Source organism: Flavobacterium gillisiae (assembly GCF_900107635.1).
Taxonomy (GTDB): Bacteria; Bacteroidota; Bacteroidia; order Flavobacteriales; family Flavobacteriaceae; genus Flavobacterium; species Flavobacterium gillisiae.
This window is the reverse complement of record NZ_FNRD01000001.1, coordinates 230,687-461,372: the sequence shown is the minus strand read 5'-3', so window position 1 is coordinate 461,372 and position 230,686 is coordinate 230,687. Positions and strand designations below refer to the sequence as shown.

Annotated in this window: 222 protein-coding genes and 7 tRNA genes (2 of these 229 cut by a window edge); 139 read left to right on the top strand and 90 right to left on the bottom strand. The window is 34.6% G+C overall.

Going from position 1 to position 230,686, the window contains the following annotated elements; translation table 11 throughout:
- The 5 genes from BLV35_RS02155 to BLV35_RS02135 form a co-directional block, all read left to right on the top strand.
- Positions 1–330, top strand: partial view of a urocanate hydratase gene (locus BLV35_RS02155; RefSeq protein ID WP_091084088.1) — the 3' portion only. The gene continues 1,653 nt to the left of window position 1, outside the view; 330 of the gene's 1,983 nt are visible here — the last part of the coding sequence; its start codon lies beyond the left edge, outside the window; it ends in the stop codon at positions 328–330.
- Positions 331–367: 37 nt separating this feature from the next.
- A complete protein-coding gene (locus BLV35_RS02150) occupies positions 368–895 on the top strand; it encodes a DUF4136 domain-containing protein (protein WP_091084835.1) in 528 nt (175 codons plus the stop codon).
- Positions 896–960: 65 nt separating this feature from the next.
- Positions 961–1,368 (top strand): group III truncated hemoglobin, encoded by a 408-nt coding sequence (locus BLV35_RS02145; protein ID WP_091084085.1) that lies wholly within the window; start codon positions 961–963, stop codon positions 1,366–1,368.
- Between the two features lie 6 nt (positions 1,369–1,374).
- Entirely contained in the window at positions 1,375–2,505 is a 1,131-nt protein-coding gene (locus BLV35_RS02140) for an esterase-like activity of phytase family protein (RefSeq protein WP_091084082.1), read from the top strand.
- A 473-nt stretch (positions 2,506–2,978) separates the two neighbouring features.
- Positions 2,979–4,736: an aromatic amino acid hydroxylase gene (locus tag BLV35_RS02135; protein ID WP_091084079.1), complete on the top strand. Its 1,758-nt coding sequence runs from the start codon at positions 2,979–2,981 to the stop codon at positions 4,734–4,736.
- Positions 4,737–4,844: 108 nt separating this feature from the next.
- On the opposite strand, the gene BLV35_RS02130 is transcribed toward BLV35_RS02135, so the two are convergent.
- The 4 genes from BLV35_RS02130 to alaS all read right to left on the bottom strand — a co-directional run bounded on the left by BLV35_RS02130 (position 4,845) and on the right by alaS (position 10,189).
- Complete coding sequence (locus BLV35_RS02130) at positions 4,845–5,465, bottom strand: DUF4230 domain-containing protein (protein ID WP_091084077.1); 621 nt, start codon at positions 5,463–5,465, stop codon at positions 4,845–4,847.
- 2 nt (positions 5,466–5,467) lie between these two features.
- Positions 5,468–6,418: a GSCFA domain-containing protein gene (locus tag BLV35_RS02125; protein ID WP_091084072.1), complete on the bottom strand. Its 951-nt coding sequence runs from the start codon at positions 6,416–6,418 to the stop codon at positions 5,468–5,470.
- 31 nt (positions 6,419–6,449) lie between these two features.
- Positions 6,450–7,217, bottom strand: coding sequence for a hypothetical protein (locus BLV35_RS02120; RefSeq protein WP_091084069.1), 768 nt, complete (start codon positions 7,215–7,217; stop codon positions 6,450–6,452).
- A gap of 335 nt (positions 7,218–7,552) precedes the next feature.
- Positions 7,553–10,189, bottom strand: a complete 2,637-nt coding sequence (alaS, locus tag BLV35_RS02115) for an alanine--tRNA ligase (protein WP_091084067.1) — start codon at positions 10,187–10,189, stop codon at positions 7,553–7,555.
- 320 nt (positions 10,190–10,509) lie between these two features.
- Here alaS and BLV35_RS02110 point away from each other — a divergent pair, with 320 nt between their 5' ends.
- The 6 genes from BLV35_RS02110 (at position 10,510) to BLV35_RS02085 (ending at position 14,205) form a co-directional block, all read left to right on the top strand.
- On the top strand, positions 10,510–11,487 hold the full coding sequence (locus BLV35_RS02110) for a M23 family metallopeptidase (protein WP_091084064.1): 978 nt from the start codon (positions 10,510–10,512) through the stop codon (positions 11,485–11,487).
- A complete protein-coding gene (locus BLV35_RS02105) occupies positions 11,487–11,819 on the top strand; it encodes a MerR family transcriptional regulator (RefSeq protein WP_091084060.1) in 333 nt (110 codons plus the stop codon). Before BLV35_RS02110 ends, BLV35_RS02105 begins: the two co-directional genes overlap by 1 nt.
- An 11-nt stretch (positions 11,820–11,830) precedes the next feature.
- Complete coding sequence (locus tag BLV35_RS02100) at positions 11,831–12,418, top strand: LemA family protein (RefSeq protein WP_091084057.1); 588 nt, start codon at positions 11,831–11,833, stop codon at positions 12,416–12,418.
- A 94-nt stretch (positions 12,419–12,512) separates the two neighbouring features.
- Positions 12,513–12,950 (top strand): TPM domain-containing protein, encoded by a 438-nt coding sequence (locus tag BLV35_RS02095; protein WP_091084054.1) that lies wholly within the window; start codon positions 12,513–12,515, stop codon positions 12,948–12,950.
- A 1-nt stretch (position 12,951) separates the two neighbouring features.
- A complete protein-coding gene (locus BLV35_RS02090; protein ID WP_091084833.1) occupies positions 12,952–13,755 on the top strand; it encodes a TPM domain-containing protein in 804 nt (267 codons plus the stop codon).
- A gap of 222 nt (positions 13,756–13,977) precedes the next feature.
- The gene (locus tag BLV35_RS02085) at positions 13,978–14,205 is read left to right on the top strand and encodes a hypothetical protein (protein WP_091084050.1); all 228 of its coding nucleotides are present in this window, start codon (positions 13,978–13,980) and stop codon (positions 14,203–14,205) included.
- Positions 14,206–14,348: 143 nt separating this feature from the next.
- Here the strand turns inward: BLV35_RS02085 and BLV35_RS02080 are convergent, their stop codons facing one another.
- Positions 14,349–15,140: an SDR family oxidoreductase gene (locus BLV35_RS02080; protein WP_091084048.1), complete on the bottom strand. Its 792-nt coding sequence runs from the start codon at positions 15,138–15,140 to the stop codon at positions 14,349–14,351.
- A gap of 79 nt (positions 15,141–15,219) precedes the next feature.
- Positions 15,220–16,530, bottom strand: coding sequence for a ribosome biogenesis GTPase Der (der, locus tag BLV35_RS02075; RefSeq protein WP_091084046.1), 1,311 nt, complete (start codon positions 16,528–16,530; stop codon positions 15,220–15,222).
- Positions 16,531–16,638: 108 nt separating this feature from the next.
- Here der and BLV35_RS02070 point away from each other — a divergent pair, with 108 nt between their 5' ends.
- Positions 16,639–17,136 (top strand): hypothetical protein, encoded by a 498-nt coding sequence (locus tag BLV35_RS02070; RefSeq protein ID WP_091084044.1) that lies wholly within the window; start codon positions 16,639–16,641, stop codon positions 17,134–17,136.
- Between the two features lie 160 nt (positions 17,137–17,296).
- Here BLV35_RS02070 and era read toward each other — a convergent pair whose 3' ends face one another.
- Positions 17,297–18,178, bottom strand: coding sequence for a GTPase Era (era, locus tag BLV35_RS02065; protein WP_074721452.1), 882 nt, complete (start codon positions 18,176–18,178; stop codon positions 17,297–17,299).
- 117 nt (positions 18,179–18,295) lie between these two features.
- Here era and BLV35_RS02060 point away from each other — a divergent pair.
- From BLV35_RS02060 to BLV35_RS02050, 3 genes are all read left to right on the top strand, one after another.
- Positions 18,296–18,368 (top strand) — tRNA-Met (locus BLV35_RS02060).
- A gap of 34 nt (positions 18,369–18,402) precedes the next feature.
- Positions 18,403–18,475: transfer RNA gene (locus tag BLV35_RS02055), tRNA-Met, on the top strand.
- A 197-nt stretch (positions 18,476–18,672) separates the two neighbouring features.
- Positions 18,673–19,371 carry a pseudouridine synthase gene (locus tag BLV35_RS02050; RefSeq protein WP_091084041.1) on the top strand — a complete coding sequence of 233 codons (699 nt, stop codon included), beginning with the start codon at positions 18,673–18,675 and terminating at the stop codon, positions 19,369–19,371.
- Positions 19,372–19,575: 204 nt separating this feature from the next.
- Here BLV35_RS02050 and BLV35_RS02045 read toward each other — a convergent pair whose 3' ends face one another.
- Entirely contained in the window at positions 19,576–20,430 is an 855-nt protein-coding gene (locus BLV35_RS02045; protein ID WP_176980547.1) for a leucine-rich repeat domain-containing protein, read from the bottom strand.
- Positions 20,431–20,608: 178 nt separating this feature from the next.
- Between BLV35_RS02045 and BLV35_RS02040 the strand changes: the two genes are divergently transcribed.
- Positions 20,609–21,091 carry a DUF1761 domain-containing protein gene (locus BLV35_RS02040; protein WP_091084039.1) on the top strand — a complete coding sequence of 161 codons (483 nt, stop codon included), beginning with the start codon at positions 20,609–20,611 and terminating at the stop codon, positions 21,089–21,091.
- A gap of 57 nt (positions 21,092–21,148) precedes the next feature.
- Here the strand turns inward: BLV35_RS02040 and BLV35_RS02035 are convergent, their stop codons facing one another.
- Positions 21,149–21,424, bottom strand: coding sequence for a 4a-hydroxytetrahydrobiopterin dehydratase (locus BLV35_RS02035; protein WP_091084034.1), 276 nt, complete (start codon positions 21,422–21,424; stop codon positions 21,149–21,151).
- 96 nt (positions 21,425–21,520) lie between these two features.
- Between BLV35_RS02035 and BLV35_RS02030 the strand changes: the two genes are divergently transcribed.
- The gene (locus tag BLV35_RS02030) at positions 21,521–22,669 is read left to right on the top strand and encodes a peptidogalycan biosysnthesis protein (protein ID WP_091084030.1); all 1,149 of its coding nucleotides are present in this window, start codon (positions 21,521–21,523) and stop codon (positions 22,667–22,669) included.
- Between the two features lie 8 nt (positions 22,670–22,677).
- Here the strand turns inward: BLV35_RS02030 and BLV35_RS02025 are convergent, their stop codons facing one another.
- On the bottom strand, positions 22,678–23,547 hold the full coding sequence (locus BLV35_RS02025) for a diacylglycerol/lipid kinase family protein (RefSeq protein WP_091084025.1): 870 nt from the start codon (positions 23,545–23,547) through the stop codon (positions 22,678–22,680).
- A 65-nt stretch (positions 23,548–23,612) separates the two neighbouring features.
- Between BLV35_RS02025 and BLV35_RS02020 the strand changes: the two genes are divergently transcribed.
- A complete protein-coding gene (locus BLV35_RS02020) occupies positions 23,613–24,581 on the top strand; it encodes an App1 family protein (RefSeq protein WP_091084022.1) in 969 nt (322 codons plus the stop codon).
- Between the two features lie 200 nt (positions 24,582–24,781).
- On the opposite strand, the gene BLV35_RS02015 is transcribed toward BLV35_RS02020, so the two are convergent.
- Entirely contained in the window at positions 24,782–26,689 is a 1,908-nt protein-coding gene (locus tag BLV35_RS02015; RefSeq protein WP_091084018.1) for an ABC-F family ATP-binding cassette domain-containing protein, read from the bottom strand.
- A gap of 74 nt (positions 26,690–26,763) precedes the next feature.
- On the opposite strand from BLV35_RS02015, the gene BLV35_RS02010 reads away from it, so the two are divergent.
- A complete protein-coding gene (locus BLV35_RS02010; RefSeq protein WP_091084014.1) occupies positions 26,764–27,144 on the top strand; it encodes a DUF983 domain-containing protein in 381 nt (126 codons plus the stop codon).
- 5 nt (positions 27,145–27,149) lie between these two features.
- On the opposite strand, the gene BLV35_RS02005 is transcribed toward BLV35_RS02010, so the two are convergent.
- The 8 genes from BLV35_RS02005 to BLV35_RS01970 all read right to left on the bottom strand — a co-directional run bounded on the left by BLV35_RS02005 (position 27,150) and on the right by BLV35_RS01970 (position 37,752).
- A complete protein-coding gene (locus BLV35_RS02005) occupies positions 27,150–28,202 on the bottom strand; it encodes an NAD(P)/FAD-dependent oxidoreductase (RefSeq protein WP_091084011.1) in 1,053 nt (350 codons plus the stop codon).
- Between the two features lie 128 nt (positions 28,203–28,330).
- Entirely contained in the window at positions 28,331–29,221 is an 891-nt protein-coding gene (porN, locus tag BLV35_RS02000; RefSeq protein WP_091084827.1) for a type IX secretion system ring subunit PorN/GldN, read from the bottom strand.
- 49 nt (positions 29,222–29,270) lie between these two features.
- Positions 29,271–30,818, bottom strand: a complete 1,548-nt coding sequence (porM, locus tag BLV35_RS01995) for a type IX secretion system motor protein PorM/GldM (RefSeq protein ID WP_091084006.1) — start codon at positions 30,816–30,818, stop codon at positions 29,271–29,273.
- Positions 30,819–30,864: 46 nt separating this feature from the next.
- Complete coding sequence (gene porL, locus BLV35_RS01990; protein ID WP_091084001.1) at positions 30,865–31,512, bottom strand: type IX secretion system motor protein PorL/GldL; 648 nt, start codon at positions 31,510–31,512, stop codon at positions 30,865–30,867.
- Between the two features lie 27 nt (positions 31,513–31,539).
- Positions 31,540–32,952 (bottom strand): T9SS ring complex lipoprotein PorK/GldK, encoded by a 1,413-nt coding sequence (gene porK, locus BLV35_RS01985; RefSeq protein ID WP_091083996.1) that lies wholly within the window; start codon positions 32,950–32,952, stop codon positions 31,540–31,542.
- A gap of 129 nt (positions 32,953–33,081) precedes the next feature.
- Positions 33,082–34,233, bottom strand: a complete 1,152-nt coding sequence (locus BLV35_RS01980) for a formimidoylglutamase (RefSeq protein ID WP_091083993.1) — start codon at positions 34,231–34,233, stop codon at positions 33,082–33,084.
- Between the two features lies 1 nt (position 34,234).
- Entirely contained in the window at positions 34,235–36,766 is a 2,532-nt protein-coding gene (gene topA, locus BLV35_RS01975; protein WP_091083990.1) for a type I DNA topoisomerase, read from the bottom strand.
- Between the two features lie 212 nt (positions 36,767–36,978).
- On the bottom strand, positions 36,979–37,752 hold the full coding sequence (locus tag BLV35_RS01970) for a DeoR/GlpR family DNA-binding transcription regulator (RefSeq protein ID WP_091083988.1): 774 nt from the start codon (positions 37,750–37,752) through the stop codon (positions 36,979–36,981).
- 154 nt (positions 37,753–37,906) lie between these two features.
- Here BLV35_RS01970 and BLV35_RS01965 point away from each other — a divergent pair, with 154 nt between their 5' ends.
- From BLV35_RS01965 to groL, 11 genes are all read left to right on the top strand, one after another.
- Complete coding sequence (locus BLV35_RS01965; protein WP_091083985.1) at positions 37,907–39,490, top strand: glycerol-3-phosphate dehydrogenase/oxidase; 1,584 nt, start codon at positions 37,907–37,909, stop codon at positions 39,488–39,490.
- Between the two features lie 39 nt (positions 39,491–39,529).
- The gene (glpK, locus tag BLV35_RS01960) at positions 39,530–41,026 is read left to right on the top strand and encodes a glycerol kinase GlpK (RefSeq protein ID WP_091083982.1); all 1,497 of its coding nucleotides are present in this window, start codon (positions 39,530–39,532) and stop codon (positions 41,024–41,026) included.
- Between the two features lie 28 nt (positions 41,027–41,054).
- Entirely contained in the window at positions 41,055–41,783 is a 729-nt protein-coding gene (locus BLV35_RS01955; RefSeq protein ID WP_091083980.1) for an MIP/aquaporin family protein, read from the top strand.
- A 26-nt stretch (positions 41,784–41,809) separates the two neighbouring features.
- Positions 41,810–42,601, top strand: coding sequence for a hypothetical protein (locus BLV35_RS01950; protein WP_091083977.1), 792 nt, complete (start codon positions 41,810–41,812; stop codon positions 42,599–42,601).
- 341 nt (positions 42,602–42,942) lie between these two features.
- Positions 42,943–44,388: a tRNA (N6-isopentenyl adenosine(37)-C2)-methylthiotransferase MiaB gene (gene miaB / locus BLV35_RS01945; RefSeq protein WP_091083975.1), complete on the top strand. Its 1,446-nt coding sequence runs from the start codon at positions 42,943–42,945 to the stop codon at positions 44,386–44,388.
- Positions 44,389–44,473: 85 nt separating this feature from the next.
- Positions 44,474–45,733 (top strand): sigma 54-interacting transcriptional regulator, encoded by a 1,260-nt coding sequence (locus BLV35_RS01940; protein ID WP_091083972.1) that lies wholly within the window; start codon positions 44,474–44,476, stop codon positions 45,731–45,733.
- Between the two features lie 77 nt (positions 45,734–45,810).
- A complete protein-coding gene (locus BLV35_RS01935; RefSeq protein ID WP_091083969.1) occupies positions 45,811–46,314 on the top strand; it encodes an LptE family protein in 504 nt (167 codons plus the stop codon).
- A gap of 41 nt (positions 46,315–46,355) precedes the next feature.
- Entirely contained in the window at positions 46,356–47,207 is an 852-nt protein-coding gene (locus BLV35_RS01930) for a tetratricopeptide repeat protein (protein WP_091083966.1), read from the top strand.
- A 3-nt stretch (positions 47,208–47,210) separates the two neighbouring features.
- Positions 47,211–47,537, top strand: coding sequence for a preprotein translocase subunit SecG (gene secG / locus BLV35_RS01925; protein WP_091083964.1), 327 nt, complete (start codon positions 47,211–47,213; stop codon positions 47,535–47,537).
- 131 nt (positions 47,538–47,668) lie between these two features.
- Positions 47,669–47,944, top strand: a complete 276-nt coding sequence (locus BLV35_RS01920) for a co-chaperone GroES (protein ID WP_074721502.1) — start codon at positions 47,669–47,671, stop codon at positions 47,942–47,944.
- 74 nt (positions 47,945–48,018) lie between these two features.
- Entirely contained in the window at positions 48,019–49,647 is a 1,629-nt protein-coding gene (gene groL, locus BLV35_RS01915) for a chaperonin GroEL (protein WP_091083961.1), read from the top strand.
- Positions 49,648–49,991: 344 nt separating this feature from the next.
- Here the strand turns inward: groL and BLV35_RS01910 are convergent, their stop codons facing one another.
- The 5 genes from BLV35_RS01910 to BLV35_RS01890 form a co-directional block, all read right to left on the bottom strand.
- Positions 49,992–50,675 carry a DedA family protein gene (locus BLV35_RS01910; protein ID WP_091083958.1) on the bottom strand — a complete coding sequence of 228 codons (684 nt, stop codon included), beginning with the start codon at positions 50,673–50,675 and terminating at the stop codon, positions 49,992–49,994.
- Positions 50,676–50,970: 295 nt separating this feature from the next.
- Positions 50,971–52,326 (bottom strand): MBL fold metallo-hydrolase RNA specificity domain-containing protein, encoded by a 1,356-nt coding sequence (locus tag BLV35_RS01905; protein WP_091083956.1) that lies wholly within the window; start codon positions 52,324–52,326, stop codon positions 50,971–50,973.
- 41 nt (positions 52,327–52,367) lie between these two features.
- Positions 52,368–53,198, bottom strand: coding sequence for an ATP cone domain-containing protein (locus BLV35_RS01900; protein WP_091083952.1), 831 nt, complete (start codon positions 53,196–53,198; stop codon positions 52,368–52,370).
- A 117-nt stretch (positions 53,199–53,315) separates the two neighbouring features.
- Positions 53,316–54,185 (bottom strand): transglutaminase family protein, encoded by an 870-nt coding sequence (locus BLV35_RS01895; protein WP_091083950.1) that lies wholly within the window; start codon positions 54,183–54,185, stop codon positions 53,316–53,318.
- Positions 54,175–56,757, bottom strand: a complete 2,583-nt coding sequence (locus BLV35_RS01890; protein ID WP_091083946.1) for a circularly permuted type 2 ATP-grasp protein — start codon at positions 56,755–56,757, stop codon at positions 54,175–54,177. Before BLV35_RS01890 ends, BLV35_RS01895 begins: the two co-directional genes overlap by 11 nt.
- 83 nt (positions 56,758–56,840) lie before the next feature.
- On the opposite strand from BLV35_RS01890, the gene BLV35_RS01885 reads away from it, so the two are divergent.
- Positions 56,841–57,683 (top strand): transglutaminase-like domain-containing protein, encoded by an 843-nt coding sequence (locus BLV35_RS01885; protein WP_091083943.1) that lies wholly within the window; start codon positions 56,841–56,843, stop codon positions 57,681–57,683.
- A 135-nt stretch (positions 57,684–57,818) separates the two neighbouring features.
- A complete protein-coding gene (locus BLV35_RS01880) occupies positions 57,819–61,241 on the top strand; it encodes a transglutaminase family protein (RefSeq protein ID WP_091083938.1) in 3,423 nt (1,140 codons plus the stop codon).
- A gap of 109 nt (positions 61,242–61,350) precedes the next feature.
- Here the strand turns inward: BLV35_RS01880 and BLV35_RS01875 are convergent, their stop codons facing one another.
- Positions 61,351–61,794: an exosortase F system-associated membrane protein gene (locus BLV35_RS01875; RefSeq protein WP_091083935.1), complete on the bottom strand. Its 444-nt coding sequence runs from the start codon at positions 61,792–61,794 to the stop codon at positions 61,351–61,353.
- Positions 61,769–62,320 (bottom strand): exosortase family protein XrtF, encoded by a 552-nt coding sequence (xrtF, locus tag BLV35_RS01870; protein ID WP_091083931.1) that lies wholly within the window; start codon positions 62,318–62,320, stop codon positions 61,769–61,771. The genes BLV35_RS01875 and xrtF overlap by 26 nt, the downstream gene beginning before the upstream one ends.
- Before the next feature lie 72 nt (positions 62,321–62,392).
- Between xrtF and BLV35_RS01865 the strand changes: the two genes are divergently transcribed.
- The 3 genes from BLV35_RS01865 to BLV35_RS01855 all read left to right on the top strand — a co-directional run bounded on the left by BLV35_RS01865 (position 62,393) and on the right by BLV35_RS01855 (position 65,574).
- Positions 62,393–62,848 (top strand): GAF domain-containing protein, encoded by a 456-nt coding sequence (locus tag BLV35_RS01865; RefSeq protein WP_091083927.1) that lies wholly within the window; start codon positions 62,393–62,395, stop codon positions 62,846–62,848.
- A 166-nt stretch (positions 62,849–63,014) separates the two neighbouring features.
- Complete coding sequence (rpsO, locus tag BLV35_RS01860; protein ID WP_091083924.1) at positions 63,015–63,281, top strand: 30S ribosomal protein S15; 267 nt, start codon at positions 63,015–63,017, stop codon at positions 63,279–63,281.
- Positions 63,282–63,432: 151 nt separating this feature from the next.
- Positions 63,433–65,574, top strand: coding sequence for a polyribonucleotide nucleotidyltransferase (locus BLV35_RS01855; RefSeq protein ID WP_091083921.1), 2,142 nt, complete (start codon positions 63,433–63,435; stop codon positions 65,572–65,574).
- 261 nt (positions 65,575–65,835) lie between these two features.
- On the opposite strand, the gene BLV35_RS01850 is transcribed toward BLV35_RS01855, so the two are convergent.
- The 5 genes from BLV35_RS01850 to BLV35_RS01830 form a co-directional block, all read right to left on the bottom strand.
- Positions 65,836–66,666, bottom strand: a complete 831-nt coding sequence (locus BLV35_RS01850) for a GIN domain-containing protein (protein WP_091083919.1) — start codon at positions 66,664–66,666, stop codon at positions 65,836–65,838.
- A gap of 46 nt (positions 66,667–66,712) precedes the next feature.
- Entirely contained in the window at positions 66,713–67,540 is an 828-nt protein-coding gene (locus tag BLV35_RS01845; RefSeq protein WP_091083917.1) for a mechanosensitive ion channel family protein, read from the bottom strand.
- A gap of 3 nt (positions 67,541–67,543) precedes the next feature.
- Positions 67,544–67,747 carry a hypothetical protein gene (locus BLV35_RS01840; protein WP_091083914.1) on the bottom strand — a complete coding sequence of 68 codons (204 nt, stop codon included), beginning with the start codon at positions 67,745–67,747 and terminating at the stop codon, positions 67,544–67,546.
- A complete protein-coding gene (locus BLV35_RS01835) occupies positions 67,747–68,310 on the bottom strand; it encodes an RNA polymerase sigma factor (RefSeq protein WP_245711996.1) in 564 nt (187 codons plus the stop codon). The genes BLV35_RS01840 and BLV35_RS01835 overlap by 1 nt, the downstream gene beginning before the upstream one ends.
- A gap of 81 nt (positions 68,311–68,391) precedes the next feature.
- On the bottom strand, positions 68,392–69,390 hold the full coding sequence (locus tag BLV35_RS01830; RefSeq protein ID WP_091083909.1) for an OmpA family protein: 999 nt from the start codon (positions 69,388–69,390) through the stop codon (positions 68,392–68,394).
- Between the two features lie 202 nt (positions 69,391–69,592).
- On the opposite strand from BLV35_RS01830, the gene BLV35_RS01825 reads away from it, so the two are divergent.
- From BLV35_RS01825 to rpe, 11 genes are all read left to right on the top strand, one after another.
- Positions 69,593–70,510 carry a hypothetical protein gene (locus tag BLV35_RS01825; protein ID WP_091083905.1) on the top strand — a complete coding sequence of 306 codons (918 nt, stop codon included), beginning with the start codon at positions 69,593–69,595 and terminating at the stop codon, positions 70,508–70,510.
- Positions 70,511–70,512: 2 nt separating this feature from the next.
- Positions 70,513–70,932 carry a hypothetical protein gene (locus tag BLV35_RS01820; protein WP_091083903.1) on the top strand — a complete coding sequence of 140 codons (420 nt, stop codon included), beginning with the start codon at positions 70,513–70,515 and terminating at the stop codon, positions 70,930–70,932.
- A 3-nt stretch (positions 70,933–70,935) separates the two neighbouring features.
- On the top strand, positions 70,936–71,262 hold the full coding sequence (locus tag BLV35_RS01815) for a hypothetical protein (protein ID WP_091083900.1): 327 nt from the start codon (positions 70,936–70,938) through the stop codon (positions 71,260–71,262).
- Between the two features lie 10 nt (positions 71,263–71,272).
- Complete coding sequence (locus BLV35_RS01810; protein WP_091083896.1) at positions 71,273–73,132, top strand: outer membrane beta-barrel protein; 1,860 nt, start codon at positions 71,273–71,275, stop codon at positions 73,130–73,132.
- A gap of 77 nt (positions 73,133–73,209) precedes the next feature.
- Positions 73,210–73,863, top strand: coding sequence for a hypothetical protein (locus BLV35_RS01805; RefSeq protein WP_091084825.1), 654 nt, complete (start codon positions 73,210–73,212; stop codon positions 73,861–73,863).
- Between the two features lie 596 nt (positions 73,864–74,459).
- On the top strand, positions 74,460–75,209 hold the full coding sequence (locus tag BLV35_RS01800) for a hypothetical protein (protein ID WP_091083892.1): 750 nt from the start codon (positions 74,460–74,462) through the stop codon (positions 75,207–75,209).
- A gap of 4 nt (positions 75,210–75,213) precedes the next feature.
- Entirely contained in the window at positions 75,214–77,991 is a 2,778-nt protein-coding gene (locus BLV35_RS01795) for a TonB-dependent receptor (protein WP_091084822.1), read from the top strand.
- Between the two features lie 29 nt (positions 77,992–78,020).
- A complete protein-coding gene (locus BLV35_RS01790) occupies positions 78,021–79,217 on the top strand; it encodes a DUF4249 domain-containing protein (RefSeq protein WP_091084819.1) in 1,197 nt (398 codons plus the stop codon).
- Positions 79,205–80,977: a hypothetical protein gene (locus BLV35_RS01785; protein ID WP_091083890.1), complete on the top strand. Its 1,773-nt coding sequence runs from the start codon at positions 79,205–79,207 to the stop codon at positions 80,975–80,977. Before BLV35_RS01790 ends, BLV35_RS01785 begins: the two co-directional genes overlap by 13 nt.
- A gap of 118 nt (positions 80,978–81,095) precedes the next feature.
- Positions 81,096–81,959, top strand: a complete 864-nt coding sequence (locus tag BLV35_RS01780) for a sigma-70 family RNA polymerase sigma factor (RefSeq protein WP_007137700.1) — start codon at positions 81,096–81,098, stop codon at positions 81,957–81,959.
- Positions 81,960–82,554: 595 nt separating this feature from the next.
- Positions 82,555–83,217, top strand: coding sequence for a ribulose-phosphate 3-epimerase (gene rpe / locus BLV35_RS01775; protein WP_091083887.1), 663 nt, complete (start codon positions 82,555–82,557; stop codon positions 83,215–83,217).
- Between the two features lie 61 nt (positions 83,218–83,278).
- On the opposite strand, the gene BLV35_RS01770 is transcribed toward rpe, so the two are convergent.
- From BLV35_RS01770 to BLV35_RS01690, 17 genes are all read right to left on the bottom strand, one after another.
- Positions 83,279–83,710 carry a CBS domain-containing protein gene (locus BLV35_RS01770; RefSeq protein ID WP_091083884.1) on the bottom strand — a complete coding sequence of 144 codons (432 nt, stop codon included), beginning with the start codon at positions 83,708–83,710 and terminating at the stop codon, positions 83,279–83,281.
- A 103-nt stretch (positions 83,711–83,813) separates the two neighbouring features.
- Complete coding sequence (locus BLV35_RS01765) at positions 83,814–84,623, bottom strand: zinc-dependent peptidase (RefSeq protein WP_091083882.1); 810 nt, start codon at positions 84,621–84,623, stop codon at positions 83,814–83,816.
- A gap of 105 nt (positions 84,624–84,728) precedes the next feature.
- Positions 84,729–84,802 (bottom strand) — tRNA-Arg (locus tag BLV35_RS01760).
- A 91-nt stretch (positions 84,803–84,893) separates the two neighbouring features.
- Positions 84,894–85,343 carry a GatB/YqeY domain-containing protein gene (locus tag BLV35_RS01755; RefSeq protein WP_091083879.1) on the bottom strand — a complete coding sequence of 150 codons (450 nt, stop codon included), beginning with the start codon at positions 85,341–85,343 and terminating at the stop codon, positions 84,894–84,896.
- A 311-nt stretch (positions 85,344–85,654) separates the two neighbouring features.
- Positions 85,655–87,589, bottom strand: coding sequence for a cell division protein FtsZ (gene ftsZ, locus BLV35_RS01750; protein WP_091083875.1), 1,935 nt, complete (start codon positions 87,587–87,589; stop codon positions 85,655–85,657).
- A gap of 59 nt (positions 87,590–87,648) precedes the next feature.
- Positions 87,649–89,028 (bottom strand): cell division protein FtsA, encoded by a 1,380-nt coding sequence (gene ftsA, locus BLV35_RS01745; RefSeq protein WP_091083873.1) that lies wholly within the window; start codon positions 89,026–89,028, stop codon positions 87,649–87,651.
- Between the two features lie 7 nt (positions 89,029–89,035).
- Positions 89,036–89,758, bottom strand: a complete 723-nt coding sequence (locus tag BLV35_RS01740; protein WP_091083870.1) for a cell division protein FtsQ/DivIB — start codon at positions 89,756–89,758, stop codon at positions 89,036–89,038.
- Positions 89,745–91,094 carry a UDP-N-acetylmuramate--L-alanine ligase gene (gene murC / locus BLV35_RS01735; protein WP_091083867.1) on the bottom strand — a complete coding sequence of 450 codons (1,350 nt, stop codon included), beginning with the start codon at positions 91,092–91,094 and terminating at the stop codon, positions 89,745–89,747. Before murC ends, BLV35_RS01740 begins: the two co-directional genes overlap by 14 nt.
- A gap of 18 nt (positions 91,095–91,112) precedes the next feature.
- Positions 91,113–92,207 (bottom strand): undecaprenyldiphospho-muramoylpentapeptide beta-N-acetylglucosaminyltransferase, encoded by a 1,095-nt coding sequence (gene murG, locus BLV35_RS01730; protein ID WP_091083865.1) that lies wholly within the window; start codon positions 92,205–92,207, stop codon positions 91,113–91,115.
- Positions 92,208–92,254: 47 nt separating this feature from the next.
- Positions 92,255–93,544, bottom strand: a complete 1,290-nt coding sequence (locus tag BLV35_RS01725) for an FtsW/RodA/SpoVE family cell cycle protein (protein ID WP_091083862.1) — start codon at positions 93,542–93,544, stop codon at positions 92,255–92,257.
- A gap of 37 nt (positions 93,545–93,581) precedes the next feature.
- A complete protein-coding gene (gene murD / locus BLV35_RS01720) occupies positions 93,582–94,913 on the bottom strand; it encodes a UDP-N-acetylmuramoyl-L-alanine--D-glutamate ligase (protein WP_091083859.1) in 1,332 nt (443 codons plus the stop codon).
- A 1-nt stretch (position 94,914) separates the two neighbouring features.
- Positions 94,915–96,144, bottom strand: a complete 1,230-nt coding sequence (gene mraY, locus BLV35_RS01715) for a phospho-N-acetylmuramoyl-pentapeptide-transferase (RefSeq protein ID WP_091083856.1) — start codon at positions 96,142–96,144, stop codon at positions 94,915–94,917.
- A 7-nt stretch (positions 96,145–96,151) separates the two neighbouring features.
- Complete coding sequence (locus tag BLV35_RS01710) at positions 96,152–97,615, bottom strand: UDP-N-acetylmuramoyl-L-alanyl-D-glutamate--2,6-diaminopimelate ligase (protein WP_176980546.1); 1,464 nt, start codon at positions 97,613–97,615, stop codon at positions 96,152–96,154.
- Complete coding sequence (locus BLV35_RS01705; protein WP_091083853.1) at positions 97,612–99,615, bottom strand: penicillin-binding protein; 2,004 nt, start codon at positions 99,613–99,615, stop codon at positions 97,612–97,614. The genes BLV35_RS01710 and BLV35_RS01705 overlap by 4 nt, the downstream gene beginning before the upstream one ends.
- The gene (locus BLV35_RS01700) at positions 99,606–99,953 is read right to left on the bottom strand and encodes an FtsL-like putative cell division protein (RefSeq protein WP_091083850.1); all 348 of its coding nucleotides are present in this window, start codon (positions 99,951–99,953) and stop codon (positions 99,606–99,608) included. The genes BLV35_RS01705 and BLV35_RS01700 overlap by 10 nt, the downstream gene beginning before the upstream one ends.
- A gap of 6 nt (positions 99,954–99,959) precedes the next feature.
- A complete protein-coding gene (gene rsmH, locus BLV35_RS01695) occupies positions 99,960–100,868 on the bottom strand; it encodes a 16S rRNA (cytosine(1402)-N(4))-methyltransferase RsmH (protein ID WP_176980545.1) in 909 nt (302 codons plus the stop codon).
- Positions 100,843–101,316, bottom strand: coding sequence for a division/cell wall cluster transcriptional repressor MraZ (locus BLV35_RS01690; protein WP_091084814.1), 474 nt, complete (start codon positions 101,314–101,316; stop codon positions 100,843–100,845). Before BLV35_RS01690 ends, rsmH begins: the two co-directional genes overlap by 26 nt.
- A gap of 395 nt (positions 101,317–101,711) precedes the next feature.
- Between BLV35_RS01690 and BLV35_RS01685 the strand changes: the two genes are divergently transcribed.
- Positions 101,712–102,476, top strand: coding sequence for an alpha/beta fold hydrolase (locus tag BLV35_RS01685; protein WP_091083845.1), 765 nt, complete (start codon positions 101,712–101,714; stop codon positions 102,474–102,476).
- A gap of 39 nt (positions 102,477–102,515) precedes the next feature.
- On the top strand, positions 102,516–103,136 hold the full coding sequence (gene yihA, locus BLV35_RS01680; RefSeq protein ID WP_091083843.1) for a ribosome biogenesis GTP-binding protein YihA/YsxC: 621 nt from the start codon (positions 102,516–102,518) through the stop codon (positions 103,134–103,136).
- A 90-nt stretch (positions 103,137–103,226) separates the two neighbouring features.
- Here the strand turns inward: yihA and gldC are convergent, their stop codons facing one another.
- Both gldC and gldB read right to left on the bottom strand, forming a co-directional pair.
- A complete protein-coding gene (gldC, locus tag BLV35_RS01675) occupies positions 103,227–103,562 on the bottom strand; it encodes a gliding motility protein GldC (RefSeq protein ID WP_091083839.1) in 336 nt (111 codons plus the stop codon).
- Positions 103,562–104,518, bottom strand: coding sequence for a gliding motility lipoprotein GldB (gene gldB / locus BLV35_RS01670; protein ID WP_091083836.1), 957 nt, complete (start codon positions 104,516–104,518; stop codon positions 103,562–103,564). The genes gldC and gldB overlap by 1 nt, the downstream gene beginning before the upstream one ends.
- Positions 104,519–104,618: 100 nt before the next feature.
- Between gldB and nadE the strand changes: the two genes are divergently transcribed.
- Both nadE and BLV35_RS01660 read left to right on the top strand, forming a co-directional pair.
- Positions 104,619–105,419, top strand: coding sequence for an NAD(+) synthase (nadE, locus tag BLV35_RS01665; protein WP_091083832.1), 801 nt, complete (start codon positions 104,619–104,621; stop codon positions 105,417–105,419).
- 90 nt (positions 105,420–105,509) lie between these two features.
- Positions 105,510–106,139 (top strand): response regulator transcription factor, encoded by a 630-nt coding sequence (locus BLV35_RS01660; RefSeq protein WP_091083829.1) that lies wholly within the window; start codon positions 105,510–105,512, stop codon positions 106,137–106,139.
- Here BLV35_RS01660 and dnaG read toward each other — a convergent pair whose 3' ends face one another.
- Positions 106,140–108,107, bottom strand: coding sequence for a DNA primase (gene dnaG / locus BLV35_RS01655; protein WP_091083826.1), 1,968 nt, complete (start codon positions 108,105–108,107; stop codon positions 106,140–106,142).
- A 430-nt stretch (positions 108,108–108,537) separates the two neighbouring features.
- Here dnaG and BLV35_RS01650 point away from each other — a divergent pair, with 430 nt between their 5' ends.
- Entirely contained in the window at positions 108,538–111,726 is a 3,189-nt protein-coding gene (locus tag BLV35_RS01650; RefSeq protein WP_091083824.1) for a sensor histidine kinase, read from the top strand.
- A gap of 842 nt (positions 111,727–112,568) precedes the next feature.
- On the opposite strand, the gene BLV35_RS01645 is transcribed toward BLV35_RS01650, so the two are convergent.
- Entirely contained in the window at positions 112,569–113,330 is a 762-nt protein-coding gene (locus BLV35_RS01645) for a response regulator transcription factor (RefSeq protein WP_091083821.1), read from the bottom strand.
- A 473-nt stretch (positions 113,331–113,803) separates the two neighbouring features.
- Between BLV35_RS01645 and BLV35_RS01640 the strand changes: the two genes are divergently transcribed.
- Entirely contained in the window at positions 113,804–114,880 is a 1,077-nt protein-coding gene (locus BLV35_RS01640; RefSeq protein WP_091083818.1) for an ATP-binding response regulator, read from the top strand.
- A 54-nt stretch (positions 114,881–114,934) separates the two neighbouring features.
- On the opposite strand, the gene BLV35_RS01635 is transcribed toward BLV35_RS01640, so the two are convergent.
- From BLV35_RS01635 to BLV35_RS01615, 5 genes are all read right to left on the bottom strand, one after another.
- A complete protein-coding gene (locus BLV35_RS01635) occupies positions 114,935–116,038 on the bottom strand; it encodes an HlyD family secretion protein (RefSeq protein WP_091083815.1) in 1,104 nt (367 codons plus the stop codon).
- Between the two features lie 30 nt (positions 116,039–116,068).
- Positions 116,069–116,764: a hypothetical protein gene (locus tag BLV35_RS01630; RefSeq protein ID WP_091083812.1), complete on the bottom strand. Its 696-nt coding sequence runs from the start codon at positions 116,762–116,764 to the stop codon at positions 116,069–116,071.
- Positions 116,751–117,311, bottom strand: coding sequence for an RNA polymerase sigma factor (locus BLV35_RS01625; protein WP_091083808.1), 561 nt, complete (start codon positions 117,309–117,311; stop codon positions 116,751–116,753). The genes BLV35_RS01630 and BLV35_RS01625 overlap by 14 nt, the downstream gene beginning before the upstream one ends.
- 182 nt (positions 117,312–117,493) lie before the next feature.
- Entirely contained in the window at positions 117,494–118,426 is a 933-nt protein-coding gene (locus tag BLV35_RS01620) for a CPBP family intramembrane glutamic endopeptidase (protein WP_091083805.1), read from the bottom strand.
- A 56-nt stretch (positions 118,427–118,482) separates the two neighbouring features.
- Positions 118,483–119,460 carry a polyprenyl synthetase family protein gene (locus tag BLV35_RS01615; RefSeq protein ID WP_091083802.1) on the bottom strand — a complete coding sequence of 326 codons (978 nt, stop codon included), beginning with the start codon at positions 119,458–119,460 and terminating at the stop codon, positions 118,483–118,485.
- Positions 119,461–119,679: 219 nt separating this feature from the next.
- On the opposite strand from BLV35_RS01615, the gene BLV35_RS01610 reads away from it, so the two are divergent.
- Genes BLV35_RS01610 through BLV35_RS01600 form a run of 3 tightly spaced genes read left to right on the top strand, consistent with a single transcriptional unit; the run spans position 119,680 to position 125,286 of the window.
- Complete coding sequence (locus BLV35_RS01610) at positions 119,680–122,769, top strand: SusC/RagA family TonB-linked outer membrane protein (RefSeq protein ID WP_091083799.1); 3,090 nt, start codon at positions 119,680–119,682, stop codon at positions 122,767–122,769.
- Between the two features lie 10 nt (positions 122,770–122,779).
- Positions 122,780–124,186: a SusD/RagB family nutrient-binding outer membrane lipoprotein gene (locus tag BLV35_RS01605; RefSeq protein ID WP_091083795.1), complete on the top strand. Its 1,407-nt coding sequence runs from the start codon at positions 122,780–122,782 to the stop codon at positions 124,184–124,186.
- Between the two features lie 17 nt (positions 124,187–124,203).
- A complete protein-coding gene (locus BLV35_RS01600) occupies positions 124,204–125,286 on the top strand; it encodes an alkaline phosphatase family protein (RefSeq protein WP_091083792.1) in 1,083 nt (360 codons plus the stop codon).
- Positions 125,287–125,367: 81 nt separating this feature from the next.
- Here BLV35_RS01600 and rlmN read toward each other — a convergent pair whose 3' ends face one another.
- On the bottom strand, positions 125,368–126,411 hold the full coding sequence (gene rlmN / locus BLV35_RS01595; RefSeq protein WP_091083789.1) for a dual-specificity RNA methyltransferase RlmN: 1,044 nt from the start codon (positions 126,409–126,411) through the stop codon (positions 125,368–125,370).
- A gap of 200 nt (positions 126,412–126,611) precedes the next feature.
- Here rlmN and BLV35_RS01590 point away from each other — a divergent pair, with 200 nt between their 5' ends.
- Together BLV35_RS01590 and BLV35_RS01580 are read left to right on the top strand one after the other, a co-directional pair.
- Positions 126,612–126,866 (top strand): hypothetical protein, encoded by a 255-nt coding sequence (locus tag BLV35_RS01590; RefSeq protein WP_091083785.1) that lies wholly within the window; start codon positions 126,612–126,614, stop codon positions 126,864–126,866.
- Positions 126,867–127,146: 280 nt separating this feature from the next.
- Complete coding sequence (locus BLV35_RS01580; protein ID WP_091083779.1) at positions 127,147–127,788, top strand: O-methyltransferase; 642 nt, start codon at positions 127,147–127,149, stop codon at positions 127,786–127,788.
- A 160-nt stretch (positions 127,789–127,948) separates the two neighbouring features.
- On the opposite strand, the gene BLV35_RS01575 is transcribed toward BLV35_RS01580, so the two are convergent.
- From BLV35_RS01575 to BLV35_RS01545, 7 genes are all read right to left on the bottom strand, one after another.
- Positions 127,949–128,512, bottom strand: coding sequence for a phosphatase PAP2 family protein (locus tag BLV35_RS01575; RefSeq protein WP_091083775.1), 564 nt, complete (start codon positions 128,510–128,512; stop codon positions 127,949–127,951).
- Positions 128,512–128,838, bottom strand: coding sequence for a Sec-independent protein translocase subunit TatA/TatB (locus BLV35_RS01570; protein WP_074721582.1), 327 nt, complete (start codon positions 128,836–128,838; stop codon positions 128,512–128,514). Before BLV35_RS01570 ends, BLV35_RS01575 begins: the two co-directional genes overlap by 1 nt.
- 109 nt (positions 128,839–128,947) lie before the next feature.
- Positions 128,948–131,188, bottom strand: a complete 2,241-nt coding sequence (locus BLV35_RS01565) for a M1 family metallopeptidase (RefSeq protein ID WP_091083772.1) — start codon at positions 131,186–131,188, stop codon at positions 128,948–128,950.
- A 64-nt stretch (positions 131,189–131,252) separates the two neighbouring features.
- Positions 131,253–131,756, bottom strand: coding sequence for a DUF6702 family protein (locus BLV35_RS01560; protein WP_091083768.1), 504 nt, complete (start codon positions 131,754–131,756; stop codon positions 131,253–131,255).
- A 136-nt stretch (positions 131,757–131,892) separates the two neighbouring features.
- Positions 131,893–132,636 (bottom strand): BamP family beta-barrel-assembly machinery protein, encoded by a 744-nt coding sequence (locus BLV35_RS01555; RefSeq protein WP_091083765.1) that lies wholly within the window; start codon positions 132,634–132,636, stop codon positions 131,893–131,895.
- Positions 132,626–133,354, bottom strand: a complete 729-nt coding sequence (locus BLV35_RS01550; RefSeq protein WP_091083761.1) for a peptidase associated/transthyretin-like domain-containing protein — start codon at positions 133,352–133,354, stop codon at positions 132,626–132,628. The genes BLV35_RS01555 and BLV35_RS01550 overlap by 11 nt, the downstream gene beginning before the upstream one ends.
- Positions 133,341–134,078, bottom strand: coding sequence for a peptidase associated/transthyretin-like domain-containing protein (locus tag BLV35_RS01545; RefSeq protein ID WP_245711995.1), 738 nt, complete (start codon positions 134,076–134,078; stop codon positions 133,341–133,343). Before BLV35_RS01545 ends, BLV35_RS01550 begins: the two co-directional genes overlap by 14 nt.
- A gap of 191 nt (positions 134,079–134,269) precedes the next feature.
- On the opposite strand from BLV35_RS01545, the gene pepE reads away from it, so the two are divergent.
- On the top strand, positions 134,270–134,977 hold the full coding sequence (gene pepE / locus BLV35_RS01540) for a dipeptidase PepE (RefSeq protein ID WP_091083754.1): 708 nt from the start codon (positions 134,270–134,272) through the stop codon (positions 134,975–134,977).
- 33 nt (positions 134,978–135,010) lie between these two features.
- Here the strand turns inward: pepE and BLV35_RS01535 are convergent.
- The 3 genes from BLV35_RS01535 to BLV35_RS01525 form a co-directional block, all read right to left on the bottom strand.
- Positions 135,011–135,083: transfer RNA gene (locus BLV35_RS01535), tRNA-Gly, on the bottom strand.
- Between the two features lie 186 nt (positions 135,084–135,269).
- Positions 135,270–135,342 (bottom strand) — tRNA-Gly (locus BLV35_RS01530).
- 523 nt (positions 135,343–135,865) lie between these two features.
- Positions 135,866–136,585: a murein L,D-transpeptidase catalytic domain family protein gene (locus BLV35_RS01525; protein WP_091083751.1), complete on the bottom strand. Its 720-nt coding sequence runs from the start codon at positions 136,583–136,585 to the stop codon at positions 135,866–135,868.
- A gap of 190 nt (positions 136,586–136,775) precedes the next feature.
- Here BLV35_RS01525 and BLV35_RS01520 point away from each other — a divergent pair, with 190 nt between their 5' ends.
- The 14 genes from BLV35_RS01520 to pruA all read left to right on the top strand — a co-directional run bounded on the left by BLV35_RS01520 (position 136,776) and on the right by pruA (position 155,017).
- Positions 136,776–139,172, top strand: a complete 2,397-nt coding sequence (locus BLV35_RS01520) for a DUF5916 domain-containing protein (protein WP_091083748.1) — start codon at positions 136,776–136,778, stop codon at positions 139,170–139,172.
- A gap of 140 nt (positions 139,173–139,312) precedes the next feature.
- A complete protein-coding gene (locus tag BLV35_RS01515; protein WP_091083745.1) occupies positions 139,313–141,730 on the top strand; it encodes a DUF5916 domain-containing protein in 2,418 nt (805 codons plus the stop codon).
- 140 nt (positions 141,731–141,870) lie between these two features.
- The gene (gpmI, locus tag BLV35_RS01510; protein WP_091083741.1) at positions 141,871–143,388 is read left to right on the top strand and encodes a 2,3-bisphosphoglycerate-independent phosphoglycerate mutase; all 1,518 of its coding nucleotides are present in this window, start codon (positions 141,871–141,873) and stop codon (positions 143,386–143,388) included.
- A 136-nt stretch (positions 143,389–143,524) separates the two neighbouring features.
- On the top strand, positions 143,525–144,133 hold the full coding sequence (locus BLV35_RS01505; RefSeq protein WP_091083739.1) for a leucine-rich repeat domain-containing protein: 609 nt from the start codon (positions 143,525–143,527) through the stop codon (positions 144,131–144,133).
- A 15-nt stretch (positions 144,134–144,148) separates the two neighbouring features.
- Complete coding sequence (locus tag BLV35_RS01500) at positions 144,149–144,826, top strand: TetR/AcrR family transcriptional regulator (protein WP_091083736.1); 678 nt, start codon at positions 144,149–144,151, stop codon at positions 144,824–144,826.
- Between the two features lie 79 nt (positions 144,827–144,905).
- Positions 144,906–146,564 (top strand): peptidase domain-containing ABC transporter, encoded by a 1,659-nt coding sequence (locus BLV35_RS01495; protein WP_091083732.1) that lies wholly within the window; start codon positions 144,906–144,908, stop codon positions 146,562–146,564.
- Positions 146,565–146,568: 4 nt separating this feature from the next.
- The gene (locus tag BLV35_RS01490) at positions 146,569–147,924 is read left to right on the top strand and encodes an HlyD family secretion protein (protein WP_091083730.1); all 1,356 of its coding nucleotides are present in this window, start codon (positions 146,569–146,571) and stop codon (positions 147,922–147,924) included.
- A complete protein-coding gene (locus BLV35_RS01485; RefSeq protein WP_091083726.1) occupies positions 147,924–149,333 on the top strand; it encodes a TolC family protein in 1,410 nt (469 codons plus the stop codon). The genes BLV35_RS01490 and BLV35_RS01485 overlap by 1 nt, the downstream gene beginning before the upstream one ends.
- A 42-nt stretch (positions 149,334–149,375) precedes the next feature.
- Positions 149,376–150,194, top strand: a complete 819-nt coding sequence (gene map, locus BLV35_RS01480) for a type I methionyl aminopeptidase (protein ID WP_091083723.1) — start codon at positions 149,376–149,378, stop codon at positions 150,192–150,194.
- A 64-nt stretch (positions 150,195–150,258) separates the two neighbouring features.
- Positions 150,259–150,633: a GxxExxY protein gene (locus BLV35_RS01475; RefSeq protein WP_091083720.1), complete on the top strand. Its 375-nt coding sequence runs from the start codon at positions 150,259–150,261 to the stop codon at positions 150,631–150,633.
- Between the two features lie 18 nt (positions 150,634–150,651).
- Complete coding sequence (locus BLV35_RS01470; RefSeq protein WP_091083717.1) at positions 150,652–151,422, top strand: class I SAM-dependent methyltransferase; 771 nt, start codon at positions 150,652–150,654, stop codon at positions 151,420–151,422.
- A gap of 71 nt (positions 151,423–151,493) precedes the next feature.
- Positions 151,494–152,750: a type IX secretion system plug protein gene (locus BLV35_RS01465; protein ID WP_091084809.1), complete on the top strand. Its 1,257-nt coding sequence runs from the start codon at positions 151,494–151,496 to the stop codon at positions 152,748–152,750.
- Positions 152,751–152,831: 81 nt separating this feature from the next.
- Entirely contained in the window at positions 152,832–153,218 is a 387-nt protein-coding gene (gene apaG, locus BLV35_RS01460) for a Co2+/Mg2+ efflux protein ApaG (protein ID WP_091083714.1), read from the top strand.
- 170 nt (positions 153,219–153,388) lie between these two features.
- A complete protein-coding gene (gene pruA / locus BLV35_RS01455; protein ID WP_091083711.1) occupies positions 153,389–155,017 on the top strand; it encodes an L-glutamate gamma-semialdehyde dehydrogenase in 1,629 nt (542 codons plus the stop codon).
- Between the two features lie 109 nt (positions 155,018–155,126).
- Here the strand turns inward: pruA and BLV35_RS01450 are convergent, their stop codons facing one another.
- The 4 genes from BLV35_RS01450 to rsmG all read right to left on the bottom strand — a co-directional run bounded on the left by BLV35_RS01450 (position 155,127) and on the right by rsmG (position 159,647).
- Positions 155,127–155,648 carry a hypothetical protein gene (locus tag BLV35_RS01450; RefSeq protein ID WP_143031826.1) on the bottom strand — a complete coding sequence of 174 codons (522 nt, stop codon included), beginning with the start codon at positions 155,646–155,648 and terminating at the stop codon, positions 155,127–155,129.
- Positions 155,649–155,764: 116 nt separating this feature from the next.
- Entirely contained in the window at positions 155,765–157,993 is a 2,229-nt protein-coding gene (locus tag BLV35_RS01445) for a hypothetical protein (RefSeq protein WP_091083705.1), read from the bottom strand.
- Between the two features lie 29 nt (positions 157,994–158,022).
- Positions 158,023–158,460 carry a T9SS type A sorting domain-containing protein gene (locus BLV35_RS01440; RefSeq protein WP_176980544.1) on the bottom strand — a complete coding sequence of 146 codons (438 nt, stop codon included), beginning with the start codon at positions 158,458–158,460 and terminating at the stop codon, positions 158,023–158,025.
- A gap of 557 nt (positions 158,461–159,017) precedes the next feature.
- The gene (gene rsmG / locus BLV35_RS01435) at positions 159,018–159,647 is read right to left on the bottom strand and encodes a 16S rRNA (guanine(527)-N(7))-methyltransferase RsmG (RefSeq protein ID WP_091083699.1); all 630 of its coding nucleotides are present in this window, start codon (positions 159,645–159,647) and stop codon (positions 159,018–159,020) included.
- A gap of 108 nt (positions 159,648–159,755) precedes the next feature.
- On the opposite strand from rsmG, the gene BLV35_RS01430 reads away from it, so the two are divergent.
- The 3 genes from BLV35_RS01430 to purT all read left to right on the top strand — a co-directional run bounded on the left by BLV35_RS01430 (position 159,756) and on the right by purT (position 163,532).
- Positions 159,756–160,847 carry a fatty acid desaturase family protein gene (locus BLV35_RS01430; RefSeq protein ID WP_091083695.1) on the top strand — a complete coding sequence of 364 codons (1,092 nt, stop codon included), beginning with the start codon at positions 159,756–159,758 and terminating at the stop codon, positions 160,845–160,847.
- A 91-nt stretch (positions 160,848–160,938) separates the two neighbouring features.
- Positions 160,939–162,126 carry a pyridoxal phosphate-dependent aminotransferase gene (locus tag BLV35_RS01425; RefSeq protein WP_091083692.1) on the top strand — a complete coding sequence of 396 codons (1,188 nt, stop codon included), beginning with the start codon at positions 160,939–160,941 and terminating at the stop codon, positions 162,124–162,126.
- 245 nt (positions 162,127–162,371) lie between these two features.
- Positions 162,372–163,532 (top strand): formate-dependent phosphoribosylglycinamide formyltransferase, encoded by a 1,161-nt coding sequence (purT, locus tag BLV35_RS01420; protein WP_091083689.1) that lies wholly within the window; start codon positions 162,372–162,374, stop codon positions 163,530–163,532.
- A 3-nt stretch (positions 163,533–163,535) separates the two neighbouring features.
- Here purT and BLV35_RS01415 read toward each other — a convergent pair whose 3' ends face one another.
- Positions 163,536–164,396: an AraC family transcriptional regulator gene (locus tag BLV35_RS01415; protein ID WP_091083686.1), complete on the bottom strand. Its 861-nt coding sequence runs from the start codon at positions 164,394–164,396 to the stop codon at positions 163,536–163,538.
- 91 nt (positions 164,397–164,487) lie between these two features.
- Here BLV35_RS01415 and BLV35_RS01410 point away from each other — a divergent pair, with 91 nt between their 5' ends.
- From BLV35_RS01410 to BLV35_RS01365, 10 genes are all read left to right on the top strand, one after another.
- Positions 164,488–164,850: a DUF983 domain-containing protein gene (locus BLV35_RS01410; protein ID WP_091083682.1), complete on the top strand. Its 363-nt coding sequence runs from the start codon at positions 164,488–164,490 to the stop codon at positions 164,848–164,850.
- Positions 164,851–164,907: 57 nt separating this feature from the next.
- Positions 164,908–165,243, top strand: coding sequence for a DUF6370 family protein (locus BLV35_RS01405; RefSeq protein ID WP_091083678.1), 336 nt, complete (start codon positions 164,908–164,910; stop codon positions 165,241–165,243).
- The gene (locus BLV35_RS01400) at positions 165,243–165,818 is read left to right on the top strand and encodes a Crp/Fnr family transcriptional regulator (RefSeq protein WP_091083675.1); all 576 of its coding nucleotides are present in this window, start codon (positions 165,243–165,245) and stop codon (positions 165,816–165,818) included. Before BLV35_RS01405 ends, BLV35_RS01400 begins: the two co-directional genes overlap by 1 nt.
- A 200-nt stretch (positions 165,819–166,018) precedes the next feature.
- Entirely contained in the window at positions 166,019–166,735 is a 717-nt protein-coding gene (locus BLV35_RS01395) for a pirin family protein (protein ID WP_091083673.1), read from the top strand.
- Positions 166,736–166,748: 13 nt separating this feature from the next.
- Complete coding sequence (locus BLV35_RS01390; RefSeq protein ID WP_091083670.1) at positions 166,749–167,033, top strand: GNAT family N-acetyltransferase; 285 nt, start codon at positions 166,749–166,751, stop codon at positions 167,031–167,033.
- A gap of 35 nt (positions 167,034–167,068) precedes the next feature.
- Positions 167,069–167,476 (top strand): OsmC family protein, encoded by a 408-nt coding sequence (locus tag BLV35_RS01385; protein WP_091083668.1) that lies wholly within the window; start codon positions 167,069–167,071, stop codon positions 167,474–167,476.
- A gap of 2 nt (positions 167,477–167,478) precedes the next feature.
- Positions 167,479–167,703, top strand: a complete 225-nt coding sequence (locus BLV35_RS01380; RefSeq protein ID WP_091083665.1) for a (4Fe-4S)-binding protein — start codon at positions 167,479–167,481, stop codon at positions 167,701–167,703.
- Positions 167,704–167,705: 2 nt separating this feature from the next.
- Positions 167,706–168,233: an NADPH-dependent FMN reductase gene (locus BLV35_RS01375; RefSeq protein ID WP_091083662.1), complete on the top strand. Its 528-nt coding sequence runs from the start codon at positions 167,706–167,708 to the stop codon at positions 168,231–168,233.
- Between the two features lie 291 nt (positions 168,234–168,524).
- Complete coding sequence (fabD, locus tag BLV35_RS01370) at positions 168,525–169,400, top strand: ACP S-malonyltransferase (RefSeq protein ID WP_091083658.1); 876 nt, start codon at positions 168,525–168,527, stop codon at positions 169,398–169,400.
- Positions 169,401–169,540: 140 nt separating this feature from the next.
- Positions 169,541–169,795, top strand: coding sequence for a hypothetical protein (locus BLV35_RS01365; protein WP_091083655.1), 255 nt, complete (start codon positions 169,541–169,543; stop codon positions 169,793–169,795).
- A gap of 43 nt (positions 169,796–169,838) precedes the next feature.
- Here the strand turns inward: BLV35_RS01365 and galE are convergent, their stop codons facing one another.
- Together galE and BLV35_RS01355 are read right to left on the bottom strand one after the other, a co-directional pair.
- On the bottom strand, positions 169,839–170,852 hold the full coding sequence (gene galE / locus BLV35_RS01360) for a UDP-glucose 4-epimerase GalE (protein WP_091083651.1): 1,014 nt from the start codon (positions 170,850–170,852) through the stop codon (positions 169,839–169,841).
- 140 nt (positions 170,853–170,992) lie between these two features.
- A complete protein-coding gene (locus BLV35_RS01355) occupies positions 170,993–172,123 on the bottom strand; it encodes a DegT/DnrJ/EryC1/StrS family aminotransferase (protein ID WP_091083647.1) in 1,131 nt (376 codons plus the stop codon).
- 221 nt (positions 172,124–172,344) lie between these two features.
- Between BLV35_RS01355 and BLV35_RS01350 the strand changes: the two genes are divergently transcribed.
- Positions 172,345–173,577: a 3-deoxy-D-manno-octulosonic acid transferase gene (locus BLV35_RS01350; protein WP_091083643.1), complete on the top strand. Its 1,233-nt coding sequence runs from the start codon at positions 172,345–172,347 to the stop codon at positions 173,575–173,577.
- Positions 173,578–174,039: 462 nt separating this feature from the next.
- Complete coding sequence (locus tag BLV35_RS01345; RefSeq protein ID WP_091083640.1) at positions 174,040–174,228, top strand: hypothetical protein; 189 nt, start codon at positions 174,040–174,042, stop codon at positions 174,226–174,228.
- A 142-nt stretch (positions 174,229–174,370) separates the two neighbouring features.
- Here BLV35_RS01345 and BLV35_RS01340 read toward each other — a convergent pair whose 3' ends face one another.
- The 3 genes from BLV35_RS01340 to BLV35_RS01330 form a co-directional block, all read right to left on the bottom strand.
- The gene (locus BLV35_RS01340) at positions 174,371–174,718 is read right to left on the bottom strand and encodes a YegP family protein (RefSeq protein ID WP_091083636.1); all 348 of its coding nucleotides are present in this window, start codon (positions 174,716–174,718) and stop codon (positions 174,371–174,373) included.
- A gap of 347 nt (positions 174,719–175,065) precedes the next feature.
- Positions 175,066–175,587: a hypothetical protein gene (locus BLV35_RS01335; RefSeq protein ID WP_091083632.1), complete on the bottom strand. Its 522-nt coding sequence runs from the start codon at positions 175,585–175,587 to the stop codon at positions 175,066–175,068.
- A 92-nt stretch (positions 175,588–175,679) separates the two neighbouring features.
- Complete coding sequence (locus tag BLV35_RS01330; protein WP_091083628.1) at positions 175,680–176,069, bottom strand: helix-turn-helix transcriptional regulator; 390 nt, start codon at positions 176,067–176,069, stop codon at positions 175,680–175,682.
- Positions 176,070–176,174: 105 nt separating this feature from the next.
- Here BLV35_RS01330 and BLV35_RS01325 point away from each other — a divergent pair, with 105 nt between their 5' ends.
- From BLV35_RS01325 to BLV35_RS01245, 17 genes are all read left to right on the top strand, one after another.
- Positions 176,175–176,369 carry a hypothetical protein gene (locus tag BLV35_RS01325; protein ID WP_091083624.1) on the top strand — a complete coding sequence of 65 codons (195 nt, stop codon included), beginning with the start codon at positions 176,175–176,177 and terminating at the stop codon, positions 176,367–176,369.
- Between the two features lie 22 nt (positions 176,370–176,391).
- Positions 176,392–176,577 (top strand): hypothetical protein, encoded by a 186-nt coding sequence (locus BLV35_RS01320; RefSeq protein WP_091083621.1) that lies wholly within the window; start codon positions 176,392–176,394, stop codon positions 176,575–176,577.
- 96 nt (positions 176,578–176,673) lie between these two features.
- The gene (locus BLV35_RS19115; RefSeq protein ID WP_143031825.1) at positions 176,674–176,892 is read left to right on the top strand and encodes a hypothetical protein; all 219 of its coding nucleotides are present in this window, start codon (positions 176,674–176,676) and stop codon (positions 176,890–176,892) included.
- Between the two features lie 166 nt (positions 176,893–177,058).
- A complete protein-coding gene (locus tag BLV35_RS01310; RefSeq protein WP_091083614.1) occupies positions 177,059–177,271 on the top strand; it encodes a hypothetical protein in 213 nt (70 codons plus the stop codon).
- 22 nt (positions 177,272–177,293) lie between these two features.
- Positions 177,294–177,569, top strand: a complete 276-nt coding sequence (locus BLV35_RS01305) for a hypothetical protein (RefSeq protein ID WP_091083611.1) — start codon at positions 177,294–177,296, stop codon at positions 177,567–177,569.
- A gap of 4 nt (positions 177,570–177,573) precedes the next feature.
- Positions 177,574–177,909, top strand: coding sequence for a hypothetical protein (locus tag BLV35_RS01300; RefSeq protein WP_091083608.1), 336 nt, complete (start codon positions 177,574–177,576; stop codon positions 177,907–177,909).
- Positions 177,910–177,938: 29 nt separating this feature from the next.
- Positions 177,939–178,634 carry a hypothetical protein gene (locus tag BLV35_RS01295; protein WP_091083605.1) on the top strand — a complete coding sequence of 232 codons (696 nt, stop codon included), beginning with the start codon at positions 177,939–177,941 and terminating at the stop codon, positions 178,632–178,634.
- A gap of 26 nt (positions 178,635–178,660) precedes the next feature.
- Positions 178,661–180,400, top strand: a complete 1,740-nt coding sequence (locus BLV35_RS01290; RefSeq protein ID WP_091083604.1) for a hypothetical protein — start codon at positions 178,661–178,663, stop codon at positions 180,398–180,400.
- Positions 180,401–180,402: 2 nt separating this feature from the next.
- Positions 180,403–180,573 (top strand): hypothetical protein, encoded by a 171-nt coding sequence (locus BLV35_RS19210; protein WP_176980543.1) that lies wholly within the window; start codon positions 180,403–180,405, stop codon positions 180,571–180,573.
- Between the two features lie 26 nt (positions 180,574–180,599).
- Positions 180,600–180,902 carry a hypothetical protein gene (locus tag BLV35_RS01285; RefSeq protein WP_091083601.1) on the top strand — a complete coding sequence of 101 codons (303 nt, stop codon included), beginning with the start codon at positions 180,600–180,602 and terminating at the stop codon, positions 180,900–180,902.
- A 2-nt stretch (positions 180,903–180,904) separates the two neighbouring features.
- On the top strand, positions 180,905–181,135 hold the full coding sequence (locus tag BLV35_RS01280) for a hypothetical protein (protein WP_091083597.1): 231 nt from the start codon (positions 180,905–180,907) through the stop codon (positions 181,133–181,135).
- Positions 181,136–181,137: 2 nt separating this feature from the next.
- Entirely contained in the window at positions 181,138–181,488 is a 351-nt protein-coding gene (locus tag BLV35_RS01275) for a hypothetical protein (RefSeq protein ID WP_091083594.1), read from the top strand.
- Complete coding sequence (locus BLV35_RS01270; protein ID WP_091083590.1) at positions 181,488–181,787, top strand: hypothetical protein; 300 nt, start codon at positions 181,488–181,490, stop codon at positions 181,785–181,787. Before BLV35_RS01275 ends, BLV35_RS01270 begins: the two co-directional genes overlap by 1 nt.
- Before the next feature lie 454 nt (positions 181,788–182,241).
- Positions 182,242–182,454 carry a hypothetical protein gene (locus BLV35_RS01260; RefSeq protein WP_091083582.1) on the top strand — a complete coding sequence of 71 codons (213 nt, stop codon included), beginning with the start codon at positions 182,242–182,244 and terminating at the stop codon, positions 182,452–182,454.
- A gap of 18 nt (positions 182,455–182,472) precedes the next feature.
- Positions 182,473–182,904 carry a hypothetical protein gene (locus tag BLV35_RS01255; RefSeq protein WP_091083579.1) on the top strand — a complete coding sequence of 144 codons (432 nt, stop codon included), beginning with the start codon at positions 182,473–182,475 and terminating at the stop codon, positions 182,902–182,904.
- Between the two features lie 2 nt (positions 182,905–182,906).
- Complete coding sequence (locus BLV35_RS01250) at positions 182,907–183,137, top strand: hypothetical protein (RefSeq protein WP_091083577.1); 231 nt, start codon at positions 182,907–182,909, stop codon at positions 183,135–183,137.
- Complete coding sequence (locus BLV35_RS01245) at positions 183,134–183,508, top strand: hypothetical protein (RefSeq protein ID WP_091083574.1); 375 nt, start codon at positions 183,134–183,136, stop codon at positions 183,506–183,508. The genes BLV35_RS01250 and BLV35_RS01245 overlap by 4 nt, the downstream gene beginning before the upstream one ends.
- A gap of 52 nt (positions 183,509–183,560) precedes the next feature.
- Here the strand turns inward: BLV35_RS01245 and BLV35_RS01240 are convergent, their stop codons facing one another.
- Complete coding sequence (locus BLV35_RS01240; RefSeq protein WP_091083571.1) at positions 183,561–183,773, bottom strand: hypothetical protein; 213 nt, start codon at positions 183,771–183,773, stop codon at positions 183,561–183,563.
- A gap of 319 nt (positions 183,774–184,092) precedes the next feature.
- Between BLV35_RS01240 and BLV35_RS01235 the strand changes: the two genes are divergently transcribed.
- The 24 genes from BLV35_RS01235 to BLV35_RS01120 all read left to right on the top strand — a co-directional run bounded on the left by BLV35_RS01235 (position 184,093) and on the right by BLV35_RS01120 (position 201,734).
- Positions 184,093–185,742 carry a hypothetical protein gene (locus BLV35_RS01235; RefSeq protein ID WP_091083567.1) on the top strand — a complete coding sequence of 550 codons (1,650 nt, stop codon included), beginning with the start codon at positions 184,093–184,095 and terminating at the stop codon, positions 185,740–185,742.
- A gap of 52 nt (positions 185,743–185,794) precedes the next feature.
- On the top strand, positions 185,795–186,247 hold the full coding sequence (locus BLV35_RS01230; RefSeq protein ID WP_091083563.1) for a hypothetical protein: 453 nt from the start codon (positions 185,795–185,797) through the stop codon (positions 186,245–186,247).
- Positions 186,248–186,313: 66 nt separating this feature from the next.
- Entirely contained in the window at positions 186,314–186,904 is a 591-nt protein-coding gene (locus tag BLV35_RS01225) for a hypothetical protein (protein ID WP_091083559.1), read from the top strand.
- Positions 186,905–186,984: 80 nt separating this feature from the next.
- Positions 186,985–187,350, top strand: coding sequence for a hypothetical protein (locus tag BLV35_RS01220; protein WP_091083556.1), 366 nt, complete (start codon positions 186,985–186,987; stop codon positions 187,348–187,350).
- Position 187,351: 1 nt separating this feature from the next.
- Positions 187,352–187,603 (top strand): hypothetical protein, encoded by a 252-nt coding sequence (locus tag BLV35_RS01215; RefSeq protein ID WP_091083553.1) that lies wholly within the window; start codon positions 187,352–187,354, stop codon positions 187,601–187,603.
- Positions 187,604–187,627: 24 nt separating this feature from the next.
- Entirely contained in the window at positions 187,628–188,506 is an 879-nt protein-coding gene (locus BLV35_RS01210; RefSeq protein ID WP_091083550.1) for a hypothetical protein, read from the top strand.
- A 177-nt stretch (positions 188,507–188,683) separates the two neighbouring features.
- Positions 188,684–189,139 carry a hypothetical protein gene (locus tag BLV35_RS01200; RefSeq protein ID WP_091083545.1) on the top strand — a complete coding sequence of 152 codons (456 nt, stop codon included), beginning with the start codon at positions 188,684–188,686 and terminating at the stop codon, positions 189,137–189,139.
- 13 nt (positions 189,140–189,152) lie between these two features.
- The gene (locus BLV35_RS01195) at positions 189,153–189,587 is read left to right on the top strand and encodes a hypothetical protein (protein WP_091083541.1); all 435 of its coding nucleotides are present in this window, start codon (positions 189,153–189,155) and stop codon (positions 189,585–189,587) included.
- A gap of 2 nt (positions 189,588–189,589) precedes the next feature.
- Positions 189,590–189,775, top strand: a complete 186-nt coding sequence (locus tag BLV35_RS01190; RefSeq protein WP_091083535.1) for a hypothetical protein — start codon at positions 189,590–189,592, stop codon at positions 189,773–189,775.
- A 25-nt stretch (positions 189,776–189,800) separates the two neighbouring features.
- Complete coding sequence (locus BLV35_RS01185) at positions 189,801–190,313, top strand: peptidase associated/transthyretin-like domain-containing protein (protein ID WP_091083531.1); 513 nt, start codon at positions 189,801–189,803, stop codon at positions 190,311–190,313.
- A 102-nt stretch (positions 190,314–190,415) separates the two neighbouring features.
- Complete coding sequence (locus tag BLV35_RS01180; protein WP_091083527.1) at positions 190,416–190,976, top strand: glycoside hydrolase family 108 protein; 561 nt, start codon at positions 190,416–190,418, stop codon at positions 190,974–190,976.
- A gap of 55 nt (positions 190,977–191,031) precedes the next feature.
- Positions 191,032–192,159, top strand: a complete 1,128-nt coding sequence (locus tag BLV35_RS01175; protein WP_091083522.1) for a thrombospondin type-1 domain-containing protein — start codon at positions 191,032–191,034, stop codon at positions 192,157–192,159.
- Positions 192,160–192,168: 9 nt separating this feature from the next.
- Entirely contained in the window at positions 192,169–193,983 is a 1,815-nt protein-coding gene (locus BLV35_RS01170) for a hypothetical protein (RefSeq protein WP_091083518.1), read from the top strand.
- Positions 193,984–194,001: 18 nt separating this feature from the next.
- Entirely contained in the window at positions 194,002–194,517 is a 516-nt protein-coding gene (locus tag BLV35_RS01165) for a hypothetical protein (protein WP_091083514.1), read from the top strand.
- Positions 194,517–195,083, top strand: coding sequence for a hypothetical protein (locus BLV35_RS01160; protein WP_143031824.1), 567 nt, complete (start codon positions 194,517–194,519; stop codon positions 195,081–195,083). Before BLV35_RS01165 ends, BLV35_RS01160 begins: the two co-directional genes overlap by 1 nt.
- A gap of 1 nt (position 195,084) precedes the next feature.
- A complete protein-coding gene (locus tag BLV35_RS01155) occupies positions 195,085–195,288 on the top strand; it encodes a hypothetical protein (RefSeq protein ID WP_091083506.1) in 204 nt (67 codons plus the stop codon).
- A 2-nt stretch (positions 195,289–195,290) separates the two neighbouring features.
- On the top strand, positions 195,291–195,839 hold the full coding sequence (locus BLV35_RS01150) for a hypothetical protein (RefSeq protein WP_091083502.1): 549 nt from the start codon (positions 195,291–195,293) through the stop codon (positions 195,837–195,839).
- A gap of 16 nt (positions 195,840–195,855) precedes the next feature.
- Complete coding sequence (locus BLV35_RS01145) at positions 195,856–196,461, top strand: peptidoglycan-binding domain-containing protein (protein ID WP_091083499.1); 606 nt, start codon at positions 195,856–195,858, stop codon at positions 196,459–196,461.
- A gap of 2 nt (positions 196,462–196,463) precedes the next feature.
- Positions 196,464–196,937 carry a hypothetical protein gene (locus BLV35_RS01140; protein ID WP_091083495.1) on the top strand — a complete coding sequence of 158 codons (474 nt, stop codon included), beginning with the start codon at positions 196,464–196,466 and terminating at the stop codon, positions 196,935–196,937.
- 28 nt (positions 196,938–196,965) lie between these two features.
- On the top strand, positions 196,966–197,196 hold the full coding sequence (locus tag BLV35_RS01135; protein ID WP_091083492.1) for a hypothetical protein: 231 nt from the start codon (positions 196,966–196,968) through the stop codon (positions 197,194–197,196).
- Between the two features lie 25 nt (positions 197,197–197,221).
- Entirely contained in the window at positions 197,222–200,671 is a 3,450-nt protein-coding gene (locus tag BLV35_RS01130; RefSeq protein ID WP_091083488.1) for a zincin-like metallopeptidase domain-containing protein, read from the top strand.
- Between the two features lie 275 nt (positions 200,672–200,946).
- Positions 200,947–201,126, top strand: a complete 180-nt coding sequence (locus BLV35_RS01125) for a hypothetical protein (RefSeq protein ID WP_091083485.1) — start codon at positions 200,947–200,949, stop codon at positions 201,124–201,126.
- A gap of 34 nt (positions 201,127–201,160) precedes the next feature.
- The gene (locus BLV35_RS19205) at positions 201,161–201,331 is read left to right on the top strand and encodes a hypothetical protein (protein ID WP_176980542.1); all 171 of its coding nucleotides are present in this window, start codon (positions 201,161–201,163) and stop codon (positions 201,329–201,331) included.
- Between the two features lie 103 nt (positions 201,332–201,434).
- The gene (locus BLV35_RS01120) at positions 201,435–201,734 is read left to right on the top strand and encodes a hypothetical protein (protein WP_091083482.1); all 300 of its coding nucleotides are present in this window, start codon (positions 201,435–201,437) and stop codon (positions 201,732–201,734) included.
- Positions 201,735–201,736: 2 nt separating this feature from the next.
- On the opposite strand, the gene BLV35_RS01115 is transcribed toward BLV35_RS01120, so the two are convergent.
- The 4 genes from BLV35_RS01115 to mutS form a co-directional block, all read right to left on the bottom strand.
- Entirely contained in the window at positions 201,737–203,020 is a 1,284-nt protein-coding gene (locus BLV35_RS01115) for a tyrosine-type recombinase/integrase (RefSeq protein WP_091083477.1), read from the bottom strand.
- 54 nt (positions 203,021–203,074) lie between these two features.
- Positions 203,075–203,160: transfer RNA gene (locus BLV35_RS01110), tRNA-Leu, on the bottom strand.
- A gap of 14 nt (positions 203,161–203,174) precedes the next feature.
- Positions 203,175–203,247, bottom strand: a tRNA-Gly gene (locus BLV35_RS01105).
- A 149-nt stretch (positions 203,248–203,396) separates the two neighbouring features.
- The gene (gene mutS / locus BLV35_RS01100) at positions 203,397–206,003 is read right to left on the bottom strand and encodes a DNA mismatch repair protein MutS (protein ID WP_176980541.1); all 2,607 of its coding nucleotides are present in this window, start codon (positions 206,001–206,003) and stop codon (positions 203,397–203,399) included.
- Between the two features lie 161 nt (positions 206,004–206,164).
- Here mutS and BLV35_RS01095 point away from each other — a divergent pair, with 161 nt between their 5' ends.
- The 3 genes from BLV35_RS01095 (at position 206,165) to BLV35_RS01085 (ending at position 209,685) form a co-directional block, all read left to right on the top strand.
- Positions 206,165–206,608, top strand: coding sequence for a DUF1573 domain-containing protein (locus BLV35_RS01095; RefSeq protein ID WP_091083475.1), 444 nt, complete (start codon positions 206,165–206,167; stop codon positions 206,606–206,608).
- A 73-nt stretch (positions 206,609–206,681) separates the two neighbouring features.
- Entirely contained in the window at positions 206,682–207,218 is a 537-nt protein-coding gene (locus BLV35_RS01090) for an RNA methyltransferase (protein ID WP_091083471.1), read from the top strand.
- Positions 207,219–207,249: 31 nt separating this feature from the next.
- Positions 207,250–209,685 (top strand): Ig-like domain-containing protein, encoded by a 2,436-nt coding sequence (locus BLV35_RS01085; protein WP_091083467.1) that lies wholly within the window; start codon positions 207,250–207,252, stop codon positions 209,683–209,685.
- A 1-nt stretch (position 209,686) separates the two neighbouring features.
- Here BLV35_RS01085 and folK read toward each other — a convergent pair whose 3' ends face one another.
- Positions 209,687–210,823 (bottom strand): 2-amino-4-hydroxy-6-hydroxymethyldihydropteridine diphosphokinase, encoded by a 1,137-nt coding sequence (folK, locus tag BLV35_RS01080; RefSeq protein WP_091083463.1) that lies wholly within the window; start codon positions 210,821–210,823, stop codon positions 209,687–209,689.
- A 137-nt stretch (positions 210,824–210,960) separates the two neighbouring features.
- Between folK and sppA the strand changes: the two genes are divergently transcribed.
- Positions 210,961–212,721 carry a signal peptide peptidase SppA gene (gene sppA / locus BLV35_RS01075; protein ID WP_091083459.1) on the top strand — a complete coding sequence of 587 codons (1,761 nt, stop codon included), beginning with the start codon at positions 210,961–210,963 and terminating at the stop codon, positions 212,719–212,721.
- Positions 212,722–212,953: 232 nt separating this feature from the next.
- Positions 212,954–215,572, top strand: coding sequence for an AsmA-like C-terminal region-containing protein (locus BLV35_RS01070; RefSeq protein ID WP_091083456.1), 2,619 nt, complete (start codon positions 212,954–212,956; stop codon positions 215,570–215,572).
- 48 nt (positions 215,573–215,620) lie between these two features.
- Here BLV35_RS01070 and BLV35_RS01065 read toward each other — a convergent pair whose 3' ends face one another.
- Positions 215,621–216,415 (bottom strand): DUF2797 domain-containing protein, encoded by a 795-nt coding sequence (locus tag BLV35_RS01065; protein ID WP_091083452.1) that lies wholly within the window; start codon positions 216,413–216,415, stop codon positions 215,621–215,623.
- A 200-nt stretch (positions 216,416–216,615) separates the two neighbouring features.
- On the opposite strand from BLV35_RS01065, the gene BLV35_RS01060 reads away from it, so the two are divergent.
- A complete protein-coding gene (locus BLV35_RS01060) occupies positions 216,616–218,142 on the top strand; it encodes a GH3 auxin-responsive promoter family protein (RefSeq protein WP_091083448.1) in 1,527 nt (508 codons plus the stop codon).
- 442 nt (positions 218,143–218,584) lie between these two features.
- Positions 218,585–219,874: a uracil permease gene (gene uraA, locus BLV35_RS01055; RefSeq protein ID WP_091083444.1), complete on the top strand. Its 1,290-nt coding sequence runs from the start codon at positions 218,585–218,587 to the stop codon at positions 219,872–219,874.
- A 177-nt stretch (positions 219,875–220,051) separates the two neighbouring features.
- Here uraA and serB read toward each other — a convergent pair whose 3' ends face one another.
- The 4 genes from serB to BLV35_RS01035 all read right to left on the bottom strand — a co-directional run bounded on the left by serB (position 220,052) and on the right by BLV35_RS01035 (position 225,067).
- On the bottom strand, positions 220,052–221,287 hold the full coding sequence (gene serB, locus BLV35_RS01050) for a phosphoserine phosphatase SerB (protein ID WP_091083440.1): 1,236 nt from the start codon (positions 221,285–221,287) through the stop codon (positions 220,052–220,054).
- A 164-nt stretch (positions 221,288–221,451) separates the two neighbouring features.
- Positions 221,452–222,684: an ATP-dependent Clp protease ATP-binding subunit ClpX gene (clpX, locus tag BLV35_RS01045; RefSeq protein WP_091083437.1), complete on the bottom strand. Its 1,233-nt coding sequence runs from the start codon at positions 222,682–222,684 to the stop codon at positions 221,452–221,454.
- Positions 222,685–222,756: 72 nt separating this feature from the next.
- On the bottom strand, positions 222,757–223,431 hold the full coding sequence (clpP, locus tag BLV35_RS01040; RefSeq protein WP_091083434.1) for an ATP-dependent Clp endopeptidase proteolytic subunit ClpP: 675 nt from the start codon (positions 223,429–223,431) through the stop codon (positions 222,757–222,759).
- Positions 223,432–223,741: 310 nt separating this feature from the next.
- A complete protein-coding gene (locus BLV35_RS01035; protein ID WP_091083432.1) occupies positions 223,742–225,067 on the bottom strand; it encodes a trigger factor in 1,326 nt (441 codons plus the stop codon).
- Positions 225,068–225,521: 454 nt separating this feature from the next.
- Here BLV35_RS01035 and BLV35_RS01030 point away from each other — a divergent pair, with 454 nt between their 5' ends.
- The 3 genes from BLV35_RS01030 to BLV35_RS01020 all read left to right on the top strand — a co-directional run bounded on the left by BLV35_RS01030 (position 225,522) and on the right by BLV35_RS01020 (position 227,939).
- Positions 225,522–227,045: a P-loop ATPase, Sll1717 family gene (locus BLV35_RS01030; RefSeq protein ID WP_091083429.1), complete on the top strand. Its 1,524-nt coding sequence runs from the start codon at positions 225,522–225,524 to the stop codon at positions 227,043–227,045.
- A gap of 263 nt (positions 227,046–227,308) precedes the next feature.
- Positions 227,309–227,674, top strand: a complete 366-nt coding sequence (locus BLV35_RS01025; protein WP_143031823.1) for a hypothetical protein — start codon at positions 227,309–227,311, stop codon at positions 227,672–227,674.
- Between the two features lie 82 nt (positions 227,675–227,756).
- Complete coding sequence (locus tag BLV35_RS01020; RefSeq protein WP_091083424.1) at positions 227,757–227,939, top strand: hypothetical protein; 183 nt, start codon at positions 227,757–227,759, stop codon at positions 227,937–227,939.
- Positions 227,940–228,130: 191 nt separating this feature from the next.
- Here the strand turns inward: BLV35_RS01020 and BLV35_RS01015 are convergent, their stop codons facing one another.
- Positions 228,131–229,663, bottom strand: a complete 1,533-nt coding sequence (locus BLV35_RS01015) for a CHRD domain-containing protein (protein ID WP_091083421.1) — start codon at positions 229,661–229,663, stop codon at positions 228,131–228,133.
- Positions 229,664–230,102: 439 nt separating this feature from the next.
- On the opposite strand from BLV35_RS01015, the gene BLV35_RS01010 reads away from it, so the two are divergent.
- A protein-coding gene (locus BLV35_RS01010; RefSeq protein WP_091083419.1) for a hypothetical protein crosses the window boundary here: on the top strand, positions 230,103–230,686 show its 5' portion. The gene runs 118 nt beyond the window's last position; the window shows 584 of its 702 coding nt (coding positions 1–584); the start codon lies at positions 230,103–230,105; its stop codon lies off the right edge, out of view.

The window sequence follows — 230,686 nt, the reverse complement described above, 5'->3', positions numbered from 1 at the left end:
GATGGATCCCGTTTTACGGCTGATATGGCTATCCAAAACGTGATAGGAGACAGTTTTCGTGGGGCTACTTGGGTATCTATCCATAATGGCGGAGGAGTTGGCTGGGGCGAGGTCATAAACGGCGGATTCGGCATGGTTCTTGATGGTTCTAAAGAAGCTTCAAGACGCTTACAATCAATGCTTTTCTGGGATGTCAATAACGGTATTTCAAGAAGGAGCTGGGCTCGTAACGAAGGAGCTTTATTCGCAATAAAAAGAGCAATGGAAGCAGAACCTTTACTAAAGGTCACCATCCCTAATATTGTTGCGGATAATTTATTGGATTTTTAAAAATTTGAATGTATCTTTAGTAATCAAACAATTAGCCATGAAAGCAATTAAACTCCTTCCTGTACTTTTCCTTTTCATATTAGGTGCTTGTAGCTCTATTAGAGTAAACGCAGATTATGACAAAAATGTAGATTTTACTCAATATAAAACCTATGCCTTTCATAAAAGCGGCATTGACAAAGTGCAAATATCTGAATTTGACAAAAAACGAATCCTTCACGCCATCGATAACGAACTAGGCAAAATGGGAATGACCAAAAGCAACACTCCCGATCTATTAGTTAATATTTTTACTAAAGAAAGAGAAAAACTGGAAGTAAACCAATTTAATGCCGGATGGGGTTACGGATGGGGATATGGCTGGAATCCTTACATGTGGGGAGGACGCAATTACGTAAGCTCTTCTACAGAGGGAACTTTATACATTGACCTGATCGATGCAAAGAAAAAAGAATTGGTGTGGGAAGGCGAAGGAGTTGGCTATTTAACCGAAAATCGTGATCAAAAAGAAAAACAAATTAATGAGTTTGTTGCTAAAATTTTAGCACAGTTTCCTCCAAAATAACAAATTCTTAAACCGTATATACTAGAAATGGCCTACCTTTGCGTAGGCTTTTTTTATACCTCATTATGACAATACTTACGGACATTACAACCCTCGAAGACATTAAATTATTAGTTAACACTTTTTATTCGAAAGTTCAAAAAGATGAATTTATAGGCCCTATATTTAATGAAAAGATAGGCGATCGCTGGCCGGAACATCTAGAAAAAATGTACCGCTTTTGGCAAACAATATTACTTGAAGTTCATAGTTATTCAGGTAGTCCTTTTCCCCCGCACAAACAATTACCAGTTGCCAAAGAACATTTTGACCGTTGGATGGAAATTTTTACCACCACAACAGACGAGTTATTTGTTGGCGCTATTGCCGAAGAAGCAAAACTACGTGCCAAAAATATGGCCGAAATGTTCAATTATAAAATTGACTACTTTAGAAACGCCGCTCAAAACGGAGATCTTTTAAATTTGAAATAAAACTCGATGCGCAAATTATTACTACTTGCTTTTTTACCCTTTAGTTTCCTTTCTTGCTCTACTGTAAAAACGAATGAAACCGCAAACAGCAATCCTAGCTTTACGCTGTTAAACAGCATTGAAATTCCGTTTAATCAAGAATTTAAAAACACAGTTGTAGGCGGATTATCTAGTATCGATTATGATGCAAAAAACGATCTTTACTATTTTATTTGTGACGATAGAGCTGTTTATAACGACGCTCGTTTTTATACTGCTAAAATACATTTGGCCGCCAATAAAATCGATAGCTTTGCTTTTCAAAATGTAGTTTCCCTAAAAAATGCTGCAGCTGAAAAATTCAGCAATTGGGAAAAACAACCTGATAAATCTATTGATCCAGAAGAACTACGTTACAACCCAAAAACCAATACAGTAGTTTGGAGCAGCGAAGGAGCTCGCGTTATAGCCAAAGACTTTTCGGTATTGCAGAATCCGGCAATACAAACAGCCGCTGTTAATGGAAACTTTGTAAATGAGTTTGATCTACCCGCAAACCTCAACATGCAAAAAGAAGAAAAAGGCCCACGCAGTAACGGCGTTCTCGAAGGCCTCACTTTTAACAAAAACTACACGACGCTATACACCAACATTGAGGAACCTTTATACGAAGACGACAGTAAAGCTTCTCTAACAAAAGGAGGCCTGATACGGCTGTATGCATTTGATGTTAAATCAAGAAAAAACATGGCCCAATATGTCTATGAGTTAGATCCTATTGCGCACGAACCCAATCCTAAAGATGGCTTTGCTGTCAATGGAGTTTCTGCGATTCTATATTATAGCAAAGATCAATTACTCGTAGTAGAACGCTCCTATTCTGTAGGAAAACAAGCCTGTACGATAAAAGTCTATTTATGTAATTTCTCAAAAGCAACTGATGTAAAAAATATTGCTTCTTTACAGAACCACGAATTTACCTTGGCTTCCAAAAAATTGATCCTGAACATGGATGACTTGGGGGTTTTTATCGATAATATCGAAGGGCTGACTTTTGGCCCAAAATTGGCTAATGGCAAGCAATCTTTACTTTTTGTATCTGATAATAATTTCTCTGATAAGCAGAAAACACAAGTACTGCTTTTTGAAGTGGATTAAAACTAATTATTTTTATTATAAGTATTGTAATCCGTAACCGTTTGTGTTGCGGATTTTTTTTCTTTTTATAGGCGAGATTGGCACTCTTGGTCATTGCGAAGAATGAAGCAATCTCATCCAGTATTTCCGCTCCAAGAGTATTTATTTTTATTGTAGATATCGTCTCGCGTGATTGCTTCGTTCCTCGCAATGACATTATTACAAAAATCTAATCTTACATTATACCACAATTCTCCTAGCCCCGATTGCAATGGAAAGCTTTTTATGAAAGTCGTTTTAGTTTTTCTTGTTTATAAAAAGCGACTCCTCTCCCCAGCCCTCTCCAAAAGAAAGGGAGAAAATAAGAATACGGCCTTTTATTTGCTCTTTCATCAACTTTAGAAAAACAAACGGCTAAATAAAAACTTGTAATGAAAAGCGGGAAATGGCTCCCAGAATTCGTACTTTTGTACTATAACTACAACGTTTTCGACATGAACACAACTATTGAAAGTAATCCCTTATTAGACCGATTGCCAAAGCACTTGAAGCAATTTATTAAGCCTCAGGATTATAGTGACTACACGCCTATCAATCAAGCGGTGTGGCGCTATGTTATGCGTAAAAACGTGGATTACTTGTCAAAAGTGGCTCATAGCTCGTACCTGATAGGATTGAAAAAAACGGGAATAGAAATCGACAATATCCCAAGTATGTATGGTATGAACCGTATCCTGACCGAAATTGGCTGGGCCGCTGTAGCCGTAGACGGATTTATTCCGCCGAATGCTTTTATGGAATTTCAGGCGTATAATGTGCTGGTTATTGCATCAGATATTCGTCAACTCGAACATATAGAATACACGCCAGCGCCAGATATTATTCATGAAGGCGCGGGTCACGCTCCTATTATTGCCAATCCAGAATATGCTGAATATTTGCGTCGTTTTGGAGAAATAGGCTGCAAAGCCATATCTTCTGATAAGGATTACCAAATGTATGAAGCCATCCGATTGCTTTCGATTGTAAAAGAAGCAGAAGACACGCCACAAGCTACTATTGATACAGCCGAAAAAGCGGTAGAAGACTTGCAAAACAACATGGGCGAACTATCTGAAATGGCACAAATAAGAAACCTACACTGGTGGACTGTGGAATACGGCTTAATTGGAACTATTGAAAATCCTAAAATTTACGGAGCTGGATTGTTATCTTCTATTGGAGAAAGCGCCCATTGCATGACAAATCAAGTAGAGAAGTTTCCCTATGACATTACCGCTGCCCACAAAAGTTTTGATATTACAAAGTTGCAACCTCAGCTTTATGTAACTCCAACTTTTGCTTATCTGAATTTGGTTCTGGAGGAGTTTGCTAATAAAATGGCATTGAGAACAGGTGGTTTATCCGGAATAACAAAGCTAGTTAATTCAAATGCATTAGGAACAATCGAATTAAGCACTGGCTTACAAATTTCGGGAGTTTTTACCAATGTAATTGAGCATGAAGGAAAACCGATATACATACAAACAACAGGAAAAACAGCACTAGCTTCTCGCGAAAAAGAATTAGTAGGTCATGGAACGGCAACTCATGCCGAAGGTTTTGGTAGCCCGATTGGAAAATTAGAGGGAATCAATCTTGCTATAGAAGATATGAGTCCGAAAGATTTGAATGCTTATGATATCTTAGAGTCAAAAACTGTAAAACTAGAATTTGAGGGAAATATTACTGTCGAAGGAGAAATTATTACTGGTTCCAGAAATTTACAAGGAGAAATTATCCTTATCCGTTTTAAAAACTGTACCGTAACGCATGGCGAAAAGATTCTTTTCCAACCGGAATGGGGTGTTTATGATATGGCAGTGGGGAAAAAAGTAGTATCAGCATTTTCTGGTCCTGCTGATGTAAATAGTTTTGACTTGATCACACATATGCCATCAAGCACTACCATCAAGGCAAAACATACTGCTGAACGTGACGACCTAGAAGTCTTATACCAAACAGTCCGAATCATAAGAGAATCCAAAGACATACACGCTTCCTTTGCTCCTATTTTTCATAAGCTAAAAAAGGACCATCCAAAAGACTGGCTGCTTGCTGTTGAAATTGCAGAACTTCTAAAAGACAGAAACGAAACTCAGCAACTGGATGAAATTTTGAATTATCTTGAAGAGTTAAAACTAAAGAGACCCGAAGTAGCACATTTAATTAGCGGAGGTCTGGATTTGATTTTTGATAAAGAAAACGTATAAATTAATAGCCTCGGATTCGAATATTAACCTCGCATAAAAAAACTAAACCGCCAATTCGCAACTATTTAATTTGCGAATTGGCGGTTTTTTAATATAAAAACAGTGCTATTACAACTTTATTTTCTGTCCAAAATCTTTTTCGTTTTCAATTACGACTCCTTCGTATTTCAAGGTCCAGCCTAAACTATTGGTAAGAATTAAAAACTTGGATAACTCACTAACCAACCTATTTTGCGCATTGGTCTTAAGTGTTGACTTTTCTATCTTTTTGGCAAGATTTGCTTTTACTGATTTATTGATTTTATTGTAATCATCCCCAGTAAAAGGATTTAACTTGCTTTGTTCTACATCATAAAACTGAATGTCGGTACTAATTTTAATTTCTTCTTTTGGAATACTTAAAATTGAAATCGTTTTGTTTTTTTCATCAATGTCATATTTCATTTTATGCAAATCATAAGCGACAGTAACATCAGCATTAACAACAATCAATGCTTTTTTATCGAATGAAACTATACCCATCAGGTATTCTGCCTTATTCTTATACGTAACCACTTCAGAGAAATGCCCTTCTGTTACAACAAGCTTCCCTACGTTAACAATTTGTTGCTGTATCAGGTTCGTATTGTAATCAATTGCAGAGTCGTCCTCTTTCTTGAATTCACAATACTTAAACAATAGCACGACCGTGACTATCAATCCCATAAAAATAAGTAATCTTCTAAGCATAATTAAAATTTCATAAATGAATATTGAGAAACCAATTTAGCGATTTTATCCTTCAGTTTAGCTTCAAATTTTTGATGACTCTCCGAATTAGGATTGAACGCTTTATGTGCCAAACTTTTTTGAATCGTTTCTACTTCCTCCATTATTGACAACGCAGTTTCTGAAATGTTTGTTTCCTTGAAACGCATCCAAATATAGTCGATAGCAACTTGGTTAGGATGCAACATGTCTTCGGCATAAAAACGATAATCCCTAAGTTCATCCATCATGATTTCGTAACTGGGGAAATAGCTAAAAGTCGAAACTTGCAAGTCAAAAGCTCCATGAATAGCACTTATCAAATGAGACTTGCTTAATTGATTTTCGACAAAACCATCTTTGATGTGTCGCACTGGCGAAACCGTAAAAATAATTTTTGCTTCCGGATTTATCGATTGAATTAAATGGATTGTATTTCGAATGCTTTCTTGTATTACAGCTATCGATAACAATTGCTTTTCGAACTGTTTTTGAGGCACTTTATGACAATTAGCAACTATTACGCTACTTTCATTATTTCGATAAACCCAGGCCGTCCCATACGTTATAATGATATCTGTGGCTTCACTTAGTTGTTTCCATGTTGATTGGATGATAGTATTCAAATCATTTATCAGTGCAATTGGATCAGGATTACTTAAATCAGAATGGGCATCATAACAATGCCAGCGTTCATTGTAAAAAAAAATATCGACTTCCGTAAAGACTTTTTGTGTAACTGCAAAAGAAATGAATTTTTCAATTGCTAATGGATGGAACAAAATACCAAATGGATTGCAGGAATTTTGAAATTTAAAATAATCCAGTTTCTCGGACATATTTACTGCAAAACAAGAACCTAAAGATATAATTTTAGAGTGATAATCTATTAGATGGGTACTTTTAGGAATGGGTATCTGAGTTCTGAATTGCATAGTATTTTATTTATGCAAACTTAAGGATTTATTAGTAAAAGTATTGTGATTTCAAATATCCAGATTTTCCTGTTTCAGTAAGCTGTTCCGTGGGGTAATCCTCTGTGTCGTATTTAAACGTTCCTTTGTAAAATTTAGCTGAAGATATGATTTGATCTGCTGAATTTGCAATACTACTTTCAGCAACATTGCTAACCATATTATTCAATGAAATTACCTCATTGTGATCCAGTAATTTACTATATCCCAAAATAGAGTAAAAAGGATTATTTTTAGAGTCATATTGAAAACTCACTGTGTATTTTGAAACAACACCTGCAGCAGTATCATCTAAAATCCTTTCGTCTTTTACTAAATTTTCATTTTTAAAATACAATATTCCGTGATAAAGCTTTGAGTCTTGATTCCCTGAGTTCAAACTCTTTTTCTCGTAGGAAATAGTTTCGTCTGTATTGTGAATATAATTTATCACGTAATTCCCTGGAGAGAGCACTTGTATTAACTTATCAGTATCATATGAATATTCAACCGTACTACTAAGCTTAGTAGCTTTGTCTAGTGTACTAATTTTTGAAATCATACCATTTGTATAAGTAAAGTCTGTATGTAATTCAACACCGTCTATATTGACGATTTCATTGCCATTGTACTTGAATAAAGTTGTGGCTGACGTCCCATCCTCTGAAACCTCAACTAGCTTTGTAAGGAATTTACTTTTACCGCTTTTATCATCCGAACAAGAAGTCAAAAAAATGGCAACAATAGATAAGAAAAAAAATATTTTATTTAAGTCTTTCATGATAGTAGGTTATAAGGGCTGGATATGTTAAGGGCGAATAAAAGTAGAAATTAAATCCAATTATGCAAACTAAACAAGTCCAACGACCTAAAAACTCGTTTAAATGATTATTTATTGAAATGGAAAATTAAAAATCTCCTGTTATCTTTTCCAAATACTTGAACGATGTAATGTTCAACTAAGCTATTTTTTTTACCCCCAAAGTCTCGATTTATATCTCTTGTCCAATACAAAATTGTTTAAATAAAACGCTGAAAGTTCCTTGCACATCATCAAAAAACCCTTTCGATTTGTCATACAAAGGGAAAGGGTTGTTATTTTAATATAAGTGTGAACTACTTCACGAAATCAACTGCCTTATTTAAAGCTTCTTGAATACCGTCTGCGTTTTTTCCTCCTGCAGTTGCAAAGAAAGGCTGACCGCCTCCTCCACCTTGTATGTACTTCCCTAATTCACGAACTACTTGTCCTGCATTTAATTTTTTATCAGCGACCAGTTCTTTAGAAATATAACAACTTAGCATTGGTTTTCCTTCTTCGGCTGTCGCCAAAACTAAAAACATATTAGTTCCTAAGCTTCCTAAATCATACGCTAAATCCTTAGCTCCTTCCGGGTTAAGATCCACTTGCACAGCCAGAAACTGTATTCCGTTTATTTCTTGGATTTGTTGTGCCAATTCTGTTTTTAATCCTTTTGCTTTATCTTTAATTAATTGCTCAACCTGCTTTTTTAATTTGGCATTCTCCTCTTGGACTGAAACTACCGCTTTAATAACATCTTGCGGGTTTTTCAGAGCAAGCTTAATCTCATTCAATGCACTTTCCTGCGAAGCAAAGAAAACCTTAACAGGATCACCTGTAATTGCTTCAATACGTCGAATTCCTGCGGCAACAGCTCCTTCTGAAACAATCTTGAAATACCAGATTTCTCCCGTATTCTTCACGTGAATTCCTCCACAAAGTTCCATGCTTTCGCCAAATTTAATTGCACGAACATGATCTCCATATTTCTCACCAAACAAAGCCATAGCACCTTCTTCTACCGCTTGCGCGAAAGGAATGTCTCTGCGCTCTATTAATGGCAATTGTTCTTGAATTCTAGCATTAACAAAGTCTTCTACTTGCTGCAATTCTTCGTCAGTTACTTTTGCAAAATGAGAAAAGTCAAAACGCAAATGGTTTGGACTTACTAATGATCCCTTTTGCTCCACATGTGTTCCTAATATGCTTCTCAATGCCTGATGCATCAAGTGCGTCGCAGAGTGATTTTTTGTAGTATCTGATCTTAATTTACTATCTACTTTGGCCACAAAACCACCGTTTACATTCTCTGGTAATTTTTTAGTAAAATGCAGAATTAAATTATTCTCTTTTTTAGTATCTATAATTTGGATGGTCTCATTTGCCGAAACCAAAACCCCTTTGTCTCCCACTTGTCCACCACCTTCAGGATAAAACGGCGTGGTATCCAAAACGATTTGGTACATAACACCATCTTTTTTAGAGTCCACTTTACGAATTCTTGTTATTTTTGCATCGCTTTCTGTTTGGTCATATCCTACGAAAGTTTCTGTATTTCCCTCTACTAAGATTTTCCAGTCATCTGTTGAAACTTCAGACGCAGCACGAGAACGTGATTTTTGTTCTTGCATGGCTTTATCAAAACCAGCTTCATCTAGACTGAAACCTCTTTCTCTAAGAATCAATGCCGTCAAATCGATTGGAAATCCAAACGTATCGTATAATTCAAATGCTTTTGCTCCAGGAACTTCTTTTCCTTGATTTGTAGCAATTACGTTATCTAACAACTGTAGCCCTTGATCTAGTGTACGCAAAAAAGACGTTTCTTCTTCCCTAATCACATTTGTCACTAAGCCTTGTTGTTTTTTAATTTCAGGGAAAAATTCACCCATTTGATCTGCTAAAACAGCAACCAACTTAAATATAAAAGGTTCTTTGGTATTCAAAAAAGTAAATCCGTAACGTATTGCACGACGCAAAATACGACGAATTACATATCCCGCTCCAGTATTAGAAGGCAATTGCCCGTCGGCAATAGCGAAAGCTACCGCACGCACGTGATCCACGATTACACGAATCGCAATATTGGTTTTATTTTGCTCTTCACTGATGTCCTTTACTTCGTTTGAGGTGTATTTTAACCCTGTAATTTCCTCCACTTTTTCAATAAGCGGTGTAAACACATCGGTATCATAATTTGAAGTAGTGTTTTGCATTGCCATACACAAACGCTCAAATCCCATTCCGGTATCTACGTGCTGTGCTGGTAACTTTTCAAGAGAACCATCGGCTTTACGGTTGAATTCCATAAATACGTTGTTCCATATTTCAACTACCTGCGGATGATCGGCATTGACTAAGCTTCTACCTGAAACTGCAGCTCTTTCTTCATCAGTACGTAAATCGATATGAATTTCAGAACAAGGTCCGCATGGTCCTTGATCTCCCATCTCCCAGAAATTGTCTTTTTTGTTTCCAAGGATAATTCGATCTTCAGGAACGAACTGTTTCCAAATATCAAAAGCTTCCTGATCAAAAGGCACATTCTCTGCTTCGTTTCCTTCAAAAACAGAAACATACAAACGGTCTTTATCTAATTTCAACACTTCGGTTAAAAATTCCCAAGCCCAAGGCAAGGCTTCTTCTTTGAAATAATCGCCAAAAGACCAGTTCCCTAGCATTTCGAACATAGTATGATGGTAGGTATCAAAACCTACATCTTCTAAGTCATTATGTTTTCCTGAAACACGAAGACATTTTTGAGTATCGGCAATTCTATTGCTTTTTGGCGTGGCATTACCCAAAAAATATTCTTTAAACTGTGCCATTCCTGAGTTATTAAACATCAGCGTGGGATCATCTTTAAGAACTATGGGGGCCGAAGGAACAATTAAATGTCCTTTGCTTTCAAAAAAATCTAAAAATTGTTTACGTACGTCTTGTGATTTCATTATTTTATTTTTTTTGCCACTAAGGCGCTAAGGCACAAAGTTTTTTTATTTATGTATTGCTCTAAAGCATTTCATGCCCCAGATAGTAGTGGAAAGCTTCGAGATTGAGTAATCATTTTTTTCTTGAAACGGCAGAGCGACCAGCGGAAGCTCCTGCTGTATCATTAGAAAAAACGATTACTAAACGAGAACTTGCAACGAATAGCTGGAATAGGCACATTATTTTATTTATTATTGAAAAAACGCGGGAACAAATGAAACATTTATTAAATTTGTTCATCTTACATTTTACAATGTGCAAAAATAGGGTATTTTAAAATATGGCGAAAGTAAAATATTATTACGATTCGGAAAATCTGGCGTATCGAAAAATAAAAACAAAAAAAAGAAAGAAATTTGGTTTTGTTGTCTTGTTTTTAGTAGCCTCGGCATTATTTGGCTCGCTTATATTTGTGCTTTTATTAAACACTCCTTACTTTGATACGCCTAAAGACCGGCTGCTAATTCGTGAAAATGAAAATTTAAAATTGAACTATGCCGTTTTAGACAAAAGAATGGATCAGCTTGACAATGTAATTGGCGCTATTGAAGACAGGGATAACAATTTATACCGAACGTATTTTAATACATCGCCAATACCGAAGGAAGAACGAAAATCAGGATTCAGTGGAAAAGATCGATACGCAGCTTTAAAGGGATATGACAACACACAATTGGTCCTTAATACCACCAAAAGAGTAGATGTGCTTACAAAAGAATTAGCGATACAATCGAAGTCCCTGGATTACATTCTAAAACTGGCAAAAGAGAAAAACAAACTATTATCTGCCATTCCTGCCATTCAGCCTGTCAGGAACGAGAATTTAAAACACATGGCTTCTGGTTTTGGATACCGAACAGATCCATTTACTAAAGCCCGTAAAATGCATGAAGGCATGGACTTTACAGCCAAAGTAGGTACCCCGATTTTTGCAACTGGCGACGGAGTTGTAGCACAAGCAAACAGCAACGCTTCTGGTTATGGGAATCATATTGTCCTTAGGCATGGTTATGGATACGAAACCTTGTATGGACATTTGAGTAAATACAATTGTAAAGCAGGACAAAGAGTAAAACGTGGAGATATAATAGGATATGTGGGAAGTACAGGTAGATCTGAAGCTCCACATTTACATTATGAGGTACACAAAGACGGTAAAGTAGTTAATCCGCTTAATTTTTATTACGGAAACATTTCAGCAGTGGAATATGTTGCCATATCAAAATTAGCTAACCAAGAAAATCAATCATTAGACTAATGCACATAGAGCTACAACCAGATAAAAGATATTACAGCATTGGTGAAATTGCCAAAGCTTTTGATGTAAATGCTTCCTTGATTCGTTTTTGGGATAGTGAGTTTGACATTCTCAAGCCAAAGAAAAACGCGAAGGGGAATAGGATGTTTACTCCGGAAGACATTAAAAACTTGCAACTTATTTACCATTTGGTAAAAGAAAGAGGATTCACATTAGAAGGGGCAAAAACCCATTTGAAAGAAGGACAAAAGAAAACATTGGATAAATTTGAAATTATCCGAAAATTAGAGACCATTCGAACACAATTAACAAATATTAAAAATCAACTTTAAATTAAACAAACATGAAAAGATTTTTGCCTTGGATTATCGGAGCCGTAGTTATCATCGGTATATACAGTTATGTAAAAGGAATCAACAATACTGCTGTGGTATATGAGCAGGGAATTAATGAAGCTTGGGGTAATGTTCAAACTTCTTACCAAAGAAGAAATGACTTAATCGGAAACTTAGTGAATACTGTAAAAGGAGCTGCTGAATTCGAAAAAAGCACTTTGACTGCAGTTATTGAAGCACGTGCCAAAGCGACTTCGGTAACAGTTGACCCTACAAATATCACTCCGGAACAGTTAGCACAATTCAATCAAGCACAAAGTGGCGTGAGTAGTTCCCTATCAAGATTATTGGTTAGCGTGGAACGTTACCCTGAATTAAAAGCAAACCAAAATTTCTTGAAATTACAAGATGAATTGGCAAGTACAGAAAATCAAATCCTTACGGCTAGAACGCGTTTTAACGAAGCGGTGAAACCATACAACAATCATATCAAAATTTTCCCAAACTCGATCTTTGCAGGTATGTTTGGATTTAAGGAAAAACCATATTTCGAAGCAGTTGTAGGTGCTGAAAAACCGGTTGAAGTACAATTCTAAAAAACGATTTCAAATTTTTGATTAACGATTTTTGATTGCAGAGTACATACTTCTAAAATCAAAAATCGTTAATCTTCATTCAAAAACTTTTCCCATGTCAAAAGTAGAAGATTTTTTAACCCAAGAAGAAGAACAAGAAATTGTTGAAGCTATTCGCGTGGCCGAAAAAAACACTTCTGGAGAGATTAGAGTTCATTTAGAAAAAACGACTGAATTAGACGCATATGATCGTGCGTTAGAAGTTTTTAACGAACTAAAAATGGACGAAACCCAACTAAAAAACGGGGTTCTAATTTACCTAGCCGTAGAAGACAAAACATTTGTAATTTGCGGAGATCAAGGGATTAATGATGTTGTTGCAAATGATTTTTGGGACAGCACCAAAGAGGCTATGGTTGCTCATTTTAAAAACAGTAATTACAAACAAGGCCTAGTTGACGGAATTCTTATCGCTGGAGAACAATTAAAAAAGCATTTCCCTTGGTCTGAAGATGACACGAATGAATTATCAAACGAAATCTCAAAAGGCTAATATGATTATACCTAAATTAAATACCTCTCTTTATTTTAAACTACTTATTTGTTTTTTTATTACACAAATAGGCTTCGCACAATTTACAATACCTGAGAAACCCAGTTTAGCAACTTCAGTTTATGACTATGCTAACGTTCTTAGCTCAACGGAAAAACTTCAATTAGAAGAAAAATTAATCCATTATTCTGATTCCACTACTACACAAATAGTAGTCATTACCATTGAAAGCCTGAAAGGGGAAGATGTGAGCCAATTAGCCACTAACTGGGCTCAAACATGGGGAATCGGCCAAGCAAAAGAAGACAATGGTGTTATAATCTTGGTGGCTAAAGCCGAAAGAAAAATAGCAATCAATCCTGGTTACGGTCTTGAGGACCGATTAACTGCAGGAATTGGTGGTGAAATAATTAGAAATATTATTACTCCTGAATTCAAATCCGGTAGTTACTACAACGGACTTGACAAAGGAACAGACGCGTTGATTGATGTCTTTAAAGGCAAGTATAAAGGCGAAAGAAAACAGACCAAAGGAAAAGATTTTCCTATTTTACCTTTCATTATTATTATCGTGATTATCCTTGTCCTTATTTCTAAAAATAAAGGTGGAGGTGGTAACTCTGGGAATCGCGGAGGTGGTGGCCCAAGTTTATTAGATGTCATTCTCCTAAGCAGCCTTGGTCGTGGTGGCGGAGGCGGTGGTTTTGGCGGTGGATCTTCTGGTGGAGGATTTGGCGGTGGCGGATTCGGTGGTGGATTTGGCGGTGGTGGATTTTCTGGAGGAGGTTCGAGCGGAAGCTGGTAAAAAGAAAATCACAAGATACAATCATAAAAAAAGCTGCAAATTGCAGCTTTTTTTATGATTACACCTTATTTCATTTGTTAAGTGCCCTACGGTAAAACACTTCTTTGCAGTAAAACTGATCGCTTTAGATTAAAACTTGCAGCGCTACTCTTTTAGTAATTGTTTATCAAATAGTTAACTAACTTTTAAAGTTACTAATTGTAACTTTAATAGAAAAAAGTCATGAAAAATTTTTCAATAAAACTCGTCTGGTTTACCACAGTATTTGTATTTATTTTTGCAGCTTTATCTCAAACTAATATAACAGTACTACTACTTCTAAGTTTACTAATATTTGGAGAACTACTGATTCTATTTATAGTTTATAGGGTACTCACTGACAAATACACCACTACAAAAATGTTTAAAGATTGGTACGAAGATCACCCTATGGATGCTTTGGATCATTAGAGAAAAACTAATAGGCGAGGTCTAATTAAAAAAAAAATCGAGATTTTTTTCTGGTTATTATTACAGTAAATTGCAATTATCTTTCTCCGTAAGTACTATTCACCTTATACTTTTATGTCGTCTACAAAAGAAACATAGAAATATTATCGTACTTCGCTTTTTAGCACAAGACGATGTAGCAGTTTAGGGAAAAATCGTTTTATATAAATGCCGAGCACTTCTTTTCCTCCTATATAAGATTCAAACGAATTAGATTCGACAGCTTTAACTAATTTTTTAGCGAAGACCGCTACCGGCATACCGTTCAGCGTAGCCTGGTCGTTGCTATTTTGTAGTGATCCATCTCCCGTAAGTGCGTTTACTGCGACATTCGTTTGTATGAAACCTGGGCAAATGATTGTGACATTGATATTGTCTTTTTGATGCTCCATTCGCAGCACATCAAAAAAGCCATGTAAAGCATGTTTTGCTCCACAATAACCGGAGCGATATGGAGAACCGAATTTTCCCATTAAACTAGTAATGGTTACAAAATGTCCTTTTTTATTCGAAATAAAATGCGGTAATAACGCCTTTGTGATAGCAACCGTTCCTAAATAATCTACTTCAATTAGTTTTCTGTCCACATCAAAATCAGTATCCACTAAAAGTGAACGTTGACTCACTCCGCCATTATTGATTAGAATGTCAATTTTTCCAAAAAAAGAAATGGCTTTTTCTACATGATTTTTGACATTACTGAAATCAGCCAAATCAAACGGAAGAACTTCGACCTCGGCATTCAAACATTGGGCTTTCACCCGTTCGAGATTTCCAACATTACGAGCAGAAAGGATGAGTTTGCAGTTTCTCTGGCTTAATTCATATGCCAAAGCCTCCCCAATGCCACTAGAAGCTCCAGTAATCCAAACCACCTTGTTATTTATAGATGCCATTTTTTATTATAAATGTAAAAAAGTTTACCGAGTTATGACTAACTCGATAAACTTTCTTCTATAAAAATGGAAATAAAAACTATTTTTCTCTAATATAAATATCTATTGGCACACCTGAAAAATCCCAGTTGTCTCTAATTTTATTTTCAAGGTAACGTTTGTAAGGTTCTTTTACATATTGTGGCATATTAGCAAAAAACACAAACTGTGGTGTTTTCGTTGGCAATTGCATACAATATTTGATTTTCACATATTTCCCTTTAGTTGCAGGTGGTGGGTATGCTTCAATCACTTTCAACATGTATTCATTGAATTTAGAAGTAGCAATACGTTGTTGTCTGCTTTCGAAAACTTTTACAGTTGCTTCTAACGCTTTCAATAAACGTTGTTTTGTTAATGCAGAAACAAAAAGAATAGGCACATCCGTAAATGGCATTAATTCTTCTCTTATTTTCTCTTCATAATCTCTTGTTGACATGGTTTCTTTTTCGACCAAATCCCATTTGTTAACAAGAATAACAACCCCTTTTCTATTCTTTTCAGCCAACCAAAAAATACTTTGATCTTGACCTTCAAATCCACGAGTGGCATCAATTATCAAAATACAAATATCAGAGTGCTCAATAGCACGAACTGAACGCATTACAGAATAAAACTCTAAATCTTCCTTTACTTTAGCCTTACGACGAATTCCAGCTGTATCAACTAAGTTAAATTCGAAACCAAAACGGTCAAATTTTGTATCAATAGAATCACGAGTAGTACCCGCAATATCAGTAACAATATATCTGTCTTTACCAATTAATGCATTGATAAAACTTGATTTTCCTGCATTTGGACGACCAACAACTGCAAAACGAGGTAATGCAATTTCCTCTTGTGTTGGTTCTGGCTTTATAGGAAATGCATCAATTAATGCATCCAATAAATCTCCAGTTCCACTTCCAGAAATACTTGCAAAAGTGTAATATTCTCCTAAACCTAAGTTATAGAATTCAATCGCATCTTTTTCACGCATCGCGTTATCTACTTTATTTACAGCAAGTAAAACTGGCTTAGTCACTTTACGTAATAATCTTGCAACAGCATCATCCATTGGCGTGATCCCTTCTTCGACATCAACAACAAATATAATAACATCGGCTTCGTCGATTGCTAATTCTACTTGCTTACGGATTTCGCCTTCAAAAACGTCATCAGATCCACGAACGTATCCTCCTGTATCAATAACAGAAAACTCTTTTCCGTTCCACTCGCTTTTACCATAGTTTCTATCTCGGGTAACTCCCGAAACTGAATCTACAATAGCTTCTCTTCTTTGTATCAGCCTATTAAAAAGGGTTGATTTCCCTACATTAGGTCTTCCTACTATCGCAACAATGTTATTCATAATCTAATTTTCAAATATTCTGCAAAGGTAGTGTTTAATCCCGTGACTATCAATTTTTTTGATATATTAGCGCAGGCTTACCTTTTTAACTGATATAAGTTTACCACTATGGACACTAATAATGAACTAAGATTACGTTTACGATTTTATAAAGATGTTCCAGAAAGCACTGCCACAGTGCTTCAAAAATTTGAAAACTACAAAAAATCAAACTGCGACGATTTTTCTGTAAAAACGGGCGGGACGCATATTTGGCTCAATATCAAAGACAACAAAAAGTCCTATTATTCCCCACATTTACATTTGGAATTAGAGCCTAAAAACGAGAACGAAACACATATAAGAGGCTTATTTGGCCCTGACCCTACATTATGGACCTTTTTTATGTTTCTACATTTTATAATTGCCGGACTATTTTTAACGTTTAGTGGCATAGCCTATTCTGACTATGTTTTAAAAAATAGCATGACGTTCGATTTCATAGTCATTGCCCTCATGGTATTTTCATGGTTTCTATTGTATTTTATTGCAAAACAAATTCGCGAAAATGGCCATGACCAAATGAATGAATTAGAAACCCTCTTCTTAAAGATTCTAGCATCCTAATTATTACAAACCTTATCCCGTCACGAGCGAATTGTGCAAATAAAAAAATCAATATCAGAATTTCAATTCTAATATTGATTTTTTTATTTGCAAGATCTGGCAAAACCAAATGCTAGATTCTTTATTCTTGATATAACATCAAAACGATAAAACGAAAAGCTTATTGGTTGTAACCAAAACGCTTTAACATGTTGACGTTGCTTCTCCAGTTTTTATTTACTTTCACATACAATTCGATGTGGATTTGCTTTCCGAAGAATTTCTCTAAATCGGCACGAGCATCCATCCCTACTTTCTTTAGTGCAGCTCCTTTATGCCCGATAATAATTCCTTTTTGCGTTTCACGCTCCACCATAATCAAAGAACGTATTCTAATGATGTTTTCATCTTCAAAAAACTCTTCCGTTACAATTTCTACCGCGTATGGAATTTCTTTACTGTAATTCAACAATATTTTCTCACGAATCGTTTCATTTACAAAGAAACGCTCTGGCTTGTCTGTTAATTGATCTTTTGGATAATAGGCCGGTGATTCTGGTAAAAGCGAAATTATTCTTTGGAAAACTTCTGGAACATTAAAGTTCTGCAAAGCTGATATAGGATATATTTCTGCATTAGGCACTTTCTCTGTCCAAAAAGCCACTTGTTTTTCTAATTGTTCCTGATTAGAGTTGTCAATTTTATTCAACAATAATAAAACAGGTATTTTTGAATGAATGATTTTATTGAAGAACGCTTCGTCTTTTAAATCTTGCTCTCCTATTTCGACCATGTAAATTAAAATGTCAGCATCTTCAAAAGCGGACTTTACAAAGTTCATCATCGACGCTTGCATTTCGTACGCAGGCTTAATAATTCCCGGAGTATCAGACAAAATCATTTGAAAATCTTCTCCGTTTACGATCCCAAGGATTCTATGACGAGTCGTTTGTGCCTTAGACGTAATGATAGACAACCTTTCCCCTACAAAGGCATTCATTAATGTGGACTTCCCAACGTTTGGATTCCCTATGATATTTACAAAACCTGCTTTATGTGACATTTAATATATTATTTATTTTACAAAGGTAGTTATATCAAGTGAATAGATAAAATAAAACATTTTTTAAAATTTTTGTTGCAAATGATAAAATTCGTTGTACCTTTGCACCCGAAACAACGCGGGATAGAGCAGTAGGCAGCTCGTCGGGCTCATAACCCGAAGGTCACTGGTTCGAGTCCAGTTCCCGCTACTAAGTTAATTTTATTGAGATTACAAACGCACATCGCGGGATAGAGCAGTAGGCAGCTCGTCGGGCTCATAACCCGAAGGTCACTGGTTCGAGTCCAGTTCCCGCTACTAAGAAAACCTTTCAGAAATGAAAGGTTTTTTTCGTTTAATTAGATTTACAAAACAATCTCTGATTCAGATTTCGGGTACGAAGTCAGAAGACATTTGCACAGCTAACATCAGAACTCTTCGAGGAACAGGAAAAATCTTAGAAATAAACTAGTCAGAAAACTGATTATAATCGAAATCTCTTTTATTTTTGCCAAATGTTAGAAATTCTTTATCAAGACGAATATATTATAGCAATTAATAAACCAAGTGGATTATTGGTTCATAAATCATTTTATGCACGCGACGCAAAAGTGTATGCAATTCAAGAATTGAGAAATCAAATCGGAGGACAACACGTTTACCCTATTCACCGATTAGACCGCAAAACATCTGGCGTCTTGTTATTTGCACTTAATAAAGAAATTTTAAAAATCATGAATGATCGTTTTGCCGCACGCGAAGTCGAAAAAAAATATTTAGCCATTTTACGTGGTTGGCCACCCGAAGAATTAACGATTGATTATGATTTAACCAATGATGATGACATTAAGCAAAATGCAATAACCTACTTTCATCGTTTGCAAAATGCAGAAGTTGCCTTAGAGTTTAACAATCAACCAACTTCACGTTATTCTTTGGTAGAAGCGATTCCTGAAACCGGACGTATGCATCAATTACGTAAACATTTCAAACATATTTTTCATCCCATTTTAGGAAGTCGTCCTCATGGCTGCAACAAACAAAATAAATTATGGCTCGAGAATTATGACCTAAAAGGAATGATGCTCCACGCACATCAACTAATTTTTAATCACCCTATAGATAATAGTCAACTAATCTTGAATGCTAAGATTAATGAAGAGTTTAGCAGAGTAGGAACTATTCTTAATCTAGATTTAAGTAAGTATAAATAGAAAATTATTTTTTAAATTATTGTTCTATTTAAAATTTAAGATGCGCATGATAAAACACTCTAATAATCCTCAAAAAAAACCTAAGCTATTTCAATATTTCCCGCTACTAAAAAAACCCATGAAGCTCTAGCCACGCAGGTTTAATAAAACTAACTAAACTTATTCAAAACAACAAACTATATATTTAATATGAAGTTATTATTATTAATCTTCAGACACTAAAGGTCTTTCAATATCCATCGCCACATCTAACAAAATAGCAACACCTTTATCGTTTACCATTGTCATATTTAAAGTATCTAACACTGCTAATTTTCTTGATATTAATCCACTAAATTGGTTGTAAGAGATATTCATTTCTTTTAAGTTATTTAATTTCTCTAAATCAAAAGGAACTTGACCTTCCATTTGGTTTTCAAATAAACTAAGGTTCTCTAACATTGTTAACTTCGCGATTTCGGCACTTAATTTACCTCTTAGCTTATTACTGCTTAAAAGCAATGTCTTTAACGTAGCAACATCATAAAGCGAACTTGGTATTTGACCTTCCAATTCATTATTAAAAGCGGCCAACGTTTCTAAGTGTTTTAATTTTCCAATTTGAGCAGGCAATTCACCAGAAAGTCTATTCATATAAAGTTCAAGAACGACCAACTTGTTCAACTCCCCTACTGAAGATGGAATAGTTCCTGTCAATTTATTAAATGATAAATCCAAAACCACTAATTGTTTCAAATTTTCTAAAGCGGATGGTATGATACCAGATATCCCGTTTTTATGTAAATTCAGTTCTCTTAAATCACTAAGGTTAACGATTTCACTAGGTATTTCACCAGTAAGATTATTATTTGCTAAATTTATTGATACTACTTTATCTCCTTCCAATACAACACCATACCAAGTTGATATAGGGGAAGATAAATCCCACTTTGTATTCCAATTTGCTCCGTTTGTAGCATTATACAATTTCAAAAGAACTGTTTTATCAGAAACTGAAACTTCTGCCATCATTGAAACTGATGCCAAAACTGTTAGTAGTAGAGTAAAAATATTTTTCATAATCTTGAATTTATACGTTTTCGAATGATTAAATGTACATAATAAACAGATTATCGACAAATAAAATCGACGAACTACATCTTATTATTGATTTAAAGAGTGTTTTTCTTACATAATCTTGTTTTACTATTACTAAAAAATATACTACATTTGATTTGTTAATTAAAAAACTAACTCTATGGAAATCAATTTTTTAGCACTTTTAGTTGCAGCGGTATCAACATTACTCGTAGGATTTGTTTGGTATCACCCAAAAGTTTTTGGAACTATATGGATGAAAGAAGCGGGTATGACCGAAGACATAATGAAAACTAGAAACATGTCATTAATTTTTGGAATGGCAGTATTTTATGCTTTTCTAATTGCGATGACTCTTCAATTTTTAGTCATTCATCAATGGGGTGCAGTCAGTATGGTTGGAGGTGATCCAGCATTGGCAAAACCATCCTATGCTAACTTCATGGCTGATTATGGAACTGTCTTCCGCACGTTTAAACACGGCCTGCTTCACGGCTTTATTGCTGGTTTGTTTCTTGCATTACCAATTATTGGAACCAATGCATTATTCGAAAAAAGAAGTTGGAAATACACTTTAATAAATGGTGGGTTCTGGATCGTTTGTTTTATGCTAATGGGCGGTATAATTTGCGCTTGGGCATAACCATTTCCTTTTATTATACAGTTTCGCCTCTTTTAGAATAAAGAGGCGAGATTTATTTTATAGTTGCTCAATGGCTTTTGCCAAATTAAAATCTTTATCCGTTAAACCGTCTGCATCATGAGTTGATAAGCGAATATCTACCTTATTATAGACATTAAAAAGTTCAGGGTGGTGATTGTGTTTCTCAGCTATAATACCTACCTGAACTATAAAAGCGAGTGCTTGACTAAAATTCTTGAATACAAATTTCTTTTCGATTCCGCTATCATTATACTTCCAGTCTTTTAACTCTTTTAAAATAGGTTGAGCTGTGATTTCATTGTATATATTCATGATTTCCGTTTTTATTAAAATTAGTTAAAATTTGTCTAATTGCTTTGCTATTTAACTTTATATATTAATTTAGACAAATACTAACTTTTCCATCCCTTGAGCTCTACCTTTTCCTTCCAAATTTATTCTTCGGTTACAAATATTCCTTCAAATTGGGACTCTTTGGCAACAAACAACATCTTTCTTTCTAGAGATTATTTAGAAATATTAGCGATTTCAGCTCCAAAAAATGTGCAGTGCCATTTTATCGGAATGTTTCTTAATGAAGAATTGGTTGGCATAGCAGTGACGCAGTATATCAACTTAAGTGAACTACATTCCTTTGGAGAAAGAGACCATTGTCTAAAAACAATCGTACGCGACTTTGTCTTCAAAAATTTCAGTTCTAATGTATTGGTACTTGGTAACAATATGCTGACTGGGCAAAATGGATGGTGTTTTGGATCAAAATTGCCAGCATCAGAAGGATTAGCATTATTAAAAAAAGCGACAGATGAGTTAAAGAAAAATTTCCGTACAAACGGCACAAAAATACATCTTACGATTTTTAAAGATTTTGCTGAAGAGCGAATTCCATTTTTTAAAATCCCAGAGTTTAAATCCTTTTTTCAGTTTACAACCCAACCTAATATGATTTTCAACATTAGGGATTCCTGGTCTAACTTTGATGATTACATTGCAGATTTATCTAAAAAATACCGAGACCAGTATAAAAGGGCGCGAAAAAAAGCAGAAGGAATTTCGAAAAGAAAATTATCTCTCGAAGAAATCACGAGCTATAATTCAAGAATATATGCATTGTATATGAATGTGGCTAAGAATGCTCCGTTTAACACCTTTTACTTATCTGAAAACCATTTTAAAACTTTAAAAACACTACTAAAAGATAAATTTCTTTTTTACGGTTACTTCGTAGGAGACGAATTAATTGGATTCAACACACTGATAAAAAACGGAAAAGACATTGATACCTATTTTTTAGGTTATGACGAAATCTATCAACGAGAAAAAATGTTATACCTAAACATGCTCTACGACATGATTGGTTTCTCAATTAACAAAGAATACAGCCGTATTATTTTTGCCAGAACAGCATTAGAAATTAAAAGTTCAGTGGGAGCACAACCGGTGGATATGTATGGAATGATGCAACACAGCAATCCTTTTGTAAACCTTTTTGTTTCAAGAACTTTTAGCTATTTTGAACCTAAAATGGAATGGAAAGAACGAAATCCATTTAAGTAAATAAATTATTACGGAATGGCTACTTTAAACTTTTTTGGAGAAATGGACACATTCAGTTCTGTTTCTCTACCACAATATTCCCCATCTATTTGAAAACTTACTGCTGAGTTTAATTTGATATTTGCCTTATCAGTTGAAATGATCTCGATATCGCCAGATTCTACTGGTATATTACCCGCAATAATTTTAGCAAAAATGGGCAAATCTAGATTTTTTAAAAGTACCAATTCAAATTTTCCGTCATTCATAATTCCCTGAGGATTAATAACAATTCCTGTTCCGTATTTTTTAGAATTAGCTATAACTATCATTTGCGCTACACATTCAAAGATCTGACCATTAGCAGTAATTGTTGCAGAGAAAGGTTCTTCTTTCTCAACCAAAGTATTAAAAACTTGCAACGCATACCCCCATTTACCATGTATAGCACTACTCTCATAGTTTTTTATGAGTTCTGCATTTAACCCCAGATCACTAAGATGTAAACTTTTGTTGCCATTTATAACTATCATATCCATTTCCATAAAAGTATGATGAAAAGCTATTGGCAGATTATCTTCCAGTCTTTTAGGAATATTTAGATCTGTAGCCAAGCCATTAGCGGAGCCAGCAGGAATTATCCCAAAAATAACATCTACACCTTCCAATGCTTCAGCTACTAATTTTATGGTTCCATCACCTCCTGCTACAATTACTCTTTCTGGCTTGAATGTATCATATAAACCTTTAATTTTAGAAGTATCATCACCGGCTGTAGTAGTATACAACACTAAATTCAGCCCTTCCTTATCTGCAAAAACTGAAGTTGCTTCAATAATTTCTGATTTGTCAATTCCCCCCGCAACAGGATTAACAATCAATATGATATTCTTTTTCAAAGTTTTATTTCTTTTATTGATTAAAAATAATTAATTTTCAACATACTTCAAAAGTAGTAAACAAAATGAGACCGATCCTAAAATTATATCGTGGTTATGCAAATGAGCAAGAACTAATTGTGATGGGCCATGTTTTCAAACCTACCACAAAAAAAGATTACGATTTCCTTTCAAAAAACTTAAGAAATGCAAGATCCGTAATCAGTATGTTTCGAATTAAAACACAAGCAAATGCAGACGTTTACCTAGTCCACAACGATATAAAAATACATACAAAAACCTTAGTTGATGGTTACTTCAAATTTTGCATTCCGCTAGCACAAACTGAGGATTATGGTTGGATCGATTATGAAGTAAGTATCATTTATAAGAACGAAACTATTGTAACCAAAGAAAGCTATTTCCGACCGAGGATAGGTAATTTAGGAATCATATCAGACATTGATGATACATTTCTAGTTTCCTATACCCTAAATCCGTTTAAAAAATTATACCATCTCTTATTTAGGAATGTCCATTCTAGAAAAGTTTTTGAAGATGTTGTTCCACATTTCCAAGCATTAAGCTCTTCAGGAAGAACGAACGTAGGAGAACTAAATGCTTTTTTTTATGTCTCCAGTAGTGAGTGGAATTTGTACCGATTTCTTGTACTGTTTACCGAAATCCACAAATTACCCAAAGCTGTTTTACTATTAAAAGACATCAAAACAAGTCTACTGAATTTCTTATGGTCTGGAAGAGGCGGACACAATCATAAGTTTGAAAAAATAAAACATATTTTAGAATTCTATCCCAGTTTGAAGTATGTACTGATTGGAGATGACTCCCAACATGACCCTTTTTTATATGAAGCTATAAGTAAAATTTTTCCATTGACTGTGAAAGCGGTGTATATAAGACAAACGGGGGAATATAAAAAAGAGAAGGTAACGAAAATATTAGAAAATCTAGAAACGCTGGATATTTCGGTTTGCTATTTTAAAAATAGTGCCCAAGCGATTTCACATTCTAAGAAGGCAGGTTTAATTTCTTAAAAAAAGAAGTTATTCACTGCAAGGATGCAATAGCCCAGATGGCAATGAAATCCTTTTACAGCCTCGTTATATTTTTTCTTAGACTAAAAGAGCGACCAACGGAAGCTCCTTTTAGTATGTAGAAAAAAATAAACGAGACCAGAAAGGATGTAATGAACAGCTGGAAAAAGCTCCTCAAAAATTCTGAAATTACCTATTAATTAGGCTTTATCAATCTCTTCTTGAACCACTTCCCAGTCCAAAAGTAATTTATCTAACTCGGCTTTCTTTTTATTGTATGCTTTAAAGAAAGAAGCGTCTTCAATGTTTTTATTGTAATTTGAAGCTAACATTTTATCGTCATGCTGAATGTCTTTTTCTAATTGCTTAATTTGACTTTCTATTTTACTCAAACGATTCTGTAATGCTTTCCCCTTTTTTTGTTCTTCATAGGAAGCTTTATTACTGTCTTTGGGAGCGGCTGCTTTAAGCGCATCCTTCTTCTCGACTTCGCGCATATTCTCTAAATTGCGTTGCTCTAAGAAGTAGTTAACATCCCCTAAGTATTCTTTTATCTTTTGATCTCTAAATTCATAAACTATGTTAGACATTCCCTGAAGAAAATCTCTATCGTGAGAAACCAGAAGTAAAGTACCTTCATATTTTTGCAATGCTGCTTTCAAAACGTTCTTAGATTTAATATCTAAGTGATTCGTAGGCTCATCCATTACCAACACATTTATAGGTTGCAACAGCAATTTACAAAGCGCTAGACGGTTTCTTTCTCCTCCTGAAAGGACTTTTACCTTTTTCTCTACATCATCGCCACGAAAGAGGAATGAACCCAACATATCGCGTACTTTAGAACGATTGGTATCTGAAGCGGCATCTTCCATAGTTTGAAGTAACGTAATCTCACCATCCAAGTACTCCGCTTGGTTTTGCGCAAAATAACCTACTTGTACATTATGACCTAACTTTATATCTCCTTCATATTCAAATTCGTTAACAATAGCCTTAATAAAAGTTGATTTACCTTGTCCGTTTTGACCGACAAAAGCAATCTTGCTTCCACGCTCTACCAACAGTGAAATGTCTTTTAAAATGGTTTTATCTCCATAGCTTTTTGTAACATGGTCTGCTTCGATTACAACACGACCGGGAACTTTAGAAAGCGGAAAAGAGATATTCATAACAGAATTATCATCTTCATCGACTTCGATACGTTCTATTTTATCTAGCTTTTTTATCATCGATTGTGCCATGGAAGCTTTAGAAGCTTTTGCACGGAATTTCTCGATTAATTTTTCTGTCTCTTCAATTTTTTTAGCTTGATTCTTTTGTGTAGCCAATTGCTTTTCACGAATTTCATGACGCAACTCTAAATATTGAGAGTAAGGCTTGTTGAAATCGTATGCTTTTCCAAGGGAAATTTCAATTGTTCTATTAGTTACATTATCTAAAAACATTTTATCATGCGAAACAATTACTACCACACCAATATAATTACGCAAGAAACTTTCCAACCAAATGATACTTTCGATATCAAGGTGATTCGTAGGCTCATCCAGCAACAGAACATCATTAGCTTGTAATAATAATTTAGCTAATTCAATACGCATCCTCCAACCTCCAGAGAAAGTCTCTGTTTGATTATTAAAAACTTCTCTTTTAAAACCTAAACCCAAAAGAATTTTTTCAGTGTCACCAACATAGTTATAACCACCCAATAATTCAAAACGATGTGTATAATCAGATAAATCTTCAATTATTTTCGAATATTCCTCACTTTCATAATCAGTACGAGTGACTAATTGATGATTGATTTCTTCTAATTTTTTTTCTACAACTTTTATATCGACAAAAGCTTCATAAGCCTCTTCTAAAACTGTACGACCTTGCTCAAAATCAATATCCTGACGCAAAAAACCCATCCTCACATCTTTTTCTTGAGAAATCACTCCTGTATCAGGAAGAAAGTCCCCAGCCAACATCTTGAGCATTGTAGATTTACCTGCACCATTTTTACCAACAAGACCCACACGGTCTCCGGCACCCAATCGAAAGGTCACTTCTTCAAATAAATAGGAACCTCCAAACGAGACAGATAAATTGTGTATATTAAGCATGTATTATGATTTTATTCCTTTTCGAATTAGTAAATTTGTAACTCCAAAAAAAGGAAAAATTAAATTTTTTGCAAATGTTAAAAAAAGGATCCAAATTATATAGCATTTTAACAGGAACTTGTCCAAAATGTCAGAAAGAAAGTATGTATTTAGACCCAAATCCACTTCATTTGGGCAATATCTTAAAAATGAACGAAAATTGCAGCCATTGTGGGTTGAAATACCAAATTGAACCTTCCTTCTTTTATGGAGCTATGTATGTCAGTTATGGACTAAATGTAGCTATTGGAATTGCTGCCTTTATTATTTCGTATGTACTATTAAATTCATCATTAAAAGTGGCTTTTATTTCTATAATAGCTTCCCTTCTTGTTCTATTTCCAATTGTATTACGATGGTCCAGAAATATATATATTAATATGTTTGTGTCTTATGACCCCACTTTTAAGCAATAACAAAATCACCTCTCTCCTTTAGGCAGAAATCTTCTTATATTAATTTCAGAATCCAAAGGAATATTATTTTCTATGGCTTCATACAAAGCCTTAGCCATAGAAGGTCCTAGCATGACACCACGCGTACCTAATCCATTTAATATGTGTATTGCAGAGTATATGGAATGTGTTCCCACCAAGGGCCGCCTGTCTTTTACTGTCGGACGCACACCCGCAAAATGTTCAATGATTGTAAAATCACAGCTAACAATTTCTTTTATTCGCTCAATTAATTCCTGCTTCCCTTCTTCAGTAATTAGATCTGTTTTATCTTTCCAGTTGTAAGTTGCTCCCACTTTAAAAAGATCTCCACCCAAAGGCAAAATAAAAACGCTTGTATTCATGATAACGTCCAAATCAAGATCAGGAGCCTTAATTATAAACAACTCCCCTTTTGTACCGTCTAACGGTAAATGCTTGAAAAAAGGATTCGCATGCATCCCAAAACCTTCTGCAAAAATAATATGTTGGGCTTCAATATCTTTATACCGAATACCTCCAGGTATAATCTCGAGTAATTCATAATCGAATGCTTCCTCTAGGAACAAATTATTACTCACGAGATACTCCTTATACTTTTTTAATAGAACTGCAGTATCTACGTAGCCTGTCTGCAATACTTCACCATAATTATACGGCGAATCAATTCCCGAATATTTTTTTGTTATTAATTCCGTAGATAAAAATGGTGCCAAAGCAGCTTTATCTGACGCTGAAAACCAATTGTTTTGTTCTTCAATCGAAAAAAACTTCCTAAGAATCGGTTTTTTAAAGTCAACTTTAGTATTCAGTTTACCTTCCAAAACTCTATAGAACTCATTCATAACAAGCAACTGTTCTTGCGCCTGCCAAACTTCACTAAAACGTTTAAGAATAACCGGGTTATACAATCCTCCCGCAATCTTCGAAGAATTTTGGGAATTATTATCCATTACCAAAATCGTCTTATTATTGTGCAGTGCTATTTCAGCAAATCCAATACCGGCAAGTCCTGAACCTATTATTAAATAATCAATCATACTATGAAACTAACAAATAAAACAAAACACAAAGAAAGAACATTAAAAGCATCTAACTTAAAAATTAGGCATAAAAAAACTCTTATCGATTACGATAAGAGTTTCCTTTTATTTAACTAAATATGAAATTAATAATTCCACATATCTGATTCAAAATCACGAATTTTTTCTTTTACTCTCTCAGCTTCTAACAATTGATTTTGTGCATTATCTTTCATGTACTCATCAATTGCTCTATCTCCGTAAACATTTTCTTCCTTGTATATAACACTATTAAAATGTCTGGAGTTCAATATTTGGTCAAATGAGATTGGCATTGCTGAATTAGCATCATTAAAAGCTTTTGCATCATGCAAAACCTCTCTAGCCGACGGGAAGAACACCCAAAACAACTCGATATAATCCTTCTCATCATTATTCAACGTATAAACATCAGGTGTCACAGGACATATCCCCAACAAACGGTATTTTAATTCACTTTGACGTTTGTCAAAATACCAATATCCTTTAATTTTATACTGAACCACGTCTTGTGCTGTTATATCAGAAGTCAAAATGTATTCAGGAGATACTTGCAAACCTGCGTTTACTTGCTCTCTACCAGCATCTGTCATCTCTGTAAAACTTAATGCTGATTGAATATCTTTGTATGATTTTTTTGTGTTAAAATAACTATCCGAATAAACTTCCGTAATTTCTCTATTTTTCACAGCTTTAATCAGTACATCATATAACGATCGTCTGTTAGAACCAATATTTGCTGTATCTATTGGAAAATACAAAGGGAAATTTATTTTTTCACTTAGATCTATAATTTCCCAAACAGTTTTACCCATCAAAATATCTCTGTCATGCACATATCCGTAAGCCAATGGCTTATCATTGTCTGATATGAGTTGTGCTGCAGTTTTAAGACCTATCTCATCTGGTGTTTTTGCATTTAGCAAATTAGATTGTGCAAAAGAAGCAAAACCTCCAGTAATGGAAATAATAACTATTAAAAAATTTCTAACATTCATCATAATATGATTATAAGATATTGAAGTAGCCCTTAAGACCACTTGCTTATTATTGTATTTCAAAAATAACTGGAGCAGTTCTTGGCAATAAATAACTACCAGCACCAACAAGCTTAGTTTTAATTTCTGAAATCGTAACTTGATCTCCTCTTCCTGCTTTAGAAAGAACAGCTTTACATTGTGCGTTCAATTTATCTCCCTGAACAACAACTGTTCCTTGGCCTGTAACTTTTAAATTGAAACCAACAACATCTAAACCAACTTCAAAATCAAAATCTTCTAGCCTAGCACCAATTGTAGCAATCTCTAAATTTGATTTAGGTCCTTTTACTACACCTGTTTCTCCTCTAATAGTACCAGTTGGACCCGGAATACCTTTAATTCTAAATGTTTTTCTATCCGAAACTTTATCACCATTAGGAAGCGTTCCAGTAACATTAATTATTGTTTCTGTTCCTCCTCCAGGGCTCATATTGTATCTTCCACCACCTACTTTAGACAAACCAGTAGCGCTTGCTGACACATCACTATCTGCAATTCCAGCAAATGATATTGTCATAGGATTTACAACACCTCTATATACAACATTCATTTTATCAGCTGATATTGTAGCTGATTTAGGTCTGGCAACAACAACATATTTATCCTTTATAGGTAAACTTACTACTTTACCACCTTCATCAAAGTTGAAAGAACCTCCTATCGGGTGCTCTCCAATATTACCTGATCCGAAAGAAAACTTAGCTTGACCAGCCTCTGCTTGAACACTAGATCCATTAATAATAACGGATTTAGCTTTTAATGATGGATCAAATTTTCCTAATATAATCTTACCTGTAACTGCTTCACCTTGAAAAAACACTGATTTATCTAGCACTACTATAGGTTGATAAGCAGTTAAAGAAGCTGCAGCAACTAAATCAGTTTGAAACATTCCGCTCATTACATCACTTTCTGTCGCTTTTATATCTGCTTGTAATTGAGATAATTTAGTTATTGTAGCAATAAGTGGAAATCCTTTGTAATTATAATCTATCCAGGCTAATTTAGCACCTGCTTTTTCTGAGTATACCGGAGTTGTAGCAAATCTTGCTTCAATTTTTTTCATTTCAGATTCAGCAATTGCACTTCCTCCAATTTGTTTTATTTGAGCCGAATAATTATTCACTTTATCAACAAACTCTTGACCTTGTTTAGAAACTTTATCTCCAGTAAAAAACATCCTGTCAATTAAATCTCCTTTATCCATTTGTTCGTAAGGTAAATTTCCTTCTTTATCTCTTACAAAATCCTTGGTCACTGTTGTTTTTATGTTTTCTAAATAATCATTAAACTCTTTAGAAACGACTCTAATTTTTTCAACTTTTACTTTTTTATCTCCAAACTGCCCTGGTTGATCCACTGCTTTTTGAGCTAATTGTAAAAATGAACTTTCATTTCTAGTATCAGTAATTGAATTTGATTCAACAATTTTTTTATTTAATATCCCAAAAGCTGATAAAACTTCTTTCGACATATTCAAAGCTAACATTGCGATAAAAATTAAGTACATCAGATTTATCATCTTCTGTCTTGGGGTTAGTTTTCCTCCTGCCATATTTTCTAATAATTAGTTAGTTGTTTTTTGTATAGTTCGAAACTAATTACCCTTTGTTACCCATTGCAGAAAGCATTCCACCATAAACATTGTTCAATGATGATAAGTTAGTTGTCAATGACTGCATTTGTTCTTTTAATTTTAAGTTGTTCTCAAGAACTTCTTCATTGATTTGTGCATTTCTTGAAGCACTTTGCAACTGTACTTTATATAAACTGTTTAGAGACTCCATTTGCGCAGCCGCAATACTTAACTCTTCACTATATTTTTGTGTTGAAGCCATAGATTCAGCAGTTGGAGCAATACTTTTTGCCGCAGATTCAAAATTTTTGATGCTGTTTCCTAAACTCGACATTAATTCTCCGTCAATTTTAGCATCTTTCAACATAGCATCTAACTTTTGAGATAACATTCCTTGTGAATCTGAAGGCGCTTCTACTCTTTTTTTAGCCGGTCCTTTTACACCGTTAGCTAATTCTGGATAAACCAATGTCCAATCTAACTCATCGTCAACGGGCTCAAATGCGGAAAGAGCAAAAATTAAGGCTTCAACAACCAATCCGATTGTCAACATTAAATTTCCCGTAATAATTCCAAACTCAATATGCGTGATTTTAAATAACGCACCTATAATTACTACTGCAGCCCCCATTCCATATGAGAAATTCATTGCTTTTTTACTTAATAATGCCATAATTTTTTTTGATTTAAAGGAGTTTTTTTATCTATTTTTAACTTTTTTACCGTTGCCGGTCGTTTGCAATCCCATGTAATCCTGAACAGTTCTAAATCCGATAAAACTTCGTGCAGAATCAGCATATTCGAAATCCCTTGTACTTACCTGTAGGAAATAAGCAACATCTTTCCATGAACCTCCACGAACTACCTTACGTTTGTTAGAAGCATCTAATACATTTGGATTCATTGAGGAAACATATTCATATGCATTAGGGTCATAAGAAGAATCTGTCCATTCAGAAACATTTCCTGCCATATTATATAAATTATAACCATTTGGCTCATATGATTTCGCCTCAACTGTATACAATGCTTGATCCGCTGCATAATCTCCCCTGTTTGGTTTGAAATTTGCAAGAAAGCAACCTCTGTCATTCTTAGTATAAGGTCCACCCCATGGATATGTAGCTGACTCTAAACCTCCTCTTGCAGAATATTCCCATTCCGCTTCAGTTGGTAATCTAAATGAGTTAATTAAATCACGTCCTTTTTTCTTTGATTTAATATAGCTGTTTTTATTTAATGTTCTCCAAGCACAAAAAGCTTTTGCTTGTGTCCATTTCACTCCAACTACAGGATAATCTCCATACGCTTTATGCCAGAAATAGTCATTATGCATTGGCTCATTATACGAGTATGCAAAATCTTTAATCCAAACTGTGGTATCTGGATATACTTTTACTTCTTCTGTTTTTATAAAATCTTTCCTTTTCCCAACTTTAGCTTTTGCTGCAGCTTGAATATCCATCCAAGAATATCGAAATTTCAATTTATCAACATCGATAGTTCGTAATCCGTTATAAGAAGCTTCCAATGGCAAATACATTGAATCCATAACTTCTACATAATATTCATCTGGATATAATTTAGGATCTTTGATTAACTTTACTTTTTTATTAAGTCTTCTTCCAGCATAAGGATCATCATCTGTACCAATACTATAATAGTTATCGTACATGTACTTATCGTAAGCTGTCATTTTTTCAGGATCTGAATCATTGAATGCAAAATCCCCTATACTACCAGAATTCTTACCTTTTCCTTTTCCATCTGCGGCGGTTATACCACTCATGTCTGCAAGAATAGCTAAACGCACTCTCATTGTAGAATCTTTTACCCATTCCACAAATTGACGATACTCACTATTTGTTATCTCAGTTTCATCCATATAGAATGACCTAACAGTTACTGTCTTTGTTGGCGCATCTTGTATTGAAGCTACATCATCATCAGATTTACCCATAGTAAAAGCACCACCCGGTACTAAAGTCATACCATATGGTTTTTCAGGATGCCATTTACTTCCTTTAGCTCCAACCAACTCACCTTTGTCGCCTGACTTACCACAGCCGACTAACAGTGCCAATATTGCCATAAATGCAATGAACTTCTTCATATAAATGCGGGTTATGTATTCATTATTATAAAACTTTGTAAACCTATTTATTATTTTTTAAAAAAACAATAATTTTAAACTAAACATTCTTTTTTATAAAATTAATTTAGTTGTATAAAAACCTTCCTTCTAAATGCTGTTTTTACGTTGTGCCTTCCACCATCTTTCCGGCAATTCCTGATTACATGCGCCTAAATATTCATCGTACGAACAAGGTAATAACGTATTTCTCTTTAATTTATTATTCCCATTGGAAATAAATGGTATTTCTATCCACCATCTGTCCGTTTTGTCGCTTTTATGAAAAATAAGAACTTCTTCTTCAAGAGGAACGATATATTTTATATAATTTTCTCGGCTTCCAAAAGGGTATTCATTAGATCTGTAATGATATCCTTCTATAAAATACCAAATTATCTGCGCGATTAGAACAGATTCTTGAGCTGAATTATTATGATTGAATATCCCAAATATAGACACTTTATCACTAATTCCCGCATATCTAGACAAAGAACATATCTCTTTTCCGTTAAAACCATTAGGCGCAAACGTATTAAAATTACCAGAATCAGATGATTTTACAGAATTCAAATCAAGACTAACTACATCTGCATCTCTAAATACTGGCTCCGCTAACGCAATGTTATTAGAAATCTCTCCTAACCTATAGCCGTCAAAAAACAGCTTCTCAACTAGGTCAATCTCTTCTTGTGAGTTATAATAGGTCTGATACCCTATGTTGCAATAATTAAACAGATTGTTCGGCTCATCAATAATTATTTTAGTCAAATAAGATGAAGCGAAAACCTCATCATTTTCTTTTCCAAAATCGAATTTACTGTCTATTGAAACTAAATTTACCATCTGTTCCAACTCGTCAAAAGCCCTATATAGTGCAAATGTCAAATCTTGGGAACCTCCGATAACTAAAGGTATAATTTTTTTCTTAATTAAGTTTGAAACTACTTTTCGCAAAGCAAAATAAGTGTCATCAATAGAATTCCCTGGTAGAATATCACCTAAATCAGCAATTGACGCATCCCAGTTACCCGGAAACATAGTATACAATTCTCTACGAATTGCTGATAAATCAACATTTTCTATCGTTTTACCACTACCACGGCTCTCTAAAACCCCAATTACCGCGATATTAATCTTATTTAAATCCGGAAACTGGTCTTTTGTATGAAAAACTACTTTACTCCCCAACTGCTGAGATGTCAACCCTTGAATTAATTCAAGAATTTCAGTATCAACAGCTTCTAAAAAATCAAATTCCATTCTATTTCTTTTTTGCTACAGGTTTCTTAACTGCTGGTTTTTTAGCCGCTGCTTTCTTAGCTGGTGCTTTTTTAGCAGCCACCTTTTTTGCAGGCGTCTTTTTAGCTATCATTTCTTGAACTTCTTCCAAGGTCAGTTTTGTAGCATCCACTTCTTTTGGAAGTTCAATTTTCATCTTTCCTTTGGTTATAACAGAGCGTCCCCAACGTGCTTTTTCAACTAAAATCCCTTCTTCTTCCCAGTTATGCAAAACTTTATCAATATTTTTCTGTAATTTATCTTCAATCAAGGCTTCAATATCTGATTGCGACAAATTATCAAAATTATATTTCTTACTTACATTGATAAACAAACCATTCCATTTGATAAAAGGACCAAAACGGCCAACACCTTTCTGAACACCCTCGCCTTTATAGACCGCAATAGGCGCATCAGCGATTGCTTTCTCATCAATCAATTCTTTTGCTCTATCAAAATCTACATCTAAAGGGTTTTCTCCTTTTGGCAAGGACACAAAAGCAGCACCATGACGAATGTAAGGACCATAACGACCATTACTCACCTCAACTTCTTCATCTTTATATTGCCCTAGATTTTTAGGTAGTAAAAACAAGTTTAAAGCCTCTTCTAAAGTAATGTTTCCAATATTTTGCTCCGTTAATAAACTAGCAAATTTCTTCTCTTCGTCATCTGCTTCCCCAATTTGAGCCATTGGCCCAAATTTCCCTAATCGAACAGAGACTTGTTTTCCAGTCACTGGATCTTTTCCTAGAATTCTTTCACCGCTTTCTCTTTCAGCATTTGCCTCTACATCTTTAACTATTGGATGAAATTTATCGTAGAATTCCTGCATCATCTCTGTCCAGTTCACATTTCCTTCTGCAATTTCATCAAAATCCTGCTCTACTTTTGCAGTAAAATTATAATCTAAGATATTTCCGAAATTCTTCACTAAGAAATCAGTAACAATTGTCCCGATGTCTGTTGGAACTAATTTTCCCTTATCAGAACCTGTATTCTCTTTAAGCAACTTCTCTTCTAGTTTTCCTGATTGCAAAACCAATTGCGTATAATTACGTTCCTGACCGTCAAGATTTCCTTTCTCAACATAATTTCTGTTGATAATAGTAGAAATGGTAGGCGCATAAGTTGACGGACGACCAATTCCTAGTTCTTCCAGTTTTTTAACCAAAGAAGCTTCCGTATAACGCGCCGGAGCTCTTGAGTATCGTTCCGTTGCTGTAATGTAATTATTCTGTAGTTTTTCATTGACTTTCATCGCTGGCAACATTCCTTCTTGCTCCTCTTCATCGTCATCGTGACCTTCCAAGTATACTTTTAGGAAACCTTCAAAAAGCAAGACCTCACCAGAAGCTGTAAAAATTTCACCGTGATTGTTTGCTTCAATTTTTACGTTTGTTCTTTCCAACTTTGCATCACTCATTTGCGAAGCCAAAGTTCTTTTCCAGATTAAATCATACAGACGAGCTTGATCTCTATCGATATTCACTGTATGACGCGACATATCTGTAGGACGAATCGCCTCGTGTGCTTCCTGTGCTCCTTTACTTTTATTGACAAAAGTTCGAGGCTTAGAAAATTCTTTCCCGTACGATTTTATGATTTCTGCCTCAGCAGCTTCCATTGCGTCTTTAGAAAGATTTACACTATCCGTTCTCATATAAGTTATAAGTCCAGCTTCATATAAACGTTGCGCTAATTGCATTGTAATTCCAACAGGTAAATAAAGTTTTCTTGCCGCTTCTTGTTGTAAGGTCGAAGTTGTAAAAGGTCCTGTTGGTGATTTTTTGGTTGGTTTTGTTTCTAAATCTGCAACCTTATAAGTAGAACCGATATTTTTGTTTAAAAAATCTTCTGCTTCTTTTTTAGTATTGAAATTCTTCGGAAGTTTTGCCTTGAATGATTTCCCTGATTCATTGGTAAACTCGGCAACAATAGAATAACTTGCTACTGCATTAAAGTTTTGAATATCTCTTTCACGCTCTACGATTAAACGAACCGAAACAGATTGCACACGACCTGCTGAGAGTCCGCCTTTAATTTTTCTCCATAAAACAGGAGACAATTCATAACCTACTAATCGATCTAAAACACGACGAGCTTGTTGTGCATTTACTAAATTATAATCAATCTCACGTGGATTATCAATCGCTTTTAAAATAGCGGTCTTGGTAATTTCATGAAATACAATTCGTTTTGTTTTTGCTTTATCTAAATTTAATTCTTCGGCAAGATGCCAAGAAATAGCTTCACCCTCGCGATCCTCATCACTTGCTAACCAAACCATTTCGGCTTTTTTAGCTAATCCTTTCAACTTAGTGACCAAGGCTTTCTTATCAGCAGAAACTTCATATTTAGGTTTAAAACCATTCTCTACATCTACCCCAATTTCTTTCGAAGGCAAGTCGGCAATATGCCCGTAACTTGACTCCACCTGAAAATCACTTCCTAAAAATTTCTCGATTGTTTTCGCCTTTGCAGGGGACTCCACTATTACTAAATTCTTTGCCATTGCTCTATTTTTCTTGGACAAAAGTAGAAGTTTTTTTTAAATATAGTGCTTTTGACAATTTTAAAAGTGGCATTAAAAATTAATAAGCACTAAAATAAAGGTAAGACCCATACTGTTTTCCAACAAAATACGTCTTCAAATATAACTGAAACAATTAGTCCCTAAACATTTGAATTCAGATTACTGAAAAGGACTTAATTCAAAAAATAAAGTTACAACTTACCCGTTACAACTACATTTATGCCTATTTCTTCGAGTTTCGTTTTAGTTTCGGGATCGATACCATCATCAGTAATCAAGACGTCTATTTTGTTTAAATTACATATTTTACCAAAACCCCTAATATTCATTTTTGTTGAATCAGCCAGAACTATAACTTTTTCAGCAACTTCTATCATTGCCTGATTTAGATGTGCTTCAAGTGCATTTGACGTACTTAGACCGAACTCTAAATGAATCCCATCAGTTCCTAAAAACAATTTATTACAAGAAAATTGTCCTAAAATAGCCTCAGCAATAGGTCCAACTGCAGAAGTGGAACTGTTTCGAATATCTCCGCCTAACTGAATTGTATCAATACTTGGTTCTTTACAAAGTTCCAACGAAACCTTTAATGACGGCGTAAGCACTGTCAACTTATTAAACCCTGTAATAATTCGAGACAAATAATGAATATTAGAACCCGAACCTAATATGATATAATCGTTATTACTTATATACTTTAATGCCTCTAAGGCAATTTGCTTTTTCTGCTCTACCTGTAAAGCCTCCTTGTCACTTACATCTCTTTCAAAAGCATAAATAGGCTGCTTGCTAGCTCCTCCATGCGTACGATGCAAAAGCTTTTCGTTTTCCAAAAAATTCAAGTCCTTTCGTATGGTTACGGTTGAAACATTATGCGTTTCACACAAATCTACCACATTCACATATCCTTTTTGATCTAACTCCCTAAGTATATCCTCTTGTCTTCTATTGATTATAGTCATAATAACTCCTAATTATTTAATATTGGCCGCATTTAAAGATACAAAAATAAAATTTATTAATAAATTTCATTTAGTTTAATTTAGTTTCGTTTAATTTCATTATGTTTGCAATTCGAAAGCATACGGAACCAAAAAACAATAAACATTACACACAATGAAACTATCTGAACAATTAACAAAACTAAAACAAACTCCAGAATGGGATGTAATCATCATTGGTGGAGGCGCTAGCGGACTTGGTACTGCACTTGATGCTGCCAGCAGAGGATACAAAACCGTTTTGGTTGAAGCAGTAGATTTTGCTAAAGGAACTTCTAGTAGAAGTACTAAATTAGTTCACGGTGGCGTACGTTATCTTGAACAAGGTGACATATCTCTTGTTAGAGAAGCACTTAAAGAGAGAGGCTTAATGGCGCAAAACGCTGGGCATCTTGTTAAAAATCAATCTTTCGTTATTCCCAACTACAACTGGTGGGGTGGTTATTTCTACACCGTGGGTCTTACCATTTACGACATGCTTGCAGGTAAATTAAGCTTGGGGAAATCTAAATATATTTCGAAGAAAAAAACAATTGAACTACTTCCTACAGTTGAACAAAAAGGATTAATTAGTGGCGTTATCTATCAAGACGGTCAATTTGACGATTCGCGTTTAGCTATTAATATCGCGCAAACCGCAGTAGAACACGGCGCTTGCCTTTTAAACTATACTAAGGTTGTTAATTTACTAAAAGACGGCAACAATCAAGTAACTGGAGTTCAGGTTAAAAATCAAGAAACAGGAGAATTATTTGAATTAAAAGGGAAAGCGATAATAAATGCAACTGGTGTATTCACCAATGCAATAATGAAGCTAAACGATACTGTTTACAAAAAATACATTGTACCTAGCCAAGGAATCCACCTTGTTTTTGACAAATCATTCTTACCGAGTGATCACGCCTTGATGATTCCGAAAACAAGTGACGGAAGAGTTTTATTTGCAGTGCCTTGGCACGATAAAATTGTTGTAGGAACAACAGACACTTTAATAAAAAGTCATAGCTTAGAACCTATAGCACTAGAAAAAGAAATTGAATTTGTACTTGAAACTGCACAAAGATTCTTGGCAAAAAAACCTACTCGCGCAGATGTATTATCTGTTTTTGCTGGACTCAGACCTCTTGCAGCACCAGAAAAAGAAGGAAAAAGCACCAAAGAAGTTTCTAGAAGCCATAAAATAATTGTTTCAGAAACAGGATTAATCACAATTACTGGAGGCAAATGGACAACTTACAGAAAAATTGCCGAAGACATTATTGACAAAGCAATCACAGTTCGTCATTTACCTAAAAAAGAATGTAAAACAGAACATATTCCCATTCACGGAAACATCATAACCACTACTCTTGATCGCAAAAACCATTTATACATTTACGGAACTGATATCCCTAAAATAATAGAACTTCAAAATCAAGAACCCAAATTAAAAGAAAAGCTACACCCAAATTACGACTACACTCTTGCAGAAGTAGTATGGGCTATACGACACGAAATGGCCAGAACTATAGATGATGTTCTATCGAGAAGAGTACGTCTTTTATTCTTAGACGCTCGTGCAGCTCATGAAGCTTCAGACAAAGTTGCAAAACTACTTGCTAAAGAACTCGGGCATGACGACGCTTGGATAGAAGAACAAGTTGCTCAATTCAAAATACTCGCAAACGGTTTTCTTTTAACCGAATTTAAGTCCAATTAATTAACTCCTCTATACAATACTAACCAATATACAATAACCATGAAAAACAAATTAATCTTGACTTTAGACCAAGGAACCACCTCCTCTAGAGCTATCGTCTTCAACCATGACGGAGAAATTGTAAGTATTTCTCAAAAACCTTTCGAACAGATATTCCCTAAACCGGGATGGGTAGAACACGATCCTAATGAGATTTGGTCTTCTCAGATTAGCTGCGCTGCTGAAGTTATTGCCAAAACAGGAATTTCAGGAAAGGAAATAGCTGCAATTGGAATTACCAATCAACGCGAAACAACAATAGTTTGGGATCGAGAAACTAGCGAACCTTTATACAATGCCATTGTTTGGCAAGATCGCCGAACAGCAAAATATTGTGACGAATTAAAAGCAGCCGGCCATGCAGAGATGATTCAAAAAAAGACAGGACTAGTTTTAGACGCTTATTTTTCGGGAACAAAAGTAAAATGGATTTTAGATAATGTACCCGGAGCACGTGAAAAAGCGGAACAAGGAAAACTATGCTTCGGAACTGTAGACACTTGGTTAATCTGGAAACTAACACGAGGCAAAATGTTCATGACCGATGTATCTAATGCAAGCAGAACCTTATTATTAAATATTCATACATTAGAATGGGATGCTGAATTACTTGAATTATTTAATATACCAAGAGCTATGTTACCAGAAGTGAAACAAAGCAGTGAAATATACGGAGAAACCTGTACTACGCTTTTTTCGACAAAAATCCCAATTGCAGGTGTCGCAGGAGATCAACAGGCGGCACTTTTTGGACAATTATGCACTAAACCCGGAATGGTAAAAAACACCTACGGAACAGGTTGTTTTATGTTAATGAATACTGGTGACAAACCTGTTTATTCTAAAAACAATCTACTAACAACAGTCGCATGGAAAATCAATGGCAAAGTAACATACGCCCTAGAAGGAAGTGTTTTTGTAGGAGGAGCAGCAGTACAATGGTTGCGAGACGGTGCGAAAATGATTGATTCAGCCGAGGACATCGAAGCCCTAGCAGCGAGCGTTCCAGACAATGGAGGTGTTTATTTTGTACCTGCTTTAACAGGACTAGGCGCTCCATATTGGGACCAATATGCCCGAGGAGCAATTCTAGGTATTACTAGAGGAACTACAAACGCACACATAGCGCGTGCAACACTAGAAGGAATTGCTTTTCAAGTTTGCGATTTAGTAAAAGCGATGGAAGCAGATTTTGGTAAGAAAGGGACAGAACTAAGAGTCGATGGCGGTGCCGCTGTAAATAATTTACTAATGCAATTTCAATCAGATTTGTTTGGCTTTAAAGTAATAAGACCTAAAATGCTAGAAACAACAGCACTAGGCGCCGCCTACCTAGCTGGACTGGCCGTAGGTTACTGGAAAAGCGTAGACGAACTACAACAACAATGGTCCATTGATCGAGAATTTTCTCCAGAAATGCCTAAAGAAGAAGTAGATGAACTAGTGAAAAACTGGGATAAAGCAGTTGGACGTGTTGGAAACTGGATTGAAGATTAATTGTAAATCATAAAAAAAACACTGAAAAATGACACCATTTATAGCAGAAATAATAGGCACAATGCTACTTATCTTATTAGGTAACGGAGTAGTTGCAAACGTAGTCCTTAAAGACACCAAAGGAAATAATTCAGGATGGATCGTCATTACCACGGCATGGGCATTTGCCGTTTTTGTTGGGGTAGCAGTGGCAGGCCCTATAAGCGGCGCCCATTTAAACCCTATAGTAACACTCGGACTAGCACTTGTGGGCAAATTTGCTTGGAGTCAAGTAGTCCCTTACATTATCGCTCAAATGATTGGAGCTATGTTAGGCGCTTTCTTAGTTTGGCTTTCGCACAAAGATCATTTTGCCGCAACCGAAGATGAAGCTGGAAAATTAGCTTGTTTTAGTACAGGCCCGGCGATCAGAAATTACACTTCTAATTTAATTAGCGAAATCATAGGTACCTTCGTTCTTATTTTTGTGATTTTTTACCTCGCAGGACCAGATGTACACATTGCAGCTGCGGCTGACGCCAAAATAGGATTAGGATCAATAGGCGCTTTGCCTGTTGCAATTTTAGTATGGGCTATTGGATTAAGTTTAGGTGGCACAACTGGATATGCTATCAATCCTGCTAGAGACTTAGGTCCTAGAATTGTTCATTCTTTACTCTTTAAAGGAAGTAGTGACTGGAGCTACTCCTGGGTACCAATTGTAGGTCCAATTATAGGATCTAGCCTTGCAGCATTATGTTATTTAATGCTTAGTTAAAACCGCTCCTAATAAATTAAAATAAAATGAAGAAATTTATAATTGCCGCTATAATCTCACTTACAGGGTTAGCTGGATACGCTCAAAAATCAACAGTTTCAGACACAATACTTACCTCTAAAGAAGAAATAAAAAAATCTCGATTAGACTTTAATGTTAATCTTAGAACTAGCCATTTATGGAGAGGGCTTGTCATCAATGACGGGATGACCGCTACTGGATACATTCATTACGCCTTAGACAAAGAACAAAACTTTACAGTTGGACTATGGGGAGGAGCAGGATTTGATGGGAAATACACTGAAATAAATTACTTCGTTCAGTACCAAAAAAATGATTTTTCAATCGGTTTGTGGGATCTATTTAACACAACAGGCATTACCACCCCAAGAGTGTTTAACTACGACAAACTTACCACCACACACATCATTGATTTAAGAACTTCCTATCGTTTCCCAAAAACCTTTCCTTTACGCATTGAAGCTGATGTATTATTATATAGTGGCTTAAACGATCGTGAACTTAATAGCAGCAATGACTATCGTAGTAGAAACTCTACCTATGTAGAATTAAGTTATCCGTTGATTAGAGATCAAAAAGTAAATCTAAATGTATTTATGGGGGCTGCTTTTCCTATTAATGGAAGTAAGCACTTATATACCAACAAAGCACAAAGTGATTTTGACATCGTAAATACAGGTATGACAGTCACTAAAAACATTGAAATATTTCATTATCAACTACCTGTTTCGGCAACTGCAATGTGGAATCCCGCTAATAAAATTGCAAGAATTCAACTAGATGTGAACCTATTTTAAACTTTACCGTAGTATTTAATTTTGTAGGCAAAACTCTCTTTTAGAAATAAAAGGGAGTTTTTTTATTCCTAAAAGAGTAAGTTACACTTAGTCACCCTACAGCAAAAACACTCAATAAAAAAATAGCTTTCATGCAGTATAGAAGCAACTATAAAGAAGCTCTTTCTGGAACTTTGGAAACATTATTTTTTACGAGGACTTACAACGGAAAGGCGGAAGCAGCTCTATACTATAATATTAAGCTGCATTACAAATAAAAACCAAAAACATTGTTAAATCTTTATCTGACATCTTGTCACATCTATTGCAATTGCCTTATCTTTGTGCCTTGAAAAAATATGATGGAAAAGATAATTGAAGAAAGCAAACAAGGCGAAAGTCTTGTACTGGAAAACAAACCCGAGAATACTAAAAAACTATTTATAGAAAGCTATGGTTGTGCGATGAATTTTTCGGACAGCGAAATTGTAGCTTCAATACTATCAGTTAACGGATACAATACTACTCAAGTTCTAGAAGAAGCCGATTTGGTTTTAGTAAACACTTGTTCAATTCGTGATAAAGCGGAGCAAACAGTTAGAAAAAGATTAGAGAAATACAATGCCGTGAAACGCATAAACCCAAAAATGAAAGTTGGGGTTTTGGGTTGTATGGCCGAACGTTTGAAAGACAAATTCCTAGAAGAAGAAAAAATTGTAGATCTTGTTGTAGGGCCTGATGCCTACAAAGACTTACCGAATTTATTAGCAGAAGTCGAAGAAGGACGTGACGCCATCAATGTTATTTTGTCGAAAGACGAAACCTATGGGGATATTTCACCAGTTCGATTGATGAGTAATGGCATAACTGCTTTAGTTTCCATCACTCGTGGTTGTGATAACATGTGTACTTTTTGTGTGGTGCCTTTTACTCGCGGACGCGAACGCAGTCGTGAGCCCCAAAGTATAATGAAGGAAATTCAGGACTTATGGGACAAAGGCTTCAAGGAAATCACTCTTCTTGGACAAAATGTAGACAGTTATCTTTGGTATGGTGGCGGATTGAAAAAAGATTTCGCAACCGCTTCTGAAATGCAAAAAGCAACTGCCGTTGATTTTGATCAATTATTAGAAATGGTGGCTGTTGGATTTCCAAAAATGAGAATTCGTTTTTCGACCTCCAACCCACAAGACATGCACGAAAGCGTTTTGCACGTAATTGCAAAACATCCTAATATTTGCAAACACATTCATTTACCAGTTCAGTCAGGAAGCAATAGAATCTTGAAAGAAATGAACCGTTTGCATACTCGTGAGGAATACATGACTTTGATTGACAAAATAAGAACTATAATTCCGAACGGATCTATTTCTCAAGATATGATTGCCGGATTTCCAACGGAAACAGAAGAAGACCATCAAGATACTTTGAGCTTAATGGAGTATGTGAAATATAACTTTGGTTATATGTATTCCTACTCTGAAAGACCTGGAACATTGGCAGGAAGAAAAATGGAAGACGATGTAACCGATGAAATCAAAGCTAGAAGATTACAAGAAATTGTAGACTTGCAACAAAAACATGCCTGGTCACGCTCTGAGGAGTTTATTGGCCAAACCGTAGAGGTTTTGGTCGAAAAAGTTTCAAAAAAATCTACTGAAGAATTTTCTGGAAGAAACTCACAAAGTATCACAGTAGTTTTCCCAAAAGAAGAGTACGCTATTGGTGACTTTGTAAATGTAAAAATAACATCTTGTACTAGCGGAACTTTGAAAGGGGAAGCAGTAGGATTTAGTGAAATGAATTAAAAAAAGTGTAAAGTTTAAGATTTAAAGTTTCCCTCTATTGGCCGACTTTAAACTTTAAACAAAACAACTTTAAACAATATAGAACATGGATACAGTTCAAGCTATAAAACAACGATTTGAGATTATCGGTAATGACTCAAAGCTTAATCGTGCAATAGAAAAGGCCATTCAGGTTGCTCCTACTGACATTTCAGTATTGGTTGTAGGTGAAAGTGGTGTTGGAAAAGAAAGCATTCCAAAAATTATACATTCCCTTTCGCACAGAAAACACGGGAAATACATTGCTGTAAACTGTGGTGCTATACCGGAAGGCACAATTGACAGTGAACTTTTTGGTCATGAGAAAGGCGCTTTTACAGGTGCAACAAGTACTCGTGAAGGTTATTTTGAAGTTGCTGATGGTGGAACTATTTTTCTTGATGAAGTAGGTGAGCTCCCATTAACAACTCAAGTTCGATTACTTCGTATTCTAGAAAATGGCGAATTTATGAAAGTTGGTTCTTCACAGGTTCAAAAAACAGATGTGAGAATTGTAGCCGCTACTAATGTCAATTTATTTGACGCTATCGAAAAAGGGAAATTCAGAGAAGACTTATATTACCGTTTAAGTACCGTTGACATTCTGCTGCCTCCATTGCGAGACAGAAAAGATGATATTCATTTATTATTCAGAAAATTTGCTGCTGATTTTGCCTTCAAATACAAAATGCCTCCATTAAAACTGGACGAAGGTGCTGTGCAAGTATTACAAAAATTTCGCTGGAGCGGAAACATACGTCAGCTGCGAAATGTTGCTGAACAAGTTTCTGTTTTAGAAACCAATCGCGACATTACCGCGGCTGTTTTACAATCATATCTACCTTCTGAAGGAAGCAATTTACCTTCGGTGATAAAAGATAAAAAAAGCGAGAGCGATTTTAGCAACGAAAGAGAAATTTTGTACAAAGTTCTTTTTGACATGAAAAGTGATTTACATGATCTAAAAAAATTGACTTTAGAATTAATGGAAAATGGCAGTTCTAAAGTTCAGGAAACCAATAAAAACCTGATTACAAAAATATATGGATCTAAAGAAAATGACAATGAAATTGATTTTGAAGAAGAACCAAGAACAGCATTGATCTCCAGCCAAAGCAACGAAGGGAACTATCAGGAGAATGACGATAATTATCTTTTTGCAGAAACTGTAGAAGAGGAAGAAGAAGTATTGAGATTAGAACAAAAGGAAATCGAAATGATTAAAAAATCATTAGAAAAAAACAAAGGAAAAAGAAAAGCAGCAGCTGATGAGTTAGGTATTTCGGAAAGGACCTTGTATAGAAAAATCAAACAATTCGATTTGTAACACAAATAAAACGTCAAAAATCAATTCTACAATCCAAATTAGTATATTTGGCAAAATTAGAATTTTCAATAATAAATATGAAAAAAATATATTCTTTACTAGCCCTATTTTCGTTATTTATTTTAACTAGCTGCTCCGTATACAACTTCACGGGAACCGGCAAGATCGATGCAAAAACATTTCAAGTTAACTTTTTTCAAAACAATGCAGAGTTGATTGAACCTGGAATTGACAGAACATTTACACTTGCCTTACAAGATCTTATCCAAAATCAAACTAATCTAAATTTAGTAAAAAACGGCGGAGATTTAACTTATGAAGGCGAAATCGTCGATTATAGAATAAGCCCAATGACTGCGACCGCAGATCAACAAGCTTCTCAAAACCGCTTAAAAATTAGAGTAAACGTAAGATTTACTAACAGAAAGAAGGAAGTCGATAATTTCGAAAAAACGTTTGAATTCTTTTATGATTATCCAGCTGCCCAACAACTTTCTGGCTCTACTTTAAACAGTGCTATTGAAGTGATTTATGAAAGAATCACGCAAGACATATTTAATGAATCTCTCGCAAAATGGTAATCACACTTTGCTATTCGATTTAAAAAATCTGAAACCTAAAAATGAACGTAACTGCTTATACATCCTTAATCAATAAACCAAACACTATTTCTGAGGCGCAAACTTTAGCTTTAGAAAAAGTATTGGATGAATTTCCTTTTTTTCAAAGCGCAAGAGCTTTGCGATTAAAAGGACTATACAACCAAAATAGTTTTAAGTATAATTTTGCCTTAAAAGTTACTGCTGCACATACAACTGACAGAACGGTATTGTTTGATTTCATAACTTCAGATAGTTTTATCGCTATTCAAAAAGAATTGTATGATAAAAAAGAGCTTGAACTTTTGGACATCGATGTCATTGACGGCGAAATAATTACCTTTCAAGAGAAAATAGAGCCTAAAAAGAACACATTAGAACAATCGATTCTAACCTCTATAAAAGAATCCTCTGCTGTTGAATTAAGAACTGACTTAAATCCTACTGAAGAGAAACTAGCCATCGGTACGCCATTAGATTTTTCTAAGAACGAGCAACATTCTTTCCAAGAATGGCTTCAACTATCGAGAACACAGCCTATCGATAGAAGTAACGAAAAAATAAACGTTCCAAAACCAACACCACAAAACGAAGGTCAAAAGAAAAAAGCCGCATTAATCGATAAGTTTATTGAAACCAGCCCAAAGATCTCCCCCGTTAAACATGGAGTAGCATCTACGGTTCGAATTGATATAAATAAGGACGATCATTCTTCACTAATGACTGAAACTTTAGCCAGGGTATATTTAGAACAAAAAAAATATCAAAAAGCGATTCAAGCTTATGAAATATTAATTTTGAAATATCCAGAAAAAAGTAGTTTCTTTGCAGACCGTATAGCGGATATTAAGATTTTACAACAAAATAATAATTAAACAATGAGCACATTTTCAATTTTTTTAGTTTTAATAACAATAGTTTGTTTTCTATTGATTGTAGTAATAATGGTTCAAAACCCTAAAGGCGGTGGATTATCATCTACAATAGGTGGTTCTCAAATGTTAGGTGGAGTACAAAAAACAACTGACTTTTTAGACAAAAGCACTTGGACATTGGCTACAATACTAATCGCATTAATATTATTATCAAGTTTAAGCTTCACAGGAACATTAAGCGATACGGATTCTAAAATTATTGACAACACAGAAACTGCAGCTCCAGTTGCACCTGTTACACCAATACAAGACGTACCAGCTACAAAATAATTCATCACATATATTATAAAAAATGCCAGCCTGACAAAGCTGGCATTTTTTATAAGAAATTATGTCAGTTTAATAAGGGTGGCATAATTTCTGACTTTCAATACACACTAATATAATTAAAAAATAAAATCATGGCTTTAAACATTAAACCACTTTCTGACCGCGTTCTTATAGAACCAGTAGCTGCTGAAACTAAAACTGCGTCAGGGATTTTTATTCCAGATACTGCTAAAGAGAAACCACAAAAAGGAACTGTTGTTGCAGTTGGGAATGGTACAAAAGAACATACAATGACTGTAAAAGTTGGAGACAGCGTTCTTTACGGAAAATATGCTGGAACTGAATTGAAATTAGAAGGTAAAGATTATTTGATAATGAGAGAAGATGATATTCTTGCAATAATATAATTGCATAAATAAATCTAAAATAATACAGGCAAGTCGTAACTTGTCTCTTCAAAAAATTAAACAAAATAAAAGAAATGGCAAAAGATATAAAATTTGATATAGAAGCTCGTGACGGATTAAAACGTGGCGTTGATGCATTAGCAAATGCAGTTAAAGTTACACTAGGACCAAAAGGTCGTAATGTAATTATTGGAAAATCATTTGGTGGACCAACAGTAACAAAGGATGGAGTTACTGTAGCTAAAGAAATTGAATTGAAAGACCCGTTAGAAAACATGGGAGCTCAAATGGTAAAAGAAGTAGCGTCAAAAACCAATGATTTGGCAGGAGATGGAACTACAACTGCAACTGTTTTAGCGCAAGCAATTGTAAAAGAAGGATTAAAAAACGTTGCAGCAGGAGCAAATCCAATGGATTTGAAACGCGGTATCGATAAAGCAGTAGAAGCTATTGTTGCTGACTTAGCGAAACAATCTCAAGTGGTAGGCACTGATTCTGATAAAATAAAACAAATTGCCTCTATCTCTGCTAATAATGACGAAGTAATCGGTGAGTTAATCGCTGCTGCTTTTGCAAAAGTAGGAAAAGAGGGTGTTATCACCGTTGAAGAAGCAAAAGGAACAGATACTTATGTAGATGTTGTAGAAGGAATGCAATTTGACAGAGGATATCTTTCTCCGTATTTTGTTACCAATTCTGAAAAAATGGAAGTAGAATTAGAGAATCCTTATATCTTGTTATACGACAAAAAGGTTTCTTCTCTAAAAGAATTATTACCAGTTCTTGAGCCAGTTGCTCAATCTGGAAAACCATTATTAATTATTGCTGAAGATGTAGATGGTGAAGCACTATCAACATTGGTTGTAAATAAATTACGTGGAGCTTTAAAAATCGCTGCTGTAAAAGCACCTGGTTTTGGAGACAGAAGAAAAGCAATGCTTGAAGATATCGCTATTTTAACTGGCGGAACTGTAATCTCTGAGGAAAGAGGATATACTCTTGAAAACACTACTTTAGAAATGTTAGGTACTGCTAAAAAAGTAACTATCGACAAAGACAACTCTACGATTGTAAGTGGAGCTGGTGAAGCTGACATGATCAAAAATCGTGTAAACCAAATTAAAGGTCAAATGGAAGCTACAACTTCTGATTATGACAAAGAAAAATTACAGGAACGTTTGGCTAAATTAGCTGGTGGAGTTGCTGTTCTTTATGTTGGTGCTGCTTCTGAAGTAGAAATGAAAGAGAAAAAAGACAGAGTTGACGATGCATTACACGCAACGCGTGCTGCTGTAGAAGAAGGAATTGTTGCTGGTGGTGGTGTTGCATTATTAAGAGCTAAAAATGTATTAAGCGCTATAAAAGCAGACAATGCAGATGAGGCAACAGGAATACAAATTGTATCTCGCGCTGTTGAAGCTCCATTAAGAACTATTGTTGAAAATGCAGGTCTTGAAGGTTCTGTTGTTGTTGCAAAAGTAGCTGAAGGAACAGGTGACTTTGGATACAATGCAAAAACTGATGAGTATGTTGACATGCTGAAAGCTGGTATTATCGATCCTAAAAAAGTAACTCGTGTAGCATTAGAAAACGCAGCCTCAGTTGCTGGAATGATTTTGACTACTGAATGTGCTTTGATTGACATTAAAGAAGATAATGGTGGCGGAAACCCAATGGGTGGAGGTATGCCGGGAATGATGTAATATCAAACTATTTTACATATAAAAATCCGTTCTGTTTAATTACAGAACGGATTTTTTATTTATACTGATATGCTGAAAGCCGGAATATTAATCCTAAAAAAGCAATATGTATAGCATCATAAAATCCTACGTCAGTTATTACAATGACATTAACCAATGAATGTGCTTTGACTGATATCAAAGAAGAAAACTGCAACGGACTACAAATAGGTGTCGATTAACCAGAACCGCATAATATCAAAACGTTTACATGAAAAATCCGTCCTGTTTAATAACGGAACGGATTTCTTATTTATATCACTATATGAAGAACACTACTGATTCTTCGTTTTCTATATATCTTTTTATTCTTCAGCTACTGTACTTTTTTTAGCTAATTTAAGCAGTACGGGAGAAAGTGTTAAAACCACTAAACCAATAATTATTAATTCAATATGGTTCTTTAAATCTATTTGATAATTGTCTAGTAAAAACCCATATAAATAATGACCTGCAAAAATTAATGTAAAAGACCAAAGGAAAGAACTTACGACATTGTAAAACATAAACTTCTTTTTATCCATAGTTACAATACCTGCTACAATAGGAGCAAAAGTTCTGAATATAGGTAAGAATCTCGCGAAAATAATAGCCCTACCTCCATGTCTTTCGAAGAAATCTTTGGATTGCACAAGATATTTTTTCTTAAACCAAAAAGTATCCTTTTTATTATACAGATAATATCCGCTTTTAGACCCAAACCAATATCCAACTATATTACCTAAAATACCAGCGATTGCAATAGCAGTTGATAAAATAACTACGTTAATAAAATCACTACTTATAAAAAGTACATTTTCTATCAACTCTCTATTATAAATTCCCGCCAAAAAAAGCAAACTATCACCAGGTAAAAAGAACCCAGCAAACAGACCTGTTTCCGCAAATATGATAAATAACACAATATAAATCCCTAGTTTTACTCCATTTACATCAAAGTGAATGTAAAAAAGCGGGTCTATTAAATTCTTCCAATCAAAACTATTCATTCTTTGGGGTTTAACGCTTAAATTATTAATGCGTGAAAGTAGGTATAAATTATATTAACCACAATTTATTGCATAATTTTAAAGTTTAATTAACGCTTAAATGACCATTTAAAATGACTTGGTCCTGTAAATAGTTATCGCTTTTAATAATTAAATATTTTTGACCACAGAAGTTTGGAATTAACACGTTCGTATTCTCTTTTTTTTTAGGTAAAAAACACCCGGAATTATCTCCAAAACAAAAGCCCAAAGATTTCTCTTTGGGCTTTTGTACTAAATTACATCTATTCAAAATTTAGAGCTCAAATTCCTGTCCCATTAAAGGCACAGAACAATCAAATCCATAAACCTCTTTTATTTTTATTCGAAGTTCATCTGCAGGCTGGTTTTCACCATGAACTAAGAATACTTTTGCAGGTTTGTTTTCCAATACTGAAAGCCAGTTGAGTAGTCCTTTTTGATCTGCATGAGCAGACAGCCCTTCTATTTCTAGAATACTTGCTTCAACAGGATAATATTTTCCATAAATTTTGACTTCTTTAGCTCCTTCTAATAACTTTCTTCCCCTTGTTCCTTCTGCTTGATAACCCACAATAATTACGGTGGTTTCGGGCACACTGATGTAGCGTTCTAAATAACTCAAAATCCTTCCGCCAGTCACCATTCCGCTTGCGGCAATAACTACTTTTGGCCGTTTATTATAGATTGTATCAATCGTTTCCTTATAATCAGTAATCATGGTAAACATTTTATTTATCGCTATACAGTCTTCTAAAGATACCTTATGCCACTTTCTGTTTTCAAAAAAAATGTCGAAAGCACTCACTCCCATAGGCGAATCTACTATGTAAGGCATGTCAGGGATTTTACCTTCTTCTTTGAGTTGCCACAGTAAATACATGATCATTTGTGCGCGCTCCACTGCAAAGCTTGGTATAAAGACCGTGCCTCCCTTGTTGAACGTGTTGTTAATATACGTTTCTAATTCTAACTTAGGATCAGTATCAGGATGAATTCGATCTCCATAGGTACTTTCCAGAAAGACATAATCTGCTTTTTTGGGTTTTGTTGGCGGATACATTAAAACGTCGTTATCTCGACCAATATCACCTGAAAAAACTAATGTTTTATTTTCGATCGTTAACTCAATACTACATGCTCCAATGATATGTCCAGCATTGATAAAAACAGCCGAAATTTCAGCATCTAAAGGCACAGGCTTATTTTCATTAACGACTCTGAAATGTGGAAAAACTTTTCTTGCTTGTTCCACGTTATATAGCGGCTCTGCCACTTCGTGCTTAGAATATTTTTCCTTGTTCGCTCTTTCAGCTTCTTCTTCCTGAATTTTACCACTGTCCAAAAGAATAAGCTCAGCAATTTCTTTTGTAGGTCCTGAACAATATATTTTACCTTTAAATCCTTGATCCACTAACCTTGGCAACCAACCACAATGATCTAAATGCCCATGCGTAAGAAGAACAAAATCAATAGACGAAGCTAAAACCGGCAAAGGCTGCCAATTCAGTTCCCGTAAAGGCTTTATTCCCTGAAATAGTCCGCAATCTATCAGAATGCGCACTCCATTGCTTTCAATTAATGTTTTTGAACCTGTCACGGTTCCTGCCGCTCCAATAAATTTTACTTTCATGACCCAGTTTTTAAGGTTAAAAAATCAAACCAATATTTATTTTAAATACATCTGACTAACTCTCTTACTTCTTTTAAAACATTTTTAATCCTATTAGCGCTCAAACCAATTTTATCCAAATGTTCTGAATTATTTATTAGTTCTTTTGCTAAGATTACATCCAATATTAACAATTTATCTTTTTCTGCCAAAGACAATGTAGTAAGACAGGTCACAGGGTAAAGACAATCAATATCATTTTTAGTTTTCAAATTATTACCTTTCGGATAATCCCAACTCAATAAATTCATACCCGAACATTTTGCAAAATCTACCGCATCAGACGTAAATCGATTATTAGTTACTATCCAGCACTTTGAAATCGTTTCGTTTTTTGAGAAGACGATCTGTTTTCTTTCTTTCAAATCATTAAATCTAGAAAAAACATACAAGGGAACTTTGACGTCAGACTTCATTTCTCTAGCAGAATGAAATTTACATTCAACCATTTCCAGCGCATCGCCTTTCTTAATCAAAATATCAATTTCATGAGAAACACATTTGCCAGGCAAAGTTAAATTGGTGGTTGTATGATAGCCTTCAGCATCAAAAAGTCGAGCGATATATTTTTCGAAGAAAAAACCGGCAGGCCCCAACAACTGCAACCCCGACCTTAAATTATATCGGGCTGCATGTGAGTTCGCCTCCTTTTTTAGTAAAACGAAAGCGCGTTTGTATATTTTTTTTGTAGAAATTCCGTCATAGATTTCCTTGCTAATTTTATGCAAGATATCCTCAACTACCAAATCGTCTGCACCAGATTTCATTAGTGACTTTCTGAGTTTCTCAGGGTCAAAATCAACAATATCACCGGAATGTTTAATTATCTTCATATATACAAAATACTGATTGTTAAACAACTAAGCCTACTTAAAGGTACACAAAACAAATCGAATATTGAGCTTTATATTACAAAATCATGAATAGATAATTAAAAACAACTAATTGAATTATAAAATTGGAATCACATCAACTTCCACCTTTACTTTATGTTCTCCTGAACTAAAAATAATTCCTTTTAATGGAGAAATATCGGAGTAATCTCGACCATAGGCAGTAACAATATGGCGTTCACCTGATATTATATTATTTGTAGGATCAAATTCACACCAACCCATTTCAGGCACGTAAACGGAAACCCATGCATGAGATGCATCAGAACCTTGTAGCTTAACTTTACCTTTTGGAGGAAGAGTCTCTAGATAACCACTTACGTAGCGAGCCGCAAAACCCAAGCTTCTAACACAAGCAATCATTAAATGGGTAAAATCTTGGCAAACTCCTTTTCGGAGTTTTAAAACTTCATTTAATGGTGTATTTATTGTAGTTGCTCCTGAGTTAAATTCAAACTCTGTAAATATTTTTTCAGACAATTTAGCAATTGATTCATATAACGATTCATCTGGAATCAAGCAAGTTTGGGCAAAAAGTTTTATTTCTTCATCCCAAAAAATGAAGGGACTTGGAAGTTGAAATTGTAGCAATTCATTTTTTAGCTCCAACTTAGTATTAAACAAATTTAGCGCCTCAGCACACGTAATTGCATTAGCTACTACTAATTTTGGCGTAAAAACCTCAACAATACTAGTCGCAATAACTTGTAAAACTTTATGTGGTTTTAAAATAGAAAAATAATATTGGGTGTTGCCAAAATAATCTTTTCGAGCATATAAATTTTGAGGATTGGGTTCTATTGTCAATTTAAAATCTTCACAATTTTGCCTTTCTGAACTTATTGGATGTAAACAAACAATACATTGATAATTATGAATTGAATCTATGTAGTTATAAGTCGTTTTATGTACTAATTTATATTTCATCCGAATTATCTTTGTCTGTGGCTAAAAATGAAAGTTGCATCACTGAATGATTAAAATACAAACTAGACAAGCTACTAGTTACCGATGAAACTAATTCAGAAACGGTGTTGATAGTACTATCTAATGTCTTTCTAAAATTGTTTTCGTCAGCTTGTTCTAATTCCTCAGGATCAATTAATTTAATTATTGTACTTGCTTCTAACACCTTCTTTTCAGCAATACTCAATTGGTTGAATTCTGATTTTTTTGGTAAATTAGAAATGTTATAGGAAAGCGTATCTAAAATATAAGCAAGCGTATAAGGCGAATTTTTCTCTAAAAACAACATGTTTAGAACTGTAACTAAATTTAACTGTGATTTATAATTACTTCGATACTGAGCTAATAAGTTATGGTTTTCTAAAACAGATTCTAATAAAAGCTGTTCTACCTCTTCACTTCTTTTAAAACAAAATAAAGTTTGAATGACTGAAACAAGCGATAAAAATCGTTCAATATTCTTTCCAGCTTCAAACAAATAAAAACCATTTTCTCTTGGTAGCGTTTCGTAAGTATTACCATAAAAAGCCATTAGCCTAATATATAATTTATCAAGGCCATGAGTAGTTTGACTAATGTTTTGTTCGTTAGACGCTTTTAAACTAACTAAACTTTCTTCTATTAAATAGATGATTCCTTTAGTATCGTTATTCCATTTTTCGCTGATGTGATTGATAGTATATAAAAGCGATTGCACATTATAAGTTAGCGAACCTTCTTTTTTGGAATCATTAATCAACGGAATCAATTCCGCTAAGGGTTTTTCAAAAACAGTCTCATCTTCCTCTCCATCTTCACCCACGAAGCCAGGATAAGTTTGCGTAAGATGCGTAACCGCTTTAAGCAAAACAACTAAAAATTCAGGTTGTTTTTTTCCATGACTACTTACATTTTCGTTTAATCGATTGAAAATTATTTTCAAGAAACTAGTTAACACCAATGTTCTTTCAGACAACCTTCCTACCCAAAATAAATTTTCAGCATTTCTACTCGTCAAAGCCGTACTAATAGAAATGGGATTGGTTTTTTTAATTTCTATAATATCTTCTTGCCGCTCTTGTGGCTCTTCCAATTCTTCTAGATTATCAGAAATAACCCAAGTATCCTTTGAAATTCCTCCAAATTGATTTGAAATTTGAAATTTATCTTCTACAACTGAACTACGAGTAAGTCCCCCTTTCATCACTTTATAATTACTCCCATCAGAAATTAAAAAAGCCCGAATCACAGCTAATCTAGGTAGAATTTTTCCGTCAATTAAAGAAGGCGTAGTTGATAAACTCACTTCCTCTTGAGCCACATACTCCTTTGGATTGCTCAAAATAGTAGCTTTGAGATCCTTTAATTGTTCTTTATTTAATTTTCTTCCGTACACAGATTTAAAACCTAAATCTCTATTGGTTTTCTTAATAATTAATTTTGGTAAATTATTCAAAACATAGGTTAATTCTTTAGTTTGACCACACCACCAAGTAGCCGTGGAATTCATGATTAGCGGCTCTTTCAATAAAAATTTACAAGCATTTTGAATAAATGCCATTAGTCCATGATTTTCTAAAACTGAAATTCCCGGAGGATTAATCACCGCAACATTTCCCAAACGCATTACTTGTAACAGTCCTGGAATTCCTAGTAGTGAATTTTTATTAAGTTCTAAAGGATCACACCACTGGTCATCAATACGCTTTATAATTACATCCACACGTTCTAATTGGTCAATCGTTTTTAACCAAACAAATCCTTCTCGAACTAGTAAATCGCTTCCTTCTACTAATTTAAATCCTAAATACGAAGAAAGATAAACATGTTCAAAATAGGTTTCGTTTCCTGCTCCAGGTGATAAAAAAACCACATTTGGATTTTCAACATTAGTACCAAGTTTCCCAACTGTTTTTTGCAATTCACTAAAATACGGACCTAATTTACCACGGTGAATATTTTTATTAAGTTGTGGAAAAACATTTGCCATAACAATTCTATTCTCCAGAGCATATCCTGATCCTGAAGGGGATTGAACACGATTATCCAACAACCACATTTTACCGTCTGGACCTCTCGCAATATCACATGCTAAAAGTGAAAGTTGGTGAAATTCCTTTTGTTGTATATCAAAACAAGGTCTTAAAAATCCTGAATTATTAAAAACTAACTCCGCTGGAATAATGTTGTTTTTAATTAATAACTGCTCCCCATAAATATCCTTGTAAATCAAATCGAGTAAATTGGCTCTTTGAATAAGTCCCTTTTCAATTGCCGCCCATTCAGACTGATGAATTACAAAAGGAATAGGATCTAACTTCCATGGTCGAACTAATTCATTTTCAGAATCATACACATTATAAGTAACTCCATTTTCCTTGAGTTTATTAATGATTTCTTTATTTCTAACTCCTAATTCCTCCATGCCTACAGCTTCTAAAGCAGCAAAAATAGTCGCCCAATAGGGCTTTACTTCTCCACTTTTATTAATAACCTCATCATAGGAATTAATTGTTTTTTTATAGGAGTCTAAAAAAGATATAGGTGTATTCATGCACGGTTTTTATAAGGCGCGAATTTACAGTTTTTTTTAACAAATTCATCATGTTATATTCTAATATACAGTACTTTTGTCCAATGAGATTTAGAATCAAAACAGACCTTTTCTACGATGTATACACTTCAAGCACATGTATTTTTAACATTCAAGCTTTAGGAAATTCTTACAACCAAAAGATCATTTCAGAATCTCTTGAAATATCACCTAATCTACCTTTTAAAGAATTCTCTTTACCGGATTCAAAAATTAGATTCATTACAGTTCAAGCCAATGAATTTGTACCATTTCAAGTTTGTTATCAAGGGGAAATAGACGTTAAATACAAAACAATAAGCAAAAAAACATTGTTTACAAACACTTCTATTTTTGATTTAGACAATAAAATCGTGCCTTATTTATCTCCAAGTAGACTTTGCCCTTCTGACAAATTAATGAAATTAGCTTTTAAACTTTTTGGCTATTTACAATCTGATATTGAAAAAGCAGTTGCGGTAAATGATTGGATATTTAATAACGTCGACTATGTACCAGGGACAACTGACGCAAGCACATCCGCTTATGACACGTTGAACCAGCGAGAAGGTGTTTGTAAAGATTTTGCTCATCTTGGAATTGCTCTATGTAGAGCGTTAAACATTCCTGCAAGATACTTTACATGTTACGCAACAAATATTAATCCGCCAGATATTCATGCCTGTTTTGAGGTTTATATAGGTGAACAATGGATTATTTTTGACCCAACTCGCTTATCAAATTTAAGTAGTTTAGTTAAAATCGCTCATGGGAAAGACGGTTCAGAAGTTGCAGTTGCAAGTCTTTTTGGAAATGCTTCTTGTACGTATATGAATATTGAATGTGAAAATATAAATGGAGATTTAATTCCGATGTATGCCTCTGATGATTTTTTTATTTCTTATTAAAAAGGACTTAATTTATAGTATCCATAATTTTATAGTGTCTAAATTTTCATTTTCCTATATATTTTTATATCTTATCCGAACCTATATAAATGACATATTTTTTAATTAAATTGTCAAAAACAAAATACTTATACTATGGCTGTTAAAATTGCCCTATCCCACAAAACAACTTATACGTTTGACAGAAGTGTTAAGTTGTTTCCACATGTTTTCAGACTTCGTCCAGCATCACATTCAAGAACCGCAATAGAAGGTTACACTTTTAAAATATCTCCAGAAAATCATTTTATAAATTGGCAACAAGATCCTTTTGGAAACTACCAAGCTCGTATTGTATTTCCTGAAAAAATTAAAGAGCTAACGGTAGAAGTAGAAGTAATTGCAAAACTACAAGTCATTAACCCATTTGATTATTTTGTCGAAGAATATGCGGAGGAATTTCCTTTTTCATATGATGAAATGCTTCAACAAGAATTAACTGCTTATCTAAAATTAAGCGAAGAAAGTCCCATTTTCCTAAAATTTATGGATGGCCTAAAGCTAAACAAATCAGTACCAACTAATGATTTTTTAGTCTCAATCAATCAAGCCGTTTACAAAGAACTTAGTTATAATTTACGAATGGAGGTTGGGGTACAAACACCCGAAGAAACTTTACGTATCAAGAGTGGATCTTGCAGAGATTTTGCTTGGTTATTGATTCATGTTTTACGCCACTTTGGATTAGCTGCGCGATTTGTTTCTGGATATATTGTACAATTAGCTCCAGATGTTAAATCTCTTGACGGACCTTCTGGACCTGAAAAAGATTTTACAGATTTACATGCCTGGGTTGAAGTTTACCTACCAGGTGCTGGATGGATTGGACTTGATCCAACTTCTGGACTTTTTGCAAGCGAAGGACATATCCCATTGTGTTGCACACCACATTATGAAAGCGCAGCGCCTGTAACTGGTGCCACAGAAAAATGTGAAGTTAGTTTTGATTTTGAAAATACAGTAACCCGTATTCATGAAGATCCACGCGTAACAAAACCCTATTCTGACAAGCAATGGGAAGACATTATGCAGGTAGGTAATGCTGTTGAGAAAGATTTAATTGAAGGTGATGTACGCCTAACAATGGGTGGGGAACCAACTTTTGTTTCTATTGATGACTTTGAAGGTGCTGAATGGAATACTGCTGCTGATGGTCCTTTGAAACGAAAATTAGCATACGACTTAGCACTTCGTTTAAAACAGCGTTTTGCTCACGGAGGCTTTATCCATTTTGGACAAGGAAAATGGTATCCTGGCGAATTATTCCCTCGCTGGCAATATGCATTATACTGGAGAAAAGACGGTTTGCCATTATGGAAAAATGATGCTTTGGTAGCCAAAGAAGGAGAAACAAAATTCAACTTCCACGATGCTGAAAAATTTGCAACTGAACTTACCAAACATTTAGGAATTGACTCTAAAAACGTAACACCAACCTATGAAGACCCTATCTATTGGGCTTTAGAAGAAGGAAAGCTTCCCGTAAATTTAGATCCTCTAAAAGTAAATCTAAAAGATTCTGTTGAAAGACATAAGTTAGCGATGCTTTTAGAAAAAGGCTTGAATAATCCAGCTGGATTTGTTCTGCCAATAAGAAAAGATCATGTTGCCGATAACTGGGAAAGTTGTGCATGGGAGTTTAGAAGAGGAAATTGCTTTTTAGTTCCTGGTAATTCACCAATCGGATTGCGTTTACCATTGGATTCACTTCCAAAAACTTCTAAAAACAAGAGAGAAAATGTTGTAGACAGAAGCTTATTCGAAGATTTGCCTGATTTAGGTGATTATGATGAAAAAGTAAAAAAACGTTACGGAACTATTTCGAAACTATTTGAAGCAGCAAAAAGGGTTTTATCCAAAAAAGAAGAGAAGCAGAAAAAGAACGAAGAAAAAGACGAAACCTTATTTGAAGTAGATACTTTTATTACAGCAATGTGTATAGAAGAACGTGACGGAATGCTATATATCTTTTTACCTCCTACAGACTATCTAGAAGACTATATCGACTTAATTACCTCAATAGAAATTACGGCAGAAAAACTACAAATGCCAGTGCGAATTGAAGGTTACCAACCTAAAACTGACTATAGAGTTGAGAAAATGATGGTTACTCCAGACCCTGGTGTGATTGAAGTTAATGTGCATCCCGCAAAAACGTGGCAAGAAATAGTTGATAACACTTCTGCTTTATATGAAGAAGCCTTTTTATGTCGTTTAGGGACAGATAAATTCATGGTTGATGGTCGTCATACTGGAACTGGTGGAGGAAATCACGTAACGTTAGGAGCTGAAAAACCAGAAGACAGTCCGTTATTAAGAAGGCCTGATTTATTGCGAAGCTTAATTACGTATTGGCAACATCATCCCGTTTTAAGCTATTTATTTGCAGGCCCTTTTATTGGACCTACGAGTCAAGCTCCGAGAATAGATGAAGGAAGAGATGAGAAATTATACGAAATGGAAATTGCATTTGAGCAAATTCCAAAAGATAAAGAAGTTCCATTTTGGATGGTAGATAGAATTTTCAGAAACCTATTGACAGACATTACCGGAAATACGCATAGAACTGAATTTTGTATTGATAAATTATATTCACCAGATTCCTCAACAGGAAGATTGGGTATTTTAGAGCTACGTGCTTTTGATATGCCGCCTCACAAGCATATGAATTTGGTTCAAAATTTATTAGTTCGTGCATTAGTAGCTAAATTCTGGAAAGAACCGTACGAGAAAAAACTAATTCGTTGGGGAACTGAGTTGCATGATAAGTTTTTGCTACCTCACTTTGCCTATTTAGATATGATTGACGTGGTAAACGACCTGAAAGATTCTGGTTATAACTTTGATATTTCTTGGTTTGACCCATTCTTTGAGTTTAGATTTCCACATCATGGTAATGTTACTATTGATAACGTTCAATTAGAAATCCGATTAGGTATAGAGCCTTGGCACGTACTTGGAGAAGAGCTTTCTAGTACGGGAACTTCTCGATTTGTAGATTCCTCATTAGAACGTTTGCAAGTAAAAGTTTCTGGAATTGTTCCAGACCGTCATATATTATTATGCAAAGGATGTAGAATTCCATTAAGGAGCACAGGAACAAAAGGAGAATACGTAGCTGGAATTCGTTACAAAGCCTGGAATCCACCATCCGCATTGCATCCAAACATTGGTATTGATGTACCTTTAGTTTTTGATTTAGTAGATACTTGGAACAATAAAGTTATTGGTGGTTGTACTTACTTTGTAAATCATCCCGGAGGAAGAAGTTTTGACACCTACCCTGTAAATAGCTTTGAAGCAGAATCAAGAAAAATGAGCCGTTTTTGGGATTTTGGTCACACTCCTTCTACAACTATTGCAGCAATAGAAACAGAAGCAATATCAAACCAAGCGGCAACCTCTCGATTTTTAGTAGAATCTAAATCAGAACTTAAACCTGACACTCCTATAGAACTTATCAATCCTGAATATCCTTATACATTAGATTTAAGGCATTACTGGAAAGCTAAGAACTAGGCAATCAAAGCACACTAATTGTATAACAATCTGCAAATATTTTAAAAAATCCAACTTACGATTCTTTAAAATATTTGCAGATTTTTAATTTATAGCACGATCAAAAAAACTAATTATTTAGCTTTTGATAATAAAATGCAGGGATAAACAAAATCACAAAAATAGGTTGAATCAGAAATCGGCGTACGTAAAAAAGTACCATGTCATTGTTAGCCCCATAGAAATAAATTATAGTATAGAATAAGGATACAAAAAACACAAAGAAAAAAGCATAAAGAAATGAAGCGAACTTAATCATTGTACTATCTCTAAAAAGCACATAAATCAACCCTAATGACAGTATAGTATTCAACCCATAACGAAACAGCAACCCCATTAATAAATGAAAAGGGTTATAAGAAGGCAATGGCAAGGCATTAAAATCGCTTTTGAAATAATTCAAAAAAGGATCATAAAATAATTGATCTTCATAAGCACGTATCGTAGCAAATAGTACCACCAACACTAATCCCAGAAAAACTCTTAACTTATTTGACAGCAGTGTTTTTAGCATATAATGAAAATTTACGTACCCAAATTACCCACAGAATGAAAACTACTCCATAAATGAATAGAGGAAATAACACTCCATGCAGCAAAGGCTCTTGCTTTGGAAAATGATACATCAGGACAGTTAACAGCGCGATTCGCATCACATTCAATATATAAATCACGACACTCCCTCCAAAAATAAAAAGCAAGGCAGGCTTTAACTTTCCTGAAAATGACACAACAAATGAAATAAATAAGATGATAATACTAATAGCGTTACATCCCTCAATCATCCTGGCAACATACTTCTGATTATAAAGCAACTTAATAAAAGTTTCCGCTTTATTTTCTTCTAATGATACATCCGCATGAAATAAACCTAGTAACTGTTCTGTATTTCTGGCAACTAATTTGGTAAGAGAATCAATCTTATTATCTTCGAAACTACCCAAAAAACCTTGATATAGTACCGTAAAAATAATAAAAGTCAAAAAAAACTTTGTCAAAAACAGTAAAAAAGGTTTGTAACGAATAAAATATTTTTTCAAAATCTATTTTTTAACAAATTTATATAATTTTTGAAAGAGACTTTAAATACTTTTGTATAAAAATCAGAAAACATGACATTTCAGGAATTACAACCAAAGGTAACTGCAATTACATTAAATAATAGTCTTTCTAGAGACGAAAAACTTCTATCCGTTTGCCAACTATTAAAAGACAATGTAGATTACTACAATTGGGTTGGATTTTATTTTGCAAATCAAGATACAAAAACCTTGCATCTAGGACCTTATGTAGGAGCTGAGACGGACCATACTGTTATTCCTTTCGGAAAAGGTATTTGTGGACAGGTAGCGGTTTCAAATGAAAACTTTGTTGTCCCTGATGTAGCAGCACAAGACAATTACATTGCCTGCAGCTTCACTGTAAAGTCTGAAGTAGTGGTTCCTCTTTTTGTAAACGGAGAAAATATTGGACAAATTGACATCGACAGTCATGTTTTAGATCCTTTTACAGAGGCTGATGAGAAATTCCTAGAATTTGTAAATCAGGAGATTGCAAAGCTATACTAAGACTCTCTTTGAAATTAAGTCATAAAAGAACCAACTCAAAAACGGGAATTGATTTAAACTTAAAATATTTATAAATTTAAATATTATTTCAAAAATAAATAGTACTTTTGCACCCGTCCTACAATAGCTGTATGGCATACATAAAAATCATTAAACAAATATTGGAATGTATTTAACTAAAGAGATTAAAGAAGACATCTTCGCACAACACGGAGAAAAAACAAACACAGGTAAAGCAGAAGCTCAAATTGCTTTGTTCACTTTCAGAATTAGCCACCTAACAGAACATTTGAAAAAAAATCGTCACGATTATAACACAGAGCGTTCATTAGTATTGCTAGTAGGAAAAAGAAGATCTTTGTTAGATTACTTGAAAAAGAAAGAAATCAACAGATATCGTGAGATTATCAAAGTATTGGGTATCAGAAAATAATCAATATACTAAAGAGGCGCGAGAGTGCCTCTTTTTGTTTTTTACATAAGAATAAAAAAAGTTTGGTTTTTCATTGGGTTTTAGGCATTAACTACGCAAAACAACAACTACAACACAACTAGAACCCATGTTTAACTAAAAAATTAAATTTATGATTCCACAATTATTTGTAGAAACTATCGATTTAGGTGATGGAAGAAACATCACAATCGAGACAGGTCGTTTAGCCAAACAAGCAGACGGATCTGTAGTAATCAGAATAGGAAAAACTGTTATATTAGGAACAGTGGTATCTTCAAGAAAAGCAAGTCCAGGTATCGACTTTTTACCACTTACGGTAGATTATCGTGAAAAATTTGCAGCAGCTGGACGTTTTCCAGGTGGTTTTTTCAAAAGAGAAGCTAGACCAAGTGATAGTGAAGTATTAACAATGCGTCTTGTTGACCGTGTTTTACGTCCACTTTTCCCTAGTGACTACCATGCTGAAGTTCAGGTAATGATTCAATTAATGTCTTTTGACGAAGATGTAATGCCAGATGCATTAGCAGGTTTAGCAGCATCAGCAGCTTTAGCTCTATCTGACATTCCATTCGAAACATTAATCTCTGAAGCTAGAGTTGGTCGTATCGACGGAAAATTCATCATCAACCCAAGTCGTGCACAATTAGAATTATCAGATATTGATATGATGATTGGAGCTTCTATGGATTCTATCGCAATGGTAGAAGGTGAAATGAAAGAGATTTCAGAAGCAGAAATGCTTGAAGCAATTAAATTTGCTCACGAACATATCAAAAATCAAATTGCTGCACAAGAAAGATTAGTAGCTGCTTTTGGAAAAAAAGAAACTCGTACTTACGAAGGAGAAAGAACTGATGACGCTATTTACGCTAAAGTAAAAGCAGCATCCTACGATAAAAATTATGCTATTGCTAGCAAAGGTTCTTCTAAACAAGAACGTACTGCTGCATTTGACGAATTAAAAGAAGAAGTTCGTGCCTTATTTACTGAAGAAGAATTAGCAGTAGATGGAGAGTTAGTTTCTAAATATTTCAAGAAAACTAACAAAGAAGCTGTTCGTAATGTAACCCTAGATTTAGGAACACGTTTAGACGGAAGAAAAACTACAGAAATTAGAGATATCTGGTGTGAAGTAGATTACTTACCATCTGTACACGGATCTGCATTGTTTACACGTGGAGAAACTCAAGCATTGGCAACAGCAACTTTAGGAACATCTAGAGAAGCTAACCAAATTGACTCTCCATCTCAACAAGGTGAAGAAAAATTCTACTTGCATTATAACTTCCCTCCTTTCTCAACTGGTGAAGCTCGTCCTTTAAGAGGAACTTCAAGAAGAGAAGTAGGTCATGGAAACTTAGCGCAAAGAGCGTTAAAAAACATGATCCCTACTGATTGTCCTTACACAATTCGTGTGGTTTCTGAAGTATTAGAATCTAACGGTTCTTCTTCTATGGCAACAGTTTGTGCTGGAACATTATCATTAATGGATGCTGGTATCCAAATGATTCGTCCAGTTTCTGGAATTGCAATGGGATTAATTACTGACGGAGATCGTTATGCTGTATTGTCTGATATTCTTGGTGATGAAGATCACTTAGGAGATATGGACTTTAAAGTAACTGGAACTTCTGTAGGAATTACAGCTTGTCAAATGGACATCAAAATTGACGGTTTGAAATACGAGATTATGGAAGCAGCATTGGCGCAAGCTCGTGACGGACGTATACATATCCTTGGAAAACTAATCGAAACTTTGGCAGCTCCTAAAGAAGATGTTAAAGCTTACGCTCCAAAAATTATTACAAGAAGAATTCCTAATGCTTTTATTGGAGCATTGATCGGACCTGGTGGAAAAGTGATTCAAGAATTACAAAAAACAACTGGAACAACAATTGTTATCAATGAAGATCCAACTACTGAAGAAGGAGTTATTGAAATCTTAGGAACAGATCCTGCTGGAATTGAAGCAGTATTGGCTAAAATTAAGTCAATCACTTTCAAACCACAAATGAACGAAGCATATGATGTTAAAGTAATCAAAATGCTTGACTTTGGCGCTGTAGTAGAATACCTAGAAGCTCCAGGAAATGAAGTATTACTTCACGTATCTGAGCTAGCATGGGAACGCACAGAAAATGTTTCTGATGTTGTGAACATGGGCGATGTTTTCCAAGTGAAATACTTAGGTATGGATCCGAAAACAAGAAAAGAAAAAGTGTCAAGAAAAGCACTTATGCCAAGACCTCCACGTGAGGAAAGAAAAGAGTAATCAGATCTTAGTTTACTAAAGGTTTATTTATAAAAAACCCCATTTCATTCATTTGAAATGGGGTTTTTGTTTGGGTTTGGCTCCAATACGAGATATGCCGTTGCTTGGCTCTTATTGTGAAGAGTAACAAATAAGGGAGTGCTCATATTAAGCAGCAAAGACGACAAAAAAATTAATTAGTTAAGAATACTACTATTTAATTATTTTGCAAAAAAAATCCAGTTTCAGTCTAGTACGAAGCGGGATCTTGAATATATTTGATTATCTTTTTAACAGCTCAGATGTACCATGAATTCCATTCATTTTTACATTTGGAGTATTGTGCAAATACAGTTTTGATTTTCCTTCAAGAAAAACTGCAATTTCTTTAGAACAATTTAAGGTAGCTTGAGAGCCATCATGTTGCCTAACATCAGCATAGCGGGTCATTAATTTTGAAGCTCTTAAAATCGGCCTCCCCACAAGACTTAATCTTAAAGTCTCTGCATCACCTTTAGCACTTAGCTCCGAATCTTTATACATTTGTAAATCAAGAAGATCTGCTTTAATAACTGCTTTTGCATCAATTTTATCACTCAAAATCATTTTAATCGACTGCGCTTGTAAATCTACATCTGCATCCGCATTATTGTTTAGGCTGAAGTTAATATTTTTGGCGCTGATGTTCAGCTTCATCTTCGAATCGTCGTTACCCATAATATCAAAATCATCGTTTACTACTACTGAACCTAATTGTTTTATTTGAGAATCATTATAGAGTTTAATGGCATGAATAGTGGTCACATTCAATACGATTTCTAATCGCTTACTGGAGGTGATTTTTTCAGAAGATGATATTCTAAGTACGCTATCTCTAACTTCAAACTTTACTACATCATGCAAATTTGCGTCGGCTTTAAGGAAATAATTATTACTTAAGTTTCCAGTCGTAAAAGTTACTTCAAGGTCATCATACATCTCAATAGTATCAAATCCATTTAGAGAATATGTTTTTTCGATTACATTTTTGTCTCCTTTTACCTTCGCTTTTTTTTGTGCTTGTAACGAGGTTAAAAATAGTAGTACAAAAAGAGTTAGTATTATTTTCTTCATTTTTTTTATTTTTTAATAGTTATTGTCAAGCCTACTTATTCTAGACTTATTCCTTTACTTCAACAGTGTTTTCAATAACTTGGAGTATAGGAATTATTACTTTTCCTGTTGCAGTTTTGAGTGTTAAACTTATATTGTCTATTGCGATAATTTCACCTTCGTTTCCGTTTACTTTTATTTTTTCGCCTACAGCATAATTCTTCCTAGCATAAAAAGTAAATAATAAATTAGTAATTACATCTTTAGAGCCTAATCCAAATGCTAAAGCAAAAGTCAATAAAAAGGCTCCTAGAATTATCGTAATATTATTAGTAATTATTGTAGTATCTACTCCTGCCTGATTGAGCGCCGTGATGGTTACTAGAATTGCAATGCCATAAAACACCATGCTACTAATTATTTTTGCACCACTCATATTCAAAGAGGTAAACAAACCATGGATTGCTTTTCTAACAAAATTAGCAATGTAAACCCCAATCATGAACAGTGCTATTGCGCTGAACAAACGTGGTAAATAACGCAACAAATTACTTATTTCGACAGAGATTATTGTCCACTGCATAACATCGGCAGCAATTATCATAAATACCAAAATCAATATCCAGCGCACAAATCCTATGATAACTTCTGATATATTAATTTTAAAATCTGTTTTTCCGAACAAATCTGATTCGTTTACTTTATCGCCTATTTTATCAATATTAGAAACGGTAAGGGCTTTACGTAGAATAAAAATAACCCCTTTTGAAATTGCCCAACCTATTACTAAAACAAGTAGAGCATAAATAAAGCTAATTAACCCCTCACCTATTTTAAAGAAAAGCGTGTTTACGGTATTTAAAGTATCTGATCTTAACTGGTCTAAAACTTCCATTTTCTATTTATTTGTATCGTTATTATTGTTTTTATTTTTAGTCTTAAACATACTTTCTACCGTTGAAGCATAGTTTGACGAAAACAAGCTAGTTACTTCCATAATGAACTTTACTGCATTGACATCATCCATTACCTTTTGCTTTAATTCCTTAGGTACTTCTTGTGGTGGAAGGCCTATCTTTTTAAAAGGATTCTCATTCTCCATTATATCTCTAGTTTATTATACACTTCGGCTATTTTTACTTTTGCTCTTGATAACCGCATTTTTACGGCGCTTTCTGATAATTCTAATACTTCTTGTAGCTCCTTTATAGGAACATCATCCTGGTATTTCATCTGCAGAATCATTCGATCCTCGGGAGGGATTAATGTTAAAGCTTTTTCTAGCTTATTGACTTGCATTTGATATAAACTAAAGTCATTAACTTCAATCGCTAAATCATACTGCGCTTCTACTTGACTAGAATGTGACGAAATCTTCCGTTCTTTATCACGACTTAAGTAATTGACACAGAAATTATAGGTAACAGAATACAACCAAGTTGAAAACTTAGATTTGCCATTAAAAGTAGAGATTTTTATAAAAACATGCAAAAAAACATCCTGTGTCAAATCCTTAGCTTCATCAATAGATCGAACAAACCCATAACACTTATTATAAACCAAATGCTCGTACCTATCATATAAAACGCCAAACAAAACTGTATCATTAGTTTTGCCAATTATTGATGCTAATTCTTCATCAGTCACACTACTATATTTCTCCAATTTATATATACTTTATATAGTTTAGACACCCAAAATCTCAAAAGGTCACTACTAAATTGAGAATAAATGAAATAATTTTGATTAGTCTTTTACATCGATGCTGACATCAACTCTACGAGCTGCAGCTTCATTTAAACTTTTTGAATCAACACCATGATGTTGAGAGAAGATTCTTTTTACTGAAACCCCGCGTTCTATTAGAAACTGCTTCACCGAATCATTACGTAACAAAGATAATTTGTTATTGTAATCAGAATTCCCTTTTTTACTTGTATAACCTTCCAAAAAAACTGATAAACTTTCATTCTCATTCAACACCTCAACAAGTTGTTGTAAACGTACTGTATCACCGCTATTTATTTGTGCCGAATTATTATCAAAAAATACTTGTGTATGTACTTCCGATAATATTGTTTTCACTACATCCGGAACCACCACAGACTTAACCTCTGGTTTTATTTTAAGCTCAGTTGAATTACTAGGTAAAGAATCTTTTACAACAACTAAACTGGATACTGGATCAAACGTTGTTACAGCAGTAATGCTTTCAGCTGGTTTTGTTTCCTCATTTAAAGCAACAACAGGATTAACGACTACGATATTCTGTTTTTGACGCGCTAATAGCACTTCTTGATTTCGCAATAATGTTTCGTATTTCCTATTCAACGTATTCAATTGATTTTCATAATTTTTATCATCCTCTCTAACGGCAGTTGATTTTTGATACCCATTTGAATCTACAACAGTTCTATATAGAGTATCTCTAATTACAATTGTTTTTGAAGAGGAGACGACAACAGTATCTTTTCCTCCAGCGTCAATCTTAGCCTTTAAAACTGCTATCTGATTTTCTAAGACTCGTACTCTTTGTGTCAAACTATCGCTCTTTACTGTTTTATTTGTAAACATTAGTTCCTTAGTCACTTCCTCTTTATTAAGCTTAATATCATCCTGCTGTTTAAATTTTTGCAAAAGCGAAATTAAATGTGCTTTGGAAATAACTATTTCGCCTTCATTCTGATTTTGTCCTACAACCACAGCTGTGAAAAGTAAAACTATAAATGTTATTTTTGTTTTCATAATATATTGTTTACTGAATTTAATAAAAATAAAATCTAGGCCTTATATTTTACCTAACTTTATTTTCTTTTGCTATCCTTATTTAGGAGTAACTTATAGTTAAGACACCTAATAAATACAAAAGTCACTTTATTCAAAAAAAAAAATGTGACCTATCGATTATTCTTGTGTCTAAATATTAAACCACTTAAATAATCACAAGATGAAAAAAATAACTTTACTCGCCATTTCCTTAATTACATTTGCTTCATGTGTAAAAAAGCAAGATAATGAAAATCCAATTATCCAAAAAGAAATTGTTCAAACCAATTCCGAACTAAACAAAACACTTGTAGAGCAAGAAGAAATCAAACAACAAATTGTAGCGCTTTCAAGAAAAAAAGATTCTTTACTAAACGTGCTAAAAAGCACAAAAGAATCTATGACCAGAATGAACGATTCGAAAATTGACAAAGGCATTCAAGGAGTAAATTTAAAACTAAATGAACTTAAAGGTCAAAAAGAAAACATTGAGGAGCAAGTTGCTTTACAAAAAAAAGAAATGGACTTAGCGACTAAAAAAATTGACTTACTGAATCAAGAAAAAATAGTTTATGATGCACAACACAAAGCATTATATGACAAAGGTGCACCTCCAAAAGATTTTGCAAAAATAGATACGCTTCTAGGCACAATCAACAGTAAAATAAATGAGCAAAAAAGAAAAGTAAAGTCATTGAACAGAAACATTTCAGATGTAGAAGAACAAGTGATTTCTATTAATGATCAACGAGATTTTTTGAGTAAAAAAATCAGAGAAGATTACAACGCTCAAGATATTTTTGGCGAATTTGCAAAAGAAGAAGAATCAAAAATAGCAGAACAAATCAGCACAATTGATTCAAAAATATCAAGTCTAACTGGTAATGTTAACAACATAAACACATCTGTCGCTTCATTAAATGACAGCATTGCAGTAAAAACCGAGCAACATGATATTAATTCACAAAACCAAGAAGATGCAAACAAAACTCAAAACAGATTGTATTATGCGCTTTTTGCAGTAGGAGCCGTAATCGTACTGTTTGCAGTATTCTATATCATAGGCAAAAGAAAAAAACAACAAAACAAAACTAAATAATCATGGCAAATAAAAAAACTTCAGATAAAAAATCAACTTCAGCTTTCGATTCAATAAAAAATTTCATTGAAAATGTAACCGAAAATGTGATAGAAGGAACCACTGTCGTTACTGACAAAATAAAAGATAGTAGTGCAAAAGCATACGTAGCAAGCGCAGAGCTAGCAGAAGAAGCGAGCCAGCGCATCCATTTATACACCGACAAAGTGTCGCTTCAAAAAGAAGAAAAAAGCATCATAGAAAGACAAAAAGAAATTACAGTCGATTTTGGTGGAAAATCGTTGGCGCACTACATTAAAACAGACACCTTACACAAGCCTTTCTTGAATACTGCCGAAATTGCTACTTTGGTTGAAGAATATAAAGGGAATCAAAAAAATCTTATTTCTATAGAAAAAAAAATAAAGAAACTTAATAATTAAACCATGAGAAATATTCTATTAATGGGGTACATAATTATCTCAGTATTTTTATACACCCTTAATTTTGAACTTTTTCAAACCGGTAGAGATATTGACTTAGGATTTGGGATATTCACAACATTCCCTGTTATTATAGTCATGGCTATTGGACTGATATTTTGTCTGTTCTTTTTCCTCATAGACAAAAACAAACAAATGAAAAATGATGCACTGATTGATAATTTAAAAAATGAAATAACAATTCATAAAAAAGATCTCGAAATTGCAACACTTAAAATGAACTCTATGGTAATCGAATCACCAATTGTGGTTGCCCAAGAAATCAACTAAAAACAAAATTATGAAAAAAACGATAAACTTACTGCTATTAACCCTTTCAACTATAGGGTTTGCACAAGTCAAAGACATTAGCTTTACCGCTTCGCCTTTTGTTGACTATACTTTTTATGATAAACAATCTGGACTAGAAAACGCAACCTCTGTAGGAGGTAAAATTGGTTTTGGTTTTGGCGAATATGTAGAAATCCGCGCGGTTTATTTACAATCGCTGGGATTAAAAACTAGTTTTTCTGATTTTGGAATTGCTGGTTATAACGACGCTATGTTTCAGTCACAAGACATTAAATTGACGCGTTGGGGAGGTGAATTTAAGACCAATCTTGGTAGAGGACGTTTCATTCCTTATCTAACATTAGGTTCTGGAGTTCAAAATATAGCCATAAAAGACAGTAATGATTTTGACCAAATATACGCTAGCGCAGGTCTTGGATTTAAAACGAAGTTGACCGATCGAATTGTATTTACTATCGAAGGGAAATACAACCGTTACAACTTTAATGCAGGCGAAAATTTGCTTACCGAAGAGAACAAAACTGATTTTGGTGTTACCAACAGTGATTTTGAAACCAAAGCATTAACTAATTGGTCTGCCCAAGCTTCTTTACAGTTTTACTTAGGCGGAAGAAAACCAGGTACTTTAAGCGAATTAGACAAAGCATATTATAGCAAGTTCAGCAATGGATTCAAAGGGATTCAATGGATTTTAGAACCAAGTGCTAATTACATCAAATTTGATGATAAATCTCTTTTCAAAGACACCTATTTATTAGGACTTTACGCAGGATTTGACTTCAATCAATATATTGGAATCCGTGCATTCTATTTACAAGCTACAGAAAACGAACAAATTTCGACTTCTTTTGACAACTTATCTATGTATGGTTTAGAATTGAGAGCTAGATTAAATGACGGTAACGGAGTAACGCCTTACTTGATCTTAGGTGGTGGTTATTTAAATAGCCAAAATAGTTATCTAGGCAGGACAAATACGGCTGTAGACAGCGAAGAATTTGCATCTGCAGGTTTAGGATTGAATATTCCATTAAGCAAAAATATTTTAATTACTGGTGGAGCAAGAGGAATGATCACATCTGCAGCTGATGTTGCCGATCTATCGAGTCCGGACAATTTACAGACTCATATCATGTATAATGCTGGAATTAAAATAAGCTTTGGTGGCAAGAAAACGAATCCTGATGAAGTTTACAACGCAAAGTTAAACGAGCAATTAGACATCAAAGACAAGGAAACTCAAGTATATCTTGATGAAAAAATTGCGCAAAACAACGCCGATAACAGCGAGAAAATTTTAGTCCTTAAACAAGAATACCAAAACAAACTTGAAGGACTAGAAACAGACTTAGAAAAAGCTAAGGCCGACAATGATATTGACAAAGCTGTGGTTATTCTTGAACAAAAGAAAACGGCTCAAAATTCATTAGAGGAAGTAAACTCAATTGAAAAAAAGGCTATTGAGAAGAAAGAGACTCAACAACTAAAAGCGATCGCTACTAACAAGGAGACTAAAACGGTAGCAAAAGAAAGCATTGCTCCTGTTCCTGCAATCAAAACAGCAAAAGACAGCGTTGCTCCCGTTCCAGTAATCAAAACATTGAAAGTCAGTACGACTACAACTGTGGTTACTCCTATAGTTCCTGTTGTTAAAGTAAAAACTACCGAAAACGTTCCTGTTGAATACATTAAATTGTCCCCAGCAGAGTTAGAAAGCTTGATAGATAAAGTTATGGAAACGAATAAAACCAACTATAATAACGCTCTTGAAAACGAGAAACTCAAAAAAAGAGTTGAAGTGCTTGAAAATGCCTTGCTGAACAAAAACAAGCCAACTATTAAAAAATAATACTTCCTGTACGCAATAGGATAAAATGGAGTATAATGCAGATTATACTCCATTTTTTTAATGAAAAAATGAAAAAAATGAAATATCAAGTTACGATAAAGAACATTCAAACAATAGAAGAGTTAAGCACATACTGGTCAACTGAGGACTACGTAAACCTTCTTGCCTTATATGGATTTCCAGATGCAAAAAGCAGAAATAATAAAGAGTTGCGTGCGCTACTTTCTATGGCTCTCAGTGATTATGAGCCTAATGAAGCAGCAGCTATCTTATTAACTTACAAGTTGTCTGAAGAATTAACAGAGGGACAAATAGAACAAATTTCTAACGATATGCTTCTGGACAAGATTTGCGAAGAATATCCTGTAATCAAGTTACATGCTCCTTTGTTTCATTGCAACCAATTATTGCATCATGCATACAACGGAAAGTTCCCTAATGCTAAAGCAGTGATATTAAAATGTAAAATCACTGCTGAAGAAAATAATATCTTGACTAAAGAGCAGTTCTTAAAAACACTAAACAACGGACTTACGGAAGGTAACCTTATCAAGCGCCTTTTTGAAGAACCGATGACTACTGCAGCGGAATTTCCTGATGCTGATGGAATTGTTTGGGAACTGAATACTTCTGATAACGAAAACTACGAAATGATCACCTCTGAATATTGGTTAGACCGAAGCGATCTAATCGCATCTGAGTATGAAGGAGAAGTTATGGAAGAAGCTTAATATTTAAAACCGCTTAGTAAACTTGAGTAATTTAATTTTTAGTCCTGAATTACACGACTCATTAAATGTTCAGTATAAAACGACTCGTGCCGCTCAACGGATCTTGCATTAGGGATGGGAGCCATTGTTTGAGCTCTTAATGTGGAGTGAAACGGAACAATAAAGCGAGTGCGGACAGCCCGACCGAAGGGAATGCCATAAAAACCAAGGTAATTATTTGGTATTAACCCCCTTTTTATAAATAAAAAACCCATTTCAAGAACTTTGAGATGGGTTTTTTGTTTTGGTATTCACTACCAATTACCAGAAAAGATAGCCTATAAATTGAATATTATTTCACGTATTCTCAATTTTTAAAACCACACCGATAAGATCTTTAACCCTCTTTTTTCAATAGCTAACGATGAATGTCTGCTAAATTTATTTGGTAACACTTCCATTAATTCCTAAATAAACTTCAAAACTAAACGTAATTTTATTGCATATTTCTGAAAATTTGTGATATATTTGATTGATGTAGGATTTTTACAGCAGATAACGTTTGCTCAAAATAGTACCTTTTAATCCTTTTATTATAGAAAACAAATAGTGTAAAAATGAGATTCAGAAAACTACATTCCAACTTAATTTTTTCATTAATCGTTATTATACTTTCCTCCAACAAAGTCTCTTGTCAAACCCATTCCGATATTAAATTGCATAATTGGTTCGACAATATCATCGGTAAAGAAAATTTAGCAATAAATAATGGACCACTATATTCCAATCCTTACAGAACAATTGGCAAAAACGACATGTATTACATCTCTGATAGCTATCGAAAAGGAACCGTTTCCTATGATGGCCAGATGTATTATGATGTAGATTTAAAATATAATGTCTTTGAAGATAAATTACTATTAAATCCTTATGGAGCCTTTAAAAACATAGTAATCGTACTCGCTCAGGATAAAATAGCCTCCTTTACCTTAAACGATGCAAAATTTACTAAAAAAGAAACTCCACAACCTATATTAACTGAATTCACAAACGGATATTACGAAACCGATTCAATTAAAGTAAATTTTATACTTTTTACAAAACACCATAAAAATATTCGAAAAAAAATAGATAACAATGGTCTCTACTATAGTTTTATGGAAGACAACTTGTTTTTCATAGAATATAAAAATATACCGTACAAAATAAACGGTAAAAAAGACCTTATTAAAGTATTTCCAAACCATAGTAAACAAATCAAGGAATATTACTTAATAAACAGACAAATTCTTAAATCGAATAAAAATCAATTTATGAAAAACGTAATGAAACAAATCTCTACTTACATTTCAAATGACGAAAAATAAGAGAATGAAAAAACTTATAGTAACACTATGCTTTATAATTGTAAATCAATTAGTATTTGCTCAACAAACGAATAACACTATATCTATTGAATTTAAAGATATAAGTAGAATGGAAGCGATACAATTAATTGAATCTAAAACTCCATATAAATTTTACTTTGATCTTGACTGGATTCAAGCTGACAAGAGTTTAATTTCCGGCGCTTATCGCAACGTAACAATTGAGTCACTGTTAAATAGTGTATTCAGTAAAACAACATTAAACTTTATTGTTTTACAAAACAAGATAATACTTACTAATAATAGTCTAATTTACGATAAATTAGCAGCTAATTATTTTGCTACACCCACAAATACTTCAGTTAAAAACCCAAATATAACTACGGAAAACCCTGTGTTTTATCGCCAATATGATTCAGTTAATAACTACAAAAAGAATTCTACAATTACGTTTATTGGTAAAGAAACAAAAAAGGATACTACGCATTTTTATTTACTGTCGGGATATATCAAAAATGCAATCACTCAAAAACCAGAACCCGATATCGCCGTAAGGGTAAAAAGCAAAAACATAAGTACCGTCACAGACAAGGAAGGTTACTACATATTAAAAGTCCCCGGCGGAATTAATACTATAGAAACAACATCCATCATCCATCAGAAAATCATAAAAACCGTTATGGTTTACAAAGATGGAAAACTCGATATTGAAGTCGCTGATAAAGCAAATCAATTAGATGAAATAATAGTCCATAACAAAGAAAAAAGAGCTGTCGAAACGGTAATTTCGGGATTGGTTTCGATAGACATTAAAAACATTAAAAACATTCCTCTAATTCTTGGTGAATTAGACATCTTGAAGGTGGCAACCACATTTCCTGGAATAAAAACAACTGGAGAGGGATCTGCAGGATTTAATGTCAGAGGAGGAAAGGAAGACCAAAACTTAATTCTTCTTGACAATGCTGTCCTTTATAATCCACAACATTTTTTCGGTTTTTTCTCTGCAATTAACCCATATACCGCAAGTAAAGCCAATATTTACAAAGGAAGTATTCCAACAGAATTTGGAGGACGATTATCTTCTGTTTTTGAGGTAATCACAAAGAATGGGGATTCTGAAAAGGTATCAGGAGAAGGTGGAATTGGAATAATCACAAGCAATATCAGTGTCAGTTTTCCAGTCATAAAAAACAAGGCCAGTCTACTAGTTGGTGCGCGATCTACTTACTCAGATTGGGTCCTAAAATCATTGAATGATGAATCTTTGAAAAAAAGTGAAGCTGGTTTTTACGATGGCATCATCAAATACAACCATACTATAGACAAAAAAAATGCTGTTGAATTAACATTGAATTATAGTCACGATCGTTTTAGATTAACATCTGACTCTTTATATAAATACAGTAACAGACTAGCAGCCCTGAAATGGGATCATACGTTTAATAAAAAGAATAAAGCCGCTTTAATTTTTACAAATAGCGAATACAAATTCAACATAGACTACGACACCGAAGGTACAAACGCCTTTGATTTTGGATATAAAATAGATGAGAAACAAGTATTACTAAAATTTAATACTTTATTAAATGACAAGCACAAACTAAACTATGGTCTTTCAAGTAAGTTGTACAATATAGACCCAGGTTTTCTAAGCCCGAAAAAAACAGAATCGTTATTACTACCGATAAATATTCAAAGTGAAAAAGGCCTAGAATCCGCCTTATATGTTTCAGACGAATTTAAGGTAAGTAATAAACTATTGATTAATTATGGATTACGTTATTCTTTTTACGCCTCTTTAGGAGAATCAACACAAAGGGTCTATGCTCCGAACGTCCCCCTTAATGACGCAACCGTAATTGGAGAAAATCATTTCGCTAAAAATGAAGTCATTAAAACCTTTAATGGTATAGAACCTCGCTTTGCAGCTCGTTATTCCTTCACTGATAGCTTTTCGATCAAAGCTAGCTATGATAAAACATATCAATTTATCCATTTACTTTCAAATAATGTAACGCAGTCCCCAACAGACTCTTGGAAACTTTCGGATTCAAATGTAGATCCACAAAGTGCGCAACAATATTCCTTAGGTCTTTATAAGAACTTAAACGATGATATATTAGAACTCAGTTTAGAAGGATATTATAAAAGATCCAAAAACATTCTTGACTATAAAGTAGGTGCTCAATTAGTTTTAAATAAGAACATTGAAACAGAGCTTTTACAAGGTCAAGGAAAAGCATACGGTATTGAGTTACTATTAAAAAAACAAATGGGGAGATTAAACGGGTGGCTAGGATACTCTTATTCACGCACCTATATAAAAATGGATAGTGAATTCAATGAGGAAAAAGTAAATAACGGAAACTATTTTCCAGCTAATTTTGACAAACCCCATGATGTAACCGCTGTTCTAAATTATAAACTAACAAAAAGATATAGCATCTCTTCAAATTTCGTTTATCAAACAGGAAGACCTATCACCTACCCAATCGGTGCTTATGTATACAATAATGCTGAATACACTTTATATAGTGACCGAAATAAATATAGGATTGAGGATTATTACCGTCTAGATATAGGAGTCAACATTGAAGGCAATCATAAAATAAAAAAATTGGCACATAGTTTCTGGAACATATCCATATATAATGTTCTAGGAAGAAGCAACCCTTACTCTGTCTATTTTGTAACAGAAAATGATGGTCAAATAAAAGCTTACAAAACCTCTATTTTTTCTATCCCAATACCAAGTATAACCTATAATTTTAAATTTTAATGATAGCAACACAAATAAAATTTAAGAAAATGAAAAAACATCTTTCTCGTAAAATAGTAATACTACTTCTACTACTATGCAGTTTTATTACAAATGGCTGTACAGAAACCTATATTTTACAAACTAACACCTTTGAAGAGGTACTGGTAGTAGAAGCCACTATAACAAATGAGCTTAAAAAACAAGAGATAAAAATCACAAAGACCGCTCGATTTGAAGATACGGAAACAAAAACCGAAGCACAAGCAGAAGTATATATAACAGATGATTCTGGCAATAAGTACGACTTTGAAGAACAATCTGAAAAATATGTTTCTAAATTAGAGTTTGAGGCAATTCCCGGAAGAAAATACACCTTGACTATTAACACCAACGATGGTAGATCATACAAATCCTCAGCTGAGGCTTTAACCACCGTAAACGAATTAGAAGAAATAAATGCAACTGTTGATATAAAAAATGGAGAGAGAGGAGTTGCTATTCATGTAAACAGTTACGACCCAACTAATAATTCCAAATACTATAGATACGAATACGAAGAGACTTATAAAATTGTAGCGCCACAATGGACAAGGGAAAAGCTTGTTGTATTAGATCCCCGAACAGTAGATAGAGTACCTAATTCACCTGAAACTGAAATATGCTACAGCACAAAAAACAACACAGCACTTCTTCTAGCGAGTACAGCTGAACAAAAATCAGACCGCGTGAATTATCTCGTACGATTCATAAGCGACCAAAATTACATTATATCTCACAGATACAGTATACTAGTAAAACAATATGTAGAGAGCTTAGCTGCTTATACCTTTTATAGCACTTTGAAAAAAACATCTGGAAACGGTAGTCTTTTATCTCAAAACCAACCTGGTTTTTTCTACGGAAATTTAAAATCCGTTGATAACACAAATGAAAAAATAATTGGTTTTTTTGATGTCGCCTCAGTTTCCTCAAAAAGATTTTTCTTCAACTATAGCGATTTATTTCCAAAAGAGCCTCTTCCTCCTTACTATACTGAATGCGACATTGAATCTTATCTGTTTTGTTTTGGTTTTGGTGAAAAATGCAAGGGAGAGGAACTAATTGAAAAAATTGAAAATCATACTTTAACGTATGCGTATAGAATTGGACCCGATTCACCATTTACTTATTATCTGTATCCAACACCATGCGGCGACTGCACTTCATTTTCATCTAACATAAAACCTTCATTTTGGATAGATTAAGACATCTTTTGCTATTAGGTCTGTTACTACTTAACGGACTACCCTTATTAGCGCAGCAAAACCCACCATTAGACAATGATAATAACATCATAGACGAAACTGTATTCATCCATACAAATGCAACAACATTTGTTTCTGGAGAAACATTATACTACAAAATATATTGCCTAAAAGCATCCGACAAAACGCTTTCTACTACAAGTAAAGTAGCCTATGTTGAACTCATAGACAATAATAACAATAGCCTACTTCGAACTAAACTTTTCTTGGACAACTCTACAGGTCAAGGCGATTATTTTGTACCTACTACCTTCAAAACTGGTAATTATAAGCTCATAGGATATACAAGCTGGATGTTAAATCAATCCGTTTCCCAACTATTTCAAATGGATATCACAATAATAAATCCATTTGAAGTAAACAGTGCGGAACAGAAAAATCCCATTATATCTGACACACTTCATTTAAAAAGTGAACTAAAAATAGCCTTCAAAGATTCAAAAAATGTAGCTTCTACAAAACTTCAAGATTTAAAACTAGAAATCAATAAAAACATATTCTCAAATCGTGAAAAGGTCTCTATAAAAATTAACCCCTTAACCTCAGAAGCTGTAAAAGGAAGTTATTCTCTTTCCGTTAGAAAAACAGAAGACTTACCCACAACAGAACAACTAACAGCTAATCAATTTGTTAAAAACACACATAACGTATCAGCGACATTCAAAAATACAGAAGGACAACTAGTTCTACCAGAACTCCGTGGTGAAATGATTTCGGGAAAAATAACATCAAAGAACAATTCAAATCAAATTCAAAACATAGCCGTTGCTTTATCTATTCCAGGAAAGTCATTTGCTTTTCAAATTGTTAAAACAAATTCCGATGGTGCGTTTATTTTCAATCTGAACAAAGCCTATTATAGCCCAAATATTACGATTCAAATTGTTGCTGAAAATCGCCGCGACTATCTCCTAACGGTTGATAGTCCTTCTGAGATTGACTATTCGAAAATAATGACACAACCAAGTTTTACATTAACTTCAGACTTAAGAGAAAATATCCTTAACAGGTCTATTGCAAGTCAAATTGAAAATGCTTACTCTCTAAAAAAAGCAGACACCATCGTCCAAACAGTTACTGACAAAACATCATTATTATTAACAACCAAAGAATATATTCTCGATGATTTCACAAGATTTAAAACATTAAAGGAAACTGCCACCGAAATTGCTACGGACATAAACATCAAACAAGAAGGTCAAGATTACTTTTTACATGTCTTGAATCCAGATATCTATCCTCAATTACAAGATCCCGCTCTAGTCCTCATAGACGGCCTATTATTACAAAATGCAAATGAACTGATTAATTACAAAATGAAAACCATTTATAAAGTTAACACTAAGTCAGGTCAATATTACTATGGCCCTAAAATATATAATGGGGTAATTACTTTCACGACTTTTAACAACGATTTTATAAGTGCCCAGACTGGAGACGACATTATAAAACCCGCAATTATGAGGCCCTTACTTAAGAAAGAATATTATAAAATAGATCATGCTGACATATTAAAAAATAATAGAATTCCTGACTTTAGAAATCAACTATTTTGGAATCCCAGAATAACTTTAGAAAACACTGAAGACTCTATTGAATTTTACACCTCAGATGTATCTGGAACATTTGAAATAAGACTTGAAGGTTTTTCTGCAAAAGGCACTCCCGTTTCTATAAAAGAGATCATAGAGGTAAAGTGATTTTATTAATCCACATGCTTTAGATTATTTTATTAAAATAATTTCAACCCTTTTGTAACTTTTTTGCAACTTGATACGTATAACTACCAGTACACTTTAAAACTGAGGACACAAAAACATGAGACAACTTAAAATCACCAAGCAGGTAACTAATCGTGAAACTGCTTCATTAGACAAATATTTACAAGAAATTGGAAAAGTTGACCTTATTACCGCTGACGAAGAAGTAGAATTAGCACAAAAGATTAAAGCCGGGGATCAAAAAGCCCTTGAAAAATTAACAAAAGCAAATTTACGTTTCGTTGTTTCGGTAGCAAAACAATACCAAAATCAAGGATTAACACTTCCTGATTTAATTAACGAAGGAAACCTAGGTCTTATTAAAGCGGCTCAACGTTTTGATGAAACACGTGGTTTTAAATTCATCTCGTACGCTGTATGGTGGATTCGTCAATCGATACTACAAGCTTTGGCAGAACAATCTCGTATCGTTCGTTTGCCTTTAAATAAAATTGGTTCTATCAATAAAATCAACAAAATGTATGCCTTATTAGAGCAATCTAACGAGCGTCCACCATCTGCTGAGGAAATTGCAAAAGAATTAGATATGACAGTAAATGATGTAAAAGAGTCTATGAAAAACTCTGGTCGTCACTTGTCTATGGATGCACCTCTTGTTGAAGGAGAAGATTCTAACCTATACGATGTATTGCGTTCAGGTGAATCTCCAAACCCAGACAGAGAATTAATCCACGAATCTTTACGTACTGAAATCGAACGTTCATTAGAAACATTGACTCCAAGAGAGGCTGATGTAGTTCGTTTATACTTTGGACTTGGTGACCAACACCCAATGACTCTTGAAGAAATTGGAGAAACTTTCGACCTAACTCGTGAGCGTGTACGTCAAATCAAGGAAAAAGCAATCCGTAGATTGAAACATACTTCTAGAAGTAAAATACTTAAAACCTACCTAGGTTAAAAATATTCCCCAATTAAAATGGTTAAACTATTAACGATTTTAATTCAAAATGAACAACAGTTTGATTGACTGTTCGTTTTTTGATTGATGATTGAAACTCCGGCTGATTACCGGAGTTTTATTTTTTATCAAAAAAACTCTCGGTCTGTTCGAGCTAAGCTCTCGGGTTTCCGGAGTTTTATTTTTTATCAAAAAAACTCTCGGTCTGTTCGAGCTAAGCTCTCGGGTTTAGCTTCGCTCAGTTCGTCTTTCAGACTCGTGTCCGGAGTTTTTTATTATTAGCCCCTACCCCAAAAAGGGGAATTGAAAACTGCCGCTGTTATTTTTATTGTAATTGATTTTTGTAATTGCAATTGATTTGGGCGTAACCCTTCGTAAAAACTTCGGGTCGGGCTTTCCATTACAATCTTTTTTATTTCTTACGCTATCGCTCCACAAATAAAAAAGGATTTCCATTGTAATCCCTTACGCATTAAACCGGTTTCTTCCTGAAGTTGTCCCCGCAAAAAAACTTTCGCATTTGTTTTAAATAACCTAATTTTGCAGAAACTACAACTAAAGAATCTGAAACAAACTCAGGTTAAACAACAACACAATGAAAAACACACTTATTGCACCATCAGTATTGGCCGCCGATTTTGGAAATCTGCAACGCGACATCGAAATGATTAACAATAGTGAAGCAGACTGGTTTCATATTGATATCATGGACGGTGTTTTTGTTCCAAACATTTCATACGGAATGCCAGTATTGGAAGCGATTAACAAACATGCTAAAAAAACGATTGATGTACATTTGATGATCGTAGACCCAGACCGTTACATCAAAACTTTTGCTGAATTAGGCGCTAATATACTAAGCGTACACTATGAAGCTTGCACACATCTTCACAGAACATTACAAGCCATCAAAGCAGAAGGAATGAAAGCCGGAGTAGCAATCAACCCACATACTAATATTGACTTGTTAGAGGACGTTATCAATGATATCGACTTGGTTTGTATCATGAGTGTTAATCCAGGATTTGGAGGACAATCCTTTATTGAAAACACCTATGCAAAAGTTCAGAAACTAAAAGCTTTGATCACTAGAAAAGGAGCAACAACAATAATTGAAGTAGATGGTGGGGTTACTAACAAAAACGCAAAGCAACTTGTAGAAGCAGGAGCAGATGTTCTGGTAGCAGGTAGCTATGTATTTAAAGCTGCTGACCCAATCGCAACTATTGCCGATTTGAAAAAGTTGACAGCCATCTAAAAAATGTTTCTTTTATAAAAGAAGAGAAGTGACGTGCTACAACTTTAGCATGGGACTTTTTTTATATTACGTCTTTGTACTGATCCAATAAATATTTAATTAAATCAGTTGTGGTTACAATCCCTAATAAAATATCATTATCGCAAACGGGAAGAGCATGAAATTCATTACTAGCCAAAATTTCAGCAGCTTCCTTTATAGTGGTCTCGGAAGAAATCTCAATTATATCTTTTGCCATTACCTGACCAACGGTAAACATATTAAAAACTATCGACTCCACATCCTTAGCCTGATCATCGACTGCATCTGCATACGAAACCCTCAACAAATCAGTATAACTGAGCAACCCAATTATTTTGTGGTTATTCACAACTGGAATATGTCTGATTTTATGCTTTTTAAACAAGGCTTCCGCCTTTGTTAAATCATCCGAAAGATTTAGCTTTACTACATTCTTAGTCATAATTACGGACACTGGTACATTCTCTTTCATGACATCATCGTTTTTAATTGAACTTAAATTTACAACTAAAAAGGCAGATCATAGCAAACTGCCACAATTAATAACGGCCTGATTATCTTTCTAAAAACTAAATTCACGAAATTGAATCTTTTTCATCGAAATTGATCATGTCCCTAACATTATTATAAAGTTCCGGAAACTCCTTCTTGAAAATATGAGGTGTTTCGAAGAAATGTTCTAAAATCACGGCTAAAAATTCCACCTGATTTGTATAGGCATAAATTCTAAAATAATTAGATAAAACTAGTTGTTCTAGTGTATTAGGTTGGACTAAATATTCTTGTATTTTAACATAAGTACTCGAAAAAACGACAGCACTTTGGTCCCTGCTCTTCAATCCATGAAAGTACAAAGCATGGCTAAACTCATGTATGCCAAGATTCAAATTATCATTATCAAAAAGAAACCCTTCCTGAAAGTCTTTCCATGAGAAAACTACAGCTTTCAGTCCCCGATTGAATTCACCCTTATGATATTCATTACTTATTGTGGATAAATAATGCTGTGGATAAATGATTATCTTATTAAAAATCTCAATCAGATAATGTCGCATTCCAAAAGTCATCATCACATATGTAGCAGCAATTAACACCTTACACTGATCCGTAACGACAAAATTGCCTTTTCCAAAAAATCTATATTTAGCGATAAAAGTGGCCGTACGATGCTCAAAAAAAAGCTTTCTCTTAGCTGATAAGCTTTGATAAAAAGCGCATTCCTTTCTTAGAATATCCCGTTGTATATGACTAAGTTTTCTTCTAAATGGATACCAATGAATATAAAACGGTTTATTAAAAACAAACACATATATAGGTTCAACAATAATTACGGCTATACTAATGCCGAGTAATACAATTAGAAAAAATTGAATCGCAGTAATCATCTTTATCGTCTTTGCAGTATTGTTCCTTCAAAACTATCACATTTAAAAACAAAAAAAGCAACAAAACGGCAAAATTATTTTGTCATTTTGTTACTTCTATTTATGTGGCCGAGACAGGGTTCGAACCTGCAACCCTCAGAGTCGAAATCTGATATTCTATCCAGTTGAACTACTCAGCCTAAAGATTTCTGATTTTGGATTAACGATTGTTGATTTTAGATTTAAAACCTTTAAACTAAATATCCAAATTCAGCAATCTGAATTTTATTTTTAAACCAATAGTTTTTTTACAATTGCAGAGATTGTTTTTCCTTCGGCAGTTCCTCCTAATTGAGCTGATGCTAACCCCATTACTTTACCCATTGAAGCAATTCCTGAAGCACCTGTTTCTGCGATGATTTTTGCGATCACCACTTCTACTTCTGCTTCGCTTAATTGAGCGGGTAAGAATTTTTCAATTACAGCGATTTGTGCCAATTCTGGCTCCGCTAAATCCATACGGTTTTGCTCCGTAAATATTTTAGCGCTGTCCTTACGGGTTTTAACTAATCTTTGAAGTAATTTAATTTCGTCTGCTGCAGTAATTTCCTCTTTTGAACCTGAAGCGGTTTGAGCTAAAAGAATCTCCGATTTAATTGCTCTTAAAGCTTCTAAAGCTACTGTATCTTTAGCTCTCATGGCAGTTTTAATATCATCCATGATTTGTATTGATAAACTCATTTTTCTTTTTATTTAATTAAGCAATGTTGCCTAGTTTACTTATTAGTGATTTGTGCAAAAAGTTATATTTTTTGCCCCTGATGGTAGTAAAAAGCATTTTTTGAGAAATCGCATTTTTTCTTGAACTTAAAAAGCGACCAAAGGAAGCTCTTTTAAGGGCTTTGAAAAAAGCATTTTCAAGAAAAATCTTGAAACGACAGCAGGATTAAGGCCCTAAAAATAAAACCCTACATTATGTGTGCGAAGATAAAAAAAATAACCCGAAAATTAAATTCAATTTTCGGGTTAAATCATATTGGTTTATGTGAGTGTTAATCTACATTGTCATGTAAAAAAGAGTTGTTAGAACGCAACTGTAAATCATTGTTGCTATCAGTTCCAACAGATATTCTCGAATTTGTATTGTTTGACTGTGTATTTGAGATGTCTATTCCTAATCTTTTATAAGCAGGCTCTCTTTCGTACTCATCAATTTTAGATACATTGTTATGAAACTTGTAATTGAATTCTTTTAGTTTCTTTCTTCTCTCATCAGCTCTAAGCTTCAAAGTTTCTTCAATTGTCATTTCCATAGGAGAAATTTCCTCAAATCTTGAAGGTGCCTCTGCTGCCCTATCGACTTGCTTCATCGTAATATTTAACTCAGCAGGAATAACTTCTTCAACTACTTTTGCAACTGGTTTAGAAGTTGTAAAAGTATCTTCAGCCTCCATGTACTCTTCAAGAGAATATTTAATAATCCCTTTGTCTGACAATTCAGTCACGGGTACAAATTGAACCGGTTGGTTCACTTTGATCTCACGTGTCTCGTTAGTTAATTCAAACAATACTTTATCCTCTTCCACTTTTTGTACTGGTTCCGGTTTGTGTATTGGCAAATCAAAAGAGAAAGTAGTTTGTTCTTGTCTTTCTATCGCTTTAGGCTGTTGTACTTCTTTTACTTCTGCCACTTTTGGAGTAGTAAAAGTGAAATCAATATCCTTGATAGGAGAAACGATTTCGAAAGTAACATCTAAGTTCTTAATAAACTCTGACATTGCCATCAAATCTTCGTTTCCTACAACAGGAACTACTACTTCTGGAGTTTCATCATCTTCTACTAAATCAAAAACAACTCTTTCATCAGAACTTGAAACCGTTTTTTCAGCATTTAAATCGAATGCTGCTACTGTATTTTGTGATAGATTATGAACACTTCTTTGCTCATCCTCTAATGTATGAATTATTTTTTTTGGCTCTGTGTTTACAATTCCATTTTGTTGTTCAATATCAAAACCCGTTGCAATAATAGTAACTGCAATGGCATCACCCAATGTTTCGTCTTCACCAACACCCATAATAATATTGGCATTGTGACCCGCTTCATTTTGAATATGGTCGTTAATTTCTCCTATTTCATCTAAAGTGATTTCGTTAGAACCTGAAACGATGAGCAACAATACGTTTTTGGCACCTGTGATTTTATTATCATTTAGTAAAGGAGAATCTAAAGCAGACACAATCGCCTCTTTAGCTCTGTTTTCACCTTCGGAAACAGCCGATCCCATTATCGCAGTTCCGCTATTAGACAAAACTGTCTTAGCATCACGTAAATCGATATTTTGAGTATAGTGATGTGTAATAACTTCTGCAATTCCTCTAGACGCAGTAGCCAAAACTTCATCAGCTTTTGAAAACCCAGCTTTGAAACCAAGATTTCCATATACTTCTCTTAATTTATTGTTATTGATAACAATTAAAGAGTCTACCTGTTTGCGTAGTTTTTCGATTCCTATTTTAGCTTGCTCTTGACGAACTTTACCTTCAAATAAGAATGGAAGTGTTACAATACCTACAGTAAGAATTTCTCTTTCTTTAGCTAATTGTGCAATTACTGGCGCAGCACCGGTACCGGTACCACCACCCATTCCTGCAGTGATAAAGACCATCTTAGTATTGCGATCCAACATCTTTTCGATTTCAGCGATACTTTCTATAGCTGATTGTTGGCCTACGTCAGGATTTGCTCCTGCACCAAGTCCTTCAGTTAAGTTCACACCAAGTTGAATTTTATTAGGAACTGAACTGCTTTGCAATGCCTGAGAATCAGTATTACAAACAATAAAGTCTACTCCTTTAATTCCTTGTTTAAACATGTGGTTTATAGCGTTGCTTCCGCCTCCACCTACACCAATTACTTTGATTACATTTGATTGGTTTTTTGGTAAATCAAATGAAATACTTCCAAATTCTGAGTTGCTCATCATTTTATTTGGTTTTTGATATTAATTATTAATTGTTGTATTTTTAATTTGGGACGATGCCCTTATTCTGCGTTATCTAAAAAATCTTTAATCTTGTCAACATAACGATCAAAAAATGATCTTTTTATCTTGTCTCCAGTAGATTCTTCCTTATTCGCTTTAGTCCTTGTCTCAACCTCTTCCTCTTCTTCCTCTCTTCTATCATAACTTTCAACAACAGGAGCGCGATATACCGCTGCTTTTGGCGGAGCTATTTCATCCATTCTCACCGCACTTTGTGTTTTATTCTCAATGCTGTTCATTACTAATCCTACTGCTGTAGCATATAATGGACTAGAGAATTCTTCATCAGAGTCACCAGCTAAATGCTCGTTTGGATATCCTATTCTGGTATCCATTCCCGTGATGTACTCTACTAGCTGCTTAATATGTTTCAATTGTGCACCTCCACCTGTAAGAACGATTCCTGCAATTAATTTCTTGCGCGGGTCTTCATGTCCATACGCTTTGATTTCCGTAAAAACTTGCTCTACAATTTCCACAACACGTGCGTGAATTATTTTTGACAAGTTTTTCAAAGAAATTTCTTTTGGTTCTCTTCCTCTTAATCCAGGAATAGAAACAATTTCGTTATCTCTATTTTCACCTGGCCAAGCTGAACCAAATTTTACTTTCAGTAATTCCGCTTGTTTTTCAATGATTGAACATCCTTCTTTTATATCATCAGAAATCACATTTCCTCCAAAAGGAATTACGGCAGTGTGGCGTATAATTCCATCTTTAAAAATAGCTAAATCTGTTGTTCCTCCACCTATATCAATCAAGGCAACTCCAGCTTCTTTCTCTTCCTGACTCAATACAGCGTCAGATGATGCTAATGGTTCTAATGTCAATCCTGATAATTCAATTCCTGAACTTTGAATACAACGCCCCACATTTCTAATTGACGATGCTTGTCCTACTACAACGTGAAAACTAGACTCTAATCTTCCGCCATACATTCCTATAGGCTCTTTGATTTCAGATTGACCATCAATTTTAAATTCTTGAGGTAAAACATGAATTATTTCTTCCCCTGGCAACATGGCCAACTTGTTCACTTGATCAATCAGAAGTTGAATGTCATCACCTCCTATTACTTCTTCGGGATTATTTCTACTGATATAATCCGTATGTTGAATACTGCGTATGTGCTGACCCGCAATTCCTACAACAACATCCTTGATTTTATAACCTGAGTTATTCTCAGCTTCTTGAATTGCTTGTTGAATTGATTGAATGGTTTGTGTAATATTATTTACCACCCCTCTGGCAACACCTAAACTTTTAGATTTACCAACTCCTAGAATTTCCAACTTACCATATTCATTCTTCTTGCCTATCATGGCAACAATTTTTGTAGTCCCAATATCTAGACCCACTGCAACATTCTCTTTTTCCATTATCTATTTATTTAGTGCAAACTACTTGTTTTGTAAATCTGAGGTCTATTTTTTTATACTTATACAACGAACTATCTAAAACTGCTTTTTGAAAAAAGGCCTTATAATCTTTGAATTTTTGTTCCATATCTGTGACATTTCCAAAATCAATTTCATAATTATAATTCCTATTCAGCATTTTCAACCTTCCGTTGGGCATAATCTGAACAGCAATGATGTTTTTTTTCAAAAAATCATCGTCATAAATCACCCGAAATACTTGGGCATATTTTTCGCTATTTTTTCTATTAATCATCCCCGAAACAAGCGGAACTCTGGCCGTAAAATTAGTTGACAATGGCATTATACCTCCCTCGTAATCAATATAAAAAGAGCCATTCCCATCTAAAACCCGTGCCACCGGAGTCTTTTGTTTTACTACTGCTTTTAGAACACCATCTATACTCACAAATACATCTGATTTCTCAATCATCTCATTTGAATCCAGTCTTCTCTCTAGCTTATTCAAATCTAATTTATCTTTTCCAATGCTTGAAGCATTCTCTTTATTTTCTATTAACAATTTATTAACCGTTTCTCTTTTCACAAAAAGAGCATTATCTCCAACAAAAACGACCACCGATTTAGTGAGTTTTCTGTTTTCATTTCGATTCGAAGTAAATGAAAAAAGGAAAATCACAACCCCAATCATGAGCACTAATCTCGTATTTGTCCAATTAAATATTTTCATTTAGCGATTTTTTAATTGACCCTACTAATTCCCCAATATCTCCTGCTCCGATCGTCACTATTATTTGAGCATCACTTTCAAGAATACTTCCTATCACATTCTCTTTTGAGACTAATTTCTTATTTTGATTATCCACTTTATTCAACAACCATTCCGATGTCACTCCTTCCATTGGTAATTCACGAGCTGGATAAATATCCATCAACAATAGCTCGTCAAATTGAGATAAACTTTTAGCAAAATCATCAGCAAAGTCTTTTGTTCTACTGAACAAATGAGGTTGAAACACCGCAAGAACTTTTTTACTAGGATATAATTCCCTCACCGCCTGATAGACTGCATTAATCTCCGTAGGATGATGTGCATAGTCATCAATATACACTAAATCATCCGTTTTTATCTGATAAGAAAATCGTCTTCTTATTCCTTTGAATGAAGCTAAGGCTATTGCAATGGCATCGGTTGGGGTGCCGAAATTTATTGCCATTGCGATAGCCATCAAAGCATTCATCAAATTATGCTTTCCAGGTAATCCAAAATGAAAATCTTTTAAAATTCCATTTGGAGTTTTTACATCAAAAATGTAACTCCCGTTATCTATTCTAACATTTATCGCACTATATACAGCATCTTCATTCACCGCTACGGTCACACCTTCTAAAGGCAGCTCCTTAGTTATAAACAATCTGCTTTTATCTTCTACTTTATTCGCAAATTCCACAAATGACTCTTCAATCGCATCACTGGTCCCGTAAATATCTAAATGATCAGCATCCATCGATGTAATACAAGCAATATTAGGATGTAAATGCAAAAAAGAACGATCAAATTCATCAGCCTCTACTACGGTAACTGTTTTTCCGTTACCTACTAAATTCGAATTATAATTTTCTACTATTCCTCCTATAAAAGCCGTAACATCAGCCCCGCTTTCATACAAAATATGGCCTAAAATACTGGAAGTTGTCGTTTTTCCGTGCGTTCCAGCTACCGCAAAACAAAAGGTGTCTTTTGTTATTATTCCTAAAACTTCAGCCCTTTTCTTAATATGATATTCACGTTCCACAAAATAGTTCCATTCAGAATGCGTCTTAGGAACTGCAGGTGTAATAATAACTAAGGTGTTTTCGATGAAATAATCTTTAGGAATCAAATCAATACTATCTTCAAAATGAATTGCAATACCGCTCTCTATCAACTCTTTTGTCAAAGCCGTAGGAGTTTTATCATAACCAGAAACCTGTTTCCCTATATTTTTAAAATAGCGAGCCAAAGCACTCATTCCGATGCCACCGATACCGATGAAGTAGACGTTATGTATTTGGTTTAAGTTCATATTGATTTAAGTATGTTTTTATTTAGTTTTAATTAGTTTCACAATTTCGTCAGCAATTTGTTTTGTCGCCAAAGGCATTGCTAATTGTTTGATATTTTCACTTAATTGATTTTGCTTTCCTTTATCTTTTAATAACGCTTCAAAAACCAAGCTAAACTCTGATTCAAGTTCCGATTCTTTCAATAAAAGCGCACCTTTTTTATCAACAATCGCTTTTGCGTTTTTAGTTTGATGATCTTCAGCTACATTAGGAGAAGGAATAAAAATTACCGGCTTTCCCACAATACATAACTCTGACACTGATGACGCTCCCGCTCTAGAAATAATAATATCTGCCGCTGCATACACAAAGTCCATTCTTTCGATAAAAGAAACAACTTGAACAGCATTCGAATTGTATTTTTTATAATCCTCAAAATATAATTTCCCGCATTGCCAAATTACCTGCACATTTTGGTCTTGAATATTTCCTAATTCTTTTTCGATCAACTGATTTACTCTCCTTGCCCCAAGGCTTCCGCCAAGAACTAATAGTGTTTTTTTAGTAGCATCTAAATTAAAGTATTCAATTGCAGCTGCTCTTTTACTATCGATATCAATTAAATCCTGACGAACCGGATTCCCCGTTAAAACCATTTTATCTTTTGGAAAAAATCGTTCTAAATTTTCATATGCCACACAGATTGCATCTGCTTTTTTGCTCAATAACTTATTCGTAATTCCCGGAAATGAATTCTGTTCTTGAATTACCGTAGGGATTTCCATCATGCTGGCCATTTTCAATAATGGTCCACTAGCAAAACCTCCCGTTCCAATCACGACATCCGGTTTAAACTCTTTTATGATTTGTTTTGCTTTCCATAAACTATCGGCTAATTTTAATGGAAACATCAAATTCTGCAAAGTTATTTTCCTTTGTAAACCCGCAATCCACAGTCCTTTAATTTGGAAACCAGCTTGAGGTACTTTTTGCATTTCCATTTTATCTTTGGCACCTACAAAAAGAAATTCGGCATCAGGAAAGCGTAATTTTAATTCATTTGCAATAGCAATCGCAGGATAGATATGTCCACCTGTCCCTCCACCACTTAATATGAATTTGTATTGCCTCATTATATAGAAATTTTTTAGTTTAAAAATTAATTTAACCCTTAAAAATATTATTTATCAAAAACCGCGTTCATTGGGTTTGTCGCTTTGTCTGTAATCGAATAATCCTCATCAACCTCTTTTTCAGAATCTAGTTCAGCGTCGATTAGTTTTTGAAGTGCCTCCTCTCGTTTAGCAGCAGTCTTAAGCTCTTCTTCAATTTCTTCGTCCTTTTTAGTCACACTGATAATAATTCCAAGTGCAAAACAAGTCATCCAAATCGAACTACCTCCACTACTGATCAATGGTAATGTCTGACCCGTTACCGGTAATAATTCTACTGCTACAGCCATATTGACCATCGCTTGAAATATCATTGGAAAACCGAGCCCAACGACGACTAACTTTCCAAAGAGGGTATTGGCCTTATGTGAAGCTATCACGAATCGAAACAGCAACAATAAATATAGAATTAGAACCCCAAAACCACCTATAAGACCGTATTCTTCAACTATAATTGCATAAATAAAATCAGAAGAGGATTGTGGTAAAAAATTCTTCTGAACACTTTTTCCAGGTCCTAATCCATATATCTTTCCAGATGCAATAGCAATTTTAGCCTTCTCAATTTGGTAATCATCTTCATCCGGTTTGTCCGTACTGAAATTTTCGATTCTACTTTCCCAAGTTGTTACCCTACTAAAAAATCTGGAATCAGGAAAAGCTTTGGCAACAAGTACAAAAAAAGCAAGAAATAGAATTCCAGAACCTACAATAGCTCCGATGTATTTTAACGGGTATTTCCCAATAAACACTAACATCAGTATCATTGCGAAAATTAATGCTGTAGTAGAAAAATTGGCAGGTAAAATAAGAATCAGAGTAACAAATACAGGAAGCCAAAGCTCCCATAGTGAAGACTTAAAAGTAAGTGGTTCTTCTCTAGTTTTAGATAAATAACGCGCAACAAATATGAATAACACAACCGAAGCCAATGTCGACGTCTGAAACGATATCCCAATAAAAGGAACCTGAATCCATCTACTGGCATTTGCTCCTGCAATTACAGTTCCTTTAACTAATGTATATAGCAACAATATCCAAACTACCGGTAATGCCACTTTAGATATTGCTCTAAAATAGTGATACGGCACTCTATGCACACCGTAAATAATTAAAAACCCAATACAGATATGCGCCAAATGCTTAACCAAATAACCCAAAGTATTTCCAGTTCCATGACCCAAATAAGCCAAATTACTACTGGCACTAAAAACAGGCATAAACGAAAACAAAGCTAACAAAGCCACGAATGACCATATTACTTTATCTCCTTTTAATTTGCTTATTAGTTGCTTCATTTGTATTATTTAATTATTTAAAAATATTGACTTCCGCCTAAAGATTGTGAACCGCTTGTTTAAATTGATTCCCTCTATCCTCATAGTTTTCAAACAAATCAAAACTCGCACATGCAGGTGACAATAAAACGGCATCCCCTTTTTCTGTTAAACGTTGTGCCATTCTAACGGCATCATTCATATTGGTAACTTCTACCATCATATCTACTACGTTACCAAAAGCATCAATTATTTTTTTATTATCAACTCCAAGGCAAATAATAGCTTTCACTTTTTCACGTACCAATGACATCAATTCATTATAATCATTTCCTTTATCAACACCCCCAACAATCCATACTGTTGGCATATTCATACTATCCAATGCGAAAAAAGTAGCATTTACATTAGTCGCTTTGGAATCATTGATATATTGTACATTCTGAATCTTCAATACTTTCTCAAGACGGTGCTCCACTCCTTGAAAATTAGATAAACTTTCACGGATTGTTGCTTTTCTTATTTGCATCAATTTTGCCACAGAGGTTGCTGCCATTGCATTTTTCATATTATGTTTTCCTTCTAATGCAATAGATTCTGTTTCCATTAAAAATTCATCTTGATTGATTTTTACTTCCATTTTGTTGTTTTGTATAAAGGCTCCTTCGTTGAATGTTTTTGTCAAGGAAAAAGGGATTAATTTAGCTTTCGTTTTATTATTTTCTAACCATGCTGTAATGGCCTCGTCATCTGCATCATAAATGAGGTAATCATCCTCGGTTTGATTCATTGTAATTCTCATTTTAGAATTAATATAATTTTGATAATTATATTCGTATCGATCTAAATGATCCGGACTTATATTCGTTATGATAGCGATGTGCGGTTTATAATCTACAATTCCGTCCAACTGGAAACTACTTAATTCAAGTACGTAAGAATCGTATGTGTCATCTGCAACCTGCTCTGCAAAACTTTTCCCTATGTTTCCTCCCAGCCCTACATTCAATCCTGCTGATTTAAGCAAGTGATAGGTTAACATAGTTGTTGTTGTCTTTCCGTTGCTTCCCGTTATTCCTATTGTAACTGCTTTTGTGAAAGGTGCTGCAAACTCTATTTCAGAAATCACCGGTACTCCTTTTTCAATCAGTTTCTTTACAATGGGAACTTTTTCTGGAATCCCTGGACTTTTCATGACTACATCAGCATTTAAAATCAAACCCTGTGTATGCCTTTCCTCTTCCCAGTCAATACCGTTACTGATAAGAACCTCCTTGTAATTGTTTTTTATTTTTCCAAAATCAGATACAAAAACGTCATATCCTTTTTTCTTGCCCAAAATGGCAGTACCTACTCCACTTTCTCCTCCGCCTAAAACTACTAGTCTCATACTATCTTAATTTTAGAGTTATAATCGAAAGTATCGCTAACAATATCGCTACAATCCAGAATCGGGTTACAATCTTACTTTCATGATATCCCTTCTTTTGATAATGATGATGCAACGGCGCCATCAGGAAAATTCTTCGGCCTTCGCCAAAGCGTTTTTTGGTATATTTAAAATAACTAACCTGTAATACCACAGATAAATTTTCGACTAAAAATACACCACACAATAGCGGTATTAATAATTCTTTACGAACAGCAATCGCCAGAACCGCGATGATCCCACCTATAGTCAAACTTCCAGTATCACCCATAAAAACAGATGCAGGGTAAGAGTTGTACCAAAGAAACCCAATTAATGATCCCACAAATGCAGCTATAAACACCGTCATTTCCCCCGAATTAGGGATATACATGATATTTAAATAATTAGAGAAAATAATATTTCCAGAAACAAAAGTAAAAATCCCCAATGCTAATACTGATACAGCCGACGTACCTGCTGCGAGTCCATCGATTCCATCTGTTAAGTTCGCTCCGTTTGAAACAGCTGTGATGATAAAAATAACAACTGGAATAAAAATTACCCAAGCCCACTTTTCATATCCTTCACCCGTCCATGCCAATAGTTCAGCATAGTCAAATTCATTATTTTTAAAAAAAGGAATTGTAGTTGCTGTAGATTTTTCTTCCACTGGGCTTTGAGTGATAACGTTCTCTGTTGTAACACTAAAAACATCTCCTTTTCCAGTATCCGTTCTCACGGTTACTGCTGGACTAATATAAAGAACCGTCCCAACAATAAGACCTAATCCTACTTGTCCAAAAACTTTAAAAATCCCTTTTAATCCCTGCTTATCTTTTTTAAATATTTTGATATAATCATCCACAAACCCAATTGTCCCCATCCACAACGTCGTTACAATCAACAACAAAATGTAAATATTTTGCAATTTTGCAAACAACAAAACAGGCACCAAAGTTGCAAATATGATGATTAGCCCTCCCATAGTTGGCGTTCCCGCTTTTTCATTTTGACCTGCTAACCCAAGTTCACGAACCGTCTCCCCAACTTGCTGATTTTGCAAAAAACGAATAATTCTTTTCCCGTAAATTGTAGACAACAACAAAGAAAGAATAAAGGCTAATGCCGATCTAAATGTGATGTATTGAAACACTCCCGTTCCCGAAATGTTTAATGTCTTGTTTAAGTATTCGAATAAATAATACAGCATATATTTACTATTTATGAAGTTGTTCTAATATCTCTTTCACTATTTTCATGTCATCAAAATCATGACGAACACCGTTGATTTCCTGATAGGTTTCATGTCCTTTTCCTGCAATCAAAATAATATCGTTTGGCTGAGCCAATTGACAAGCTGTTTTTATAGCTTGCTTTCTATCTGTTATAGCCAATACTTTTTTATAATTCTCTGCTGCAACACCTACTTCCATCTCCTGGATAATAGTATCAGGGTCCTCATTTCTTGGATTATCAGAAGTTAGAACTACTTTATCGCTCAATTCAGAGGCGATACTCGCCATAATTGGTCGTTTCGTTTTATCTCTGTTTCCACCGCAGCCTACAACAGTAATCAACTGTTCGTTTTTAGTACGAATGTCATTGGTTGTTTTTAAAACATTTTCCAATGCGTCAGGAGTATGAGCATAATCAACAATAGCCGTGATATTTGTAGTAGAAACAATGTACTGGAATCTTCCCGAAACACTTTCCAGTTCAGATAACAAGCGAAGTGTTTCTAAGCTATCCATTCCTAATTCAACTGCAGTACCATATATTGCCAAAACATTATAGGCATTGAATGTTCCTATTAGCTTTACCCAAACTTCATTTCCTTCAATCTTTAACAATAATCCCGACAATTGATTCTCGAGAATTTGTGCTTTATAATCAGCATATGATTTTAAAGCATAGGTGCGTTTATTCGCTACTGTATTTTGTAACATTACAGCACCATTTTTATCATCAACATTAGTCAGTACAAAAGCATTTTTGGGAAGGTTGTCAAAAAAAGATTTCTTAACATCTCTATACTCTGCAAAAGTGGGATGGTAATCCAAATGATCATGAGACAAGTTGGTAAAAACCCCACCTACGAAATGTAATGCTTCTGTTCGTTTTTGATGAATACCATGAGAACTCACTTCCATAAAACAATATTCAACCCCTGAATCTCTCATTTCAGCTAAGTAGTGATTGATGGTAATTGAATCTGGTGTTGTATGTGTTGCTTTGTATTCGATATCGTCAACTAAAATTTTTACCGTAGAAATCAATCCTACTTTAAAACCTGCTTTTTTAAATAATTGATACAATAAAGAAGCGATGGTAGTCTTCCCGTTTGTTCCGGTGATACCAACCAACTTTAATTTTTCAGATGGATTTCCAAAATAATTAGCGGCCATGAAAGCCAATGCTTTATTCGTGTCTTTCACCTGAATGTAAGTGATTTCTTTTTCGAAATTTACAGGGAACGTATCGCAAACAATAGCTACAGCTCCTAATTCAATTGCTTTTTGAATATATTCATGCCCGTCTGAAACAGAACCACGAATAGCCACAAAAATATCGTTTTTTTCAATTTTTCTTGAATCAAATTCGATTTCACCTACAGCAACTTCCGTCGAACCATGTACGGCTTCGATTGCAACTTTATATAATATGTCTTTTAGTATAATCACAATAATTCTAATGTTATAGTTGTGTTTTTTATTATATCCTGACCCGCCTGAAGCGACTGTGTCTTAACTTTCCCCATTCCGACTGCTTTCACCTTTACTCCTAAGTTTTCCAATAAAGCAATAGCATCCATTCCCGGCATACCTTTAACATTTGGAATTGAGCGTTGCTGTTTTTGCAACTTAGCAAAGTAGTTGTTATAGTTTACCTCCTGTTTAGGGACTTTTCTGTTTATATTTTTTATCTCATTTGTCGAAGGAACATCTGTAAAAATCTTTTGTGCAATTCTTTTAAAAACAGGTCCCGCTACATCCGCACCATAATAATTATTATTCACCGTACTTGGTTTATGCACTACGACAATACAAGAATATTTAGGATGATCGGCCGGAAAATAACCCACAAATGACGAAGCATAATATTTACCTGCTCCACCGTCTTTAGCATAATTCACTGCAGCCGTACCAGTTTTTCCTGCCATTGAAAAATCTTTTGAGTAGAGTTTTGAAGCAGTACCTTTTTTTACTACATTTTTTAAAACTGCTTTCAACTTTAAAAGTGTCTCGGTAGAACATATCTTCGGATTGATAACTTCCTTTTCCATTTTTACAATGGTTTTATTCCACTCTTTAATTTCTGATACAAACTGTGGTTTTACCATCACGCCATTATTGGCAACGGCATTATAGAATGTCAAAGTCTGCATTGGTGTTACCGAAACTCCATATCCAAATGCCATCCAAGGCAGCGAAATATTAGACCAGCTTTTATCGCTTGGCTGTGGAACAAAAGGCCTTCCTTCCCCTTGGAAATCCATATTCAACTTCTTATTAAATCCATAAGAGTTTACATGGTTGACAAATTTTGAAGGATTGTCTTTATAATTCTCATAAACCGCACGAACCATAACTGTATTTGACGATAACTCAAACCCTCTTGCTAGCGATATTTTTCCATATCCTCCTTTATGAGAATCTCTTACCGCTTTTCCCGAATATCTAATCTCTCCTCCGTTAGTATCATAAACCGTACTTGTATCAGCCACTTTATCTTCTAGAATCGCCATTAAATCAACTAATTTAAAAGTCGATCCTGGCTCATGAGATTCTGCAACGGCATAATTAGTTGTTTCATAATAAGTTCCGTCATTGGCTCTGCCTAAATTAGAAATAGCCCGTACTTTTCCTGTTTCGGTTTCCATTACTACCACACAACCATGATCAGCCTCAAACTCTTCTAATTGTTTTAATAAAGCATGATGTGCAATATCTTGTATGTAGACATCGATAGTTGATATTACATCGTAACCATCTTGTGGGTCCACTTCATTAACATCACGAATAGGCTTCCACTGTCCTTTTGCAATTTTTTGCTTAAGAATTTTACCATCTTTGCCATTCAAATATTTTCTATACGCCCATTCGATACCTTTACCATCATAAGTACCAGAAGGTGTTTTTCGTTCATAACCAATAGTACGTTCGGCTATCTTACCGATTGGATGTTCTCTAACCGTTTTTTGTTCGATAATAATCCCTCCTTTATAAGCACCTAACTTAAACAAAGGAAATCCTTTGATTTTTATATAATCTGTGTAGCTTAAATCACGGGCTATTAGGTAATATCTGTTATTATTAGCTCTAGCCCTTCTAAGTTCATTTTGATAAAAACTACTTGGCTTACCCAAAACAAATGCCAACGAATCAGATAGTGATTGAACATTCTTCTCGAATATTTCCATTTTTGGTGCTAAAGCATCGAAGCGTATTTCATAATTAGGGATTGAAGTAGCCAGTAAACTCCCATCAGAAGAGTAGATATTTCCTTTATTGGAAGGAATAACAAAATTCTTAACTGTTCTTTCTTTGGCTAATTTTCTATAATAATCGCCTTCAACCCACTGAATATTAGTTAATTTAATAGCAATAGCGATCGCTACCAAAAAGATAGCAAATGCAACGAGATAGATCCTGTATGATATGTGTTTATCTTCTACTGCCATAATTTTTTAAGAAAAGTTTTCTCTTCTTCTTTTTTTACTTTTATTTTAATTGGAGGAACAGTCGATGGAAAAATTTGTTTTTCTACCATTTTATCTGAAACAGTAGACTCCATTTTCAATTTCATCAACTGAGAACGTCGGTCAACAAATTCTGAGCGCAATTCTTTTACCTCAGTCGTTAATTTGGCAATTTGAAAAACTTTCTGCTCAAAACGTTGTGTATTAGCAATCATAACAATAGCTAAAAGAATAAGAAAAACGATAAAACGCCAATTTTTCATCGCGTCATCGTCGATAAGAAATCTCGCTTTTAATATGTTATAAACACCGTTTTTCATTCTGAATTATATCTTTTCTGCTATTCTTAATTTAGCACTTCGAGCTCTATTATTTAATTTTATCTCTTCTTTGTCCGGCACTATTAATTTTCCGATAATCTTAAACGGAACGGAAAAATTACCAAAAAAGTCACGCTCAGGCTCCCCTTCAAACATACCGTTTTTCACAAATCGTTTTACCAATCTATCTTCTAATGAATGATATGAAATCACACTTAATCGCCCTCCCGATTTTAGCACTTCTAATGACTGCTCCAAGAATTCTTTTAGAACATCCATTTCTTGATTTACTTCAATTCGAATGGCTTGATAGATTTGAGCTAGTATTTTATTCCTTACTCTCTCTGGTAAATATTTTGCCAAAACCTCCTTCAATTCATCAGTAGTCTTAATAGGTTGTACTTCTCTAGCCTCTACAATGGTTCTTGCCAAAACAGCAGCGTTTTTCAATTCTCCGTAATCTAAAAAAACACGTTTTAAATCAGCCTCATCGTACTCATTTACTACTCTGTATGCATTTAAGTCATTTTTCTGACTCATTCTCATATCCAATCCAGCATCAAAACGAGTAGAAAAACCACGTTCAGCCACATCAAATTGATGAGAGGAAACTCCCAAATCAGCCAAAATTCCATCCACACTTTTCAAACCGTAAAAACGCAAGAAACGTTTGATGAATCTAAAATTCTCGTTAATAAGCGTAAATCGCTCATCTGGCAAAGCATTAGCCAAAGCATCCTCGTCCTGATCAAAAGCAAACAGTCTCCCGCTTGGCCCTAACCTGCTTAGTATTTCTTTCGAATGCCCACCTCCACCGAAGGTTACATCTACATAAACGCCATCAGGCTTAATATTTAAACCATCTACTGATGCTTGAAGCAAAACCGGATTATGATATTCCATTGTCGTCGTCATTTATATTTCCCATTACTTCTTCTGCTAAATCTGCAAAATCTACGTCTTCCCCATTTATCGATGTCTCGTATAAATCTTTATCCCAAATCTCCACTATGTTAACAGCGGAAGAAAAGACAACCTCCTTCGCAATACTCCCAAAAGACACTAAGTCTTTAGGAATCAACAACCTCCCTAGAGAATCTATTTCTACCACTTTTACACCGGCGGTGAATCTTCGGATAAAATCATTATTCTTCTTTACAAACCGATTCAACTTATTGATTTTTGCCATCATCACATTCCATTCTTCCATAGGATACAACTCCAAACAAGGCTGAAAAACCGAACGCTTCAAAACGAAACCGCTTTGAAGAGAAAGCGTCAATTGCTTCTTCAAAGGCGCTGGCAACAGCACTCTTCCTTTAGCATCGACCTTACATTCATATGTCCCAACAATTGTATTCAAAAGAATAGTTTTAAAATGATATAGAGCAAAAATATGAAAAATATCACCACTATTTACCACTATCTACCACTTTGTTAATAAGTTTAACCACAACGAAGCAAAACGACTCAGAGACAAGACTAACAGACTGTCAGACTATTAGCCGTTTTATCAGTTATTCAAAAGAAAGCTTAAACTATCGAAATTCCCAGCGATTTATTTTCAATATTTTAACTAAAATACCTTTTTACTTACAATAGAAAATTGCTTTAAAAGGACTGCTTTTATACATTATTTAGCTCCTGAAAAATAAATATGCGCAAAATGCATTAATATGCCCAAAAATCGTTTTCAAAAATTCTTTTTAATTTTTTAAATCCTATATTTGTGAAAATTGAAAATCCGTATTCAAGAACATGGAAAAAAACTATAAGAAGGAAGGTAAATACAGCTATTATGAGGCTGGAGAAGGAACGCCAATTGTAATCTTACATGGGCTGATGGGAGGTTTAAGTAATTTTGATGCCGTAGCCAGTCATTTTTCTGAGAAAGGATACAAAATTGTAATCCCGGATTTACCTATCTACACCCAAAATATTTTAAAAACAAACGTAAAAAGTTTTGCTAAATACGTTAAGGACTTTATCACTTTTAAAGGATTTGATAGAGTTATTCTTCTAGGGAATTCACTAGGAGGTCATATTGCTCTATACCACACAAAAATGTACCCTGAAAAAGTGGCAGGACTTGTAATAACAGGAAGTTCAGGATTGTACGAAAGTGCCATGGGTGATAGTTATCCAAAAAGAGGCGATTATGAGTATATCAAGAAAAAAGCCGAAGACGTATTTTACGACCCTGCAATTGCTACACCAGAATTGATTGACGAAGTTTACGCAACAGTTAACGACAGAATAAAACTGATCAAAACATTAACAATTGCCAAAAGTGCCATTCGTCATAATATGGCGAAAGACCTTCCGAAGATGCATGTGCGAACTTGTATTATTTGGGGTAAAAACGACAAAGTAACTCCTCCGGATGTTGCTGAAGAATTTAATAAATTATTACCCAACTCAACCTTATATTGGATTGATAAATGTGGTCACGCGGCAATGATGGAACATCCAGAAGAGTTCAATCGCTTGCTTGAAGAATGGCTAACTAAATCCAATTTATAAGCACCTCACTTCCTAAGGAGAGGTTTTACACAAAAAAATATGAAAATCAATACCGCCGAATTTGTAATTAGCAACTCCGATGTAAGCAAATGTCCAAAAGACCGTTTGCCAGAATATGCTTTTATAGGCAGGTCTAATGTTGGAAAGTCCTCATTAATCAATATGTTGACCAACCAAAAAAAATTAGCTAAAACATCTGGAAGACCTGGAAAAACGCAGCTAATTAATCATTTCCTAATAAATAACAATTGGTTCTTAGTTGATTTACCTGGATATGGTTATGCTAAAGTATCCAAGAAAACAAAATCAGTTTTCCAACAGTTTATAACCGATTATTTCGAGACGAGAGAACAACTAGTTTGTGCTTTTGTTTTAATCGATATTCGTCACGAAGCTCAAACTATAGACATTGAGTTCATGTCTTACATGGGAGAAAGCGAAATTCCTTTTTGTATTATTTTTACCAAAGCAGACAAGATCAGTAAAGTAAAAATTGATTCTCATATTGCAGCATACAAGAAAAGTATGTTTGCTAACAATTGGGCCGAAATGCCTCAATATTTCGTAACCTCTGCAACAGAATCTTTAGGAAAAGAGAATGTTCTAAGCTATATCGACGAAGTAAATCAAGAAATTTTTAAAGGCGGTGGTCAGTTTTAAAAATAGACTACATTCCTTTACTACATAAAAAAACATCCCAAAGCTTAAAATTAAGCTTTGGGATGTTTTGTATTAGGGAAGAAATTAATCTTACTTCTTCAATTCTAATTTCTCTGCAAAATATTCGCAAAAATCTTTCATGGTCTCTGCCATCTTCTCATCACCTGTGGCACGATGAAAAGTATCTGACATCGCTACTAATGTTTGATGAAAGAATATTTTCATTTCATCTACAGGCATCTCTTTTATCCATAAATCAATACGCATACTTTCTTTGGCTTTACTATCCCACACAGACAACATAATTGCCTTTGCTTCTTCTAATTCTACACCACCGTCTTTTGCGGTCCACAATAATTTTTCTGGAACGCGGTTTTCATCTAACTCTACAAGGAATTTAATTTCCGATCTGTTTTTATCTGACATTACTTCTTAGGTTTGTATTTTGATTTTTCAAATATTTGTTTAGCATCTGTTTCTAATAACTGCTGCAAAGATACTTCATTGTTTTTCATATACGAGCGAACAATTTGCCATCCTACCCAACCACCAACTTGACCAGGTGTTTCATTATCAATCTCCAAATAAAATTTAGAAAAAGGAGCAGGACTTATAAAACGCGAAATTAACTTCTGATCATCACTATAAAGCATTTCTTTTTCGATAAAATAACGCCACATATAACTCTCATTCTCATTACACCATTCAATCTGCTCATTTGTATACCCCATCTTATCAGCATCGCTATAATCAGGAAGCAAGAGATCTTTTAAATACAATTCCTTTCCTGAATTTATCATTTTAGACAATAAATTTTTCGCAGGATCTGGCGCTACTTTTCGCTTGTAAAAGCTCGAAACAACGTCAGGCATAATTTGGTTTTCCTCGAAATTCTGCTTGATATAATTAGGAAATTGATAAAACTTATGTTCCTTTCCCAAATACATTTCGAGAGAAATAATCACCAAACTATCCGCATAAATCACTTTATTATTGTAATCCATTTCGGAAATCACAGTGATCACTTTTGGCGACTTCGTTTCAGGAAAATAATACTTCAGATGTTTAAAAAGCTCCTCTAGCTTCACCTTAACAGCGTCAAAGTTTGCGTACTTTTTCTGTACCTCAGTATACAATTCCCTCCAGAGCGGATTCTGCATTTTATCTAACCAAACCGCATCGTCATTACCAGGAGGAAAGAAAAAAGGGAACTCTTTTTTTATTTTGCCAAGATCTTCTGGATCAGTCTCAAAAAAGATTTTGTCGAAACGCTCCACCTTTATTTCCACAGGAATTTCTTCTACAGCTTTTTCTACTTTGCTTTTCTTACCACATGATAGAAAAAAGAGACATATGAGAAGCGGAATGTGATATAATTTCATTATTTTTTAATTAAATTTGCCGATATAGAATCAGAAAAACAAGCATACTCTTGAATGATTTTGCAAATATACATTCCTGCTCGTTAAAACGTAGACTATTATGATTAAAAAAAATACGCTTCAAGTTGAGAAAGTGAATACTCAGATTGTTAATTGGTTAAAAACCTATGCCGAAAACGCAAAAGTAAATGGCTTCGTGGTTGGAATTTCCGGCGGAGTAGACTCAGCAGTAACTTCAACATTGTGCGCGCAAACAGGACTAAAGGTTTTATGTGTTGAAATGCCCATTCATCAGCATGAAAGCCATGTTAGCCGTGGACGTGAGCATATTAATCAATTAAAAAGCAGATACCCTAATGTTTCAGAAACCCTAGCAGATTTGACTTCTGTTTTTGAAACTTTCAAAACCGAGGTTCCTACTGACTTCGAAGAAAACAAACTCAATCTGACTCTTGCAAATACACGTGCTCGTTTACGAATGACCACTTTATATTATTTTGCTGGCGTGCAGGGACTATTAGTCGCAGGGACAGGAAACAAGGTGGAAGATTTTGGCGTTGGCTTTTTTACAAAATATGGAGATGGCGGTGTAGACCTTAGCCCAATTGCTGATTTAATGAAGTCAGAAGTATTTATGTTAGCTGCTTATTTAAAAGTTCCAGAATCTATTTTAAATGCGGCTCCATCTGACGGACTATTTGGTGATGAAAAAACAGATGAAGCACAATTAGGCGCCACCTATGACGAATTAGAGTGGGCCATGAATCAGGACCAGGCAGGAAAATCTAGTACTGATTTCTCCGGAAGAGAAAAAACGGTATTTGATATATACAAACGCTTAAATAAAATTAACCAACACAAAATGAAAGAAATACCTGTTTGTTTAGTTAATCGGGATTAATGGTCTTTTATCCGAATAATTAGAAAATAAACATAATTTTTCTTATATTTAATAATGAATAGTGACAAAAAACTCTAAAAACCAAAAATCATGATAAAAGTTTGTTTAGCTGATAACTTCCCTGTAGTGCATTTTGGAGTGAAATCTTATTTTAAAGATCATGCCGAAATATCACTAGTAGCCAATGTTGGTAATTTTTTAATGATTCGTGATATTCTTCTTACTAAAGAAATTGATGTTTTAATTTTAGACTTAGAATTAGAAGGTCTTTCTAGTATTTTTGAAGTCAAATCAATTCTAAAAAACTTTCCAAAGACAAAAATTATTATATTCAGTGGTCTTTCTGAACAGATTTATGCGCCAAATGCTATTAAAGCAGGTGTTTCAGGATTTGTTCACAAGAAAGAAAAACTGGAAACCTTGGGTTTATCAATCATAAAAGTGAGTCAAGGTAAGATAATTATGAACGAAACCGTGAAGAAAAACCTCGCCTTAATTGCAAAACAAAGCAAAAGCGAACGTTTGTATCGTAAGCTTTCCAATCGTGAGGTTGAAGTGTTGCGTTATTTAAGCGGAGGTAAAAAAAATCACGAAATTGCTGAAATTCTAGGCCTTAACGAGAAAACGATAAGCACCTACAAATTGCGTTTATTAACGAAACTGAATGTTACCAACCTAGTTGATTTAGTAAACAAAGCACAAAAATTAGAAATAGTTTAATTAAAAACGAGACATTACCCGTCCTAATTTTTTCGAAAAAGCAAAAGTTAGACCAAGGTAGTCTCTAATCATTGTCATAGGCTCCGTATTATCTGATTCAGATGTTATGGAGCTTTTTATTTCTTCAATAATTTTACCTACTAAATACCAGCGCAGCGTTAAAATAGTCTCTGAAACATTTTGACCAATAGTGTCCTTTTTATACTTTGGAAAAATATTTTGTCCTTCCCAATTGTGCATTACAAGTCGCTCATCTTCCATTAAAATATCAGTAACCTCTTGGGCAAATTCCGGCTGTAAATGCATCAAATATTGCTCTAAACTGAAACCATCATTTTGTAGAAAATAATTAATCAGATCATTAAATATATCACGAAACAGTGGATTTGCTAATTCAACCTCATCTTCTTGTAAGCTCAAATAGATTCTGTGAAATACTTTGTATTCCTTTTTTTCAACAACATGTTCAATCTCCCCTTCTCCGTTTGACTTTAAAAGTACATCTTCAAATTCTTCCGTTTGATCACCATAGAGAAGCAACATCTCTATTATTTTTCGTTCTAAACGATAGAGAATATCTACTTTTTCGGCATCGGCAGGATTTTCACTTTGCACAACTTCTAAAGGTTTATAATCTTGCTTTTGTTTTTTACCAACCTCTAAAGTGTCTTTCTGAACTAATTGCGCCAAAGTACTAACCAATACTTGCTCAGAAATATCCATAATTCTAGAACATTCCTGAATGTATATTTCGCGTTGGATTCTATCTGGTATTTTAGAAATACTTACCACCATATCCCGAATCAAATCGGCTTTTTTTATAGGGTCATTCTTTGCTTCATTCATCAAAAGCGATGCTTTAAACTGAATAAAATCTTTTGCATTGTTTTCGAGATAAGCGACTAAATCATCATGAGATGTTTTCTTAGCAAAACTGTCTGGATCTTCTCCATCAGGAAAAGTACAAACCTTTACATTCATTCCTTCCTCCAAAATCAAATCGATTCCTCGAACCGAAGCACGCAATCCGGCTGCATCACCATCAAAAAGAACAGTAATATTTTTTGTAAGTCTATTAATTAAACGGATTTGATCTGGCGTTAATGCTGTCCCAGAAGACGCAACCACATTCTCAATTCCGGATTGATTAAACTGAATAACATCCGTATATCCTTCGACTAAAAAACAATTATTGAGTTTCGCAATAGACTGTTTCGCTTGATATATTCCGTACAATACCTTGCTCTTATGGTAAATCTCGCTTTCTGGTGAGTTTAAATATTTCGCGGCCTTTTTATCATTAGTCAATATTCTACCTCCAAAACCAAGTACCCTTCCTGACATACTTTGTATCGGAAACATTACGCGGCTTTTGAACCGGTCAAAAGGTCTATCTTCTCTAGCGATTGTTAAACCAGTACTTTCAAGAAATTCTAATTTATAGCCTTTTCCAAGCGCTTCTTTTGTAAAAGCATCCCAAGCTTCTGGAGAATATCCAAGGCTAAATTTCTCTATGGTTTCATTAGTAAATCCCCTTTCTTTAAAATAAGAAAGACCTATAGCTTTACCTTCTTCTGATTTTAAAAGTGTTCTATGAAAATAATCTTTTGCAAATTCAGAAACCAAGTACATGCTCTCTCGAATATCTGTATTTGCTTTTTCTTCGTTTGTTTGCTCTGTTTCCTCTATTTCTATATTGTATTTCCTGGCTAAATAGCGGATGGCTTCGGGATAGGTAAAATGTTCGTGTTCCATTACAAAAGCAATCGAATTCCCACCTTTTCCAGAACTAAAATCTTTCCAAATCCCTTTAGCTGGTGAAACCATAAAGGATGGCGAACGCTCATCAGAGAATGGACTCAGTCCTTTAAAATTACTTCCAGCTCTCTTTAATTGGACGAAATCGCCAATAACCTCCTCTACACGAGCAGTTTCAAAAACAGTATCTATAGTCGCTTTTGTAATCATTGTTGTTTTGCAGTAAAAGGGCAAATATACAAAGTTTGATATTTGAAAATCAGTTTTAAAGAATCTAAATTTTAATCAAAAAGACCCTAATTCTCAGGAATACTAATAAATTACACGAAAAATTTAATAGCAATAAATCAACTTGCATATTAAAAACAACTCCATTTATTTAATTTGTCTTATGATGATTTATCTCTAAAGATCAGTTTTTTAGTACTACATTAAAAAAAACAAACTGTACAATTTGTAGCTAACCAGTTTAAAAAAAAAGTTAGAACCATAAAAAATTATTTTTCCTTCCAATAAAACAGCTATTAAACTAAATTTTAATACTTTAATCCATTCTTTTACGTCTACTAATAGTAAAATTTACGCTACTTTGCGCCATCAACCTAAGTCCGCACGCCTAAACCATAATTGAAAAACTTAAATGCATACATCAAAAGCTATACCTAGTTCAAACCTCCTGGAATTAAACATAACAGATCATGTACTTAAGAAAGAATTTGATACTATTTTAGATTTTGTAACAGATATTTGTAAAATTTCGGATGCCTTTATTTCAATAAAAGTAGAACAAAAAGACATTATAGTATCTAAAAAGGGATTAGAAAACTTCAGTACCCCAAATGAAATTGCACATTTTACCGAGCTTACAACTAGCCATAATAATATTGTAATTCTTCCTGGGACAAATCAAAATGATAACAACCAATTAAATGGTAACAAGGAAACTTTCGCTTTTTTTGCAGGTTTTCCAATAAACACATCAAATAACTCAATCTCAGCTAGCCTTTGCATTATAAATAAAAAGACTAATAGAATTAGTACAAACGAATTAAAAATTTTAAAACAATGCGTTTCCCAAATAGAATCGATATTGAATTTAAGCTTAAAAAATTATGATTTAAAAACACAGCTAAGCGAAACAAAGATGAAGTTTCAATCCTTTATCGAAAATTCAAACGAAATTATATATGAACTCACATTAGAAGGTACAATCTCTTCTGTTTCCAAAAACTTCGCCTTATCTGTTGGATATGAAGCTTATGAAGTTATTGGAAAAAGTAACGCAACACTTATTCATCCACAAGACATAGAAAAGTATTCTGATTTTCTACAAAACATCAAGCTAAACGAAAATAACAATAAAGAACTATCCTATAGAGTATTACATAAAAGCGGGCGATATATTTGGCATTCATCAAAGATCAATCTGATCGAAAAAAATAACAAACAGTTTTATATTGGGAACTGTAGGGACATCACAGAATTTGTAGAAAGTCAACAAGAACTAAAACTACAAAAAGAATTCTACGAAACTATATTAGACCGCTTACCCACAGATGTTGCCGTATTTAACTCTAATTACAAGTACATATATGTAAATCCTATTGCTATTAAAAACAAAGAACTCAGGGAATATATTATTGGGAAAGACGATTTTGAATATACTAAACATACCAATAGAGCAGATACTTTCGCAATTGAAAGACGGGCTAAATTTAATATAGCAGTTCAAACCAAAGAGACGCTATCATGGGAAGAAGAACTATACAATGCAGTAGGAGAGCAAAGTTTTCACAATAGAAAATTTACTCCAGTATTTAATAAAAACGGAACACTTGAAATTATGATTGGTTTCAGTGTAGACATAACTGAAACCAAAAAAAGACAAAATGAAATTCTCAACAGCCGGCAACTTGTAACTAGTGTTATTGAAAACGTTGCTGTTGGTATTTTAGTTCAAGACCCCCAATCAGAAATCATAGAAAACAATAAAGCTGCTTGCGAAATGTTGGGACTCACCCAAGATCAACTTTTAGGAAAAACCTCCTTTGACGAACATTGGGAGGTAATCCATGAAGATGGCTCCACCTTTACAGCTGAAGAACACCCTGTTCCTCAAGCTATAAAGAAATTAAAATCAATTAACAATATAGTAATGGGAGTGCGTCGTCCCACCAAAAATGATTTAGTTTGGCTATTAGTTGATGCAATTCCAGTTTTCGGAGACGCAAATCAATTTCTTTACGTAATATGTTCTTTCAACGACATCACAGCACAGAAAAAAACAGAAAAAGAACTGAAAATTAGCAATGAACGTTTTACATATGTCAACATGGCTACTTCTGATGTCATTTGGGATTGGGAAATAGGTTCTGAAAATTTTATAATGTCAGAAAATTATACAAAACTATTTGGTTATAAATTAAAGAACAAAAACAACTTTTTAAAAGTTAAAAGATTTGACAATCTTATTCATCCTGACGACATAGAAAGAGTTCATGAAAACCTCAAAACAACACTTGAAAGCAAATCAACTACTTTATATGACGAATTCCGTTATCTAAAATCTGACGGTACTTATGTTTATCTAAAAGATAAGGCCTACATTATTCGCGACGAATCAGGCAAAGCAATACGAATGATTGGAGCACAGACTGATGTCACCGAAATAAAAAAATTTGAAGAACAAAACAAACTTTTATTAGAAGAAAATAACAAGAACAAAAGCAACCTACTTAATAAAGCTGAAAGCTTATATCGCCTTTTAGCAGATAATACAATGCACTTAGTCTGTTTACATGATTTAAACATGACTTTTCAGTATGTCTCTCCTTCTATAAAAGCATTAGCTGGTTATACCCCGGAAAATCTGATTGGAAAAACCCCTATGGATTTCACTCATCCTGAAGATTTATTAGGGATGAAAACTGATATCTATAATCTCACGTCAAACCATGCCGCAACTCGATTTGAGTACCGTTATATAACTTCAACAGGAGTATACATCTGGCTAGAAACATACGCTAAAGTTGTTTTTGAAAATGCAATTCCTATAAGAATTCAAACCAGCACAAGGGATATTTCGGAAAGAAAAGAAGCCGAATTTATCATAGATAAAGCACTAAAACAAGAACGTGAATTAAACGAATTACGTAATAATTTAGTTTCTACTATTTCTCATGAGTTTAGAACTCCAATGACGACCATTAGAACCAGTGCAGAATTAATTGAAATGTATCTTGAAGGTCAGAATTTTGACAACGAACATAACCTAAGAAAACAAACGAACAGAATCACAGGTGAAATTGACCGCATAATTGAATTAATGAATGCTGTTTTGACTATATCTAAAGATGATTCTGGAAAAACTAAATTCCACCCGATTAAATTCGATTTAAAAGAACTCTGTTGCAATGTAATAGACACTAGTTTTAGTAACAATAAAGGAGGTCAAAAAGTAGATCTTTATTTTGAAGGAGATCAGTTTTTAATTTATGCAGACAAAAATTTGATAGAGTACGCTATATTTAACTTAATACACAACGCTTTTAAATATTCTGAAAATTGCGAAAGTGTACAACTAAGATTGATTTCTAATAAATCAGAAATTCAACTTGAAATTATAGATTTTGGCATTGGAATACCCGAAAATGATCAACCAAAACTATTTAACACTTTTTATCGAGCAAGTAATACTGATGGAATTGAAGGAACAGGTTTAGGACTTTATATTGTTAAAACATTTTTAGAAAAAAATTCAGGAAAGATAAAATTAGAAAGTCAACTTAGAAAAGGAACTAAAGTAACCATACAACTACCAAAAGCATAAAATATATTTTCTGCCTGAATATACAGATGATAAAGCAACACTGACAACAACTGTTTCTAAAATGTTAATCCTATTAAGTTTAGACGTAAACATGATGTTTTTTAAAAACTTGTACAGCTCTTAAAGAGCATCAAGAAATTGCTTTTTCTAATAGACCAGTTTTAACTATATATCTTAAAACTGAATTTTGAGATTTATAAAGACGGATTCTTTTTAACTTTGGACAGTTAAATATCGCGACCTCCTTATTTAAAAGAAATAATATCTTTTTTTGAATTAATACGGTTGTAGATCTAGTATGTGGCGGTTCTTAGAATAGATGCTTTTATATTTTTAGAAAGTATTAAAACCTACCATAACAGCTTACATTAACAAATTGTAATTGTTGTCATATCCCCCCGAATAAAACATTAGGTAAGCTGTATGATAAGAAATAAACCTACAAGCAAACTTAATAAGCACAAGTACAAGTTAGTTCGTTTATAGTGATAACTGGAAACAAATTACTGTTAATTTAAAAACGCAAATTATTAAAACCACAATAAACATAATTATCTAAAACTAAATTTAAACAAAAAGGATAATTGCGGCTATTAAAGTAAATACGCTAACGATAAGACAAAAATATAAAAGAACGGTAATTCTTTTAATCTTGTGTGAATTTATAGAAGTCTCTAAACTATTCCAAACTTCAACTGAAGGCCTAATTTTCATTAAAATAACGATTGTAATTAACTAACCAAATAACATTCAATCACTATATTACTAATTACACTGCCAATCAGTATTAATAACCTCTATAAGTTAAAATTAAATGCTGATGATTTAAAAAATAATTAGTTTTAATTTTGAGTAGACTTAATATAATCTCTTGGAGTCAGCCCTACATATTTCTTAAAACTAGTAGAAAAATAGGATAAAGAATTAAAACCGGTCTCGTCTACTAAAAATTGTATATTCCGTTCTCCTAAATAAATTAGTTTCAGGGCATAATCCAATTTAAATTCTCTCATATACTGACTTATATTTTTATTAGTCCGCTTCCTGATTTTTTTATCTAATGTTGATTTACTAACATATAGTTGACTTGACAACTCGTCAATATCTATGGTTTTTTTTATGTTTTTGGACAAAATAGTATTGATAGATACGAGAAAATCCTTTTCAGATAACTTTATAGTAACTTTTGAAAAAGGATCAGGGCTGTTTTTTTTACTTATTTGATCTTTTAAATTTAAAATGTTTTTAATTTTCAATATTAGCTCTCTAGTTTTGAATGGTTTCATAATGTAATCGTTAACACCATTCTCCAATTGCTTAAATTTAGTTTCATCATCAATATTAGCTGTGATGATTATGAAAGGAACACTATTGAATTTATTACTTTTTCTGATTTTCAAAAACAATTCATCCCCTCCCATGACAGGCATCACTAAGTCGCTAATAATAATGTCTGGTAAATTACAGTTTAAATACATCAATGCTTCATAACCGTTTTTAAGCCATTTCACATTAAAATCACTTAGAGTTAGTAGATCAAAAATAGACTCGCCTAAAGCAAGATTATCTTCAATTAATACTACATTTTTTTTTTCATTTTTCACCCGTCTAAAATAGTTATAAAATTATTAAGTCAACAGTAAATTTTATAAACTTATTGATACTAATCTTTGTTAAAATCTGTAATTAAAATATATTCGCAATCTATTAACAAAATTTCATAAAATGGTGTCAAATACTTTCTAAAAGGCAAATTTAGAATAGAGTAAACTTCGTCTGGTATTTACAAACTGATTAGTTATCCTTTCAAATATCCTAAAACCTTTCAAGAAGCAAATTTCCTATTAATCTACTTAGATCCTAAACTAAAACATAAGAAAACAGTTTTGCTATTGAAATTCCTAAAAAGTAAAAAGACTAGTACAAAATTCATGCTATTGAACACCTAACACAAATCATATAATTGACTATCAACGATGTAAGAATATCGTAAAACAACGTAACAGACAGATTAAAGCATCTACCAACTTAGAAAGCAAACAAAATATTAAAACCATATTTACCTTATACTTTCCATATGAATAAAAGTCGAATACTCATTATTGATGATGAGTTAAATATTAGAGAAGTAATAACTGAAGTGCTTAGCCTTAACAATTACCAAACAAAAACAGCTAAAAACGGACAAGTAGCTCTTGATATTTTAGATGACTGGACTCCTGACTTAATCATTTGCGATATTATGATGCCCGTTATGGATGGACTGGCTTTTCAAAAAATCGTATATAGTGACAAACTATTAAGCACTATTCCTTTTGTTTTTTTAACTGCTAAAGTTGAAAATAATTTAATGCGAAACTGTTTTCACGTCGGAGCAGATGACTTTTTAACGAAACCATTTGAAGTAAAAGAGTTGTTAAAAACCGTACAGTCGAAAATAGAAAGATTTAAAAAAATTAAAAATACTACTAATTTATATATCGGAGAATCCAAAAACTTCTCCCACGAAATCAATACACCGCTAAATGGTATTTTAGGTTCAATTGATTTGCTGATGGACGATACCGCCTATTTAAAACAAGAGGAAATTATTATTTTTCACGAGGAAATTAAAACATATGGAGAACGTCTGAATAGAACGATGCAAAATATAATTCATTTTGAGAACATCAAAAATAATCAATTTAAAATATCCGAAAATGATTGCGCAGAAATCAAGAATGTTTTCAAGAATATTTTAAATAAAATTTCGTTCCATTATAAAAAACAAAAAAACAGAGTTGTATCTGAACTTACAGGGGCCGAATTAGCGATTAGCAGCAACAATCTGAGTTTTATTTTATTTGAGCTACTAGACAATGCATTAAAGTTCTCTCCAGAAAACAAAAAAGTAGTTATTGAAGGAAGCATATTTAGCGATGATTACTATGAAATTAATATATTTGATTACGGAGTTGGATTTAAAGAGGAAGAGCTGAAATTAATTGACGCTACAGTGCAGTTTAACCATGATGAAAGAGAGCAACAAGGATTAGGATTAGGACTTTTTATCACTAAATCTATCATAAAAAAATCTAATGGAATTATAAGTATTGTATCAAAAGAAAATGAAGGTGCTAAAATTTCTATTTTACTTCCTATCCATAAGAAATAAACCCCTTTCATGATTCAATATCCGAAAGGGGTTATTAACTAATTCAAAATAAACCTAATTAAAATCAAAACGAACGCCTAAAGAAACATTGTTTTGTTTAATAGTATTCGACTTAAACATTGGGTTTAGATCATATTTCAGATACAAACTGGTCGCTCCATAACCTACATAACCGCTTAATCCATATATAAAACTATCCACATTAAAACCTCCTTTAGTTATTTCTCTCGACTTGTACTCATCTATATCATACTTGATATACTGTTTAGACTTTAGATTTGTCCCAACATACCCACCTAAACCAAGTCTAAAACTATCGTGTGTTTTAAAATAGGTCTTCCCATCTCTTACTGACGGCTTTGTGAAGTCAAATTCTAAGTGCAATGGAAAAACCAAATTTACATTCTTAAAACGGGAATCTTCCTGATGAACTGGATCTACCTCGAGATTCGTTTGGTTACCATCCACTACAAAATACCTATTATCTGTCGCCCTAAGATTATTGTACATCACAGACAAACCATATTTTGCATGCAATAAATTGTTGTTTTTAAAAATTCTTGTATTGTATGTCAAACCCCACTCATAGAAGTGAGAACCCCAATATCTAAAATCTGATTTAGCTGCAGTACCCTCTATAACAACATTGTTTAAACCCGTTGCAAGAACCACTTGAGTTGTCGTTCTTTTTGATTGACGATCTTCTTTTTCACTTTGCCCTTTATAGACTTTCATTGAAGTCACATTAATCTCCGTTTTATTTTTTCCAATGGAATCAGTACTACCTCCTATAATAATCATAGTCCCGCCAGACTGGTCTCCATCTGATGCCGTATTGCTAATTTTACCTTCCACTTGTGCTTGCACTAAGTCTTTTAACTCCTCCTGGGCAACAGCGACTTTGTTTTCAATTATTGTTGCTCTTGCTTGCGCCAATTGTTGTTTTTTTAAATCGGCCTGTTCTTGTGAAATACTTCCTTTTTCTAATTGGATGTTGACTTCTTCTACCTCAACTTTTAATGCTTCTTTTTGCTCCTTAGTAATATTTTCAATTTTCAAAGCAATTCTTTTCGCTTGCTTTTCAAAGGTTTCTTGCCCTAGCATTTTACTCGCCATAAGGCATAAAAGAATTGCTAAGTAAATAGTGAAATTTCTCATGATGATTTAATTTTAAATTTGATTGATGATTTATTCTAGATTGCGATTGGCAAAAGCCACTTTTATAGTTTGGAAATTTTTACTCACTTTATGAATTACCTTTTCCCTAAAAGAAAGTTCTAATTCACTATCTACTTGTGACAATAAATAAGAAGCATCTACAGTTACCTTATTGCATTTTACCACGGCTTCATTAGTTGCTATGGTTTGTTGAACTGTCTCTACAACTGTACTCGCTGATTTCTCTGCTATTAAAGAAGACTTGTTTTGATTGTTTTGCAAATGCGATGCAGTTGCTTGATTGATGATTGAACGCTCCGTTTTATTAATATTAGCTATTACTCCTTCTTTTTTTATTATTTTAGCAACTTGTTTTTCTGAAACAACCGCTATTTTTTCATCAGGGTTTGAAGCAGTATTCATCAATACTTCCTCTTCTATCACCTTGTCTTCAAGTCCAAATTTTGTATTCTCTTTATGCTGAATAACCACTTCATCTCCCTGCTCGATACTTTTTATCACTATTAGATGACTAAAAACTGTCCCGATTAGTAAAAACCCAACTATACTGGCGGCTATATAAATCCAAGAGAAGTTTCTATTTCTTTTTGTATTTTGGGCTTTATCTAACATCCCTTCTAATTTATCCCAAGCTTCGCTTGAAGGCTGAATAGTACTATTCTCTAACTTCTGTTTTATTTGGCTTTCAAAATTATTTGGTTCCATACTCGAATTTTTTTATTGTATTAATCTGCTGTTGCAAAATCTTTCTGGCATGTGATAACTGCGATTTTGACGTACCTTCATTAATCCCCAACATTGTGGCAATTTCCTTATGCTTAAAACCTTCGATAGCATATAAATTAAAAACCATTTTATAACCATCCGGCAGCCTATCAATTAATAGTTGAATATCAGCTATTGAAAATTGACTATCAGCAGCATCAAAACCTTCTTCAACATAAATTTCATCTTCGATAAACTTAACTTTTTTCTGAACTCTAATAAAAGAAATACATTCATTGACCATTATTCGTCTAATCCATCCTTCAAAGCTTCCGTTATGCTGAAACGTTTTCAAATTTGTAAAAACTTTCATAAACGCAGCAATCATAACATCTTCGGCTTGTTGTAAGTCTTTGATGTACCGCCTACAAACTCCTAACATTTTTGGAGAAAACCGAGAATAGATTTGTTGCTGTGCTTGCCGATTGTTATCGACAGCTAGCTGAATCATTTCTTTTTCCTCTTGATGTAAGTTGATTACTTTCAAAGTTGTTGTAAAGGGTTTCTATAACTATAGACGAATGTAAATGTAAAAAGGTTGCATGAATAATAAAAATTTCAATATAAAACCAAAACACCTTATGAAATAAGGTATTAGGAGAAGCTTTTTTTGGTTTCTTTTGAAACTATTGGAATAGAACTATTTATTTTTAGAAAGATTGAGAATTTCTATAAATCTTGGGTTTGAATTTTAATTTTATCATTAGTATTCAAAAACAAGATAATGGCTATTGCAGCACTAATTATAAAAGTACAAATAAAACCACCTTCAGGTCCAAATATTCCTCCAGTCATCCAATCAGGACCAATTTCTTTTAGGTTAAACAATGTTGGGCCTGCTTCTTGACCGCTGACCTCAAAACCAAAAAAGTTTCCTTGCAACCAATTCCAAATACTATGCAATGCGCACGCACCCCACAAACTACCTTGGCGTAATGCAAAAAGGGAGAAAAACACACCGACTAAAACAGTGTTGAAAACAGCAAGCATAGTAACATTTTGATTGAATCCGTGCAAAATGCCAAAAAGTGATGAGGACAAGAATATCCCAACCCAAAGATTGTATCTCGCCGACAAAATAGGCATCAACCAACCTCTACACAGGATTTCTTCTGTAGCGCCTTGAATTACAAACCCAATCAATAACAGAAATGTTGGAAAAAGCATCTCTTTGCCTTGCAATAGTGGGTTTCCGTTTTCCCAATTTACAAAATGAAGTACTGCCATAATTCCTACCACACTACCAAACATTAGAATACCGCCAAGAAATCCTTTAAAATATAGGCTAACGGATTTCTTTTTTTGAAAACCAAGATGAGAAAATGGTCTTTTTTCATAAAAATACATCCATAAAAAAACACAAACTACGATAGGAAGATTTCCTGAAATAAGCTGTTCAAATATTGGGATAGCACATTTCCATGCAGGATTTACGATAGAATTAATAGAGGTTTCAAATGGCATTCTAGCAAAATAACCCAATAGTTGACCAAGAATCAAAAAAGTTAAAGTGAGCAATAATGCTACCAACCAATGTGGTTTTTTACCATCGACACTTGCAAATATTAACAATGGATTTTTTGATGAAATTAAGAAACTCATAAACTATAGCGCTTTAAAAAAAATGAATTAATATTGGAATTTAAAAATTTTAAAAACTATTTCTTTCTTTCAATAACGTAATTCACCATCAAGATTAAGGCATCTTTAAAATCTGAAGTAGGATAATTTTCTAGTAATAAAAGTGCTTCTTGTTGAAATTCGAGCATTTTATTTTCGGCATAAAGTAAACCGTCATTATTTTTTACAAAAGCAATAACTTCTTTAACACGCTTTTTGTCTTTGTTGTGGTTTTTAATCGAATTGATCAACCATGACTTTTCCTTAGAAGTACAGGTATTTAGAACATGAATTAATGGTAAAGTCATTTTTTGCTCCTTGATATCAATACCAGTTGGTTTCCCAATAGCATCATCAGTATAATCAAACAAATCATCTTTAATTTGGAACGCCATTCCGATTAGTTCCCCAAATTTGCGCATATTCTCTACTTGAATCTCATCCTCAATAACTGATTTTGCACCAAGAGCACAACAGGCTGCAATAAGTGTTGCTGTTTTTTTTCGTATGATTTCGTAATAAATGTCTTCTGTGATATCAAGCCTTCTCGCTTTTTCTATTTGCAGTAATTCACCTTCGCTCATTTCTCGAACAGCGATTGAAATTATTTTCAATAAATCAAAATCACCGTTGTCGATAGAAAGCAACAATCCTTTTGAAAGTAAGTAATCCCCAACAAGTACTGCGATTTTATTTTTCCAAAGTGCATTGATAGAGAAAAAACCACGGCGACGATTACTATCATCCACTACGTCATCATGAACCAAAGTTGCGGTATGAATTAGCTCTATAACACAGGCTCCGCGATAGGTTCTTTCGTTCACAGTTCCCGCAGAAACCATCTTAGCGGTTAGAAAAACGAACATGGGACGCATTTGTTTCCCTTTTCGATTCACTATATAATACGTGATTCTGTTCAACAAAGCCACTTGAGAGGTCATCGATTCGTAGAACTTTTTTTCAAAAAGTTCCATTTCTTTAAAGATGGGCTGTTTTATTTGAGAAGTGACATTCATTTAGAATTCAAAGTTACACCTTTTAACAAATATACATAGCCTTACTATTAATTTTAATCCAACCTGTGTTAAATAATTCACACCTTATAAAGAGTCAAAATCAGAGAATTTACACAGCTAACCTATTCTTAATTGTACTGAATACTTTGTTAAACTTAACTTAATCTAACCCGACAATCGGAATTTTAAGTTTGCCCAACAAAACAAAACAACAAAAAAATGAAGATTTCAAGAAAAAATTTACTCTTTCTTTTACTTTTATTCTGTGTGCATTTAGTGAATGCACAAACAAAATCAATATCAGGAAAAGTAACAGATTCGTCAGGTTTCCCACTTACCGGTACAACTATTTTAGTCAAAGGCACGAAAACTGCAACCATTGCAGACAGAAATGGTAATTACAACATTAAAACTGAAAAAGGAAAAACATTAGTATTCTCATTTATGGGCTTTACTTCTAAAGAAGTTTTAATTAACAATGAAGAAAACCAAAATATAGTACTTGATGACAATTCAGTATCTCTAGGAGAAGTTGTTGTAACTGCTCTTGGAATTAAAAGAGATAAACGTGCGTTAGGATATGCGTCACAAGAGTTAAAATCAGATGATATTAATAAAGTGAACTCAGCTAATTTTGTTTCAAATCTAACAGGTAAAATATCAGGGGTGCAAATTTCTGGCTCTGGTAATGGAATCGCGAGTTCGTCAAGAATTACAATTCGCGGGGACAAATCATTAAACATTAATAACAATGGTCCCTTATTTATTGTAGATGGAATTCCTATTAACAATAACGTCTATGGCGTGGGAGGCTCTTCAACAAGTCAAACTGATTTACCTACAGATTATGGAAATGGTGCGTCAGAAATTAATCAAGAAAATATTGAAAGTGTAAATGTACTAAAAGGGGCAGCAGCATCTGCTTTATATGGTTCTCGCGCGGCTAACGGTGTTATTGTAATTACAACTAAATCAGGCAAGAGAAGCAAAGGTTTAGGGGTTTCAATTTCCTCTTCTTTTATGACAAGCGAAGCATTAAGATTACCTGAAATTCAAGGTGTGTATGGCGCTGGTTCTAAACAAATTTACGACGCAGGTGCAGATACAAATTTAGGCCCTCGTTTTGACTCTGGCATTTCATTATTACAAAACGGAAGTTCAGGATATTCTGTAGGACAAGGGCAAGTATTACCCTTTGAATTTAGATACAACCTAAATGATTTTTTTAGAAAAGGAAGTTCTATTTCAAATTCAGTTTCTGTTTCTGGTTCTGATGAAAAAACGAATTTCAGATTGAGTTACGGAAAAACAACCAGCGAAGACATTGTTCCTAACTCTAATTTAAAAAGAGAAAACATCAGTTTGAATCTTAATTATAACATTTCAGATAAGTGGAAACTGGCTACTGTAGCTACATATACTAAAAGTTCCAGTGACAATACTCCGGTTACTGGCTACGGAAGCCAAGGTGTCATGTATAATTTACTTTGGAACCATACCAATGTTGACTTAGACTGGCTGAAAGATTATTGGATTGTGAAAGATGTTAAACAAAATAGCATGTTTGGCTGGGGAGATAATCCATTCAAGATTGCTTATGAGAACATCAATGCCTTTAAAAAAGGGCGCATTTTTGGAAATATATCGTCCACTTATCAAATCAGCAATGACTTTTCATTCATGGCGAGAATAGGTATGGATAATTCAAATGATTTTAGATGGTCACGCAGACCTATTGGATCGTCACGATACACACAAGGAATGTACCGCGAACAAACCATTGCATTTACAGAATACAATGCTGACATGTTGCTTTCTTATGATCATACTTTTGGCGATTTCTCCTTTAAAATTTCTTACGGAGCAAATAGCATGAATCAATACACGTCTGAAAGTAAAATTGAAGGACAAGGAATTAGTATTCCCGGCATCTACAATTTACAAAATATCAATGTGATGCCTATACAATCTCGAAACATTTACAAAAAGCGCATCAATAGTATGTATAGTCTAGCCAATATAGGATACAAAGATTATTTATATTTAGATGTTACGGCTAGAAACGACTGGTCATCCACATTGCCTACAAACAACAATTCGTATTTCTATCCATCGGCTTCTTTGAGTTTTATTCCAACTTCGGTTTTTGAAATGAATAAAAACATAGATTTCTTAAAACTAAGAGTAAACGCGGCTTCAGTAGGAAACGACACCGATCCTTATCGATTAGTTAAAACATACTCCAACGGTGCTCTGGCAGGAACTTTGACCAATCCTAGTTCCATTTTAAACAGTAATCTAAAACCTGAAATTGCAACATCATACGAAGCAGGAATTGAGGTGCAGTTTTTCAAGAAAAGAATTACTCTAGATATGAGTTATTATATTACCAACTCTAAAAACCAGATTGTAGGTTTGGATATTTCTCAAGCTACAGGTTTTAATTCGAATGTAATCAATGCAGGTAAAATTCAAAACAAAGGAATCGAAATAGGTTTAGGATTGACTCCTATTAGATCTAAAGATTTTGAATGGTCGCTTAACGCAAATTTTACTCAGAATCGTGGTACTGTAAAAGAACTAACTCCAGGGATTAATAATTATATCATTGCTCAAGGTCCGAACGGGGGAACAATTGAAGCACGTGTAGGAGAAAGAATGGGTGACATGTACGGTCGCGGTTACTTAAGGAGTCCCGACAACCAAATTGTGTATGACAATACAGGATCACCAATATTAGATACTAAAATTAAGAAAATAGGAAACTACAATCCAGACTGGATGTTAGGACTTTCAACTAATCTACGCTATAAAAACCTTAATCTTAATGCCTTATTTGATGTTAGACATGGCGGAAAAATCTATTCTATGACAAATGCCATCGGAATGGAAAGCGGAATACTTGCGGTTTCATTACCAGGAAGAGAAACAGGAATAATAGGCGAAGGTGTTGTAAAAAACACTGACGGATCTTACAGCCCAAACACTACTTCTATAAGCGCTGAAAACTGGTATTACTCTAATGCGTTTCGAAGAGACAACATCGAAGCCAATTCATTTGATGCTTCTTATGTAAAACTAAGAGAGGTAAGTTTGAATTATAGATTATCTACTAAATGGACTAAAGCGGTAAAAATGCAAAATGTAAGCATTGGTCTAGTGGGGAATAATCTGGCACTTTGGACGAAAGTCCCAAACATTGATCCAGAGACTCAAGCCATAAGTGGAGGAACTCTTTTACCAGGGTTTGAAGTCTTGCAACTGCCTTCTTCTAGAAACTACGGAATCAAATTAAACGCTTCATTCTAAAAAAAACATCATGAAAAAACTAATAATTCTATTACTCTTATGTGGTCTGAGTATTTCCTGCACCGACGGATTTGAAGAAATCAATACCAATAAAAACCAACCAACAGCGTCGCAACCCAAGCAATTGCTACCCAATATTATTTTTAACTTAGCCAATAGTAATGTCAATAATTCGTTCAACTTTGGAGATATTGTAGCCCAATACGGCGGTAACTATGAGTACAACGAATTGGATGTTTACAATTGGGGAGCCGATGATCGTTTTTGGGGAATGTACAAATGGCTTAATGATATTTATGATATTAAAAAGCAAGCAATCGCATTAAACGACAAAAACTACGAAGCAATCAGTCTTGTTCTTGAAACGTACACGATGAGTGTTATCACTGATTCTTACGGTGCTGCACCTTACCTTGAAGCCTCCAAAGGAGAAGAAGGAATTTTGAAGCCAAAATACGATTCACAAGAAGCTATTTACACACAATTATTATTAAATTTAGATAATGCCAATGCAATCATTGACACTAAAACAAAGGTAGAAGGCGACTTATTATTTGGTGGAGATATGTTGAAATGGAAAAAATTTGCCAATTCACTTCATCTAAGACTTTTGATGCGTATTTCTAATAAAGTAAATGTGAGTACTAAACTAAACGAAATCATTTCGAAGCCTGCTCAATATCCTTTATTTGCATCTAATGCTGATAATGCTACTTATTTTTACTCTGGAAGTTATCCTAATATTTCTCCGATGAGTGATGGAATCAACCGATTATATGGTTACAATATTGTTATTCCTACTACGAATTTGGTAAACACATTGATCGCAAATAACGACCCAAGACTAGATGAATGGATTGATCCAATTGTAGGAACTACAAATCAATTGGGACTTCAGCCCGGACTTACTTTAGACCAAATAGGAGAGCCAAAAAAATATTCAAGAAGAGCAGAAGATTATTTCTATACCAAAACAAAAATAACGGCAATATTCATGACGTATAGCGAACTGAATTTCTTGTTAGCAGAAGCAAGCCAGCGCAATCTTATTACAACTGGATCTGCTCAAGCGTATTACAATACTGCGGTAGAAGCTTCTTTTAAACAATGGAATGTGCTTATTCCTACAGATTACTTGACTACTACTGCTCCATATAACGCTACTACTGAAGTTTTATATACTCAAAAATGGTTAGCTTTATATCACACCGGAGTAGAATCATGGTTTGACTGGAAGAGAACTGGAAAACCTAGTTTTATTAAAGCGGGTTCTGGAGCAAAAAATAATGGTAAAGTGCCAAGACGCATTATGTATCCAAGCGTAGAACAGTCTGTAAATGCAGAAAACAATAATGATGCTTTACAAAAAATGGGTGGCGATGATATTAACGCAAAAGTATGGTGGGATAATTTTTAATTTTAAAAACAACAAACATGAAAAAAATATTTTTAATTCTGATTCTTTTTAGTGCTATTGTTACAAAAGCACAACAAGCTGAAAACATAATTATCATTACAACCGATGGTTTTAGATGGCAAGAGGCCTTCAAGGGAATGGATGAAACATTGGCTAGAGATAAAAAGTTTAATCAAAATGACAGCAGCTATATCTACAAAAAATACTGGGCTGAAAACATTAATGAACGCAGGGAAAAACTAATGCCTTTTATGTGGTCTGTATTAGCAAAAAAAGGACAAATTTATGGTAATAGAACCCTTGGAAACAAGGTTAATAATGCCAATCCATACTGGTTTAGCTATCCCGGTTACAATGAGATCATGACTGGTTACGCAGATACATTGATCAATTCTAATCATTATCCCGCTAATCCTAATGTTACTATTTTAGAATATTTAAACAAGCAGCCTAAAATAAAGGGAAGAGTAGCCGCTTTTGGCGCTTGGGATGCTTTTGACAATATTTTAAACGAAAAAAGAGCTGGTTTTCCTGTAATCTCAGCATTTAACAAAGTAGGTGGTAAAAATCCCACAGAGAAACAAAAATTAATTAATGCTATGCTAGCCGATTCTTTCAAACCTTTTCATGAAGAAGAATGTCTCGACGTATTTACGCATTATGGAGCTCTTGAAGAATTAAAAACAAATAAGCCACGGGTTTTATATATTTCCTATGGGGAAACAGATGAATGGGCGCATGCTGGTTTTTACCGTTCTTATTTAGACGCCGCTCATCAAGTAGATGCGTGGATAAGAGAAATTTGGAATTTTGTTCAAAATGACCCACAATACAAAGACAAAACGGCTTTAGTTTTCACTACTGATCATGGTCGTGGTGATAAAGTAAAAGCAGAATGGACGAGTCATGGAAATAAGTTTGAAGGATCTTCTGAAATATGGTTTGCAGCTATGGGACCAAAAATTGAAGCTAAAGGAGAAATAAAAACAGAATCTCAATTGTACCAAAATCAATTTGCACAAACCATTGCTAAAATTCTTGGACATACCTTTGAAGCGGAACACCCAATCGCAAAAGAGATTATAGGAGTAGTGCAATAAAAAAACACTTATGAAAAAAAAGGGTTTGACTGATCAGTCAAACCCTTTTTTATTCCGATTCCCATACTATATTTGATAAAACTAAGCTTGCTTATTTGCTAATTGTCCGCAGGCAGCGTCAATATCTTTTCCTCTACTTCTACGCACTTTTACCACAATTCCGCTTGCTTCTAATGCTTTTATATAAGCATTTGTCGCTTCCTCCGAGGCTTGCTGGAATTCGCCGTCATCAATAGGATTATATTCTATCAGGTTTACTTTGCAAGGGACATATTTGCAAAATTTCACTAAGGCATCAATAGACTCTTTGTTGTCATTGATATCTTTCCAAACAACATATTCATAGGAAATTTTGCTTTTGGTTTTTCTGTACCAATATTCCAATGATTCGCGTAAGTCTGCTAAAGGGAAATTTTTGCTGAAAGGCATAATTTTAGAACGAATCTCATCAATCGCAGAATGAAGCGATACCGCTAACTTGACTTTCACATCATCATCAGCTAATTTTTTTATCATTTTTGGCACTCCTGATGTCGAAACCATAATTCGCTTTGGAGACATTCCTAAACCTTCTGATGAAGTAATCATCTCGATTGCTTTCATCATATTATTGTAATTCATGAGCGGTTCTCCCATTCCCATAAAAACAATATTTGACAAAGGGTGATTGAAATACAAACGACTCTCTTTATCTATAGCCAATACCTGATCGTAGATCTCACCTGGCTCTAAATTTCTCATTCTTTTTAATCGTGCTGTAGCACAAAAATTACAATCTAAACTACAACCCACCTGGCTAGAAACACAGGCAGTTGTTCTTGTATTAGTAGGAATCAAAACCGATTCTACCACTAACCCATCATGCAAACGAACTGCATTTTTAATGGTTCCATCGTCAGAACGTTGAATTGTATCAACTTTAATGTGATTGATGACGAAGTTACTTTCTAACATGGCTCGTGTTTCCTTAGAAATATTAGTCATATCCTCAAAACTGTGAGCGCCCTTGCTCCACAACCATTCGTATACTTGATTCCCGCGAAAAGCTTTGTCCCCATGGGTAACAAAAAATTCACGTAATAATTCTTTCGATACGGCTCGTATGTCTTTTTTCTCAATTTGCATGCTGCAAATTTAATGACTATTTCTTGATTTGTTGTTTTGATAATTTAATAACTTCGTTCATCTTCGAAAAAAACTCAAAAAACACACTTCATTTTCCAAGAATTGAAGCATTAAAATTATAAAAAAAAGAAACAGAGGACTAGACACAATACAGCAAGCTATTGTATTTTTTTGTAAATTTGTGTACAAATGCAATAAACATGGGACTTCTAGAATTAAAAGAAAAAATAAAACTTCAATTAGATTTAGCAGACGAACGAGTACTTCGTATTGTATCATCTGTTTTTGATAATTATTTAAATGAAGACCCGTCTGAAAATTTAATGACGCCACAAGAGAGAAAAGCGATAGACGAAGCACTTAATCAAGTGGAAAATAAACAAACTACGTCTCACGATTTTGTGATGGAAGAAACAAAGAAGAGGTATTCAAAATACTTTAAAGATGAAAATTGAATGGACTTTTGTATCCAAAGACGATTATTGGAAAAAATATTGAATATTTAGAAAATCGTTGGTCAGAAAAAGAAGTTTTAAATTTTATCAATGAAGTCGATTACTCGCTAGCGTTGCTAATAAAAAGGAATGTAACTTTTCCTACTTGCGATTACAGGAATGTTTATAAAATGGTAATTACAAAACAAATTACGATTTATTATTCCGTCAAAAACGAAACCATATACCTATTGCGATTTTGGAATAATTACCAAGATTTAAATAATTTTAATTTTAAATAATGCACTTCATTTCCCAAGAATTAGAAGATTATATTGAGCAACACTCTGAAAAAGAGCCTGAATTATTAGCAGCGCTAAACAAGGAAACCTATCAGAAAATTTTACTGCCTCGCATGTTAAGCGGGCATTTTCAAGGACGCGTTTTGAGTATGCTGGCCAAATTGATTCGTCCGTTGAATATTCTCGAAATCGGAACGTATACTGGCTATTCTGCTTTGTGTTTATGTGAAGGAATGCAGGAAAACGGCACACTTCATACCATTGATATTAAAGAAGAGTTAATTGATTTCCAGAGAAAGCATTTTGACAAGTCTCCTTGGGGAAAACAAATTGTTCAGCATCTAGGAGAAGCAGTGGATATTATCCCTAAATTGGAAGTCAAATTCGATTTGGTTTTTATTGACGCCGATAAGGAAAACTACATTAATTATTTCAACATCATTTTGCCAAAAATGAACAAAGGAGGAATTATCCTTTCGGACAATGTTTTGTGGAGCGGAAAAGTTTTAGAACCAATTCATCCAAATGATATAAGCACTAAAATACTGGTAGAATACAACGCATTATTAAAAAATGACCTTAGGGTAGAAACTGTTTTGCTGCCTATTAGAGATGGCTTAACGGTAAGTAGAGTATTGTAGCTTTTAATTTTTAGCCCAGATGGAAATAAAAATCCTTATGGATGAAAATGAATTTTTTCTAAACAAAAAAGAGCGACCAACGGAAGCTCCTTTATTGTTATTGAAAAAACCATTTTTCAGTCATAAGATTGAAATGAACAGCTGGAATTGCTCCTGAAAATTAAAGCGGAAAATATCTTTTTTGGACTGCTTGATATATTTTAAAGACTGAATACCCTGAAAATATCCCGAATAAATACCCACAAAAAATATCTATTGGATAATGCAAGCCCAAATAAATCCTACTATAAGCGAAGACTAGTGGCCATAAAAATAGTAAGTAGCCGTATTTGTAATGACGGTATATAACACTATAAATAAATGTGGCAACTGCCATACTATTTGCAGCGTGACCTGAGAAAAAGCTAAAAGAAGTACGAATTTGTACTACTCGTATTATGGTATTAATTTCAGGGTTACTGCAGGGACGCAGTCTTTGAAATCCATTTTTAAACAAGTTAGTTACCTGGTCCGTGAATGTAATTAAAACGGCTAGAGCCAAGATAAAATACAGGGTTTGCTTGGTTCCCAATTTTTTATAAATAAAGTATAAAAGCACGAGAAAAAAGGGAGTCCAGTAGAGCTGTTGGGTAATTATTAGCCAAAGACCATCATACCTTTCTGAACCTAAACTATTCAAGTAGATGAGTAATTCAGTATCCAGAGTCAGAATTTTATCGAGCATTATTTACTGCGTTTTACAGGTCCAGTAATCTCTTCTATATCTTCCTTAACTTTAGTAGCCTGAGTAATGGAATCACCCATAAGGTCATTCTTAACTTTATCAATCTGGGTATTAAAGTTACCCGTCATATCTGACAAGGATTTTGCATCAAGACCATTAGCCTCAACCCCTTTTTGAATTTCACTTTTTATGTCGTTAGTCGCATGTTTTAATTGCGCCATCGCTTTACCCATAGTTCGAGCCATTTCTGGTACCTTATCCGAACCAAAAAGCATTAGTACTATAAACAATATAAAAACTAACTCTCCTCCTCCTATACCAAACATAATTATTAATTTTAATTGCTGCAAAGATACCAAATTTAGAATCGGTGTCTTTTAAATTTTTCATAAAAAAAAAGACTCAAAATTGAGTCTTTTTTTTTAAGCTTATTACTTAGTCAAATTTACTTTTCACTTCTGCTTTTGGCCAAGTATTATTAGTCACATCAATATCTGCTGTTTCTAATTTAGGGTCAATTTGAATTTTTTTGATTGCTTTCTCAGTAGCGTATACCTTTTTAGCACTCTCGTTATTTTTTCTCCAAATTTGAGCTGGATATTTGAAATTCTCAATTGTACCATCCTCATATGTGATTTCAACTAGTATAGGCATAATCATTCCGCCTGGTTTATTGAACTCTACTTCATAGAAGTATTTTGGAGATTTAAGACTTCCTTTTTCTTCAGCTGTAAGTGTACCTACATAATCTGAAAGCAATTTTACATCCTCTATTTTCAGTGCTTTCTTTTGATTTGATTTTAACTCTGCATTGTTCTCTGCCACTAAATAAACGAATGGCCCTTTATCTAAACCAAAACGACCTTTTCTTACCTTGGCGTCTTTTAATTCTTTTGTAGCCGTTTCAGAAACATAATATTGTTTCACTTCTTTAATACCAATATCTACAAAGTCAGTGGAGTAAAACCAGCCTCTAAAGAACCAGTCCAGATCAACAGCAGACGCGTCTTCCATTGTTCTAAAGAAGTCTTCTGGAGTAGGATGTTTAAATTTCCAACGGTTTGCATATACTTTAAAAGCATAATCAAACAATTCTCTCCCCATTATCGTTTCTCTAAGAATATTTAATCCTGTAGCAGGTTTTCCGTATGCATTATTACCAAACTGTATGATAGTCTCTGAATTTGACATGATAGGTTCCAAGAAATTTTGGTCCCCACTCATATACGGTACAATATTTTTTGCAGGACCACGTCTTGAAGGAAAATTAGTCCCCAACTCATCTTCTGCCATGAATTCCATAAAAGAGTTTAAGCCTTCATCCATCCATGTCCATTGACGCTCATCAGAATTCACAATCATTGGGAAAAAGTTATGTCCTACTTCATGAATCACAACACCCATCATCCCATTTTTAATTTGCTCGCTCGTCACTCCATTTTCATCAGGACGACCAAAATTCCAACAAATCATAGGGTATTCCATTCCTTGGTCTTCGGCAGAAACTGAAACTGCTTTTGGATAAGGATAATCAAAGGTATGCGAAGAATAACTTCTTAATGTGTGCGCTACTGTTACTGTTGATGTTTCTCCCCAAAGCGGATTTGCTTCTTTAGGATAAATTGAAACAGCCATCGTAGTTTTAGTACTTAATTGAACAGCCATTGCGTCAAGAATGAATTTTCTAGAAGTCGCTATACCAAAATCCCTAACGTTTTTAGCGCTGAACTTCCATGTTTTTTTCTTGTCAGAAAACCCTTTTTCAGCTGCTTCTGCTTCTGCCTGAGTAACAATTAAAACAGGTTTATCGAATGTTTTTTGAGCTAACTCATATCTTTTTACTTGAGCAGGTGTAAACACTTCACTTCTGTTCATCAATTCTCCTGTTGCCTCCATAACGTGATCTGCAGGAACAGTTATGTTAACATCAAAATTTCCAAAAGGAACAGCGAATTCGCCACTTCCCCAAAATTGCATGTTTTGCCAACCTTCAACATCATTATAAACTGCCATTCTTGGATAGAATTGAGCAATTACATAAATCTTGTTTCCTTCTTTTTCGAATAATTCATATCCAGAACGACCACCTTCTTTTTGGTAGTTATTGATGTTATACCACCATTTAACTGAAAATGAAATTGAAGTACCCGGTTTCAATGGAGAAGCCAAATCAATTCTCATCATCGTATGATTGATAGTATAAGTCATTGGAGCGCCTTTGACATCTTTAACATACTCAATATTAAACCCACGGTCTAAATCTTTCTTTAAAAATTTATCAGCAAAACCAGAAGCCGGGAAAGTTTGTGTAATTCTCTCGCTTTCAGCTAGAGGAGATTCAGAATCTTTAGCCGCTTGATTTTGATCCAATTGTACCCATAAATAATCTAGATTATCTGGTGAATTGTTATAGTAAGTAACCGTTTCAGAACCACTTAATTTAGCGTTTTTATCATCTAACTCGATGTCGATTTTATAATCTGCTTGTTGTTGATAATAAGCTGGACCGGGAGCACCTGCAGCGTTACGAAACATATTAGGCGTTGCCAATAAATCGTACATCTGGCTGAACTTGTTCGTATCGTACTTACCTGATTGCTTTGGAGTTACCGTTGTTGCTTTTTCTTGAGCAAATAACATTGCTGGAAGAATAAAAAATAATGTGATTTTTTTCATGGATAGAATTCGAATTATTTAAGTGCGTGAAAATACTGTTTTTTAGCAAATAACAGTTATTTTATCAGAATTTTAACATTCGTTTAGTCGAAGAAACAGTAAAAAGAAAACTCTGTTTCGTCCCCAAAATAGTGAAGTGAGCAATGTTTTGCTGCTCTGAATCCCAATCTACCAAAACAGAATTATAAACTTCTAAGGTTTTTAATTTAGAAACATCTTTTATACTTGAATAACAAATAAGAACATCCCCTTCTAACTCTTTACTCAAAAAATTACTAGGCCTAGATTGTCCGTTGACTTTTATTGTAAAGTGCTCTGATAAATATTTTTTAAGTAAAACCACATCTTCAGGAGATTCTTTATCAGTACCTAAATAAAGTTTCTTATTGTATTTTTTTTCTAAAGCTTTATTCAAGTCATCTACAAAAATTCTTGAGGTAATTTGTAGCATTTCCTTTTCAGGCGCATAATTAATTTGATACACCGCTACATAAAATTTATGAAATCCAAAAGAAGTTAAGCTCAGGAAGAAAACTCCGAAAAAGAGATATAATATTGTTTTTTTCATATTGCAAAAATAGCAATTCTTTTGTACTCTTAGTTTACCGTAGTAAGAAAATCAAGAAGTTGAAATGAAATCCCCTTACTAAAAGTAAAATCTTCTTTGGAAGCATACACAAAAAAGGACATCCTCTACTATCTATCTAAAAGGTGGTGATTTTTTTGTATTCTTTATTTTTTGTGATAAGAAAATCCATAAGTTGAAATTCCTCACTAGGCTGCATTAACATTCTTGATTTTGGATCGTTCTCACAAAAAACAAGAAAGAGTTTAATCTCATCATCTTTTAAACTCAACGTATTAGCAAAAAAAGAATAATTAACTTTTTTCAAAACAAGCTCTGAGAAGCTTGTATCTTTATAAAAATCGATTTTTTCAGGATTGTTTCTTCGCAGTATTTTTACAACATCTTTGTATATCCTAACAAAGTCCGTCCCGTACTCAATACTTCCATCTCGTGGCATCGCTGTGTTTTTTAGCGCAGACTTCTCATCGCCAAAATACATCAAATCGACATATTTTTGAGAGCCTCCAGCAACTGGATTAAGTTCTTTTTTGGCTGCGATTAACACTTCCTTCAATTCATTTGTAAACACTTCAAGTGTTACAACAAATTGAGGGGTAATAAAATCTTTTTCAGACAGCACAATTTTTTTAGATTTAAATGTCAAACTAGAAAAAACTAAAGTATCATTCACTTTAGCCATAACAGTAAAAAAACCGTATTGATTGACAACTGCACCCGTTTTTGAATTAGCATCAAAAACAATTACATTTTCAACTGGCGCCAAATCATTCCTAACCTGACCTTTAAACGCTTGTCTAGATTCTATTTGGCCAAAGCATAGTTGACAAAACAACGATAATAGTAATATTTTAATTTTCATTTGCTATAGTTTTATTGTATTTCTTGGCTAAGGTAATAATCAGAAACTGAGACAATGTTTTGTTTCTTGAATTTAAAGACGCAACTAAATCGCTGTCTTCAACACAATAATATTGAAATCCTCGAACATACTCATGAGGAATATTTAATGTTTCCGTATAATATTCAGGTAAAAAAAGGTAGTCTAACCTCATTAACATTTGTTCTTTATACTCTACTGCAATTTCTTTTTTAAGCATGGCTTTTCGTCCTGAAATCGAATTCAAAAGTCCGTCGATACCTCCACCGGAGGTCGCAGTATAAAACTTCCTTTCGGCAGCTGTGTATTTCTTTTGACCAAAAGGAATAATCCCTAAATTCTCTGCACTTATCTGAGTATTTTCATCAATAACAACCTCCTTTAATTCAATACTTTCAGCAGTCATTTGAATTGAAACAACATCAGCCGACAAATCGTTTTTATCAACTCGTTTACGTAAAGTTACGAGATTTACCGCAGAAAAAACTAAAACATCCCCTTCTTTTGCAAAAAGAAAAAATAATCCATCTTTATCAGAAGCTGTCGACCGCTCTGTCGTTAAGTTTACAATATTCACCCCTTCAACAGAAACTGAATCAAAACTTATTTTTCCATGAATTCTTTTAGAATCCACACCTTGCCCCGAAACAACTTGAACAAGTAAAATTACAAAGAAGATAAAAATACTATTCGTTTTCACAAGCAATGATTTCGTTATATTTTATAGCCAATTCCCCTAATAAGAATTCAGTTGTGACTTTGTTTTGTGATTCTAAAATTACGGTGAACTTTTCATTATCAACAGCATAATATTCAAATCCTTTAACATAGTCTGCGGGGATTTTCAGCTTATCTACAAAATGACTCCTGTCAAACATGGCGTCCAGTTGCCTCAGGTAAAATTCCTTCTTCTCTATTTTAAGTTCTTTTTTAAGCACGGCTGTTCTACCAGTCAGGAAATTAATCAAAGGATCTGCAGAAATAGATCCGCCTGCCATTCCGCCTGCACTAGCAGAAGCATTCAATCCAGTTGCTGTTTTTAATTTTCTTTCCGCAGGCGTATACGCTTTTTGGTTCGCCGGAATAATTCCTAAAGAAACTGCATTAATGTTATCGTAGCGTCGAATTACAATCTCATCCAACTGGTTCATGATTGGTTCCATTTTTACAAAAAAAAGTCCTTTTCCAAAATCTCCCGATGTCAAAACAATTCGCCTACTTTTATATTGTACTGCCGAAAACAGCAAAGTATCCCCAGTTACCCCATCTATTACAAAGTAACCTTCGTCATCTGTAATCACCGCTTTTTCAGTGGTTAAATTTATTACATATATCCCATCGACATTAAAGCCATCTGCATTTATTTTCCCTTTTAGTTCAGTAGAAACAGATTCCTGTGCCAAAGCTACAGTAGTAAAAAGCATTATAAAAAAAATTCTAAACCCAACCATCGCACTTATTTATATCGCCAAATTATTGTCAAGCCGTAAATGTATCCTAATCCCTTCCAAATTAATTACTAAGGACTTGATAAAAAAAAGTTAATAAAAAACGAAAAAGACAAAAATAAGAAACCCGATTTTATACCTTTAGCCGGAATAAAACAATCCAAAAAATGAAAAATATTATTATTGCAAGCACATCTACCCTACACGGAAGTGACTACTTAGAATACCTATTACCCGAGTTAAAAATCCATTTTAAACATTGTACAACGGTACTTTTTATTCCATACGCAAGACCTAGTGGCATTTCGCATGAAGAATACACTGCAAAGGCCGCTTCGGCTTTCGCCAAAATAAATATAGCAGTAAAAGGAATCCATGAATTTGATGATGCCGTATTCGCCGTTGAAAACGCGGAAGGGATTTTTACAGGCGGAGGAAATACTTTTGTATTAGTATCACAACTTTACAAAACCAACATTATGATTGCTCTTGCAGAAGCGGTAAAAAAAGGAACTCCTTATTTAGGGACAAGTGCAGGAAGCGTTATTTGCGGGCTAAGTATGCAAACTACTAATGACATGCCTATTGTTTATCCGCCAAGTTTTAAAACCTTAGGACTAATTCCTTTCGACCTTAATGCACATTATTTAGACCCAGACTTACAATCAAAGCATATGGGCGAAACCCGTGATACCAGAATAAAAGAATTTCATGCCTATAACAGCATTCCTGTTCTAGGATTACGAGAAGGAAGTTGGCTAAAAGTAGATGGTGATAAAATAATAGTAAAAGGAGCGCTATCCGCAAGACTTTTTATACAAAATCAGATGCCTGAAGAACTTCAAACTGGAACTGATATCAGTTATGTCAAATAAAAAAGCCGAAACAATTAAGTTTCGGCTTTAAAGAGCGAAAGACGAGGCTCGAACTCGCGACAACCAGCTTGGAAGGCTGGAGCTCTACCAACTGAGCTACTTTCGCATTAACAGGGTGCAAATATACAAACTAATTCGAACCAACGCAAGTTTTATTTAAAAAAAATTAAAAACCTTTATTTTGCGAAATCAAGAATGATCAAAGTACCATTTTCAACCCTCTTCGAAATGTATAAAAACAACTCTTTTGTACCAATAAAAAAGCCGAAACAATTAAGTTTCGGCTTTGAAGAGCGAAAGACGAGGCTCGAACTCGCGACAACCAGCTTGGAAGGCTGGAGCTCTACCAACTGAGCTACTTTCGCATTACTGTGGTGCAAATATAAATAATAAGTTGGCTTTGAAACAAGTTTTTTGATGAAAATTTCACAAAAAAAATACAGTTTAATTATAACCGTTTTAAAATTAAATTGTTAGACCTTTTATTATTTTTTCAATACCGTTCGTTTTTTCAAAAAAGCAACATTCACAGCGGTCTTTTTCATAAATTAAGCTGTCGTCTTACTCAGTAAACTCATTATTAATTATCCATTTGATGCTGATGATTAAAAAAAACTTCCCTTTTTACTTATTTTTAAAGAAAATACTAAGACACCTACTTCTGCTCTATACTAAACCCAACCCACAGTTTAAAGAAAACAGTCAAACTTAAATACCAGAAATAACCACTTTCGAAAAAAACCTTCGAAATAGAAAACACATCGATCTGTTGATAAAGACGCCCAAGGAAAGTACAGAAAATTATTATGCCTAACAAATCTCACATAAAAAAAAGACGGCGTTTGTAGTTTTACAAACGCCGTCTTTTTTATGTCTATTGACTAAATATTATGAAACTAACTTAGAAGCTATTTTATAGCTATTTGAAGGATAGTAAATAAACAAACAAGACTTATCTTTAATCGTTTGTATTATCTCACTCGATAGATTCATTGGAAGTGCGGGACAACCCAAGCTTCTTCCTAGTCGTTTATTGTTTTGTATAAAAGAATTAGAAACATAATCTGCTCCATGAATAACAACTGCTCTTTCTCTAGCATTGCTGTTAATACCTTGTTCTAAACCATCTAATCTAAGTGATTTTCCATGTTTCCCACTGTATATTTCACCAGTGGCATAAAATCCTAAACTACTTTTGAACGATTGAGCTGAATTTGAAAAACTAGTAGCAAATTCATCTCCAGTATTTCTACCGTGAGCAACTAAAGAATTATATAAAATTGTATTCGTAGTAAGATCAATAACCCAAAGTCTTTTAGAGTTAGATGACATACTAAAATCGATCAGGGTCAGTATATTTTTATTAACTAATCCTTTTTCTTTTAATAAGTAGAAACCCTTTAAGGCTTCTGTAAAACTTTCTAATTTAGGTAGTGCAAATTGATTTGAATGAAGGCTATTATAAACAACTTCTTCATTACTTTCAGAAGTGGTTTTTATCACCTTAGCAACTTCTATTTTTTTCTCGCTAGTATCAGAAAAAAACAAATTACTTGTAGAAACAGAAACAATCATTAAAAACAGGGCTGGGAATATTTTATAAATCATTGATTTTAATTGTGTTAAATGATAGATTAAGGATTACAAAAGTATTAAAATTAATTGAAACAGACAACCAAAGTCTATTTTTAAGGAATCTTTAACCATTATTAATCAAATACATGATGCTTAAAAATATATCACAGAACTTGATAGTTATGTTAATTTTACTACTTTTGTTTTAACCAAATCACAATTCATGCCAAAGTTCTATTGTTATATTTTACTTTTTTCCGTTTTATTTAGCCTAGATACTTATTGTCAGAAAAAGACTCTTTTTGCAAAATCCACTACTGAAACCATTATTATTGACGGCAAAGCCAATGAACAAGCATGGATTACAAATGCTAACATCGCCAATGACTTCATCATGTTTGAGCCTGACAACGGTAAACCTATCAATGAAAACAAGAAGACAGAAGTAAAAGTTTTATACGACAATGAAGCGATTTACATTTCGGCCATTTTATATGACAATGAACCTGACAAAATTCAAAAAGAAATAACGAATCGTGATGTATTTGGTGTATCTGATCACTTTTCTGTTTCCATAAACGGATTTAACGATGGTCAGCAAGATTTTAGATTTTTTGTCAGTGCAGCTAATGTTCAAATGGATTGTTTAGCTACAGAAGCGAGCGAAGATTTTTCCTGGGATGCAATCTGGGAAAGCAAAGCCACTATAACCAGTTTCGGATGGGCAGTTGAAATGAAAATTCCTTATGCTGCCTTACGATTTACCAATGCACCAAAACAAACTTGGGGATTGAACTTTATGCGCGAAATAAAACGTGACGTACAAAAATATACATGGAATCATGTCAACACTAAAATTGGCGCTGTGATTACTCAAGCAGGGAAACTCGAAGGCATAGAAAACATTAAACCTCCCGTACGACTTTTCTTTATCCCTTATATATCCGCTTATTATCAAGAAGATGATTATACAGCCGACAGAACTTTAAAAGGAGGACTTGATATCAAATATGGTATTAACGACTCTTTTACGCTAGATGCTATTTTAATACCTGATTTTGGGCAAACTAAATTTGATAATGCCATATTAAACCTCGAACCATTCGAACAAAGACTGGATGAAAACAGACCGTTTTTCACTGAGGGAACTAATTTATTCAACATTGGTAACATCTTTTATTCCCGAAGAATTGGTGGAGCACCAAGCAGCTACCCTAATGTAGCAGCAGATGAAGAAGTGACTAACTATGCTAGCTCTGTAGATTTAATTAATGCCGTAAAAGTATCAGGTAGAACAGAGAAAGGTTTAGGTATTGGTTTCCTTAATGCTATAACTGAAAAAACATATGCAACAATAGAAAATACCGTTACTGAAGAAAGACGCAAAGAAGTCATAGAACCACTAACTAACTATAATGTTTTAGTATTAGACCAACGTTTCAATCAAAATTCGTCTGTGTCATTTGTTAATACCAATACAACCAGAAACGGAAGCTTTAGAGACGCAAATGTTTCTGCCTTATTGTTTGACTTAAGCACCAAAGCAAATTCCTATAATCTATATGGTGATTTCAAATACAGTGCTATCAACACCACCGAAGACTATGATGGATTTAAATCATCTATAAATTTCGCCAAAACAAGCGGAAAATATCGGTATTCTTTTTCAGGAAGGTATACCTCAAAAAGCTATGACAACAATGACTTAGGAATCAATTTTTATACTAATTTCTATAATCTGTATAGCAACCTAAGTTACAGAATAGTAAATCCTACAAAAAATTTCAACACTTTTAAATTTCAAAATGAATTTAGTGTGCTATACGACAATACTACCGGCAAACTTCAGGAGGGATATTATAAACCTACAATTAAAGCTACTTCAAAGCGCAATCATTATTATGAGTTTGGTTTAGACATAAAACCATTTGAAGCATATGATTTTTATGAGCCTAGAGTTGATGGACGTTATTTACAATTACCAAGAAGTATAGGCGAGTATCTAGGTGTAGAATTCAATCGCAACAATGCTTTTACCTTTGACTTTACTCAAAGTATCACAAAATACGACCAAGAAGGACGAATTAATTACGGAATTGCAATTGGCCCGAAGTACAGAGTTAACGACAAGTTTTCAATCTATCTTGTGGCTGATTATTTGCACAAAACAAATGATTTGGGTTGGGTAGGTTTTGAAAATTCTAATATCATAATTGGTAAAAGAAACAGAGAAATATTGCAAAATGACCTGACCGGTAAGTATGCCATCAACAATAAGATGACTCTTAATCTTACAGCTCGTTATTACTGGTCTTATTCAGATAATAAAGCTTTTTTTACTTTACAAGACAATGGTGAATTATCCCAAAACAGCACTTATATATTAAATAGAAATAGAAATTTCAACTCTTGGAATCTAGACTTCTCTTACTCATGGTGGTTTGCACCCGGAAGCGAATTATCTATCTTATACCGCAACTATGCTCAAGAAGGCAGCAGTAATGTAGAAAAAAGATTAAACACAAATCTTAAAAATGTGTTTGAAAGTAATATGACTAATATACTGTCTGTAAGCGTTCGTTATTTCATTGACTACAATGTCATTAAGCATAAATTTTAAAATTTATACAATTAAAGTGTAACAATCTGTTTTGAAACTTGTCTATTATCTAAAGTCTTTTTTTAGTTCTGTATTTTATAACATGCTAAACCTATAAAAAATGGCTTTCGATTGCTTTAGTTTCATCTACAGAAATTTTTATGAAAAACCTTTTTTTGATCTTGTTCTTTTTAGCATACACTTTTGGCTACAGCCAAAAAAAAGTTTTACAAACTAAGTTCACGTCAGAGACTATAACTATTGACGGAAAATTAGATGAACCCATTTGGGAATCCGTTTCTATAGCGACAGATTTTGTTATGTTTCAACCTGATAATGGCAAACCAATTCCAGAAAACAAAAGAACTGAAGTAAAAGTTCTATATGACAATGACGCAGTCTATGCCGCAGCTATGTTGTATGATAATGAACCTAGTAAAATTCTAAAAGAAATTTCACAAAGAGATGATTTTGGAGCCTCAGACGTTTTTGGCGTTTTCATAAATGGATTTAATGATGGCCAACAAGATTTTCAATTTTTTGTCAATGCTGCTGATGGACAAGGTGATTGCATCACAACAGATTCTAATGGCGAAGATTATTCCTGGGATGCTGTTTGGAAAAGCAAAGCCGTCATTACTGATTTCGGTTGGATTGTAGAGATGCGAATTCCCTACGCAGCGTTACGTTTTTCGAGTGAAAAAAAGCAAACTTGGGGCTTGAATTTTTTTAGAGAAATTAGAAGAGACCGACAAAAATATACCTGGAATTTTATTGATTCAAAGATTGGAACTTTCACCCAACAAACAGGAACTCTTGAAGGAATTGAAAACATAAAAACCCCTACGAGATTATTCCTTTTACCGTACTCCTCTTTTTATGTAAATGCTAATGGCCATCAAAAAACAATAGGAACCCTTAAAGGCGGGATGGATATAAAATACGGAATCAATGATGCATTTACGTTGGATGCTATTTTGATTCCTGATTTCGGACAAACAAAATTTGATGACCAGATACTAAATTTAGGGCCATTCGAACAGCAATTTAATGAAAATAGATCGTTTTTTACTGAAGGTACCGACCTGTTCAGCAAAGGGAACTTACTATACTCCCGAAGAATTGGCGGCAGACCCAATAGCAACCCAACAGTTGCAGAAAACGAGACGGTTATTGAAAATCCTTCCAGCGTAGATCTAATCAATGCATTAAAAGTATCTGGAAGAACAAAAGGTGGCCTAGGAATAGGTATTCTAAACGCGGTGACAAAGAGGACATTTGTAACAATAGAAAATAAAGACACGAAAGAAACAAGAAGAGAAGAAGTTGAACCTCTGGCAAATTATAATGTACTTGTTTTAGACCAGCGCTTTCGCAAAAATTCATCAGTTTCATTTATCAACACAAATGTTACTAGAAACGGAAGTTTTCGTGATGGAAATGTATCTGCTTTAGTTTGGGATTTAAACACCATTAAGAATACTTACAACCTTTCCGGAAACTTTAAATACAGTTATGTAAATGACATTGCTGATAAAAAAGGAGTGTACACTTCTCTAAATTTTGGAGAAACTAGCGGCCAGTACCGTTACAGTGTCGGAGGTGATTTAGTTACAAAAGATTTCGATAATAACGACCTAGGAATCAACTTTGAAACAAACTACTATAGTCTTTACGGTAATGCAAATTATAGAATTTTAAATCCGACAAAATTTTTTAATAGCTTTAGAATAAACTATAATCTCTACACCCAGTTTCATAAAGAAACAGGGAAAATTCAAGGGAATAATATTAATATAAATGTAAATCTTGACACCAAAAAAAATCACTACGTAGGTTTTGGTATTAATATAGCTCCCGTTGAATCGTATGATTTTTACGAAGCAAGAGCAGAGAATAGATATGTAATTCTGCCTGAAAACTATGGTGCCTGGCTGTATATCTCTACAAATTACAATAATAAATTTGCATTTGATTTCAATCCAAGCTATTCTATTTTTAATGAAACAAATAGGAGGACTTATGAATTAACAGTAGGCCCCAGATATCGTTTTAACGATAAGTTTTCCCTCAACTATAGCTTTGACTTCTCAAGAAGAAACAACAATAGAGGCTATGTTGACAGCGTAGATGAAGATTTAAATACATCAACTCCAGAGACTATTATTTTTGCCAACAGGAATGTCATTACTTATGCAAATAGTATTTCTGGAAAATACTCCATAAGCAGTAAAATGAATTTTAATGTGGCTGTACGCCAATATTGGTCCTATGCGGAGAATAAGAATTTCTTATCTCTAAAACAAGACGGTCGACTAACTGATTATGAAAATTACAACACCAATAAAGATTCTAGTTTTTACTCCTGGAACTTCGACCTTTCGTATTCTTGGTGGTTTGCTCCGGGGAGCCAAGTTTCTGTTTTGTATAGAAATAATGCAGCAGATTTTGACAGAACAATCAATAAAGACTTTGGAAAAAATGTTACAAATTTATTGAACAATGAAGCCTTGAATCACACGTTTTCAATAAGTGTGAAATATTTCATTGATTATAATAGCATAAAAAGCAAAATCTAAGGTGCGTTAATTTTAAAAAAAGAGCCGTTCCATAACAAAATTAACATTATTCGGGTACGTTCTTTCCTGAATGCATAATAGTGATTTTGTTCGCTACGAAGATTTTAGAAATACTTTATCTTTGTTTAAAATAAATTATAATGAACAAAAAAGTAATACTTATGATATTAGATGGTTGGGGAAAATCTCCTGACCCTAAAGTATCTGCAATCGACAACGCAAATATTCCGTTTATAAATAGTCTTTATAAAAATTACCCAAGCGCCCAACTTCGAACCGACGGTTTAAACGTGGGTTTGCCAGAAGGACAAATGGGAAATAGTGAAGTAGGACATATGAACCTTGGTGCAGGACGAATAGTTTATCAAGATTTAGCCAAAATAAACCTCGCTGTCGCCAATAAAACTTTAGCCAAAGAGCAAGTACTTAAAGATGCCTTTCAATACGCTAAAGACAATCATAAAAAAGTACATTTTTTAGGATTGGTTTCAGATGGAGGAGTTCATTCTCATACCTCCCATTTAAGAGGTCTGATTGATGCAACCCAAGATTATGGATTGAAGGAAGTTTTTGTACACGCCTTCACTGATGGTCGTGATGTTGATCCAAAATCAGGAAAAAAATACATTCAAGATCTTGAAAATTATATAGCAAACACTTCTGTAAAAATAGCTTCCATAATTGGTAGATATTATGCCATGGATCGTGATAAGCGTTGGGAAAGAGTGAAATTGGCCTACGATTTATTGGTAAACGGACAAGGAACACATTCACATAATTCTGTAGCAAGTATCGAAGAAAGTTATGCTAACAACGTAACAGATGAGTTCATCCATCCTATTGTAATGACTGATGCAGCTGACAAACCACTGGCTACTATTGAAGAAGATGATGTTGTTATTTTCTTTAACTTTAGAACAGACAGAGGTAGAGAATTGACAGAAGCGCTTTCTCAGCAAGACTTCCACGAAGAGAACATGCACAAATTAAATTTGTATTATGTAACTCTAACTAATTATGATGAATCATATAACAATGTAAAAGTTGTTTACAACAAGGACAACATTACAGAAACCTTAGGAGAAGTTTTAGAAAAAGCAAACAAGACTCAAATTAGAATTGCCGAAACAGAGAAATATCCTCATGTTACTTTTTTCTTTTCAGGTGGTAGAGAAATTCCATTTAGAGGTGAAAAAAGAATATTGAAAAATTCTCCAAAAGTGGCTACTTACGATTTACAGCCGGAGATGAGCGCATTTGAATTAACTGATGCCTTAGTTCCAGAACTAGAAAAAGGAGATGTCGATTTTGTATGCCTTAATTTTGCCAATGGCGATATGGTAGGTCATACCGGAATTATGGATGCCGCTATAAAGGCATGCGAGGCAGTTGACAAATGTGTCGAAAAAGTAATTACAGCGGCATTAGCTAATGATTATACCACGATTGTAATTGCAGATCATGGAAATTGCGAAACAATGATTAATCCTGATGGAAGTCCAAATACGGCGCATACTACTAACCCTGTCCCTATTATTTTAGTAGACAAAGAATTGAAAGAAATTCACAATGGGGTTCTAGGTGATATTGCTCCAACTATTTTAGAATTAATGGGAATCGAAAAACCCGCGGTTATGACGCAGCATTCTTTGCTTTAGAATAACTACATAACAACCTCATTTTAAAGGCTATTCGAATCGAATAGCCTTTTTTATAGAAATAATCTAGGTATTACTATTATTTTTGATAGTAATACTATTATATTTGCACTTATTAATCTTAAAAAAAAGTACTGTGAAAAATTTACTCCTTCAATGTTTGATTATTACGCTACTATTTAATATCAATAGTAATGCTCAAAATACTACTTCACTCGCAAACCCTGAGACGATTATTCGTCTTGATTTAAGTAATAACAAAATTGATTTAGAAAAAGTAGACTTCTCTAAGTTTGTCAATTTAGAATATCTAAGTTTAAAGGATGATCATTTAAAAGAACTACCTAAAGCATTATTCTTGCTGAAAAAATTAAAAACATTAGATTTAAGTGGAAACGATTTTAAGGTGTTGCCTAAAGACTTTTCAAAACTTAAAACCCTTGAAAAATTGTATTTAAATGATGAGAAAAACTTAGACTTACCTCAATCATTAGACATTTTAGCAAAGTTACCAAATCTAAAATCGTTGTATCTCGATAATGATCGAATCAATTATATGCCTAGTGAAATGTTAAAACTTCAAAATTTAGAGTATTTGAGTTTGCGTCAAAATGAATTAAAAGAATTCCCGAAAAACATTAATTCATTATCTCACTTAAAGCATTTATATTTGAATGAAAATAGCTTACCGCTTGACAACGTAGAACTTAAAAATATTAATTTTGGTTTTGAAATCGATTTTTAAACGTAAACAATTAAAATGCATAATTTAATCACAAATATAAAAATTCAAATTTCAGATAAAATCTTTGTAAAAGATCCTGAAACATCAGCTCTTGGAAAAAAGATAATTAAAGAAAGTATCATTTTAATAGATGAAATAGGGTTTGACAACTTTACTTTTAAAAAATTAGGCGAACGAATTGGCTCCAATGAAAGTTCGATTTACAGGTATTTTGAAAACAAGCACAAACTGCTAGTCTATTTGTGTTCGTGGTATTGGAGTTGGATTGAATACAAAATGGTTTTCAAATTGACTAATATTGACGATCCTATGGAGCGCTTAAAGCGAGCTATTGTTATTGTCACTGAAAAAATAGTTGATGATGAAAGAACAGAACATGTCAACGAAAGAATTCTAAATAGAATTGTCATTATAGAATTCACTAAAACGTTGTATACTAAAGAGGTTGACGAAGAAAACAAAGTAGGTTATTTCATAATTTACAAAAGACTAATCAATAGAATGGTCGCTATTGTAAACGAGATCAACCCGGATTATCCTTTTGCTAAAAGTCTAATCTCAACCATTGTAAAAGGTTCTTTGCACCAACATTTTTTAAAAGAACACCTATCGACTATTACCGATTGCAACGAACAAGTTTCCCCTACAAACTTCTTTATGGATTTAATCAACACCATATTAATAAAAGAATAAATTGAAACGGAACGCATAACAGCATCCAATAGTAGCCCATATATATTATACAAAAGAAAAAAAATAACAAGCAGCCTATATGAAACCATTAAAGCGATTTTATAATTTACTTGAATTAGACAAGAAAGATGTTTACCAATTGTTTTTCTACGGAATCCTCTCTGGAGTAATCAGTCTATCGTTACCACTAGGAATACAAGCCATAACTAATTTCATTCAATCTGGAAGAGCAAGTGCTTCATGGATTGTCTTAATTGTTTTGGTTGTTTTTGGTGTAGCACTAGTTGGGGTTCTTTCGTTGATGCAGTTGCGTATAATGGAAAATTTACAACAAAAAATATTTATTCGATCCTCCTTTGAATTTGCGGTTCGATTACCCAAAATAAAATTTGAAGAATACTACAATAGCTATCCACCAGAACTTGCCAATCGCTTTTTTGACACTTTAATGATTCAAAAAGGAACAGCCAAATTGTTAATCGATTTTTCAGCAGCGATACTACAGATTATTTTTGGAATCATACTATTGTCTTTGTACCACAATTATTTCATCATTTTTGGAATATTATTATTGTTATTACTATACTTTATTTTTAAATTCTCTTACAATACTGGATTAGAAACAAGTATGAAAGAATCAAAATACAAGTATAAAGTTGCTGGATGGCTGCAAGAAATTGCCCGAAATAATTCTAGTTTTAGAAATAATTTACATCATGATTTTGCACTGAATAAAAATGACATGTTAGTTTCAGATTATCTAAATTATAGAGAGAAACATTTCTCAGTAATTAAAACTCAATTTAGCCAATTGATCATTTTCAAAATAATAATAACCGCCAGTTTATTATCTATTGGAGGGTATTTAGTGTTGTCACAACAAATGAATATTGGTCAATTTGTCGCTGCAGAAATCATAATTTTATTAGTAATCACATCAGTCGAAAAAATCATAATAGGTCTAGAAACACTTTACGATGTTTTGACATCAGTTGAAAAAATAGGATTAATAACTGATATGAAACTGGAAGAGGAATTCACTGTAGATTATGACAATTGCTATACTTCTATCGCTTTAGAAGTTGAGAATGTAAGCTTTAAATTTCCAGATTCGAAAAATAAAATTTTAAACAACATCAACTTAAATATCAGTCAGGGCGAACGCATATTTGTAGATGGAGCAAACGGTTCTGGAAAAACAACCTTGATACGCATACTGTCCGGATTAATTCAACCCAGCCATGGCGCAATCTCTATCAACGATAATAGCTTCAAAAAAATTAATCTCAACCAATTCCGATCTCAAATAGAAAGTATCACCTTCGGAGAAACTCCATTTGAAGGGACTGTGATTGAAAATATAACCTTTAAAAACACTGCAGTATCAGAAGAAACTCTAAAATGGGCTATAGAAGGAATGCAGTTAAAAGAATTCATAAAATCGTTACCACAAGGTTTAGACACGCCTCTTTTTCCAGAGGGAAAACAATTGTCATCGTCTAATGCTCAAAAAATATTACTCGCTAGAAGTATTATCAGTAAACCTAAGATTTTGTTCTATGAAGACCCTACAGACAACATGGACGACAAAGTTGCCAATGCAATAATCGATTTCATTACTGCCAAAGAACATCAATGGACCATTATTGTATCATCAAAAAATCAGTACTGGAAAACCAAATGTAACAGAAGTATCACCATGGAAAACGGACAAATTATCTTAGATTTAAAAAAATAACTGTATGTTAAATATATCAGACCACAATAAACATGTTGACGCCCACCTTGACCGTTTCAAAACGGTTAAAGGACTTGAAACAAGGCCACACTATAAAATTTTAAATCGACTTATAACGCTTGTTGCGATATTAGCGTTTATTACCTTATTCCTACCTTGGACCCAAAATATATCGGGCAAAGGAGCTGTAACTACTTTAAAACCAAATCAAAGACCACAATCTATCCAAAGTGTGATCTCAGGTCGAATTGAAAAATGGTATGTCCAAGAAGGCGATTTTGTAAAAAAAGGGGATACCATACTTTTTATCTCTGAGATAAAAGAAGACTACATGGACCCTAACTTAGTAGAAAACACTAAAAATCAATTGAATGCTAAAAATCAAGCCCTAAATTCGTACAGTTCAAAGTACGGAGCGCTAGCAAGTCAAATTGTATCGATTCAAAGCGAAAAAAATCTAAAATTAGAGCAAGCTAAAAACAAACTAAAGCAAGCTAACTTTAAAATTAAAAGTGATTCGATCGATTTAGTCGCCGTAAAAACGCAACTTAAAATAGCCAATACTCAGTTCAACCGAGTAGTACAACTAAACAGTGAAGGTTTAAAAGCAATGACTGATGTAGAAGAGAAACGTTTAAAACAGCAAGAAGTTGAAGCTAAAATAATCACTCAAGAAAACAAATTATTAACCACCCAAAATGAGTTACTAAATGCGAAGGTGGAGCTTAACCGTATTGAGGCAGAATACAATGAAAAGGTAGCTAAGGCAGAAAGCGACCAATTTACCGCATTAAGCAACCAATATGACACTGAAGCGCAAGTAAACAAACTTAAAAACCAATATGCTAATTACAGCATTCGTAATGGCATGTATTACATCAAAGCAGCGCAAAATGGATACATTAACCGTGCTTTGCAAGCGGGAATTGGCGAAACTATTAAAGAAGGAACACCCATTGCTACCGTAATGCCATCAGAGTACGATATTGCCGTAGAAACTTATGTAAACCCATTAGATTTGCCTTTAATTTCCAAAGGTGCCAAAATAAGAATCTGGTTTGATGGTTGGCCTACCATTGTATTTTCAGGTTGGCCCGATATGTCTTACGGAACATTTGGTGGTAGAATTGTTGCAGTTGAAAAATTCATCAGCGATAATGGAAAATTCAGAGTGCTGATTGCCCCTGATCCTGAAGAAGATCCTTGGCCAAAACAATTAAGTATTGGATCTGGAGCACAAACAATTGCTTTACTAAATACCGTTCCAGTTTGGTTTGAAATATGGCGTACCCTTAACGGATTCCCACCAGATTATTATGAAATGAATCAAAAAGGCGGTAAAACTAAAGAAAAAAAATAATGAGATATTCTATTTTATTTTTACTGCTATTCAGTTTGAATCTTCAAGCTCAAAATACAGTAAGTGAAACGACATTACCTCAAAAAATGCAGTTTACATTCAATGAGTATTTGGGATATGTCAAAAAATTTCATCCACTGGTTAAAACAGCTAATTTAGAAATCAATAAAGCGCAGGCAACTTTAATGGCTGCAAGAGGCGCTTTCGATCCGAAAATTGAAGTTGATTTTGATAAAAAGCAATTCAAGGACACCGAGTATTATTCAATTTTAAATAGCAGTTTCAAAATCCCAACTTGGTACGGCATCGAAATCAAAGCTGGTTTTGATCAAAACGAAGGATACTATCTAAACCCTGAAAACACGGTACCTAATGCTGGATTAACATCGTTAGGAATATCAGTTCCTTTAGGACAAGGTTTATTTATCAATCAGCGAATGGCCGATTTGCGCAAGGCTAAGATGCAAATGCAATTAGGTCAAGCCGAACGAAAACTGCTAGCAATTGCAGTCTTGTACGATGCATCTGTCGCTTATTTTAATTGGAAAAAAAATTATGAAGAGTTTCAAATGTATTCGCAGTATAATACTAATGCGGAGACACGTTACAAAGCAGTTCAGTCATTAATTAAACAAGGTGACAAAAGAGCTATTGATAGTGTGGAAGCAGGAATAAGTTTCAAAAGTCGTCAGTTAAGCTTAGAAAACTCTAAACTAAAATTACTAAAAGCAAAACTAGAATTATCTAATTTTTTATGGTTAGACAATTCAATTCCTATGGAACTTTCTGAAGCGCTATTTCCGGAACTGCTAATTGAAAATACGATTCAAGAAACCTTAAAAACAAATGATCTATTAGCCAATAATTTCTCAATAGAAAATCATCCCAAAATTAGCGCATTGGAAACCAAAATTGATATGCTAGAGGTCGATAGAAAACTAAAGGCGAATGCCTTATTGCCAAAAATTGATCTATCCTACTCCTATTTATCAGAACCACAGTACATCGACAGTTACAAATTTGAAAACTACAAAGTAGGAATTAATTTTTCGTACCCTATATTTGTAAGAAAAGAAAGAGGTGGTCTGAAATTAACGCAGTACAAAATTCAAGAATCTACAAATAGCTTAAATCTAGAGCGTTTACAACTTTCGAATAAAATAAAAGCGCAGAAAGAAGTAATCACCTCTCTGGATAAGCAACGACTTATGGCAAGCGACCTAGTGAACAACTACAAAACGATGTTACAGTCAGAAGAGCGGTTGTTTACTTTTGGAGAAAGTTCCCTTTTTCTAATTAACAGTCGCGAAAGTAGTTTAATAACAGCCCAGTTGACGGCAATCGCCTTACGCAATGAGTTTTTTATCTCGAACTCTGAATTATATAAAATTATGGCCAATCCTGATTAAATAATTTTAAAACCGTACTTTTGCCAACTGAAAATAGCAAATATGATTATAGTTAAATCCCGCGAAGAAATAGAATTAATGCGCGAAAGTGCTTTAATAGTATCGAAAACATTAGGAATGATTGCTTCTGAAATTAAAGAAGGAGTTACTACATTACATTTAGATAAATTAGCCGAAGAATTCATTCGTGACCATGGCGCTGTCCCTAGTTTCCTTGGTTTATATGGTTTCCCAAACTCATTATGTATGAGTCCGAATGCTCAAGTGGTACACGGAATCCCAAACAATACGCCTCTTAAGAGTGGCGATGTCATATCTGTAGACTGTGGCGCTTACAAAAATGGATACCATGGAGATCATGCTTACTCATTCGAAATAGGAGAAGTAGATCCTGCAACTAAAAAATTATTACAAATCACCAAAGAATCATTGTACGTAGGTATCCGTGAATTTAAAGCTGGAAATCGCGTAGAAGATGTTGGTAATGCCATTCAAAAATATACTGAAGCTCATGGATACGGAGTAGTTCGCGAGTTAGTTGGACATGGACTTGGGCAAAAAATGCACGAAGATCCAGAAATGCCTAATTACGGAAAACGTGGTCGTGGAAAACTTTTTGTTGAAGGAATGGTAGTTGCAATTGAGCCAATGATCAATATGGGAACTAAAAACATCAAACAGCACAAAGACGGTTGGACAATAACCACAGCCGACAATAAACCAAGTGCTCATTTTGAGCATGATGTAGCGCTTATTGACGGTAAACCAGAAATATTATCCACATTTGCTTATGTGTATCAAGCCTTAGGAATTGTAAGTACTGAAGAAGATGAGTTTAGAAAAGTGCCGTTAGTTATCTAGGTTTAATGCATTAGGAATAAATCATCAAAAGAACACAGATTTCACTAATTTTCACAGATTTATTATGGAAGAATTCTATTTAAAAGATGAAACTTATAAAATTATAGGTTTATGTATGGAAGTCCATAAAATTCTTGGAAAAGGACACAGTGAAAATGTATATGGTGACGCTCTTGAATATGAATTTAAGACTAATAACATCCCCTATGAAAGAGAAAAAAAATACAATATTGCATACAAAGAAATAGTTTTACCAAGATATTATTTTTCTGATTTTACAGTTTTCAATGAAATTATTTTAGAATTAAAAGCAATTGAACAACTGTCAAGTGGTGAAATAAAACAAACATTAAATTATCTTGCAGCCTCTAAAAACAAAATTGGTTTATTAGTGAATTTTGGTGAGGATAGCCTAAAATACAAAAGAGTTATTTTATAATTAAATCTGTGAAAATCTGTGAAATCTGTGTTTAAATTAATACTCAATACCATCCCCCGCCCATTACTTATTCGTTTAAGCTATGTCGCTAGACCTGTTTTAGCTTTAGCTTTGAAAGGGGACAAATTTACCGATCCTATTGACGGAAAAAGTTTTAAATCGTTCTTACCTTATGGCTACGGAACACAAAGAAACAATGTCCTATCACCAAGTACACTTTCCTTAGAAAGACACCGTTTACTTTGGCTGTTTCTAAATGAAGAATCTGATTTTTTCACTTCTAATGTAAAAAAGAAAGTACTTCACTTTGCACCTGAACAGGCATTTTATAAATTATTCAGAAACCAGAAAAATCTCGATTACACCACTACGGATTTATTTTCGCCTTTGGCAGATGTAAAAGCAGATATCTGCGATTTGCCATTTGAAGACAATCAGTACGACGTTATTTTGTGCAATCATGTTTTAGAACACATCCCAGATGACACTAAAGCAATGCAAGAATTGTATCGTGTATTGAAACCTGGCGGAATGGCCATTTTACAAATTCCACAAGATTTATCTAGAGAAACCACTTTTTCTGACGATACTATTACAGACCAAAAAGAGCGTGCTAAGATATTTGGACAATACGATCATGTTCGCATTTATGGCCGTGATTATTTTAATAAACTAAGAAGTATTGGTTTTAAAGTAATCGAAGAAGATTATACTAATAAAATTGCTCCAGAACTGGTAGAAAAATATTGCTTAGCAAAAGGTGAAATCATCCCCGTTTGTTTTAAATAAAGCACATTATAATTGGCATAATTATGGTATTGCTTAATTCGTTATATTTACCTTTCAGCAATTTAATAATTATGCTTAATTCCTTTTTTCGAAAAATAATACTGCTACTCATCATCACTTCAGCTTCTGCACAAGTAGAAAATGAAATTGCCCCCCCATTTAACATCAAGACCGTTTCCTTTATTCAGAACAATCAAAATGTTGTTCCGATATTTCAATTAGGCAGCGGATTCCAATTACAATTTGATGATCTATATGGCAATGAAGCAGATTACTATTACGAAATTATTCATTGTGACTACAACTGGAAACATTCTGAAATTCCTAAAAATGAATACCTACAAGGTTTTGACAACCAAAGAATTCAAAATTACACCAACTCATTTAACACATTACAGCTTTATTCGCATTATACATTATCTATTCCAAATCAGTTTACACAGCAGTTGCGCATCAGTGGGAATTACATTCTGAAGGTTTTAAATAATGATAAAGAGGTTGTATTTACACGAAAATTTATTCTGTACGAAGATTTGGTAACTGTTCCTATTCAGGTAAAACGAGCTAGAACGGTAAGTAATGTAGAATACAAACACAATTTGGATTTTTCAATAAAATCAAATACCATCACTTTTCAAAACCCTTTAAAGAATGTAAAAGTGGTATTGCTACAAAATGGAAAGTTCAATAGTGCAATAAAAAACATTCAGCCGCAATATACCATTGGTAACGATTTAATCTATAAATACGATACTGAAACTCAGTATTGGGCTGGTAACGAATTTTTGTATTTTGAAAACAAAGATGTCAGAGCCGCCAATAATAACATCGCACGCGTTGACGCAAGTACAGCTATCTATAACTCCTATTTATACACGAATAATGCTCGCGCAAATTTCCCTTATTCCGTTTACGAAGATGTAAATGGTAATTTTGTCGTTCGCAATTTAAATGCGGCAAACAGTGAAATTGAAGCTGATTATGCCTGGGTTTATTTCAGCCTCTCTGCTCCCACTTTTAATAACGACAACGCAATCTATATCAACGGCATGTTTAACAACTACAGTCTAACTCCTGAATTCAAGATGGATTATAATCCTAAAAAAGGGATTTATGAAAAAGCCCTATTGTTAAAACAAGGATTTACAAATTTTGAATACGTGATAGTTGATCGTAAAGGAGCAATCGATAATGAAAATGCAATAGACGGCAATTTTTATCAAACTGAAAATGATTATTCGATTCTAGTATATTATCGTGCAAATACAGATCGCTATGACCGTGTCGTTGGTAAAGGAAATGCTAACTCCTTAAATATCATCAATTAAAAAAATAGTTAGAAAAGCCTGAATACAAAATCAAAATTTTGTAAATTTGTTATCTATTAGACACTTAACTACTATTTTATAATGGTATCTCAAATCACAAGAGGCATAAAAATTTCGGTATTGACTAGTTTTGAAGGCACGTACTTCAAGAACTACAAGATTCACTTTGCCTTTAGTTATCAGGTAACAATAGAGAACCATAGCAAAGATTCTGTCCAACTGACTTCTCGTCATTGGGAAATTTATGATTCTTTAAATAATATTGAAATTGTAGATGGTGAAGGAATTATTGGAAAAAAACCAGTACTAAAACCTGGTGAACTTCATACTTATAGTTCTGGATGTCTTTTATCTTCTCCTTATGGTGCTATGAAAGGTTATTTCAACATGATTAACTTTACGAGTACAAAAAACTTTAAAGTTTTCATACCCACATTTAAATTATGCGCTCCCTTTGCATTGAATTAATATTTGCTCTGCTGAATATATTTCTCTTTCTTATCCTTTATTTATCATATTTTTAAATTATCCTTTGTACTTTTGTTGTGAACTAAATTATTCGTAACATTTTCGAATAATATATTTGTTCAATTGTCTAATCTTATCTGTAAACTAACAGATTAACAAATTACAATATCATGCTAAAAGGATTTTTTCACGTACCAAAAGCGGTAAACGAACCAGTAAAAGGGTATGCACCAAATTCACCTGAAAAAGCAGCCGTTCAAGCAGCTTATACTAAAATGTGGAATTCTAAAATCGACGTACCATTATATATCGGAAGCGAAGAAATTAGAACTGGAAATACAAAAACAATGTCGGCTCCTCACGACCACAAACATATCGTAGGGACTTATCACCTAGCTGAAAAATCTCATATTGAGAAAGCTATTGCAAACGCATTAGAATCTAGAACTGCATGGGCTAATATGGCTTGGGAACAACGCGCAGCTATTTTCTTGAAAGCAGCTGAATTAATCGCAGGACCATACAGAGCAAGAATAAATGCTGCAACAATGATTGCACAATCTAAAAATGTTCATCAAGCAGAAATTGATGCTTCTTGTGAGCTAATTGACTTTTTACGTTTTAACGTAGAGTTTATGACTCAAATATATGGTGACCAACCAACGTCTACTTCAGATATGTGGAACCGTTTAGAGTACAGACCTCTTGAAGGATTTGTATACGCGATCACTCCATTTAACTTTACAGCAATTGCTGCTAATCTTCCTGCAAGTGCAGCAATGATGGGTAACGTTGTGGTATGGAAACCAAGTGACAGCCAAGTATTCTCGGCACAAATTATTATTGAAGTATTCAAAGAAGCTGGAGTTCCTGATGGAGTTATCAACGTTGTTTTTGGAGATGCTCAAATGATTACTGACACTGTTTTGGCAAGTCGTGATTTTGCAGGACTGCACTTTACAGGATCAACTCATGTATTTAAAGATATTTGGGCTAAAATTGGAACTAACATCCACCACTACAAAACATACCCAAGAATCGTAGGAGAAACTGGAGGAAAAGATTTCATTATCGCTCACTCTAGCGCTAACCCAAAACAAGTTTCTACAGGAATTGTACGTGGTGCATTCGAATTTCAAGGTCAAAAATGTTCAGCAGCTTCAAGAGCTTACGTACCACAAAGTATGTGGCCAGCTGTAAAAGAGCAAATTATCACTGATGTAAAATCAATGAAAATGGGTTCTCCTGAAGACTTTGGTAACTTTATTACTGCAGTAATTCACGAAGGTTCATTTGACAAATTGGCTAGTTTTATTGACCAAGCCAAAAAAGATACTGATGCTGAAATCATCGTTGGTGGAAACTACGACAAATCAGTAGGATACTTTATTGAGCCTACAGTTATCGTTACAACAAACCCTCATTACTCTACAATGGCAACCGAATTATTCGGACCAGTGATGACTATTTTCGTTTACGAAGATGCTAAATGGGAAGAAACATTAGAATTAGTAGATACTACATCAGAATATGCATTAACAGGAGCTGTTTTCAGTCAAGATCGTTATGCTATTGAAGTAGCAACTGTAAAATTACAAAACGCTGCCGGTAACTTCTATATCAATGACAAACCAACAGGTGCTGTTGTAGGACAACAACCATTTGGTGGAGCAAGAGCTTCTGGAACAAATGACAAAGCAGGTTCTCCATTGAATTTATTACGTTGGGCTTCTCCTAGAACTATTAAAGAAACTTTTGTAACTCCAGTAGATTACAGATACCCATTTTTGGGAGAATAAATCTCCCTAACCTCGCCGCGACGGGAACTAAATATAAAAACCCACAAGATTCAAATTGTTTTGAAATCTTGTGGGTTTTGTTTTATATTTGAAAAACAAAATTTCTTATTCATTCTTTATTAGCCTTTAATTCCTTTTGCTCTCTGTATTTTAGAACGTAAGCCACCATTTCTTTTACATTCCCTAATTTTTCTTCTAAAATATCTGGCCGTACAATTTCTGGTCTTCCATCCTTAATTATACTTATTTCAGGATCCATAAAACTATAGGTGTAAAATACATTGACCAGCATCTCATCCATTTTAAATACCTCATCGTATGCTAAAATAGATTTAATTACCAACTCTTTATTAGTTTCGTTTTCTGGATATAAATTAATAAACGACCAGAAAGCCTGCCTAAGTTGTTGGTGTTTCACATAATGTAGAGCTTGCACCCAAGAATAAGTTTCAGGAAACAGTGAATCCCGGTAATCCTTCTCATTTAAAACTTTTATAAATTCTTTACTGAATTTTATTGAATCATCAGTTGTAACAATCCCTTTTTCGGTTACTTCTAAGTACCACCTTGCCATTTTCATCTTGTTCTGATTGCTAATTTGATCAAGATTGATTTCTGCAGTTTGACTCATGACCAGTATTGGTAAACAACAGATAATTCCTAAAATAATATTTTTCATATAATAATACATTAAAAAATGATGCAGCTTTGAATTATTTTATTGGATGCAGCATAAGGTACATCTTTCTAATTAATCTTATTTGGTTGCGATATCAAACCCGACAGCATCTCTATTTTAGCTTCTACAGTATTTAATCGTGATTCTGATTCCTTGAATTTCAATTCATAACGTTTTAAAATATTTAAATAATCTCCATTATGAACACCTACTACGGTATTCACCATTTTAGGTCCAGATTCTGGTTTAGCATCCCAAGAGCGACCAACAGCGAATTTAAAATCTTCAATCGTCATATTCATTGGACTAATTGCCTTACCGTATCCTTTAATATCTCCTGTAGCAACGATATAATCTCCTGTAGCTACAGATCCCATAACCTTTACAGGGATTTGCCCCATAAAAGCAATGTTATTTCCTAAAATTGCTTTACCCTCCTCAGGAATATTTCCTAAAACAATTGGATGATGAGATACGGCCATCACCTGCTCCGCATTAGAAATATCTTTTGTTATCCTACCTCCGACAACGGCCACAATATCTCCTTTGACAATCACTTCTGTTGGATCCAATCGTTCTAACCACTCTGCATAATCACCATTCCCCGATGCATATTCAACTCCTATATTCCTATATGATTTAGCTATAGTTAAAGTCTCTGCCTTTACGGCATTTAAGACCTTAATTTTATCTAATGTCTTTAAAGTTGCTACTATCTCATATATCTTAATTTGATCGAAATACCTAGTAGCCCAATTAGTAATAGATTCCGCCTTTATAGCACCCAGACTAAAATCATCATTATCCCTAAAATCAATAAACACATTTTGTTTGGTCAATGGATCTTCTGTATAAATATCTGAAAGTTCCAAAGTTGGAAATACAAACGCTGGCCCAAAAATATCCGTACAAACCTTCTCTGGGATAGTAGGGAAAGCTGGAAATATTTCAAATGTACCGTCTTTAATCCAGTCATCATGGACAAAAATGGTGTTGCTCGCACCTTCGTTGTCACAACTATTAGCCTCCCCTTCTGGTTTACGTGGATCACAGCCGTTGATAGGAACAATTGCATCTCCTAAAGTAAGAGGCAGACCTAATTTAGTATTTAGAAAATCAACAATTGCATTACCTATTCCTACAGCCATTGTACATGACGTTGAAGCCAAAGTCGCTAATTCATTAGTAGTTGGAATTCCCATTGTGACCAAACCTGGGATATTAATTTTCCCCATCTGCCCAGTAAAACTATTCCTTATAATTGCAAGCTTAGCCTCGTCAATTTCACCAATAAATAAGCTTACGGCTTTTTCAGCCCCTTGTGCAAGTGGGTTATTCTTAGTTGCTTTACGACCCAATTTAATTTTAATACCATCACCATTACCGGTATTCGTATTTTCAAAAGTGGCGAGGAATTGTCCATCTTCCACATCTGCTTTAATATTTAATTCTTTGGTATCTAATAAACCCGCGAATAAAGTGTCTTTTACAATTAAGTTTTTATCGAATTGCCCATAACCTTCAACATAAAAATCTCCATAATTTATGGTTTCACCCCTCGGTTCAAACGCCGGATTATCATTCAAGAAAACATTTCTACCCACAAATAAATCCTTATTGATGGTTGTACTATCCCCTTGAACTTCTAAGTTCCCGCCTATAGTAAATTTCCCAGATCCTGTTTTTATCTCACCATCAGCGGTAATTCTTAAACGCTCGATGTTATTAGTGACCATTACAAAATCTGTGGCATCTGTTGTTCCCAATTTATCTTTTTCCGGATCTGATTTAGAATTCCCGAATAAGGACCAGTTTTGCGAAGGTACACCAGTAGATTTTTGAGTTAATTTATCAGTTGTGAATGAGCTATCTACAATTTTAGACGCTGTCCCAGCATGAAAGGCATACGGAACAGCCAGTAATTTTGAACTACTTATAGTTGCAAAACCAGATTCCCCTGCATTCTTAAGTCCTATCTCCATCCAAATATCCTCTGAACTCCATGGAATTTTATTAAAATCTCCCTGTGTAACAGCTCCATTTCCCACTACAAGTGAGAACAAACCAAATTGATTAGTGGTGACATCATGTACTTCTATATAATGAACCGTTTTTGACTTATCATTGCCTTGAAGCGCAATTTTGATTGAAATTGGTTGGTCAGCCATTACTTCACCGGCTAAATCTCTGGCCACTGCCTGATATTTCATTCCTTGCGGAACGGATTGCCCGTAAACAGAAGGCAAAGCCAATAAAAACAAAATAATACCGAGTAAAATAAATGTAATTTTTTTCATAACCTTAGATTTTATTTATAATTGTACTTTTAATTTTTTACGATTTTATGGGTTTTCAATAACAAACCACTTGAATTAGAAACGTGAAGCAGGTAAATTCCGGACGACAATCCCTCAACCTCATAGCTAACATTACTCTCTTTCTGAGTCACAATGAACTCCATTACTTTTTTTCCAGTAATATCATACAAGTCTACATTTAGTTGTGATTCAAATACTGCATTTAAAAATAGATGCAGCGTGGACTGCACAGGATTTGGATAAGCAATAATATCTAACGGATATTCAAACATATCTTTTTTTCTAACCACCTTACTTTTACTAAAATACGTCTGATGAAATCCTTGAGATATAATTTGGCTCTTTTGCATGACGGTTTCAACAACGTTTTCGCCAAGGGTCCATTCAAGCGAAATAAAACTTGTCGAGTCATAACCTCCTTGTGAAGCTATTATGCTTGACTCCAATTTTTGGGAAAAAACAAACGTGGACATTAAACAAAAAACAATTGCAACTACAGTATTTCTCATAATTATATGGTTTTAAAAAGCATAATTAATGCAATAAGTAGGTAGTAATCTTGATGTATTTAATGATTTTTTTAAAGAACAAAAAACCTATTCTACATCTAAAGGGGATGGACAATCTACCACAATATATTAGTAAACAGCGAACTAATCGACAAACTGATTCTAAAAATCGTTAAAGTGCATGTTAAATTAGTACGACTTGTAGTATTAATGAAATATTAAAGCTAAAACTTGATTTGTCTATAAATATTCAGAGAATCAAGAAACCTATACAGGAGTAAGTCAATTACCATTTTTAAAAAGTATTTCAAAAATAAATCCAACCAATTATAATTGGGGTAAATTGCCACAAGAATAGTTCCGCAAAACACTTGTATATATTTTAATTCATCAACAATCCTTTATATAATAAAGACGTATAAAATAAAAACCCACAAGATTCAAATTAGTTTGAAATCTTGTGGGTTTTTTCTATAAATAGGAATTGTAATTACCTAATTAGCAAACTTCAACGGTACATGCACCACTTTCTTCGTCTCAAAGAATTCATTTTCGAAAAAATCAGCTAAATCGTATTGTGTTGCTTTTGGAAAGTCTTTTAACTCTTCTGTTAAATCGCCTCCTTTTAGATAAAGAATACCATTTTTCAGCTCATGCTTGCTTTTCTTCTTTACTTTATCTTTTATCCAAGACACAAAATCAGGCATATTAGTCACCGCGCGACTTACAATAAAATCAAAATCACCTTTCACTAATTCCGCTCGTAATTGCTCTGCCTTAACATTTTCAAGTCCTAATCCATCAACTACCGCCTGAACTACTTTGATTTTTTTGGCTATAATATCGATCAAATGAAAACGCGTTTCTGGAAAAAGAATCGCTAATGGAATTCCAGGAAATCCACCACCAGTTCCCACATCAAGAACATAAGTACCTGGTACAAAATCTATAATTTTTGCAATCCCCAACGAATGCAAAATATGCTTTGTATATAAAGCGTCAATATCTTTTCTCGAAATAACATTTATTTTTTCATTCCAGTCGTGGTATAAAAAGTCTAATTTTTCGAATTGCTCCTTTTGGATATCGGTTAAATTAGGAAAATACTTAAGAATCTCGTCCATCGTTCAAATTTTTTAACAAAAGTACAGTTTTTAACTCTGAAATATTTAACTCAATTTGGCATAGTTAAAATTTATAATAATTATCTTTACAACTTATTACATTATTCTATGACCAAAACACCTCCTACATTTGCAAAGCAAGATAAATTAAAGTTCTTTAGAACTCTTAACTCACGGGTAAACAATTACTTCAAGGAAAATAACATCAAAAAAACGGGGAACTGGAAACTCCATTTGAAAACTATTATTCTTATAACCGTATTTCTTGCGCCTTACTTTTTAATTCTAACTCTTGATATGCCTTTCTGGGCTCATCTTTTGTTGACAATAGTTATGGGTATAGGTATGGCTGGAGTAGGAATGAATGTAATGCATGATGGAAATCATGGTTCGTATTCTAACAAAAACTGGGTAAATAAATTCATGGGAGGCACGATATACATTCTTGCCGGAAATGTTCACAACTGGCAGGTACAACATAATGTATTGCACCACACTTACACCAATATCCCTGGTCATGATGAAGATCTAGACGCCGGCCGAATCATCCGATTTACAAAAGATGCAAAATGGCATTCTTTTCATCGCTTTCAACAATATTACTCTGTATTTTTATATGGTTTATTAACTTTCAATTGGGCTATCACAACCGATTTTAAGCAAATGAGAACCTACCTAAAAAGAAAATTATCCTACGGTGAAGCGAAGAGCCCAAAAACACTTTGGACAACTTTGATTATCACTAAAGTAATTTACGTTTCTATTTGGATCGTATTACCAATAGTTATTGGTATCGCTTGGTGGAAAGTATTAATCGGTTTCTTTATCATGCACTACACTGCAGGATTGATTCTGAGTATCGTATTTCAATTGGCACACGTTGTCGAAGAAACAGAGAACCCTTCTCCAAACGAATTAGGAGAAATGGGCAACACCTGGGCAATTCACCAATTATTTACCACGACTAATTTTGCTCCAAAAAACAAAATAGTAAACTGGTACACCGGTGGTTTGAATCACCAAATCGAACATCATATTTTTCCAAATATCAGCCATATACATTATGGTAATATTGCGAAAATCGTTAAGGAAACGGCAGCTGAATGTAATTTGCCTTATTACGAATACAAAACAATGCGAAGCGCCGTTATTGCTCATTTTAAACATTTGAAAGAATTAGGAATGAAACCGGCAATGTAAGAACACAGTTACAATGCATCAACACATAAACAACTAAATAATTAACCTCCCTTATTTTTTATTACAAATTAGGGCAATCAACACTTTTTTAATGAATCATTTACTTTCAGACAGAATCAACAACCTTGCTACTTCACAAACATTAGCAATGGCAGCTTTGGCTAGAGAACTAAAAGCACAAGGGAAAGACATTATCAGCTTAAGTTTAGGAGAACCTGATTTCAATACTCCTGACTTTATCAAAGAAGCGGCTAAAAAAGCGATCGATGAAAATTACAGCACCTATTCTCCAGTAGATGGATATGTTGAATTAAAAGAAGCTATTTGCAGAAAATTCAAAAGAGATAATGATTTAGATTACAAACCATCACAAATTGTAGTTTCTACAGGAGCAAAACAATCTTTATACAACATCGCACAAGTAATGTTAAACGATGGTGACGAAGTGATTTTACCAGCTCCTTACTGGGTTTCTTATTTCGAAATCGTAAAACTTTCAGGTGGAGTTCCAGTTGAAGTTCCTACTTCTATTGACACTGATTTTAAAATCACGCCAGCACAATTAGAAGCAGCGATCACACCAAAAACAAAAATGATGTGGTTCAGTTCTCCTTGTAATCCAAGTGGTTCTGTTTACAATAGAGAAGAACTAACAGCATTAGCTAAAGTATTAGAAAAATATCCTAACATAATTGTGGTTGCAGATGAAATCTACGAGCACATCAACTTTTCAGGGACTTTTTGCAGTATCGCATCTATCCCAGGAATGTTAGAAAAAACAGTTACCGTAAACGGAGTTGCAAAAGCATTTGCAATGACAGGGTGGAGAATTGGTTACATCGGAGCACCCGAATTTATCGCTAAAGCGTGTACAAAAATCCAAGGTCAAGTAACTTCTGGTGCAAATAGTATTGCGCAACGTGCTACTATCACCGCCGTAGATGCTGACCCATCAGTATTAAACGAAATGGTTCAAGCTTTCCACAGTCGTAGAGATTTAGTAGTAGGATTAATCAAAGAAATTCCAGGAATGAAAATCAACGTTCCAGAAGGTGCATTTTATGTATTTCCTGACGTATCTTCTTTCTTCGGAAAAACGCTAAGAGGAACCTTAATTAAAGACGCTAACGATTTCTCAATGTATCTTTTAGGCGAAGCAAATGTAGCAACCGTAACTGGTGACGCTTTTGGAAATCCAAATTGCATCCGTTTCTCTTACGCAACTAGCGAAGACATCTTGAAAGAAGCTTTAAAAAGAATAAAAGAAGCGGTGGCTTAATTAACACATCCTTTCCATTTTTTAAAATAGTTTAAGGTTCAGAGTTTCATAACTTTGAATTTTAAACTATTTTTGTTTTAGGGCGTGACCACAAGGGTCGGGCTATACGTTGCAATCTTTTATTCATTCCGCTAGCGCTACATGATAAAAGGATTTCCACTACCATCCCTCACGCAAAAAACATCACATACATACAATCATATGTACGGACAGGTCATCTCTTGTCCCTACGAAAAACATAACAAATGAAAATACTCTTACTAGGCTCAGGCGAATTAGGAAAAGAATTTACAATTGCTGCACAACGCATTGGGCAAACCATAATTGCGGTAGACAGTTATGAAAATGCTCCGGCTATGCAAGTCGCTCACGGTTTTGAAGTGATCAACATGCTTGATGGAGAAGCTTTAGATAGCATTGTAGCCAAGCATAATCCTGATTTTATCGTTCCAGAAATAGAAGCCATCCGCACCGAACGTTTTTATGATTATGAAAAACAAGGCATTACTGTCGTTCCCTCTGCAAAAGCAGCAAACTTTACAATGAACAGAAAAGCAATCCGTGATTTAGCCGCCAAAGAATTGGGATTAAAAACGGCCGCTTATCGTTACGCCACCACTGCCGAGGAATTACGAAAAGGAGTCGAAGCTGTGGGAATGCCTTGCGTCGTAAAACCATTAATGAGTTCGTCCGGAAAAGGACAATCAACCATACAAACAGCAGCCGATATCGAAAAAGCATGGAACTACGCTGTAGAAGGATCAAGAGGTGATGTAGTAGAAGTAATTGTAGAAGCCTTTGTCAAATTCAATTCGGAAATCACGTTATTGACCGTTGTTCAAAATAACAATCCTACTTTATTTTGTGCACCTATTGGTCACCGACAAGAGCGAGGTGACTATCAAGAAAGCTGGCAACCTGCGAGAATTTCAGACAAGGACTTATACGAAGCACAAGACATGGCCGAAAAAGTTACCGAAGCACTTGGTGGCGCTGGCCTTTTTGGAGTCGAATTTTTCCTTGCTGATGATGGTGTTTATTTCTCAGAACTCTCCCCTCGCCCACATGATACCGGAATGGTAACTTTGGCAGGAACACAAAACTTCAACGAATTCGAATTGCATTTACGCGCAATTTTAAGCTTGCCTATATTCGAAATAACATTGGAAAAATCGGGCGCCAGTGCTGTAGTTTTAGCTTCCGAAAACAGCATCAACCCAAGCTATACCGGATTAGAAAAAATCGCCGCTTTACCCAAAACCGACTTCAGGATATTCGGAAAACCAACTTCAAGGCCGTATAGAAGAATGGCAATTGCCTTAACAAACGACACTTTAGAAACGCCTATCGAAGAAATTGTAGAAAGAGCCAAAGAAGCGGCTAAATTAATAAACGTTCATTCGTAATTATTATTTAGAATCCCGAAACGTTTTCGGAGTCATTCCAGTATTTTTTTTAAACAGTCGCACAAAATAAGAGTAATCATCATAGCCTAATTCTGTTGCGACTTCGTTTACCGAAATATTTTTGTTAATCAACATCCGTTTAGCTTCCAGAATAACTCGGTGAATAATAACTTCGGTTGTGGTCTTTTTTAAAATCTCATTACATATTCTATTCAGATGTTTCAGTGTAATATTGAGCTGCGAAGCATAAAAAGAAGCCGCTTTTTCCGCTTTAAAATTAAGTTCTAAAAACTGTTCAAAGCTTTTGACTTTCACATTATAAGAATGCGCTTCATGAACATAAGTTTCAATATACTTTCTAGCGAGTTCAATATGAATACAATCTAACAGGTTCATGATTTTATCCTGCTTCAACATATTATTTGCCTGATTCTCTTCAATCAAACTATTGAAAAAAGGTAAAATTGCTTTTGTTTCAACGTCATCTAACACAATCTCAGGACTATTAGTCACCGAAGAATAAAAGGGATACTGGTCAATTGATTTTTGTCCAAAATAGAGATTGTACATTTCATAGGAATAGAAAACCACAAATCCTTCAATATCATCTGACAAGTTCCAATGGTGTATTTGTCCCGGCTGCAAAACAAAAACACTTCCCGGCTCGATATTAAAGCGGTCAAAATCGACTTCATGTGTTCCCGACCCTTTGGTAAAGAAAACCAAAACATAAAAATTATGTCGGTGTGGTTCTTCTACAAAACTATGACTGACTAAATGATTACTGAACGTGTTAATATACAAATCACTATTTACTGAATTGCAATTAAATCGTTGTATATCATAAATAGGATACTTTTTCATAAGTAAGATAATGTCTTTATTGTGCTATAACAAGCGAATATATAAAATACCTGTCACGTTAATATCAAATACCTTTGACAAAAATTACAAAATGTCAAACTCACTCGTTCACATCCTAAATAATGATTGCCCAAACTGTCTTAAAGGCAAGGTATTTAAAGAAAAAAGCATCTTTTTTAAATTCAGTTTTCCAAAAATGAATGAATATTGTCCTAACTGCAATTTTAAATTTGAGAAAGAACCGGGTTACTTTTTTGGTGCTATGTACGTCAATTATGGATTATCTGTAGCACAAGGAATTGCGACTTATCTTATCGCACATTTTTTCTTTGAACAAACTTTTGACTTACGAATGATCCCAATCATTATGGCCGTAATGCTAGCGCTATCTCCTTTCAATATTAGGTTGTCAAGACTACTATGGATCTATATGTTTAAGAATTATTCCAATTAAAAAGTATGTCGTGAGTTGAAAAAAAATAACTATCTTGTCGTTATCAAATTTTAAAAAATGAGAAAACACATAACAGCGCTATTCCTATTTTCAATCTTGCTCGTCAATGCACAAGATAAAAAAGAACAATCAAAATCTCAAATAGTAGAGGCTGCTTGTGGACAATGCCAGTTTGAAATGGAAGGATACGGCTGCGAATTAGCTGTTCGTATTGACGGGAAACCTTATTTTGTTGACGGCACTTCCATTGATTCCCATGGTGATGCACATGCCAATGACGGTTTTTGTGCAGCTATTAGAAAAGCAGCAGTTGTAGGTGAAATAAAAAACAATCGTTTTGTAGTTTCATCATTCAAACTACTTCCTGAAGAAAAGGAAACAGAGCAAAAATAGTGTCACTACTCATTCAAAATATTAGTAAACACATTTCACTTACTCCAGAAGAGCAACTATTGTTTCTATCTAAAACTGAAACGCATACTTTTAAAGCTAAAACTATTTTATTGAATTCTGGGCAAATTTGCAAACATTCCTATTTTGTGAATTCGGGGATTCTGAGAAGTTTCAATATCAATGATAATATAGTCGAACATATTTTAACTTTCGCCTGCGAAGGTTGGTGGATTGGCGACATGTACAGCTTAATTTCGCAAAAACCAGGTAATCTATTTATCGAAGTTTTAGAAGATGCCGAAATCGTTATGCTTTCGAAAGAAAACCAAGATTTTCTATACGCTGAAATTCCTAAACTGGAACGCTTTTTCAGAATCCTGACCGAAAACTCCTTGGTGGCCAACCAAGAACGCCTCATGGATAATCTAAGTTTATCAGCAGAAGAACGCTTTGAAAAATTTCGCAGAAAATATCCTACGTTACTTCAAAAAGTACCTCAAAAACAGATTGCCTCTTACATTGGTGTTACACCGGAATTTTTCAGCAAGATGAAATCGAAGTTACTCAGGAAGTAGTAATCAGTTTGAATTAGTGATCAGAATTGTCTCAACGATCAAAAAACCCGAAATAAATTACGGTTTTAAAAATATGCACCAAACGAAACTGAATACTTAAAACTGAACACCGAACACTTTTTTTCTTAACCTAAATTAAGTGCCCTCTCCATTCAATGGTTGTAAATTTGTATTATAATAATCACTAAATTTATTTCATCATGGAAAATACAGTTTTACATAAAGCAGATACAAGAGGACACGCAGATCACGGATGGTTGAATGCGTATCATAGTTTTAGTTTTGGAAGTTGGTACAATGCAGACCGAGTGCAGTTTGGAGCCTTACGCGTTTTGAATGACGATACGATAGCTGCAGGAATGGGTTTTGGTACACATCCACATGATAACATGGAAATTATCACCATTCCGCTTGAAGGAGATTTGGCTCACAAAGACAGTATGGGAAATACAGAAATTATCAAAAATGGTGACGTACAAGTCATGAGTGCTGGAACTGGAGTAAAGCACAGCGAATTCAATCCAAACGAAGACCAAAGAACGAAATTGTTGCAAATTTGGGTTTTCCCAAATAAAAGAAACGTAGAACCGAGATACCAACAAATTTCTTTGAACCCAGAAGAAAGAAAAAACAAACTCCAACAAATTCTTTCGCCAAATGCAGAAGATGAAGGCGTTTGGATTCATCAGGATGCTTGGTTTCATTTGGGTAAATTTGACAAAGGAGTGACAGCCGCTTACGATATAAAAAAAGAAGGTAATGGTGTTTATGCATTTATACTTTCTGGGAAATTAACGATTAACGGACAAGAATTAGAAACTAGAGACGGCTTCGGAATTTGGGATGTTACTGCTCTGGATATTGAAGTAACTTCAGATGCTGAGTTCTTATTAATGGAAATCCCAATGCAACTCTAATAATAAACATATTATGGCAGAAGTAATACAATTAGAACACAATGATAAAAAGGGTTCGTTTTATATAAAAGTCGATGATAAAATCGAAGCAAAAATGACATTTGTCTTTGCTGGTACAACTCAAATTATCATTGACCACACTGAAGTAAATCCGGGGAACAACGGCAAAGGTTTTGGCAAGAAAATGATCCTGAAAGCAGTTGAATTTGCCCGAGAAAACGGAATTACAATTCTGCCCTTATGTCCATTTGCGAAGAACGTTTTTGACAAAACCCCTGAATTCAGAGACGTTTTGTAATCTAGCCCGAAAGGCCTAATTTTAAAAATTAAAGTATGGAAAATGTATTAGAAAAAGATATTACTGGACACATCGGTATTCAAAAGTATTTGTGCACTATCACTTGGAGAAACGGCCAACTTATTATGGACGAACCTGAGAGTATTGATGGAAAAGACCTTGGCCCAGATCCTTTTTCTACACTCCTAGCCTCTTTGGCCGCATGTACGTTATCGACTTTGAGAATGTATATTGATCGAAAAGGATGGGATATTCCTGAAATAAATATTTCTTTGAATTTTTACCAAGAAAGCGATCCTGAACTCACTACAACAATTTCGAGATCAATTAGTTTTCCAACAGAAATTGAAGACGACATTAAGAAGCGATTATTAATTATTGCCGAAAAATGTCCGGTGTCGAAACTATTAAAAAACAATATTGTAATTAACACAACGCTATAATTATGGACGCTAAAGACATTAAAAAGGAATATACCAATGGTGAAGTTACCGTGGTATGGCAATCTGCCAAATGCATTCATTCAGGAAACTGTGTTCGCAACAATCCTGATGTGTTCCAACCCAAAGAAAAGCCTTGGATAAAAATTGAGGCCTCTTCGACGGAGAAAATTATAGATACCGTAAATAAATGCCCTTCAGGAGCATTAACCTATTTTAAAAATAAATAAAAATGAAAAAAATTATCGCTTTTGGTGCTTCATCTAGTAAAGACTCTATCAATAAACAATTAGCTACTTATGCTTCCGGACAATTTGAAAATGCGTCAGTAGAAGTTTTAGACTTGAATGATTATGAAATGCCAATTTTCTCAACCGACAAAGAAACAGCAACTGGAATTCCAGCGTTAGCAACTGATTTTTATGCTAAATTGGGAACTGCAGACTTACTTGTGATCTCTTTTGCTGAACATAACGGTGCCTATTCTACTGCTTTTAAAAATATATTTGACTGGACTTCGAGAATTCACGCTAAAACATTCCAAGAAAAACAAACCCTCATATTAGCCACATCACCAGGGCCAAGAGGAGGAAGTTCTGTTTTAGAAATTGCAAAAAATCGTTTTCCTTTTCAAGGTGCTGTAATCAAAGGAAGTTTCTCGTTACCGAGCTTCAATGAAAATTTTGATGCTAAAAATGGAATCATTAATACCGATTTAAACAATCAGTTGCTAGAAATCATCAATTCCATCGAATTGTAATTTACAACCACATACCTAGGATTTACTCCTATTTTATAGACAAAAGCGTTGTTATAAGCACAACGCTTTTTTTGTTTATTGAAAACCCTACTGTTTCTCTCTAGCCCTGATGGAAGTGAAAATCCTTTTTATCCTGAATTTATTTCAGGACAAAAAGATTGTAGCGCACAGCAGGACAATTGTTGATTAGAAGAACAAAAGTTGCTGCTCCTAAAAAAAATAGTATTTTTGCAGACGGTTTTATTTCAATCATCAGATAAACTTGAAACCTTAAACTTTAAACAACTTTTTATGAAAGCATATGTATTTCCAGGTCAAGGCGCGCAATTCACAGGAATGGGTAAAGACTTATACGAAAGCTCTGCATTAGCAAAGGACTTATTTGAAAAAGCAAACGAAATATTAGGTTTCCGAATCACAGACATTATGTTTGAAGGTACGGCGGAAGAATTAAAAGAAACTAAAGTAACGCAACCAGCGGTATTTTTACATTCAGTGATTTTAGCTAAAACTTTAGGTGATGATTTCAAACCAGAAATGGTAGCGGGACATTCATTAGGAGAATTTTCGGCATTAGTTGCTAATGGTGCTTTATCGTTTGAAGACGGATTGAAATTAGTTTCGCAACGTGCTCTTGCAATGCAAAAAGCATGTGAAATAACACCTTCAACAATGGCGGCCGTTTTAGGACTTGCTGACACTATTGTAGAAGAAGTTTGTGCTTCGATCGACGGTGTTGTTGTGGCTGCAAACTACAACTGCCCAGGACAATTAGTTATTTCAGGAGAAACAACGGCTGTTGAAGCAGCTTGTGTTGCGATGAAAGAAGCGGGTGCAAAACGCGCTTTGTTATTACCGGTAGGTGGTGCATTCCACTCCCCAATGATGGAACCGGCAAGAGAAGAACTAGCTGCAGCGATTGAAGCGACTACTTTCTCTACTCCTATTTGCCCAGTATATCAAAATGTAACGGCGACTGCAGTTTCGTCTCCAGAAGAGATTAAGAAAAACCTAATCATCCAATTGACAGCTCCAGTAAAATGGACACAATCTGTACAGCAAATGATTGCTGATGGTGCCACTTTGTTTACTGAAGTTGGCCCAGGAAAAGTATTGGCCGGATTAATTGGAAAAATAGATAAAGAAGCAGCTACGGCGAATGCGTAATTAGTATTCAGTCGCAGTTTTTACTATTCAGTTTCAAACATAAAAATAATCCTCACAACAAAAATTTGTGGGGATTTTTCATTTATCTTTATACAAGGAATAAATACATTCCGATCATTAATTAATAAAAATACAGAAACATGAAAAAAACACTTTTAGGATTAGCAGTTGTTGCAACTTTAACATTGGTTTCTTGTAAGCAGGAAACTAAAGATCAAGTAGGTGAAGCTACTGATGCAATAGGCACAGAAATGGGTGACGCTGTAGACACAGCAGCCGTTAAAGTTGATGCGGCCTTAGATTCTACTAAGGTTAAAATTAGCAACACGATGAAAGAAGGTGCTGAAAAAATGGATGCGAAAGCAGATAAAATGAAAGAAGACGCTGAAAAATAATCCACAAAAAAATGGCTGCCAATTGGCAGCCATTTTTATATCCTTAACTTCTTATTTTTTGTTCCCACTTCCAGGCGCTCGCCATAGCTTCTTCAAGTGTAGATTGTGCTTTCCAGCCTAGAACCGTATTGGCTTTATCTGTATTCGCATAAGCCGAAGTAATATCTCCTTCTCTGCGGGCTACAGTTTTATAAGGTAATTTTTGTCCGCTTACTTTTTCGAAAGCTTTGATGACTTCTAATACTGAACTTCCTGTTCCTGTGCCTAAGTTGAAGGTTTCTACTTTAGTGACATTCTTTTTATTTAACAATCTTTGTAAAGCGATGACATGGGCTTTCGCCAAATCTACAACGTGAATATAATCCCGTACTGCTGTTCCGTCAGGCGTAGGATAATCGTCTCCATAAACTGAAAGTTCTTTTCGCAATCCAAAACCAGTTTGCGTAATAAACGGCACCAAGTTTTGAGGTACACCAATAGGCAATTCACCAATTTCAGCTGAAGGATGTGCTCCTATCGGGTTGAAATAACGCAATAATATTGCATTAATATTAGATACTTTAGCAACATCAGTGATGATTTCCTCTCCTATTTGTTTGGTATTTCCATAAGGAGACATTGCAGTTTGAATCGATGCGTCTTCATTAATCGGCATTATTTCAGCTTGACCATAAACGGTACAAGACGAACTGAAAATAAAGTTAGCTTCGTTCATTTTCTGCAATCCTTGCAGCACATAAACCAATGCATTGATGTTGTTTTCATAATACAACAACGGATTCTCGACGCTTTCACCTACCGCTTTTGAAGCTGCAAAATGGATTACGCCTGAAATATCATGGTGTCTTTTGAAAAAATCCTGTACTTTATTCTTGTCCCGTAAATCCAGTTTTTCGAATGCCGGAATTTTTCCTGTAATGGCATCGATACCGTCTAATACTTTTAATGAGGTATTAGAAAGATCATCCACAATTATCACATCAAAGCCTTCGTTTTGCAATTCGACAACGGTGTGAGATCCTATAAAACCTAAACCTCCTGTTACTAGTATTTTCATTTTAATTCTTTATTATTCGGACTCGTTTTTATAGCCCTGATTGAAACGGCATCCTTTTTATCCTGAACTTGTTTCAAGATTTTGAAACAAGTTCAGGATAAAAAGATATAGTGGAAAGCAGGAAATAGCTCCTGAAAAAATTATTTAAAAAACTCTAAAACGCTATCCGTTATGAATTTTATTTGTTCATCATCTAGTTCCGTATGCATAGGAAGCGAAATCACCTCTTTTACCAATTGATTTGTTACTGGGAAGTCTTCTTCTTTATATCTTGAATCTAAATATGCTTTTTGTGAGTGCAATGGAATTGGGTAATAAATCGCACATGGAATATCTTTGCTTAACAGATGTTTCATCAAACCATCTCGGTCTCCATCTACAATACGTAAGGTATATTGATGAAAGACATGGCAGTCGCAGATGTCACAAATAGTTGGCGCGATGATGTTTTTATGTCCTTCAAATGCAGCGGAATATTTACGTGCTGCATCCTGTCTGGCTTTGCCATATTGATCCAATAAAGGTAATTTAGCGTTCAAAACTGCTGCTTGAATACTATCTAAACGAGAATTTACTCCTACCACATCATGATGGTAGCGCTCATACATTCCGTGATTTACAATTCCGCGAAGTTTGTGAGCCAATGCATCATCATTAGTAAAAATGGCTCCACCGTCTCCATAACAGCCTAAATTTTTAGAAGGAAAAAAGGAAGTTGACGCCACATGACCAATGGTTCCTGCTTTCTTCTTGGTTCCATCAGAAAATTTACAATTAGCTCCAATGGCTTGCGCATTATCTTCGATTACGTATAGGTTATGCTCTTTGGCAATTGCCATAATAGCTTCCATATTAGCCGCACGACCAAATAAGTGAACAGGAACTATTGCTTTTGTTTTTGGCGTAATGGCCTTTTTAATTGCATCGATAGAAATATTCATATTGTACAGATCTACATCGACCAAAACGGGAGTCAATTGCAATAAAGCAATTACCTCAACTGTTGCAGCAAAAGTAAAATCAGCAGTAATTACTTCGTCACCGGGTTTTAAATCTAATCCCATCATCGCAATTTGCAAGGCATCTGTTCCGTTTGCACAAGGAATTACATGCTTAACATCTAGATACTCTTCTAAAGATTTTTGGAATTGGTGAACCTGTGGCCCATTAATATAGGTATTTGTATCTAAAACCTCTTGGATAGAAATGTTTACGGTTTCTTTTATTTTTTCGTATTGACTTTTTAGGTCAACCATTTGGATTTTTTTCATTTATATTTAATTTAAACCAATTAACCTACTTGTTCAAAAAAGATACAAAACACGCAAAAGAGGCAGATTGCTGTTTTACGATTCAGTTGTAGCGCTTTTAAAAATCGAAGTAATTTTTTTAGACTTTATTAAAACTCTTACTTGCAAAAATATGAATTTAAGCACTAAGATTTAAATGATAAACAAAAGAAACTGTATTTTAGCGAAATAAAAATTCCGGTATGCATTTTCTTTATAACATAGTAATTCAAATTACTGGTTCATTACTCAACTTCATTGCGCTGTTCAATTCAAAAATCAAGCTTTTTGTCGATGGTCGAAAAATTGTTTTCCCCACTTTAGAACAAAAAATAAAGCCTTCAGATAAAACGATTTGGTTTCATGCCGCCTCATTAGGGGAATACGAGCAAGGTTTACCGGTAATAGAAAAAATCAAAGAAAAATATCCGCTGCACAAAATCGTCATTACATTCTTTTCTCCTTCAGGGTATGAAGTCCGTAAAAACAACACAGTTGCAGACGTTACAGTGTATTTACCGTTAGACTCCAAAAAAAATGCACAACGATTCCTTGATCTCGTTCACCCAGACATGGTGTTTTTCATCAAATATGAATATTGGCTGAATTATTTAAATGAATTGAAAAAACTAAACACAGCTACCTATTTAATCTCTGGAATTTTCAGAGAAGAACAAATGTTCTTTAAATGGTACGGAGGCTTTTACAGAAAAGCATTAGATACTTTCAGCTACTTTTTTGTACAAAATGAAGGCTCCAAAAAATTACTACAGCAGTTAGGAAAAACTAATGTAGCTTTTTCAGGTGACACTCGATTTGACCGCGTTGCCGCAATTTTGGAGAAAGACAATGATTTAGATTATATTTCACAATTCAAAAACAATACACTAACCATAGTAGTAGGCAGCTCTTGGCCGAAAGACGAAGCCCTATTGTTGGATTTTATAAATTCCAATACACTGAATGTAAAATTCATAATCGCTCCTCACAACATAAAAGCGGACCAAATTGAACAGCTAAAAAACAGCATCACAAAAAAAACAGTGTTATTCTCCGAAATGCAGGAGAAAAACCTAGCTGATTTTGATGTCTTTATCATCGACACTGTTGGTATTCTTACTAAAATTTATAGTTATGCTGACATCGCATTTGTAGGTGGTGGTTTCGGGAATCCTGGAGTCCACAACTTACTGGAGCCAGCTACTTTTGGAGTTCCAATAATAATAGGACCGAATTATTCTCATTTTGCAGAAGCAACCGCTTTAGTCAACATGGGAGGATGCATCTCCATTTCTAACGAAACAGAATTAATCGCCGCTTTTAAAGATTTAATTATAGACGATAGCTTCCGAAGTGAAAAAGGTCATATCTGTAGTTCTTTTGTTCAAATGAATAAAGGGGCGACAAATATAATCATGAAGAACATTGCGAAATAGCGTTCAGATTGAGCTCCTATTCCTGATTTAAAACAGCGGATAGTTCTTTGTAATTACAGAAAATGAGTCCCTAATTTATCTCAAAGATAATTTGGGACAACCATCATCAAAATATCATTTTCAAAAAAAGGGAAACCAACCGTTAAAATACCTAGACTGACTTACCCGTATTTCCTTCTATAAAACCCTAATTTATTTACCCTCAATTAATTAAAAAACCTAGCGCTTCTATTTCCGAAAAAGAGCCTCTTTTATCATCACAAAAAACAGATCCTTACTAAATTAATGGCAGCCATCAAAACATTCTCCTCTACAGTCCTCATCAATAGGGACTGTGGCTGTAAAAACGAGCAAATAAAAAAAAACAAAAATATTTTAAAAAAAAAACAAAAAAAAAAATTACATATCAAATATTTTATATCTTTGCGTCGAATTAATAATTAACCTTTATATTAAATTAAGATGAAAAAAGTATTTTTAAGTTTAGCTGTTGTTGCTGTTTTAACTGTTGTATCTTGTAAAAAATCTGACGCTGCTGCTGAAGAAACTATGGCTGCTGACACTACTGTTGTAGCTGTTGATACTGTAGCTGTTGATACTGCTGCTGTAGCTGTTGATTCTGCTGCTGTTGAAGCACCTGCTGCTGAGTAATTTTAAATTACATCACAAAATTAAAGCCATCCGCGTAAGCGAGATGGCTTTTTTTATTTGTAGCAATCCCTAAAGGAAAAGGGTCTCTGAAATAATTATTTCAGAGACCCTTTTCCTTTAAAACTATTAAAAACAACTTGCGTCAATCTTCAAAAACAAAATTATTATTCGAGAAATCTAATATCTCCGAGCTTGGACCATATTTCGTTATTTCAAGGATCCCTTTTTGAACCATCAACTCCGTACTATACTTTCTACTAGTAGCAACTACCTCATTTTCGATTACTACCCTAAAGAAAAACTTCCCCTTAGTGGTCTTAAACTTTACATAAGAACAACTCTCTAAAACGGAACGAATATGTTCTGCCGCAGACTCACAATCCATCCGCAGCTCATACGCGTTACTCGTAAAAATTGTCTTCCCTTTTCTGGAAGTAAATTCAAACTTATAATCACCACTAAATCTTTTACTAATTACAAAAGTCGCCATAAATAATTATTGAAATAAATCAGATCATTAAAGACAAAGGCTAAACTAGCTTTTACAATAACAACCTATGTACAAAAAACCAACCCCCTAAAAGTACAATCTTACACTAACATCTTCCTAAAAAGGTTTCGATTTTAAACAAAAAAAAAGCTCCAAACATAGTTTGAAGCTTTCTTAGTACTCAGAGCGGGACTTGAACCCGCACGAACATTGCTGTTCACTGGATTTTAAGTTTTGCAAACTCGCTTTTAAGCACTTTTAAAAAACATAACTAATTGTTTTCTAACCTCTTATTTTTTCAGGAAGTTTAAGAACTCGTCCGCTGTAGGTTCGTTTGCAGGGACGTATTAAAATGTATAAGACTCTTTTACATAAGCTTCAAAAATCTCTCCTTCTTTATATTTTGCGTTTTTACCGCCTATAAACAATGCCAAAGGACTTAACAATACAGCCGTTGCCACTACAACACCAGTGCTGCTTTTTACGGCCTTAGTAACGTCGCTTGTAAGTTTTATAACCTTTCCATCAGGTAAATAAAGGTAATCGATACTAAAAGCCAGTTTACCACGTTTGGCAAGCATTCCGCTTTTGGCAGCTTCGGTAACAGTTCCGGTTACTTTTAATCCTTCTTTTATAACCACTCGATCACCAAGGATAAAATCGCCACTTGTGGTAAAATCGATTTTTTGTCCTTTGCTTAAATTTTTACCGTTCAAGTCTTCAGACAAAGCCACTTTTAAGACCGTTCCCTCTGACAAAGTCATTGTTGAAGCAGTTGACGTAGCGGTTGCCGAAACGGCAGCGGTTTCTGATTGTGCAAAACTGGACAAACCTGCTAACAGAATAGCACTAAAAATAATTTTTTTCATTTTGTTGTATTTTAAGTTAATTTATAATTAACACGAAAATACACATTTTGTTGTAACTTATTTCATTTAATTAAACAATTGTCATTATAGCTCTATGCTGTTTTACTCCTGTCATCGCCCTGCAACCTCAATTCTAGTGCATTTATTATTTTATCCTTGTCTTCTAGCGACTTTTCCAGTAGTTCTACATATCTAGGACTTATTACATAAGGATCAGGTTTGTTTTCCTCAGTGTATAATAAGTTGCCGCCTTTTGTTGCGTATGGCTTTCCTGCTGATAAATCTGTATTGACAAAATCATCTATACTTATAGTATAGTGCAAACAAATTCTTTGAATCGTTTCTATTTTCGGGTTCGCACTTCCTCTCACATAAGTCCCTACAACCCCTTTATTCAAATCAAAGTACTGTCCGAACTCATCTTGTTTTAAATTATTTTTGTCGCATAAGTGCTTGATATTTAAACCTATAAAGTTTTTCATCTAAATTTTATTAGTTTTCATCTTAATAATATTAGGTTATCTTGATTTTCTTTAGTTTCTTTGTTGTAGAAATATAACGAAAAACAATTTCTAAAACACAATATCATGGCAAAATCTGAAAACACAATTAATCGTACCGAAAAAATAAAAGCGGAATACAAGGAACTTCGAGTAGACAGAATTAAGAGTAGAAATGAAGTTGAAGCAATTTTAGCTAAAAAATACAACCGCTCTACTTATACAATTAGAGAAATCGTTTCAAGGCCAGATTACCCAACGAAAAAACCTACTAAAAATTAGTTAACCTAAAACCGTGCCAGTTATGAAAACATTAACAGAGAATACTGATTTACTGATAAGAATCGTACTTGTGTTGGGATTTATTCTAGCGGTGGCGCTAATTATCGAAATGAAGTATATCGATAGAAAATTAGATAAACTAAAGGAAGAAGAAATTAAAAGAAAAAACAATAATAAAGGCCCCCTTCTCACCATTAAACCAAAATAAAAAAGCGGGCAACCACGCCCGCTTCCACCATTAAACCAACCTTGCGGTTAGTATAATTTGTCAGGAACCACCCCAACACTACAAATATAAAAAAAAATGTCTACAACAATTGCTAATTCAGTACTAAATATAATTTCCACTTTCTCCCCGGAAGAGCTGGAAGCGTTTAGTGCGGCATTCAACAAGCTAAAAAAGCCAGTTGCAAATAGTAGGCCAAAAAACATAAAACCAATAACAGTACTTCCCACGCTCGACTATTGCATGAACGTGATTAGAGCTAAATACAGCATCCAAGTGCAAGGCAAACTTGCATAATTCCCTAGAAGTTCCGTCATGTGATCTATTCATGTGGCGGTACTGAAAGGTTAACCAAGCCAATGCAAAGGCAAACACGTTCTTACCCCGAATTATTGAATAACGATTATCTACTAATTCCACGCACCCCAAGACCTTTGCATTTTTTAACCATTAAACCAACCCAATGGCAATAAAACAATTAATTGATGAAATAGACAATTTCTCAACTGCAATTGAAATAATAGAAGTTTTAGTGTTAGAAAACGCACAGGAAGTGTTAAAACCTACGCTAAACTACTTGAAAGAGCAAAAAAAGCTAACTGCAAGAAAACTTTCAACCGCTAAAATGAATATCGAAGTACAATATGAAGAAGTAAATAGACTTTCAAATCATTAACCACCATTAAACCCACCGAATTATGCAAAATTCAAAAACAATCCAAGTAGAAGAAATTGAAAACACTCCTTTTTTAGGCTTTATCGAAAGAGTAAGAGTAGCGTACCAGTTTATTAAAGCACCAAAAGCCATTGTAATAATGGGAAACCAAATAGAAAACTTCAACCACTCCCCGGAAGAAGTTAGAGCCATTTGCAAAGACGTTCACGACAGCCTTGAAGGAATTGAGGAACAAAAAGAGCAAGAAGCACATGAGGAACTGCTAGAGCGTTCATCTGATAAATTAATTTATAACTAAGATCATGAATATAGCCGAACTGATAGACCAGGTAGAACTAGAAATAAGCCCTATTCTAGATATTGTACAAATAGAAGTTTCTTTTACGAAAACGCAAAAAAAAAGATTCTCTAATAATATATTAGAAAATCCAAACCAATTAAATGTTTCAATTGTAATCTTTTACGACACCTACTTTAACAACTTCACCACCTCTTTTTATAATCATAATCCGCTGCCGAAAACAGTTAAAGAAATAGTCACGGCAATTAAAGAAGAGATGAAAGAACAAAACGTTCCTTTCAAAAAACCCGAAAGAAAAAGACCTTTAAACGGAATCGAACAAGTAGAAGTTTTATAAATTGCTCACCACCATTAAACCAAAAAATTATGCACTTAAATTCAGAAATTCAAAAAGCAGTAGATAAAGTTGTTTCAGAAAAAGTTCCTGAAATGGTAGAAAAACATATCGAAACTATGATTAATTCAGTAGTGAAAGATATTTTTTGTTCCTATGGGGACACTTCAAAGGAGCTGAAAAAGAGAATTGAGGAAACCTTAAAAGTCAACCTACAAGAGTTCGATTTAATTGATTACAATGCATTAGTAGCTAAAACAATTAACGACAACTTACTGCAACAGGTCAATTTACAGCCCATACTAGAACTAACACAAAACATCGTTGGTTTCGTAAATAAAAAAGAAATTAGACTTCAAGAAATTGCCGATATGTTTATTGAAGCAAGCCAAGAAAAAAACGATCAATCAGGAGAAGGCAACATTACTTTCATAGTAAATGAAAACCGCGAACACAACTGGGTCGAAATATACGCAGACATTGATCCTGATATAGAAGAGTATAAATGTGCTATTAAGTTTATTTTCAGCACTAAAGGAGACAGAAAAGGTGGTATTTTTACTTTTAAAACTAAAGACGACCATTGGGACTCCACACAAAAACCAGTATCTCCATCAAGGTTAGTTTCTATGCGCAATATAGAAGCTAAAATTTTTAGACTTTACTCAGCACAAGTAAAAATCACAGATTTTGACTATACACCAAGCAACTACTGGGATAGATATTAAAGCTCACCACCATTAAACCAACCACAATGCAACCACACAACAGTCAACCACAAAGCTTAGGAAGCTTGTTTTCTGCTAATATATTTGGGAATCACGCTAACGTATCCGCTAGCGTGAAGCCCATCAGGAAACCAAAGAACACACCCGCTACAAGAACAGAGAAAGTAACCTTTACATCACTTGTCGAAGACGTACAGCCTGTTATGGCCGTGCATCCTTATATCAATTCAACAGCCTTTGCAGCCACAATGGACAATTACCGCCTGTACATAGCAAAGTACAACGAAATGGTAGAAGAAATCAATATCGAGATAGAAAAAGAAAACGCTGCTGTTCGCACTTTTATAGCTACTGGAAAAATGAACGAGGTGCAAAAACAATTCTCTAAAATTTTCCTGCTTCGAAACAAAAACAAAGAAACTAAAGAATACAACGAACTCGTAGCAGAGTTTAACAAAGACAGAGGGAACGTTCTCGAGAAAAGAAAACACCTTACGGTAAAGTACGCTAGCGAAATCGTTTTTCAGCAAATGATCTACCTCTATTCTATCCAGTTGCAAAAAACTAGCAACGAATACTTAAAATTAGGCGTTACCGAAACCAGCCCAGTACGCCAAATGGAAGTAAACGCACACCACATCACTAATTTAAAACGCAATGAGGTACATTCTATTAATGTTTGTAGAGCTACAATACGCAACCACAGGAAACGATTAGAAGAAGCGGGAGTGTTTGTTGATTATCTTTTTAGAGGGCATAAAACAGGCTTAAAAATGCACGTATCGAGCCAAATTTTAGTTGTTTTTGATGCAAAAACACAACTTTTGACCTCGACTGATAATCAAGCCGTTACCTCCCAAAGGCGTAAAGAAGTTACAGATAATAATGAAGATACTAGAACTATTAAAAGTAATATTAATAAAAGAGAAAACGGACAAGCCGATTTTCCATTAAAAGGAACGGCTACGCCTGATTTTTCATTTGTTTTTTACAAGAGCATCCAAGTGCAAAGTAGCGAACCCCAAACACCAGGGGGGGGCGAAAATGTTAAAGTTTCAAAAACTTTGTCCGAAAAATTAGAAACTAGCGTGCTGCACAATCAAAACTTTGCCGAAAAACTGGCTAATGGCGATTACAACGGCTACAAGCGCATCGATAAACGCATTTTATACAAAGAAGCTACTTACGGAACCATGGGCCGTGAGGAATTTAAAACCTTGATCGTTCAGGAATTTTTTAAGAACGCTGCCAAATTGTACCGAGGAAAAACACCTTTCGTAGGATCATGGAAAAAAGCGATCAATACCTACATGGAAAAACTGTTTACAGTAAACAACGGCAACGTACACTTGTACAAAAAGGAATTAATGGTTGACAAACTGGACGAAATGATATGGAGATTGAACAACGCTCAAAAATGGTTCTTAAAAACAGGCATCAACCCGCTATATCCATCTGATTATTTTGATTTTACACGTACTGAGAAAAAGGAAATTGGTTTTGAATACACAAAATTAGCCTACAAAAACCACCTGAAATACATTGAAGACAAACCAAAATTAGCTAAAGCGGTAGTTAAAAAGTCTACAATTAGAAAAACAGGCATCAATCACGCTAAAAAATTCGACATGAAAGTGAATGCATTCTTTAAAAATCGCATTGAATTACCTGAACTGATCGAATATGTAGACAAAAACCTCCCTGAAAACTATCTACAAAAATTATCAGACACCTTACTGAAAGTATCAACTAAATACACTTGCTAGCCATGAATAAATACATCAAAGCCCTTACAATTTTAGTGTTCGTCTTTATAATTTTCTCTTTTTATGAATGGAAAATCAACCCAGGAGACTGGCACACAGGATCGAGAATAGGAGCTACAATAATGTTTGCTCTACTCGGTATAGCAGAACTTCAGGAAGAAACTAAAAATTAATAATAACCCACAAACACCATTAAACCATGTACTTACAATTAATCACTTACATCGCTTATTTTTTCGCTATCCTGTTCATCGCTTTTCTGTTTTATGCCTTAGAATGGGCCATGCTAAAAAGGTTATGGCAAAATGCCCAAATCAAAGCAAAAAACAACCAGGACAAGAAAGAATTTATAAAAAAGCAAGAAGAAAAAGGATTAAAACCATTCGCATTTAACAATGGCAATACCGTGATCTATGCTAGAACAGGCAATCAGGCCTTACTGGATTACAAGCAACTGCAAGCAGAGACAAAAATCGTGCGTAAAAAACTAAAAAAAGCCTAGCCATGCCATTCTATCAAACCGGAACTTCTAAACTCAAAATGGTGGCGTTAATGCCACCAAATGAGAAAAATATAACTTGGTACTCCCCCATTCAAGAGAACAAGAAACACAGCAACACTATCATGAACGGAATGCTTACCCGATTTGTAAACGGTCAAGAAGCAGCTAAAAGAGTTGTTGTCTATCAATTTTATGAAAACGGAGCATTAATACATGAAATAAAACGCCCATAACCATGAAAGTAGAACTAAAAATAACAGCAGATCAAGTCCTTTACTTACAAAAAAAACTACAAGAAGTAGCCGTAATTCATCCAAGGGAATTTGTAAGACTTTCGCATAGTAAAAAAATAGAAAATAGTTTACTCTTAGACTGTTTTGACAAAATAAGCTCAAAAGCAGACAGCATAAGCAGGAAACCCACCATTTTTGACCATAAAAAAAAGTATTCTATTTCCTTTAAATACCATGAAGCGGCAATTTTAGGAACCCTATGCTGCAGCTTGAAGCAACTAGAACCAAAAGACCATCACAACTACAGTTTAGCCAATTCTCTTTTTTTACTAATTGATAAAAAAACACAGTAATGAGAAACATACATAATTCAGTACAAAAAGCAAGAAAACGACATCATGATGATGGTTATGAAAAGTTCCTAAAAGATTGGATTGAAGGAGGTTTTTATTTACCAAAAGGACAAAAAGTTTCATTTGCACATTACAGGCAAATTGCAACTTACCTAAAAAAAGAAAATCCATATATAATTGAAAAAGGCGAAGAGTATATAAGACAATTCAACACAGATGGTTCAGATTCATGGACTTTTAGCATGAATAAAAAAATGTATGACATCGCTAATTATTATTATTTATTTGATATTAACTAAAATGAAAATAGAAAAATCACCCAACCACAAAAGTTTCTTTGTAAAAAATAAAGTCGTTTACGAAAAAAGGAATAACACACCCACTCGCAAAATAAGAACTTTAGATTTCCACTATCCGGACAAAGAGTTTCTAACAGAGGAACACGTTACCTATTTGAATAAACATTATGAGTATCACAATCAAATCACGCAAAAACAACCACCACAAATCACACAAACAGACTTATTCATGTAATAATCACGCTGTTTACGTTAACGTATACAAAAAAACACGTTAACGAGACACGCTAGCGTAACACCATTAAACCAAACACACAAATGTTCCAAATCATTAAAAAAAAGCTATCACAACTATTGGACGCTATAATAAAGACATCAAAAAATTGTCCTAGAGAAACCAAGTGGTAAACTAAAACCACCTTTCACCATTAAAAAATCTACATTTCAACATACAATGATAAAAAACAGTACATATATAAGAGGTTTCACTCCCGCACAACGCAAACAACTGGAAGCGGTTGCAGCACAAGAAAAAATAAAAACCGTTCCTGAAATATTCTTTTTTGCACTTGACAACTATTTAGAACAACAAAAAGAGATTGATCGCCTTAAAAGGATCATCCAGTACAAACAAAACAAAATAGAACGACTAGAGAACCACCATTAAACCAAAATCAATTCCATTATGAAAAAACAAATTACAGCAGTAACCTTCGCAGACGGAACTTCACACGAAATGAACAACTACGAACCTATTAAGGAAATTGAAAATGAAACCAGGCGTAACTATTTAGATAGACGAAACGTACATGATGCAAACATAAGATTGTTTGAAAATACTATTCTTAAAAACATTAGCAGTAGTTGTTTTAAAAGTCACGCAGAGTTTTACTATGAACTTGTAGAGGCCCCGGACGAGCCTGAAGAAAAAGATATAACCGAATTTGAAGACAAAGAAGTTTTAGATGAACTAAAAAGAAGAAAGTTATTTGGAGACATACAATACAATATAATTACAAATGATTTTTTAACTCGTTTCTCTAAAATTGTAGTGATAGAAAATCAATTATTGATTGATAATTTATTGAGTGAAATAGAAACCAAATTAGGTATTTAACCATGGAAAACCAAGACCTTTACTATTTGATAGAAAATCAAACTTTATTGATTACAAACAGAAAAACCAACGCTAAAGCGATCATAACAGAGAACGATGGCGAAATAATAAGTGGACTTTTTATAGAAGAAAAAAAACACTTCTTTTTTAATAGGTTTACTTGCATGGTAGATGAATTTGATCAGATATTTTCTAAAGTAAGTATTTTGTATTTAAAAAAAACAGCTATATGAACGACTTACGTTTACCATTAAAAAAGGAATGGTTTGAAATGACAAAATCAGGAATAAAAACCGAAGATTATAGAGAAATCACGCCTTATTGGGCTAATAAATTATTAACTTATTTTGGAGAAAAACAACCAAAATTGTTTTGGGAAGGTTATATAATAAATTCTGATTTTAATTTTAAAAACTTAGTTTTTATGAATAAAATAAAAATAAAAAACAACATAATGACTTTAGGCTATCCAAAATCAAACGATAGTGAAAGAATCCTAAAACTAGAACACAAAGGAATCGAAATAAGAGAAGGTAATCCCGCTTGGGGAGCAGAACAAGGAAAACTATATTTTGTAATTAAACACGGCACTTTATTAACCTAAAGGCCACTACTTCATCAACCTAAAAAAACCACCCATAACCGGGTGGTTTTTTTTATGCTTCTATTTCATAATCAAAACGGTTAAAAATTTCTTTTACCTCGTTAGGAAAAATTGTTTTTATATTCTGAGCTTCCTTCAACGGCACATCACGCAGCTTCATGATTATTTTAATCACTTCCTGTTTTACAGTTTCGCGTCCAAAACCTTTTAAAATTTCTTGCAATTCCGCTTTTCTTTTTGGCTGTATTAGTGTTTTTGTTGACATAAGAACGATTGGTTTAATGGTTAGTCAAAAATAGCTAAAACCTTTCAATTATTCCAACCCGAAAACCAACAAAAAGCGACAGAATCCAACCGAAACCAACAAAATCCAACAAAAAGACACGGAATCCAGCCAAAAGCAACCGCAAGCAACCGAATCCAACGAGCGAAAAAACAATCCCTCCCATCTTTGTAATTCATTTCATAGGAATTGATTTTGAGTTAGTTAATGCGGGAAGTAGTTTCGAGAGTGTAGTAAATCAAAAATACAAAATTCTAAAAGCCTTTCCGCTTTACTCACAATTTACAAACAGAAGAAAAGCATGAGTAGTTCAATTGACAGCATATTGTATCGCCCTTTAAAGCATGGAAAAGAGTACAACGCACTTATTCCTCTTTACAAAGGCATCGATCACAATTTTGACAATAAAAGCGACAATAGCGACACTTATGACACTTTGAAGTACATGGCTGAATGGGCCAATAAATACGCCAGTCAAATGGCTAAAATTGCTCCAATACTGAAAGGAAGATCATTACAGGAAACCGTAAACAACATTTACCAATTCCTTTATTCTCATTTTCAGTACAGGTTAGACGGAGAAACACAAAACCTCTATTCTCCTAGTGCTGCATGGCACTTTAGAGAAAAAGGTTTCGATTGTAAAACCTACTCCATATTAGCGAGTACAATTTTGCAAAATCTAAGAATCCCGCACGCCTTTAGAATGGTACAACAAGCGGGAATCATGCCAGGGGAATGGTCACACGTTTATGTAGTAATCCCTAACGGATCAAGTCATTACATAATTGATGCGACAACGCACAATAACAAAGAGGTAAGTTTTACCAATAAATACGACTACAATATGAAACACAAAGGTTTAGCATCGCCATACGTAAGTGGATTAGGTTGCGCTTGTCAGGGAACACCAATCAGGAGTACTGGTTTAGGTGCGCCTTCAGTTATGGCCAATACGGTAAATAACTTTCATGTTTTTCTTAACGAGTTAGAAAAAAAAGGAGTTCCAAGGCAAGTGACTAACAAAATGTTGGCATTAGTAAAATGGAATATCGAAAACGGTATTGATCCTAACATGGGAGAAATACTGAAAAAAGCGTATTCGCAATCAGGTTTAGGCTTGACAGCCGTAGGAAGCACTTACGGAGGAATAACAGCCGGGAGCTTACCTACAGGAAACGTTTACGCACCCACTGCAACATCTTCATTTGGAAGCCAAGCCTTGAGTTCCGGAACATCAGCACTAAACAATCTTTCAGTTGGCGGAATATCAGTTGGTGGATTAGCTACTGATCTAGCTACAGGCAACTTTATTGGCGCTGGATTAAGCGTTTTAACGTCAATTATTCCAATCGAAAAAACATTCGGGGCCGTTTTTGCAAATAGCTTTGATCTATCATGTTGGGGAGCATCGTACAGCGAACAAAAAGCCAAAGCGGATCTATTGATATGGCTACCGTTTCTTAGAGATTGGTCAGGTATCTATAAATCGCCAACGACAGAAAACTTAGATCGTTTTCAATTTGCTACGCAATCAATGTTAAACGATGCCGCTAATGGACAAAACAGCAAGTACGCTAGTTGTACAAGAAAAGGCTGGGCGTTAGTTCAAAAAGGAGTTGAGGAGTTAAGAAAAAACACCTACGAGGAGTTCACTTCACAAAACTTTCAATTAACATCACAAGGACAAAGATCAGGCGCTAATTGGGTAATTAAACTACCTAACAAGTCAGACAATTATGGATGGGCAAACCCACAGGTTTCTTTTGAAAGTTTTAGAGTAACCCCGCCCGCCCCTGTAAAGCCACAAACGCCAACACAAACCACCACGGTAGTAGATGCAAATGGAAATCCAGTAGCAACCACCGAACCCAAAGAAAAATCATCCTCAGCATTACCTATTATAGCTATAGGCGGTGCAATACTAACGGGGATAAAACTCTTAATGTAATAGCATTAAACTAGAAGTCATGAAAAATAGAAACCACTAATCCACAATTAAAATGTTAAAAAAACCAAACACAAAAACAATTATAGGTGTAGCCGCGACAGCCGGAGCATTGGTAATTGGAGCAAAGGTTGGAGACGGAATTTCAGCAGTAATGCCTGATTCTACCAACGGTTACAAAAAATGGGCAATCGCAGGTGTAAGTATCATCGCTGCCGCTTTTATTACCCCAACAACAGCCATGGCCAAAGCAGGACAAAACGCTTTGATAGGTATGGGTACAAAACAAATCTATGATGAATTGTCAGACACTTTAGCGGAAGCTATTCCAGTAAAAGCAGCTGATACTACATCAAACAAATTCGTTAATGCAATCGTAGGACATAAAGAGGTGTCGTTAAACAACACAACACCAGCGCTTAATGCTGCATGGCAAGGAGAAGGTTCAGATATGTGGGATAGACCTAGCGATCAACCGCTTTTAGGCAATTCATTCTCCGGAGTTTAACCACAAACTCAATTCAATTCCAAAAGTAAATTTTAAAAAAAAGTAAAACCATTAAACCAAATTAAAATGTATAATTCAGTATTTTTTCACACAGTATTGTTGTTCTTAGGAGCAATTTCAGGACAATTGTCCACTCAATTGCAAAGTGATATTGCAACCGCAAAAACGACTTTAAACCCGCAAGTTCTTGAGATCAAGAAACAAATCACAGGCGGTGGTACAATCGATTTAATCGATGCAACCACAAACAGAATTGATGGTATTTGCTCATTTGACAAAAACATTCTTCAAACTGGTAGAGCGTTTGTCCTTGACCAAATTTCTATTGGCTATGCCAAAGATGCAGCTACTGGAAAAGAAGGGTCGTTAAAGTACAACATTGCAGCACCTGCGCCATTGTTAAATGCGTTGTTCATCATCAACCAAAACGGTAGAGAAGTGTTGAGAATGCCAGTTGCAGACTTGCATAACATCGCAGCAGGACAAAACGTGAACGATCAATACACACAATTGAAATCGTTATGTTACCTAGTTGATGATAAGTCAATCACATTACAATTGAAATTTGCTCCAGGAGTAGTAATGGATGACACAACTGACAAACATTACGTGTACTTGCGTTTGAACGGATTGCAAACATCGATCAAAGCATCGTAAACCGAACCACCATTAAACCAAACCATAAACCAAAAAAGCCTTGCCTGCATTAGGCAAGGCTTTTTTTTATTCTCAAAATAATGGAAGATAAAAGATATGAATACGTAACGGCTAACATTCTTTTAGCAGTTAACGAAAGCGTAGATTCCGAAAAAGTAATAGTACCTGACGGTAACGTAGTAGCTATTGGTGCAATTGTAGCGGGTAATCCCGAAGCAAGGATACTAAACCTTTCGATCCTACAAAACAACCAAGAAATTGTAAGACCTGCTGACGTTCGTTTTAGCGAAAAGACAAACGGTGGAACGTTTAAAGATAGTTTACGTCCAGTTGACTTTCAAGGAGGTAGAACATTTGAAGCAAAGATAGTTGCAACAGCAACATCAGCTACAGAAGTAGTTGCCATACAAGTTTTATTTATGATTGAGAAACCTCAATTGTATTAAAATGTTTTGTGGTAATCTAGTAAACAAACTGATTAAGGAAAATCATTCCAGTTACCCACTAGCCGGAATGATTAACCCTACTTTTCAGAACCAAGGAACTGCTTCAGTAACCATTGACGGCAGAAACTTAGCGCCAGGAGAAACTTATTCCGTATATGCTCCTATTGTTTTGCAAAACGCAATCCCAATCACTTTTAGCCCTGACAAGACGAAAACTCGTCAATTGTATATAGGGTATGTAGATATTATATAATTCACTCAAAATCACGCAATAATTATGAGTAACATCGCTAATACAGTACAATTCTTAAAGGGAAAACCGGAAAGATTTATTACCATTACAAATCAAGATAATGGTAAATTAATAGGTAAAAACGCAATTTACATAGAAGACGTTCCTAATGAAGATTTAGAAACGTATATCAAGCTGCATTTAGGAGCAATCACTAAGCCAACACTTGTTTGGGTAGAAATGCGTTCCAAAAATGGGGCCACTTCAAAAAAGGAAAACTCTTGTAAAATTGAAGTTTCTCCAGTTAATTACCAAGCGCCACAAGAAACTCCGCAGCCGCAACCATTACCACTTCAAGAAGCACGACCACTACCACAGCCGTATGCAACGCCTAGTTTTTTAGGTAGTCCCGGAGCGGGAAATGTTTTTGGACTTGGACTACCTGAAATAATGGGAATGCAACGAAAAGCCGATCTATTAGAAGATAAAAAGGAACAACTATTAGAAGTTAAAGACGAATTAAAAGCGTTAAAACAAGTTCACGCCCTTTTAGAAATAGACCATAGAGGTACGTTGACACAACTATCTATTGCCGAATCGCAAAAAGAAATGGCGGTCATGTTAGCCAAAGCCGAGAACAAGTCGTTTGCTGATAGTCCTGCTTTTCAAACCTTGTTAGAGAAAGCACCGGAACTGTTAGGAAATTTAGCGGCATTAAAAGGAGGTGGAGGAATACCTGCAACGGCAGGTGCGTTAGGATCGCCTGACATGACGGAAACCCAAAAACAGTTTATAGAACACGTTATGGACAACTTAAACGACAATCAAATCAACTTTTTAGGATCTGTTTGTCACTACATCAATAACGAACCGTTTATCAATCAGTTAAAAATATTAATACAGCAACAAAATGGCGCAGTCTAATATAACCCTTAGTGCAGGTTCAGACATGGAACTACTAACAAGAAAAAACGCAATCGATGCCTTAAACGCATTGACAACGGATCAATTAAAACGAGTGTTAAAACTTATAAAATCGCCAAAGGCAATAGCCTATTTATCCAGCGATATTAAATTTAAAACCCTTCAAACCTTTTTATAATGAAAACAAAAAAATCAAATTTAGGAAACCCATTAGCCGTTGTGGCAGGGGCGAAAGTCGTAGAAAAATCAGCGGAAGCAATCCCATTTTTGATTAAACTTTTCACAGTACTGGGCGTTGCTTATTATGCTTATTCTAAATACACGAATCGTTTTGTAAAAAGAAAAGAAAATAGTGCATATAGCGCAGCTAATTTGAGTTATGCACAAGCGAAGTCCAGGGCTGATGCTATTTATGGATCTATAAGCACTTTTAGCAATGATTTTGAAAACGTATCAAGGCAAATTGCAGGATTAAATTATAACGGTTTTGTTCGTGTTTTTAATGCCTTTGAGCATAAAAAAGGAACTCTTTTTGGAGGAGATTTAAACCTGGAGGAATGGTGCTATAATCAATTTACAAATTACCAAATGCAACAATTGTCGTTTCTATTAGGCGGTGCTTTTTTTCAATAAAAAAAAATATAAAATGACACAGGAACAAGAAAAAAACGTAAAAATAGCTGGAGGTGTAGTAGGCGCAGCCGTTCTATTGTATCTCATTTTTGGCAAAGGAAAAGAAAACTCAGGGGATGGTGGCGACCCCACAGGAAATGGAGGGTACATTCCCGTGCAACCTGTTTTTAATGCTAAAAACGTAGCGTTAGGACTTTATGAAGCCATGAAGGATATGGGCACAGAGGAAGAAGCAATCCTACAAATATTAAAACCTGTTAGTCAAACTCAATTTGGGCAGGTAGTTACAGCATTTGGATCTAAGCTTTACAACTCTGTTACTGGAGATCAAAGAAGCTATAACCCTTTTTATGGACTGCCAAAAGTCAATTTAAAAGGATGGTTAAAAGAAGAATTGTCCGTTCAGGATTACGCATTATTGCGAACAAAATACCCTTATCATTTATAGCCATGAGACAACATCAATGCATTAGTTTTTATGACACGGTAGCACAGGAAACAACAGTAAATAATTCTGCAACAGCTTTACCTTTTAATGAAACGGAAGCCGTTACAACCGCTACAGTTCCTAAAAAAAAGCCATGGTACGCATGGATAGTTACCGCAGCAATCATAGCGGTATCGACACAAGGGTAGAAATAACAACCAAACATAAATAATTATGGTACAAGCACAATACTTTGGAGATTTATTAGAGTGGTCAGACGATCTATATCGTCCTATAACCACTCCCACAATAAAATATACACCTACTGTCTTTCAAACAGCAATAGCAACACCTGTTAAACCCGCATTAATTACTATTTCGGCTACCGTTTTAGATGAGTTTGGAAAACCAACTCCAGATGCCAACATTAGTGTTAGCGGTGTAGGCGTAGCGACAACAAACCTCAATGGGATTTTTGCCATAAAAAATGTGGCTAGCAACGCTTTAATAAAAGTGACTTACATCGGCATGGAAAATTACGAAATGGAAGCCTCTTTATTACCTGCAACAATTCAAATGAGAACAACGGCCGAGGGATTAGCGGACGTAGTTGTAAAAAACAATTACAAAAAACCGGTATCAAACGATAAACTAGGAACATGGCTTTTTTGGTTCTCGGCTATTGGAACTGGCGTATTGTTGTATAAAAAATACGGCACGAGCAAAACAATCAAAGCAAAAATTTAGAACGTTAGTATTAATTTTCATTGCGTGAGATTGCCCCTTGCCATCCATTGCCATTTTGGGTGGCAAAACGGCAATTTTTTTAAAACCATTAAACCAAAAACCATGGCAAATTTCAATTTGTTTATTCCAATACTACAAAAAATAGAAGGCGGTTTTCAGCAGTTAACTAAAGACAAAGGAAACTATAATTCTCTAGGTATCAATGTAGGTACAAACTACGGTATTTCTGCTCGTTTCTACGAGGGAATTATAGGTAGACCTCCAACGGTTGCCGATATGAAAGCCATTACAAAATTAAAAGCCCAGGCGTTGTACAAAAAATACTTTTGGGACGATGTGCAAGGCGATAAGCTAAAAAACCAATCTATTGCCAACATTATTACAGATCATGCCGTAAATGCAGGAGAAAGCCCTATTGGGACAATCGTACAAAGAATTTTGCGTAATGACTTTAAAAAGAACGTCACTATAGATGGAGATATAGGGCCGTTAACAGCTATCGCTATTAATTCAGTTAATCAAGAACTTTTATTCAACAAAATTAAAGCCGCTAGAGCCAGTCATTACTACAGTATGGGTGGCGAGTTTTTAAACTCTTGGCTAAACAGGCTAAAATCCTTCTCTTACACAAAAAACGCTTCGCCATCGGGACAGGTGGCTTAATATTGATAGGGATTGCAGGATATTACGGATATAAAAAACTAATAAAACAAACCAAATGATTGCAGTAGGAATACAAGGAGAAGATAGTAATAATATAAAAAAAGAACTTTATATTGACTGCCCATATGTACCAAACAATGCGGCATTTGCTAGTGCAATTAACGCATTAGAACGATTTGCAGTTTCGGCAAAAGAGATCCCTACATTCAAAGCGATATCAAACGACACTGTACCTACAACTTACTACATCGAGTTGCTAGGCATGGGTAAAGGGATTTATGGAATAGGCGGGATTGTCTTATCAGCAATAGATATTAAGGTAACAGCTACGGCTTCTTCAGCCAAAGAAATAGCGACCTTATCGACTACTCAAATAATTGATTTAGAACACACAGGAACTAATGTGATTGACTCGTTAAATAGTCAATTGCCTGGTATTGCTATTCAGGATCAAATAAACGGGTATGCGATTATAAAAGGCTTTTTTGAAAACGGTATTTATAGAGAGTATTTATGGATAGGTCAGGCGGGAACTTACGGAGGAAATGGAAGTTTACAAGCCGTGCTGCTAGACGTAAAAGAGTTTTCGGGGAGTACTACTACAGACACGGTAAATTCAGGCAGTAACGAATCTACTGGCGGTACGTCAGATCAAAATAATTTTTCAAGAAAGATAGTAGTTACTCCCGCTAATTTATCCGGCACGGGAACTATCGAACAGCAAATTTGCGACTATGTCAATACGCTAGGATATCTAAAGCAAGATACAGACACAGATATATGGATTGAAATTGATGGCGATGCAGTAGTAATAGTCGATCCAGTTGACTGTATTGTTTCGGCCTGGTCAGACTGGTCTGCCTGTAGCCTTAGCGGTTTCCAATCGAGAAACAGAACAGTAATAACCCCCGCTTCAAATGGTGGTGCTTATTGTCCAGTATTGTACGAAACAAGAGCTTGTGTTTATACAGCACCAACGCTTGCCACATCTTCTTTTTATTATGAGGGACGATGGGAACTGGCCGACACAAAACACAATCCTAACGTGAATTGTTGGGTAGATTATTATGACGAGAACGCAGTTCTCATCAGAAAAAGGATAGGAGCCATAGAAAATGGTTGTCAGCAAATAATAGCTTCCAGTATTAAAAAAGTAAACAACTGTATCCTTTGCACACCGTAAAACTAATATATGAAAACACAATATAGAATTATAAATACAGGTAAGGGTGTAATAAATATTACACCTGCTAATTTGCATAAGGTAGAACAGCCGGTAGTATTTTCAGGAGATTACAACGACCTTACAAACAAACCCGCCATTAGATCAGTACAAAACGAGTACGCTACCATCCCCTTGCTTAAAGCAGGACAAGCAGATCAAACAGCGGGAGCGTTTCAAGCCGTAATTGATGCTTCAGGCGATCCTACTGTAACAAGTGGATATGCATATTATGAATATCTTGGAGTTGCTAACGGTTTAATGGGTGACTATAGAAAACTTTCTGAACAGGAGAGTATGGATTTAGTGCCTATTACAGCGGTTTCTCAACTTATTAATGATAGGCTTAAAGAGTTTGTCGCACAGCCTAATATTTCTAAAACAATTGCTTTAACAGATTTAAACAAAGCAATAAAAAACACAAATGCTAATCCTACAACCATAACGATACCTACTAACGCAGCTATTCCTTTGCCTATTGGATTTGAATGTGATGTAGTATCAGAAGGTTCGGGGGTAGTAACATTAGCAGTTTCAGGTATTAGTATTATTAGTGATGTTACTTCTATGGTTATGGCTATTGGGGAAACAAGGACTTTGTTAAAAACAGACACGAACACTTGGAGTATTAAAGGTAAAAACCCTTTGAGTGGAGCAAGAGTTCCTTATACTGTTTTTATAGACACCGTAAACGGTAACGATACAACTGGGGCAATTGAAGATGCTTCTAAACCTTTTAAAACAGATGTGGTGGCTTACACAGCCTTGCCAACAGATAACGGAAATGTTTGGAATTTTGTATTTTTATGTAGTAATGTTACACGGGTTTTAAATCAAGTGCCATCTGCCCGTAAAATAAAATATAGATGCGACAACATAGGTACAGTAGATATTTCAGCTTGGACAGGGGTACTAATTATTCCGATAGTTTCGTTTGAAATACCTAACGGAACATTATTACATTCAAGTTCAATTCAAACAGCTATATTTTCATATACGTATAATTATATTAATTCAAAAACACTAACAATACAAACGCCACCTAGTAATTCTTATGGTTTTATCTTTGGGTATCTAAGAAAGGATTTATTTATAATTGATACGGTAACACAAACTAACGCTACGACGAATCACCCTGTATTTGGCGCAGGTATTATAACAGTTAATGTCTACAACACAACCTCTTCAAAAATTGCAGTAAGTAATGGAAGTGATTACCTATTAAGTATTAAGGAGTTAATTTTAAATGGACAAGCTTGTTCTTTATCTGTAAACGCCAATACTTATCAAAGAAACGTTCCATTTAAGAAAATTAGTGGAACAGGCTCATTTTCGACAACGGGTTTAAACAACTTCGACATTACAGAAGTAACTTCTTCGGTAGGTATTAATGTTTCAATAGAAGCAGAAACAACTTTAACAGGTTATAATCCATACTTTTTAGGGACTATTTCGCTTAACGCAACTAATGTAAAAATTAAGGATTTTAACGGAAAGGTTACAGGAATAGGAGATAATAATCTACAACTAGCCAACGTGTCTATTACTAATTCTACTATTTCAATATCAAATAATTTTTATAGCGGAAATGCAAATGCAACCATACCCACAGGTAGGGTATGGTATTTCAATAACGTTGAATTTATACAAACTACTGTGGGTCTTTTATTTACAAACATAAAATCGGACTCTGTTTTAACAATAAAAAAAACGGGTTATTTTAAATCAAATGGTACTTTACCTTCAACAATTGTTGTTGAGGACAGAACACTAAACGTGTTTTAATTAAAAAATAAAAAAAATATGAAACTAATAGCAACAATATACAACAGCCCAATCCCTACAGAGGGAATATTTAACAACGTCGAGATAAACGATGTACAACTAATTATAAATAGTAATGGGAACTACTTTTCAGTAAAGTTTGATATGACAGTAGAGAAGAATGGAAATAAAGTTCTTTTAGACACGGTAACTTTAGGGTTTGAAGGAAACGAAGGAGACGAGGTTAGCTCTAACAGAACCACCACAATTTCTATACTTAATCCCGACTTTAATACCGAGATTGAAGAATCAAAAGAGAGGATAGTTGTAGCGTTATTTGACTATTTAACAGCTAATGGAGGTGTACTGCCTACTGATTTCTTTTTCGTTGATTACGGCTATCCAACGGGGCAAAAAGCTAAAGCCACATTTATAGGAGGAGAACTGAACAGCCCTAAATTGTTCTTAGAAGATCCTTTTGCAAGGGAGTGGCTATTGAATACTATCGTAATGAAAGGAGAAAAAATAGGGGTTCAATTTCAATTTTCTGAATAATGGGATTCCTACTATTCAACATCGCATTGCTGCTGCTATTTCTACTCACAATCATAAACTACTTCATGGTAGAGAACAAAGAGGGGTATTTTAGAAACACGGCTTTAAACCTGGACAAATTTGCCAATAGAGAGTTTAGAACGTTTTGGAACAAAACACTAAGAATAAAAGGAGGATATGATTTTGGGAGAGAGAATGAAACTTTATCAAGTGCTTTGGGTAAAAATGAATTACTGGGCGCACTTACTCGAACAGCTAAGATGCTTGTTTGGGTTTTAAATAAAATAGAAAAAGACCATTGCTTGAACGCAATAGATGATAATTCAATAAAAACCACCATGTCAAAACTAAATGCCCCAACACCAGTACTCAACACCTTCTTATGGAAACTAGGATCATTTGTGTACGCATTAATCATATTGTTTAACCAAAACGCTAACATGGTTTCAGGACTAGGGTTAACGGAGAAAACAGAAAACTACATTAAGATTTTTGGCGTAGTTTCTTACTTCTTGTTTACCTATTTCAATTTTAACCAGTCAGCACTTAAATCGAAAAAGAATTAAAATGAGACTATTTACTGAAATTATCGACTTAAAAATAACCGCCTTATACTCGTTTATGATCCTACTGTTCAGCCAAGAAAATATTAAATTTAGTTACCAAGTAGCTTGTGGAATTGTGTTCTTAGGATACAATATGCACCGTTGGTACTTAATGCACAAAGAGTATCAAAACAGAAATCCTCGTAATAAAAGAAAAAGAAACTAACCATGAAAAAAGCCATCGCCTATTTTTTTTCAATATTGATTGTCCTGCTTTTTGCATCAGTCTTTTTAGTGAGCTGCAAGGCAAAACAACCTTTGCGAGAAACAAGCGAAAAAACCGTAATCAATTACGACAGCATTTACCGTTCTAAAATCAGCATTAAAAACAAGGCTATTAACGACAGCCTTTTAATTGTGATAGGAAAAGTAAAGACAGAGCGAAAAGAATGCGACAGCGTTTGCCAAATAGCTATAGACAGGCTATTGTCGCAATTGAACACTAAAAAAACATCAGGAGACAACTCCTATTCTGTTTTTTATGATCCAGGTAAAAACACTTTGAATTTAAACAGCGTAATTGGCGAAACAAAAAGCGACACCGTGACTTTGTTTAGATACATTACCAAAACAATCACGCTGTCAACACACAAAGATGTTCCGGTAGAAACACCGTTACCAAAGTGGCAATTGTACTTAATGATTTTTGGAGCAGGAACAATAGGCTATCTTTTTGTAAAATTAACTATATTTATACGGTCAAAAATACCAACATAAAATACACCATTAAACCATGAAACCAACCAAACCACAAAACACCTCTTTGTACGTAGGTCTTGCGCTACTTGTAGGCGTAGGCGCATACGCCACAACAAGAAATAAAGAGCCTGAAGTTGTAAATGACTTACCTCCTGGGCCAGGCACGAACAATACAAGTTCAGTTCCTCCAAAAACCGCAATCAATTTTGATAAAACACTTAGTGTTGGATCAAGAGGGTTAGAAGTAGAGAAACTGCAAACTTTAATGGGAATTACAGCCGATGGCGTTTTTGGCCCTCAAACGGAAGCCAAGCTTTTTTCTTTGAAAGGCGTAAAACAAATTTCAGTCAATCAGTTTTCTAAAACACCAAACGTAGTACGAATTACGATGATACCAGTAGGATCAAGGGTAATGTCAAATACAACTGTAGGTGCTAAAATCTTTGGTGCGTTCAAGAAAATAGACGGCTCGCTATACTCTAGTGGCGTGTTGAGAAAAACGGTGCGTTACGGCCAAAACGTAGGAATTATAAAATCAGTACTAACCGCAAACGGATTCTATGTTGTCTATTACACAAATGATGGAGATCCAATTACAAAAATAGGATTTGTGCGTGCATCAGAAATTGAAAAATACTAATTATGGAAGGAGCAACAATTTTAAAAGTACTGGGAGGTGCAGCGGTAGTAACTACCCTATTTGCCTTTAAGAAAAAAAGTGATTTTTCTAAAGTGATGGAACAAATGACCATGGATATTAGAAACATCAGAAATTTGCGTTTAAAATCAGGGCGTTTGTTTCTTGATATTGATGTAGCGTTTCATAACCCCACACAGTACGACATGACGGTGTATACAGCAGGAATGATTAAGGTAAAACAAATAAAATTGTTTTATAAAAACGTGTTAATTGGGAATGCCTTATCTACAGCCGGAAAAGACGCATTTGAATTGCCTGCAAAAAGTAACTATTTAATTACAGGAATTACCGTAGAATTGTTATTTTTGACTATTATTGACCAATTCCTAAAAGGCGGTTTAGATAGCAATGTGGATAATTACCAAATCCATACCGTTGTCGATGCTCTTGGAAAGAGTTGGATAGTAGAGCAGTAGATTAAAAAACACCATTAAACCAAACCAAATGTCACACGCAATCAAACATCAAGTTGTAGAAATGAACGAAAACGGAATACAGAATTGTATTCTGTGTGGCTTTTTGGTTCAAGATAGAAGTACAGTTATATCTTTAAGTGGAAAAAAAATAAAAGGGTTTCCTCCTGGAGAAGTTTACGAAATACCCGAAAAAGGAGGTTATGCAAAAGTAATAACGTCAATTCCTCCAAAATTAATTACAATTAACCATTGTAAATAAAACCACCACCATTAAACCAAACCAAATGTCATTAACCAAACAATTCAACGGATTAGGCGGTACTATAGCCAGTCGTGAAAGTTTATTAAACCTTCAAACAAAAGCTAAAACCGAAAATAATAAGGAGGTCTACAACCGAGTTACTAAATTTTTAGAGAAATATCCAAAAGCTACGCAGTTTGAATTAGAAATTGACACCCCTATTCGTGAGACTAGGGGTTTAGGCTTTCCAATAACTACCGAAAAGAAAGGCGAAGAACTGCACTACATTCAGGACAAAACAAAGGTAGCGAGCATCAATAAATACGGAGTGATTACCTGGCACAAAAAAGGAATCCCAACCCGTATGCGTACTAAAATCCGTAAAGATGCCAAAGCAGTAGGACTAGGCGCACCACAGGAGGAAGATATTAGCGGAATGCTGGGCGGTTTAGACCTTGAAACCGAAGATCACGAACAAATTTACGGACTGGGTAAAGCCGTTTCTGTAAATGAAATTTATGACATGGTTACTCAAAGAATGCTTGATTTGATAAAAGCCGCTAATAAAGGCGATTATAAACGAGCATGGAACGACGAAGGCTATTTAATCCCGTACAATTTTGTGTCTAAAAAAGCATATAGAGGAATTAACAACGTCATGTTGTCGCCTTTATTTGGCACCCTTAGCAACCCCTATTTTTTAACTTTCGCCCAAATAAAAGAAAAAGGCGGTAAATTAAGAAAAGGAAGTGAATCGCATAAAGTAGTTTATTTTTCGAAATTTGAAAAAGAATATACTGATACCGAAATTGAAAGAATAAACAGCGTTTCGACAAAGGATCAAGCCAAAAAAGGCGACAAAAAAGAATTGTTTTTCTTGAAATATTACAACGTTTTTAGCGGTGCCGATATTGAAGGAATCAATTTTGATTTAGATAATTTTGAAATGCCAGGGAAAGTAACGAGCGATATCGCTGCAGGTGAAAATGAAAAGATTGATATTGCGGAACAAATAGTAAAACACTACCCAAAACCAAGCCCCGAAATTATTTTCACAGGAAACAAAGCGTCCTTTACGCCTGGCAAAGATTTGGTTACTATGCCGCCAATTGAAAAGTTTAAAACCGCACAAGATTACTACAGAACCTTATTCCATGAACTGAGCCACAGTACAGGACACAAAAACAGATTAGCCCGTGATTTTTCGGGACAATTTGGAAGTCCAGAATATGCCTTTGAGGAATTAACTGCCGAATTTGGAGCCGTGTTTTTATCAGCTCAAGCGGGAATCATGTTTTACACTAATAAAAATCATGCAGGATATTTAAAAGGATGGAATGAAGTCCTGGTACCACAATTAGAAAACGACAATCGTTTTTTAATGCGTGCCAGTAGCCAGGCACAAAAAGCCGCCGATTTTATTTTACAACCTGACAAAGCCGGGGTTTTTGTCTTTATGAAAAAAAGCGGAGTGGATCCACTCGCTAAAAAAACGACAGTACTAAAAGTAAATAAAAAAGCAAGTGATTACGGCAAGAAAACAGTTAGAGTCAAGAAGGAAACTAAAGCGTCTTACCCGTTTGCAAGAACTGATATTCCTTATGAGGTAGCTTATAGAGCGCACACAGGAACTTCCTTTAGCCCTGAAAAAAGAGCCGTTCAAGAACAAGAAACCTATTTTGGACACTTAGAAAGTACTTACAACAAATATAAGGGGATTGCAATTAAAAATGACAAATTAGAAGTTTTTGAAAAAGGATTTTCTTATTTGCAATCGGGATATTTAAAAAGAAAACTAGCCTTATTGCACAGTCGTAATGGCTTTATGAGCACGATGATTACAGGAGCCGGAAACTTTCCTTTTTCTCGAATGAATAAGAAATCAGAATCAATACATACTAAAGAAGGTGAAATTTACAAATTTTTAGATTACGCTGAGGATAAACTAAAAAACAGTTTACGACTAGACACAGAAAAACCAATCAAAGCAGGTTCTGACAACGCTCTCGATTTATTAAAACAAAAATTGGTAATTGCTGAAAAGGAACATGCTAAAAATCTATTGGGTAACAAAATCATGGCAAAATTCAGAAAACTGGATTTGTCTGATGAGGAGAAATTCGATTTGTTTTTTGCTGAATTAGCTAAAAACGATTTTTCCGATAGCGAGATCACTTCTTTAAAACGATACATGAGAACATTTAGATATGGCGTTAGTGGGTTCCACAATACCAATTCGAATGCCAGGATAAAAACGCTAAAAGAAAAAATAGCGAGAGAAGAAAAATTACAGACTAACAAGTCCGAAAAAGGAAACACGGAATATGTGTTTGATGAAGGAACAGTTGTTTTGAATAGAGACATAAACCGCATTCAAATTTTATTTGAAGGGAAGCCAAATGAAGAAACTAGAGCAGATCTTAAAAAGGGTGGTTTGGCTTTTAGATGGTCGCCAAAGGAAGGCGCATGGCAACGCCAACTTAATACTTTTGGACAATATGGGTATTCTAAATTATGGAGTTTGTTTCCAAGTTTAAAGGAATCTATGCAGCATAGCAAACCAAAAGAGAAGGAAGAACCCAAAGTAGATGTCAATGGACAAACGGCTTTGTTTGGAGCTTTAAACGCACCTGATACAGAGGTTGTGTTTACTGATATTGAAGAACCTGTACAGGCTGATTTCATTCCTTTGCCTGTAGAAAAGGTAAATTTACCTTTAGAAATAGATACAAACACAACCTTTCCCGAAGAAAAAAAGGTAATTACTCCTGAAAAAAACAAGTCTTCTTTAAATAGAAATTCATTAGCCTATCGACGCCAAAACAGAAGCAACGCCAATCATGAATATTATATTATTGGCAATCCTGATATTTCAGAATTTTTAGGACATATTGAAAAAAAGAAAAAGGAAAGTGTCGCTATTACAATTGCTGGAGGTCAAGGTTCAGGAAAAACAAGCTTTGTATTTCAATTAATCAATGCCTTTGCTCAAAATTACAAAGTGGGACACGCATCGATAGAAGAGCATCCTGATAGCGCATTATATGAAAGCAAAGCGGAACGTTTTTGGGACGAAAACGCCAAAAACACGGTAGATTCTCCTGAAATAAATTCTATGCAGGATATACACAATTTAATCCTTCGAAACGATGTAATTGTAATTGACAGCTTTAGTAAACTGCTGTCAATGGATAGAAAAATAACCTTAGATGACACTTTTAGAAAAAAGTACGACGGTAAACTATTCATTATCATTTACCAACTCACAGCTGATGGTTCCATGCGTGGAGGTTCATCTAGTCAGTTTGATGGTGATATAATTTCATTTGTAGAAAAGTTCCCTGACTTTAAAGACAATTACGTTTATTTTGACAAAAACCGTTACCAAGACAGATCACTAGACGAATTGAAATATAATATTGCTTCAGCAAAATTAGTCCAGGAAGAAGATCCTGAAGAAGAGTTAGAATTTACAGAAGTAGAACGAATTTAAAACAAATAATCAACATTAAACGAACTCAATTATGTTAACAGCAATTTACATTTCATTATTACTACTACTGCTTATAGGAGTGATAATTATAGTAGCTTTTCTAAGAAAAATATATTTCAGAATACACCATCTGTCATGTGCAATACCTTTTGACTACGAACACAGTCAATTATCTGAAATTCATTTACGTAGGATACTCAATATTTTAAAAAAGAAGAAATCTAAAAAAATAAAAGCTATTAATAACCGTTAACGCAAACCAATCATAAATAATTATGGAAGTAACAGAATTCCCAAGAAGAAACAGATTAGATTTAAACACACCCGCAGAAAAAGCAATTCACGACGCAATTCAAGAAGTCGAAAAAGTAGGTGCTGATCCTAAATTGACTGACATTGTAATAATGCTAGGAAAAGCAAAAGACCTGCTTTCTGATTTTATAGATAAAGAATAAAAATAATTATAATCACCATTAAACCAAACCAATCATGGCTACTAAAAAAGTTACAAAAAAAGAAGGGACAACAGCATGCGGAACGCATCTAAAAAAAGGCTACAAATACGTTAAAGGCGGTGGCGTAGTAAAAGTAGCAGCGGTTAAAAAAACGGTCAAAAAAAAAGTTGTGGCAAAGAAAAAGCCAGCAGCTAAAAAGAAATAATTCACTTATAAGTGAATTATTAAAACCGCTCAATTGAGCGGTTTTTTTATGTCTTGAAAAATTAGTTTTATCTATATTTGTAACAACCAACAACCATTGTACTATGATACATGTAAACATCTATCCTGAAAAAGGCGGTCTATTATACAACCAACTGTTAAAAGAAAAGGTATTGATCAACAATAGCTTCAGCATTAACGTAGGTGTAAAACCAAATATAGGTGAAACTTTAAGTATTAATAATCTTAACGTATCAAATGAAAGGTTGCAAAAGTTTTTATCCCGCACGCACACTCTATATTTTAAAGTTGACGATATTATTCAGTCTTATCTTATTACTGAAGGCGATAACGGCATTACTGTTTTAGACTTAAAATGTACTCTTATTGAAAAACCATTTTAGTTTTAAAACTCTAGGGTATAATCTTCTCCATAGTCTTTTGGCAGCATCCCGCCCACGTCTCGCAGGTATTTTCGTAGTGCCGTTTCGGTGGCGTGTCCCGTTATCGGTAGCATTTTTAAAATAACTTCTCGTTCTGTGAATCCTTTTTTCAAATAGGAGTGAAACAAATCTAAAGCAGCTGTGTGCCTGAAGGAATAAATCCCGTATTCATGATTAAAACCAAAATGCGTTTTCACTTTTCCAAAGCGGTGGCCAAAATGATCGACCTTAGATTTTTCGCTAGCCGTCCAAACTTCAAATTTAGCGGTGTTTGTAAAAACGTTTGCTTTAGATGGTAAATCCGCAATATTAATGCCTTCAAAAAAATTAACAATTGGGCCAACTAACTTTTTGACCTGCTTTCGTTTCGTTTTTGTCTCCACGGTCAAATACTTCTCTCTTAAATTGATGTCGCTTACCGTTAACCTGATTATTTCTCGCTGGCGCAAGAATGTAAAAATCACAAACTGGATGAAGTGGTAGAGTTGTTTGTCGTGAATTAAAAGGTAATCCCTGATCTCTTTTACCTGGTACCCTGTAAAAGGTTTGTTTTTAATTGGATCGTCTTTTTTAGTGTCAATTTCGAGAAAGAAATTAGTTGCTGTAATTTTGTCTTTTACGAGTTTGCCAAAAAGACCAGACAAGCAGCGTTTATAATTGTCCTGTGAGGTTCCGCCCACTCCCCTGCCTTTTGGTAACGGTTTTATAAGCCAGTTCATAAACGCGATCACGTGAAGCTCCTTTAAATCTCTAATGTCTTCATGCTCTAATTTATTGACACAAACCCACTCTAAAAAAACATTCATTCGCACCCTATAATCGTCGGCAGTAGATACCTTCCACGATCCTAATTTGTTGTCATAAGCATACTGTAACGCTTCCTTAATAGAATAGGTTTTCTCTTCAAAAACTTTTGGAGTAATCGAAGCTTCGACAAATGGGTTTAATCCTTGATTTAGTAAGGTAGTATAAGCGTTGACCCATACGGTGCCTACCTCCTTTCTCTCGATCACCGTTTTGTATCGATTGATTTTACAGTAGTCCTGGAACTTATCCATTTTTCCAGTATTGGGATTTCTGAAATAATAATACACATACCACCTATGATTCGGCAAAACTGATGGTTTTCCGTTCACTTTAGGTATATATAATTTCACTTCTGAAAAATCCCGCATTCCTACTTTGATTTGAATTTTAATAGGTTCGCTTGTAGGTTCGTTTCTTATAATCAGGTCAAAACTCTTCATATTTATAAATGAACCAAAAAGCAAAAAACCCCTTATAAATAAGGGGTTTCTTTGTACTCAGAGCGGGACTTGAACCCGCACGAACATTGCTGTTCACTGGATTTTAAGTCCAGCGTGTCTACCAATTTCACCATCCGAGCATTATATGGTGTCGAGCGAAAAACGGGGCTCGAACCCGCGACCTCGACCTTGGCAAGGTCGCGCTCTACCAACTGAGCTATTTTCGCATTTTCAATCCTTAAAAAGAACCGCGATACTTGTTCTGTATTGCGGATGCAAATTTAGGACATTTATTGAATTAAACAAGCCTTTTTTAGAAAAAAATTCAATAAAAAAGCTAACGTTTTGATAACCTAAACTTTAAAAAGAAAAAAAATTATTTTCGAGTAAGCATTCTCTTAATTTCGTTGAGTTTCATCAAAGCTTCAACAGGAGTTACAGTATTTATATCAAGATTTAAAATCTCTTCTTTGATTTCTTCTAATAAAGGATCGTCTAAATTAAAGAAACTCATCTGCATTTCGTCCTTTTCCGATTTGATGCCGTTCAACATATCGCTGGAATGGTTCTTCTCTAATTTTTTCAAGAGCTTTTGCGCTTTCAAAATTACGATTTGAGGCATTCCAGCCATTTTTGCTACATGGATTCCGAAACTATGGGCGCTTCCTCCTTTTACTAATTTCCTAACAAAAAGAACCGTGTCTTTTAGCTCTTTTACCGCGACATTATAATTTTGAATTCGAGGCAATGATTCGCTCATCTCATTTAACTCATGATAATGTGTGGCGAATAATGTTTTAGGTTTAGACGGATGCTCATGTAAGAATTCTGCAATTGCCCAAGCAATCGAGATTCCGTCATAAGTACTGGTACCTCTTCCTATTTCATCTAGCAAGACCAAACTTCGGTCTGAAATATTATTCAAGATCGAAGCCGTTTCATTCATTTCCACCATAAAAGTAGATTCTCCCATCGAAATATTATCGCTGGCGCCCACTCTGGTGAATATTTTATCGACTACTCCCATTCTCACGCTGTCTGCAGGAACAAAACTTCCCATTTGAGCTAAGAGTACAATTAAAGCCGTTTGACGCAAAATAGCCGACTTTCCGGACATATTAGGACCAGTGATCATGATCAACTGCTGAGTTTCCCTATCAAGAAAGACATCATTAGCAATATACGGCATACCCACTGCTAGTTGTTTTTCGATAACAGGATGCCTACCATTCTTGATTTCTAGTTCGAATGTTTCATCTAGTTCAGGGCATACATATCTATTCTCAATTGCCAATTGGGTAAAAGAACACAAGCAATCCAACTGCGCCACCAAATTAGCATTTAGCTGAACCGGCTTTATATACGTTGCAATCCAAGCAACTAATTGCTCAAACAGTTCTGCCTCTATTTTTTGTATTTTCTCCTCAGCACCCAGGATCTTAGTTTCATATTCCTTCAACTCTTCCGTAATATAACGCTCTGCATTTACTAAGGTTTGCTTTCTGATCCATTCAGCAGGAACTTTATCTTTATGCAAGTTTCTAACTTCGATGTAATACCCAAAAACATTATTAAAGGAAATTTTCAAAGAAGAAATACCTGTCAATTGAGACTCTCTTTTTTCAATTCCGTCTAAGAATTCCTTCCCAGAAGTTGAAATCGCGCGCAAATCATCCAATTCAGCATTAACCCCCTTCGCAATAGCATTTCCTTTAGCAATAGCGACCGGCGCATCTTGATTTAAGGTAGTTTTGATTTTCTCTCTCAATAAATCGCAGCTATGCAAACTGTCTCCAATAATCTTCACCGCTTCCTGCGGGCTTTCTAACGCCAATGTTTTTATAGGAATAATAGCGTCTAAGGATTCTTTCAAATAAACTACTTCACGCGGTGATACTTTTCCTGCCGCAATCTTAGAAATTAGACGCTCTAAGTCGGATATTTGCTTAATTTGATATTGCATTTTTTGCAACACTTCCTGATTTTCCTGCAAATAAGAAACAACCTTATGACGACTTTGTATTTTATTACTATCCTTTAAAGGCAGTGCCAACCAGCGTTTCAGCAAACGACCACCCATTGGCGAAAGCGTTTTATCGATAACATCCAGTAGTGTAACTGCATTTGGATTGTAACTATGGTACAATTCCAAATTGCGAATCGTAAATCGATCCATCCACACATAAGCATCTTCAGCAATTCTCTGAATCGCTGTGATATGCTGTACTCTATTATGTTGTGTTTCGGACAGGTAATATAAAATAGCTCCTGATGCTATAATTCCTTCCTTCAAATCCTCAATACCGAATCCCTTTAAAGAAACTGTTTGAAAATGCTTAGTCAGGATTTCGAATGCGTAGTCTTCTTTATAAATCCAATCTTCTAAATAAAAACAGTGGTAGTCATGTCCAAAATTTTCTTTGAAATCATTTTTATTGTTTTTTTGAATCAAAACCTCGCTAGGATTGAAGTTTTGCAATAGCTTGTCAATATATTCAGCATTTCCCTGAGCCGTAAGAAACTCCCCGGTTGAAACATCTAAAAAAGAAATTCCGATTGACTTATTAGCAAAAAAAACGGATGCTAAAAAATTATTTGTCTTTGAATGTAAAACCTCATCATTCATGGAGACTCCTGGAGTCACAAGCTCGGTCACCCCTCTTTTTACAATCGTCTTAGTCATTTTAGGATCTTCGAGTTGATCACAAATAGCGACACGAAGCCCTGCTTTTACTAATTTTGGCAAATAGGTATTAATAGAGTGATGAGGAAAACCAGCTAGTGCCGTCTCTGTTGCAGAACCTGCACCACGTTTTGTCAGGGTTATTCCCAATATTTTTGAAGCCCTGACAGCATCGTCTCCAAATGTCTCGTAAAAATCACCTACTCTGAACAATAAACAAGCATCGGGATACTTCCTTTTGATTTCATTATATTGCTTCATTAACGGTGTTTCCTTAACCTCTTTATCTTTAGATGCCAACTTATATTGTATTTAATTAATGTAAAATGTGACAGCGAATTTAAATATTTTATAGTGAATAACTATCACTTCAAAAATTAAAACCATTTTTAAGTAAAAATTAAGTAATTGGCATGATTTTTTCTTTAAATTTGTTCTACTAATCATTAAAACGAATAAAAATGAAGAAAATATTTTTACTTGCGATGCTAACTGTTCTTGGAGCAGCTACTTCTTGTGCTCAAGAAACTACAAAAAAAATAAAAGCAACCGCTGCTAAAGTTGCCAAAGTAGATGGAGCTGGGATGGTTTTTGTTTCTGAAACAATTGATTACGGAACAATTGCACACAATGCAGACGGAAAACGCGAATTTGTTTTCACTAACAATGGTACTAAACCTTTAATTATCACTAATACTCAAGGTTCATGTGGTTGTACTGTTCCTACGTCTCCAAAAGAGCCAATTGCTCCAGGAGCAAAAGGAATTATTGGTGTAAAATATGCAACGGACAGAGTTGGAGCCTTCACTAAAACAGTGACAGTAACTTCAAATGCTGACGGACAAGCAACTAAGATACTTACGATAAAAGGTGTTGTTTTAGGTGATGATGCTTCAAAAAGCTAAATTTTAATTACAGTATTATAAAAAAGCTTCCATAGTTCCGGAAGCTTTTTTTATTTGAATAAACTCCAAAATAATGAGGAAGCTAGAAAACAGCGAATTAGAAAGAAAATCCGTTGAAGATTTTAAAAGTTCAGAAAAGACATCTATTATTATTGTCTTAGATGACATCCGCAGTTTACACAACATTGGTTCAGTATTTAGAACTGCCGATGCTTTTTTAATTGAAAAAATATATTTGTGTGGTATCACTGCAACACCTCCAAATAAAGAAATTCACAAAACAGCACTTGGAGCTACCGAAACGGTAACCTGGGAACATAATACAAGTGTTCTTGAAGTAATTGAAAAGTTAAAAAAAGAAGCCGTTACTACACTCGCCATTGAGCAAGTGGAAAGCGCTATTTTTCTTCAGGATTTTGAAGTGGAGAAAAACAAAAAATATGCTTTGGTCTTTGGAAATGAAGTTCATGGTGTCTCTCAAGAAGCAGTTGCATTATGTGACGGATGTATCGAAATCCCACAATTAGGTACTAAACATTCTTTAAATATCTCGGTAAGCGCCGGGATTGTAGTTTGGGATTTATTTCAAAAAATGAATTGGCCGAAGTAACTATTGATTAAAAAATCAATACTTTTATCGCATGAGTAATTCTTTTTTTTCCAAAATAATTTTAGTGTCGTTGATTTTTATTTCAAATACGCATTATGCGGCAACTCCATTTAGTTTCATAAAAAAAGACAATCCTTTTTCTAATCACTACTATAAGAATAAGCCAACCCCTTCATTTGCGAATATCGCACCTGAAATTGTAGCAATCGGTAATCAAGTCTACTGCCCGCAAACCAATATTAAAATCGTGACTGATGTCACAATAACAGATCCAGACGACAGCGGTACCGATGCAATCTATATCCAAATATCTTCTGGTTATATAAACGGACAGGACATTATAGCACTGGCGGGGTCACACCCTACAATTACTTCGAGTTGGGATGCATCTGCAGGAAAACTAAAATTATTTAGTCCAACTGGCGCACAAGTAACCTACGCCGATTTTGTCGCTGCTATAAAAGATATTGAATATTACAATTTGTCAATTTCTCCATCTGGAATACGAAATTTCTCCATCAGCATAGGGCAGGCCAATTATCTCCCTAGCAACGGTCATTACTATCAGTTTATTCCAAGTATAGGTATTACTTGGACGGCGGCAAAAGTACTTGCCGAAAACACTCTTTATTATGGCTTACAAGGATACTTAGCTACCATAACTACTGCAGATGAAGCCAAAATATCAGGAGAACAAGCCTCAGGAGCTGGATGGATTGGAGGAAGCGATGCCGCAACTGAAGGTGTCTGGAAATGGGTAACAGGTCCTGAAGGACTTGCAAATGGTGGAAATGGAACAACTTTTTGGAATGGGCTTGTCAATGGTTTCGCAACACCTCCTAATAATTTTGCCTTTTGGAATACTGCCGAGCCAAATCAGTACGGTGGAGCTCAAGAAAATTATGCTCACATTACCGCAGCTGGTGTTGGTATTCCCGGTTCTTGGAATGACCTAACAAACACTGGTGATCCTACTGGAAATTATCAACCTAAGGGTTACATTGTTGAATATGGCGGAATGGCTGGAGATCCTGTTTTAAAAATAGCAGCTAGTACTACAATAACAATCCCCAAAGTAACAAGTACAATTGCAAACTCTCGATGTGGATCAGGGAGTATTACCTTACAAGCTACTGCCTCAAATGGAAATGTATATTGGTACACTACAAAAACAGGAGGCTCATCCATTTTTACAGGAAACACCTATACTACTCCAACAATCAACTCTACTACCTCTTATTATGTAGATGCTACAAATGGGAATTGTCCCACTACTCCTAGAATAGAAATTATTGCTACCATAAAACCATCGCCTACAATTACAGCAACCACTCCAGGTTCAGTCTGCGTTTCTGGAACTGCAACTTTAGGAGCAGCAGCCTCCGCAGGAACGGTCAATTGGTATAACGTTTCCACTAACGGAACAGCTTTGGCCACAGGAACAACGTTCACAACTCCTAGCATCTCCACCACAACAACCTATTACGTTGAAGCTATTGCAAATGGATGTACAACTCCATCACGAACTGCCATTACCGCTACAGTTAATAATGCTCCCACAATTATAGCAACAGCTGCGGGATCTCGTTGTGGTTCTGGGTCAGTAATTCTAGACGCAACTCCTTCGGCGGGAAATGTAAAATGGTATGATGTTGCCACTGGAAGCTCGCCATTATTTACTGGAAATTCATTTTCGAGCCCAAGTATCAACAACACAACAACGTATTACGCCGAAGCGATTTTAAACGGGTGTCCTAGCTCAAGAATCCCTGTAACAGCTACCGTATACCCAATAAATACTTCAACGGAAGAAATTATTTTATGTCAAGGTCAAACCACAATATTAGATGCTTCAATACCAAATATGCTCTATTTATGGTCACCTGGAGGAGAAACCACTCAAACTATTGTAGTTTCAACAATAGGCAATTACAGCGTGACAATTAGTTCTCCTACAGTTATTTCTTGTGACTCGAAAAAGAACATTAGTGTAATAGAGCATCCCCAACCTCTCATCAACTCAATTACTGTAGACGAAAATTCAATCGTCATACAACTCGAAAACCCTGAAAGCTATTTTGAATACTCGATAAACGGCGTAGATTTCCAAGCTTTAAATCAATTCACCTATATCCCTACTGGTCAATACACTGCTTTCGTAAGAGACAACAACGGTTGTAACTTAGTAACGCAACAATTTACCATCTTTACTATTCCTAAATTTTTCACACCTAATAATGACGGTTTCAACGATGTGTGGAAAATAAAAGAGATGGGCGACTATCCTAATTCAAGTGCTCAAATTTTTGATCGATATGGTAAATTAATAATAGAATTAAACGCTGCCAATTATAGTTGGGATGGAAAATTCAATAGTAAAAATTTACCCGCAGATGATTATTGGTACCACTTAAAACTAGACAATACCAAGCCCGGAATACGAGGTCATTTTACATTAAAGAGATAAACTACCCCGCAATTTTCTTTCTAATTTCTTCTAAAATATAAAGATAATCTTCTTGATTTTTTACGAAATCTTTATCGGAAACATCAATAATCAAAACATTCAATTCCGTCTGTGACTTAATATAATCTAAGTAGCCGCTATTAATTTTGTCCAAATAATCCGCTGGAATTTTTTGTTCGTAGCTTCTGCCTCTTTTCTTTATATTTTGCAAAAGGCGTTCTGAATTTTGATATAAATAAATATACAAGTCCGGCTTAGGCATTTCCCTGTAAACAATATCGAACAGATTGCGATACAGCCTGTATTCATCTTCTGCTAACGTTATTTTAGCAAAAATCAATGATTTAAAAATATGATAATCTGCTACTATAAAATCTTTAAACAAATCAAATTGCGCTAGATCATCTGATAATTGCTGATACCTATCGGCCAAAAAAGACATCTCAAGCGGAAAAGCATAACGATTTTGATCTTTATAGAACTTTGGCAGAAAGGGATTGTCTGCAAAGCGCTCTAGCACCGTTTTAGCATTAAAATCTTCGGCAATTTTAGTCGCTAAAGTTGTTTTTCCTGCTCCAATATTCCCTTCTAAAGCAACATAATTGAATTGCTCCAATGCAATACTTTGCAATGGACTTTCTACTGTTTCTATTGCTTCACACGCACTCTGATCTGAAGAAATATCTACCAATTCTGAAATATTCTTTTTCAAAATAGGATGCTTCCAATCTAAATTTAAATCATGAATCGGCAACAAGACGAATTTTCTGTCTTGCATCAATGGGTGCGGGATTTGTAGCTTTTCGGAATCAATTATTTGTTCATCATAAGCAATCAAGTCAATATCGATAAGTCGAGATTGATATCCTTTTTTATCATTGCGAATACGCCCCAATTTCTTTTCAATCTTTAGGGCTTGAGTAAGAATCTTATGCGCCGAAGTAAAAGTGTGTAAAACTAACGCACAATTATAGAAAGCGTCACTATCAAAACCCCAAGATGGAGTTTCATATATTTTGGAGACTTTAATTACCGTACCAATTTCTTGATGGATCAATTCTATACATTGCTTCACGTTTTCAAGCCGATCCCCTTGATTACTGCCTATAGATAAAATAACTTGATGTTGTGATTTCATATTAGGCACAAATTAACTAAAAGAATTTTAGAATTAGCGATATATTTGTACAAAGTGTATGTGCTAATTTCAGTTTTTCTAAATGTAAATCTGTAACGATTCTACATTTTTCGCTACTAATAAATAAAAATATAATTATGAAGTTTTTAGGAAATGTATTGGCGACCATTATCGGTCTATTTATTTTTTTTATGTTGTTCTTTTTTGGAATACTAATTATCGGAGCAGTCTTTGGTGGTGATTCCGAAACGATAAAAGTCAAAAATAATTCTGTAATCGAATTAAATCTCGAAGATATCAAGTATGATTACGCCGGAAAATATGAAGATCCTTGGATCACTATTTTTGCCGATAAAAAAAGCGTTGGACTAAGCGATGTTATAAAAGCGATAGAAGAGGCTAAAACAGACGATGATATTAAAGGTATATCCATCTTAAATAATCAATCTACCTTAGGAATGGCCCAAAGCAAAGCTTTGAGAGATGAATTAGAAAGTTTTAAAAAATCAGGGAAGTTTGTCATGGCTTATGCCAATTCCTACACCCAAAAAGAATATTATCTGAATTCAGTTGCTAGCCCTATCTATATAAATCCTGTAGGAGATATGGATTTCAAAGGATTGTCTGCTGAACTGATGTTTTTCAAGGACCTTCAGGAAAAAACTGGAGTAAAAATGGAAGTGATACGCCACGGAAAATACAAAAGTGCCGTAGAACCTTTCCTTGAAAATGAAATGAGTGATGCCAATAGAGAACAAGTCACCGCACTGTTAAATTCTGTTTGGAATTCAGTTACAGCCGATATTTCGAAAAGTAGAAATGTCTCAGTTGATAAACTTAATGAAATTGCAAATGGTCTTCTTGCTCGAACTCCAGAAATGGCGAAAGAGCAAAAACTAGTCGATATTATAGCCTATGAAGATGTCTATCATGATGCTATCAGAAAAGCGTTAAAAGTGGAGAAAGACGAAGATTACAACAAAGTAAGCATCTTTGACTACACAAAAAAGATGACTACCACTGGCATAAGTACAGATTCAAAAAATCAAATTGCCGTTATCTATGCACAGGGAGAAATTCAAAGTGGTGAAGGCGATGTCAACACTATAGGAGAAGGATCGATGCGTCGCTCTTTGCAGGAAGCAAGAAAAAACAAAGATGTAAAAGCGATTGTACTTCGTATTGACAGTCCTGGAGGAAGCGCACTTACATCAGATCTAATTTGGAGAGAAATAGAACTTACTAAAAAAGTAAAACCTATAGTTGTATCTATGGGTAATTATGCTGCTTCGGGAGGGTATTATATTGCTTGTAATGCCAATACTATTTTTGCACAAAACAACACTATCACCGGTTCTATAGGTGTTTTTGGAATATTACCAAACTTTAGTCAATTGACAACAAAACTTGGTATCCATACACAGCAGGTAAAAACACATGAAAATTCTGCTAACTATAGCCCATTTGTTCCATTGGACGAAAAATTTAAAGCGGTAACTCTGGAAGGTGTAGAACATATTTACAAAACATTTGTAACTCATGTAGCTGAAGGTCGAAAAATGACTTTTGCGCAAGTAGACTCCATTGCGCAAGGAAGAGTTTGGGCAGGTTCAGAAGCTATTAAACTTGGTCTCGTTGATAAAATTGGAGGTCTTGACGATGCAATACGCGAAGCAGCAGTTTTAGCAAAAGTAAAAAGCTACAAAACACAGAACTATCCTGAATACAAAAAAGATTTAAATGATCTTTTTGCCGGCTTCCCTTTTTCACAATCCAAAGAGAACTTTATAAAAGAAGAAATTGGAGAAGAAAACTACAAAATATTACAAGAAATAAAAAAGATAAAATCTCAAAAAGGAGTCCAAATGGCAATGCCATTTGAAATAAACATTCAATAAGGTAAGATAGCTTTAAAAACTAAATCCGTTTGATCTCTTTTCAAACGGATTTTTTTATGCTTTTACCAATTAGTATTTTTATAGAATTTGTCAGTTCTTATATAATGAAAAAGGAGTAATACATTATTTATGAAAACTTTAAAGTATCTCTAATTCATAAAATGTTATTTTTGTAAATAAAGTACGGCAACATATTTGCTATATCACCTAAAAATAAAACATCTAAAAACATATGCTAAGTAAAATTTTAAAAATAATCGGAAGTATATTTGTTCTCCTTGCGGTAACTTTATTTGCAGTTCCTTATTTTTTCAAGGATCAAATAAAAGCTAAAATTACAGAAGCGATAAATAAAAAAGTAGATGCAAAAGTCAGTTTTGAAGATGCTGATTTGAGTCTCTTTAAAAATTTCCCCAATGCTAATGTTACTTTGTACAAATTGAACATTATTAACAAAGCGCCTTTTGAAGGCGATACATTAGCGTCAATAGGAGAAATAGATTTAAAGATGTCTATTAAGGAACTTTTTAAAGGAAAAGACGAAGCCATGGATATTCAAGGAATAGCTACAAAAAATGGTATGATAAACATTATATTCAACAAGGACGGAATTGGAAATTATGACATTGCCATAAAAAATGATGAAGCTAGTACTGCGAGTAAACCGTTGACGCTAAACATTCAAAAGTATGAGCTTGAAAACTTCAAGTTCAAGTACTTTGACGAAAGCTCCAAAATAAAAATGGTGATTGACAGTATAAACCATGAAGGAACTGGTGACTTTGCAGCCTCAAAATTGGATTTGGTTACAAAATCTACCGCAAAAATGACCCTTGACATGGATAAGGTCAACTATATGCAAAATGTTTCCTTGACATTAGACGCCGTTTTAGGGATAGATTTAGAAAATAGCAAATATACTTTCAAAGAAAACAAAGCATTAATCAATCAATTGCCGTTAGAATTTGATGGGTTTATTCAACTCGTTGATGCTGGTCAGGAATATGATTTAAAATTCAAAACACCTACATCCTCCTTTAAAAATTTCCTTGGAATTATCCCCGCAGTATACGCTGCAAATTTAGATAATGTAAAGACAACAGGTGATTTCACTGTGGTTGGTTTTGCAAAAGGATTGTATTCAGATACAACGGTACCAAAATTCAATATCGACATCGCTTCAAACAATGCTTCTGTTCAGTATCCTGATTTACCAAAATCAATTCAAAATATCATAATCGACAGTAAAATTATAAATGAAACTGGAATTTTAAACGACACCTATATCAATCTTGACAAACTGTCTTTTAGAATAGATCAAGATGTTTTTAATGCGAAAGCAAACATTAAAAATGTTACTAAAAATGCACTTGTCGATGCTGTATTAAAGGGAACAATCAACCTAGCAAATGTATCAAAAGCTTATCCTATAAAATTAGAAAAGCCATTAACTGGAGTTTTAAAAGCGGATGTAACTACTAAATTTGACATGTTGTCTGTGGAGAAAAGCCAATATGAGAATATCAAGAATGCAGGTACCATGAGTTTATCTGGTTTTAAATATGCAGATGAAAATGGTAAAACAATGAACATTAGCAACGCCTTGATTCAGTTTAACCCTAGTCAGGTAAATTTAAAGCAATTTGACGCTACAACAGGAAAAAGTGACTTAAGTGTTACTGGAATTTTAGAAAACTTTTATGGCTTTATTTTTAAGAACCAAGAGTTGAAAGGAAATTTCAATCTGAATTCAAATCAGTTAGACGTTAGCGATTTCATGACTACAGCAGAAGCTGGTAAAGCGGACACAAAAACAGAAGCGATGAAAATCCCTGCCTTTTTAAATGCCTCTCTTACCGCCAAAGCTAATACGGTATTGTATGATAATTTAACATTGAAAGACGTATCTGGAAAATTGATTATTAAGGACGAGAAGCTAACAATGGAAAACATAAAAACGTCTGTTTTCGATGGAGTCATCGGCTTAAATGGAACTGTTTCTACAAAAGAAAAAGTACCTACTTTCAACATGGACCTTTCGCTGAAGCAAGTGGATATTGCAAAGTCATTTACCCAATTGGATATGTTGAAAAAACTGGCTCCTATAGCAGGAATTATCAATGGTAAATTAAATTCCACAATCAAACTGAACGGAAATCTTGACGCCACTGCCATGAGACCTGATTTAAAAACATTAACGGGGGATTTATTGGGACAACTACTTTCGACAACTCTAAATTCTACCAATTCCACTTTATTGACTGCATTAGGTTCTAATTTAAAATTCATTGACGTTAGTAAAATCGATTTAAATGATCTAAAAGCGGCTATTACTTTTAAGGACGGAGTGGTAAGCGTAAAACCTTTTAACATCAATTATAAAGATATTAAAGCAACTATAGGAGGAACGCATGGTTTTGACCAAACTATGAACTACAATATCAAATTTGATGTACCTGCTAAATATTTAGGAACAGAAGCCAATGCGCTAATCGCAAGACTGACTCCGGCAGAAGCAGCTAAATTAGAGAACATTCCAGTTAATGCTTCATTGACCGGGAATTTTACTAGTCCGAAAATATCTACTGATATTAAAACTGCAGTAACCAATCTGACCAATCAATTGGTACAGCAACAGAAAGAGCGATTATTAACTCAAGGGAATTCTGCTTTAAGTGATTTTATCACTAAAAACAAAAAACCAACCGACACGACACAAACGGTAATTCCAGCCACAAAGGAAGCTGTTAAAGTGCAAGCGCAAGAACAAATTAAAACGAAAGCAACTAATTTGCTGAATGGCTTATTAAAGCAACCTAAAAAAGCAGAGGAAGAACCAAAAACCCCATAAATTATTTCTAAAAAAAGGCCCGAAGGTAAACTTTCGGGCCTTTTTTCATTACACTGTAACCGTTACAACGTATCCCTCGGAGCTACGGATGTTAAAAACGGTGCCATCTTCAAATAAAAGATACTGCCCTTTTATTCCAGTTAATTTCCCCGTGAAATTGGGCGTCTTTTCTAAACTTAAACTTTTTACTTTTGTTGGGTATTCCAACACTGGATAATGCATTTCGTATAAATCATTTTTATTCAAAAAGAAATACTCCTGTACTTCTGACGGAATTAAATTTTCAAGTTTTAATCTTTCAGCTACTAAATCAACGTGTTCTACGTTATTGGTTAACATCTTACGCCAGTTGGTTTTATCAGCATAATGATTTTTTAATGCTACCTCTGTGATTCCTGCTAAATAGCGATTAGGCACTTCCACAATAGAGATAGCTTCATTTGCGCCTTGATCAATCCATCGCGTAGGCACCTGTGTTTTCCGAGTCACCCCTACTTTGACCTCACTAGACAGGGCTAAATAAACAATATGAGGTTGTAGTTGCACTTTTTCCTCATACCCTAAATCTCTATCTTGGATCCCGAGATGAGCAGTACTCAGCTCCGGTTTCATAATCCAATCCCCGACTGCCGCACTCGAATAAAAACAATCGTAACAAAATCCCTGACGGAATATTTTTTTCTTCTTTTTACAATTCAAACATTGGTATCCCACGAAATTGATTTCAAGGTTTTTATCCAATAATTGATTCACATTTAAAAAACTGTCTTCAAAAACTAAATAATATTGAATTGGATTCCCGAATTCAGTTTGCATTTTAGTAAGTACTCCTTCGTATTGCATAAGTTTGATTGTGGATTATATTTTTTATCTTTAATAGATGGATTTTTTAGAACTGCCTATTTCATAGCTTGAAATGATAGGCAATCGTTAGGAATTCTATAATTTTTTACTATTTTTGATAACGTTGTAAAGTTAGTATTTGTTATTTGATATTCAAATGCTAATTCTAAAAAGCCAATCCTAAAACCCAACCTTTAAAAATGCCAATTCAATTAATAAATTCATTTGCCTCTTGGGTTCTAAAACAACGAATCCATCAGATTGAACTTTTCCTGAAATACCCAAATGAGGTACAGGATGAGTTACTTATGAACTTAATTCAATCTGCAAAAAATACAGGGCTAGGTAAGGAATATGACTATGCTTCCATAAATTCCTACGCTACTTTTGCCGAAAGGATTCCTATCAGTACGTATGAAGAATTTCAACCCTTGATCGAACGCACCCGCAACGGGGAACAAAATCTATTTTGGGAAACCCCTATTAAATGGTTTGCAAAATCAAGCGGAACGACTAATGCCAAAAGCAAATTTATTCCGGTAAGCCCAGAGGCTCTGGAAGATTGTCATTATAAAGGAAGTAAGGATTTACTGTGCATGTATTTGAACAATAATGAAAACTCCGAACTCTTTACAGGTAAAAGTCTTCGTTTGGGAGGTAGCTCTCAAATATACGAGGACAACAATACTTTCTTTGGTGATTTATCTGCGATTCTAATTGAGAACATGCCTATTTGGGCTGAATTCAGCAGCACACCGAGTAATAGGATTTCACTCATGAGTGAATGGGAATCAAAAATTGCCGCTATTATTAATGAAACCAAAAAAGAAAATGTAACCAGTTTTGCCGGAGTCCCTTCCTGGATGTTAGTTTTAATGAATAAAATGCTCGAGGAAACGGGAAAAGGAAACCTGCTTGAAATTTGGCCAAACCTCGAAGTTTATTTCCATGGCGGTGTGAATTTTGAACCGTACCGCGAACAATACCAAAAAATACTCCCTAAAAAGGATTTTAAATATTACGAAATATACAATGCTTCCGAAGGATTTTTCGCCATTCAGGACCTCAATAATTCTAGTGATCTATTGTTAATGCTTGATTACGGAATCTTCTATGAATTTATCCCAATGGATACTTTTGGAACACCTAATCAAAAGGCGGTTCGTTTAGCTGATGTAGAAATTTTTAAAAATTATGCGATTGTCATCACGACTAATTCTGGTTTATGGCGTTATCTGATTGGTGACACAGTTCGCTTCACTTCTTTAAGCCCTTACCGCATTCGAGTGACAGGAAGAACAAAACACCACATCAACGTATTTGGAGAAGAGTTAATGGTCGAAAATACAGATGTGGCTATTGCCAAAGCCTGTAAAATGACCCAGAACGAAGTCGTAGATTACACCGTTGCCCCGGTTTTCATGATTGACAAAGAAAAAGGAGCACATGAATGGATGATTGAATTTAAAGAAGTGCCAAAATGCATTGACACTTTCCGAAATATATTAGACGAAACATTACAAAACCTAAATTCTGATTACGAGGCCAAACGTCGCAATAACATGACCTTAAATCCGTTAATTATTAATGTAGCCCGCAAGAATTTGTTTTACGACTGGCTAAAGGAAAAAGATAAATTGGGCGGACAACATAAAATTCCAAGATTATCTAACCAAAGAGATTATTTGGAACAATTAAAAAATATGCAGGTTAAAATATTATGCTAAAGAATGATGAGAAAATTATTTTACATCTTAACAGCACTACTTCTCCTCAGTTCCTGTGGACCGCACCGCATGGGTTGTGGCGCACGCGGAATTTGCAACAGTCCACAACAATTAGAATTGGCACAGCCTGAAAAGAGCATACCCATTAAAAATGTCGGATAATAATACAAGCTAAAAACAGCAATAAAATAAATAAGTCCTGTGTCATTTTATAACGACATGGGACTTATTTATTTTATATCCTTCCGATTACGAAGGAAATATTCAAAAATAACAACGGACAAATTCGCCTAATTGACAAACTGAATCCGTCTACTACCCTTCATTTACAGTCAATCGTAAAAAAGTAAAAAATAGACTAAGTTTGCAACTTCAATATCTCGTTGAAAAGATTTCTCTAATTAGAAAAACTCTCAAATCCTATCTTTTAAATACTATAACAATGGCCAAAAAAATTATTGGTATTCACGAAAAACCTTCCATACTGGAAAGCATACCTCTTAGTTTTCAGCATCTTACCGCCATGTTTGGCGCAACAATATTAGTTCCGATTTTATTAGGTGTCGACCCCGCTATTGCCTTGTTGATGAACGGAATTGGAACTTTAATTTATACTTGGGTAACCAAAGGTGGTATTCCAGCTTACTTGGGATCGAGTTTTGCCTTTATTGCACCCGCTTCTCTAATCATCAGTAGCTACGGTGGTTTTGGACACGCGCAATCTGGATTTATATTTTTCGGGTTGTTTTTTGTCGCTATCTCTTTTGTTGTGAAAAAATGGGGTATAAAATGGATTGACGTAGTAATGCCTCCAGCAGTAATGGGTGCAGTCGTTGCTATCATCGGTTTAGAATTAGCTCCCGTTGCGGCGCAGCAAGCGGGACTTGCACCATGGTCAACGGACATAGGCAGCGTTGTTGCCCCTTTTGTCTCCGATAGTACTGTGATACTGGTTTCAATGTTTACTTTGGGCATCGGGATTATAGGAACTGTACTATTCCGAGGTTTTATGCAAGTGATTCCAATTCTCTTTGCCGTGGTTGCAGGCTATTTTCTGGCGCTCTTTATGGGGTTAGTAGATACTGCCAAAATCAGTGAAGCAGCCTGGTTTGCGCTACCTAAATTTCAAGCTCCGGTTTATGATATAAATGCCATCATTATTATTGCTCCTGCCTGTATTGTGGTGTTAGCCGAACACATAAGCCATTTGATCGTAACTGGCAAAATCACCAACACTGATTTAATGGAAAACCCAGGTCTTCACCGATCACTACTCGGCGATGGAATCAGTAATGTTTTATCTGGTATGGTGGGCTCACCTCCCAATACTACTTATGGTGAAAACATAGGCGTCATGGCCATCACTGGCGTGTATTCCGTTTGGGTAATTCGTGGAGCCGCACTTTTGGCAATCGCTTTTTCGGTTGTCGGGAAAATTTCTGCCGCTATATCTAGCATTCCAACTCCAGTAATGGGCGGAATCACCATGTTGCTGTATGGCGTAATTGCAGTACAAGGTTTGAGAATGTTTGTGGAACAAAAAGTCGATTTCAGCAAAAGTCGAAATATGGTTTTAGGTGCTATTACATTTATTATCGGTGTCAGCGGCGCCAGAATAACTCTTGGAACTGTTCAACTAAAAGGGATGGCTTTTGCGGCTATTGTTGGTGTGTTGCTGTCATTAATCTTCTGGCTATTAGATAAGGTTAGCGTAATGAACGAAGAGGCTTAATGAATTGCTTTGTTTTTTATGTCCTAGAAAGTCAAAATCCATGTACTTCACAAGTTTGTTACCTTCGCATAGAACCAACGTACTTCAACAAATAGAACCAAACTAAAACAAGAAAACCACTCAAATTGAGTGGTTTTCTGTTTTTATAAAAGTATGTGAATATGATTAATCACATAGTTACATTTCCATCATATCAATATGCCTGTCGTGGTATCCTAACAAGTATAAAACACCGTCTAAGCCTAAGCTGGAAATAGAGCTTTCTGCACTTTCTTTAACTGTAAGTTTTGCATGAAAAGCAATTCCTAAACCAGCTAAATTCAACATTGGTAAATCGTTAGCACCATCGCCAACAGCAATCGTTTGGTTGATGTGAATACCTTCTTTTTCTGCAATCGCTCTTAAGTATTCAGCTTTTTTTGCGCCATCAACGATTTCGCCTAGATACTTACCAGTTAATTTACCATCTACAATTTCTAATTCATTGGCATGAACATAATCAATCCCCAATTCTTTTTGCAGGTATTTACCAAAGAAGGTAAATCCTCCCGATAAAATAGCTGTTTTATATCCGTAATATTTCAAGGCTTTCATCAAGCGATGCGCTCCTTTTGTAATCGGCAAATTTTCAGCGACACCTTGCAGTACTTCTTCGCTTAAGCCTTCTAACAAAGCCATACGTTGTTTAAAGCTTTCTTTAAAATCAATTTCGCCATTCATCGCCGCTTCTGTAATCGCTCTTACCTGCTCTCCTACACCAGCTAGATCAGCTAATTCATCAATTACTTCGGTTTGAATCAGAGTCGAGTCCATATCAAAACAAACCAAACGTCTGTTTCTTCTAAACATATTGTCCTCTTGAAAAGAAATATCCACATCCATAGTTCTGGAGATTTCCATAAAACTGGCCGTCATTAAGGCCTTGTTTTCCATAATACCTGACACAGATAACTGCACACAAGAACGAGGATATTCTTCTTTAACAACAATAGAAGCTCTACTGGTTAATCTTTTTATCGAATCAATATTCAAATGTTGGTCGGACATTATTTTAGTCACTGCAGCAATTTGCTTTGCAGCCAATGTTTCTCCCAGAATATTAATGATATACCGTTGTTTGGATTGTGTTTTCACCCAGCTTTCGTAATCCTCAATAGTAATGGGAACGAACTTTACTTTAATCCCTAATTCATATCCTTTAAACAACAAGTCTTTTAAAACGGGAGCAGAAGTAGAACCCGCTTCAATTTCGAATAAAATCCCTAAAGACAGTGTTTCGTGAATATCAGCTTGTCCAATGTCTAAAACAATTGCATTATAGTTAGCCAATACTGCTGTTAATCCAGCTGTAACACCTGGTTTATCCTGTCCAGAAACTTTTAATAAAATAATCTCTTTGTCTTCTGTTGCCATTTTATATCTCTATTGATTTAGAAGTAACAAAAATCGGTAATCTATTTGTTTATAAAAAAGAATCCCCTTCCTTTTTTCAAACAATAACAAATAGTTCAAATTACCCACAAAAAAACCCGCTCAATTGAATGAACGGGCTATTGTTTTTGAGAAAAATGTAATTTCTATGACGCAATTTCTAATCGCTTCAATAAATTCTTATTTAAAGTTTCTATCGCATAGTTCTTATCAATTTCTAATACTTTAGTATCTGAACTTGGTAATTCATACATGGCATCTGTTAAAACCGCCTCGCATAACGAACGCAATCCACGAGCTCCTAATTTGTATTCTAATGCTTTATCAACAATAAAATCTAAAGCTTCGTCAGTGATAGAAAATTCAACCTCATCCATTAAAAACAATTTTTGATATTGTTTGATTAACGCATTTTTAGGCTGAGTCAAAATTGCACGAAGGGTTTCTCTGTCTAAAGGATCCATGTGTGTCAATACCGGCAAACGACCAATGATCTCCGGAATCAATCCGAAATCTTTGATGTCTTTAGGAATGATATATTGCAATAAATTCTCTTTGTCAATATTATCCACATTTTTTGATGTCGAATATCCTACTGCCTGACGATTCAATCTTTTAGAAATAATTCTTTCGATTCCGTCAAAAGCACCACCGGCGATAAACAAGATATTTTGAGTATTTACCTCAACAAATTTTTGGTCTGGGTGCTTACGTCCTCCTTTAGGTGGTACGTTTACAACCGTTCCTTCTAATAATTTCAATAATGCTTGTTGCACTCCTTCACCAGAAACATCACGTGTAATAGATGGGTTGTCACTCTTACGAGCAATTTTGTCTATTTCGTCGATAAAAACGATTCCGCGTTCTGCTTTGGCAACATCATAATCAGCAGCTTGAAGCAAACGTGTCAAGATACTCTCAACGTCTTCCCCTACATAACCTGCTTCTGTCAATACAGTCGCATCAACAATAGCCAAAGGAACGTCAAGCATTTTAGCTATGGTTTTAGCTACTAATGTTTTACCAGTTCCGGTTTGTCCCACCATGATGATGTTACTTTTTTCAATCTCTACCTCATCGTCTAGCTGCTGTTGCATTAAACGTTTGTAGTGATTGTAAACCGCAACCGACATTACTTTTTTAGTTTGGTCTTGTCCGATTACATATTGATCTAAGAACGCTCTAATTTCTTTTGGTTTCTTTAAAATAAGATCCCCAACTAATTTTGAACTTCCACTAGATTTCAATTCTTCTAAAACAATTCCATGTGCCTGCTCAATACATTTATCGCATATGTGCGCATCAATTCCAGCAATCAATAAATTGGTGTCTGGTTTTTTCCTTCCGCAAAATGAGCATTCTAATTTTTCTTTCGCCATTTTTTATTGTTTAAAGTTTAAGCGTTTAAAGTTACCGTGGCAACCTTAAACTTTAAACTTGTAACTATTTTATTATCCTCTTCTTAAAACTTCATCAATCATTCCGTATTCTTTTGCTTCATCAGCAATCATCCAATAGTCACGTTCGCTATCGTTATGTACTTTTTCAAATGTTTGTCCTGAGTGGTGAGAGATAATTTTATACAACTCATCTTTCAGTTTCAACATTTCTCTTAAGTTGATTTCCATATCAGTTGCAACACCTTGTGCTCCTCCAGATGGTTGGTGAATCATTACTCTTGAGTGTGGCAATGCTGAACGTTTTCCCTCAGCACCTGCGCATAATAGAACCGCTCCCATAGAAGCTGCCATACCTGTACAAATTGTAGCAACGTCTGGCTTGATGTATTGCATCGTGTCATAAATTCCTAATCCTGCATAAACACTTCCTCCAGGAGAATTCAAATAAATTTGAATGTCCTTAGAAGCATCAGCGCTTTCTAAGAATAATAATTGTGCTTGAACGATATTTGCAATTTGGTCATCGATTCCTGTTCCTAGGAAAATAATTCTGTCCATCATCAATCTCGAGAAAACATCTAATTGAGAGATATTCAATTGACGTTCTTCGATGATATATGGAGTCATATTAGTAGGATTCATTGCTGCAACGATTTTATCGTAATACATGGCATTTACCCCGTGGTCCTTTGTAGCAAACTTTTTAAATTCTTTACCGTAGTTCATATTTTATTTGTTCTAAGTTTTACGTTATATCTGTAGCCTTCTTTAATGCAAAGGTCATACCTCTTTATAAATGATGTCAAACTGTCTTATTTTTAGCCCAGGTAGCAGTGAAAAGCTTTTTGAATTCCGGTTTTTAGTTTTTTTATTCTTGTAAAGCGACCAAAGGAAGCTCTTGCAAGAATTTTAAAAAACTAAAGCGGAAGAAAAAACTTGTAACGCATAACTGGATTAGCTCCCCAAATTAATTGAAATAAAAGAGCGCCAAAAAGAATTTTCCTTTGACGCTCAAATATACTTAATTTTTTAGAAATTATTCTCCGTAAGACGCAGCAATAAATTCGTCGTAAGTAACTTCTTTAGTTGTTGGATTTGCTTTTTCTTTAAACAATTCTAACAATTTCTCAGCTACAACTTGATCAGAAAGTCTTTTTACTTCGTCTTGGTTAGACAATACTCTAGCAACAATTCCTTGAACTTCTTCGTCCGTAGGATTTGTTTGTCCGTATTGTGCCATTTGTTGACGGATATTTTTTGTAGTGAAAGTTTTCAAGTCTTCAAAAGTGATTTTGATGTCAGATTGAGCCATTGCTCTACCTTCGATCAATTGAAAACGCAATCCTTTTTCAGAACGTGCATATTCAACCTCAGCTTCTTCAGGAGTTAATTTTTTCTCTCCTACAGTTTGCAACCATTTTTTAAGAAATGCTGAAGGCAAATCGAATTTTGTGCTTTCGATTAAGAACTCAGTAACATCTCCTAATAATTTTTGGTCTGCTTGAGTTGCAAATTGAGTTTCAGCATCTTCTTTGATCTTAGCTTTCAATTCGTCAAGAGAAGCTACTGCTCCTTCTCCGAAAAGTTTATCAAACAACTCTTGGTTTAATTCAGCCAATTCTGTTGTGTTGATTGCTTCGATTGTAAAATCTACATCTACAGCAAGTGTGTGAACGTCATCATGACCTACTTTCATCACGTCCATCAATTGATGAGCGTCTTCAAATAAACCGTTAGTGTTTACAGTAACAACGTCACCTACTTTTTTCCCGATGAATTTATCAGCAGTCGCTTTGTCTTTGAAAATATCCAAAGAAACAGTCGTTCCGCTATTGATTCCTTTTTCTTCGTTTGAGAAAGTTCCAGTTAAATCAGAACCTGCTACAACTACTTCTTGAGGAACTGCAGTACCAAATTGTTTTTGGATGCGCTCTACTTGACCGTCGATTAATTTAGCATCAGCAGAAACTACATATTTCACAATGTCGTTTTTAGCCTCTAAGTCTAAAGTAAAATCAGGAACTAATCCAATTTCGTACTCAAAAACCAATTCTTCCGCATCCCAAGAAAAATCTTCGTTTACTTTAGGAAGCGCAGAACCTAAAAGGTTTAATCTTTCTGATTGTAAAAAACGCTCTAAAGCTAAATCAACCACTTTAGTAACTTCTTCTACTTTTATGGCGCGACCGTATTGTTTTTCAACAAGATCTTTAGGCACAGCCCCTTTTCTAAATCCTTTAACGGTAGCCAAAGGCATTTTTTCGTTTATTCTTTTTGCTACTTGACCTTTGTAATCCATGTGTACAACTGTAATTACAATCGTCTCGTTTACAGCGTCTATTGCTACTCTTTTGATATCCATCTTCTTCTTTACTTTACATTATAAATTCAGAGTGCAAAATTATAAAATTTTTCGAAGCCAAACAAACTTTTTACCACCGAACCTTCAGTGCGAATTTTCATGGTGTTTTACCGTTTAAAATCAAGGGCGTTTTGATTGTTTTGGGCGTGTCCTCGTTGCAGTACGACTAGCGGTAGCGACAAGTTTATCCTGCAACGAGGTCAGGCTGTTCGTTGCAATCTTTTTTATCATTCTGCTATCGCTCCATGACATAAAAGGATTTTCACTACCATCCTTCACGCGGGACATAGACACAATTACGTTTGTGTTTTAGAGATTATTTGTAAGAATATTTTATATATTTGGATATAAAACTAAACGTTCAGTAATCTACCTAATTAGGGTTAGACAAACTCAACAAAAGAGTAAAAAACTAAATGTATAAAAAATATAGTTCATTAATTATAAATGACTTATGACAAAAAAGGAATATATTAAACACATTGGGCTCGATGAGAACCCATTCCAATACACAAACGCTGATAAAGAAACCAATTTAATTGATCAATATTTCATCTATCCAGATTACTTTGAAGACGTTTGGGGTGACCCAGCAGCACCAGTTTCCAACATAGTTTATGCCCCACGTGGCGGTGGAAAAACAGCTCAAAGGCTAATGATTGAAAAAAGGGCTGAAAAATATGATGAAATCCTGACTATAACATATACTGACCATGATTTATCAGGCTTTAAATCTATTAATGAAATCGGCTTGTCGTATCACTTAGAATATTTAAATAGACTAATGCTTTTGTCATTCTTCAATCGCTTACACACTATGAATGACTTTCAATACACCTCTGAATTCAGTTTTAGCGAAAGACAATTTATCTATAAGTTATGTAGAATATACCTTTTTGAAACACCTGCCTCGTTTCCAAAACAAGCTATTGCTTCACTGAAAACTGCTGAAGATCACGCTTTAGACATCTGGAATAAATTCAAAGAACCTATTGCCAATGTGATTAAAGCAATATCAAAAGCGAAGGGAGCAGAAATCGATATTTCAAAAATTGATTTAGACAAAAAGCTACAGATGTCGCATAAAGATAATTTCATTAATATTAAAGAGTTTCTAAATCGATTAGGACTATCAACTATATACATTCTGGTCGATAAAGTTGACGAACAAAGCTTAACGGGAAATGACCCGAAAGCAAGCTACGCATTTATCTCTGAACTCATAAAAGATTTAGAATTATTAGAAACAGACGGAATGGGGTTTAAGTTCTTCTTGTGGGACGCTCTGAAACCTTTTTGTACTAAAGACGCACGACCAGATAGAATATTCGCTTTCACCTTAAAATGGGAATTCTCTCAGATTAGAACAATGTTAAACAAACGATTAGCAGCATATAGCTCCAATAGAATTAAAGATGCTTCATCACTCTTTGATAACGAAAAAGGGCTCGGCAGAGCTATTCTTTTCTCAGAGTTTTCCCCTAGAGATTGTATTCGAATATGTAATCGAATTCTGTCTGAACAGTTCAAAGCAAATGAATCTTCCAAGCATTTTAACCTTTCTGTGGTTAACGAGTCGATTGATCTATTTTGTCAAGAAAAAGTAAGTGAATTTCTACAAAGTCAAAGCAATATAAATCATCTTGCTAAAGTTAACGGAACCTCTTTTTCTATTGAAGAGCTAGTCACAAAGAAAGTTGCTGCTGACTCACCTGCAATTAGGAATATTATACTTCCATGGACTTCGTCAGAATTGCTAAGAAAAATAGGGTTAGTGAATAGAAAAGGAAAAAAAGCTGTAAACGAATATGCTTTTACAGATATTAGAATGGCTCGCTTTGCTTGTAATGCTATGAATATGGAAAATTTCATTGCTGAAAAAGTAAGACGATGCAAAACCGACACTTGTAAATCATTTGCTTATAGAGATTTCAATAAAAAGCAGTATACATGCATAGAATGCGGAACTGAATTCTAAAAGTCCGATAGTGCGGATTTGAAATCTGTGCCCGCAACAACAAGACACAAGAAAATAACATCATATTATCGAGCAATTAAGATGACTCTCGTTTCTTGTAATGACTATACGTAGGCGACATTACAAATGTACAATCCGTCCAAAATGCGTACTTTTAAAAATAGTAGCAAACCAAAAAAAATCCTACTTTAGCCGCAAATTCCTAACAAGAATTAGGCCTTTACAAAAAGTAACACTAAAATTGATCATTCAAACTAAATAGATTGAAAACGTATTTAAAATATCTCATTTCGCTCTTTCTCGCTTTTGGCCTGATGGTGAATGATTGTACTTTAGATTCTCAATCTAATACAGCAGCTTACGATCAAGTTTCCTACGCTCAGGAGAGAAAGGATTCTAGGAACTCTAAAACTTATCGATACAATCAGATAACTTCGTCTGAGAAAACTTCATTGCCAATTCCTTTTGCACAGCTGCAATTGCAAGATATATGCAGTCTTAAAACACGAGTGCTTCTAAAATTCCGAATTGCATTGCATCAAAATATCAGCGCAATCAAAGCGCAACAGCTTTTTTTGAGAGAAACAATCACTTCAAGTAATCCTTATTTCAGTTTATACATAGCCTAGAACAGATTCTCTTTTCTAAGCATTTATGCAATTTATTGCATACCGATGATAACAAAATGTCTAATCATTTGTCATTTACACCATGTATAAACACAACAATAAAACACGCTTAGAGTCTTCTAAACGACCTACTCTTTGGATAAAAAGAAAACTAATGCTATTTATTACTGCCTTTATGATAGGAATGTCAAACGGCATGAACATCGAAGACGAATCTGCTCTCAGAAAACAACACCACACGGAACAACAAGATAAGAAAGATTGATTTGGTGATTTATAAATAGCTTGTTAAATACCCCGATATCTTTCTCTTCCTGAGTAAAAACGAAGCTTCTAATCAAAAAACTACACTAAAATTAAAGAAACTGAACTTCTGTTTCTTCTTTTCCATAAATTAAAAAAGGGGAAATGTTTTATCATCTCCCCTTTTTAATAATTAAATATTCAATACTAACATTAGTTTGTAATCGTAATCGTACCAGACATAGAACCATGAAATTGACAGTTGTAATACAGCGTGTTTGGTGCATTCATAGGAACAGTAAACGTAATTGATCCTGATACCGCCCCGTTATTTGTAACTCCAGAGTTGTATGCATTAGCAATTCCCGTACCTTGAACAGAGTTTAAATAGAAAGGGTGCCCTGCAGCAGTCACATTAAAAGTATATGTACCTCCCCTTTTAAACGTAAAGTTTGGATTACTAGAGTTCGTAAGCCCTTCACCGTTAAAAATATAAGCTGTAGTTCCACTAGCCGTAACATTATATGTTTTTGCTTCCGCACTTCCCACGTTTGAACCTATATTTCCTTGAGCAACAAGAGTAGACAAACCAGCACCATCATTTAAATGAACATTAACGTATGCGTTACGAGTTAAAAACTGAGTGTAGGTGATTGCAGCACCGCCCACTAAAGCTGATACTTGCGTTTTGCTAATGCCCGTATCTCCGTTTACAGGATTCAAACCAACAATGATATTACCTGTTGTAGCAATATTATTCTCATGAATGTGCGCAGGGTGACTTCCTCCTGCAGGAGTACCTACAAGTTTAATAGTTACTAAAGTAGTTTGATTAACACGTTCAGCGAATTCAACAGTACCACTAATACCTGGAACGTCTTTCTGGGCTAAAACATAGCTCATTTTTTTACCAGTTAACTCATTTTGACCTATATCACCTTGAGCTACTAGGATACTTAATTCAGTCGCGCTTTTGTGAAAATTAATATATCCATTATAAGTAAGTACTTGATCGTAGCCAAAAGCGCTACCGTTATCTAACTTAGCCACATTAGTTGTGCTAATTCCAGTATCTCCATTCACTGCATTAAAAGTAAAAGCAATTCCCCCTCCTTGCGCAGCTGTGTTTGCATGGATATGACCTGGATGTAAACCGCCAGCAGGAGTATTACTCAACTTTACAACGGCCAAAGCTTCGCCATTCACTCGTTTGTAAAATGTCGCAGTACCAGATATTGCTGGAACAGCAATACTTCCCAAAGGAAAAACTTTAGAAACTCCAGTAAGGTCGTTTTGTCCAATGTCACCTTGCGCAACTAAAGTGCTTAATTTGTCGGCGCTCAAATGAACATTTATGTATCCGTCAAAAGCAAGTAACGCTTGGTAAGTAATGGCACTACCATCATCAAGTGTTTTAAAAGTGGTTGTGCTTTTTCCAGTGGTTCCATCCACTGCTTTTAAGGTTAACGCTATACCTCCTCCCTCGGCAGCAGTGTTAAGGTGGATGTGTGCTGGATGAGAACCTCCTTGAGGAGTATTTTGTAATTCTAATTCTATACTTAAAGTTGCATCACTGTTTTCAATGAACTTAGCTGTTCCAGATATTCCTGAATTCCCAACTGCACCAAGATCGTAGACTTGTGAATTGACTATCGTTACCGTGGGAGCATCATCCTTACTACAGCTACTAAAGACGAAGGGAATCACCATCACAAGCGCTAAAATGCTTTTTCTAAAATTTTTCATTTGTTTAAGTTTTTCTTGTTATTGTTAAACAAATATAAATAAATAAAAGCTTGATTTCCTAATTTATTTAATAAAAAGGAAAGGAAAGAATTTAAAACAGAATGAAAATAGGCAGCGATTTTAATCTCAAAAAGCAACATCACAAATAACAACAAGCCAAAAAAGATTGATTTTTATCGTTTGATAATAACCTGTAAATCATCCAAATATCTTTCTATTCACGAGGAAAAAGGACCCTTAGAATCAAAACACCGCTTAATAAAACTAAAAAAAAATGACCTTCTGTTTCTTGCTCCCCATTAAAACAGAAAATCAATATTCTGTCTGAATAATTGTTATATTTGAGGGAATGAAAAAGGATAACACTTGTAAGACTAATCTGCATACATAAAAGTAGATTAGTCGTATTTGATCAGACATATCCACACATTATACTATTATGAAAAAAATACTCCAAATAATACTCCTGACTTTCATACTTGGATGTTCTCCAAAAATTAAATCGATAACGGAGTACAATAACAATGAAACTAGTCCAACTATAAGTCGAGTTGTTGAATTTGATAAAAATGGAAATAAAACCTTAGAACGAAACTTTGGAAATGTAAGAAGCAATAGAATCGTCAGCATAGCGTATCAGAACGGGAAAAAAATTAAGGAAACCGACTGTGATTATTTCGAAAAACAAGATACTTGCGTAGTTAGAAAATTTTCAGTTTACAAATACGATCTAAAAAATAAGCTGAAGACACAGACCATGTATGAATCGGATTCTGCGGTACGGTTCATTCGAAAATATCATAAAACTGGAAATCTAGAAGTCATAACGACTAACAGCTGGGAAATGTTTCCAACTAATGATCCAAATCCAGAAAATGCAATGAAACTAACTGATTCAGTATTTTACGATTCAAAAGGAAGAGAAATTAAACGACTTCATTACAACGAAGATCTCAAAGAGCCTTGGACAGAAAAAATTCAGTATTCTACTAATGGTTACACAAAAGAAATAGGGGGGACTAG

Coding starts and splice junctions, on each gene's coding strand:
- BLV35_RS02070 (WP_091084044.1), top strand. CDS start 16,639: ATGGACACTAATAATGAACTAAGATTACGTTTACGATTTTATAAAGAT.
- BLV35_RS01280 (WP_091083597.1), top strand. CDS start 180,905: ATGCCATTCTATCAAACCGGAACTTCTAAACTCAAAATGGTGGCGTTA.
- map (WP_091083723.1), top strand. CDS start 149,376: ATGATTATAGTTAAATCCCGCGAAGAAATAGAATTAATGCGCGAAAGT.
- murD (WP_091083859.1), bottom strand. CDS start 94,913: ATGAGACTAGTAGTTTTAGGCGGAGGAGAAAGTGGAGTAGGTACTGCC.
- BLV35_RS01210 (WP_091083550.1), top strand. CDS start 187,628: ATGAGTAACATCGCTAATACAGTACAATTCTTAAAGGGAAAACCGGAA.
- BLV35_RS01180 (WP_091083527.1), top strand. CDS start 190,416: ATGGCAAATTTCAATTTGTTTATTCCAATACTACAAAAAATAGAAGGC.
- BLV35_RS01415 (WP_091083686.1), bottom strand. CDS start 164,396: ATGAAAAAGTATCCTATTTATGATATACAACGATTTAATTGCAATTCA.
- BLV35_RS01610 (WP_091083799.1), top strand. CDS start 119,680: ATGAAGATTTCAAGAAAAAATTTACTCTTTCTTTTACTTTTATTCTGT.
- BLV35_RS01795 (WP_091084822.1), top strand. CDS start 75,214: ATGAAAAAACTTATAGTAACACTATGCTTTATAATTGTAAATCAATTA.
- BLV35_RS01970 (WP_091083988.1), bottom strand. CDS start 37,752: ATGACTATAATCAATAGAAGACAAGAGGATATACTTAGGGAGTTAGAT.
- BLV35_RS01495 (WP_091083732.1), top strand. CDS start 144,906: ATGAAACCATTAAAGCGATTTTATAATTTACTTGAATTAGACAAGAAA.
- BLV35_RS01445 (WP_091083705.1), bottom strand. CDS start 157,993: ATGAAAAAAATTACATTTATTTTACTCGGTATTATTTTGTTTTTATTG.
- BLV35_RS02085 (WP_091084050.1), top strand. CDS start 13,978: ATGAAAAATTTTTCAATAAAACTCGTCTGGTTTACCACAGTATTTGTA.
- secG (WP_091083964.1), top strand. CDS start 47,211: ATGAGCACATTTTCAATTTTTTTAGTTTTAATAACAATAGTTTGTTTT.
- BLV35_RS01160 (WP_143031824.1), top strand. CDS start 194,517: ATGGGATTCCTACTATTCAACATCGCATTGCTGCTGCTATTTCTACTC.
- BLV35_RS01255 (WP_091083579.1), top strand. CDS start 182,473: ATGAAAAAACAAATTACAGCAGTAACCTTCGCAGACGGAACTTCACAC.
- pruA (WP_091083711.1), top strand. CDS start 153,389: ATGCTAAAAGGATTTTTTCACGTACCAAAAGCGGTAAACGAACCAGTA.
- BLV35_RS01940 (WP_091083972.1), top strand. CDS start 44,474: ATGGATACAGTTCAAGCTATAAAACAACGATTTGAGATTATCGGTAAT.
- BLV35_RS01230 (WP_091083563.1), top strand. CDS start 185,795: ATGTTAAAAAAACCAAACACAAAAACAATTATAGGTGTAGCCGCGACA.
- porM (WP_091084006.1), bottom strand. CDS start 30,818: ATGGCAGGAGGAAAACTAACCCCAAGACAGAAGATGATAAATCTGATG.
- BLV35_RS01030 (WP_091083429.1), top strand. CDS start 225,522: ATGACAAAAAAGGAATATATTAAACACATTGGGCTCGATGAGAACCCA.
- BLV35_RS01580 (WP_091083779.1), top strand. CDS start 127,147: ATGCACTTCATTTCCCAAGAATTAGAAGATTATATTGAGCAACACTCT.
- BLV35_RS02145 (WP_091084085.1), top strand. CDS start 961: ATGACAATACTTACGGACATTACAACCCTCGAAGACATTAAATTATTA.
- porN (WP_091084827.1), bottom strand. CDS start 29,221: ATGAATGTTAGAAATTTTTTAATAGTTATTATTTCCATTACTGGAGGT.
- BLV35_RS01780 (WP_007137700.1), top strand. CDS start 81,096: ATGAGACAACTTAAAATCACCAAGCAGGTAACTAATCGTGAAACTGCT.
- BLV35_RS01635 (WP_091083815.1), bottom strand. CDS start 116,038: ATGAGAAATTTCACTATTTACTTAGCAATTCTTTTATGCCTTATGGCG.
- BLV35_RS01295 (WP_091083605.1), top strand. CDS start 177,939: ATGCACTTAAATTCAGAAATTCAAAAAGCAGTAGATAAAGTTGTTTCA.
- BLV35_RS01290 (WP_091083604.1), top strand. CDS start 178,661: ATGCAACCACACAACAGTCAACCACAAAGCTTAGGAAGCTTGTTTTCT.
- BLV35_RS01770 (WP_091083884.1), bottom strand. CDS start 83,710: ATGAAAGAGAATGTACCAGTGTCCGTAATTATGACTAAGAATGTAGTA.
- sppA (WP_091083459.1), top strand. CDS start 210,961: ATGAAGTTTTTAGGAAATGTATTGGCGACCATTATCGGTCTATTTATT.
- miaB (WP_091083975.1), top strand. CDS start 42,943: ATGGAAAAGATAATTGAAGAAAGCAAACAAGGCGAAAGTCTTGTACTG.
- gldC (WP_091083839.1), bottom strand. CDS start 103,562: ATGTCAGATAAAAACAGATCGGAAATTAAATTCCTTGTAGAGTTAGAT.
- BLV35_RS01605 (WP_091083795.1), top strand. CDS start 122,780: ATGAAAAAACTAATAATTCTATTACTCTTATGTGGTCTGAGTATTTCC.
- BLV35_RS02095 (WP_091084054.1), top strand. CDS start 12,513: ATGTCAAAAGTAGAAGATTTTTTAACCCAAGAAGAAGAACAAGAAATT.
- folK (WP_091083463.1), bottom strand. CDS start 210,823: ATGAAATCACAACATCAAGTTATTTTATCTATAGGCAGTAATCAAGGG.
- BLV35_RS01375 (WP_091083662.1), top strand. CDS start 167,706: ATGAAAAAAATTATCGCTTTTGGTGCTTCATCTAGTAAAGACTCTATC.
- BLV35_RS01880 (WP_091083938.1), top strand. CDS start 57,819: ATGGCTGTTAAAATTGCCCTATCCCACAAAACAACTTATACGTTTGAC.
- BLV35_RS01555 (WP_091083765.1), bottom strand. CDS start 132,636: ATGAAAATTAAAATATTACTATTATCGTTGTTTTGTCAACTATGCTTT.
- BLV35_RS01220 (WP_091083556.1), top strand. CDS start 186,985: ATGGAAGATAAAAGATATGAATACGTAACGGCTAACATTCTTTTAGCA.
- BLV35_RS01805 (WP_091084825.1), top strand. CDS start 73,210: ATGAAATATCAAGTTACGATAAAGAACATTCAAACAATAGAAGAGTTA.
- BLV35_RS01150 (WP_091083502.1), top strand. CDS start 195,291: ATGAAAAAAGCCATCGCCTATTTTTTTTCAATATTGATTGTCCTGCTT.
- BLV35_RS01320 (WP_091083621.1), top strand. CDS start 176,392: ATGAAAACATTAACAGAGAATACTGATTTACTGATAAGAATCGTACTT.
- BLV35_RS01170 (WP_091083518.1), top strand. CDS start 192,169: ATGAAAACACAATATAGAATTATAAATACAGGTAAGGGTGTAATAAAT.
- nadE (WP_091083832.1), top strand. CDS start 104,619: ATGATTAAAAAAAATACGCTTCAAGTTGAGAAAGTGAATACTCAGATT.
- BLV35_RS01725 (WP_091083862.1), bottom strand. CDS start 93,544: ATGAAGCAACTAATAAGCAAATTAAAAGGAGATAAAGTAATATGGTCA.
- BLV35_RS01355 (WP_091083647.1), bottom strand. CDS start 172,123: ATGAAAAAAATCCAAATGGTTGACCTAAAAAGTCAATACGAAAAAATA.
- BLV35_RS01755 (WP_091083879.1), bottom strand. CDS start 85,343: ATGAGTTTATCAATACAAATCATGGATGATATTAAAACTGCCATGAGA.
- BLV35_RS01140 (WP_091083495.1), top strand. CDS start 196,464: ATGGAAGGAGCAACAATTTTAAAAGTACTGGGAGGTGCAGCGGTAGTA.
- BLV35_RS01090 (WP_091083471.1), top strand. CDS start 206,682: ATGAGGAAGCTAGAAAACAGCGAATTAGAAAGAAAATCCGTTGAAGAT.
- BLV35_RS01275 (WP_091083594.1), top strand. CDS start 181,138: ATGAAAGTAGAACTAAAAATAACAGCAGATCAAGTCCTTTACTTACAA.
- BLV35_RS01520 (WP_091083748.1), top strand. CDS start 136,776: ATGCCAAAGTTCTATTGTTATATTTTACTTTTTTCCGTTTTATTTAGC.
- der (WP_091084046.1), bottom strand. CDS start 16,530: ATGAATAACATTGTTGCGATAGTAGGAAGACCTAATGTAGGGAAATCA.
- BLV35_RS01890 (WP_091083946.1), bottom strand. CDS start 56,757: ATGAATACACCTATATCTTTTTTAGACTCCTATAAAAAAACAATTAAT.
- BLV35_RS01615 (WP_091083802.1), bottom strand. CDS start 119,460: ATGAATGTCACTTCTCAAATAAAACAGCCCATCTTTAAAGAAATGGAA.
- BLV35_RS01390 (WP_091083670.1), top strand. CDS start 166,749: ATGGCAGAAGTAATACAATTAGAACACAATGATAAAAAGGGTTCGTTT.
- pepE (WP_091083754.1), top strand. CDS start 134,270: ATGAAAAATATTATTATTGCAAGCACATCTACCCTACACGGAAGTGAC.
- BLV35_RS01485 (WP_091083726.1), top strand. CDS start 147,924: ATGAGATATTCTATTTTATTTTTACTGCTATTCAGTTTGAATCTTCAA.
- BLV35_RS02150 (WP_091084835.1), top strand. CDS start 368: ATGAAAGCAATTAAACTCCTTCCTGTACTTTTCCTTTTCATATTAGGT.
- BLV35_RS01240 (WP_091083571.1), bottom strand. CDS start 183,773: ATGTCAACAAAAACACTAATACAGCCAAAAAGAAAAGCGGAATTGCAA.
- BLV35_RS01910 (WP_091083958.1), bottom strand. CDS start 50,675: ATGAATAGTTTTGATTGGAAGAATTTAATAGACCCGCTTTTTTACATT.
- gldB (WP_091083836.1), bottom strand. CDS start 104,518: ATGAAATTATATCACATTCCGCTTCTCATATGTCTCTTTTTTCTATCA.
- BLV35_RS01365 (WP_091083655.1), top strand. CDS start 169,541: ATGAAAAAAACACTTTTAGGATTAGCAGTTGTTGCAACTTTAACATTG.
- BLV35_RS01790 (WP_091084819.1), top strand. CDS start 78,021: ATGAAAAAACATCTTTCTCGTAAAATAGTAATACTACTTCTACTACTA.
- BLV35_RS01875 (WP_091083935.1), bottom strand. CDS start 61,794: ATGCTAAAAACACTGCTGTCAAATAAGTTAAGAGTTTTTCTGGGATTA.
- BLV35_RS01350 (WP_091083643.1), top strand. CDS start 172,345: ATGCATTTTCTTTATAACATAGTAATTCAAATTACTGGTTCATTACTC.
- rpe (WP_091083887.1), top strand. CDS start 82,555: ATGAAAAACACACTTATTGCACCATCAGTATTGGCCGCCGATTTTGGA.
- BLV35_RS01195 (WP_091083541.1), top strand. CDS start 189,153: ATGACACAGGAACAAGAAAAAAACGTAAAAATAGCTGGAGGTGTAGTA.
- BLV35_RS01120 (WP_091083482.1), top strand. CDS start 201,435: ATGATACATGTAAACATCTATCCTGAAAAAGGCGGTCTATTATACAAC.
- era (WP_074721452.1), bottom strand. CDS start 18,178: ATGTCACATAAAGCAGGTTTTGTAAATATCATAGGGAATCCAAACGTT.
- BLV35_RS01035 (WP_091083432.1), bottom strand. CDS start 225,067: ATGGATATCAAAAGAGTAGCAATAGACGCTGTAAACGAGACGATTGTA.
- BLV35_RS01685 (WP_091083845.1), top strand. CDS start 101,712: ATGGAAAAAAACTATAAGAAGGAAGGTAAATACAGCTATTATGAGGCT.
- BLV35_RS02020 (WP_091084022.1), top strand. CDS start 23,613: ATGAGACCGATCCTAAAATTATATCGTGGTTATGCAAATGAGCAAGAA.
- glpK (WP_091083982.1), top strand. CDS start 39,530: ATGAAAAACAAATTAATCTTGACTTTAGACCAAGGAACCACCTCCTCT.
- mraY (WP_091083856.1), bottom strand. CDS start 96,144: ATGCTGTATTATTTATTCGAATACTTAAACAAGACATTAAACATTTCG.
- BLV35_RS01545 (WP_245711995.1), bottom strand. CDS start 134,078: ATGCTTTTTACTACTGTAGCTTTGGCACAGGAATCTGTTTCTACTGAA.
- BLV35_RS01135 (WP_091083492.1), top strand. CDS start 196,966: ATGTCACACGCAATCAAACATCAAGTTGTAGAAATGAACGAAAACGGA.
- yihA (WP_091083843.1), top strand. CDS start 102,516: ATGAAAATCAATACCGCCGAATTTGTAATTAGCAACTCCGATGTAAGC.
- BLV35_RS01490 (WP_091083730.1), top strand. CDS start 146,569: ATGTTAAATATATCAGACCACAATAAACATGTTGACGCCCACCTTGAC.
- clpX (WP_091083437.1), bottom strand. CDS start 222,684: ATGGCGAAAGAAAAATTAGAATGCTCATTTTGCGGAAGGAAAAAACCA.
- BLV35_RS01885 (WP_091083943.1), top strand. CDS start 56,841: ATGAGATTTAGAATCAAAACAGACCTTTTCTACGATGTATACACTTCA.
- BLV35_RS02125 (WP_091084072.1), bottom strand. CDS start 6,418: ATGCAATTCAGAACTCAGATACCCATTCCTAAAAGTACCCATCTAATA.
- BLV35_RS02140 (WP_091084082.1), top strand. CDS start 1,375: ATGCGCAAATTATTACTACTTGCTTTTTTACCCTTTAGTTTCCTTTCT.
- BLV35_RS01425 (WP_091083692.1), top strand. CDS start 160,939: ATGAATCATTTACTTTCAGACAGAATCAACAACCTTGCTACTTCACAA.
- BLV35_RS02035 (WP_091084034.1), bottom strand. CDS start 21,424: ATGAATATATACAATGAAATCACAGCTCAACCTATTTTAAAAGAGTTA.
- topA (WP_091083990.1), bottom strand. CDS start 36,766: ATGGCAAAGAATTTAGTAATAGTGGAGTCCCCTGCAAAGGCGAAAACA.
- BLV35_RS01935 (WP_091083969.1), top strand. CDS start 45,811: ATGAAAAAAATATATTCTTTACTAGCCCTATTTTCGTTATTTATTTTA.
- BLV35_RS01395 (WP_091083673.1), top strand. CDS start 166,019: ATGGAAAATACAGTTTTACATAAAGCAGATACAAGAGGACACGCAGAT.
- BLV35_RS01700 (WP_091083850.1), bottom strand. CDS start 99,953: ATGAAAAACGGTGTTTATAACATATTAAAAGCGAGATTTCTTATCGAC.
- BLV35_RS01175 (WP_091083522.1), top strand. CDS start 191,032: ATGATTGCAGTAGGAATACAAGGAGAAGATAGTAATAATATAAAAAAA.
- BLV35_RS19115 (WP_143031825.1), top strand. CDS start 176,674: ATGTCTACAACAATTGCTAATTCAGTACTAAATATAATTTCCACTTTC.
- BLV35_RS01085 (WP_091083467.1), top strand. CDS start 207,250: ATGAGTAATTCTTTTTTTTCCAAAATAATTTTAGTGTCGTTGATTTTT.
- BLV35_RS01840 (WP_091083914.1), bottom strand. CDS start 67,747: ATGGAGAATGAGAATCCTTTTAAAAAGATAGGCCTTCCACCACAAGAA.
- BLV35_RS01820 (WP_091083903.1), top strand. CDS start 70,513: ATGGCAAATAAAAAAACTTCAGATAAAAAATCAACTTCAGCTTTCGAT.
- BLV35_RS01565 (WP_091083772.1), bottom strand. CDS start 131,188: ATGAAAAAAATCACATTATTTTTTATTCTTCCAGCAATGTTATTTGCT.
- BLV35_RS01340 (WP_091083636.1), bottom strand. CDS start 174,718: ATGGCGACTTTTGTAATTAGTAAAAGATTTAGTGGTGATTATAAGTTT.
- BLV35_RS02005 (WP_091084011.1), bottom strand. CDS start 28,202: ATGATTGATTATTTAATAATAGGTTCAGGACTTGCCGGTATTGGATTT.
- BLV35_RS01270 (WP_091083590.1), top strand. CDS start 181,488: ATGAGAAACATACATAATTCAGTACAAAAAGCAAGAAAACGACATCAT.
- BLV35_RS01070 (WP_091083456.1), top strand. CDS start 212,954: ATGCTAAGTAAAATTTTAAAAATAATCGGAAGTATATTTGTTCTCCTT.
- BLV35_RS01575 (WP_091083775.1), bottom strand. CDS start 128,512: ATGCTCGATAAAATTCTGACTCTGGATACTGAATTACTCATCTACTTG.
- BLV35_RS01590 (WP_091083785.1), top strand. CDS start 126,612: ATGGGACTTCTAGAATTAAAAGAAAAAATAAAACTTCAATTAGATTTA.
- BLV35_RS01190 (WP_091083535.1), top strand. CDS start 189,590: ATGAGACAACATCAATGCATTAGTTTTTATGACACGGTAGCACAGGAA.
- galE (WP_091083651.1), bottom strand. CDS start 170,852: ATGAAAATACTAGTAACAGGAGGTTTAGGTTTTATAGGATCTCACACC.
- BLV35_RS01095 (WP_091083475.1), top strand. CDS start 206,165: ATGAAGAAAATATTTTTACTTGCGATGCTAACTGTTCTTGGAGCAGCT.
- BLV35_RS01060 (WP_091083448.1), top strand. CDS start 216,616: ATGCCAATTCAATTAATAAATTCATTTGCCTCTTGGGTTCTAAAACAA.
- BLV35_RS01920 (WP_074721502.1), top strand. CDS start 47,669: ATGGCTTTAAACATTAAACCACTTTCTGACCGCGTTCTTATAGAACCA.
- BLV35_RS01630 (WP_091083812.1), bottom strand. CDS start 116,764: ATGGAACCAAATAATTTTGAAAGCCAAATAAAACAGAAGTTAGAGAAT.
- BLV35_RS02135 (WP_091084079.1), top strand. CDS start 2,979: ATGAACACAACTATTGAAAGTAATCCCTTATTAGACCGATTGCCAAAG.
- BLV35_RS01815 (WP_091083900.1), top strand. CDS start 70,936: ATGAGAAATATTCTATTAATGGGGTACATAATTATCTCAGTATTTTTA.
- BLV35_RS01305 (WP_091083611.1), top strand. CDS start 177,294: ATGCAAAATTCAAAAACAATCCAAGTAGAAGAAATTGAAAACACTCCT.
- BLV35_RS01450 (WP_143031826.1), bottom strand. CDS start 155,648: ATGAGTCAAACTGCAGAAATCAATCTTGATCAAATTAGCAATCAGAAC.
- BLV35_RS01380 (WP_091083665.1), top strand. CDS start 167,479: ATGGACGCTAAAGACATTAAAAAGGAATATACCAATGGTGAAGTTACC.
- BLV35_RS01620 (WP_091083805.1), bottom strand. CDS start 118,426: ATGAGTTTCTTAATTTCATCAAAAAATCCATTGTTAATATTTGCAAGT.
- BLV35_RS01335 (WP_091083632.1), bottom strand. CDS start 175,587: ATGAAAAAAATTATTTTTAGTGCTATTCTGTTAGCAGGTTTGTCCAGT.
- fabD (WP_091083658.1), top strand. CDS start 168,525: ATGAAAGCATATGTATTTCCAGGTCAAGGCGCGCAATTCACAGGAATG.
- BLV35_RS01800 (WP_091083892.1), top strand. CDS start 74,460: ATGAGATTCAGAAAACTACATTCCAACTTAATTTTTTCATTAATCGTT.
- clpP (WP_091083434.1), bottom strand. CDS start 223,431: ATGAACTACGGTAAAGAATTTAAAAAGTTTGCTACAAAGGACCACGGG.
- BLV35_RS02130 (WP_091084077.1), bottom strand. CDS start 5,465: ATGCTTAGAAGATTACTTATTTTTATGGGATTGATAGTCACGGTCGTG.
- BLV35_RS01410 (WP_091083682.1), top strand. CDS start 164,488: ATGTCAAACTCACTCGTTCACATCCTAAATAATGATTGCCCAAACTGT.
- ftsA (WP_091083873.1), bottom strand. CDS start 89,028: ATGGAAAAAGAGAATGTTGCAGTGGGTCTAGATATTGGGACTACAAAA.
- ftsZ (WP_091083875.1), bottom strand. CDS start 87,589: ATGATGAGCAACTCAGAATTTGGAAGTATTTCATTTGATTTACCAAAA.
- alaS (WP_091084067.1), bottom strand. CDS start 10,189: ATGAAATCACAAGACGTACGTAAACAATTTTTAGATTTTTTTGAAAGC.
- BLV35_RS01215 (WP_091083553.1), top strand. CDS start 187,352: ATGTTTTGTGGTAATCTAGTAAACAAACTGATTAAGGAAAATCATTCC.
- porL (WP_091084001.1), bottom strand. CDS start 31,512: ATGGCATTATTAAGTAAAAAAGCAATGAATTTCTCATATGGAATGGGG.
- BLV35_RS01325 (WP_091083624.1), top strand. CDS start 176,175: ATGGCAAAATCTGAAAACACAATTAATCGTACCGAAAAAATAAAAGCG.
- BLV35_RS01525 (WP_091083751.1), bottom strand. CDS start 136,585: ATGATTTATAAAATATTCCCAGCCCTGTTTTTAATGATTGTTTCTGTT.
- BLV35_RS01115 (WP_091083477.1), bottom strand. CDS start 203,020: ATGAAGAGTTTTGACCTGATTATAAGAAACGAACCTACAAGCGAACCT.
- rsmG (WP_091083699.1), bottom strand. CDS start 159,647: ATGGACGAGATTCTTAAGTATTTTCCTAATTTAACCGATATCCAAAAG.
- BLV35_RS01570 (WP_074721582.1), bottom strand. CDS start 128,838: ATGTTTGGTATAGGAGGAGGAGAGTTAGTTTTTATATTGTTTATAGTA.
- BLV35_RS01125 (WP_091083485.1), top strand. CDS start 200,947: ATGGAAGTAACAGAATTCCCAAGAAGAAACAGATTAGATTTAAACACA.
- BLV35_RS01465 (WP_091084809.1), top strand. CDS start 151,494: ATGCTTAATTCCTTTTTTCGAAAAATAATACTGCTACTCATCATCACT.
- BLV35_RS01650 (WP_091083824.1), top strand. CDS start 108,538: ATGCATACATCAAAAGCTATACCTAGTTCAAACCTCCTGGAATTAAAC.
- serB (WP_091083440.1), bottom strand. CDS start 221,287: ATGGCAACAGAAGACAAAGAGATTATTTTATTAAAAGTTTCTGGACAG.
- BLV35_RS01515 (WP_091083745.1), top strand. CDS start 139,313: ATGAAAAACCTTTTTTTGATCTTGTTCTTTTTAGCATACACTTTTGGC.
- BLV35_RS01475 (WP_091083720.1), top strand. CDS start 150,259: ATGGAAGAATTCTATTTAAAAGATGAAACTTATAAAATTATAGGTTTA.
- BLV35_RS02080 (WP_091084048.1), bottom strand. CDS start 15,140: ATGGCATCTATAAATAACAAGGTGGTTTGGATTACTGGAGCTTCTAGT.
- murG (WP_091083865.1), bottom strand. CDS start 92,207: ATGAGGCAATACAAATTCATATTAAGTGGTGGAGGGACAGGTGGACAT.
- uraA (WP_091083444.1), top strand. CDS start 218,585: ATGGCCAAAAAAATTATTGGTATTCACGAAAAACCTTCCATACTGGAA.
- BLV35_RS01250 (WP_091083577.1), top strand. CDS start 182,907: ATGGAAAACCAAGACCTTTACTATTTGATAGAAAATCAAACTTTATTG.
- BLV35_RS01895 (WP_091083950.1), bottom strand. CDS start 54,185: ATGAAATATAAATTAGTACATAAAACGACTTATAACTACATAGATTCA.
- gpmI (WP_091083741.1), top strand. CDS start 141,871: ATGAACAAAAAAGTAATACTTATGATATTAGATGGTTGGGGAAAATCT.
- BLV35_RS01405 (WP_091083678.1), top strand. CDS start 164,908: ATGAGAAAACACATAACAGCGCTATTCCTATTTTCAATCTTGCTCGTC.
- BLV35_RS01765 (WP_091083882.1), bottom strand. CDS start 84,623: ATGATTACTGCGATTCAATTTTTTCTAATTGTATTACTCGGCATTAGT.
- BLV35_RS01830 (WP_091083909.1), bottom strand. CDS start 69,390: ATGAAAACAAAAATAACATTTATAGTTTTACTTTTCACAGCTGTGGTT.
- BLV35_RS01330 (WP_091083628.1), bottom strand. CDS start 176,069: ATGAAAAACTTTATAGGTTTAAATATCAAGCACTTATGCGACAAAAAT.
- purT (WP_091083689.1), top strand. CDS start 162,372: ATGAAAATACTCTTACTAGGCTCAGGCGAATTAGGAAAAGAATTTACA.
- BLV35_RS01905 (WP_091083956.1), bottom strand. CDS start 52,326: ATGAAAGTAAAATTTATTGGAGCGGCAGGAACCGTGACAGGTTCAAAA.
- BLV35_RS01740 (WP_091083870.1), bottom strand. CDS start 89,758: ATGAAAATATTTAATTGGACAAATACGAGATTAGTGCTCATGATTGGG.
- BLV35_RS01825 (WP_091083905.1), top strand. CDS start 69,593: ATGAAAAAAATAACTTTACTCGCCATTTCCTTAATTACATTTGCTTCA.
- rlmN (WP_091083789.1), bottom strand. CDS start 126,411: ATGCAAATTGAGAAAAAAGACATACGAGCCGTATCGAAAGAATTATTA.
- BLV35_RS01020 (WP_091083424.1), top strand. CDS start 227,757: ATGTATAAACACAACAATAAAACACGCTTAGAGTCTTCTAAACGACCT.
- BLV35_RS01245 (WP_091083574.1), top strand. CDS start 183,134: ATGAACGACTTACGTTTACCATTAAAAAAGGAATGGTTTGAAATGACA.
- BLV35_RS02120 (WP_091084069.1), bottom strand. CDS start 7,217: ATGAAAGACTTAAATAAAATATTTTTTTTCTTATCTATTGTTGCCATT.
- BLV35_RS01865 (WP_091083927.1), top strand. CDS start 62,393: ATGACATTTCAGGAATTACAACCAAAGGTAACTGCAATTACATTAAAT.
- BLV35_RS02100 (WP_091084057.1), top strand. CDS start 11,831: ATGAAAAGATTTTTGCCTTGGATTATCGGAGCCGTAGTTATCATCGGT.
- BLV35_RS01260 (WP_091083582.1), top strand. CDS start 182,242: ATGATAAAAAACAGTACATATATAAGAGGTTTCACTCCCGCACAACGC.
- BLV35_RS02045 (WP_176980547.1), bottom strand. CDS start 20,430: ATGAAAAATATTTTTACTCTACTACTAACAGTTTTGGCATCAGTTTCA.
- BLV35_RS01015 (WP_091083421.1), bottom strand. CDS start 229,663: ATGAAAAATTTTAGAAAAAGCATTTTAGCGCTTGTGATGGTGATTCCC.
- BLV35_RS01185 (WP_091083531.1), top strand. CDS start 189,801: ATGGTACAAGCACAATACTTTGGAGATTTATTAGAGTGGTCAGACGAT.
- BLV35_RS01285 (WP_091083601.1), top strand. CDS start 180,600: ATGTACTTACAATTAATCACTTACATCGCTTATTTTTTCGCTATCCTG.
- BLV35_RS01850 (WP_091083919.1), bottom strand. CDS start 66,666: ATGAAGAAAATAATACTAACTCTTTTTGTACTACTATTTTTAACCTCG.
- BLV35_RS01845 (WP_091083917.1), bottom strand. CDS start 67,540: ATGGAAGTTTTAGACCAGTTAAGATCAGATACTTTAAATACCGTAAAC.
- BLV35_RS01930 (WP_091083966.1), top strand. CDS start 46,356: ATGAACGTAACTGCTTATACATCCTTAATCAATAAACCAAACACTATT.
- BLV35_RS01640 (WP_091083818.1), top strand. CDS start 113,804: ATGAATAAAAGTCGAATACTCATTATTGATGATGAGTTAAATATTAGA.
- BLV35_RS01660 (WP_091083829.1), top strand. CDS start 105,510: ATGATAAAAGTTTGTTTAGCTGATAACTTCCCTGTAGTGCATTTTGGA.
- BLV35_RS01965 (WP_091083985.1), top strand. CDS start 37,907: ATGAAACTATCTGAACAATTAACAAAACTAAAACAAACTCCAGAATGG.
- BLV35_RS01980 (WP_091083993.1), bottom strand. CDS start 34,233: ATGGAATTTGATTTTTTAGAAGCTGTTGATACTGAAATTCTTGAATTA.
- murC (WP_091083867.1), bottom strand. CDS start 91,094: ATGAACTTAAACCAAATACATAACGTCTACTTCATCGGTATCGGTGGC.
- BLV35_RS01600 (WP_091083792.1), top strand. CDS start 124,204: ATGAAAAAAATATTTTTAATTCTGATTCTTTTTAGTGCTATTGTTACA.
- BLV35_RS01955 (WP_091083980.1), top strand. CDS start 41,055: ATGACACCATTTATAGCAGAAATAATAGGCACAATGCTACTTATCTTA.
- BLV35_RS01145 (WP_091083499.1), top strand. CDS start 195,856: ATGAAACCAACCAAACCACAAAACACCTCTTTGTACGTAGGTCTTGCG.
- BLV35_RS01345 (WP_091083640.1), top strand. CDS start 174,040: ATGAAAAAAGTATTTTTAAGTTTAGCTGTTGTTGCTGTTTTAACTGTT.
- BLV35_RS02040 (WP_091084039.1), top strand. CDS start 20,609: ATGGAAATCAATTTTTTAGCACTTTTAGTTGCAGCGGTATCAACATTA.
- BLV35_RS02010 (WP_091084014.1), top strand. CDS start 26,764: ATGTTAAAAAAAGGATCCAAATTATATAGCATTTTAACAGGAACTTGT.
- BLV35_RS01855 (WP_091083921.1), top strand. CDS start 63,433: ATGATTCCACAATTATTTGTAGAAACTATCGATTTAGGTGATGGAAGA.
- BLV35_RS02015 (WP_091084018.1), bottom strand. CDS start 26,689: ATGCTTAATATACACAATTTATCTGTCTCGTTTGGAGGTTCCTATTTA.
- BLV35_RS01560 (WP_091083768.1), bottom strand. CDS start 131,756: ATGAAAAAAACAATATTATATCTCTTTTTCGGAGTTTTCTTCCTGAGC.
- BLV35_RS01165 (WP_091083514.1), top strand. CDS start 194,002: ATGAAACTAATAGCAACAATATACAACAGCCCAATCCCTACAGAGGGA.
- porK (WP_091083996.1), bottom strand. CDS start 32,952: ATGAAGAAGTTCATTGCATTTATGGCAATATTGGCACTGTTAGTCGGC.
- BLV35_RS01200 (WP_091083545.1), top strand. CDS start 188,684: ATGAAAACAAAAAAATCAAATTTAGGAAACCCATTAGCCGTTGTGGCA.
- rsmH (WP_176980545.1), bottom strand. CDS start 100,868: ATGACGACGACAATGGAATATCATAATCCGGTTTTGCTTCAAGCATCA.
- BLV35_RS01900 (WP_091083952.1), bottom strand. CDS start 53,198: ATGAAGATAATTAAACATTCCGGTGATATTGTTGATTTTGACCCTGAG.
- BLV35_RS19205 (WP_176980542.1), top strand. CDS start 201,161: ATGGCTACTAAAAAAGTTACAAAAAAAGAAGGGACAACAGCATGCGGA.
- BLV35_RS01235 (WP_091083567.1), top strand. CDS start 184,093: ATGAGTAGTTCAATTGACAGCATATTGTATCGCCCTTTAAAGCATGGA.
- BLV35_RS02090 (WP_091084833.1), top strand. CDS start 12,952: ATGATTATACCTAAATTAAATACCTCTCTTTATTTTAAACTACTTATT.
- BLV35_RS01130 (WP_091083488.1), top strand. CDS start 197,222: ATGTCATTAACCAAACAATTCAACGGATTAGGCGGTACTATAGCCAGT.
- dnaG (WP_091083826.1), bottom strand. CDS start 108,107: ATGATTACAAAAGCGACTATAGATACTGTTTTTGAAACTGCTCGTGTA.
- BLV35_RS01500 (WP_091083736.1), top strand. CDS start 144,149: ATGCATAATTTAATCACAAATATAAAAATTCAAATTTCAGATAAAATC.
- BLV35_RS01300 (WP_091083608.1), top strand. CDS start 177,574: ATGAATATAGCCGAACTGATAGACCAGGTAGAACTAGAAATAAGCCCT.
- BLV35_RS01430 (WP_091083695.1), top strand. CDS start 159,756: ATGACCAAAACACCTCCTACATTTGCAAAGCAAGATAAATTAAAGTTC.
- apaG (WP_091083714.1), top strand. CDS start 152,832: ATGGTATCTCAAATCACAAGAGGCATAAAAATTTCGGTATTGACTAGT.
- BLV35_RS01705 (WP_091083853.1), bottom strand. CDS start 99,615: ATGGCAGTAGAAGATAAACACATATCATACAGGATCTATCTCGTTGCA.
- BLV35_RS01310 (WP_091083614.1), top strand. CDS start 177,059: ATGGCAATAAAACAATTAATTGATGAAATAGACAATTTCTCAACTGCA.
- BLV35_RS19210 (WP_176980543.1), top strand. CDS start 180,403: ATGAATAAATACATCAAAGCCCTTACAATTTTAGTGTTCGTCTTTATA.
- BLV35_RS02105 (WP_091084060.1), top strand. CDS start 11,487: ATGCACATAGAGCTACAACCAGATAAAAGATATTACAGCATTGGTGAA.
- rpsO (WP_091083924.1), top strand. CDS start 63,015: ATGTATTTAACTAAAGAGATTAAAGAAGACATCTTCGCACAACACGGA.
- BLV35_RS01225 (WP_091083559.1), top strand. CDS start 186,314: ATGTATAATTCAGTATTTTTTCACACAGTATTGTTGTTCTTAGGAGCA.
- BLV35_RS01065 (WP_091083452.1), bottom strand. CDS start 216,415: ATGCAATACGAAGGAGTACTTACTAAAATGCAAACTGAATTCGGGAAT.
- groL (WP_091083961.1), top strand. CDS start 48,019: ATGGCAAAAGATATAAAATTTGATATAGAAGCTCGTGACGGATTAAAA.
- BLV35_RS01810 (WP_091083896.1), top strand. CDS start 71,273: ATGAAAAAAACGATAAACTTACTGCTATTAACCCTTTCAACTATAGGG.
- BLV35_RS01385 (WP_091083668.1), top strand. CDS start 167,069: ATGGAAAATGTATTAGAAAAAGATATTACTGGACACATCGGTATTCAA.
- BLV35_RS01155 (WP_091083506.1), top strand. CDS start 195,085: ATGAGACTATTTACTGAAATTATCGACTTAAAAATAACCGCCTTATAC.
- BLV35_RS01950 (WP_091083977.1), top strand. CDS start 41,810: ATGAAGAAATTTATAATTGCCGCTATAATCTCACTTACAGGGTTAGCT.
- BLV35_RS02110 (WP_091084064.1), top strand. CDS start 10,510: ATGGCGAAAGTAAAATATTATTACGATTCGGAAAATCTGGCGTATCGA.
- BLV35_RS02050 (WP_091084041.1), top strand. CDS start 18,673: ATGTTAGAAATTCTTTATCAAGACGAATATATTATAGCAATTAATAAA.